Source organism: Pararoseomonas sp. SCSIO 73927 (assembly GCF_037040815.1).
GTDB lineage: Bacteria > Pseudomonadota > Alphaproteobacteria > Acetobacterales > Acetobacteraceae > Roseomonas.
Genome location: NZ_CP146232.1, coordinates 3817315 through 4038614, shown reverse-complemented (window position 1 = coordinate 4038614; position 221300 = coordinate 3817315). Strand labels below are relative to the sequence as shown.

Here is a 221300-nt window from a genome sequence, read left to right as displayed (position 1 = left end):
CCTGCCCGATCCCCTCGGTGATGGAATTGCCCTCGGCCGAGACGGTGCCGGTCTTCACCCAGGAATACAGGCCGGAGCCGTGCGGGTCCGCCAGCACGATCCGCACACCGGGATTACGCGCCTTCAGCGCGCGCGCCGTCCCGTGCAGCGTGCCGCCGGTACCGCAGGCGCAGGTGAAGGCGTCCACCTTCCCGCCCGTCTGCTCCCAGATCTCCGCGCCCGTCGTCGCCTCGTGCGCCGTCGCGTTCGCGGAGTTGCCGAACTGGTTGGCCCAGACCGCGCCCATCTCCTCCGCTAGCCGGCGGGAGTAGTTCACGTAGTGGTCGGGATCGGCCAACGGCTTCGGATCCACCAATCGCAGGTCCGCGCCGATCATGCGCAGGAAGTCCAGCTTCTCCCGGCTTTGCGTGCGCGGCACGACGATCACGGACTTCCAGCCTCGCGCGTTCGCGGCCAGCGCCAGCCCGATGCCGGTGTTCCCCGCCGTCCCCTCCACCACCGTTCCCGGCTGGAAAGGGGTGAGGAGGCCGCGGTCGACGGCCTCCCCCAGAATGCCGATGGCGGCGCGGTCCTTCACGCTGCCGCCGGGGTTCATGAACTCCGCCTTGCCCAGGATCTCGCACCCCGTCCTCTCGGAGGCGCGGCGGAGCCGGATAAGGGGCGTGTTTCCGACCGCGTCCCAGAAGTCAGTGGCGAGAATGGGCATGGTGGGTTCAGGTCCACTCCAGATGGTCAACCCAGCGCAGGTAGGGCTTCTCGGCCGTCCAGCCCTGGGGAAAGTGCTTCTTCGCATCCTCGTCCGAGAGGCTGGCGGCGACGATGACCTTGTCGCCCTTCTTCCAGTTCACGGGGGTGGCGACCTTGTGCTTGTCCGTCAGCTGCAGGCTGTCGATCACGCGCAGGATCTCGTCAAAGTTCCGCCCGGCGCTCGGCGGGTAGATCAGCATCAGGCGGATCTTCTTGCTCGGGTCGATCAGGAAGACGGTCCGGACCGTCACGGCCGCGTCGGCCTCGGGATGGATCATGCCGTAAAGGGTGGCGACGTTCCGGTCGTGGTCGGAGATCATCGGGAAGTTCACCGCAGTGCCCTGCGTCTCCTCGATGTCCGCGTTCCAGCCCTCGTGCCGGTCCAGCGTATCGACGGAGAGGCCGATCACCTTCACGCCGCGGCGGTCGAACTCGGGCTTCAGCTTGGCGGTGTAGCCCAGCTCCGTCGTGCAGACGGGCGTGTAGTCCTTCGGGTGGCTGAACAGCACGCCCCAGGAACTGCCGAGCCACTCGTGGAAGCGGATGCGGCCCTGGGTGGTGTCGGCCTCGAAGTCCGGGGCGGTCTGTCCGAGTTGAAGCGTCATACAGGCTTCCTCCGTAGAATTCTCAATTCCACAACGCTATCACGGCGTGAAAGAACCGGCCAAGGCGCCCCGCCCCGCTCCGTCTCACCCCGGATGTCGGGACCGCGAACCGGCCTTCCAAGGAGCCTGTCTCAACCGTAACGCGAGAGCCCGAGGTCGGAGACATCGATCTCCGGCGGCCGTCCGGAGACGATGTCGGCCAGCACCCGCCCCGATCCGCAGGCCATGGTCCAGCCCAGCGTGCCGTGGCCGGTGTTGGTGTAGAGGTTGGGCAGCCTCGTCCCCCCGATGATCGGCGTGCCGTCCGGCGTCATCGGCCGCAGCCCCGTCCAGAAGCGCGCCGCCGCGAGGTCCCCGCCCTCGGGGAAAAGGTCGCGCACGGAGTGCTCCAGCGTCTCCCGCCGCGGCCTGCGCAGACTGGTGGAGAAGCCGGCGATCTCCGCCGTGCCGCCGACCCGGATCCGGTCGCCCAGCCGGGTGATGGCGATCTTATAGGTCTCGTCCATCACGGTGGAGACGGGGGCGGCCTCCTCCTCCGTGACCGGCAGGGTCAGGGAGTAGCCCTTGATGGGATAGACGGGCAGGCGCAGCCCCAGCGGCCGCAGCACCGCCGGGGTGTGGCTGCCCAGCGCGGCGACGTAGGCATCGGCGGTGAAGTCGCCGTGGTCCGTCTCCACCGCCGCCACGCGCCCGCCCTCGCAGTGAATGGAGGCGACGCCGACGCCGAGGCGGAAGTCCACGCCCTTGCCGCGCGCGAGCTCCGCCAGGCGCTGGGTGAAGAGGAAGGCGTCCCCCGTCTCGTCCTGCGGCAGGCGCAGTCCGCCGACGAACTTGCCCTGCACCCGCGCGAGCGCCGGCTCCGCCGCGATGCAGCCCGCCGGGTCCAGCAGTTCCCAGGGCACGCCGTACCCGTCCAGCACGGCGGTGTCGCCGCCCACGTGGTCCAGCTGCTTCTGCGTGCGGAAAAGCTGCACCGTGCCGCGCGCGCGGTGGTCGAACTCGATGCCTGTCTCGGCGCGCAACTCGGCCAGCGCGACGCGGCTGTACTCGGCCACGCGCACCATCCGGCCCTTGTTGCGGCGATAGGCGCGCTCCGTGCAGTTCGCGGCCATCCGGGCGAGCCAGGAGAGCATGTCCCAGTCCGGGCGCGGCCAGAGGACGAAGGGGCGGTGGTGCATCAGCAGCCACTTCACCGCCTTCATCGGCACCCCCGGCCCCGCCCAGGGCGAGGAGTAGCCGTAGGAGAGCTGCCCCGCATTCGCGAAGCTCGTCTCCTTCCCCGCGCCGTCCTGGCGGTCGATGACCGTCACCTCGTGCCCGGCCTTCGCCAAGTACCAGGCGGTGGTGACGCCGATGACGCCGCTTCCGAGAACGAGGACCCTCACGCGCGACTCCCGTCCGATGCCTGACCCGACGATGCGGCCTCCCGAGCCCCGGGCAAAGGGGGCGGATCAGCCCTTGGGCGCGGCGGGGGCGGGCTTGCCGCTCGTCCCGCCGGAGGGCGCGCCTCCAGCTGCTCCGGAAGGCGCGCGCCCGGTTCCGCCGCCCTCCTCGCCGGGGCGCGCGACCGTGACCTGCCGGCCGTCGCCGCTGAAGCTCATCACCGTCACCAGGCCGTTCCCGTCCGTCGCGCGGCAGGTGGCGCGGTGCCAGGTCAGGCCATCCGCCGTCATGCTGATCTGGCAGGTGCCCCGCACCGTCTTCGCCGCGGTGCGCCCATCGATGGAGGTGTGCATCCGGCTCAGCTCCAGCGTGTACTCCTCCCGCACGGGCTGGGTGTCGCCGTTGCCCTGGAAGCCGATGGTGCTGGTGGGCGTGGACTGGACGGAGATCAGCACCGCCCCGTTGCGGTGGTGCACGTAGACGAGCCCGCTGCTGCAGGGTTGCGACTGGCCGCCGGACGAGAGCTCGCACCGACCCGGCGCGCCGATGACGAGCCGTGGCAGCTCCGCCGCCTGGCCCGGCCGCGTGCCGGGCGCCACACCCGGGACCGGGGCCGCACGGGATGTATCGGGCGGCGCGGTCTGCGCCAGCGCGGCCACGGGCAGAGCAAGGCCGGCGATCAGGGCGGTCAGGGTCGGGCGCATCCTGGTCTCTCCTCCGATTACGGACAGAGCAAACAAGGGCGTGGCGCGGGCCGGATGGAACCGGCCCACGGCTCACGCCCCCGTGCGATCGATAACAAGGGCTTGTGGAGCGAGGATACCGGTCCCGCCGCGCCCCGCGCCCGGTCATGATCGGGAAAAGGGACGAGGAAACGAGAATGGCGAGGATCACGGGCAGCCTCGGCGGGAACACGCTGAACGGCACGCGTGGGGATGACCTGATCGAGGGCCATGGCCCCCTCGCCGCGCCGGCCGCTGCCCCCGTCTTCACCACGATCGCCACGGGGTTAGGCCCGGCGGTCTTTGCCACCGCGGCGCCGGGCGATGCCGGGCAGCTCTACGTCCTGGACCGGACCGGCGTGATCCGCGTGGTGGACACCGCGACCGGGGCGGTGCGGGCCACGCCCTTCCTCGACATGAGCGCGGAGGTCTCCACGGCCGGGGAACAGGGCCTGCTCGGCATGGCCTTCCATCCGGACTTCGGAACCAACGGCCGGTTCTACGTCTTCTTCTCCCGTCGGGACGGCGAGAGCCAGGTGCGGGAGTACACGATCGATCCCGCGGACCCGGACACGGTGCCCACCGGCACGGCGCGCGAGGTCCTGACGATCCCCCAGCCCGGCAACTTCAACAACCACAAGGGCGGCTGGATGGGCTTCGGCCCGGACGGGATGCTGCATATCGCCACGGGCGACGGCGGCGGCGCCAACGACCCGACCGGCGGAGGGCAGGACCGGAGCGACCTGCGCGGGTCCATTCTCCGCATCGACGTGAACGGGGACGACTTTCCCGGCGACCCGGCGCGCAACTACGCCATTCCCGCGGACAATCCTTTCGCGGGCGGCGGTGGCGCGCCCGAGGTCTGGGCCTACGGCCTTCGCAACCCCTACCGTGCCAGCTTCGACATCGGCACCGGGGAGCTGTGGATCGGCGATGTCGGTCAGGACGCCTTCGAGGAGGTCAACATCGGGGCGCCCGGGGCCAATTTCGGCTGGAACACCTATGAGGGCGGCGCGGGCCCGGCCGAGGGGTTCACCTTCCCCGTCCACTCCTACGACCATTCGGCCGATGACCGCTCCATCATCGGCGGTTATGTCAGCCGCGGGCCGGAGACGGGGCTTTACGGCCAATACCTCTTCGGTGACTTCGTCAGCACGCGCTTCTGGACCCTGGCGGACACGGACGGGGACGGCGACCTGGACCGGCGGGAGATCGACGACGGCGGCGCCGTGGCCCGCCAGGCCCTCGTCTCCTTCGCCGAGGACGGGGACGGCTCCCTCTTCGCCGTCGGCATCGACGGCACCCTGACCCGGATCTCCACGGGCGCGCCGGCCGGCACGGTGGACGGGGTGGACCGGGACGCGGCGGACCGGATCGCCTCAGGCGGCGGGAACGACCGGGTCTTCGCCGGGGCAGGCGACGACCGCGCGGCCGGCGGCAACGGCGACGACCTTCTCTCCGGCATGGAGGGGAACGACACCCTCGCCGGCGGCGCGGGAGACGACCTGCTGATCGGCGGCGCCGGCGCGGACCGGCTGGACGGGGGCGAGGGCGCGGACCACCTGCTCGGCGGCGCGGGGGCGGACCGGCTGCTCGGCGGCGCCGGTGACGACGTGCTGGCCGGCGGGGCGGGAACGGACGCGATGACAGGCGGTGCCGGGGCCGACCGCTTCCGCTGGACCACCCCGTCCGACAGCCCGCGCGGCAGCCCGATCGACCGCGTGACCGACTTCAACGGCGCGGAGGGTGACCGTATGGACCTCTCCGCCCTGGCGGATGGGCGCCTCGCCTTCATCGGCGGGGCCGGCTTCGCCGCCTCGGGCCCGCAGGTCCGGGTGCTGGAGCTGGACGAGGCCTGGCGGGTCGAGGTGTCCGTCGATGGCGGGCCGGCGGACCTTGTCCTACTGGTCGCCAGCGCCGCGCCGCTGACCGCGGCGGATTTCATCCTGTAGCGATTCCGCGGCCGGCCTTGGTGCCGCCCGGGCGCCGGATGTAGCGGGAGCTGGGCGCCCCGCGCGGGCGCCGGGCTCCGCCCGTCGTCAGGCCGCGATCTCGGCCGCGCTGTGGTTCACGGCCGAGGCGGGGTGCAGGATGGGCAGCCCGTCCGGGTCGGCGAATTCCAGGTAGCCAGGGTCGAAGGGTGTGATGCTGCCCTGGTCCAGTGCCGCTTCTAGATTGCCGAGGAAGGCCGCCACGTCGTCGGTCCGCAGTTCCTGCAGTACGGCCGGATGGAAGCGCCACCACTCCAGCGCCAACAGCCGCTCCACGATCGCCTCCGGGAAGCGCAGGCGGATAACCCTGGCCGGGACGCCGCCGACGATCGCGAAAGGCGGCACATCCTTGGTCACGACCGACCCGCCGGCGATCACCGCGCCGTGGCCGATGCTGATCCCCTGCCGCAGCAGGACGTCCCCGGCGATCCAGACGTCGTGGCCGATGTTCAGGCTGTTCTTGGCGCCGCGGAAGCGGAAGGCGCGGGCGGTCTCGATCGGCCGGCCGTGGTCCTCATACGCGGCGACGACGGCCGGGTGCCCGGTCGGGCGGTAGGTGAACGGGGATGTCGTCACCCACTCGTGCGGGTGGTCGGCCCCCATGACCGTGACTCCGCCCGCGATGGAGCAGTAGCGCCCGAGATTGGCGAAAGCCTTGAAGGGCGAATGCGAGTAGGAGAAGGCCCCGGCGCTGGCCGGGAGGACGTTGCCGGAGAAGATCTCCGAGTACCCCTCCAGGCGGGCGCCGCGGGCCACGATGAGGCTGGAACCCAGGCGGAAGCGTCGTGGCCCCGCCTTCTCCGTGAAGATGCGGGCCTTATCGAAGAGGCGAAGCAGTTCTTCCGTGACGATCAAGCACGCCTCCTCAAGGGTCACGGCGCGTGCCGCTCTCAGCCACCTTCGCTCATATTGAGGTTAAGTAGTTGTAGCAATTAGGTTTTTATTCCCGCACAGGTTGTGCCGCGTGCCACGGGTACATTCCACCCCGGACTTCCGCGGTCGCACCGGGCCTTCTCCAGCGCGCCGTTCGTTGCGGCGGCAGGTTATCGCGCGTCGCCTTGCCGACCGGTAAACGGCCACGCGAACAAGCGAAGGTCACAGGAGATTTTGTGGGGAACCGGCGGACGGCGAGGACTGGTAGCGGGAACCGGACTTGAACCGGTGACCCCAGCATTATGAGTGCTGTGCTCTAACCAGCTGAGCTACCCCGCCAGAGCGCCGTCCGCCGGGAGCCGCGAATTAGGCCGCCGGCGCTTCCGCGTCAACCGTTGCGGCGCGGCCGGCGCGGATGAAGCCGCCGCCCAGGACGCGGTCGCCGTCGTACAGCACGCAGCCCTGGCCGGGGGCGGAGATCACCGGGACATCGGGCGTGACGATCAGCCCTGCGAGCGCCGGATCCCAGCGCGCCGTCACGGGCTGCGGCACCTCGCGGGCGCGGAACTTCGCCTCCGCACGGAAGGCGGCTTCCGGCGGGTCGATGAGCCAGTTCACCTCGGCGACCGGCACCTCCGCCACGGGGATCGCGCGGGCCGGAGCCACCACCACGCGACGGCGCGCAGGGTCCAGTGCCGCCACCCGCATCCCGGGATCACGGGAGAGGCCGAGGCCCCGCCCCTGCCCCACCGTGTAGCGCGCCACTCCCTCGTGCCGGCCGAGGACGCGGCCCGATTCGTCCACGATCTCGCCCGCCTCCGCCGCCTCCGGGCGGAGCTTCGCCACCAGCTCGTGGTAGCGCCCCTCGGGCACGAAGCAGATGTCCTGGCTGTCCGGCTTCTCCGCCACGGCCAAGCCCAGCCGCGCGGCCTCCCGCCTGACTGAAGCCTTGTCCGGCATGTCGCCGAGCGGAAAGCGGGAGAAGGCCAGCTGCTCCCGCGTGGTCGCGAAGAGAAAGTACGACTGGTCCCGCGCCGGATCGGCCGCCCGGTGCAGCTCGGGGCCGCCCGGCCCCTCCGCCCGGCGGGCGTAGTGGCCGGTCGCCAGCGCCTCGCAGCCCAGTTCACGGGCCAGGGCGACGAGGTCCTGGAACTTTACCGTCTGGTTGCAGCGCACGCAGGGGATGGGCGTCTCGCCGCGGGCGTAGCTGTCGGCGAAATCGGCGATCACGGCGTCGCGGAAGCGGCTCTCCCGGTCCAGCACGTAGTGGGGGATGCCCAGGCGGTCGGCCACGTCGCGCGCGTCGTGAATGTCCTGGCCCGCGCAGCAGGCCCCTTTCCTTTGCACCGCCGCGCCGTGATCGTAGAGCTGGAGCGTGGCGCCGATGACCTCGTGGCCCTGCTCCGCCAGCAGCCCGGCCACGACCGAGCTGTCCACGCCGCCGGACATGGCGACCATCACTCTCATGAGGCGTTCAGCCCCATCTGCCAGAAATCGGCTTCCAGCCGAGACGCCTCCGCGAAGACCCGCGTGAGCGCCGCGATCCGCGCCGCCCCGCCATGCGTCTCGCCGAGCGCGTCCAGCCGGGCTGCCGCGCCCGCGGCAACGGCCTGGTACTCGGCGCCCGCGTACTGGACGATCCAGTTCTCATAAGGGTTCCCATCCCGCACCCGGCCGGGATGCGCCTCGATCCGCCGCGCCACCTCGCCGTAGCCGACGGTGCAGGGCGCCAACGCCACCTCAAGGTCCAGGATGTCGCCGCGGAAGCCCTGGTCCATGACCCACCGGGTGTAGCCCACCGTCTCCGGCGCCTCCGCCTCGGCCAGCACGGCGGCCTCGTCCAGGCCCCATTCCCGGCAGTAGACGAGGTGCAGCTTCGTCTCGTCCAGGATGGCCTGCACCACCCGGCCCTTCTCGCGCATCGCCTCCAGGCTCTCGGCCTTCACCACGGCCAGGGCCTGGGCGCGCGCGAACTGCACGAGGAAAAGGTAGTCCTGCACGAGGTAGTGGCGGAAGGCCGCCAGCGGCAGCGTGCCGTCCGCCAACCCCTGGACGAAGGGGTGCCAGCAATAGGCATCCCACTCCCGCGCCGCCCCGGTGCGCAGGGCGCGGAACAGCCCGCCCTCGCGGCCGTAGGGCGCGTCCATCGCGCTCAGCCCGCGTTGCGGCTGCCGGCGGGCAGCTTCACCACCAGCCCGTCCAGCTTGTCCGTCATGATGAGCTGGCAGCCCAGGCGGGAGGTCTCCTGCAGGTCGAAGGCGAGGTCGAGCATGTCCTCCTCGTCCTCGGTCGGGCTCTCCAGGCGCTCGAACCAGCTCTCGTCCACGATGACGTGGCAGGTGGAGCAGGCGAGGCTGCCCTCACAGGCGCCCTCGATGTCCACCCCATGCTTGTGCGCGATTTCCAGCACCGAGAGACCCATCGGCGCATCCACCTCGCGGCGCGTGCCGTCCCGCTCGACGAAGGTCATCTTCGGCATCGATCTCTCCTCAAGCGCCCGGCCCTACTCGGCGGCCGCGCGGCGCAGCCCATGCCAGGCGCGCGCCAGCTCGGCCGCCGCCCGGTCCACTTCGGCGGGCGAGGTAAAGCGGCCGATGCCGATCCGCAAGGTCGAACGCGCCTCCGCCTCCGGCAGGCCCAGCGCCCTGAGCACGTAGGAGGGCTCGATGCTGGCCGAGGAGCAGGCGCTGCCGGTGGAGACACAGACGCCCGGCGCCGCCCGCATCAACTCCTGCGCGTCCACCCCGCCGGGCAGGGTGACGTTAATGTTGCCGGCCACCCGGCTCTCCATGCTGCCGTTCACCTGCAGTCCCGGGACCTCAGCGCCGAGCGCGGCCAGGAAGCGCTCCCGCTGCTGGCGGAACCGCCCCTCGTCCAGCGCCATCTCCAGTCGGGCAATCCGCGCCGCCTCCCCGAAGCCCACTACCAGCGGCGCGGGCAAGGTGCCGGAGCGCATTCCCCGCTCCTGCCCGCCGCCCGAGAACAGCGGCACAAGCCGGACCCGCGGCCGCCGGCGGACGTAGAGGGCGCCGATCCCCTTGGGCCCGTAAATCTTGTGGGCGGAGAGGGAGAGGAGGTCGATGCCCATCCCCTCCACGTCCAGCGGGATCCGCCCGGCGGCCTGGGCCGCGTCCGTGTGGAACAGCGCGCCCGCCGCCTTCGACATCGCCGCCAGGGCACCGATGTCCTGCACCACTCCGATCTCGTTGTTCACGGCCATGACGCTGACCAGTAGCGTCGGCGTCTCCAGCGCCCGCCGCAGCGCCTCCGGGTCCAGCAGCCCGTCGGGACGCACCGGCAGGAAAACGGGCTCGAAGCCCTCCGCCGAGAGGTCCCGCACGCTCTCCAGCACGCATTTGTGCTCGGTCGCCACGGTGATCACGCGGCGCCGGTCCGTTCCCTGCCCCGCGGCGAAGCGTGCGGCGCCCTTGATCGCCAGGTTGTTCGATTCGGTGGCACCGGAGGTGAGGACCAGTTCCCGCGGCTCCGCCCCGATCAGCGCGGCCACATGGGCGCGCGCCTCCTCCACCGCCGCCTCGGCCTCCCGGCCCATCGCGTGCTCGATGCTGGCGGGGTTGGAGAAGTTCGCCTCCCACCACGGCCGCATGGCCGCCAGCACCCGCGGGTCGCAGGGCGTGGTGGCGTGGTTGTCCAGGTAGGCCTGGCGGTTGGCGGCGTCCCTCATCCCGGAAAGATGGGGGATCGATGGCCGGGAGGGGAGATGCCGCGACGCGCATCCGCCGCGCGTCCAGGTCAGTCCGCCAGGTTATCCACGTCGCCAGCCCCGGCGATCACCCCCCGCCCGCGCCCCGCAGCCGCGCCCGCATGGCGGCGTGGGCCGCGAGGAACCGTTCCGCCGCGTCCTCCGGCGCGTTCCAGGGCAGCGAGACCCGGATCGCCGAGCCCGCCAGCCTCTCCAGCCCCATCGCCGCGAGCACGGGGCTGCGCGCCACCTTGCCGGAGGAGCAGGCCGCCCCGGCGGAGACCCGCACCCCCGCCAGGTCCAGCGCGATCACCTGCGTCTCGGAACTCGCCCCAGGCAGCGCCACGCAGCTCGTGTTCGGCAGGCGCGGCGCGCCGGCGCCCGCCACGGGCAGGCCCAGCCCGGCCTCGATCGCGTCGCGGATGCGGCCGAGCCGGAGGGCCGCCGCGGGGTCGGCCGCCTCGGCGGCGGCACCCAGTCCGGCGATGGCCGGCAACGCCTCCGTGCCGCCCCGCCGCCCCCTCTCCTGCCCGCCGCCTGCCACCAGCGGCGCCAGCTCCAGCCCGGGCCGCAGGATCAGCGCCCCCGCGCCCTTCGGCCCGCCCATCTTGTGGCCGGAGACCGCCATCGTCTCGGCCCCCAGCGCCGCGGCGTCCAGCGGCACGCGCCCGGCGGCCTGGACCGCGTCCAGGTGCAGCAGCGCGCCGTGCCGGCGGCAGATCGCCGCCGCCTCCGCCACGGGGTGGATCACCCCCGTCTCGTTGTTCGCCACCATGAGCAGGACCAGGGCGGGCCCGCCGGCCGCCAGGGCCGCCTCGAGTGCGGCGAGGTCGAGGGTCCCGTCCGCCAGCACCGGCAGCGGCGCCGCGCCCTCCTCCGGGCCCCAGGCCGCGCGCAGCACCGCCGGGTGCTCCGTAGCGCCGGCGAGGACGCGCCGCCCGCGGCGGAGCGACGCGACCGCCAGCGCGCTCGCCTCCGTCCCGCCGGAGGTGAAAACCACGTCCCGGGGCGAGGCCCCGAACCGGGCCGCCACCCGCGCCCGCGCCGCTTCCAGCACCCGCCGCGCTGCCCGCCCGTCCGCGTGGACGGAGGAGGGATTGCCCGGCAGCTCCATGGCGGCGATCGCGGCCTCCCGCGCCTCCGGGCGCAGCGGCTCGGTGGCGTTGGCGTCAAGGTAGAGGCTCACCCGCCCGCTCCGGCGCCGCCCCCGGCCGCACCCCCGCCCCCGCCCCCGCCTCCAGCGGCAGGCGCCGGAGGCACGGGCACGGCCCGGCCGAGGGTGCGGCCATCCACCACGTCCTGCAGCGTGATGGCGGAGAGGAAGAGGCGCACCTGCTCCCCCAGCTCGCGCCAGAGGCCGCGCTGCTCCGGCGGCACGCCCGGCGCCTCCACTGCTTCCGGCGCGCCGGCAATGGTGTCCTCCACCGCGTCCACGACCTCGGCCACCGTGATCTCGCCCGCCGGGCGCGCCAGGCGGTAGCCGCCCCCGGGGCCGCGGGCGGACCGCACCAGCCCCGCGCGCCGCAGCCGCCCGAAGAGCTGCTCGAGATAGGCCAGGGAGAGCATCTGCGACTGCGCCACCTCGGCCAGCGTCACCGGCGCGCCGCTCCCCTCCACGCCGCGGCGGGCCATCTCCGTCAGCGCCATGACGGCGTAGCGGCCGCGGGTGGAGAGCCGCATCTCAGCGCCGCCCGGCCATGCGCCGCCAGCGCCCCGCCCGGGGTGCATCCCGAGGGCCGAGGCTGCCGCCAGGGGCAGCCATGCGCGCTGAAACGTGAGGCCATGCCATGATTTGGTTATGATTCTCGCGGGGCGCTGCCTATATTGGACCGGTCCCGCAGACCGAAAGGCCGCGCGGGTCGCATGGCGTCCCCGGAGCCCGGTTGGAGGTCGCGGCCGTTGCGAAGGACCCCTTCGCACGGGCCGGTGCCTGCCGCCTAGCGCATCCCGGCCCGGTTTCCGTCCGGCGGAACGGGATCCGTCCGAGTCCTTTACGGGCCCGGACGGATCCCGTTCCGCCGGGGCGGGGTGCCTGCGTCGATGAAACAGGCGGGGCGGTTCCTTGGCGGCGGTGCCGACGGGGCCCGGCCCACCCAGAAGAACGCCCTACGGGGCGGAAGGTGATGATGCCCGAGGTGATGTTCGCCGGTCCAGACGGCCGGCTCGAGGGTCGCTACCACCACGCCAAGCAGCCCAATGCTCCGACTGCCCTGGTCCTGCACCCGCACCCGCTGCACGGCGGCACGATGAACAACCGGGTGGTCCACGCGCTCTACGAGCGTTACCGCGCCATGGGCTTCTCCACGCTGCGCTTCAATTTTCGCGGCGTCGGCAAGTCCCAGGGCCGCTACGATGGCGGGATCGGCGAGATCTCCGACGCCACCGCCGCGCTCGACTTCCTCCAGGCCGTGAACCCGCAGGCCTCCATGCTCTGGGTCGCCGGCTACTCCTTCGGCGCCTATGTCGGCATGCAGGTGCTGATGCGCCGGCCGGAGATGGGCGGCTTCGTCTCCATCGCGGCGCCCGCCAGCCACTACGATTTCGGCTTCCTGGCCCCCTGCCCCTGCTCCGGCCTCATCCTGCACGGCGAGGCGGACGAGCTGGTGCCGGAGCCCTCGGTGCGGAAGCTGGTGGACAAGCTGAACACCCAGAAGGGCATCAAGATCGACTACCGGACCATGCCCGGCGCCGGCCACGTCTTCACGCCGGAGCAGACCGAGAAGGTGGCGGACGCCACGCAGGACCACGTGATGACTGTGCTGAACCGCGCGCGCATGGCCATGGCGGCGGATTGATCCACCGCTTTTCCGAAAGCAGGGGGCGGCACCCGCAGGGATGCCGCCCTTTTTCTTACGCGTAGGCCGGCACCCGGCGCCCACCCGTGAGGGGACGCGGCGCCCCGGTGGTCCCGGGGAAGGTCAGCGGCAGGTTCCGGGCGACGCGGGCTGCCAGCACGCCGAAGGCCTGGGCCTCCAGCGCGTCCCCGTCCCAGCCCGCCACCTCCACCGGGCGCACCGGCGCCTCCAGCATGGAGGCGAGCGCCTTCATCAGCGCGGGGTTCCGCCGCCCGCCGCCCGCCACCAGCCACTGAACGGGCGGGTCCGGGAAGTGCCGGGCCGCGGCGCCGACGCAGACGGCGCAGAAGGCGGCCAGCGTCGCCGCGCCGTCGGCCGGAGAGAGCGCGCCGGCGCCCGCCTCGCGCAGCGCGGCGTCGAAATCCAGCCGGTCCAGGGATTTGGGCGGCGGCGCGGCGAGGTAGGGGTGGGCCATCAGCCGCCCCAGCACCGCCCCGTCCGGCGTGCCGGCGAGGGCCAAGTGCCCGTCCCGGTCGTAGTCGGCGCCGAGGGAGCGGCGGGCCCAGTCGTCCAGCGGCCCGTTAGCCGGGCCCGTGTCGAAGGCGACGAGCTCGCCCTCCGGCCCGATCCAGGTCACGTTGCCCACCCCGCCGAGGTTCAGCACGGCCACGGGCTTCGGCAGCGCCTCCGCCAGCACGCGGTGGAACACCGGCACCAGCGGCGCCCCCTGCCCGCCGGCCGCGACATCGGCGGAGCGGAAGTCGTGCACCACCTCCACCCCCGTCAGCCGGGCCAGCAGGGCGGCGTCGCCGATCTGCCAGGTGTGGCCGGGCTGCCCGGGCGCCTTGGACGGGCGGTGAAGGATGGTCTGCCCGTGGAAGCCGACGAGGTCGGCCGGGCGGTTCAGCTTCGCCACGGCCTGGGCGTGGATCTCTGTCAGGCGTCGGGCGGCCTCCAACACGGCGGGATCGGCCAGCCGGCCCTCGTCGTGCAGGGCGGGGGCGGCGTCCAGCAGCGCCCGCAGCTCCCGCCTGAGACTGGAGGGATAGGGGATGGTCACGGAGGGGCCGATGCGCCCGATCCGCTCCCCGTCCGTCTCGACATAGGCAGCGTCCACCCCGTCCAGCGAGGTTCCGCTCATCAGCCCGATGGTTCGCAGCATCCGGCACTTGTGCTACGGCCCGCGCGCTTTGCAAGGGCCTTGAGTGATACGCCGATGAACGAGTTCCTGCACCTCGCCCGCGAGCGGGGCTACATCCACCAGGTGACGGACGAGGCGGCGCTGACCGCCCGGATGCAGCAGGGCGTGCTTCCGGCCTATTGCGGCTTCGACTGCACGGCGGACAGCCTGCATGTCGGCCATCTCCTGCCGATCATGCTGTTGCGCCTGCTGCAACGCTGCGGCCACAAGCCCGTGGCGCTGCTGGGTGGTGGCACGACGAAGATCGGCGACCCCTCCTTCCGGGACACGCAGCGCCCGCTGCTGGATGATGCCCAGATCGAGGTGAACAAGGCCGGCATCCGCCGCAGCTTCGACGCCTTCCTCCGCTTCGGGGACAGCGCCGGCGACGCGATCATGCTGGACAACGCGGCCTGGCTGGACGGGCTGGCCTACATCCCCTTCCTGCGCGAGGTCGGGCGGCACTTCAGCGTGAACCGGATGCTGACGCTGGACAGCGTGCGGACGCGGCTGGAGCGGGAGCAGGCCTTCTCCTTCCTCGAGTTCAACTACATGCTTCTCCAGTCCTACGACTTCCTGGAGCTGCGCCGGCGCCACGGGGTGGGGCTGCAGCTCGGCGGCAGCGACCAGTGGGGCAACATCATCATGGGCGTGGAGCTGAACCGCCGCGCCGACGCCGCCGAGGTCTTCGGCGCGACCACCGTGCTGCTGACCACCGCCTCCGGCGCCAAGATGGGCAAGACCGCCTCCGGCGCGGTCTGGCTGAACCCCGAGCGCCTCTCGCCCTACGACTACTGGCAGTTCTGGCGGAACACGGAGGACGCGGATGTCGGCCGCTTCCTCCGCCTCTTCACGGACATGCCGATCGCCGAATGCGAGCGCCTGGGCGCCCTGCAGGGTGCCGAGATCAACGACGCGAAGAAGGTCCTGGCGACCGAAGCGACGGCCCTGCTGCACGGCCGCGCGGCGGCCGACGCGGCGGCGGAGACCGCCCGCGCCACCTTCGAGGCCGGGCAGGCCGCCGAGACCCTGCCGACCATCACCGCCGCCCTGCCCGCCGGCCTGCTGGACCTGGCGGTGGCCGCGGGGCTGGCCGCCAGCAAGGGCGAGGCGCGGCGCCTCGTGGGCCAGTCCGGGCTGCGGCTGAACGACGAGGCGGTGACGGACATCGCCCGCGAGGTGACGGCGGAGGACCTGCGCGACGGGGCGGCGAAGCTCTCCGCCGGGCGCAAGCGCCACGTCCTCGTGCGCCCAGGCTGAGGGGAGCGGGCTGAGCCGCCCTACTCCGTCTCCGCCGGGGGTTCCTCCTGCGGCTGGGCGCGGGGTGTCGGCACGGGTGGCACCCAGGGGCGGTCGCCGCGATGGGCGCGGTCCGAGAGGATCGTGGCCCCTTCCCGCCCCAGCCAGATCGCGTGGGCGCCGTCCCGCCAGACGGAGAAGCGGTCCACCTTCGGCGTGTCGCGGCAGCGGCCGCGGATCGGCTCCAGCGAGACGATTACGGCCGCCCTGCCGCAGCCGGCGTCGGCGTGAACCACCGGGGGCGGCGGGGCCGGGCCGCGGCGCGGGCGGGGCTCGCGCGGCGGCTGGCGGAGGAGGATGGCGGCGGTGCCGTCCGCCCGCGGCCGAAGAAGGCAGGACAGCGCGGTGCAGGTGATGCCGGGCGCCTCGCCCTCCCGCGGCAGTGGGGCGGCATCGTCCTCGCCCCAGCTTCGCAGCCAGGATTCCCGGGTGAGGCGGTTGGCGCCGGAACCTCGCTCCACGGCGACCCCGGCGGGCGTCGTCAGGGCCAGCATCCGGCCATCCGCGGCCACCAGCAGGTCGGGCGGCGTGACGGCGGGGCCGGAGAGCAGCCCCGCCACCATCACCGGCACCCCGGCCCACCGCCAGGGCAGGCGCCAGAGCAGCAACCAGCACAGGCCGAGGGTGAAAAGCCCCAACCCCCAGGCCGGAATGGGCGGTGCCGTCAGCGCGGCGCCGGGCCAGGAGGAGACGACCTGCCCGGTGAGGATGGTCCCCTCCACACCCCACCCCATCGCGGCCAGCGCCGGGCCTTCCAGGCCAAAGGGCATGAGAAGTAGCGCCAGAAGCCCGGCCGGCATGACGAGGAAGGAGGTGAGCGGCACCGCCACCGCGTTCGCCGCCACGCCGTAGAGCTGGAGGCGCCCGAAATGGTGCAGCCCGAAAGGTGTGGTGGCCGCCCCGGCGACGATGGAGGTGGCGACCAGCCCGAGCACCGCCACGGCCAGCTTCCCATGCCAACCCCGGCCCTTCAGCGCCTGCATCGGGCCGCGCATGGCCACCGCCGCGCCGATCAGGGCGAGAACGGCGGCAAAGGACATCTGGAAGGAGGGCCCGGTGACCGCCGCCGGGTTCAGCAGGATCACCGCGCCGGCAGCCAGGGCCAGCGCGCGCAAGGACAGGGCGCGCCGTCCCGTCAGGATGGCGAGCGTCGCCAGGGCCGCCATGGCGAAGGCGCGCAGCATCGGCACGCCGGAGCCGGTGAGCAGGGTATAAGCGGCCCCCAGCGCCAGCCCGGCCAGCGCCGCGCCGCCCTTCGAATCGATCCGCAGCGCCAGCCAGGGGATCGCGGCGATCGCGAGCCGCGACACGGCGAAGCCGATCCCGATCACGATCGCCACGTGCAGCCCGGAGACGGAGAGGAGGTGCGCCAGCCCGGAATCGCGCAGCGCGGCGAGGGTCGGCGCAGGGATGCCGGACTGGGATCCGGTGAGGAGCGCCGCCGCGACGGTGCCCGTGGCACCTGGCAGGGCGGCGGTGATCCGGGCCTCAATGGCCGCGCGCAGCCCGGCGAAGAGGGGCGGGTCCTGCCGCTGCAGGATGTCCGCCACGTTCAGCGCGAAGCCGGAGCCACCGAGGCCGGAGAACCAGGCGTTGCGCTGCAGGTCGAAGGCGCCGGGATAGGCGGGCGGCGCCGGCGGGCGCACCAGGGCGCGCAAGGACACCGTGTCGCCGGGCTGGACGGGCGTGGGATCATTGGCGCGCAGGCGGATGCGGAGATGGCGGTCCAGCGCCGGGCCGTCGTTGACGCGCGGGGCGTCCAACGTGACGCGCCGGCCCTCCGGCAGCAGGTCCAGCGCGATGACGCGGCCGGTGACGATGGCGGCGGTGCGCGGCAGGTCCGGCATGGGCGGCGCCAACCGGGCGTGAAGGAGGGCGGCCGCGAAGCCGAGCGTCGCGGCGCCGAGCAGGGCCAGGGCAGCGGCGAGAAGAGGCCGGCCTCCCCGCAGCAGGAGCGAGGCGGCGAGGAGTGGCAGGGGAAGGGCGAGCCAGGCGAGGCCCGGTTCAGACAGGAGCCCGAAATAGGCGAATACGCCGGCACCCATGGCGATCGGCAGCCAGAGAGGCCATCGGCCCCATTCGGCCGCCACCCATCCCCAGGCTCGCTCGGCGAGGGGGATGGCGGGGGCGGCGATCGGGGCCGGGCCTGCATGAGCGGACATGTGGAAACATGCTAGACCGGCTGATCGCGAATGCGTGAGGGGGTGATCAGGCCGGAGGCGGAGTGTTAAGGGGGCGGGATGACCGTCCGCACGCGCTTCGCTCCCTCCCCTACCGGCTACCTGCATATCGGCGGGGCCCGGACCGCGCTGTTCAACTACCTCTTCGCCCGCCACCACGGCGGCCAGTACCTGCTGCGGATCGAGGACACGGACCGCGCCCGCTCCACCCCGGAAGCCGTGCAGCAGATCAAGGACAGCCTGGACTGGCTGGGGCTGAACCCGGACGAGGAGCCGGTGATGCAGACCTCGCGTGAGGCGCGGCACGCGGAGGTCGCGCGGCAACTCCTGGCCGAGGGCAAAGCCTACCAGGCCTACGACACGGCCGAGGAGCTGGTGGCCATGCGCGAGCGCGCGCAGGCGGAGGGCCGCCCGCCGCGCTACGACGGCAACTGGCGCGACCGCAATCCCTCTGAGGCGCCCGCAGGCGCGAGGCCGGTGATCCGCATCAAGGCCCCGCGGGAGGGTGAGACGGTGGTCAACGACCTCGTCCAGGGCGAAGTCCGGGTCCAGAACTCCGAGCTGGATGACATGATCATCCTCCGCTCCGACGGCACGCCGACCTACCTTCACGCCGTGGTGGTGGACGACCACGACATGGCCATCACCCACGTGATCCGCGGCGACGACCACCTGACGAACACCTTTCGCCAGATCATGGTCTACGACGCGATGGGGTGGGAGCGGCCGCACTTCGCCCATATCCCGCTGATCCACGGCGCGGACGGCGCCAAGCTCTCCAAGCGCCACGGCGCGGTGGGCGCGCTGGAGTTCCGCGACCAGGGCTTCCTGCCGGACGCCGTGTGCAACTACCTGCTGCGCCTGGGCTGGGGCCATGGCGACGAGGAGTTCGTGCCGCGGGACCGCGCGATCGAGCTCTTCGACCTGAAGGATGTCGGCCGCGCCGCCTCCCGCATGGACTACGCCAAGCTGTCGCACCTGAACGGCCAGTACATTCGTGCCGCCGCGGCGGACGCGCTGCTGGCGCCGGTGCTCGGGCGCCTGGGCGAGGTGACGGGGGAGCAGCGCGCCCGGGTGGCCGCGCTCGTCCCCGATCTGCAGCCCCGCGCGCGCACCCTGGTGGAGATGGCCGACGGCGCCCGCTTCGCCCTGGCCGAGCGCCCGCTGAAGTACGAGCCGAAGGCCGCCGAGGCGCTGGACCATCCGGAGGTTCGCGACCGCCTCTCCCGGCTCTCCAAGGCCCTGTCCGGCACGGGCTGGGAGCGGGCCGGGCTGGACGGGGCCCTGCGCGCCTTCGCGGAGGCCGAGGGCGTGAAGCTCGGGCAGGTCGCCCAGCCGCTGCGCGCGGCGCTGACGGGCAGCCTGCAATCCCCGCCGATTGACGCCGTGCTGGCCGCCCTGGGGAAGGAGGAAAGCCTTGCCCGGATCGGTGACGCGGCCGAAGGCGTCTCGCTCGTCGGGGCCTGAGCCCCGGTTCCCAACCGCCGCATTCGGCGAATCCTGGCACTCGCATTGCAGGTAGATCCGACATGACCCACCTCTCCCGCCGCCTCCTCCTCAGCGCCCCGGCCCTGCTGGCTGCGCCCCACCTCGCCCGCGCACAGTCACGGCCGGCGCGCTTCGCCATGACCTGGATCCCGAACGTCCAGTACGCCGGGCTCTGGATCGCGCTCGACCGCGGGTGGTTGAAGGGGGATGAGTTCGGCTGGGTACAGGGCGGCCCGAACGCCCCGGCCTCCGCCGTGACGGTGGCGGGCGGCGGCGCGGAGATGGGCGAGATCCAGCTCCTGCCCTTCCTCGACGCCGTGTCGCGCGGGAACGACTTCGTACTGCTGGCGGCGGTGTTCCAGCGCTCGCCGCTCGGCATCCTCTCCCTACCGGGCAAGCCGATCCGGACCGCGGCGGACCTGCCGGGCAAGAAGCTGCTTGTGCAGGGGCCGAACGAGCGCACGGCGGTGGACGCGGTGGTGAAGCTGAACAACCTGCCCTCCGCGCCGGAATTCGTGCCCGCCGGCTTCTCGCCGGAGCCGCTGCTGGCGCGCGCCGGCGACGGCTACACGGCCTTCGAGACGAACCAGGTCATCACCCTCGAGAAGATGGGGATGACGCGCGACAAGGATTTCCACTTCCTCTCCTTCGACGCGCTGAAGTACCGCTCATACGCCAGCATGGTCTTTACCACGCGCCGGTACCTGGAGGCGGAGCGGGCGACGGTGGTGAAGTTCCTCTCCGGCGTCGCGCGCGGCTGGGCGGAGAACAAGGACCCGGCGGTCGGCGCGCGGCTGGCGGTGCGGACCTACGGGCGGGACCTCGGCCTCGACCTGGACCAGCAGACCCGGCAGAACACGGTGCAGAACTCCTTCCTGCAGTCGCCGGAGAACCCGTCCCAGCCGCTCCTCTCGCTGGACCGCGCCGTGCTCGAGGGACCGATGATGGAGGCGGTGCGCGCCACCGGCCGCACCAACGTTCCGCCGGTGGAGCGCTTCTGCGACTTCACGGTGATGGAGGAGGTCCATCGCGGCCTCCGCCAGGGCTGAGGGCGTGGAGAACACGCCGCCCCGCCCCATGGAACCTCGGACGGTGGACCTGCTGATCGAGGGCTGCGACGTCGTGGCCTTCGACGGCGCGGACACCACACTGCGCGACGCCGCCATCGCGATCGAGGGCGGCGCCATCGCCTGGATTGGCCCGGCCGCCGAGGTCCGCACCCGCTTCGCCCCGCGCGAGCGGCTGGACGGGCGCGACCGGATCGCCATGCCCGGGCTGGTGGACGCGCACATGCACACGGGCCAGCAGCTGCTGCGCGGCAAGATCTTCGAGCTGTCGCGCCGCACGGGCATCCGCAACCCGGTGTGGAAGAACTACTACATCCCCTTCGAGGGCATGCTGGACGAGGAGGAGGTGCGGCTCTCCGCCCTGCTCTGCTACGCGGACCTGCTGAGCAACGGCACAACCTGCTTCGCGGAGGCGGGCGGGCCGCGACCGGACATCATGGGCGAGGCGGCGCTGGAGGCGGGCATCCGCGGCGTGATCGCCCTCTCCACCGTAGACATGGGCAACGGCATCCCGCCCAGCATGATGCTCTCCACGGACGAGGCGCTTCGCCGCAACGTGGAGCTGGTGGAGCGCTGGAAGCAGAAGGGCCAGGGGCTGGTGACGGCCGCGCTGTCCCTGCGCCAGATCATGGTCTGCACCACCGACCTCATCCGCATGATGGCGGAGGAGGCGCGGCGGACGGGCGCCATGCTGCACACCCATCTCTGCGAGGGGTCCTACGAGATCGACTTCGCGCTCGAGCGCTTCGGCAAGCGCCCGGCGGAGTACCTGGACAGCCTCGGCTGCATCGGGCCCTTCCTGCACGCGGCGCACGCTATCATGCTCTCGCAGCACGAGATGGACCTGCTGGTGGGGAACGACGTCTCTGTCGCCCACTGCGCCTTCAACAACTACGCCATCGGCCATCCCCGCGTGCTGGAAATGCTGCACAAGGGCGTGCGGCTCGGCCTCGGCACCGACGGCGCGGCGGCGCTGGGCACGATGGATATGTTCCAGGTGGCGCGCTGCGGCCGCATCGCGCAGCAGTGCATCACCGGCACCTCCTGGCATGAGCGCTTCGCGGTGAGCGGGGAGATGATGCTGCGCACCACCTGCGCCGGCGGCGGCCGCGCGCTGGGGCTGGACACCGGCACGCTGGAGGTCGGCCGCCGCGCCGATATCATCCTGCTGCGGGCGGACGACCCGGACCACCAGCCGGTCTACGACCCGATGTTCACCGCGGCCAACACCGCCGTGGGCCGCGATGTGCGGACCGCCATCGTGGACGGACGCGTGGTGATGAAGGAGCGCGAGTTCACCGCGCTGGACACGGAGCGCATGGCCGCGCTGCTGCGGGAGCGTCACCCCGGCCTGATGCACCGCTTCGAGACCGAGGTCGCATGAGCGAACCGACCGGCGCTGCCATCGCGCTGCACGACGTCACCCGCCGCTTTCCGCTAAAGGGGGTGCCGGAGGGCGTGCTGGCGCTGGACCGCGTGACCCTGGACGTGCGCCCAGGCGAGTTCGTGGCGCTGCTCGGCCCCTCCGGCTGCGGCAAGTCCACCCTGCTGCGGATGACGGCGGGGCTGGACACGCCGAGCACGGGCACGGTGCGCGTGGGCGGCAGCGCGCCCGCCGCCGTGGCCGGGCGCCAAGGCTTCGGCGTGGCCTTCCAGGACCATGCCCTGCTGCCCTGGCTGACGGTGCGGGACAACATCGCCCTGCCCTTCCGTGTGGCGGGTAAGCCCGTGGATCAGGGGCGCATCGCCGCCCTGATTGCCCTTGTGAAGCTGACCGGCTTCGAGGGGGCCTACCCCCGCAACCTCTCCGGCGGCATGCGGCAGCGCGTGAACATCGCCCGCGCGCTGGTGCTGGAGCCGGAAGTGCTGCTGCTGGACGAGCCCTTCGGCGCGCTGGACGCCGTGACGCGCCGCCACATGAACCTGGAGCTCCAGCGCATCTGGACGGAGACCCGCACCACCACGCTGCTGGTGACCCATGCGGTGGAGGAGGCGCTGTTCCTGGCCGACCGCATCATCGTGATGACCGGGCGGCCCGGCCGCGTGGCGCAGGACCTGCCCGTGCCCTTCGCCCGCCCCCGCCCGGTAGAGGTGATGCGGGAGGACGAATTCCATCGGATGCAGGATTCCCTCGTCCTCGCCCTAGAGCCCGAGGCCCACGATTGATGCGGCTGGCGCGCGACCCGCGGGTGCTGGGCGTGCTCGGCACCCTTCTCCTCTGCCTGGCGTGGGAAGCCGTCGGCGCCTCCGGCCTCGGCGGCTTCACCTGGCCACCGCTCTCGCGCGTGGTCGCCATGCTGGCCGATCCGGACCGGTGGGAGCTCTTCGGCCGCGCCGCAGGCTCCACCCTCGCCTCCGCCGTCTCGGGCTATATCGCCGGCGCGCTGGCCGGGGTGGCGCTGGCGATGCTCACCCACTTCCTGCCGCCCCTCGCCCCCGGGGCGGACCGGCTGGCGGCGGGCATGCACGCCATTCCCACGGTGGCCCTGGCCCCCGTCTTTCTCATCCTACTGCCGGCGGATGCCACCGCGCCGACCCTGGCGGGGATCGGCGTCGCCTTCCTCGTCTACGTCGCCGCCTCCTCCGGGCTGCGGGCATCGAGCGCGGCGCATCGCGACCTGTTCCAGGTGCTGGGTTCCCGCCCCGGCGCGCGGCTGTGGCGGCTGGACCTGCCCGCGGGCCTGCCCTCCATCGCCACCGGGCTGCGGCTGGCCGTGCCGGCGGCCCTGATCGGCGCGGTGATCGGGGAGTGGTTCGGCGCGCCGCGGGGCCTGGGCGTGCTGATCGTCAACGGGATGCAGAACTTCCAGATCGTCCTGCTCTGGAGCGCCGTCCTCCTCGTCGCGCTCATCTCGCTCACCGCCTACCTCATCGCCGGCGCCATCGAGCGCGCCGTGCATGCGAGGTTCCGCTGATGGACCGCCTGCTGCGCCCCCTGATCCGGGACTGGTGGGGCATCCTCCTCCTGCTGCTCGCCTGGCAGGCCTGGGTGGTGCTCTCCGGGCTGAATGCCATCGTCATGCCGCGCCCACTGGACGTGGTGACGGACGTCGCGACGAACCTTCCGGTCTATTTGCCGGCGCTCGGCATCAGCCTCGCCGCGGCCGCGGTGGGGCTGATCGGCGGCTTCGCCCTCGGCCTCTCCCTTGGAGTCCTCACCTGGGCCTCCACGGTGGCCGCGGGGATGCTCACGCCCGTCACGGTGCTCTTCTCCTCCGTGCCGGTCGTCACCCTCATCCCCATCCTCGCGCGTCTGTTCGGCTACGGGCCGGGGACGGTGGTGGCCATCACCGTCATCATCTCCTTCTTTCCCGCCTTCGTCTTCTCCTCGGCGGGGCTGCGGGCGCTGCCGGCAGGCAGCGGCGACCTGTTCCGGGTGCTCGGCGCCTCGCGCTGGAAAACCCTGGCCCTCCTCGCCCTGCCCGCCGCCGTGCCGAACCTCGCCGTCGCGCTGCGGATCGGGGCGGCGCACGCGCTGCTGGCGGCAATGGTGGCGGAGTATCTGATGGGCAGTTCCGGCCTCGGCGCCATGTTCGCCGCCGCCAAGTCGGAGCTGAACACGGAGCGCGCGCTGGGGGCCAGCCTCATCGTCGCGGCCATCTCCCTCACCCTCTACCTCCTCTCGCTGCGCGTGGAGAGCTGGGCGCGGGCGCGCTACGGCTGAGGCGGGCGGCTCAGCCCTTCGGCAGGATCCGGCACGCGGCCGCCGCGGCGCGGGAGAGGGTGATCAGCCGCCGCGCGGCCACGGCGCCCGTCGCCGCCTCGCCCACCACATGCCCGACCAGCGGGTTGGAGACGATGGCGCGCACCGCCGTGTCCGTGGCCACCTCGGTGGCCGCCACTGTCGCCGCGTCGAAGGCCGTGCGGCGGAGGAGGGAGGCGGTGGCGGCGATCCCCGGCCGCATCCCGTGCAGCGCGGCCACCTGCCGAACCAACCGCAGCCCGCGCCAACCGATCACCAGCGCGTCCAGCGCGGGGGCGGGGCTGATGGCGGTGGCGGCGAAGCCCTGCACCGCGGCCACCCGGCCGAGGGTGCGGGATTCCTCTTCCAGCGCCGCCAGCGGACCTGTCTCCAGCAGGGCTCGCAGAGCGGGCAGGTCCGGCGCCTCCCGCAGCGCCGGGATGAAGGGGGCGGCCAGGGGGATCGGGGCGGCCCATTCCAGGCTGCGCGCCCGCGCCGCATCCAGGTCACCGCGCGCGAAGGCGGCCCGGGCGGAATCCACCGTGCGCAGGCGGAACAGGGCGCCGAACTCCCGCACTATCGCCCAGAGAATGGCGCCGAAGCCGGCCAGCGCGACCGCCAGGGTCAGCCAGCCCAGCGGCGCCGATCGCGCGAACTGCGCCGCGACGTAGTTAGCGGCGGCGAGGGCCGCGAAGCCGAGGATGAGGGTGGCGACGCCGAAGGCGAGCAGCGAGAGGGTGGACATCCCGGCCGCGGGAAGGGCGGCGGGCGCCGTGCCCTCCTCCCAGTCATGGTCCAGCCGCGTGGCGGCGCCCGCCTCCTCCTCCAGGACGATGCGGGGCGGGCGGGGGGCGGTCGCGATCATGGCGGGGCATATGGCCCGGAGGCGATCCGTTTACAGCGCGTCGCCCAGCAGCGACTGCAGCAGGGCGTCGAGCCCGAGATGCGGCACGCCGCCACGCCCTCCCGCCTCCAGTCCGGGCGGGCGGAAGACCGGCATCTCGAAATAGGCGGCGTTCCAGAAGCTCTCCGGCGGGCGGCGGGCGGGCACCAGACCGGGGTCCACCGTTGCCCAGCGGCCGCTCTCCAGCAGGATGCCGCGCACCGCGGGGGATGGGCGGCCCTCATGGGTCGCGGTCGCCTCCCCGGTGCAGCGGATCGAGGCCACGGGATGCACGGTGACGGCCGCGCCCGCGATCTCCGCCCGCCGCCGCGGCGCGTCCACGAGGTCCGAGAGAAGGGAGGCGAGGCTGTCGCGGCTCACCTCCGGCACGTGGTCCGCCTTGGTCGCCGCAAAGGCCACGCGGGCGATACCGCTCCCCGTCAGCAGGTCCAGCCAGCCGCGCCCATAGCGCAACGTGGCGGAGATGGCGGCAAGGGCCTCGGCCGTGTCCTCGAAGGCTTCCCGCCCCGCATGGAGGGCGCCGAGCACGTCCACCAGCACGACCTGCCTGTCGAAGCGGCGGAAGACCGGGTCGAGGAAGCGGTCGCGCTGGTCGCGCAGGTACGCCTCGTGCCGCCGCGCCATCAGCTCGCCCAGCGGGGAGCTTCGCGCCGCCTCCGGGACCGGAAAGAACCAGAGGACCGGCGCGTCCCCGCCAGGGCCGGGGTTCAGGAAGCGGCCGGGCTGGAGGAAGCGCAGGCCCAGCTCGTCCCGGGCCGTGAGGAGGAAGCGGCGATAGAGGGCGTGGCCCCGTCTCGCGAGGGAGTCCTCGGCTGGTGCCGTGGCGGGCAGGGCGCGCACGAAGGCCAGGAACTCGGCAGCGGGCGCGGCGCGAAGGCCCTTGCCGAGCCGGGCCAGGGTCTCGTCGGACCACTCGGCGAAGCCCTGGCCGAACATCGGCAGGTCCAGCAGCCACTCGCCCGGATAATCCAGCAGGTCCAGCGTGACTTCACGGTCCGGCAGCACCTGACCGTAGAAGCCGCCGCGCCGCAGGGTGAGCGCGAGGGAGAGGGTGGAAAGGTCCTCCGTCCGCGCCGGCCAGCGCGGCGGGTCGGCCGCCAGGGCGGCCAGATGCGCCTCGGCCTCGAAGCGGGGCGTCGCCTCCACGCCCGGCGGGATGGCGCGGGCGGCGCGCAGGGCACCCCCGGTGGCGGCCAGCCCGGGCAAGGTGCGCCTCCCCTGCCCCGCCGCAACGAGATTGGCGACGAGGGAGGTGAGAAACACCGTCTTTCCCGCGCGGGAGAGGCCGGTGACGGCCAGCCGGACCCTCTCGCGCCCGGCCAGCGCCAGCGCCGCGTCCCCGCTGCGGGAGACAACGTCGGTGAGGAGGCGGAGCGGGTCGGGCGCCACGCGCGCGGGCTCAGGCGCGCTGGATCAGCTCGATCTTGTAGCCGTCCGGGTCCTCGACGAAGGCGATGATCGTCGTGCCGTGCTTCAGCGGCCCGGCCTCGCGCACCACCTTCCCGCCCTGCGCCTTGATGCGCTCGCAGGCGGCGTAGACGTCCGGCACGCCGATCGCGAGGTGGCCGAAGGCGGTGCCGATCTCGTAGCTGTCCACGCCGTAGTTGTAGGTCAGCTCGATCTCGCCGAAGCCTTCCTTGTTCCCCTCGCCGTAGCCGAGGAAGGCCAGGGTGTACTTGCCGGCGGGCACGTCGTTCCGCCGCAGCTCCCGCATGCCGAACATGCCCGTGTAGAAGGCGATGCTCCGCTCCAGGTCGCCGACCCGGATCATGGTGTGGAGGAACTTGCCCTGAATCGCGTCGCTCATGCGGTGGCTCCTGCGTTTGCCGGCCCCACATGGTCATCGGGCCGGATGGCGAGAAGGAACAATCCGGCCGAATCCGCCTTCGCAACCATCACGTCACGGTCCACCAGCAGCGCCCCGTTCGCCTCGAAGGCGATGCCGGCCAGCCCTGCGGCGATGGCGCCTTCCACCGTGCGCGGGCCCAGGGCGGGCATGTCTACCTCCCGGTCCTGGCCGGGCTTCACCAGCTTCACCAGCACGCCGCCCGGGCCGTCCCGCCGCAGTTCTCCCGCGCGGGCCAGCATAGCGTCCGTGCCCTCGATTGCCTCGACGGCGAGGACGAGGCCCTGCTGCACCACCGCCCCCTGCCCCACATCCTTCGCGCCCACCGCGCGCACCACCTCGACCCCGCGCCGGATATCCGCCAGCGCGGCCGCATCCGGCGCGGCGCGGGTGAGAAGGCCGGGGGGCGACTGCGCCTCCTGCAGAAAGCGCGTGGGGCCCATCGGCTCGAACCCCTCCTCCCGCATTACTTGGCGGAGGGCGGACAGGAGGGAATCGTCGCCCCCAAACGCCTTCATTCCGATGCGCGCGAGGAACGCCGCCCCCTTCGCGTCGGGCCGCAAGGAGAGGATGGAGGGGCGCTTCACGTTGCCCACGAGGATGAGTTGCCGCGCCCCGCTGGCCTTCAGCCAGTCGAGAGCCGCGCCCGCTGCGCCGAGGCGAAACGTCATCGCCTTCTCGCCGACCCATTCCGCGGGATTCGCGAAGCCTTCCAGCAGCACGACCACGAAGGGGCGCCCCGTGGCGCGGCAGGCCGCGGCGACGCGGAGCGGCATCTCGCCGCCCCCCGCGACGATGGCAACGGGCTCCCCCGCCCTGGACTCCCCTCCCACGGAGCTCAGGCCGCCTCGGCCTCAGCCGATTCGTCCACCTGCCGCCCGGCGCGCATCAGGCCACGGCGGCTGGACGCCTCGATGAAGGCCAGCACCTCCGCCACCTGGGGCTGCTCACCCTGGTCCTGGATCACCAGCGACATGCGGGCGTCAAAGGTGCCGCGGCCCAGGAAGAGGCTGCGATAAGCCAGGCGCAGCGCGTTGATCGCCTCCCGCCCGAAGCCGCGGCGCTTGAGGCCGATGAGGTTCAGCCCGATCAGGCGGGCGCGGTTGCCCATGCAGGAGCCGAAGGGGATCACGTCCCGCTCCACCCCGCTCATGCCGCCGATCACGGCCTGCCGGCCGATACGGACGGATTGGTGGATTGCAGTGCCGCCGCCGACAAAGACGTTGTCGCCGATGTTCACGTGGCCGCCGAGCATCACGTTGTTCGCCAGGATGACCTTGTCGGCCAGCTGGCAGTCGTGGCCGACATGGGCCACGCACATGATGAGGCACTCCGCGCCGAGGCGCGTCACGCCCTCGCCGCCGATGCTGCCGCGGTGCACGGTGGCGTGCTCGCGGATGATGGTGCGCGGGCCGATCTCCACGCGGGTCGGCTCACCCCGGTACTTCAGGTCCTGCGGCGGCAAGCCCACTGAGGCGAAGGGCAGGATCTGCACGCCCTCGCCGAGGACCGTGTGGCCGTCCAGCACCGCGTGCGCGCCCACCTGCACGCCCTCGCCCAGCACCACATGGGCGCCGACGGTGGCGTAGGGGCCGATGGCGACGCTCTCCGCGATGGTCGCGCCGGGGGCGACGATCGCGGTGGGATGGATGTCCGGCAAGGTCAGCTGTCCAGGATCATGGCGGCGTAGGTGGCCTCGGCAACGACGGCGCCGTCCACCTTGGCCTCCGCGGAGAACTTCCAGACGTTCCCGCGCTGGCGCTCCTTCGTCACGTGCACGCGCATCTGGTCGCCGGGCACCACGGGCTTCCTGAACTTCGCGCCCTCCACGGACATGAAGTAGACGAGCTTGCCGCGCGCATCCGGCCCGAGGGTCTCCACCACCAGCACGCCCGCGGTCTGGGCCATGCTCTCGATGATCATGACGCCGGGAAAGACCGGGTGGCGGGGGAAGTGGCCCTGGAAGACGTGCTCGTTGATCGTGACGTTCTTGATCCCCGTGCAGCTCTGGCCGCGGATCAGGTCCACCACCCGGTCCACCAGCAGGAAGGGGAAGCGATGCGGGATCGCCTCCATGATCCGCCCGATATCGAGGGTGGTGAGGGTTTCGCCCCCCGTGCTCCCGGAGGCGCTCTCAGGTGCCTTGTCTTCGCTGTCCGCCATGGTCAATCGCTCGTCTTCTTCTCCGCCGTGGCCGCCGCCTTCGACTGGCCCAGCTTTCGCAGGACGTTGAAGCCGCGCATCGCGTCCCGCACCGGCAGGGCCGGGCTGCCCACAACGTCCATACCGGCGGGAACATCCGCCATCACGCCCGCCTGCGCCCCGATCCGCGCCTTCGCGCCGATCGTCAGGTGCCCGACCATCCCCGCCTGGGCCGCCACCACGACGAAATCCTCCAGCGTGGTGGAGCCGGAGATGCCGGCCTGCGCCACGATAACGCAGCCGCGCCCCGTTTTGACGTTGTGCCCGAGCATGACGAGGTTATCCAGCCGCGTTCCCGGGCCGATCACCGTATCGTTGCCGGAACCGCGGTCGATGCAGGCATTCGCCCCGACCTCCACCCCATCCCCGAGGATTACCCGGCCGAGCTGGGGCACGGTGACGTGCTCCCCCCGAGCGGAGGTGGCGAATCCGAAGCCCTCGCTCCCAATGCGGCAGCCCGGGTTCAGCACCACGCGATCCCCGGCGAGGCAGTGCGTCACTGTGACATGGGAATGGATGCGGCAATCCGCCCCAAGGACAACGTTCCGGCCGATATGAGCGTGCGGCCCCACGATGCAGCGCGGCCCGAGCACGGCCCCGTCCTCGATCACCGCGTAGGGGCCGATCTCGCAGCCCTCGCCGATCTGCGCCCCTTCCCCGATCACTGCGGTAGGGTGCCGCACGCCGCTGGCGACGGGCGGCGGGTGCAGGAGGGTGGCGAGCCGGGCGAATGCCAGCACCGGCATGGGCGATACGAGGGCGAGGCAGCCCTCCGGCACCGCGTGGACGTTCTCGGCCGCCAGCACCACCGCGCCGGCCCGGCTCTCCCTCAGGCTGTCCAGCCAGCGGCGCGCGTCGAGGAAGGAGATGTCCTCCGGCCCCGCACTCCCGAGGGTGGACACGCCCGAGAAGAGGCGTCCCCCCGCCCCTTCCGGCACCGCCACCCCGGCCGCCTCCGCCAGCCGCGAGAGCGGCAGCGGGCCGGCGGAAGGGTGGAAGCGCTGATCCGCCGCCACGCCCTTAGCGGCGCTGCTGCGGCTGCTGCTGGGCGGGGCGCGCGGGCTGCTGGGCGCCCTGGGCCGCAGGCGCTGCGGCCGGGGCCTGGCCCTCCGGCGGCAGGGTCACGTTGCGCAGCACGCGGTTCACCTGCTGGCTGATCTCGTCCGTCAGATCGAAGGGCGCGTCGTTGAAGATCACCAGCGGGCGGGGCAGCACGAGGTTCACGTTGCGGCTGGCCGCCACCTGGCGGATGACCACGGCCAGGGCCTGCTCGATCTCCTGCAGCGCGCCCTGGGCCACCTGCTCGATCGCGCGGGACCGGTCGCGGAAGACGCGCTGGCTGTCGGTGATCCGCTCCTGCAGCTCCCGCTCCTTCGTGCGGAGCTGCTCGGGGTTCATCGTGGCGCGCTGGTTGGCAAGGGCCTGCTGCTCCTCGCGCCAGCGGGTCTGCTCGCGCTGCAGGTCATCGTTCAGCTTCTGGCGCCGCTTTTCGATCTCCTCGCGCACCGCGTTGAAGGCGGTGGAGTTCCGCTGGATCTCCGGCACGTCCACGATGCCCACCACGGCGGCCGGCGGCGGCTGGCCGGGGGGCAGCGGGGCGGGGTTCGGCTGCGGGCGCTGCTGGGCTTGCTGCGGACGCTGCGGCGGACGCTGCGGCTGCTGTTGCTGCTGCTGGGCCGGGCGGGACTGCCCTCCGCCGCCGCCACCCTGGGGCGGGATGAAGAAGCCCGGGTCGTTCTGCGCCAGGGCACTGCCGGCAGGGATCAGGAGGGCCGCAAGAGCGGCGAGCGCGGGGCGCGCGGACATCATGGGAACTCCAGTCCTCTCGTTCTCAGAACCGCGTGCCGAAGCCGAAGCGGAAGAACTGCGTCTGGTCATAGGATTCCTTGACCACCGCCTGGGCGAAATCGAGGTTGATCAGGCCGAAGGGGCTCCGCCAGGAGACGCCGACGCCCGCGCCGACGCGCGGCGTGGAGGTGTCGGCGATGTTGCTCCCGCTGCTGCTGCCGCTCAGGCCACCAACGTCGACGAAGGCGCGGCCGGTGATCCCAATCTCGTCCGGGATCGGCAGGGGGAAGCGGAACTCGGTGGTCTGGGTATAGAGGAAGCGGCCGCCGAGGCTGTCGCGCGTCCGCAGATCGCGCGGGCCGGCGCCGGCCACCTCGAAGCCGCGCAGGTTCTCGCCGCCGAGGAAGAAGCGGTCGACGATGCGCTCGTCCTTCCCGCCGAAGGGCTCCAGGTAGCCGACGGAGCCCTGGATCGCGAGCACGTAGTTCGGGTCGCCGAGCCAGCGCTCGAAGGGGATGTAGTAGGAGCCGTCGAGGCGGCCGCGCACGTAGCTCACGTCGCCACCAAGGCCGGCCACGTCGGTGCCGACCCGCAGCAGGTAGCCGCTGTGCGGGTCGATGCGGCTGTCGCGGCGGTCATAGGTGAGGGTCTGCCCGATCTGGGACAGCAGCGTCGAGCCTGCCTGCTCCCGGATGTAGATCGAGGAGTTGGGATCGATGTTGTAGATGTTGCGGTTGGACAGGGTGTAGGCCCAGGACTGCCGCAGATACTCGTTGAACTCGTAGCCCGCGCGCAGCGAGAAGCCGTAGCGGCGCTCCTCGTAGCCCGAATAGGTCGTCAGGTTACGGTTGATATAAAACACATCCGCGCCCACGGCGAGGTTGCGGTCCTGGAAGGACGGGTCGGTGACCGATAGGTCGAGCTGGCTGCGGCGCTGCGCGATCACGCCGTTGATGCGGCTGTCGATGCCGGTGCCGAGCAGGTTGCGCTCGCGAAGCCCGAGATCGGCCAGCGCGCCGGCATCGGTGGAGTAGCCGCCGCCGAGCGAGACCTCGCCCGTCGCCCGCTCCGAGACGCCGGCGCTGAGCACCACGCGGTCCGGCGCCGAGCCGGGGTTGGTCGTAATGGTGGCGTCGTTGAAGTAGCCGAGGTCGCGGATGCGCTGGCGTGAGCGGCGGACGAGCGCGGCGTTGAAGGCGTCGCCTTCGGCGAGCCGGAACTCGCGACGGATCACCCGGTCCTGCGTGCGGACGTTGCCGGTGATGTCGATGCGCTCGACGTAGAGGCGGTTGCCCTCCTTCACCTCGAAGGTGATGTCCACCGTACCGGCCTCGGTGTTGCGGACGATGCGTGGCGTCACCTCCACGAAGGGCGCGCCGAGGGCGTTGGCGCGGTCCGAGAGGGTTTCGGAGATGCGCTCCACAGCGTCGCCGTCGTACCAGTCGCCGGAGGAGACATCGACCGTCGGGCGCAGCTGGTCCGCTGTGACGTTGCGGAGCGAGGAGGTCGTCTCGACCTTGCCCAGCCGGTACCGCCGCCCCTCGCTGATCGTGTAGGTCACGAAGAAGCCGGAGCGGTCCGGCGACAGCTCGGCGGAGGCGCCGGTGACGTTCACGTCGGCATAGCCCTGGCGCAGGTAGAAGCGGCGCAGCAGCTCGCGGTCGAAGTTCAGCCGCTCGGGATCGTAGGTGTCGCTGGAGGAGAAGGGCCGGTACCAGGCACCCTCGCGCGAGGCCACGATCTCCTTCAGCCGGCTGTCGGAGACGCTGCGGTTGCCGACGAAGTTGATGCGGCTGATCAGCGCCACATCGGCCTCGACGATCTCGTAGACGATGTCCACGCGGTTCTGGTCGAGCTGGATGATCTTCGGCTCGACGGTCGCGGAGAGGCGGCCGCGACGGGCATAGGCCTCGAGAATCCGCGCGCGGTCGGCCTGCGCCGCCTGCGTGGTGAAGACCGCGCGGGACCGGAGCTGGGTCGCGTCGCGCAGGTTGTCGTCCGAGAGCTTGCTGTTCCCCTCGAAGGCGACCCGGTTGACGATCGGATTCTCCTCGACCGTGACGAGGATCCGGTCGCCCTGCCGGGCCACGCGCACGTCCCGGAACAGGCCGGTGGCGTAGAGGGTGCGGAGCGAGCGGTCGAGCCGGTCGCCCTCGAAGGCATCGCCTGGCTGCAGCAGCATGTAGGAGCGGATGGTGTCCGCCTCGATGCGCTGGTTGCCCTGGATGTCGATGGCCTGGACCGTGCCGGAGGCCGGCCGGGCGGCAGGTCGCTGGGGCGCCTGTCCGCCGCGGCGGGTCTGCGCGTCGGCCTCGGCAACGGAGAGAACCGGCACGAGGCAGGTGGCGGCCAGGAGGAAGGCCCGGGAGAAAGGCGAGGCGTGCAAGGCGTGATCCTGTGCCGGCGGTTCCGGTTCGCGGGGCCGCAACCTAGCGGAGGGGGCTACGTGTTGCCACCCCCGTGAAGGTTTCAGTCACATCTCCCGGATAATGTGGCGTTTAGGCATTCGATGGGTGATTCGCTGAGGTCCCGGGCCCCAAAGGCCCCCCGCCTGGCGGCCGTGCCCTCAGCCGAAAAGCCCGTTGACCCAGCGGAACAGGCCGAAGCTGGAGAGGTCGTTCCAGGTCGCGAAGATGAAGAGCGTGGCCAGCACGGCCAGCCCTGCCCGGAACCCGTACTCCACCGCCCGCGGCGGCAGCGGCCGGCCGCGAATGGCTTCCAGCGCATAGAAGACGAGGTGGCCGCCATCCAGCACAGGAATCGGGAAGAGGTTGATGAGGGCGAGGTTGACCGAGAGCACGGCCATGAAGTTGATCAGGGTAGGCAGGCCGAGCGATGCCACCTGCCCGGAAAGCTGGGCAATCCGCAGCGGCCCGCCGATCTCCTCCGTGCCGCGCTGGCCGGAGATCATCTGCCAGATCCCGCCCAGGGTGCCCACGGTGATCTCACCCGTGTAGGCGATCCCGCTCCAGATCGCGGAGAACGGGTCCGTCCTCTCGTAGGTCGGCACGCCGCCGCCGATCCCGAGCATGCCGACCGGCGCCGCGCCCTCCGCCGTGCCGGGGCGCGGGATGGGGGTCGCGGTCAGGCTGCGCTCCTGCCCCTCTCGCAGCACGCGCACGGTCACGGGCTGGTTGGCGCGCGGCTGGATATAGGCCTGCACCTGCTCGAAGCGGGTCACAGCGCTCTCGTCCAGCGCCAGGATCCGGTCGCCCGGCAGGATCCCCGCCGTCTGGGCCGCCCCGCCCTCCACCACGGAGGCGACAGTGGTGTTCCCCACCGGCCGCCCCACCGCGATGAACAGGGCGGAGAAGAGCACCGCGGCCAGGACGAAATTGGCGATCGGCCCGGCCGCGACGACGATGGCGCGGTCACCCACGGGCTTGTCGTGGTAGCGCGGGCCGCGCGGGTCGTTCGCGGGGGCGACATCGGCCGAATCGGTCACGTCGCCCGCGCCATCCTGCCCGTAGAGCTTGACGTAGCCGCCGAGCGGCAGCCAGCCGATCTGCCACTCCGTGCCGCGCCGGTCCGTCCAGGCCGCGATGGAGCGGCCGAAGCCGATGGAGAACTTCTCCACGAAAATGCCCCGCCAGCGGGCGGCGCCGTAATGGCCCAGCTCGTGGAAGAAGACGAGCACGCCGAGCACCACCACGAAGGCGAGCACGGTGCGGAAGGGTTCGGGGAGGAATTCCACGGTGGGTCCTGGATCGGGCCTAAAGGTTAGGGCGGGGGGGGTTGGGGCGGTGAAGCTGGGCCGGTTCAGGCGGCGAGGCCGAGCCGGCCGGCGATCCGGGCGGCCTCGGCCCGCGCCTCAGCGTCGAGGGCGAGAACGGCGTCGAGCGTGGGCAGGGCGGGCGCCCCCAGCCGCTCCATCGTCGCCTCGACCACCCGGGCGATGTCCAGGAAGCCCAGGCGCCGGGAGAGGAAGCGCTCCACCGCCACCTCGTTCGCCGCATTGAGGATGGTGGGGACCCCCGCCCCCGCCAGCAAGGCCTCCCGCGCCAGGCGCAGCGCGGGGAAGCGCACCTCGTCCGGGGCGGAGAACTCCAGCCGGCCGAGGGCGGCGAGGTCGAGCTTCGGCACGTCGGCCTTCATGCGGTGCGGCCAGGCCAGGGCGTGGGCGATGGGCGTCCGCATGTCCGGGGAGCCGAGATGGGCCAGCAGCGAACCGTCCGCGTACTGCACCATCCCGTGCACAGTGGATTGCGGGTGGACCAGCACCTCGATCTGCGCGGGCGCCACGGGGAAAAGGCGGGCGGCCTCGATCACCTCCAGCCCCTTGTTGAACATGGTGGCGCTGTCGATGCTGATCTTGGCGCCCATGGACCAGACGGGGTGCTTCAGGGCGCGCTCGGGCGTCGCCGCCCGCATCTCCGCCTCGGTGGCCGTACGGAAGGGGCCGCCGGAGGCGGTGATAATGATCTTCTCGATCATGGCGGGATCGCGGGCGTCGAGCGCCTGGAAGACGGCGTTGTGCTCGGAGTCCACGGGCAGCAGCGTCGCCCCGGCCTCCCTCACCGCCGCCAGCACGATCTCACCGGCGCAGACCAGCGCCTCCTTGTTGGCAAGCGCCAGGGTGCCGCCGCGGCGGATGGAGGCCAGCGTCGGTCCGAGCCCTGCGGCGCCGACGATCGCGGCCATGGTCCAGTCGACAGGGCGAGAGGCGGCCTCCAGCACCGCCGCCTCGCCCGCCGCGGCCTCGACCCCGCTGCCGGCCAGGGCCTCGCGCAGCGCGGGCAGCCCGGCCGGGTCGGCCAGCACGGCCACGCGGGCCCGGTGCTTGCGGGCGCAGACCGCGAGCCCCGCGGCGTCGCGGCCGGCCACCAGGGCCTCCACCGCGAACTCGCCCTCCGCCGCCTCGTCCAGCAGCGCCAGGGTGCTGCGCCCGACCGATCCGGTGGCGCCGAGGATGGTGACTGTTTTGGTCATGCTACCGCCAGAGGGCGCCACCATAGCCCAGGATCAGGGCGAGGAGCATCGCGGCCGGCGCTGCGGCGAGCAGCCCGTCCAGCCGGTCCAGCAGGCCCCCGTGTCCGGGGATGAGGCTGGAGGTGTCCTTCACCTTGAAGTGGCGCTTGATGGCGGATTCGAGGAGATCGCCGGCCTGGGTGGCGATGGCGAGAACGGCGGCCACGGCGGCCGCGCGCCAGGAACTGCCGGGGGCGAGGAAGGGCGCCGCGGCGGCACCGATCCCCATGGCGAGGAGCAGCCCGCCCGCCGCCCCCGACCAGGTCTTGCCCGGGGAGACCTGCGGCCAGAGCTTCGGCCCGCCGAAGGCACGGCCGGCGGCGTAGCCGCCGATATCGCTGGCCCAGACGGTGAGCAGGAGGAAGAGGAGGTTGGCCCTCCCCGCCTCGTTCTCGTGCCGCAGCTCGATGAGGCAGAGGAAGGCGACGCCGATGTAGAGCACGCCCAGTGCGAGCCGCAGCGCCGGCTGGGCCGGCCGGTCCCGCCCGCGCAGCCGCTCCGCCCAGGCCCAGGTGAGGAGGAAGCCGCCGCCGAGCACGACGCAGGCGGCAAGCGGCAATTCCGCCACCGAGAGGGCGCCGGCGACGAAAACGGCCGCTGGCACGCCCGCCCCCGGCAGCTTCGCCGTGCGCAGGCCGCAGAGATGCACCCATTCCCAGGTAAGGATCGCCGCCGCGACGGAGAGCAGCAGCGTGTAGGCATTAGCGCCGAGCCAGACGCAGAGCAGCGCCGCCGGCCCCAGCACCAGGGCGGAAAGGACCCGCTTGCGGAGGTCGCGCCAGTCCTTTCCAGGCTTCGCTTGCGGTGAGGGGCCGGGCCTCGGCGCCGGGTCAGCCATTCCGCGCGCCGAAGCGCCGGTCGCGGCGGTGGAACTCGGCGATCGCCTCGCGCATGTGGCCGGAATCATAGTCAGGCCAGAGCACGGGCTGGAAGACGAACTCCGCGTAGGCGCACTGCCAGAGCAGGAAGTTGGAGATGCGCTGCTCGCCGGAGGTGCGGATGATCAGGTCCGGATCGGGCATCCCCGCCGTGTCCAGCTCCTTCGCCAGGGCGGCCTCGTCGATAGCGTCCGGGGCGATCTCGCCTGCGGCGGCGCGGCTCGCGAGGCGGCGGGCCGCCGCGGTGATCTCCGCCCGCCCGCCATAGGAGAGGGCGACGTTGAGGTTGAGCTTGGTATTCCCCGCCGTCTCGGCCTCGGCCCGCTCGATCTCGGCCATCATCCCCGGCCCGAAGGCGGCGCGGTCACCGATGATGCGCAGCCGGACCCCGTTCTCGACGAGCTGGCGCACCTCGTGGCGGAGGTAGTGGCGCATCAGCCCCGTCAGGTCCCGCACCTCGTCGGCCGGGCGGCGCCAGTTCTCGCTGCTGAAGGCGAAGAGGGTGAGCCAGGAGACGCCCTGCTGGCCCGCCGCCTCCACCGCGCGGCGCGTCGCCTCCGCCCCGGCCTTGTGGCCGAGGGCGCGCGGCACGCCCCGGGCCGCGGCCCAGCGCCCGTTGCCGTCCATGATGATCCCGACATGGACGGGCGCGGGCGGGGCGGTGCCCCCGGCGGTGATGACGGGCTGTGTCGCGGCGCTCATGGAGGTGGACGGCTCAGACGGCCTTGATGTCCTTTTCCTTCTCGGACAGCGCCGCGTCCACCTTCTTGACGTACTCGTCCGTCAGCTTCTGCACGTCGTCGGACCAGCGCTTGGCGTCGTCCTTGGAGATCTCGGACTTGGTTTCCCAGCCCTTGATCGTCTCCATCCCGTCGCGGCGCACGCCGCGGACGGAGACCTTCGAAGCCTCGGAGTAGCGGGCGGCCTGCTTGGCGAGGTCGTTGCGGCGCTCCTGCGTCAGCGGCGGCAGGGGCACGCGGATCACCTGTCCCTCGGCCTGGGGGTTCAGCCCGAGATTGGCGTCGCGGATGGCCACCTCCACCTGCTTGGTGATGGAGCGGTCGAAGACCTGCACGGAGAGCAGCCCGGGGCCGGCGACGGAGATGCCGGCCACTTGGTTCAGCGGCTGGTTCGTGCCGTAGGCCTCCACCCGGATCGGCTCCAGCAGGGCCGGGCTGGCGCGCCCGGTGCGCAGGCCGGAGAACTCCTTCTTCAGGGTCTCCATCGCACCGTCCATGCGGCGCACCAGGTCCTTGCGCAGGTCGGGGAAGTTCGGCGGGGCGGCCATGGCGTGTCCCTCAGCTCTCGTGAACCGTCGTGAACTTGCCCTCGCCCTTCATGACGGCGGTGAAGGCACCGGGTTCGTGGATGTTGAAGACGATGATCGGCAGCTTGTTCTCGCGGGCGAGCGAAATTGCGGCAGCATCCATCACCGCCAGGTCGCGCGAGAGCATGTCCAGGTAGGTCAGCACCTCGTAGCGCTCCGCCTCCGGGTTCTTGCGGGGGTCGGCGGTGTAGACGCCGTCCACCTGCGTGCCCTTCAGCAGGGCGTCGCAGCCCATCTCGGCGGCCCGCAGGGCCGCCGCGGTGTCGGTGGTGAAGAAGGGGTTGCCCGTGCCGGCGGCGAAGATCACCGCCCGCCCCTTCTCCATGTGCCGCACGGCGCGACGACGGATGAAGGGCTCGCAGAGGCTGGCCATGGGAATGGCGGACTGCACGCGGGTCGGCACGCCCGCCTTCTCCAGCGCGTTCTGCATCGCCAGGGCGTTGATGACGGTGGCGAGCATGCCCATGCCGTCGGCCTGGGCGCGATCCATCCCGGCAGCGGCGCCCGAGACGCCGCGGAAGATGTTGCCCCCGCCGATCACGAGCCCGACCTCGATCCCCAGCCGGGTGACGGCCGCGATGTCCTCGGCGATCGCGTTCACGGTCGTGCTGTCCAGCCCGTACTGGCCGGAGCCCATCAGGGCCTCCCCGGAAACCTTCAGCAGGACGCGCTTATAGCGAGGGGAGGTCATTCTTCTCTGCGGTCCCGGGCGGCTGGCGAAATTAGAAGGCGCCGCCGGCCGCGGCAAGCACCGGACCGGCAGGCGATCGCCGGGCGAGAGAGCGCCCGGCGAAGGAAGCCCCGGCGGGCCGGGGCAACCGGCCGGGCACGGGGCCCGGCCGGCCGGTCAGCCCGCCGTGCCCGCGGCGGCGGCCACCTCGGCGGCGAAGTCCGAGGCCTCCTTCTCGATACCCTCGCCGAGCTGGAAGCGCGCGAAGCCCTTCAGCTCCGCGCCGGCCTTCTGGACCACGGCCTTCACGCGGCTCTCGCCGTCATGCACCCAGACCTGCTCCAGCAGCACCACCTCCTCGTAGTACTTGCGGATCCGGCCCTCGACCATCTTCTCGATGACCGCGGGGGGCTTGCCGGAGGCCTGGGCCTGCTCGGTCAGCACCGCGCGCTCGCGGTCCAGGGCGGAGCTGTCCACCACGGAGATGTCGAGTGCCTCCGGACGGGCGGCGGCGACGTGCATGCCGATCTGGCGGCCGAGCATCAGCACCGCATCGCCGCCGTCCGGGGCCTCGAGGGCGGCGAGCACGCCGATCTTGCCCAGGCCCGGCTTCACGGCGGAGTGGACATAGGTGGCGACGGCGCCGGAGGAGACCGACAGCACCTTGGCGCGCCGGATCGACATGTTCTCGCCGATGGTCGCGATCAGGCGGGTGACCTCGTCGGCCACCGTGTGGCCGGCGCCGGGGTACGGGGCGGCCTTGATGGCCTCCACGTCCTCGCCGACCTCGAGGGCGACCTTGGCCACCGTCTCGACCAGGCCCTGGAACTGCTCGTTGCGGGCCACGAAGTCGGTCTCGGCGTTCACCTCGACCATGGCGGCCTTCGTGCCGGCGGCGACGACGCCGATCAGCCCCTCGGCGGCCACGCGGCCGGACTTCTTGGCGGCGGCGGACAGGCCCTTCTTGCGCAGCCAGTCGATCGCGGCCTCCGCGTCGCCGTTGCTCTCCACCAGGGCCTTCTTGACATCCATCATGCCCGCGCCGGTCTTCTCGCGCAGGTCGCGGACCATGGCTGCCGTGATCTCGGCCATCTCTCGTCTTCCCGTCCTTGGGGCGGCGTGACCCAGGGCTGGCCCCGGGCGATTCGTGCCGCCGCTGTATGCGACACGCCGGGGCAGCAAGGCCACCCCGGCGCGTTCATGTCATTGCGAGCCCGGGCGGGAAGCCCCGCCCCGGCCCGCGGGCGATCAGCCGGCGTTGTTGCCGTCGTCGCGGTTGGCCTGGACCATCGTCTCCATCTCGCCCGCGCCCATGCCCGAGGTGGGGCTGGACTGCACGGCGCCCTCGAGAGCCGGGGCATCGGCCAGCTCGGCACCGCCGAGGGCCTCGGGGATGGCGCCGGCGCCCGGCAGGCCGTCCTCGTCCGGAAGCACCTCGGAGGGGAGGTCGGCCTGGGCGCCGACATCCATGCCGGAGGCGGAGAGCTCGGCGGAGATGCCGTCGAACACGGCCGCGGCCATCATGTCGCAGTACAGGTTGATGGCGCGGATGGCGTCGTCATTGCCCGGGATCGGGAAGGCCACGCCGGAGGGATCCGCGTTGGAGTCGCAGACGGCAATGACGGGGATGCCGAGCTTGTTGGCCTCCTCGATCGCCAGCTTCTCCTTAATCGTGTCGATCACGAAGATCACGTCCGGCAGGCCGCCCATCTCGCGGATGCCGCCCAGCGCCCGGTCCAGCTTCTCGCGCTCGCGGGTCAGCATCAGGATCTCCTTCTTGGTGAGACCCGTGGTGTTGCCGGCCAGCTGCTCGTCCATCTGCTTCAGGCGCTTGATGGAGCCGGTGATGGTCTTCCAGTTGGTGAGCATGCCGCCCAGCCAGCGGTGGTTCACGTAGTACTGGCCGCAGCGGGTCGCCGCCTCGGCCACGTAGTCCGCCGCCGCCTTCTTCGTGCCGACGAAGAGCACGCGGCCGCCGCCGGCCACCACGTCGCGCACGGTGCGGAGCGCGCGGTCCATCAGCGGCACGGTCTGCTGCAGGTCCAGGATGTGCACCTGGTTGCGCACGCCGAAGATGTAGGGGGCCATCTTCGGGTTCCACCGGCGGGTGTGGTGGCCGAAGTGGACGCCGGCCTCGAGCAGGCCGCGCAGGGTAACCTCAGGCATCGCCATCGGGCGTGTCCTTCCTTCCGATATGATCCGGTTGGGCCTCCGCGGTGCTGTGCCCTCGGGATTTTCCTTCGGAAAACCCGGGGGACCGGACCCTGCCGCTTATCTCGGAAGGGCGCGCCGCGTGCGGATTTGCCGGGCGTGGGAGGTCCCTCGCCCGGCGGGGCCGCATATCGCACGCGGCGCGCGGCCGGGCAAGTGGTTCAGGAGGCCAGGGCGGCCTCCAGCCGGGCCAGCGCGGCCTTCTCGGGCGCGGAAATCCCGCCCAGCAGGCCGAGCAGGCCGCCCTTGGCCTCGGCGAGTTGCACCGCGCGCTCCATCACGCGGTGCCGCAGCGCGCCCCGCGCCTCCGTGCCCAGGGCGTGGACGGTGTCGGTCCAGGCAGAAACCAGTTCCGCGGGAGGCGGCGACGAGAGCCAGCGGGAGAGAAGGGCCTGCCCGTCGCTGCCGGCATCCAGCCCCACGGCATGGGCGGCGTCCAGGACCGCCCGGCGCTCCCGGTCCCCCATCATCCCGTCCGCCCAGGCGACGACCACCAGCGGCACGATGGACAGGGCCGCGACGGTGCCGCTGCCGATGCCGAGCGAGACGAGCCGGTCCAGCAGCGCCGGGTCCCGCAGGCCGGAGACCTCGGCCAGCTGGTCGCGCTCCGGCCTCCCGGGATCGGCCGCGCGGAGGCGGCGGATCAGCTCGTCGCTCTGCTGGGCGAAGAACGCCTCCTCCAGCGCGCGGCGACGGTCGTCCAGGAAGTCCCTGCTCATGCGATCCTCCTCGTGGCGGGCACCCCTCCGGGGCACCCAGAACAAAGGAGAGGTTGGGCGCGGGCGGGGCCGGTTCCAATGGGTGGGCCGCAAGGGGGGCCGGTGGCAGTCTGCGCCGCGACACGCGCCGACAGGACCAAGCCCCCATGACCGACTCCGCCGAGGCCCCTCTCTCCGCCCCGGATCTCCGTTACGGCATCCCCGGCCTGCCGCCGGGGCCGAGCAGCCCGATGATCGAGGCGATGCTTGCCCACCGCTCCTACCGGAACTTCCTCGACCGGCCGTTGGAGCCGGGGGCGCTGGAGACGATCGTGGCCGCCGCCTCCTCCGCCCCCTCCTCCTCCAACATGCAGACTTGGAGCGTGGTGGCGGTGGAGGATCCCGCCTGGAAGGACCGGCTGGCAACGCTGGCGGGGAACCAGGGCTTCATCCGGCAGGCGCCGCTCTTCCTGTGCTGGATCGCCGATCTCTCGCGGCTGGACCGGATGGGGCAGGCGCACCAGCAACAGCTGGCCGGGCTGGACTACCTGGAGAGCTTCATGGTCGCGCTGGTGGACGCCGCGCTCGCCTCCCAGAACGCGCTGCTCGCGGCGCAGTCGATCGGGCTCGGCGGGGTCTATGTCGGGGCGCTGCGGAACCGGCCGCCGGAGGTGGCGGCGGAGCTGGCCCTGCCGCCCAGGGCCTTCGCCGCCTTCGGCCTGGCGGTCGGTTGGCCCGACACGGAGGCGCGGGCGGAAGTGAAGCCCCGCCTGCCGCAATCCCTGGTCCTGCACCGCGAGACCTACGGCACCGCGGGCGAGGAGGCGGCCGTGGCGGCCTACGACCGGGTGCTGGCCGGGTTCTCCGAGGCGAACGGCATGGGCCGGGCAGACTGGACGGGGCGGATGCTGAAGCGCGTGGCCGGCCCGGAGTCCCTCAGCGGCCGCCACACCATGGCGGAGACGCTGCGGGCGATGGGCTTTCCGCTTAAGTAGCCCTCCTCAGGCCGCGATCTCCACCGCCTCGATGCCGGGCAGCACCTTCAGCGCCTGGGCGAGCCGGGGGGAGACGTTCCAGCGCCCGGGGAGGGCCAGCTCCACTTCCTGCCCCGGACCGGTGCGGGGGATGAGCACCACCTCCCCCCTGCCCCGCCCTTCCCGCTCCAGGATGCCGTGCAGGGTGTCCAGCACCTCCATCGAGGCGAACTCGATCCGGAGGGAGGCGGGGATGGACTGCGCGGCCGCCTCCAGCGGCTCGCAGTCCATCGCCGTGAGCCGAACCGCCTCCCCGTCCACCTTCACCTCGGCGCTGAAGAGCACGGCGTTGCCCTCTGTCAGCATGTCCCGGCACTTGCCGAGAACCTCGGAGAAGCAGGTCACCTCCGTGCTGCCGGAGAAGTCGGAGATCCGGATCCAGGCCATGCGGCTGCCGGTCTTCGTCGTGCGCTCCTTCGTGCCGATCACCGTGCCGGCGAGCTTCAGCCGCGCGGCGCCGGCCTGGGCGCGCTCCGTCATGCGGGCGATGGGGCAGACCTTCAGCTTCGCCAGGGCGTCCTTGTAGGCGTCCAGCGGGTGGCCGGAGAGGTGGAAACCGATCGCCTCCGCCTCGCGCTCCAGCCGTTCCAGCTGCGGCCAGTCCGGCATGTCGCGCAGGCGCAGCGGCGGCATGTCGGCGGAGGCGCCGGGCGCGCCGAAGAGGCCGATCTGGGCGCTGGACCGGTCCTCGGCCGCGGCCTGGGCCCGGCGGATGATGGCTTCCGCCCCCTCCGTCACCTTCGCCCGGTTCGGGTCCAGGCATTCGAAGGCGCCGGCGCGGGCCAGGTTCTCCACCTGCATCTTGTTCAGCAGCTTCGGGTCCACGCGATCCGCGAAGTCCGTGAGGGACTTGAACGGCCCGCCCTCCTTCCGCGCGCGCACGAGGTCCTGCATGGCGCCCTGCCCGACGCGCTTCACGGCAGCGAGGGCGAAGCGGATGGACTTCTTGCCGTCCTCCTGCACCTCCACCGCGAACTCGGCATCACTGCGGTTCACGTCCGGCGGCAGCACCTTGATGGCGAGGCGCGAGGCCTCCTGCAGGTGGGAGGCAAGCTTGTCCGTGTTCGTCATGTCGAGCGACATGATGGCGGCCAGGAACTCGGTCGGGTGGTTCGCCTTCAGCCAGGCGGTCTGGTAGGACACCAGCGCGTAGGCGGCGGCGTGCGACTTGTTGAAGCCGTACTCCGCGAAGCGCTCCATCAGGTCGAAGATCTCGCCCGCCTTGTCCTGGGGAATGCCGTTCTTCACGGCGCCCTCGGTGAAGATCTTGCGCTGCGCCTCCATCTCGGAGCGGATCTTCTTGCCCATGGCACGGCGCAGCAGGTCGGCGCCGCCGAGCGAGTAGCCCGCCAGCTCCTGGCTGATCTGCATCACCTGCTCCTGGTAGACCAGGATGCCGTAGGTCTCCTCCACCAGGCTCCGCATGGCCGGGTGCACCGGCTCCCAGGCCTGGCCGTGCTTGCGGGCGCAGTAGGCGGGGATGTTCGCCATCGGGCCCGGGCGATACAGCGACACCGCCGCGATCAGGTCCTCGAACCGGTCCGGCCGCATCATGCGGAGGACGTCCCGCATGCCCTGGCTCTCGAACTGGAACACGCCGGCCGCGTCGCCCTTCGCGAGCATCTCGTAGGATCGGGCGTCGTCCAGCGGGATGGTGGTGATGTCGATCTCCACCCCCTGCCCCTTCAGAATGTCCAGCGCGCGCTGGATCACCGTAAGGGTCTTGAGGCCGAGGAAGTCGAACTTCACCAGCGACGCGCTCTCCACGTACTTCATGGAGTACTGGGTCACCAGCATCTCGGAGCGCGGGTCGCGGTAGAGCGGCACGATCTCGATCAGCGGCCTGCGCCCGATCACCACGCCGGCGGCGTGGGTGGAGGCGTTGCGGTACAGCCCTTCCAGCTGCAGCGCCGTCTCCATCAGGCGGTCCACGTTCTCGTCCGTCTCGCGCATCTCCCGCAGACGCGGCTCGCCGTCCAGCGCCTCCTGCAGGGTGGGCGGCTTGGCGGCGTTGAAGGGGATGAGCTCCGCGATCTTGTTCACCTGGCCGAAGGGCATGCCCATCACGCGGCCGACGTCGCGCACCACCGCCTTCGCCTGCAGGCGGCCGAAGGTGATGATCTGGCCCACCTGCTCCGGCCCGTACTCCTGCCGGACGTACTCGATCACCTCCTCGCGCCGGTCCTGGCAGAAGTCGATGTCGAAATCCGGCATCGAGACGCGCTCGGGGTTCAGGAAGCGCTCGAACAGCAGGCCGAAGCGCATGGGGTCGAGGTCGGTGATGGTCAGCGCCCAGGCGGCCACCGACCCGGCGCCCGATCCGCGGCCGGGGCCCACGGGGATGTCGTGCGCCTTCGCCCACTGGATGAAGTCCGCCACGATCAGGAAGTAGCCGGAGAAGCCCATCCTCTCGATGATGCCGAGCTCGAAATCCAGCCGCTCGCGGTAGGCGGGCCGGGCCTCCTCGGGCGTCCCCTGGGCGTCCAGGCGCTTGTCCAGCCCCTTGCGGGCCATGTCCTGCACGATGTCGGCCTCGGTCAGCCCTTCCTGCACCTTGCGGCTGATGGGGAGCTCCGGCTTCTTCGTCTCCGCCATCACGGCGCATTTGCGGGCGATGGCCAGGGTGTTGTCGCAGGCCTCCGGCAGGTCCTTGAACAGTTCCCGCATGGCGGCGGGCGGCTTGAACCAGTGCTCGGGCGTCAGGCGGCGGCGATCCGGCTCGGCCAGCGTGCGGCTCTCGGCGATGCAGAGCAGGGCGTCGTGCGCCTCGTGCCCGGCGGCGTCCTTAAAGTACACGTCATTGGCCGCGACGATCGGCAGGGCGGCGGCATCGGCGATGGCCAGCAGCCCCGGCTCCACCGCCCGGTCCCGCTCAGTGCCGTGGCGGGTCAGCTCGACCGCCAGGTTGTCGCCATAGGCCTCGCGCAGCGCCGCCAGCAGCGCTTCGGCCTGGGCGCGGCGGCCCTCGGCCAGGAGCCGGCCGAGCGGGCCCAGAGTGCCGCCCGTCAGCAGGAAGATGCCGGACGCGTTGGCCTGCAACTGGTCCAGGGAGATGGCGGGCTTGCCCGAGGGGTCCTCCCCCAGCCAGCCGAGGGAGGAGAGGCGCTGAAGGTTCTCCAGCCCCGGCCTGTCCATCGCCAGCGCCACCACCGGGTCGGGCGGCAGGCGCGCGGCCTCCGGCCGCTCCGGCTCCTTCTGCCGGGCCAGCCAGAGCTGGCAGCCGACGATGGGCTGCACCCCCTCCTTCACGGCGTACTGGCTGAACTCCAGGGCGCCGAACATCACGGCCGTGTCCGTCAGCGCCAGGGCGGGCATCCCCGCCTTCCTCGCCAGGCCAGGCAATTTGTCGGCCTTGATGGCGCCCTCCGCCAGGGAGTAGGCGGAGTGGACGTGGAGATGGACGAAGCTGCCGGACATGGGGGAGATATAGGCGCTCTCCCGCCCCGCCGCAGCAGATTCCGGGACCGCGAAGGAGGTTGCGGACATGCCGGAAACCGTGAGCCCCCCGCGCGTGGAGGAGGTGGTGAAGCCCGCGCGGCCGCCCCTGCACAAGGTGATTCTGCTGAACGACGACTACACGCCCCGCAACTTCGTGGTGCGCGTGCTGAAAGCGGAGTTCCGCATGGATGAGGGCGGGGCGTCGCGGGTGATGCTGACGGCCCACCAGAGGGGGTCCTGCGTGGTGGCCGTCTTCACGCGGGAGATCGCGGAGGAGAAGGCCGCCCGCGCCACCGACATGGCCGGGCGGGAGGGCTACCCGCTGCGCTTCACGACCGAGCCGGAGAACTAGCCCGGGACCACCATCCCCTCCCGCAGCGTCACGGTGCGGTCCATCCGCGCCGCCAGATCCGGGTTGTGGGTGGCGATGAGGGCGGCGAGCCCCCTGCCCCGCGCCGCCGCCAGCAGCTCCGCGAAGACGCGGTCCGCCGTGCCGGCATCCAGGTTGCCCGTGGGCTCATCGGCCAACAGGACCTTCGGCGCATTGGCGAGGGCCCGCGCGATGGCTACCCGCTGCTGCTCCCCGCCGGAGAGGCGGCTGGGGCGGTGGTCCCGCCGATCTTCCAGGCCGAAGGAGCCGAGCAGCTCCCGCGCCCGCGCCTCCGCCTCGCGCCGAGGCTTCCCGGCCGCGAGCTGGGGCAGCACCACATTCTCCTCGGCCGTGAACTCCGGCAGGAGGTGGTGGAACTGGTAGACGAAGCCGATCGTCTCCCGCCGCAGGGCGGTGCGGGCGTCGTCGCCGAGGCCGCCGGAGTCCCGCCCCTCGACCAGCACGGCGCCGGCATCCGGCTTCTCCAACAGTCCGGCGACGTGTAGCAACGTGGACTTGCCGGTGCCGGACGGGGCGACGAGGGCGACGATCTCGCCCGCGCGCAGCTCCAGCGCCGCGCCGCGCAGCACGGGCAGCTCCCCGGCCTCCGTGCGGTAGCGGCGCTCCACGCCCTGAAGGGCCAGCACGGGAGAGGAGAGCAGGGAGTTAGCCATTGCGCAGGCCCTCCACCGGGTCCAGCCGCGCCGCGCGCCAGGCCGGGTAGATCGTGGCGAGCAGCGAGAGACCGAGGCCCATCCCGACCACCTGGGCCACCTCCATCGGCTCCACCACCGCGGGCAGCCGGGTGAGGAAGTAGACCTCCGCGTTGAACAGCTCCGTGCCGGTGAGCGACTGAAGTACCTGCCGGATGCTCTCGATGTTCAGGCAGAAGGTGAGGCCGATGGCGAAGCCGATCAGCGTGCCCGCCACGCCGATGGAGGCGCCAGCGAGAAGGAAGATGCGCAGGATGGCGCCGCTGGTGGCGCCCACCGTGCGCAACACCGCGATGTCCCGCCCTTTGTCCTTCACCAGCATGATGAGGGACGAGATGATGTTGAAAGCGGCCACGATGATAATCAGGGTGAGGATGAGGAACATCACGTTCCGCTCCACCTGCACCGCCGCGAAGAAGGAGGAGTTGCTGGCCTGCCAATCCAGCACGCGCACGGGGCGCCCGGAGAGCGCCGCGTAGATGGCCCGCGTCGCGTCGCCCACCCGGTCCGGGTTCTGGACGAACACTTCGACCTGCGTCGCCGTGTCGCGGTGCTGGAAGTAGACCTGGGCGGCGTCCAGCGGCAGGAAGACGTAGCTGGAATCGTACTCCTGCATGCCCGCCTCGAACATCGCCACCACTTCATAGGCCTTGAGACGCGGTACGGTGCCGACGACGGTGGCGCGGCCCTGGGGCGAGACGAGGGTGATCCGGTCCCCGATCCGCAGCCCCAGGCGTCGCGCGAGGCGGTTGCCGACCACGATCGTGTCCTGCTCCCCGAAGCGCTGCAGGCTGCCGGCGCGGATGTTGTCCGCGATCAGCGGCCGGGCGCGCAGGTCCTCCGGACGGATGCCGCGCGCGAGGCCGCCGGTGGCGCCGCCGCCCTCGCTGGTGAAGAGCACCTGCCCCTCCACGATCGGCGTGGCGGAGACGATGCCCGGCAGACCCCGCACGCGGACGGCAATGTCGTCGAAGTCGCGCAACCCCTCGTTCGTCTGGGAGTAGACGCCGAGATGCCCGTTCAGCCCGAGGATGCGGCCCAACAGCTCGTGCCGGAAGCCGTTCATCACGGAGGTGACGATGATGAGGGTCGCCACGCCCAGCGCGATCCCCACCAGGGAGAAGATCGCGATGACGGAGACGAAGCGCTCGCCCTTGCGGGCGCGCAGGTAGCGGAAGGCGACGGCGCGCTCGAAGGGCGAGAACATCAGGAGAGGGTGGCCTTGATCTTCGCCAGCGCCTCGTCCAGCGGCAGCTCCAGCCGCTCGCCGGTGGCGCGGCGCTTCAGCTCCACAATGCCCTTCGCGGCGCCGCGCGGGCCGATGATGGCCTGCCAGGGATAGCCGATCAGGTCGGCATCGGCGAACTTCGCGCCGGCGCGCTCGGGCCGGTCGTCGTACACCGCCTCGCCCGGAAGCGCGGCGTAGACCTGCTCGCACAGCGCGTCCGCCGCCGCGTCGCCGGGCTTGAGGTTGAGGATCGCGCAGGCGAAGGGCGCCACCGCGTCCGGCCAGATGATGCCCTCCTCGTCGTGGCTCGCCTCGATGATGGCGCCGAGCAGGCGGGACACGCCGATGCCGTAGGAGCCCATTTCCGGGTTCACGGGGGTGCCGTCCGGCCCCGCCACGGTCAGCCCCATGGACTTGGAGTACTTCGTCCCGAAGTAGAAGATGTGGCCCACCTCGATCCCGCGTGCGGTGATCTGGCTCTCGGCGGGGATGGCGTCCCAGGCCGCCTCGTCGTGCTTCTCGTCCGTCGCGGCGTAGCGGCTGGTCCAGAAATCCACCACCGGCGAGGGGTCACCCGTGCCGGTCCCGTCCTGCTCCAGCACGTCGAACTCCAGCAGATCCTTGTGCAGATACACGACGCTCTCGCCCGTCTCCGCCAGGATGATGAACTCGTGGGAGAGGTTGCCGCCGATCGGGCCGGTATCCGCCTGCATCGGAATGGCTTTCAGCCCCATCCGCGCGAAGGTGCGGAGATAGGCGCGGAACATCTGCCGGTAGGACTGGCGCGCCGCCTCCGCGTCCAGGTCGAAGGAGTAGCCGTCCTTCATCAGGAACTCGCGGCCGCGCATCACGCCGAAGCGCGGGCGGATCTCGTCCCGGAACTTCCACTGGATGTGGTAGAGGTTGCGGGGCAGGTCCCGGTAGGACTTCGCGTAGGTCTTGAAGAGGTCGGTGACCATCTCCTCGTTCGTCGGGCCGTAGAGCATCTCCCGGTCGTGCCGGTCGATGATGCGCAGCATCTCCTTGCCGTAGCCGTCGTAGCGCCCGCTCTCCTTCCAGAGCTCGGCGGCCTGGATGGTCGGCATCAGGATCTCCTGCGCCCCGGCCAGGTCCTGCTCCTGCCGCACGATATCGGAGACCTTGCGCAGCACGCGCAGGCCCAGCGGCAGCCAGGCGTAGATGCCGGCGCTGGTCTGGCGGACCATGCCCGCGCGCAGCATCAGCCGGTGGGAGACGATCTGCGCCTCGGCGGGGGTTTCCTTCAGCGTGGGCAGGAAGGCGCGGGAGAGGCGCAAGGCGGAGGGCTCCGGAAGGGAAGAGGGGGGCAACCTAGAGCATGGGGCGGGCCGCGCAATCCGCCCGGCGGGCGCGCAAAAAAGAAGGGCCGCCCCGAAGGGACGGCCCGAGTTTAGGGAGGAAACGCCAGTCACACGGCGGAAGAGGAAGAGCCCTCTTCCATGTCCCGATCATGCTGCAGTGCGGCCCCGGGACGAAGAAAAATCCAACATCGAACGCCAAGAAAATAGGCTTCCACGACACAGAACGACGTATTCCTCGGCATAGCTGCCGCCTAGCGCTGCATAACGACTAATCATTGGGCATCGCCAGCCATCCCTCGCGGAAGGACAGCCAGTCGGCCGTCACCAGCCACTCGATGATGAGCCAGACGAGGACGGAAACCAGCGTAGTCAGCAGGACCACCCGGACGACGCGGACCTGGCGCGGGGCCCCGCGCCACCCTCCCGCCTCGGCGGCCTCCGGATCGGGGCTGATGCCCAGCGGCAGCACGGCGAAGAGCACCGTCCACCACACGAGGAAGAAGACGACGATTCCCGCGGCCCAGCCCATCCTGCCCCAACCTTGCCCTCACTTGCCCGGGATCGGCCGTAATCCCGGCGCGATCCCCTGCGTTTCTACGCCATGTCGATCCGAAGGGAGACGAAGATGCGACGCCTCATCCTTCTCGCCGGGCTTGCCCTCGCAGCCATCCCGGCGATCCCGCAGACCGCTGAGGCCCATGGCGGCCGCTGGGAGCGCGAGCGGGCCTACCGCCACCACGAGTGGCGCCGCGAGCAGGCCTGGCGCCGGCACGAGCGCCGCGAGTGGCGGCGGGAGCAGGCCTGGCGGCGCCATCAGGAGGAACGCCACGCCTACCGCCGCGGCTACCGACACGGCTACGGCTACGGCCCGCCGGTGGCCTACGCGCAGCCCGGGGTGACCATCGCCATCCCGTTCCGCTGAGCACCCGGCCTGCTCCGGGACTAGACCCGGAGCAGGTGGAGCTCCACCAGGGGGCGCTTGCGGACGCGGCGCCCGATAGCCTTGCGGAGGGCGGTCCGCGCCGCCTCCCGCAGGGCCGAGTCCTCACGCCGCAGCGGCGCGGGCAGGTCGTTCACCAGCCGCACGAGGTCGGCCGCGATCTGCGCCGTAGCGTCCTCGCCCTGCTCGAACAGGCCAGGGGCTGAGACCTGAGGTGTGCCCCGCACCCGGCCGCTGTCGTCCACCGCGAGCGAGCCGACGACCACGCCGTTGAACAGCATCCGCCTCCGCGCACCGAGAACGCCGCCGTCGAGCGGCAGCAGGCGCGTGCCGTCCACGGCTAACTTGCCGCTCTGCACGGTCTCGCAGACCTCGACGGGCCCGCCCCCGAGCCGGAGCATGTCGCCGTCCTCGATCAGGTGCGGCTCGGCGCCGAACTCGCGGGCGAGAGCCGCGTGCTCCTGCAGGTGGCGCCACTCCCCGTGCACGGGCACGGCGTGGCGGGGTTTCACCAGGTCGTAAAGCCGCCGGAGCTCGTCCTTGGCCGGATGGCCGGAGACGTGCACGGGGTGCTCCGAGTCCGGCGTGATCACGCGGCATCCGGCGCGGTAGAGCGCGGCCTCCACGTTCATGATCGCCTTCTCGTTCCCGGGGATCATGCGGGAGGAGAAGATCACCGTGTCCCCCTCACCCAGGGAGATCTGCGGATGGGTGTCCGTCGCGATCTTCGCCAGCGCGGACCGAGGCTCGCCTTGACTGCCCGTGCAGATGATCAGCAGCTCGTCATCGGGAAGGTAGCCGGCCTCCTCCTCGTCGAGAAAGGGCGGCAGGTCCTTAAAGTAGCCCGTCTCCCGCGCCGCCGCGTCGGCATTGCGGAGGGAGCGGCCGAAGAGCGCCACGCGCCGGCCGGCGGCCATGGCGGCGCGCGTGATCGAATCCACGCGCGCGATGTTCGTCGCGAAGCAGGAGACGGCCACCCGGCCCTTCAGCGTCGCGATCAGCGCCGTCAGCGCCTCGAGCACGCTGGCCTCGCTGCCGGAATGCCCGTCCACCAGGGCGTTGGTGCTGTCGCAGACCATCGCCAGCACCCCCTCCTCGCCGAGACGGGCGAAGGCAGCCTCGTCCGTGGGCGGGCCGATCAGGGGATCAGGGTCCAGCTTCCAATCGCCCGTGTGCAGAACGGTGCCGTGCCGCGTGCGGATGGCGAGGGCCTGAGACTCGGGCACGGAGTGCGCCACTCGCAAGAACTGCAGATCGAAGTTCCCGATCTTCACGCGGGAGGAGAGCGGCACGGTGTGGATAGTCACCTCGTGCAGCAGCCCCGCCTCACCGAGCTTGCGCCGCAGCACCGCGCTGGCGAAGGGGCTGGCATAGAGGGGGCAGCGCAGCTGGGTCCAGAGATGCGCCACGGCGCCGAGGTGGTCCTCATGCGCGTGGGTGATCACCAGCCCCACGAGGCGGTCCCGCCGCTCGGAAAGCCAGGCAGGATCGGGGACGAGGATCTCGGCCTCGGGCGCCTCGGCGCCGCCGAAGCCGATTCCGCAATCCACCGCGAGGAGCTGTCCGTCCAGGCGGTAGACGTTGAGGTTCATGCCGATCTCCCCCGTCCCCCCGAGCGGGAGGAAGGCGAGGTCGTCGGTCGTATCGAAGGTCATTCGTTCTCGTTCTTGACTAAGTCAGGGTCTATCGTTGCAGGACAGATGGGGGGTGCGCCGCGGGTCGCCAACAGGGGGCGTCCCGGCCCGGCGGCTTGATCGGATGCAAAGCTTCGAATGCCGGGCGGGGCGCCGGGGAACAAGAGGCAGAACGGGGGCGGGCGATCACCTTCCGGTCACTCCGCTCCGGCGCCGTTGCGGTCAGGCCTCGACCTGCCCTGCCGTGACGGTCTCAAGTCCCCGGGCCGTTCGGAGCCGTAGGGCGCCCGTATCGTCCAGCCCCTCGAACAACCCCTTCAACGGAGCACCGGCAGCCGTGACGGTGAGGGCCGCGCCGGGTAGGTGGCCTCGCGCGAGCCAGGCGGCCCGGACGGGGGCAAACCCCTGCGCTTCCCGGAGAGCCCGCCAGCGGTCCAGCGCGGCCAGGACCGCGGCAGCGGCCTCCTCCGGCCCGGGCGCCGGCGCCGGTAGTGATGCCGTACGGCGGCCCGGCACGGCCGGGGCATGGGCGAGGTTCACGCCGAAGCCTAAGGCAAGCCAGTCCAGCCCACCGGCCGTACTCAGGCTCGCCTCCGCGAGAATGCCGGCGCATTTCGCGCCTTTCAGCAGGAGATCGTTCGGCCACTTCAGCGCCAAGCCCGGGCCGGCCCAGGGCGTCAGCGCATCGTGCAAGGCTACGGCCGCCAGCAGGGACCATTGCGGCACCTCACGCGCCGGCGACGCCGGGCGGAGGAGGACCGAGAGGTAGAGATTGCCGGCCGGAGACTCCCAGGCCCGCCCATGCGTGCCGCGCCCGGCCGTCTGACGATGCGCAAGGACGGCCAGGCGCTCCGCCTCGCCGTCCTCGGCACGTTCTCGGATCAGGTCGGCGGTGCTGGGAAGCTGGTCGTGGACCAGCAGCCGCCAGCCCACCGGGAATGAGCTCATCCCGTCAGCGCGGCCACCGCAGCCGCCGCCGCCGCGACGATCGGGGCCGGGAAGAGGAAGAAGAGCACATTGAACAGCCCTGCCCCCGCCAGCACCATGGACACGGCAGCCGGACGGGGGTCCAGCGCCCCTGCGGAGCTGTCGAAGTACATCACCTTGATGATGCGTAGGTAGTAATAGGCACCTACGACACTGGTCAGCACGCCCACCACGGCCAGCACCCAGAAGCCCTCCTGCACCGCTGCCAGGAAGACGTAGAGCTTCGAGAAGAAGCCTGCGAGCGGCGGAATGCCGGCCATAGAGAACATGAAGATCGTCATGGCAGCCGCCATGCCGGGATCGGTGCGGCCGAGCCCGGCGAGGTCGTCCACCTGCTCCAGCGACCGGCCCTGGCGGCGCATGGAGACGAGCACAGCGAAGACGCCCGCGTTCATGGCGATGTAGATCGCCATATACAGCATCACGCCGCGCAGTCCGACATCGGTGGCCACCGCCAGGCCCATCAGCGCGTAGCCGATATGGCCGATGGACGAGTAGGCCATCAGGCGCTTGATGTTGTTCTGCCGGATGGCGGCGAAGGAGCCGAGCAGCATGGAGCCGAGCGAGGCGAGCCAGATCACGCCCTGCCACTGCTCCGCGAGGTCCACAAAGGGATCGGCCAGCACCCGCACGAGCAGCGCCACTGCCGCCACCTTCGGCGCCGAGGCGAAGAAGGCGGTGACCGGGGTCGGCGCGCCCTCGTAGACGTCGGGCGTCCACATGTGGAAGGGCACGGCCGAAATCTTGAAGGCCAGGGCGGCGACCACGAAGGTGACGCCCACGACGAGCCCGAGCGAGGTTCCCTCCGTCGTGGAGACCGCGCTGGCGATCGCCGCGAAGTTCGTGGAGCCGGAGAAGCCGTAGGTCAGGCTCGCGCCATAAAGGTAGAGGCCGGAGGCCAGGGCGCCGAGAACGAAGTACTTCAGCCCGGCCTCGGCGGAGCGCGCGTTGTCGCGGTCGAAGGCCGCGATGACATAGAGCGACAGCGAGAGCAGCTCGAGCCCGAGGTAGAGGGTGATGAGGTCGGCGGCCGAGACCATCGCCAGCATGCCCACCGTGCTGAACAGCACGAGGACCGGGAACTCGAACCGGGCGATGCCCTGCCTCTCGTTCCAGTCCAGCGCCAGCATCAGGCCGGAGGCGGCGCCGAGCAGGATCAGCACCTTCGCGAAGCGCGCGAAGCTGTCCGAGACGAACTGGTTGTTGAAAGCCATGCCGTCGGGCGCGGCCATCACCAGCACCGCCGTAACAAGGAGCGCGCCGAGCGTGCCCATGGTGACAGGGAAGGTCGTGTCCCGCTTGGGAATGACGCCGACGAGCAGGAGCACGAGGCCCGAGACCGCCAGGAGGATCTCGGGAAGGGCGAGGGTCCAGTTCATCGTCTCAGAGCCCCGCCACGCGCGGTACCGCCAGGGCAGCCTCGTGTCGCTCGATCAGCGCGGCGACGGAGGCCTCCCAGACATGGGTGAAGGAGGAAGGATAGATCCCCATCCAGAGGGTGAGGACGATCAGCGGCGCGAAGATCGCCAGTTCGCGCGGAGAGAGGTCCAGCATGCCGCGCACCTCGTCCCGCGTGATGCGGGAGAAGACGACGCGCCGGTAGAGCCAGAGCATGTAGGCCGCGCCGAGGATCATGCCCATGCCGGTGCCGAGCGCGACCCAGCCGTTGGACCTCCAGGCGCCGGTGATGACCAGGAACTCGCCCGGGAAATTGGCGGTGCCGGGCAGCGCGACGCTCGCCATGGTGAAGAGCATGAAGACCAGCGCGTAGGCCGGCATCACCTTCGCCACCCCGCCGTAGCGGGCGATCTCGCGCGTGTGCAGCCGGTCGTAAACCACGCCGACGCAGAGGAAAAGCGCGCCGGAGACCACGCCATGGGCCAGCATGGTGAAGATCGCGCCGGAGATTCCCTGCTGGTTGAAGGTGAACAGCCCCACCGTGACCACGCCCATATGGGCGACGGAGGAGTAGGCGATCAGCTTCTTCATGTCCTGCTGCGCGAAGGCGATCATGGAAGTGTAGATCACCGCCACGACCGAGAGCGCGAACATCATCGGCGCGAAGAACTGCGACGCCTCGGGGAAGAGCGGGATGGAGAAGCGAAGGAAGCCGTAGCCTCCCATCTTCAGCAGCACGCCCGCCAGGATGACGGAGCCGGCGGTCGGTGCCTCCACGTGGGCGTCCGGCAGCCAGGTGTGAACCGGCCACATCGGCACCTTCACGGCGAAGGAGGCGAAGAAGGCCAGGAACATCCAGTACTGCCAGGAGGACGGGACCGCCTTCTGCATCAGCGCCGCAATGTCCGTGCTGCCGGCGTTGTACCAGAGCGCGAGGATGGCCAGCAGCATCAGCACGGAGCCGAGCAGCGTGTAGAGGAAGAACTTGAAGGCCGCATAGACCCGCCGCTGCCCGCCCCAGATCCCGATGATCAGGAACATCGGGATCAGCACGCCCTCGAAGAAGACGTAGAAGATGATGAGGTCAAGCGCGCAGAACATGCCCACCATCATCGTTTCCAGGACGAGGAAGGCGATCATGTACTCCCTCACGCGCGTCTGCACCGCCTCCCACGAGGCGAGGATGCAGATCGGCGTCAGCAGGGTCGAGAGCAGTACGAACAGCACGGAAATGCCGTCCACGCCCATGTGGTAGTTCACGCCGAAATCGGGCAGCCAGTTCAGCCTCTCGACGAACTGCGGCTCCGCGCTGGAGGCGTTGAACTGGAACCACAGAATGAGCGAGAGGACGAAGACGATCAGGCTGGTCCAGAGCGCCGTCCAGCGGGCGTTGGAGGCGACGGTCGCCTCGTCGCCACGGACGCAGAGGATCGCCACCACCCCCGCCAGCGGCAGGAAGGTGAGAAGGGAGAGCAGCGGGAAGCCGGCGGCGTTCATCGGGTGAAGCCCAGGAAAATGACCGAGACGAAGACCACGAGGCCCGCGATCATGGTGAAGGCGTAGTTCGCCACGCGCCCGGTCTGGAACCGCGCGGCGCCGCGCGCCGCGTCGACCGTGAGCGCGGCCACGCCGTTCGGCACGCCGTCGATGATGGCGGCGTCGCCGGTCTTCCAGAACACCTGCGCGAGGCGGCGGAAGGGCCGGACGAAGAGCAGGTCATACAGCTCGTCGAAGTACCACTTGTGCAGCAGGAACTTGTGGACGCCCGGGAAGGCCGCGGCGATGCGGGCCGGGATGGAGGGGAAGAACATGTAGAACAGGTAGGCCAGCAGGATGCCGGCGATGCCGATCACCGTCGGCGCCAGCGGCACCCAAGACGGCACCTCGTGCGCGTGGTGCAGCACGTGGTTGTGCTCCGCCGTGAAGATCGCCCCGTTCCAGAAGGCCTGCTGGTCGTGGCCAACGAAGTGCTCGTAGAAGACCGCGCCGGTGAAGATGGCGCCCACGGCCAGCACCAGCAGCGGGATCAGCATCACCGCCGGGCTCTCGTGCACGTGCTCCATCACGTGGTGGTCCGCCCGCGGCTTGCCGTGGAAGGTGAGGATGAGGAGCCGCCAGGAGTAGAAGGCCGTCAGGAAGGCGGCGAGCAGGCCCATGGCGAAGGCGTACATCCCCGCTCCCGTATGGGCGGCGAAAGCGCTCTCCAGGATCATGTCCTTGGAGTAGTAGCCGGCGAAGAAGGGCACGCCGGCCAGGGCCAGGCTGCCGATCCACATTACCGCGTAGGTGACGGGGATCTTCTTCCAGATCCCTCCCATCTTCCGGATGTCCTGCTCGTCCGACATCGCGTGGATCACGGACCCGGCGGAGAGGAACAGCAGCGCCTTGAAGAAGGCGTGGGTGAAGAGATGGAACACTGCCGCCTGATAGGCGCCGACGCCAAGGGCGAAGAACATGTACCCGAGCTGCGAGCAGGTGGAGTAGGCGATCACCCGCTTGATGTCGTTCTGCACGCAGCCGATCGTCGCGGCAAAGATGGCGGTGGAGGCACCGACGATCGTTACCAGGGTCAGCGTGTTCGGCGCGTACTCGAAGACCGGCGACATGCGCGCCAGCAGGAAGACGCCGGCGGTCACCATCGTTGCCGCGTGAATGAGGGCGGACACCGGGGTCGGGCCCTCCATCGCGTCCGGCAGCCAGGTGTGCAGGCCGAGCTGGGCCGACTTGCCGCAGGCGCCGAGGAACAGGAGCAGCGCGATCACCTCCAGCACCGGCAGGCCGGCGAAGGTCACGCCCCTCATCTCCGCCACGCGCGGGAAGATGTCGTTGAAGTTCAGCGCGCCGAAGGTCCAGAAGGTCAGCGCCATGCCGAGCATGAAGAAGAGGTCGCCGACGCGGTTCACGATGAAGGCCTTCATCGCGGCCCGGTTCGCGCTCTCGCGCTCGTACCAGTAGCCGATCAGCAGGTAGCTCGCGAGACCGACACCCTCCCAGCCGAAGAAGAGCTGGACCAGGTTGTCCGCCGTCACCAGCATCAGCATGGCAAAGGTGAAGAGGCCGAGATAGGCGAAGAAGCGCGGCGGCGTCTCATCATGAGACATGTAGCCGACGCTGTACATGTGGATGAAGGTGGAGATGAAGGTCACCATCCCCACCATCATGGCGCTCAGCGTGTCGTAGCGGAGGGCCCAGTCAACAGTGAGCCCGCCGACATCCATCCAGTTGAGGATGGTGATGGTCTGCGGCTGATGGTTCAGCCCGACCTCGACAAAGGCCGAGACGCCGCAGATGGCGGCCAGCACCATGCAGCCGACCGAAACCCACATGGAGAGCCGGTCGCCCAGCCAGCGGCCGAAGAAGCCCGCGAGGGTCGCGCCCAGGAGCGGGAAGAAGACGGCACCGACGAACATGGCGCCCTAACCCTTCAGGGTGGACACGTCTTCCACCTCGATGCTGCCGCGGTTGCGGAAGTAGATGACGACGATGGCCAGCCCGATCGCGGCCTCGGCGGCCGCGACGGTCAGGATGAACATGGCGAAGATCTGCCCGGTGAGGTCGCCCAGGGTGGAGGAGAAGGCCACCAGGTTGATGTTGACCGAGAGAAGGATCAGCTCCACCGACATCAGGATAACGATGATGTTCTTCCGGTTCAGGAAGATGCCGAACACCCCGAGCACGAAAAGGATCGCGCCCACGGTCAGGTAGTGGGACAGCCCGATGGTGAGCATCAGTGGTGCCCTCCCCCATGTCCGTGCCCATGGCCGTGCGCAACCGCCTTGGGCTTCGGCTCCTCAGGCGGCAGCGGGCGGAGAATGCCCATCTGGCCGATGGTGGCGCCGACCGGGACGGAGGCCATCTCGATCTGCGTGCGGCGGTGGATCTGAGCCTGGATGTCCTGGCGCCGGCTGCGCGCGCGGTCGCGGTGCGTCAGCACGATGGCGCCGATCATGGCGACCAGCAGGATCAGGCCTGCACCCTGAAACAGGAACACGTAGTCCGTGTAGAGCACCTGGCCGATTGCCTGGGTGTTGCTCACTGCCGAGGGTGTCGGGTTCGGCCGCAGCCCGCCGGCCTCACCACTGGACTGCCAGGTGGCAAGGACGAAGACGAGCTCCAGGAACAGGATGCCGCCGATCACCGCGCCGATCGGGGCGTATCGCTGGAAGCCCTCGCGCAGCCGGGCGAAGTCGATGTCCAGCATCATCACGACGAAGAGGAACAGCACCGCGACGGCGCCGACGTAGACGATGACGAGGATCATCGCCAGGAACTCGGCACCGGCGATGAGGAAGAGCGCGGCGGCGTTGAAGAAGCCCAGGATCAGGAACAGCACGCTGTGCACGGGGTTCCGGCTGGTGACGACCATCACGGCGCAGGCGATCAGCACCGCCGAGAAGGCATAGAAGGCGAGGCCCGCGATTGCGGAATCAGTGATCATCGGAAGGGCGCATCCGCCTGGAGGCGCGCGGCCAGGATCGGCTCCCACCGGTCGCCGTTATCGAGGAGCTTGTCCTTCTGGTAGATCAGCTCGGCCCGGGTCTCCGTGGCGAACTCCAGGTTCGGCCCTTCGACGATGGCATCCACCGGGCAGGCCTCCTCGCAGAGGCCGCAGTAGATGCACTTTGTCATGTCGATGTCGTAGCGCGTGGTCCGCCGGGACCCGTCCTCGCGCGGCTCGGCCTCGATCGTGATGGCCAGGGCCGGGCAGACCGCCTCACAGAGCTTGCACGCGATGCAGCGCTCCTCCCCGTTAGGGTAGCGGCGCAGCGCGTGCTCGCCCCGGAAGCGCGGGCTCAGCGGAGCGCGCTCGTAGGGATAGTTGATCGTCGCCTTCTTGGAGAAGAAGGCCTTCAGCGTCAGCCCCAGCCCGGAGATGATCTCCCCGAGGAGGAAGCTGCGCGCCACTCGGTCGAGCGTCGCCATCAGGGACGGACCTTTCCGATTGCGGTGTTGGGTCGGGTCATGCCGGCAGCCACCCGAAGACCTTCAGCGTGAAAGCCGTGAGGACCAGCCAGACGAGGCTGAAGGGCAGGAACACCTTCCAGCCCAGCCGCATGAGCTGGTCATAGCGGTAGCGCGGCAAGGTGGCCCGGACCCAGACGAAGACGAACATGCAGAAGCAGATCTTGAGGATGAACCAGATCGGCCCCGGCACCAGGTTGAACGGTGCCATGTCCAGCGGCGGCAGCCACCCACCCAGAAACAGGGTGGAGGTGAGCGCGGACATGAGGAACATGTTCGCGTACTCGCCGAGGAAGAAGAGGGCGAAGGTCATCGCGGAGTATTCCACGAAGAACCCCGCCACCAGCTCCGACTCACCCTCGGGCAGGTCGAAGGGCGCCCTGTTCGTCTCCGCCAGGGTGGAAATGAAGAAGATGACGAACATCGGGAAGAGCGGGATGAAGAACCACAGGTTCTTCTGCGCCAACACTACGTCCGTCAGGTTCAGCGATCCAACGCAGAGCAGCACGGTGACGATCACGAAGCCCATCGAGACTTCGTAGGACACCATCTGCGCCGCGGAACGCAGCGCGCCGAGGAAGGCGTACTTCGAGTTCGACGCCCAGCCCGCGATGATGATGCCGTACACGCCGAGCGAGGAGATCGCGAAGAGATACAGCACGCCCACGTTGATGTCGGCGATCGCCCAGCCCTCGTTCACCGGGATCACCGCCCAGGCGATCATCGCGAGCACGAAGGTGAGCATCGGCGCCATGATGAAGAGCACCTTGCTCGCGCCCGCCGGCACGATGGTCTCCTTCATCAGCATCTTGCCGGCATCGGCGAAGGGCTGCAGCAGGCCGAAAGGCCCGACGACGTTCGGCCCCTTCCGCAGCTGCATCGCGGCCATGATCTTGCGCTCGGCGAGCGTCATGAACGCCACCGCGATCAGCAGCGGCACCAGCAGCGCCAGTGCCTGCGCGACGGTCAGCGCCAGGATGCCGACCGGGGTGTTCAGGAAGTCCGCCATCACTCGGCCGCCATCGCAGGGGTGGGTGCGTGGGTGCGTGCGCACTCGGCCATCACCTCGCTGGCGCGACTGATCGCGTCGGCTTGCCAGTAGTTCGTGATGGGAGAGTGGAAGAAGGCGCCGCCAAGCGCGCCGGCATCCCCCGCCGGGGCGGCGGAGACCGGCGCCGGGGCCGGCGTCTCGTCCAGGCGCTGGAAGACGGGGTTCGCCTCCTGCATCCGCGCGCGCAGCGCCAGCAGGTCGTCATAGGGCAGCGCCGCGCCGAGCACCTCGCTGGCGGCGCGCAGAATACGCCAGTCCTCCCGCGCATCGCCCGGCGGGAAGACGGCCCGGCGGCCGCGCTGCACGCGACCCTCCGTGTTCACGTAGGTGCCGTCCTTCTCCAGGTAGGTGGAGCCCGGCAGGATCACGTCGGCCCGGGCCGCGGCGCGGTCGCCGTGGTGGCCCTGGTAGACCACGAAGGTGCCCGGGGCGATCAGGGCGGGGTCGAACCCGTCCGCACCCAGCAGCCACAGCGCGTCCACGCCGCCGCCGAGCATCGCTCCCAGGTCCTTGCCGCCCTGCCCCGGCAGGAAGCCGAGATCGAGCGCCGCAACCTGGCCGCCCTGCAGGTGAAGCAGGTTGAAGCCGTTCCACTCCGCCGTGACGGCGTTGATCGACTGCGCCAGCCCCCAGGCTGCGGCCAGCACCGCCGTACCGTCCGGCCGCGCCAGGGCACCGCGCCCCAGCAGGATCAGCGGACGCTTGGCGTTGCGCAGCACGTCGCCGAAGGCGCCGTCCAGCACGCCGCTCAGCGCATCCGGGCCGTTTCCGAGGTGCTGGGATGGATAGGTCAGATCCACGTCCGGCCCGATCACCCCGACCGGCACGCGCACCATGGCCCGCTTGCGGATGCGCGCGTTCAGCACCGGCGCTTCGACGCGCGGGTTGCTGCCGATGATCAGCACCGCATCCGCCTGGTCGATCCCGGCGATGCTGGTGTTGAACAGGTAGAAGGCGCGGTCGGAGCCATCCAGCGCCGCGCCGTCCTCTCGGCAGTCCAGGTTCCGCGACCCCAGCCCGGTCATCAGGTCCTTGAGGGCCAGGATGCTCTCCGCATCCGCCAGCCCACCGGCCACGGCGCCGATCCGCTCGCCCGGGATGCCCTTCATTCGCTCGGCAATCACCGCGAAGGCCTCAGGCCAGGTCGCAGCGCGCAGCTTGCCGCTCTCGCGGATCCACGGCCGGTCCAGGCGGCGCTTCTTCAGCGCGTCGAAGGAGAAGCGGCCGCGATCGGCCATCCACTCCTCGTTCACGTCCTCATGCACGCGCGGGATGATGCGGAGGATATCCGGACCGCGGCTGTCCACGCGGATGTTCGTGCCCGTCGCGTCCAGCACGTCCACGCTGTCCGTCTTCGCCAGCTCCCAGGGGCGGGAGACATAGGCGTAGGGCCGGCTGGTCAGCGCGCCCACCGGGCAGATGTCGATCAGGTTGCCCGACAGCTCGGTGGACAGCGCCTTCTCGACGTAGGTGGTGATCTCCATTCCCTCGCCGCGGCCGACCGCGCCGAGCTCCGGCACGCCCGCCACCTCGGTCGCGAAGCGGACGCAGCGCGTGCACTGGATGCAGCGCGTCATGATCGTCTTCACCAGCGGGCCGAGATACTTGTCCTTCACCGCCCGCTTATTCTCGTGGAACCGCGTGGTGTCGGACCCGTAGGCCATCGCCTGGTCCTGCAGGTCGCACTCGCCGCCCTGGTCGCAGATCGGGCAGTCCAGCGGGTGGTTGATCAGCAGGAACTCCATCACGCCCCGGCGCGCGTTCCGCACCACCGGGCTGTCCGTGATGATCTTCATGCCGTCCGCCGCCGGGAAGTGGCAGGAAGCGACAGGCTTCGGCGCCTTCTCCACCTCGACGAGGCACATGCGGCAATTGCCGGCGATGGACAGGCGCTCGTGGTAGCAGAAGCGGGGAATCTCCTTCCCCGCCAGTTCCGCTGCCTGCAGGGCGGTGACGCCGAGCGGCACCTCCAGCTCGATGTCGTCCACCGTGACCTTGATGAGCTTCACGTCGCTCATGGCTTCACTCCGCCGCCATCGGGTACACCCGCGCGGCATGATCGCGCTTATAGGCGGCGATCCTCTCTTCCATCATCGGCCGGTAGTGCCGGATCAGTCCCTGCACCGGCCAGACGCCACCATCGGCCAGGGCACAGATCGTGTGCCCCTCGATGCGTCGCGTCACGTTCTCCAGCACGTCGATCTCGTCGAGCTCGGCGCGTCCTTCGACCATGCGATCCATCATGCGGCTGACCCAGCCCATGCCCTCGCGGCAGGGCGTGCACTGGCCGCAGCTCTCATGCTTGTAGAATTTGGACAGGCGGGCGATGGCGCGGATCAGGTCCGTGGACTTGTCCATCACGATCACCCCCGCCGTGCCAAGGCCCGACTTGTGCTCGCGCAGCGCGTCGAAGTCCATCAGCACGTCGTCGCAGATGTGCTTCGGCAGCAGCGGCGTGGAGGACCCGCCGGGGATCACACAGAGCAGGTTGTCCCAGCCCCCGCGCACGCCGCCGGCATGGCGCTCGATGAGCTCCCGCAGCGGGATGCTCATCTCCTCCTCAACGTTGCAGGGCTTGTTCACGTGGCCCTGGATGCAGAAGATCTTCGTGCCCGAGTTCTTCGGCCGGCCGAAGCCCGCGAACCAGCTCGCGCCGCGCCGCAGGATCTCCGGCACCACCGCGATCGTCTCGACGTTGTTCACCGTCGTCGGGCGGCCGTAGAGGCCCACGGCGGCGGGGAACGGCGGCTTCAGCCGCGGCATGCCCTTCTTACCCTCGAGGGACTCGATGAGCGCCGTCTCCTCGCCGCAGATATAGGCACCGGCGCCGCGATGGACGTAGAGGTCGAAGTCGTACCCCGACCCCGCCGCGTTCTTCCCCAGCAGCCCGGCCGCGTAGCACTCGTCGATCGCCGCCTGGAGGATGTTCTGCTCGTTGAAGTACTCGCCGCGGCAGTAGATGTAGCCGGCCGAGGCATTCATCGCGACAGCCGCGTAGAGGCAGCCCTCGATCAGCGTGCTCGGGTCATGCCGAATGATGTCGCGGTCCTTGCAGGTGCCCGGCTCCGACTCGTCGCAGTTCACGACAAGGTAGGAGGGCAGCCCGTCCGCGTTCGCCTTCGGCATGAAGGACCACTTGAGGCCGGTCGGGAAGCCGGCGCCGCCGCGGCCACGAAGGCCGGACTGCTTCACTTCCTCGATGATCCAGTCCCGCCCCTTGGCGATCAGCTCCGCCGTACGGTCCCAGTTGCCGCGCTTCCGCGCCGCCTCCAGGCCCCAGTGCTGGGTCCCGTAGAGGTTGGTGAAGATGCGGTCCTTGTCCTGAAGCGCCATGCTTCAATCCCCTCCGGGAACGTCGAGCAGCGTGAGGCGGCCACCCTCCGGCGCGCTCGTCTCGCGGCCGATGGTGCTGCCGGGCTGCGGACGCTCTCCGCGCTTGAGCGATTCGATGAGCTGGACGGTGCGGTCGTAGTCCAGGTCCTCGTAGTAGTCGTCGTCCACCTGCAGGATCGGCGCGTTCACGCAGGCCCCGAGGCACTCCACCTCGGAGAGGGTGAACAGCCCGTCCGCGCTGGTGTCGCCGTAGCCCTTGAGGCCGCCCGCCGTCTTGCAGGCGCGCAGCACGTCGTCCGAGCCGCGCAGCATGCAAGGCGTCGTCCCGCAGACCTGGAGGTGAAACCGCCCGATCGGCTTGGTGTTGAACATGAAGTAGAAGGTCGCGACCTCGTAGACGCGGATCGGTGCCATTCCCAGACGCTCGCCTACGCGGTCCATAGCGATCCGCGGCACCCAGGCAGAACCGGTCTGCCGCCCCATCTGCTTCTGCGCGACGTAGAGCACGGGGATCACGCCGGAGGCCTTCTTCGCCTCCGGGTAGCGCGCCAGAATTTTGGCGATCTGCGCCTCGCTCTCCGCGTCAAACTCGAAGCTCGTCGGCTCCTCCCGAGGGTTGTCGGGATTGGAGTCCAGGTGGTCCTTCGCGCCGTCCGTCACCGGTCGATCTCCCCGAAGACGATGTCCAGGCTGCCGATCACGGAAACCGCGTCCGCCAGCATGTGGCCCTTGGTCAGCACCTCCATCGCCTGGAGATGCGCGAAGCCCGGCGCGCGGATCTTGCAGCGATAGGGCCGGTTGGTTCCGTCGGACACGAGATATACCCCGAACTCGCCCTTGGGCGCCTCTACCACCGTGTAGGTCTCGCCGGGGGGCACGTGGTACCCCTCGGTATAGAGCTTGAAGTGGTGGATCAGCGACTCCATCGAGCGCTTCATCTCGCCGCGCTTCGGCGGCGCGATCTTGTTGTCGTCCACCTTGATCGGCCCGGCCGGCATCTGGTCCAGGCACTGGTGGATGATCTTCAGGCTCTCCCGCATCTCGGCCATGCGGACGAGGTAGCGGTCGTAGCAATCGCCGTGGCGCCCGACGGGCACCTCGAATTCCATCCGGTCATAGACGTCGTAGGGCTGCTGCCGGCGCAGGTCCCACGCCACGCCGGATGCGCGCAAGCACGGGCCGGAGAAGCCCCATTCCATCGCCTGCTCGGCCGACATCACGCCGATGTCGACGGTGCGCTGCTTGAAAATGCGGTTGTCCGTCAGCAGCCCGTGCAGCTCGTCGATGAACTTCGGGAACTGGTTGGCCCAGGCACGGATCCGCTCCGCCAGGCCGGGCGGCAGGTCACGGGAGACGCCGCCCGCGCGGAAGTAGTTCGCGTGATAGTGGCTGCCCGACACCGCCTCGTAGAACTCCAGCAGGTGCTCGCGCTGCTCGAAGCCCCAGAGGGAAGGCGTGATGGCGCCGCAGTCCAGCGCGTAGGTCGTGATGTTCAGCAGGTGATTCGCGAGACGCGTAATCTCGCTGAACATCACGCGGATGTACTGCGCCCGCTCCGGCACCGTGATGCCCAGCAGCCGCTCGGTGCCGAGCGCGAAGGCATGCTCCATGCACATCGGGCTGACGTAGTCGAGCCGGTCGAAGTACGGGTTGGCCTGCAGGTAGGACTTGTACTCGATCAGCTTCTCGGTGCCGCGGTGCAGCAGGCCGATATGCGGATCGGCGCGCTCCACCACCTCACCCTTCATCTCGAGAATGAGGCGCAGCACGCCGTGCGCGGCCGGGTGCTGCGGGCCGAAGTTGAGGGTGTGGCTGTCCAGCTCCACCCGGCGCGTCTGCGCGTCGGCGGTGCTGGTGTCCACGGGGATGGCATCGCCTGTCGTCAGGCTCATGGCTGCTTCTCCGCGTCCGGGAGAGCCTTCTGCTCTTCCAAGAGCGATGCCGGCGGCGGCGCGATGCGGTTCAGGTGCACCTTCTCGTCGCCCGGCAGGGTGGTCATGGCCTCCCACGGGGAGAGGAAGTCGAAGTTGCGGAAGTCCTGCGCCAGGTTCACCGGCTCGTAGATCACCTCGCGCCGCTCCTCGTCGTACCGGACCTCGACATGGCCGGTGAGCGGGAAGTCCTTGCGCAGCGGATGCCCCTGGAAGCCGTAATCCGTCAGGATCCGGCGCAGGTCCTCATTGCCCTCGAAGGCGATGCCGTACATGTCCCAGGCCTCGCGCTCCCACCAGCCGGCCACGGGCCAGATGGCGGTCACGCTCGCCACCGGCGTCTCGGCGTCGGTGGTCGTCACCACGCGGATGCGGTGGTTATGCGTGAGGGAGAGCAAGTTCCACACCACCTCGAAGCGCTCCTTGCGCTCCGGGAAGTCCACGCCGCAGACGTCCATCATCTGCTCGAAGGCGAAGCGCGGGTCGGCCCGCAGGATGGCCATCACCGTGCGCACCTGATCGCGCCGGATTCGGATCACCAGCTCGAGGCCCCGGGCCACATAGGCCTCGGTGACGGCGCCAGGCGGCAGGCTGGCGGCGACCTGCGCGCCGAGGTGCGAAAGGTCAGCCACGAAGGATCGTCCCCGTCCGCCGAATCTTCTTCTGGAGCTGCAGGATGCCGTAGACCAACGCCTCGGCCGTCGGCGGGCAGCCCGGCACGTAGATGTCCACCGGCACGATTCGGTCGCAGCCCCGCACCACGCTGTAGGAGTAGTGATAGTAGCCGCCGCCATTGGCGCAGCTGCCCATGGAGATGACCCAGCGCGGCTCGCTCATCTGGTCGTAGACCTTGCGCAGCGCGGGGGCCATCTTGTTGGTCAGCGTGCCCGCCACGATCATCACGTCCGACTGGCGCGGCGATCCGCGCGGGATCACCCCGAAGCGGTCCAGGTCGTAGCGCGCCATATAGGCGTGGATCATCGGCACGGCGCAGCAGGCCAAGCCAAAGGTCATCGGCCAGAGGCTGCCCGTGCGGGCCCAGTTCACCACCTTGTCGAGGTTGGCGACAACGAAGCCCTTCTCCTCGATCTCCCCCGTCACGCCCTTCAGGACCGCGTCCTGATCAGGCCCGGGCGGGAGCGCCTGCTTGTTCCAGGCCACCTTCTCGTTCGCCGACACGTCGGCCACGTGGGGGTGGCCGAAGATCTCGCTGCCGGTGCCGCTCATCGCATCACCCTCCGCGCGTCGCCGCGCGTCATCTCGTTGCGGGCCATCCGGCCCGTCTCGCCGCGAATGCCGCGGCTCATTCCCAGTCCAGCGCGCCCTTGCGCCACTCGTACACGAAGCCGATCGTCAGCAGCCCCAGGAACCCCATCATCGAGAGGAAGCCGAGCCAGCCGATCCCGCCGAGCGACACGGCCCAGGGGAACAGAAAGGCGACCTCCAGGTCGAAGATGATGAAGAGGATCGCGACGAGGTAGAACCGCACGTCGAAGCGGTGCCGCGTGTCCTCGAAGGGCTCGAATCCGCACTCGTAGGTCGAGTTCTTCTCGGCGTCCGGTTTCTGCCGCGCGGCCAGCACGGACCCGCCCACCATGGCAACGCTGATCGCCGCGGCGATGCCCAGGAAGACGAGGATCGGAAAGTAGTTGGCCAGCAGCGGCTGGGTCATCATGCCCCTCGGAGCTATGGGCATCCGGGACCGGAGGCGACCGCCGGATGCGCCCATTGGCGCCGAGGCCATGCCGCAGCGCAACGCGCTACATATAGATCGGAGCGGTGGTTCGCCATAGGGCCCCTGCCCCAGCTTCGCACAATGAATGCAGCGTAATCAATGCTTGCGAGCCGTTCGCAAGCGGGTCGCACCCGCGGGGGCGGTACGCCGGGACCGCAGCCCGGGACACCCCTGAAACGCAAAACGCCGCCCCGAAGGGCGGCGCTCTGTTTCGCGTCGTGGCGCGAGTGACGGGGCTCGAACCCGCGACCTCCGGCGTGACAGGCCGGCGCTCTAACCGACTGAGCTACACCCGCTCGCGACGTGGACGGGCGTTTACGGGCTGCAGCACCCCCTGTCAATGCGCCGCCTTCACCGAAGCATCACCGAACCACCACGACCCACAACACGCGCGTCTCGGCCTGCCGCAGCGCGAGCGCCCGAAGGAAGTCCCGCTCCGCCCGTTCGGCGCGATCCATCTCAGCCAAGTCGCGCGCGGCCGCACGATCGCCGCGCGACGCCGCCATCGAGAGCCAGTTCCGCGCTTCCCGCGGGTCCTGGCCCATCTCCTCCAGCCCCGTCATGTAGAGGCGGCCCACGGCGCGCTGCGCGCGAACGTCGCCGCTCTCCGCGGCTCGCCGCATCCATTGCAGCGCGGCGTAGGGCTGGCGCCGGAATCCCTCCCCGCCCCGGAACAGCAGGGTGGCCAGCCGGTACTGCGCGTTCGGCGATCCCCCTTCGGCCGCCGCGACGAGGCCCCGAGCGGATTCGGGCGCCTCCATCGAGGGGCCGCTCCGGTCCCCGTCCAACTCGGCCGTCACGGCCCCGATTGGCTGGACGTGGCAGGGCATGCCGGGATGGCAAACCACCACGTCCGGCTGGGCCATCATGGGCTGGGTCTGGGCGCAGGCACCCAGGCCCAGCATGGCCGCCAGCGCGGCCCCGCGGATCGCCTTCACGGCCTCAGCGCACGCGCAGTCGGCCGCCGGTGCCGAGCCCGCCCCGCACCTCCTGGGCCCGGTAGTTCTGCAGCGCCACGACCATCTTGTTGTACGAGTCGACGAAGGCCGCGACCGTCGCCTGGCCGGCCGGCGTGCGCTGGTAGCCGCCCAGCGCCCCCGCCGCGCCGCCGCCGAAGCCGGCCAGCACCGCACCGAAGTTGGAGGCGGTGGAGGAGCCCTCCGAGGCCGCGATCTGCACGCCGGCCCGGATATCGAAGACGGAAAGCGTGACCTGGGTCCCGGAGGTGGACATGGCAGCCCCCGCCAGGCCGGCCGCCAGCCCACCCCAGCCACCGATTCCCGCGCCGAGCCCGCTCATGTCCTGGTTCGAGAAGAGAATGGCCGGCTCCATGTAGTAGTCTGCCGCCACGCGCTGCCCGCGCTGCATGTTGGACCCGGCCCGGAACTCGCCGCTGTTCCGCATGTCGCCGACCATGCCGCGCATCCGGCCCTCGAGCCGGTCATTCCCCATCGCGGTGATGACGAAGCAGTTGGACTGCTGGATGATCAGCCGCACCATCGGCTCGATGGTCGTGATCTGCGTGGCGCGGGTGAAGGGCCCGAACCAGCTCGCCGCGCGGCCGTCATCGACTGCGATTGTGCCGAGGGTCTCCGGGCAGCGCACCAGGCTGGTCGCGCCGACGCTGGTGCCGCCAGCGGCGGCGCCGGTCACCGGCCCGCTGGCCGTCCCCTGCTGGAGGCAACCGGCGAGCGCGAAGGCGGAGGCGGCGGCCAGCAGGCCATGGCGAAACTTCATGAAACGGCTTCCCTCGGAGCAGACGGCCGGAATCAGGCCGGCCATGGGGATTATTCATCCCCCTCGGGTTACCGCAACCTTGCGTAACGTTCCGGCCCGCTGCGGGCGCGGTCTGATTTCATCCTGTGGAACGCGTCAGGGAATGGGCGCTGAGGGATTCGAACCCCCGGCATCCTCGGTGTAAACGAGGCGCTCTACCGCTGAGCTAAGCGCCCCCACCCCCGCGGCCGGGCCGGCGGACCTATGCCGGGCCGCCCCCGCCTCCGTCAACAACACCCCTGCGCGCGGCCCGAACGAGAAGGGGCGCCGGCCCGCGCCGACGCCCCTTCCCCGTCAATCGCCGCCCGTCAGTGCGGCAGCCCGGCCCCAGCCGGGTCGCCGGCCGCCGGCTTGGTCGGCGTCACCTCCTCGGGCTCGCTCCAGTCGATCGCCTCCGGCCGGCGCACCAGGGCCCCGGCAATCACCTCGTCCACATGGGAGACGGGGATGACCTTCAGCGCCTTCGTCACGCTCTCCGGAATGTCGGCCAGGTCCTTCTCGTTCTCCTTCGGGATGAAGACCGTGCCCACCCCGGCCCGCAGGGCCGCGAGGAGCTTCTCCTTCAACCCGCCGATCGGAAGCACCCGCCCGCGCAGCGTGATCTCGCCGGTCATGGCCACGTCCTTGCGGACGGGAATGCCCGTGAGAATGGAGACGATGCTCGTCGCCATTGCAATGCCAGCGGAAGGCCCATCCTTCGGGGTCGCCCCCTCCGGCACGTGGACGTGGATGTCCCGGCGCTCGAACAGCGTCGGCTTGATGCCGAAGGCGGTGGACCGGCTGCGGACATAGGACACCGCGGCCGAGACACTCTCCTGCATCACATCGCCGAGCTTGCCCGTGTGCTTGATGGCGCCCTTGCCGGGCAGCAGCACGGACTCGATCGTCAGGATCTCACCGCCCACCTCGGTCCAGGCAAGGCCGGTCACGGCGCCCACCATGTCCTCGGCCTCGGCCTCACCGTAACGGAACTTCCGCACGCCGGCGTACTTGCCAAGGTTCTCGGCGGTGATCTCCACCTTCGTCGCCTTGCCGGAGACGATCTCGCGCACGGCCTTGCGGGCCAGCCCACCGATCTCGCGCTCCAGGTTCCGGACGCCGGCCTCCCGCGTGTAGTAGCGAACCAGGTCGCGGATGGCCTCGTCGGAGACGGTCCACTCGTCCGGCTTCAGACCATTCGCCTCAGTGACCTTCGCGACGAGATGCCGCCGGGAGATGCCGATCTTCTCATCCTCGGTGTAGCCGGGGATGCGAATGATCTCCATGCGGTCCAGCAGCGGCTGGGGCATCTTCAGCGAGTTGGCCGTGGTGATGAACATCACGTCCGACAGGTCGTAGTCGACCTCTAGGTAGTGGTCGGCGAAGGTCCCGTTCTGCTCGGGGTCCAGCACCTCCAGCAGGGCCGAGGACGGGTCCCCGCGCCAGTCGGCGCCGAGCTTGTCGATCTCGTCCAGCAGGAAGAGCGGGTTGGACGTCTTCGCCTTCTTCATGCCCTGGATGACCTTACCGGGCATGGAGCCGATATAGGTCCGCCGGTGGCCGCGCACCTCCGCCTCGTCCCGCACGCCGCCGAGCGACATGCGGACGAAGTTGCGGTTCACCGCCTTAGCGATCGACTTGCCGAGCGAGGTCTTGCCGACGCCGGGCGGGCCGACGAGGCAGAGGATGGGGCCGCGGATCTTCTTGGACCGGCTCTGGACGGCCAGGTACTCGATGATCCGCTCCTTCACCTTGTCCAGGCCATAGTGGTCGGCGTCCAGGACGCGCTGGGCCTCCTCCAGGTCGATCCGCACCTTGGTGCGCTTCTTCCAGGGGATGGTCAGCATCCAGTCCAGGTAGTTCCGCACCACCGTGGCCTCGGCGGACATGGGCGACATGCCGCGCAGCTTCTTCAGCTCGCCGGTCGCCTTCTCGCGCGCCTCGGGGGAGAGGGCGGTCTTCTTGATCCGGGCCTCGAGCTCGGCAATCTCGTCCTTGCCCTCCTCGCCCTCGCCCAGCTCCTTCTGAATGGCCTTCATTTGCTCATTCAGGTAGTACTCGCGCTGGGTCTTCTCCATCTGCCGCTTCACGCGGTTCCGGATGCGCTTCTCCACCTGGAGGACGCCGATCTCGCTCTCCATGTGAGCGAAGACGCGCTCCAGGCGGGCGGTCACGCCGACCGTCTCCAGCAGCTCCTGCTTCTCGGCGATCTTGAGGTTCAGGTGAGCGGCCACGGTATCGGCCAGCTTGCCCGGCTCCTCGATCTGGTTGATCGAGACCAGCACCTCAGGCGCGATCTTCTTGTTGAGCTTGATATAGCCCTCGAACTGCCCGACGACCGAGCGGCTCAGCGCCTCGACCTCGGCGGCCTCGGGAGCGGCCTCCTCGACCGTCTCGGCGAAAGCCTCGAAGTGGCTGCCCGTCTCCTTCCAGCCCACCACCTTCGCGCGGCGGCCACCCTCCACCAGCACCTTCACGGTGCCGTCCGGCAGCTTCAGCAGCTGGAGCACGGTGGAAACGGTGCCGACCTCGAACAGGTCCTCGGCGCCGGGGTCGTCCTGCGCGGCGTTGCGCTGGGCGAGCAGCAGGATCTGCTTGTCCTCGCGCATCACGCTCTCCAGCGCGCGCACGGACTTCTCGCGACCCACGAAAAGGGGGACGATCATGTGGGGGAAGACGACAATGTCGCGGAGGGGAAGGACGGGAAGCGCCTCGCCCCGGACCAGCTCCGCTCCACCCTGATTCTCAGTATCCGCCATGGGGACCTCGCTCAGACAGTCGGCGCGGAAACGCCCCGATCGGGCACGTTCCCGTCGCCACGGGAAGAAGCCCTATGTGGTGCCGGGGCGCCTCTCCCACAACGGCGGAGGGGCGCCCCGGACGGATGGGGCCATGCAATAAAAATGCCTCAGCCCCGTCCCGTTCTGGGAAGCCCGGGGCTGAGCCACCGGTTCAGGCGCTAGTCTGCTCCGCCGGCCGTTCACCGTAGATGAACAGCGGCTGCGCCCGGTTCTCGGCCACCTCCTTGTTCACCACCACCTCCTCGACCTCGTCCAGACCAGGCAGGTCGAACATGGTCGAGAGCAGGATGCCCTCCATGATGGAGCGCAGGCCGCGGGCGCCGGTCTTGCGCTGGATGGCACGGTTGGCCACCGACTTCAGCGCGTCCTCCGTGAAGGTGAGCTTCGTCCCCTCCATCTCGAAGAGGCGCTGATACTGCTTCAGCAGCGCGTTCTTCGGCTTAGTGAGGATCTCGATCAGCGCCTTCTCGTCCAGGTCCTCGAGCGTCGCGATGACGGGCAGGCGGCCGATGAACTCGGGGATCAGCCCGAACTTCAGCAGGTCCTCCGGCTCCACCTCGCGCAGGATGGCGCCCTGCCGGCGCTCGTCCGGCCCCTTCACCTCGGCGCCGAACCCGATGCCGGAGCCCTTGCCCTTGGCCGCGATGATCTTCTCCAGCCCCGCGAAGGCGCCGCCCACGATGAAGAGGATGTTGGAGGTGTCCACCTGCAGGAACTCCTGCTGGGGGTGCTTCCGGCCGCCCTGGGGCGGGACGGAGGCGACCGTGCCCTCCATGATCTTCAGCAGCGCCTGCTGGACGCCCTCGCCCGACACGTCGCGCGTGATCGAGGGGTTGTCCGACTTGCGGCTGATCTTATCCACCTCGTCGATGTAGACGATGCCGCGCTGCGCCCGGTCCACATTGTAGTCCGCGGCCTGCAGCAGCTTGAGGATGATGTTCTCCACGTCCTCGCCGACATACCCCGCCTCCGTCAGCGTGGTCGCGTCCGCCATCGTGAACGGCACGTCGAGGATGCGGGCCAGGGTCTGCGCCAGCAGCGTCTTGCCCGAGCCCGTGGGGCCGACGAGCATGATGTTGCTCTTCGCGATCTCCACCTCGCCGTTCTTCGCGCCGTGAGCCAGCCGCTTGTAGTGGTTGTGCACGGCCACGGAGAGCACCTTCTTCGCGTGCTCCTGCCCGATGACGTAATCATCGAGGACCTTGCAGATCTCCTTCGGCGTCGGCACCCCGTCGCGGGTCTTCACGAGGTGCGTCTTGTGCTCCTCGCGGATGATGTCCATGCACAGCTCGACGCACTCGTCGCAGATGAACACCGTCGGGCCGGCGATGAGCTTGCGGACCTCGTGCTGCGACTTGCCGCAGAACGAGCAGTAAAGGGTATTCTTGGAATCGCCGGACTTGCTCATGCGCGCTCCTCGCCCCTGGCCGGGCAACACGGCCCATCCGGGGCGTCAAGGGGGCAAGATAGCCCCCCTCCCCCCGTGGGGGAAGGATGGGCCGGAATTTGTGACAAAAGGGCGACCGGACCCGGGAACAGGGCCTTCCCCGCAGCGGGTCCGGAAGGGCCCGCGCCCATCAGGGGCGCGGCCCCTCCACCGCCGGCGCCGCCACGGCGGCCCCCGCCGGCAGCTTCGCCACCACCTGGTCGATCAGCCCGAAGGCCTGCGCCTCCTCGGCGGACATGTAGGTGTCGCGCTCGAGCTTGCGCTCGATCTCCTCCACCGGCTGGCCGGTGTGGTGGACGTAGATCTGGTTCAGGCGCTTGCGCAGGTCCAGGATCTCGCGGGCCTGGATCTCGATGTCCGTCGCCTGTCCCTGGGCGCCGCCGGAGGGCTGGTGGACCATGATCCGGCTGTTCGGCAGGGCGAAGCGCTTGCCCTTCTCCCCGGCCGTCAGCAGCAGGGAGCCCATGGAGGCCGCCATGCCCAGGCAGACGGTGGAGACGGGGGAGCGGATGTACTGCATCGTGTCGTACATCGCGAGGCCGGCCGAGACCACGCCGCCCGGGCTGTTGATGTAGAAGGCGATGTCCTTGTTGGGGTTCTCGCTCTCCAGGAACAGCAGCTGGGCGCAGATCAGGGACGAGACCTGGTCGAAGACCTGGCCCGTCAGGAAGATGATCCGCTCCTTCAGCAGGCGGGAGTAGATGTCGAAGGCGCGCTCGCCGCGGGCCGTCTGCTCGACGACCATGGGGACCAGCGAGTTGTTGTAGAGTTCAACCGGGTCGCGGTCGACGAATACGGAACGGGTCATAGCTTGTCCTTCCCCACCGGCGGAGAGGCGCGTCCCCGATGGCACCGCCCGGACGGGCGCCCGGCCCTGCCGCAGCACCCCTCCGGCTCCCTCAGCCGGCAATACCCAACCAAGATGGGCCAAGCCGCCCCCCTCGGAAAGGGGGGCGGCCCGGGATTTAGCGCCAGGAAATGGCTGCGGGCCTCAGGCGGCCTGCAGCTCCTCCGCGGTCACGGTCCGGTCCGTCACCTTGGCCAGCTCCAGCATGAAGTCCACGACCTTCTCCTCGAAGATCGGGGCGCGCAGGTTCTCCAGCGCCTGCGGGTTCTTCTGGAAGAACTCGAAGACCTGCTTCTCCTGCCCGGGGTAGCGGGACGCCTCGCGGCGCATCGCCTGGAACAGCTCGTCCTGGCCGACCTGGATGTTGTTCGTCCGCCCGATCTCGGAGAGCAGGAGGCCCAGCCGGATGCGCCGCTCGGCGATCTTCCGGTACTCGGCCCGCAGCGTCTCCTCGTCCTTGCCGGCATCCTCGGCGTCGAGGCGGCCCGCCTTGCGGTCCTCCTCCACGCGGCCCCAGATCTGGCCGAACTCGGCCTCCACCATGCCCTCGGGCACGGCGAAGCTGGCGCGGTCGGCCAGCTGGTCCAGCAGGGCGCGCTTCACGCGCAGGCGCGCCAGCCCGTCATACTCGCCCTGGATGGAGTTCCGCAGCTCCTCGCGCAGCTTCTCCGCGCTCTCCAGGCCGAGAGACTTCGCGAACTCGTCGTCCGCGGGGGCCGGGGCGCGGGTCTTCAGCGCCTTGGCGGTGATCTCGAACTCCGCCGGCTTGCCCGCCAGCTCGGCCGAGCCGTAGCTCTCGGGGAAGCTCACCCGCACCTTGCGGGTCTCGCCGGGGCGGATGCCCTCCAGCCCCTCGGTGAAGCCGGGGATGAAGCCCTCGCCGCCCACCTCGATCGGCATGTCGCTCGCAGTGCCGCCCGGGAAGGGCTCGCCGACGGACTCCCCGTCCCCCGGCCCCTCAAAGCGGGCCGAGCGGACCCGCAGGGTGAAGTCGGCGGCCACCGGCGCGCCGAAGTCCAGCCTCAGCCCGACGCGGCCGGTGCCATCGGCCTCGGCCGTCCACTCCGCCGCGATCGGCCCGGCGCCGGGCAGCGCCACGGTCTTGCGCTCGGCGGCCGCAGAGGGGCCCCTCTGCTGCGCGGTCAGGAAGGCCTGCGCCACGGCACCCTCGGGCAGCGACCCCTCGACGACCTGCCACTCGGCCGAGAGACGGTAGTCCTGCCCACCGGTCACGGGCAGCATCGTCCGCGAGAGGTCGATGCGGATCGCGTTCAACCCCTCACTCACCTTGACGCGGGCGTCGAGGTAGCGCGCGCCGCCCTCCTCGCCCTCGCCGGCCAGCGTGGCGGCGCCGGGCGGATTGGACTCGACCAGGACCGTGCCCTCCGGAAGAAGGTTCGCCCCGCTGTTCGAGACCAGCCGGCCCACGAAGTCGGACACCACCACGTCGCCCTTCTGCGCCGGGCGCTCCTCGGCCACGTCCTCCAGCTTGGCGTTCCGCGCGGCCAGGCCGTCGGCGGCCTTCTGGACCTCCTCGTCGGAGACCTCCGCGCGCGGGCGCTCCACCTCGATCCCCGAGAAGTCCGGCATCGGGATCTCCGGCAGGACCTCCATCTCGATGTTGAAGGCCAGGTCGGCGCCGTCGGCGAAATCGCCGACCAGCTCCACCTTCGGCTGCAGCGCCGGGCGCAGGCCGCGCTCGGTCAGCAGGTCCCGCGTGGCGGTCTGCACCTGCTCCTCCAGCACCTCGCCCGTCACGGCCGTGCCGTAGCGCTTCTTCACCACGGACATCGGCACCTTGCCCGGCCGGAAGCCCGGGATCCGCAGGTCGCGGCCCAGCGCGGCGAGCCGCTTGTCGCGCGTCGCCTCGATCTCCGCCGCCGGCACCACCACCGAGAAGGACCGCTTCAGCCCCTCGGCCGAGAGCTCCGTCACCTGCATTCGCTCAGTTCCACATCAAGATCGTTCAGGTCGGCGCCGGGCCGGTTGGTGCGGGCGGAGGGACTTGAACCCCCACGGCTTGCGCCACTGGAACCTAAATCCAGCGTGTCTGCCATTCCACCACGCCCGCGTCGCGCAGCGCCGAATTGCGCGCCCTTACCCCATGGGCGCCCGGTTTCCAAGCGGCGCGCTCATCCCCTTCCCCGCTCCGCCGCCGCCCTGGCCGCGCGCAGGGCGGCCGGCAGGCCGGCCACCACGTCCTCCGCCACCACCCCCGGCCCCTCCGGCGCCGCCTCGCCCTGCAGCCAGGCCGCGGCGCACGCCGCCTCGAAGGGCGCCATCCCCGCGGAGAGCAGCCCGCCCAGGATCCCCGCCAGCACGTCGCCCGTCCCGGCGGTGGCCAGGCTCGGCGGGGCGTTGTGATTAATCGCGGCCCGCCCGTTCGGCGCCGCGATCACCGTGTCCGGCCCCTTCAGCACCACCACGGCCCCCAGCCGCGCGGCCGCGCCCCGCGCCGCCGCCAGCCGGTCCTCCCCCACAGGCCCAAAGAGCCGGGCGAACTCCCCTTCGTGCGGCGTCAGCGCCGCCACGCCCCGCAGCCCGTCCGGCGCCCCCGCGAAGGCGCCGAGCGCCCCAGCATCCGCCACCACCGCCCGCCCGGCCGCGAGCGCGCCGCGGAGAAGGGAGCGCGTCACCTCGTCCGGCGCCAGTCCGGGCCCGATGACCCAGGTGCCGCGCTTCCCGTCCTCCAGCAGGGGCTCCGCCGGCGGCCCGGCCACGATCACCCCAGGCTCCCCGGTCCGGAAGGCCGATGCCGCCTCCGGCGCGGTCGCGGCCAGGGTCACCAGCCCCGCCCCGGCCCGGCGCGCGGCCGATGCGGCCAGCCGCGCCGCCCCGGGCATCGCGCCGCCCGCCACCACCAGGTGCCCGCGCCGGTACTTGTGGCCGGCCACGTCCTCAACCGGCAGGCTCCAGAGACCGGGGGCGTTCCGGAAGCACTGCCCCGCCTCCCCCGCCAGCCCCGCCCTCAGCGCTGCGTCCGGCATCCCGATATCGGCCAGGCGCAGCTCCCCGCAGAGTAGGCGTCCGGGCATCAACAGGTGCCCCGGCTTCAGCCGGGCGAAGGTCACGGTCAGGGCCGCTCCCGCCACCTCCCCCAGCGGCTGCCCCGTGCCGCCGTCCAGCCCGCTCGGCACGTCCACGGCCAGGATCCGCCCGCCCGCCGCGCGGAGCACCGCCACCGCCTCCCCGGGGAGAGGGCGGGAGGGCGCGGCGCCGAGCAGCGCGTCGATCACCAGCCCCGCCCGCGCCGCCTCCTCCGGGCGGAGGGGCACCACCGGCCCCCGCCAGCGGAGCGCCGCCTCCGCCGCCGGCCCGTCCGGCCGGGGCGCGGCCAGGGCCGCGACCGCCACGGGCCACCCCGCCTCCGCCAGCAGCCGCGCCGCCACGTAGCCGTCCCCGCCATTGTTGCCCGGCCCTGCCAGAACCAGGGTGCGGCAGGGCCGCCACCCTGCCATCGCGGCCCGCGCGACGGCCCGCCCCGCCGCCAGCATCAGCGCCGGCACCGGCACGACGGAGGCCGCGTCCGCCCGCGCCATGGCGGCGGGGGTGAGAAGCTCGAGCGGCCATTCGGCGCGGCGCGGGGCGGGAAGCCTCATGCCGGCCCAACGCGCGGCGCGCCCCGGCGCCGGAGGCGCCGACCCGTGGTCACGCATCCCGCCACTCCAGCCCGTCCAGCACCTCGCTGAAGCTTCCGGCCAGCCGGTGGTAGACGGCGGCCGTCGGGGGCCGCCCCGCGTCCCGCGCCTCCAGCCAGGCCTCGCCGGGGACCAGGACCTCCCCGCGCCCCGGGGCTTCCAGGCACAGGAAGTACTTCGCGTTCCCCTCCTGGCTCGCGAAGGGCAGCAGCGCGGCCGGATGGCCCCAGTCCCGCATCACCGGGACGATCTCCCGCAGGTCGCCATACTCCCCCGGCGCGCGGGACAGGCCGTGGAACAGGGCCACGTCCCAGAAGCCGCCGGGCGCGATCCATCCCTGGTCTTCGGGCAGCGGAGGGGAGGCCTCGGCCGGGAATCCGAGCACCGCCTCGCCCGGCCGCGCCCCCGCCGGAGGGAGGGGAGGCCCACCATTCAAGGTCAGGAGGAAGGCCCGGTAGTCATCTGGCAGGCGGAAGCCGAGTTCCGCCTCGAAGGCCTCCAGCTCCGCCGTGCTCGGCAGAACGGGGTGGGGCCGGATCGCAACGCGCATCGAACCTCTCCGCGGGGACAGCCGGCAAGCAACGCGCGACCCGGCGCGATGGCGCAAGGGCATGGGCTGGGCAACTGTAGGGGCATGGTTGGGTGCAGCCCGACGCGCGACCGCGGGCGCGCCCCGTGCCATGCTCCCCGCCGCTGCCGGGAATCGCCCCGGAGGCGGTCGGAGGGCGTGACATGGCCTTCGTGGTGGCAGTGGCGCAGCGCAAGGGCGGGGCCGGCAAGTCCACCGTCGCGGCCAACCTGGCTGTGGCCCTGGCGGAGGGCGGCGCCCGCGTGGCCCTGGCCGACACGGACCCGCAGGCCACCCTCGCCCGCTGGCACGGGCTACGGCCGAAGGGCGCGGCACCCCTTGCCTTCGAGAGCGGCGCCGGCTGGCGCGTGCCCCAGGCCGTGGCCCGGCTGGGGAAGGAGGCGGACTTCCTCATCCTCGACACCCCGCCCCACGCGGACACGGACAGCCGCCTGGCCATGCGCGCCGCGAACCTCGTCCTCATCCCCCTGCAGCCCTCCATGCCCGATGTCTGGGCCATGGAGGCCACGCTGGAGGTGGCCGCGGCGGAGGGCCGGGCCGTCGCGCTGATGCTCAACCGCGTCCCCGCCCAGGGCCGGGCGGCGCAGGAGGTGGCTGCCGCGCTGGCCGAGCGGAAGCTGCCCCTCCTCCCCGCCCCTTTCGGCAACCGCACCGCCTTCGCCGCCGCCTTCGCGGAGGGGCTGGGCGTGGTGGAATCCGCGCCCCGCGGCCAGGCGGCGGCCGAGGCGCGGGCGCTGGCGGAGGCGATCCGGCGGGAGGCCGCATAGGGGAGCTGCCCCTCCGGGGTCCCCTTTGAGAGCCGGGCGGAGTGGCGCCGAGTGGCTGCCGCCCCGCCGCTCACCCCTTTCCGGCCAGCTCCATGCGCCAGATCGCCAGCCCCGCCCCGACCAGCAGCGCGAAGCCGGCCAGGTCCCACCCGTCCGGCACCTCGCTCCAGAGAAGCAGGCCGAGCGCCGTCGTCCAGAGGATCGCGGAGTACTCGAAGGGCGCAAGGAGAGTCGTCTCCGCCGCGCGATAGGCCGCCGTCATGAGGAGCTGGGCCACGACCGAGAGCAGGCCCACCACCAGCAGCATCCCCCACTGCCAAGCCGTCGGCGCGACCCAGTCCGGGATTGCCATCAGGCCGGAGACGATCGCGGCGCCGATCGCGAACCAGAGCACGATGGTGATCCCCGCCTCCCCCGCCTCCCCCATCATCCGGATGGAGACCATGGCGTAGGCCCAGCCCAGCGCCCCTGCCAGGACCGCCGCCACCGCGCCGGGGTGCAGCCCGCCCCCGCCGCCGGGCTGCACCATGAGCAGCACCCCGAGGAAGCCGACGAGGATCACCGCCACCCGCCCCGCCCCCACCCTTTCCCGCAGCAGCAGCACGGAAAGCAGGATCAGGAACAGGGGCATGGTGAAGTTCAGCGCCGTCACGGTGGCCAGCGGAAGGTGCACGTAGCCGTAGAAGGAGCCGAACATCCCGGTCAGCCCGCCCACCAAGCGTTCCAGGTGCCGGCGCGGGTGGCGGGTGCGGAAGGCCCGCCGCAGCCCGCCCGGCGCGGTCCAGTGGGCCAGCGCCAGCAGGAAGGGCAGGGTCAGCGCGTTCCGAAAGAACACCGTCTCCGCCAGCGGGACGCCGCCCTGCAGCGCCTTGATCGCCGCCGCCGCGAGCGCGAAGAACCCGGCCGAGCCCGTGACGTAGAGGATCGCCCGCAGCCGCACGGCGCGCACCGAAGGGGCGGGGTTCGTCGGGCGCTCGTCCAGGGCGGACCTCCAAGGGCCGTCACGCGGCCTCAGCCCCTCTCTTCCCGCCCGTGGCCGCGGCCGGCAAGCCCTCCGCCAGGGGTGATTTCGCCCACCGCCGATCCGCTGTAGCCTCCGCCCCGCATGACCGAGACCGACGGCTCGACCGTTCCCGAACGGCCCCCTGAACGGCCCAAAACGGCCCCGCCCCTGCCGCCCCACCCGCTCTATCAGCCCGAATCGGACGAGGTGGTCTGGAACGGCCGCTTCCCCCTGCAGCGCGTGCGCTTCCGCTACCGCCGCCGCGACGGAACCCTCTCCGGCCCCCTCACCTGGGAACTGGCGCGGCGCGGCGAGGCCACGATGATCCTGCCCTGGGACCCCGCCACCGACCGCATCGCCCTGATCGAGCAGTTCCGCCTCCCCGCCCTGGCCGCCGGGGAGGAGCCGCGCATGATGGAGCTGCCCGCCGGCCTCGTGGAGCCGGGCGAGAGCGTGCCCGACACCGCCCGGCGCGAGCTGGAGGAGGAGGCCGGCCTCCGCCCCACCCGCATGAAGCCGATGGGCACCTTCATGCTCCACCAGGGCTACGCGGATGAGCGGGTGCACTTCCACCTCGCCGCCGTCTCGCTGGAAGCGGGCCCCGCCGCCACGCGCGGCCTGGCGAGCGAGGAGGAGGAGACGGCGGTGCTGGTAGTGCCCGCCGCCGAGGCCTTCACCATGGTCGCGGAGAACCGCATCCGCAACGCCCCCACCGCCCTGGCCCTCCTCTGGCTCCAGGTGAACCACGCGCGGCTGCGCGACGAATGGACCCGCTGATGCCCACAGAAGCCCTGTTCCGGCACGATGCCTACGCGGCGGAGAACCCGGCCACCGTGCTGGAGAGCTCCGAGGCCGGGGTGATCCTCGATGCCAGCGTCTTCTACCCCCGCGCCGGCGGCCAGCCCGGCGACACCGGCACCCTGGTATGGGAGGGCGGCGAGATGGGGGTGGCTGACACGGTGAAGGGCCCGGACGGCTCCGCCCTGCACGTGCCGGCCCCCGGCGCCCCGGTCCCGCCCGCCGGCACCAAGGTAACCGCGCGCCTCGACTGGAACCGCCGCCACCGCCACATGCGGATGCACACCACGCTCCACCTCCTCTGCGCGGCCATGCCCGGCATCTACGCCACCGGCAACCAGATCGGCGCCGACAAGTCCCGCCTGGACTTCGACCTGCCCGAGCCCCCGACGAAGGAGTGGGTGACGGAGCGGCTGAACGCGCTGATCGCCGGCGACCACGAGATCGGGGAGCGCTGGATCACGGAGGCCGAGCTGGACGCGAATCCCGGCCTCGTCCGCACCCTCTCCGTCCAGCCCCCGCGCGGCGCGGGCCAGGTCCGGCTGGTGCGGATCGGCGCGGAGGACGCGCCGGTGGACCTCCAGCCCTGCGGCGGCACCCATGTCCGCCGCACCGGCGAGATCGGCCGGGTGGAGGTGACGAAGATGGAAAGCAAGGGCAAGCAGAACCGGCGCATCCACATCGTGCTGGCGGAGGACGAGAAGTGACGACCGAAGCGAAGAACACCCTGGTTTCCACGGACTGGCTGGCCGGGGAGCTCGGCAAGCCGGACCTCGTCGTCCTGGACTGCTCCCTGGTCCTGCCCGGCGAACCCGGCGACAAGAAGGCCGCCTTCGCGGAGGCGCACATCCCCGGCGCGCGGCTGTTCGACATCGACCTCTTCGCCGATCCCGACAGCACCCTGCCGCACATGGTGCCCACCCCCGCGCGCTTCGCGAAGCTGGCGGGCGACCTCGGCATCTCGAACGACAGCCGCGTGGTGTTCTACGACGGGGCGCACGGGCTGCGTTCCGCCGCCCGCGGCTGGTGGCTGATGCGCCTCATGGGCCATGAGAACGCCTTCGTCCTCGATGGCGGCCTGCCGAAGTGGAAGCGGGAAGGCCGCCCGGTGGAGTCCGGCGAGGCCGCCCCTGCCCCCGGCGCCACCTTCGTCCCGGATTTCCGCGCCGATCGCCTGCGCGGCATCGGCGACATCAAGCGGATCGTCCGCCAGGGCGGCGGCGAAGCCCTCATCATCGACGCCCGCGCCGCTGCGCGCTTCCAGGGCACCGCGCCGGAGCCGCGCCCCGGCCTCGTCGCCGGCCACATCCCCGGCGCCGCGAACATCCCCTTCACCGAACTGCTCGCGGAGGACGGCACGATGCTGCCGCCCGAACAGCTCCTCGCCCGCTTCGAGAAGGCAGGGGTGGAGCGGGAGCAGCCCGTGATCCTCTCCTGCGGATCCGGCGTCACCGCCGCCGTCCTCGCCCTCGGCCTCGTCCAGGCCGGCCTGCCCGAGGGATCCGTCTATGACGGCTCCTGGACCGAGTGGGGGCTACGGCCGGAGACGCCGAAGGTGACGCCCGGCGCTGGAAAGGCTTCCGCCTGATGGCCGTTAATAAGGATACCGGCCTCGGCTTCTCCACCCGCATGTCCCATCACGGGCGCGCGGGGGCCAGGGAGCACGGCTTCGTCAACCCGCCCGTCCACCGCGGCTCCACCGTGCTCTTCCCGGATTGCGGGTCCCGCAAGTCCGCGGCGGCGCAGCGCTACGAGCAGGTGCTGACCTACGGCACCGCCGGCGGCCCCACGCACCACATGCTGGAGGACATGGTAGCGGAGATCGAGGGCGGCACCCGCGCCCTCATCGTCGGCACCGGCCTCGCGGCCTGCATGGTCCCGCTCTTCGCGTTCCTGAAGGCCGGCGATCACTGCCTCGTCCCCGACAGCGTCTACGGCCCGGTCCGCAACTTGGCGGATGGGTTGATGCGCGGCTTCGGGATCGAGACCACGTACTACGACCCGATGGTGGACGAGGCCGGCATGGCCGCGCTCATCCGTCCCAACACGAAGGTGGTCTATACCGAGAGCCCGGGTAGCCACACGTTCGAGCTGCAGGACATCCCAGCCATCGCGCGCGCCGCTCACGCGGCAGGCGCGAAGGTGCTGATGGACAACACCTGGGGCTTCCACACCTTTCAGCCCTTCGAGCACGGCGTGGACGTCTCCATCCAGGCCCTCACCAAGTACGCCGGCGGCCACTCGGACGTGCTGCTGGGGAGCGTGACGGTGAACAGCCCCGAGGACTGGCACGCCGTGAAGGGCGCGGCGACCCAGCTCGGCCAGTTCGCCAGCCCCGATGATTGCTGGCTCTGTCTCCGCGGCATCCGCACCCTTCCGGTGCGCCTCAAGCAGCAGGCGGAGAACGGGCTGGCGGTGGCGCGCTGGCTGGAGGAGCGGCCGGAGGTGCTGCGCCTGCTGCACCCCGCCCTGCCCTCCCACCCGCAGCACGCGCTGTTCCAGCGAGACTTCTCCGGCACCTGCTCGCTCTTCGGCGTGGTCCTTCAGCCCCGCTACTCGGACGGGGATGCGGAGGCGGTGGTGGACGCGCTGAAGCTCTTCGGGATCGGCGCCTCCTGGGGCGGCTACGAGAGCCTCGCCCTGCCCACCGCGCCCTCCATCAGCCGAACGGTGACGAACCCCCGGGACTTCGGCGGCCCCATCATCCGCCTGCATATCGGGCTGGAGGACACCGAAGATCTGATCGCGGACCTTGCCGGCGCGATGGACCGGCTGCCGCGCTGAGGCGTGGGGCCAGCGGGGGCGCCGGCGCGTGGGCGCCGGCGCCGTCCGTCAGGCGGCGGCCTGCTCCGGTCGCGCTGACGCCCTCTCCCCGCGCTCGGCCCCGCGCCCCAGGGCGTAGCCGGTGGCGGCCCAGCCCGCCGCGATCGCGACGCCCACCACCATCGCCGCGACCGGGCTGCTCGACACCGCGTCCACCGCCGTCTTGATCCAGGAGCTGACCGCGTCCCCGCCGCGGTAGACCACGGTGTCGATGGCGTTCTTCGCCTTGTACTTCGTCTCGGCGTCGACGGTGGTGAACAGCATCTCCCGCCCCGGCCGCACCAGCGCGTACTCGCCGACGCGGCGCAGCACCATCACCGCCACCAGCACGCCGAAGGTCGGTGCCAGCGCCAGTGCGCCGAATCCGACGGCCATGCCGAGCGGCACCGCCGTGAGCAGCACGCCGACGCCGAGCCGGCGCGTCAGCCGCCCGGTGACGAAGACCTGGATCAGGATCGTCAGCGTCTGCACCACCGCGTCGATGGTGCCGAAGACCTGGGTCTGCTGGACCCGGCTGGGGAAGGTGGCGCGAACCAGCCGCGCCTGCTCGAAGTAGAGGAAGGTGGAAACCGAGGCGAGCAGGATCACGAACAGCGCGATGCCCAGCAGGTAGGGCGAGCGCAGCACCAGCGTCAGCCCGGCGATGACGCTGCCGCGCATGGCCCGGTCCGCGCTCTCTCCGGTCGGCGTCGCCGTCCAGCCCTGCCGGTCACGCCAGCGGAACAGCCAGGCGGCGCAGAGCAGAGTGCCCAGCAGCATCGCCGCCGAGAGGAACAGCAGCCCCGCCAACCCCAGCGGCGCTACCAGCGCCGTGCTGAGCAGCGGCCCGGCGAGGCCGCCGAGGCTGGCCCCGGCGGCGATCTGCCCGAACAGTCGCTTCGCCTGTTCCGGCTGGAACACGTCCGCCATCAGGCTCCACGCCAGCGAGATGACGAAGAGGTTGAAGACGGAGAGCCACACGTAGAAGACCCGGCCGGCCCAGACATCCTCCGGGTCAAACAGCAGCACGAAGCCGAAGCCGATCAGGGTCACCGCCGACGCGCCGTAGCACACGGCCAGCAGCCGCCTGCGGGGAACGCGGTTGCTGAGCCAGCCGTAGACCGGCAGCACCACCAGCGTCGCCAGGAAGGTGGCGAGGAACAGCCATTGCAGGTTGTTCACGCCGCCGGCGATGCCGAAGGTCTCCCGCACCGGGCGGAGCATGAAGTAGCTGGCAAACACAAGAAAGAAGAGCAGGAAGCCCATCAGGACCGGGAGAAGCTCGCCCGGCCCGGCGACGAGCAGCCGTCCGATCCAACCGCGATCCTCCGGGCGCAAGGGCGCGGCCGCCTCAGAGGCCATCGCCCCCCTGGGGGCGTCAGAGGCCATCGCCCCCCGAGGGGCGTCAGAGACCATCGACGTACTGCTCCATCCGCCGGCGCATCGCCGCATCCGGCATCCGGCCCTGCGCCGCCTTCAGGTTGTCGTCCACGTAGCGGGCCTGGGCCATGCCGGGGATCGCGCAGGTCACGCCCTCGTGGCTGACGAGGTACTTCAGCATGAACTGCGCCCAGCTCGTCACGTCGATCTCCGCCGCCCATTCCGGCAGGGGCTTGCCCTGGGTGGCGCGGAACACGCTGCCGCGGCCGAAGGGCAGGTTGATGAACACGGCCATGCCGCGCTCCCGGGCCAGCGGGATGATCCGCTCCGCGGCGTTGCGGTTGTCCAGCGCGTAGTCGATCTGGATGGAGTCGAGCTGCTCCCGGCGCATCATCGCCTCGAAGGCCTCGTACTGCCGATCGAAGCTCGTGGTCGCGCCGACGTAGCGGATGCGCCCGCCCTGCTTCAGCTCCCGCAAGTAGGCCAGCTCGTTCGTGATGTCGCGCAGGTTGTGCACGGCGATGAGATCGATCCGGTCCGTCCGCAGGTTCCGGAAGGAGGCGTCGATCTGCGCCCGCCCCTGCTCGATGTTGTCCACCCCCACCTTGGTGCAGACGAAGAGGGAGGGCCGAATCTTCAGGTCATCCATCAGCCCGCCCATGATCGCCTCGGCCTGGCCGTAGGAGGGAGCGGTGTCCACCACCGTGCCGCCCAGTTCCTGGAAGCGGCGGAAGGTGTCGCGCAGCGGCGCCACGTCCTCGCCCGGCTTCACCTCCTCGTAGCGCCGGGCGGAGCCGAGCCCGACCACCGGGATCATCTCGCCGGAGGAAGGAATGGGCTTGCGGATCAGGGTGCCCGCGGCTGGCTGCTGTGCCCCTGCCGCCCTGGGCAGGGCCGTGGCGGCGAGGCCGGCGCCCGAAAGGGCAAGGATGGTGCGGCGGGTGGCATGCATGGCGTCGTCTCCCCGGAAGGACCCCCGCCGCCGCGGGATGCGGCGCGGAACGGCGTCGTGGCCTCTGAATGGGGATTGTTGCGCGAAACGGAAGACGCAGGAATGCCCCTGGCACGCCGGACGCGGCGATCCTGGAACGTAGCCGGAGGGGCAGCGCCGCCGAGCGCTGCGGTCAACCGGACCAGCGACCGTGCCGCGCACGGGTTGTTGATGACCGGAACGGAACGAAGCTTACGGGGCCGCGCGGCGGGCCGAGACTCAAGCGGCCGCGCAGGCCTCGCAGGTGCCCTCCACCTCCACCGTCGCCCGCGCGGGCTGGAAGCCCGCCGCCCGGGCGGCCGCCGCCACCGCGGCCGCCACGCTGTCGTCGGACAGCTCCTCCGTCCGACCGCAGTTCCGGCAAATGAGGAACTGGTGCGGGTGCTCCTCGCCGTGCGCGTGCGCCGATTCGGTGCAGGGAATGAAGGCGTTCAGCCGCTCAATCCGGTGGATCAGCCCCTGGGCCATCAGGAAGTCCAGCGCCCGGTACACGGTGGGGGGCGCCGCGCCGGGCCGCTCCGCCCGCAGCCGGTCCAGCAGCGCGTAGGCGCCGACGGGCTGCGGGGCCTCCAGCACCATCTCCAGCACCCGCCGCCGCAGCGGGGTCAGCTGGGCGCCGCGGCGCAGGCAGGCCGCCTCCGCCTCGCGCAGGGCGCCGGCAGGGTCCGAAGGGGCGTGGTGGTGGTCGTGCTCGCCGTGGGGCATCCGGTCCTCGGGCGCGCGGGCCTTCCGCGGGCGCCGGCCCTATATAGGGGGCATGACCACGCCGCCCAACCGCGCGCCCGAGCGCCCCGCCGCACTTCCCGCCTGGAACCCGCCCTCCCCGGAGGCCCGGTCCCGCTTCCTTGCCGCCCTGAAGCCCGATTCGAACGGCCTCGTCGCCGCGATCGCCCAGGTCCATGGCACGGGCGAGGTGCTGATGCTCGCCTGGATGAACGGCGAGGCGGTGGAGGAGACCCTGCGGACGGGCCGCGTCACCTACTACAGCCGTTCCCGCAAGGGGCTGTGGCGGAAGGGCGAGACCTCCGGCCAGGTGCAGCACCTGATCGACCTGCGGCTGGACTGCGACGGCGACGCGCTGCTCGCCACGGTCCACCAGGACGGCGTGGCCTGCCACACCGGCCGCCGCTCCTGCTTCTCCTGGGGATTGCAGGGTGAGGAGGTCCGCCCGCTGGAACCTGTCCGCGCCGATCCCGAGGCCCTCTACGGCCGCCCCGGTTGACGCCTTCCGGCGGCGGGGGCTTCCTTCCCCCGTCCGACGGGAAGGAAGGCCGCATGCCGCTCACCATGCCGGAGGAACTGATCCTCCTGATGCTCGACGACCGCAGCGGCCGCCTGCACGAGACCGCCGGCCCCGCCTCGGGCTACGCGGTGGCGGGCGCGATCCTGGCGGAGCTGGCCCTGCGGAACCGGATCGACACGGACCCGCAGCGCCTCTTCGTGGCGGACCCGGCCCCGACCGGTGATTCGATCCTCGATCCCGTCCTCTCCCGCATCGCCGCCGATACCGGCCCGGGCGCGGGGGAAGGCGACGTGCCGCATGACAGCCGCTACTGGATCGAGACGCTGGGGCGGGAGGCCGAGACCTACCGGGAGGCGATCTTCGCCCGCCTGGTCGCCCACGGCATCCTGCGGGAGGAGCAGGGCCGCTTCCTCTGGATCTTCCCGGAGCGCCGCTACCCCGTGATCTCCGACAAGGAGGAGCGGGAGGTGAAGGCGCGCCTGACGGGCGTGATCTTCAACGACGACATCCCCGAGCCGCGCGACGCCCTCCTCATCGGTCTCTGCCGTGCCGCCGGGCTGCTGCCCCTGATCCTGTCCGGGGAAGCGCTGGAGGGGGCGGAGCCCCGGATCCGGCAGGTGGCGAACATGGAGGAGCTCAGCCGCTCGCTCGGCAACGCCGTGCGCGACATCTTCGTCGAGATGGCCCGCTACACGCCCATCATGTAGGCGGGGCATAAAGGGGCTCGCGCCGGCGGTCGGGCCCGCCTATGCAGCGGGCCATGCCGGAGAGCACCTCCCCCCTCCTCTACGTCGTTGCCGGAGAGGCCTCCGGCGACGTGCTCGGCGCCCGCCTGATCGCGGCGCTGCGTCGGGTGCGGCCGGACCTCGCCTTCGCCGGAATCGGCGGCGCCCGCATTGAGGAGCAGGGGGTGGAGAGCCTGTTCCCGATGCGGGAGCTGGCGCTGATGGGGCTGCTGGAGGTGTTGCCGAACCTCCGCAGCCTTGCCCGCCGCATGGACCAGACCGTGGCGGACATCACGGCCCGCCGCCCCGCCGCGCTGGTGACGATCGACAGCCCCGGCTTCGCCCTGCGGCTGGCCAAACGCGTGAAGCCGCTGGGCATCCCCGTCATCCACTACGTCGCCCCCCAGGTCTGGGCCTGGCGCCAGGGCCGGGTAAAAGAGATGGCGCACCGACTGGACCGCATCCTCGCCCTGCTGCCCTTCGAGCCGCCCTTCTTCGAGAGGGCCGGCATCCCCGTGACCTTCGTCGGCCACCCCGTGCTGGAGAGCGGCGCGGACGGGGGCAATGCCGCCCGATTCCGCGCCGCCCATGGGCTGCGGCCGGAGGAGCGGGTGGTGCTGGTGATGCCCGGCAGCCGCCGGACGGAGATCCGGCGCCTCCTTCCCATCTTCGGCGAGGCGCTGCGCCAGCTCTCCGCCCGCGTGCCCGGCCTTCGCCCGGTGGTGCCGCTCGCCGGCCCGGTGGAGGAGGCGGTGCGCGAGGCGGCAAGGGGCTGGACGCCCGGCCCCATCCTGGTGCGGGACGTGGCGGAGAAGCACGACGCCTATGCCGCCGCCCGCGTCGGTCTCATCAAGTCCGGCACGTCATCCCTGGAGGTGGCCCTGGCCGGGGTGCCCATGGTGGTGGGGTACAAGGTGAATCCCGTCACCGCCGCCATCGTGCGGCGGCTGGTCAAGGTGAAGTACGCCAGCATCGTGAACCTGCTGGCCGAGGCTCCCGTCATCCCCGAATTCATCCAGCAGGATTGCCGCCCGGAGGCGCTGGCCGCGAGGATGGAGGCCCTGCTCGCGGATGGTTCCGAGGCAACCGCCCAGCGCGAGGGCTTCGGGCAGGTGATGCACCTGCTCGCCCCCCCGGGCGGCGGCAGCCCCAGCGAGGCGGCCGCCCGCGCCGTGCTGGACGCCGCGGCGCTGGCATGAAGAAGGGGCCGCGGCTCCAGCCACGGCCCCCTCCCCCTTTTCAGCGGCGGATCAGACGCCGGGCATACGGCCCTTGCCCGTGGTCGCCGCCGTGCCGCTCACGGTCGTGCCGGCGTTCCGGTCGTCCTCAACCTCCACCTCGGTGTGGCGCACCGTGTCGGAGATATTCTGCTGACGCTCCTCCACCTGCTTGCGGATGACCAGTTCCTCCTTCACCCGCGCTTCCTTGGAGACCACGGCCTCCTCGGCGTGCTCGGTCGCCTCGATGGTGCGCTCGCGGAAGGCGTCGTCCGCGGCGGAGAGGGGCAGGTCCACCGGGCGGCGCTCCACCTGCACGCGCTCGTCGCGCAGCGTGACGGACTCGCTCACCGGGGTCTCGACGACGTAGGAGCGCACGCGCACCCGGCCGCGATCCGTCTCGCGCTTGGCCACGCGGAGCTGCTCCTCCACGACGGGGATGCGCTCCTCCCGCGTCTCGCCCGCGCCCATGGCGCCGGCCGCAGCGGCGCCCGTGGCGGACGTGCCCAGGCCGGACGTGCCCACGCCCGCAGTGCCAGCCGTCGAGGCGCCCGCCACCGGCAGCGGGGTGCCGCCCACGGCCGGGGTGGAGGTGCCGCCCATCGTCGCCGCGCCGATGGCGGCGGAGGTGTTCATCGGCATGCCCGTGCCCTCGGAGTCATCGGCGCGGTAGCCGCTCCAGCCGCCCGCGCGCCACTCCGCCTCGCGGGCGTCCAGGTCCACGGCGCCGTGCTGCTCGAAGATGTCGAGGGCATGGTCCACGAGGCCCTCATCCACCTCGGCCGTCACGACGAAGCCACCGCGGCGAATGCCCTCGGAGTAGGCGTAGCGGTCCTCGTCGGGGATGAAGAGGTCGCGCAGCGAGGCCCAGAAGCCGCGATCCTCGGCAGCGCCGGTCCCGGTGGCGGTCGTGCCGGCACCGTGCACGGAGATCCTGGAGGGGTTCACGCGGTCATGCTGGCGCAGGTGCTCGGCCACGGCATCGGCCTCGGCGCGCGAATCGAACAGGCCGGTGATGGTGCGGGTCATGCGTGCTCTCCTTAGGGGGGTGGGGAGGAAGGGGTACGCTAGCCTTCGGGGGCCTCGGCCGCGGGCTGGACGCGCTCCACCGCGGCGTGTTGCACGCGCCGCGTGGCCGGCTGCTCCACGCTGCGCTCAGTGTCGGTCAGCCGGAGATGGATCTCCTCCCGCAGGACCAGCCGCTTCTCGACGACGAGGACCTCCTCGACGACGGGAATGATGAGGACGTCTCCGTCCTGGCGAACCTTCGGGACTTCGGTGACGGTCTGTCCCACCGGCCGTCGCTCCACCTCGGCCGTGCGCGTGCGCAGCGTCTCCCGCAGCACCTCCTCCACCGTCTCGGTGGAGAGGGTGACGCGGACACGCCCGGTTTCCACGGCACGCTTCTCGACGCGGAGCGCTTCCTCGACGAGGGGAAGCACGGTCTCGGCGGCAGCCTCGTCCGTCATGTCACCCTCGTCGTGGACCCGGCCTAAAAACGGCCGAGTCGCGGAGGGGTTGCCGCGGGAGTGGCGGCCGTTATCTGGCGTGGCGCTTCGGGCGGGCCTTGCGCCGGAGCTCCATCAGATCCGCCTCCTCCCGCGCCGCGTTGCGCAGCAGCGCCTCCTGCCCCCACCGGTACTGCGGCGGGCAGAAGGTCCGCACGCCGTAGCGGGCCGCCGCCTCCATGGTGAAGGAGGGATCCACGAGGTGGGGCCGCGCCAGAGCCACCAGGTCGGCGCGCCCGGCGGCCAGGATGGTGTTCACCTGGTCCGCGCTGGTGATGCTGCCCACCGCCACGGTGGCGACCTTCGCCTCGTTCCGGATCATGTCGGAGTAGGGCACCTGGAACATGCGCCCGTACTGGGGCGCGCTGCGCGCCACCGTCTGGCCGGTGGAGACGTCCAGCAGGTCGCAGCCCTCCTCCGCGAAGGCCCGGGCAATAGCCACTGTATCCTCGTCCGTCGTGCCGCCCTCCGCCCAGTCGGTGGCGGAGACGCGCACACTCATCGGCCGGTCCGACGGCCACGCGGCCCGGATGGCGCGGTAAACCTCGAGCGGGTAGCGCAGCCGGTTCTCCAGGACGCCGCCGTACTCGTCCGTTCGGTGGTTCGTCAGGGGCGAGAGGAAGCTCGCCATCAGGTAGCCATGCGCGCAGTGGAACTCCAGCATGTCGAAGCCCGCGCGCGCCCCGCGCCGCGCGGCCGCAACGAAATCGTCCCGCACGCCGTCCATCTCCGCCCGGGTGATCTCGCGCGGCACCTGGCTGTTCGGGAAGTACGCGATCGCGCTGGCGGAGACGATTGGCCAGCCCCCCTCCTCAAGCGGCTGGTCCATCCCTTCCCACATCAGCTTGGAGGCACCCTTCTGCCCGGCATGGCCGAGCTGCAGCGCGATCTTCCCCGCCCCGTGCGCGTGGCAGAAATCGACGATCCGCTTCCAGGCCGCCTCCTGCGCGTCGTTCCAGATGCCCGCGCAGCCCGGCGTGATCCGTGCCTCCGGGGAAACGCAGGTCATCTCCGTGAAGATCAGCCCCGCCCCGCCCGTGGCGCGGGCGCCGTAGTGCATGAGGTGCCAGTCGTCGGGCATGCCGTCCTTGGCGGAATACTGGCACATCGCGGAGACGGTCACGCGGTTCGGCACGGTCATGTTGCGCAGCCTGAAGGGCTGGAACATCGGCGGCGCACCCGCGGCGGGTGAGAGCCCTTCGGCGCGCACCTCCTCCTCGAACAGCTCGCGCGACTCCTCCACGAACTCCGGCGCGCGCAGCGCCAGGTTGTCCCAGGTAATCGCCTTGGCCCGCGTCATCACGCCGAAGGCGAAGCGTGTCGCGGGCATGTGCCAGAACCGGTCCACGTGCTCGAACCACACCAGCGAGACGTCGGCCGCGTGCTGGATCTTCTCCACGTCCTCGCGCCGGCCGGTCTCGAAGCGGCGCAGGGCCTCCTCGACCGTTCCGCCCTGCGTGAATGCGCCGTGCAGCGCGATGGCATCCTCCATCGCCAGCTTCGTGCCGGAGCCGATGGAGAAGTGCGCCGTCGCCTTGGCATCGCCCAGCAGCACCACGTTCCCCTTGGACCAGCGCTTGCAGCGCATCATCGGGAATTGCCGCCACATGGAGCGGTTGGTGATCAGCCGGTGGCCCTGGAGTTCCTCAGCGAAGACCTCCTCCAGGAAGGCCGCGCTCTCCGCCTCGCTCTTGCCCTCCAGCCCGGCCCGCTCGAAGGTCTCCGGGTCCGTCTCCAGTACCCAGGTGCTCGCCCCCGCCTCGTACTGGTAGCAATGGGCGATGAAGATGCCCTCGCGCCGCTCCTTGAAGAAGAAGGTGAAGGCGTCGAAGGGCCGCGTGCTGCCCATCCAGGTGAAGCGGTTCGGCCGCAGGTCCACCGAGGGCTCGAAATGCGCGGGATCGCTGTTCCGCACGGCGCTGTTGATGCCGTCCGCGGCCACGATCAGGTCCGCGTCCGGGAAGTCGGCCGGCGTCACGTCCCGCTGGAAGGCAAGCTCTACCCCCAACTCGCGTGCGCGCTGTTGCAGCAGCAGCAGGAGGGTCCGGCGGGAGCAGCCGCAGAACCCGTTGCCGCCGATGCGGTGGGTCTCGCCCTTGGCGTTGATCTCGATGTCGTCCCAGTAGGCGAAGGCGTCCCGGATCGCCTCGTAGGAGGGGCGGTCCGCCCTCTCGAAGGTGTCCAGGGTCTGGTCGCTGAACACCACGCCGAAGCCGAAGGTATCGTCGGACCGGTTGCGCTCCACCACCGTGATCCGGGCTTCCGGCCGGTCGCGCTTCATCAGGATGGCGAAGTAGAGGCCGGCCGGCCCGCCGCCGATGACCGCGATCCGCATGGAGAGCCTCCTGGGTACCCGAACCCGAATAATTTAGGCTTCAACTATTGGCGCTTTCAACACGCTTGCGGGCCGCCGGGAAAACATTTTAGGCTTCAAGCATCATGGACGGCATCACCGGTCGGCACGCGATGGTCACGGGGGGCGGCACGGGCATCGGCCTTGCCGTCGCGGCCGCGCTGACCGCCGCCGGCGCCTGCGTAACCGTCCTCGGCCGGCGGGAAGGGCCGTTGCGGGCCGCCCTGGCCGCCGGCAAGGCCGCGGGCTTCGAGGTGGCGGACGTGACAGCGGAGGGCGCCATGGCCGCCGCCATCGCCCGCGCGGGTTCCCCGGCCATCCTCGTCAACGCGGCCGGCGCCGCCGAGAGCGCCCCCTTCCTGAAGACCGACGCCCCCCTCTGGGAACGGATGCTGCGGGTGAACCTGCTCGGCGCGGTTTCCGCCACCCGCGCCGCCCTGCCCGGCATGCTGGGCGGGGGCTGGGGGCGGGTGGTGAACATCGCCTCTACCGCGGCCATGCGCGGCTACCCCTACGTCTCGGCCTACGTCGCCTCCAAGCACGCCGTCCTCGGCCTCACGCGCGCCCTGGCGCTGGAAGTGGCCGCCAAGGGCGTGACCGTGAATGCCGTCTGCCCCGGCTTCACGGAAACCGACATCGTGGCCGAGAGCGTCGCCCGCATCGTGTCCAAGACCGGCCGCAGCGAGGCCGAGGCCCGCGCGGAACTGGCGAGGCACAACCCCCAGGGCCGCCTGGTGCAGCCGGAGGAGGTGGCCGCCGCCGTCCTTTTCCTTTGTAGCGACGCAGCCAGCGCCGTGAACGGCCGCGCCCTGGCCGTCGATGGGGGCGAAGTCCCGTGAGCCCCCACATAGACGCCGAGACCGCACTCGCCGATGCCCCTGCCGGCCACAAGGACAATCTCCGCCTCTGGCTCCGCATGCTCTCCTGCGCCCGCCTGATCGAGGCCGAGATCCGCCGCCGCCTGCGCGCCAACTTCGACACCACCCTCCCCCGCTTCGACTTCCTCGCCCAGCTGGAGCGCGCCGAGGACGGCCTGACCCCCGGCGAGATCAGCCGCCGCATGATGGTCACGGGCGGCAACGTCACCGGCCTCGCCGCGCGGCTGGAGGAGGAAGGGCTGATCGAACGCCGCGTCGTGGAGCAGGACCGCCGCGCCGTCACGCTGCGCCTGACCCCGCAAGGCCGCCGCGAGTTCGCCCGGCAGACGGAGGCGCACGAGGACTGGGTGGCGGAACTCCTCGGCGGCCTTTCCGCCACGGATCGCGCCGCGCTGCTGCGCCTGCTGGACCGTACCCGCCGCGGCGTGCGCGCCGCCATCTCGGAGGCAGGCGCATGAGCCTGAAGGACTTCAACGCGCAGCACGTACGGCTGACGGTGGAGGGCAAGGTCGCCTCCATCCTGCTGGATCGGCCGGAGCGGAAGAACCCGCTGACCTTTGAATCCTACGCCGAGCTCGTCCGCCTGTTCCGGGAAGCGGTGCAGGACGACAGCGTGGGGGCTTTCGTCGTCTCCGGCGCCGGCGGCAATTTCTGCTCCGGCGGCGACGTGCACGAGATCATCGGCCCGCTGCTGGACCGCGACACCAAGGGCCTAATGAGGTTCACGGCCATGACGGGCGACCTCGTGAAGGCCATGCGCGCCTGCCCGCAGCCCATCCTCTCCGCCGTGGACGGCATCGCGGCCGGGGCCGGCGCCATCATCGCCATGGCCTCCGACATCCGCATCGCGACCCCGCGCGCGAAGGTCGCCTTCCTCTTCAACCGCGTTGGCCTCGCCGGCTGCGACATGGGCGCTTGCGCCATCCTGCCCCGCATCATCGGCCAGGGCCGCGCCTCTGAGCTCCTCTACACCGGTCGCTCGATGAGCGCGCAGGAAGGACTGGACTGGGGATTCTTCTCCCGCGCCGTCGAGCCGGACGCACTAACGGAGACCGCTGCCGACCTCGCCCGCCAGATCACGGAAGGCCCCGGCTTCGCCAACGCCATGACAAAACGGATGCTCGCCATGGAGTGGTCCATGTCAGTGGAGCAGGCGATCGAGGCCGAGGCCGTCGCCCAGGCCCTCTGCATGACGACAAAGGATTTCCGCCGCGCCTACGAGGCATTCGCCGCCAAGCGCCGCCCGGTGTTCGAGGGCGACTGATGGCTGACCGCGACTTCCTGAACTGGCCCTTCCTCGAACCTCGCCACAGGGAATGGGCGGCAGAGGTGGAGGAATGGGCTGCCGCCAACGCCGAGCGCCTGTCCGAAGGCGGTACGGACGAGGCCTGCCGCAACCTCGCCCGCGCCATGGGCGAGGCCGGGCTGCTCCGCATGGCCGTGCCGGAGAACGGCAGGCTGGATGTCCGCGCCCTCTGCATCGCTCGGGAGACGCTGGCCCGCTTCTCCGGCCTGGCGGACTTCGCCTTCGCCATGCAGGGGCTGGGCACCGGCTCCCTTACCCTCTTCGGCAGCGATGAGCTGAAGGCCCGCTATCTCCCCGCCGCTCGCGCCGGCACCGCCCTGGCCGCCTTCGCCCTCAGCGAGCCCGAGGCCGGTTCCGACGTCTCGGCCCTCGCCACCATCGCGCGCCGGGACGGCGACGACTGGGTCATCGACGGCACCAAGACCTGGATCAGCAACGGCGGCATCGCCGCCACCTACGTCGTCTTTGCCCGCAGCGGCGAGGCGGCCGGCGCCAAGGGCCTCACCGCGTTCCTGGTCCCCGCCGACACGCCCGGTCTTCACATCGCCGAGCGCATCGAGGTCTCCGCCCCCCACCCCCTCGCCACGCTGCGCTTCGAGGGCATGCGCGTGCCGGACAGCCATCGCCTCGGCGCGCCCGGCGACGGCTTCAAGGTCGCCATGGCCACGCTGGACGTGTTCCGCGCGACCGTCGGCGCCGCCGCCCTCGGCTTTGCCCGCCACGCCCTGGACCTCACCGTGGCGCGCGCGGGCAGCCGCCATCTTTTCGGCGGCCCGCTCTTCGAGCAGGGGATGACCCAGGCGGCCATCGCCGAGAGCGCCGTGGACGTGGAGACCTCCGCCCTCCTCGTCTACCGCGCCGCCTGGCTCAAGGATTCCGGCACGCCCCGCGTCTCGCGAGAGGCGTCCATGGCCAAGCTCCACGCCACGGAGGCCGCGCAGCGCGTGGCCGATCGCTGCGTGCAAATACACGGGGGGCACGGCGTCGTCCGCGACCACCCCGCAGAAAAGCTTTATCGGGAGGTTCGCGCGCTGCGCGTCTACGAGGGCGCCAGCGAAGTTCAACGGATCATTATCGCGCGCTCCGAGCGCGACATCGCCCGCGCCGAGCGCGCACGGTCCGAGGAAACGTCCCCATGCAAACCGAGATCGTAGTGGCCGAGTTCTCCGGCGCCACACCGGACTTCGCCCCGAGCGGGCACACCGACACCTTTCCGCGGGACAACCTACCCCCGCGCCACCTCTGGCCCGAGCTCTCCTTCGAGTTGGACGACTACAAGTACCCGCACCGCCTGAACTGCGCGGCGGAGTTCCTGGATCGCAACGTGGAGGAGGGCCGCGGCGATAGCATTGCCCTCATCTCCCCGGAGGAGACGCTCACCTACGCGGATCTGCTGGACCGGGTGAACCGCATCTGCAACGTGCTGGTGCGGGACCTCGGCATGGTGCCGGGCAACCGCGTCATGCTCCGCAGCGCAAACAACAACTGGATGGTCGCAACCTACCTCGCCGTGCTGAAGGCGGGCGGCGTGGTCGTCGCCACCATGCCCCTCCTCCGCGCGAAGGAGTTGGGCCAGATGCTGGAGAAGGCGCGGATCACCCACGCCCTCTGCGACGTCAAGCTGCGGGAGGAAATGGAGAAGGCCGCGACCGAGGCGAGCCATCTCCGGCACCTCGTCTACTGGGGGAGCGGCGACCTCGAGGCCCGCTGCGAAGCCGCCTCGCCGGACTTCACCGCCTGCGACACGGCGGCGGACGATGTCTGCCTCATCAGCTTCACCTCCGGCACCACGGGCAGGCCGAAGGGGACGATGCACTTCCACCGGGACATGCTGATCATCTGCGACGGCTACGCGCGCCACGTCCTCCGCGCCGAGCCGTCCGACCGGTTCATCGGCTCCGCCCCCCTCGCCTTCACCTTCGGCCTCGGCGGCCTTGCCCTCTTCCCCTTCCGTATCGGCGCCACCGGCATCGTGCTGGAGAAGGCGGGGCCGGACGAGTTGCTGCAGGCGATCGAGAAGTACCGCGCCACGGTCTGCTTCACCGCCCCCACCGCCTACCGCGTGATGGCGCAGAAGGCCGACGCCTTCGATCTCTCCTCCCTCCGCAAGTGCGTCTCCGCCGGGGAGACCCTGCCCAAGGCCATCTTCGACGCCTGGGAGAAGGCAACCGGCCTCCGCCTCATGGACGGCATTGGCGGAACGGAGATGCTGCACATCTACCTCGCCGCGCCGGAGGAGACGCTGCGCCCCGGCTATACCGGCCTTCCCGTCCCCGGCTACCAGGCGAAGGTAGTCGATGACGACGGGAACGAGGTTCCCCGCAGCACGGCCGGCTGGCTGGCGGTGCGCGGTCCTATCGGCTGCCGCTACCTCGACGACCCCCGGCAGACCGACTACGTCCGCCACGGCTGGAACATCCCTGGCGACGTCTACGTGCAGGAGGAGGACGGCTTCTTCCGCTACCAGGGCCGCGGCGACGACATGATCATCGCCGCCGGCTACAACATCGCGGGCCCGGAGGTGGAGGGCGCCCTCCTCACCCACCCCGCCGTGCGGGAATGCGGCGTGGTGGCCGCGCCGGACGGCAAGGGCGGCCAGATCGTGAAGGCCTACGTCTCCCTGAAACCCGAGCACCTGCCGAGCGACGCGCTCGCGAAGGCCTTGCAGGACCACGTGAAGGCCGAGATCGCGCCCTTCAAGTCCCCGCGCGCCATCGAGTTCCTGGAGGCCATGCCGCGCACCGAGTCCGGCAAGCTCCAGCGCTTCGCCCTGCGGAAGATGGCGGCCGGATGAGCCGCCCCGAGCCGGTCCTGGCCTCCTCGCTGCCCCGGTCCGCCTTCCGCGCGCCCTTCCGCGTGCGCTTCGGCGATTGCGACCCGGCCGGGATCCTCTTCTTCCCGAACTGGTTCATCATGGCGAGCGCGGCGGTGGAGGACCTGTTCCGCCTGCGCCTCGGGATCGATTTCCACGCCCTGCACGCGGAGCGCGGCATCGGCACCGGCTTCGTCCATGCCGGCGGAGAGTTCATGCGCCCGGCCATGATGGGGGACGAAGTGCTGCTGACGCCGCTGCTCCGCCGCCTCGGCAACGCCTCCTACGCGCTCGACATGCACGTCCACCGCGGGGAGGAGGAGCTGGCCCGGCTGGACCTCGTCACCGCCACCAACCACCTCGCCACCCGCACCAGCACCCCCGTCCCGCCCGAGCTGCGCGCCGCCCTGCTGCGCTACCAGCTGGAGTGCGGCCCCATGGCAGGCCAGGAGATCCCGGCATGAGCGCCCCGCTCCAGAACCTCCAGCCCCCCGGCTGGCCCGCCCCGAAGGGCTATTCGAACGGCATGGCCGGCCGCGGCCGGGTGGTGCTCGTCGGCGGCCAGGTCGGCTGGGACGAGGCGGGGCGCTTCGCCCAGGGCTTCGTGGCCCAGACGGAGAGGGCCCTGCGGAACATCCTCGCCGTGCTGCAGGAGGCCGGCGCCGGCCCGGAGCATATCGGCCGCCTCACCTGGTACGTGGTGGACATGGAGGAGTACCGGGGCTGCCTGCCCGATCTCGGCCGTGCCTACCGCGCCGTGATGGGCCGGAACTTCCCGGCCATGGCGCTGGTGCAGGTGGTGGCGCTGGCCGAGCCCGAGGCGCGGCTGGAGATCGAGGCCACGGCGATCATCCCGGACTGAAACGCTTCAGAACAAGGATGGCGGTGCGGCGCGGCAGGCGCCGGGCTAACATCGCCTCCATGTCTCGGCCCCATGGAGAGTCGCCGGTGTCCCGAGGTCCCCTCTTCGACTCACCGGACCGCTACGGCCTCGTCAGCCGGGCGCTGCACTGGGGCATGGCGGCCCTCTTCGCCTGGCAGTTCGCGGGGATGGGGATCAAACTGGCCCTGGGCCGTCATCCCCTCTCCTCCTTTTTCGTCGGCACGCATTACGGGGTCGGCACGCTGCTCTTCGTGCTCGTCCTCCTGCGCGGCGCCTGGGGGCTGTTCAGCGCGCGGCACCGCCCGCCACACGGCCCGGGCCTTCTGGGATGGGCCGCACGGCTCGGCCATCTCGCGATCTACGCCCTGATGATCGCCGTCCCCAGCCTTGCCCTTCTGCGGCAGTACGGGTCCGGCCGAGCCTTCGCCCCTTTCGGCCTTCCTCTCTGGGACGCGCGGGAGGCGAAGATCCCGGCGCTGGTGGAAGCAGGGAACGCCGCCCATGGCGAGCTGGGCTGGTTCCTGCTCGCCGTGGTGGCCGGGCACGTGGGGATGGTCCTTATCCACCGCTTCGCACGGGGCCACGACGTGCTGCCGCGCATGGCCGGCCGCCTGGGGGCGCCGGCACCCACCCTCAGCGCGACGGGCGCCGCGGCGGCCCGGCGCTGAGCCCATCGGCCCGGGTACCCTCCGGCTGCGGCGCACCGCCCACCGGCCTCGGCCCGGGCAGTTCCCGCTCCGCGGCGCAGGAACAGACGAGGCCCCCGTCCCCCAGCCGGTTCGGCACGGTCGGCTCCCCGCAATGCGGGCACTCGCGGATCGGTTCCATGGTCACCTCTGGGTTCACCTCTGGGCTCGCTTCCGGCTCTCAGCCCCATCTGGTGCCGCGCCGCGCACCGAAAACCCCGCCCCCGCCTTGAACGGTCCCGCCCCCGGTGCGAATGTCCGCCCGCCGCCGGGGGGGCCACCCCCGGCCCATGGTTCTAAGACCGGCGGGCCCGGCCCGCCCCTGACCGCACGAGGATCGGAATGGCCAAGATCAAGGTGAAGACCCCAGTCGTCGAGATGGACGGGGATGAGATGACCCGGATCATCTGGGGCTTCATCAAGGAGAAGCTGATCCTCCCCTACCTCGACGTCGACCTGAAGTACTACGACCTCGGCATCGAGTACCGCGATCAGACCGACGACCAGGTCACGGTCGATGCCGCGAACGCCACGAAGCAGTACGGCGTGGGCATCAAGTGCGCGACCATCACGCCGGACGAGGCCCGCGTGAAGGAGTTCGGCCTGAAGAAGATGTGGAAGTCCCCGAACGGGACCATCCGCAACATCCTGGACGGCACCATCTTCCGCGAGCCGATCATCTGCCAGAACGTGCCCCGCCTGGTGCCGCACTGGTCCAAGCCCATCGTCGTCGGCCGCCACGCCTATGGCGACATCTACCGCTCGGTCGAGATGAAGGTCCCCGGCGCCGGCAAGGTCAAGATGACCTACGTGCCGGAGGGCGGTGAGCCGCAGGAGATCGGCGAGTTCCCGATGCCCGCCACCGGCGGCGTCGCGATGATGATCCACAACCTCAACAAGTCGATCGAGGGCTTCGCCCGCGCCTCGCTGAACTACGGCCTGCAGCGCAACTTCTCGGTCTACTTCAGCCACAAGAACACGATCCTCAAGGCCTATGACGGGACCTTCAAGGACATCTTCCGCAAGATCTACGACGAGGAGTTCAAGGCCGAGTACGAGAAGCGCGGCCTGACCTACGAGGACCGCCTGATCGACGACATGGTCGCCTCCGCCCTGAAGTGGGAAGGCGGCTACGTCTGGGCCTGCAAGAACTACGACGGCGACGTGGAGTCCGACATCGTGGCCCAGGGCTTCGGCTCGCTCGGCCTGATGACCTCCGTCCTCCTCTCCCCGGACGGCAACACGGTGGAGTCCGAGGCCGCGCACGGCACGGTGACGCGCCACTACCGCGAGCACCAGAAGGGCCGGGAGACCTCCACCAACCCGATCGCCTCCATCTTCGCCTGGACCCGCGGCCTGGCCTATCGCGGCAAGTTCGACGACACGCCCGATGTGGTGGAGTTCGCCAACGCCCTGGAGAAGGTCTGCATCGAGACCGTCGAGAGCGGCCACATGACGAAGGACCTCGCCATCCTCATCGGCAAGGATCAGCCCTGGCTCAACACCCAGGCCTTCCTCGACAAGCTGGACGAGAACCTGAAGAAGGCCCGCGGCTGAACCCCGCGCGCACGCGTTGACCTGGCAGGGGGCGGGCGCCGAGAGGCCCCGCCCCTTCCCTTTTCCAGGCAGGCCATACAATGCCCGGCTTCCTCACCCCGCTCGACTTCCTGGCGCTCGCCGTCTTCGCGCTCTGCTGGACCGGCTACGCCACGGTCGTCGACCGCGTGCCCTCCATCCACCGCCGCAGCGTCATCCACGCGATGAACGAGCACCGGCGCCGCTGGCTGGTGGCCGCGGTGCCGCGGGACAACCGAATCGCCGATGTCGGCATCGTCGGCAACCTCATGTCCTCCACCTCCTTCCTCGCCAACACCTGCATCTTCATCATCGGCGGCGCCATGGCGCTGCTCGCCTCGCCGGAGGTCGGCCAGCGCGTCCTCGGCTCCGTCCCCTTCGCGCAGACCCCGACCGAGGGCGGGTGGGAGGCGCGGGTCCTGCTCCTCCTCGTCATCTTCGTGCGCGCCTTCTTCGAGCTGACCTGGGCGCTGCGCCAGTTCAACTACGGCTCCATCCTCATCGGCGGCTTCGGCCGCACCCCCGCCGCCATCCCCGCCGCCGAGATCGCGGCGGAGGTGGTGAATCGCGCCGCCCGCCACTTCAACACGGGGCTGCGCGCCTACTACTTCGGCCTCGCGGTCCTTGCCTGGATGGTCCACCCCTTCGCCTTCATGCTTGCCTCCCTCTGGGTGGTGCACGAACTGCACCGGCGGGAGTTCCGCTCCGCCGTCCAGGCCGCCCTCACCGCCGGAGGCTGAGCCCTTCCCCATCAGGGGAGCCGTCGAAGCCCAGCTCTCGCAGTGCCGCGATGGACCGCTCCGCCGAGACGTGGTGCACGAAGATGCCGCCCTTCGCCTCCCACCCCTCCCGCGCGGAGGCACGGTCATCCACCAGGACATGCCCGGGCCCGGACCAGCGCGGCTTCTCGCGGCTCATGCAGGTGATCACCGGCACACGCGCGCCGAGCATCCGCGCCACCCACTGCTTTTTCTGCACAGGCGCCCAGGAACCCAGGGGCAGCCCAGTCAGGATCGTCGGGCGGTGCGGCTCGCAGAAGCGCCACAACGCCTCCGCGTCGTGCATGAACTCCAATGTTTCGAAGAAGGCGGGCGCCTTCGACAGCGCCGCCCACATTCTCTTCAGTGGCAGCTCCTCCGGCCGCCTGCCGGTCACGACCTCCACACCCCGGTCGAAGTCCGCCAGCACGCCGTCCAGGTCGAGGAAAAGCGTATGCGCCTTCACGCCGCCGCGTGCTGCTCCCGCAGCTTTAGGAACTTCAGCATCGGCCACTCCTCCTCCGCCCGGTTCCGCCGCCAGTCGGAGGTGAAGAACGCCACCAGCGCGCCGTCGTGATCCTCCGCCGTGTCGTGCGGCGCGGACTGGCGGAACCGCTCCATCGCCGCCTTATCGTCCGATACGACCCAGCGCATCATCCCCCAGGGCGTCGCCTCGTAGCGGCTGGGCACGGCGTATTCCGCCTTCAGCCGCTCCGCCAGCACGTCCAGCTGCAGTGCGCCCACCACGCCCACCACCGGCGGCGTGCCGTCCAGCGGGCGGAACAACTGCACCACCCCCTCCTCGGCCAGCTGCTCCAGCGCCGTGCGGAGCTTCTTGCCGACCATCGCGTCCTCGATCATCACGCGGCGCAGCAACTCCGGCGCGAAGCTCGGCACGCCCCGGAAGTTCAGCGCCTCGCCCTCGGTCAGCGTGTCGCCGATCCGCAGGATGCCGTGGTTGGCAATCCCCACCACGTCGCCCGGCCAAGCCTCCTGCGCCACCTGCCGGTCCTGCGCGAAGAAGAACAGCGGCGCGTTGACCGGCACCTGCTTGCCCGTGCGGGTCTGGCGCAGCCGCATCCCCTTCTCCAGCCTGCCGGAGCAGATCCGCAGGAAGGCCACGCGGTCCCGGTGGTTCGGGTCCATGTTCGCCTGGATCTTGAAGACGAAGCCCGTCAGCGCCGCCTCATCCGGCTGCACGCGCCGCGTATCGGCCGGCCGCGCGCCCGGCTGCGGCGCGAAGCGCGCCAGCCCCTCCAGCAGGTGCCCGATCCCGAAATCCCGCAGCGCCGAGCCGAAATACACCGGCGTCATCGTCCCCTGCCGGAACGCCTCGATGTCGAAGCTCGGGAAGGCGGAGGCCAGCTCCGCCCCCTCGCGCAGCGCCTCCACCTCGGACGCCGGCACCATCTCGTCGATCTTCGGATCATCCAGGCCGGAGAGCTTCACCGCTCCCGATCCTTCCGCCAGCAGATGCAGCGCCGGCTCCAGCATGTCGTAGGTGCCGAGGAACCCGCGCCCTGCCCCCACCGGCCAGGCCGCCGGCGTCACGTCCAGGGCCAGCGTCTTCTCGATCTCGTCCAGCAGCTCGAAGACGTCCCGGCTCTCCCGGTCCATCTTGTTGATGAAGGTGATGATGGGGATGTCGCGCAGCCGGCACACCTCGAACAGCTTGCGCGTCTGCGCCTCGATCCCCTTGGCCGCGTCGATCACCATCACCGCCGCGTCCACCGCCGTCAGCGTGCGGTAGGTGTCCTCCGAGAAGTCCTCGTGGCCCGGCGTGTCCAGCAGGTTGAACACCACCCCGTCCCGCTCGAAGGTCATGACGGAGGTGGCAACCGAGATGCCGCGGTCCTGCTCGATCTTCATCCAGTCGGACCGGGTGCGCCGCCGGTCGCCTTTGGCGCGCACCTGCCCGGCCAGCTGGATGGCGCCGCCGCGCAGCAGCAGCTTCTCCGTCAGCGTGGTCTTGCCAGCATCCGGGTGCGCGATGATGGCGAAGGCGCGCCGGCGGGCGGCTTCCTGGGCAACCTGGCTCTGGGCCTCAGGCGGGCGGTTGTGGCCAATCCCGGCGGCATCGGGGGCGATCTGATCCATGCGCCGTATCTGGCCGCGTTGGCCACCCGGCGCAACAACCGATACGGCGCCTCAGCCGTGCCGGCGCCGCAGCGCGTCCAGCGCCACCGTCAGCACCGCCCCGAGGAGGATCACCGCCGCCACCGGGCGCGGCGTGCCGTCCGCGAAGTGCCCGACCGCCACGCTCCCCAGCGCCGCCACCGCGAACTGCAAGGTTCCCAGCAGGGCAGAGGCCGTGCCCGCCCGCTGCCCGTGCCGCGCCAGCCCGCCGACGGCGGAATTCGGCATGATCAGGCTGCCGGCCGCCAGCATGCCGAAGACAGGGAAGAAGAACCCCCAGAGCCCGCCCCGACCCGTCCAGGCCAGCAACGTCAGCGCGAGGGTCGAGGCCAGGAAGCCCAGCGCCCCCGCCGTCAGCACCCGGCCCGCCCCGAAGCGCCCGACCAGCCAGGGATTCAGCTGCGCCCCGCCGATGAACCCCGCCGCGCCGAGCCCGAACAGGATCGCGAAGCGCCCGGGCTCCATCCGGAAATACTCGATGTAAACGGCCGGCGCGCCGCTGATGTAGGCGAACATGGAAAACATCACCGCCGCCCCCATCAGCGCGTGGGTCAGGAAGACCGGCTCCACCAGCACCCGCCCGTAGTTCCGCATCAGCGCGCCGAAGCCGAGTTGCAGCCGGCGCTCCGGCGGCAGCGTGTCCGGCAGCAGCCACCAGACCAGCAGGCCGGAGACTGCCCCGTAGCCCGCCATCACCCAGAAGATCGCCCGCCAATCCGCCACTTCCAGCAGCAATCCGCCGAGGGAGGGCGCGAGGATCGGCGCCGCCCCCATGACGAGGATGAGGCGGGACATGATCCGCGCCGCCTCCAGCCCCGTCACCTTGTCCCGCACCACCGCGCGCGGGATCACGGAACTGGCGGAGGCTCCGAAGGCCTCCAGGAAGCGGAAGGCCGCTAGCCACCCCATGCTCGGCGCCAGCGCACAGCCCACGGTCGCCAGGGTGTAGACCGCCGTCCCGACGATCAGCGGGCCGCGCCGGCCGAACCGATCGGACAGGGTGCCCTGCGTCACCTGCCCCACCGCAAGCCCGACGAACCAGGTGGCCAGCGTCACCTGCGCCCCGCCCCCGCCGGTGCCGAACTCCGCCTCAATCTGCGGGAAGCCCGGCAGGTACATGTCGGTCGAGATCGGGTTGATGGCCGTGAGAAAGCCGAGCAGCAAGGGAAGCCAGGGCGGCATTGGGTCCTGCGTCGCTGTGACTCGCCCTTGCTGCGCCGCAGCAGGCGGAATGGGAAGCGCTAATCCCGCGGATCACCTGTCAGAAGGAACTTGCGAACGATTATCATTCCAGGCAGCCTGCGGGAAGCAACGGCGGGAGATACCCCATGGCCACTCGCGGACTGCCCAGCTGGCCCCTCGCGGACGCCGCGCCCGAAGACCTGCCGCCCGCGGAGGCCGTGCTGCTGGACGCCGTGCGCGGCTGGGTGGAGGCCACCCGGACGGGCGGCTCCCCCCTCGCCGCCCTGCGCCTGCCACTGGCGACCGAGGGGCTGGCGGAAGCCGCACCGGCGCTGGACGCGCTTCTGCGCGCCCTTGCCTGCCCGGGCGCCCTGGGGTGCCGCCTCTGCCCGCGCCTCACCCCGGCGGAAGGCTCGCTCCTCATGGCCATCGGCCTCGCGCAGCGCGCCACCCGGCGGGAGGCGCTGGCCGTCCTCCTCCGCCTCGCGCCGCCGGCATCGGCCTACGCCGCCCTGGGCCCGGCCCTCGCCCTGGGGCTGATCCTCCGGCGCGGCGGCCTGCTGCTCGCCAACCCTCTCCGCGCCACCTCATGAAAAAGGCCGGGGAGTTCCCTCCCCGGCCCCTCCGATCCGCGCCGTTCCCGCCCTACCAGCGGCGGGACTGCCCGCAATCCAGGTGCACGAAGCCGTCCCGCCGGTAGAGCCCGACGCCGCCCAGTCCCAGCGAGGCCGCGAGCCGCGCCATGCCGTAGGAATCCCGCCCGGGCAGCCGCATGTCCCCAGCCATGCCGGACATGTGGAGGGAGACGGTCGAGACCCGCCCGGGAAGGCGCGAGTTCGTCTCCGGCGTGCGGTAGCCACTGATCACCTGGAAGGCCTCGTTGGCCTCCATGCGCGCCGCCACGGCGTTCATCACGTCGAAGAGGCGCGGATCCATCGGCGTCACCTCCTCGCGGTTGATGTCGCGGAAGACCCAGTCCAGCCTTCGCAGCGCCTCGGTCACGTAGCGCCCGTCCTGGAAGTACACGCCGGTGAAGCCGTCCCCGGTATAGGCGCGCTGCACGCTGATGCGTCGCGTCCCGCGCACCGCCTGCGCCTCCGCCCCGCCCGGCAGGGCGGCGCAGGCCAGCAGCCCGGCCCCGGCCGCGATCAGGTTGCGCCGCCCCAGCCGCCGGTCCTCGCAGCAGGGGCATTCCGGCGCGTGCGGCCGGCGGCCGTTCCAGCCCGCACTCATTCCCCGCGCGCTCACCGCGCCGCACCCGCGGCCGCGACCCGCAGCCCGCCCCGCTCCATCTCCCGCGCGTAGGCGGCGTCCAGCCCGTAGATGTCGGGCCGGACCTTCGCGCGCCCGCCCTCGACGGTCACGGTCGTATAATGCAGCCGGACTGGCAGCGGGCGCCGCAGCCCCACGGACTGGGTCTGCCCGCTGGCATAGGCGCGCTGCGCCCGCGCCATGTCCCACCCCGTCCCGTCCAGCACGAGGAGGAGAAGATCGTCCGGCAGGGCCAGCCGGATGCAGCCCGAGGAGAAGGCCCGGTCCGGACGGCCGAAGAGCCGGCGGTCGGGCGTGTCGTGCAGGTAGATGTCGTCGGAGTTCGGCATGATGAATTTGATCCGGCCGAGGGCGTTCTCGTCCCCGGCGTCCTGACGAATGAGGTAGGGGAAGCGGTCCGCCCGCACGGCGGACCAGTCCACGGTGGCGGGGTCGACCTCCACGCGCTCTCCGCCCACCACGCTGTAGAGGCGGAAGCCCTTGGCGGTCATTCCCGCCGGGTCGCGGCGGAAGCGGGGCAGAAGGTCCTCGCGCGCGTTGCGCTCGGGCACGCCCCATGTGGGATTGAACTGCACCGTCGTCAGCCTCGCGCGCATGGGCGGCGTGGCCCGCGCCGGCTTGCCGACGATCACGTTCATCCGCATCAGCACCCGCTCGCCCTCCTGCACCAGCAGGACGTAGTCGGGGATGTTCACCTCGATCCGCCGCTCCTCGCCGGGCCTCAGCGCGTTGCGCCGCATGTCGAGCGCCACGCGGAGCTGCGCCGCGCGGGCCGAGGCCGGGCGGTTCAGCAGGCCGAGGCTGATCGGGCCGACGCGCCCGTCCACCTCCAGCCCGCTCGCCGCCTGCCACCGCCGGACGGCCGCCTCCAGCGGGGGATCATAGGCAGCGCCGCCATCCGGCGCGGCGGCCAGCACCGGGTCCTCGGCCCTCAGCCGGGCCCGCAGCGCGGGGATGCGCGCGGCGTCGGTGGTGCCGGGATCCAGCGTGCCCTCGCCCACGGGAATCGTCGCCCAGCCGCCGGAGGCGGCCAGCCCGGCCGCCTTCGCCAGCTCCGCCCGCAGCGCGGCCGCGCCCTCCGGCAGGTTCGCCGCGCGCTCGATCAGCGCCGCCGGCTCGGGCAGCCCTACCAGCTCGGCCTGCCAGCGCGCGAAATCCGTCGCCGGGTCGCGCAGGATGTCGGCCCGTCCGGCGGGCTGCCGCAGGCGGCCGAGCACGAGATCCCCCAGCGCCGCGTTCGCGGCCTGGTAGACGGCCGCGTGAAAGGCGGCCGGCTCCGAGGCTCCCTGCGCGTCCGGCGGCACGGCGTAGCCGGCCGGGTCCAGCCCGTCCTGCCCCAGCCTGCGCAGCCGGGCGGCGAGGCGGAACACCGAGTCCCAGCTCTGCGGCCCCGGTCCCGCCGCCCCTCCTCCCTGCGCCCGCGCCACGGCCGGAAGCAGGCCGGCCGAGAGGCCGGAGAGCACATCGCGTCTTCGCATGCGCGGACGCATACCGCCCGTCACCCCGGGCTGCAAAGCCGAATCGGGTAACGCGGCCTGTTACTCAGCCCGAGATCAGCCAGCCGATCAGCATCAGCACCACCGCGCCGATCAGGACCGCCCTGATCAGCGACCACCACTCGCTCCGGCCCGCCTCCGCCTCCTCGGCGTGAGCAATTGGCCGGGGCGAGGGGTGCCGGGCCTCGGCCATCCCGGCCGGGGCGGCGGAGTCCGGACTCGCGGCCGCCTGGTCGCGCAGGCCGGCGCTGGAACGGATGGGATCGCTCGGCATGGAGCCCTCCTGGCATTATCTGAGAACCGGCTGGGTGCCGTTCCACGATCATCATGTTCCGGAAGGGGCCGGGCGACGGCTCCGTTCCGTTCGATGACTGGAACGTGGCAGGCCTGCCCGGTTTTCAGGACCGTCCCGGCCTTCCGCCCGGCTTGATCCCGGCGGCCGGGGAAGCGACCCTGCGGGCATGTCGCAGACCCCTTCCGCCGACGACGCCGCCGACCCGGCCTGGGCCGGCGCCGCCCGCTTCCTCGAGGGCCGGATTCCACCGGGCGGACGGGTGATCGCGCCCGATAGCTTCGCCCACCTGGCCGGCGCCCTCTCCGCCCCGGACCCGGAGGCGCTGCCGGACTGGGCGGTGATCCGCACCACGGCCGCAGCAGACCTCCCCTCGGGCCTTCTTCGCCGCCTTCTTGCGGAGACCACCCCGGTCTTCGCCAATGACGGCTACGTGATCTTCGCCCGCCGCCCGACCTTCGGGCTGGCGGATATGCGGAACGCCCCCGCCGTACGCGCCCTGGCCGACGGCGCCGCCATCTACACCGCCCCGGGCGCCTCGGCCCAGTTCCCCAACCCCGGCTTGGTGGAGGCGAGCAACCCCCGGGGTCCGGCCGCGCCGGAGGCCGCGATGCTGCCCCTGACGCCGCCCCAGAGCCCGGACACGCCGCGCGCCAGCCTGCCGCCCGAGGCCCTCGCGTTGCAGGTGCCCGCACCCGCCCGGCCGGACCGTCCGGCGTTTCCCTTCCCCCGCCCCGGCACGGCCGCGCCCGAGGCGCCTCGCCTCTTCGTCCCGCCAGCCGCCGCCCTGCCCGAGCCGCCCCGCCTCTTCGTCCCACCCGCCGCCCCGACGCCCGAGCCACCTCGCCTCTTCGTCCCGCCGCCCGAACCGGCCGGCACGCCGCCTGAGGCGCCCCGCCCCGCAGCCGCCCCGGCTGGCGCGCTGCCCGTCCCGCCCGCCCTCTTCGCGGCACCGCCCCTGCCGTCACCCGCCTCGGCTCCCGCGCCCGTTCCGGGAAGCGCCGCTGCCGCCGTCCTGCAGGCCGCGCCGATTCGGACAGCGCCCCCGCTACCGGAACCGCAATCCCTGCCCATTGCGCCCCCTCGGCCGTCATCCGCCGAGGCGCCGGCACAGCGGGGCCAGGCCGGCACCCTGCCCGCCCGCATCGCCGCGCTGCTAGGGGCCGGGGCCGGCCGCCGCGTCGCCGCCCTCGGCGGGGAAGCCCCGGTCCTCGCGGACGCCGCCCTGGCCCCCTCCGCCCTCATCTCGGGCGGGGAAGATCAACCGGCTGCCTGCTTCGACCTCGCGCTGCTGAACCCGGACGAAGCCTCTCTAGCCGGGACGGCCGCGGAGGCGGCGCGCCTTCTCCGCCACGGCGGCGTGCTCCTCCTCGTCGCCGAGAACGCCGAATCGCTCGGTCGGCGGCTCGCCGCCGCCCTCGGGCGCCCCGGCCAAGGGGGCCTGTCGGCATCGGCGATCCGCGGCGCCCTTCACGCGGCCGGCCTCGTCATCCAGCGGCTGGAAGGTCACGCCCTCGACCCCTGGCGCGCGACCTCGGACGCGCCGCCGCCCGGCCTGGCGGCCGGCGACCCCGCCGCCGCCATCCTCGAGGAAGCGGCCGGAACCATGGACCCGCGCCACGCCGCCTGGCTCCTCTTCCTTGCCCGCAAGCCGTGAGCCCCGCCCGCCCGGAACCCAGGGCCGCATGACCTGGTCCATCGTCATCCACGAGCCGGAGAACGGCGCCTTCGCGGTGGCCGTGACGACCTGCAGCTTCGCCGTCGGCGCCTCCTGCCCCCACCTCCGGGCCGGGGTGGGGGCGGTCTCCACCCAGTCCTTCACCAACCGCTATCTCGGCCCCGCCGTGCTGGACGGGATGGCGCGCGGTCTCCCGCCCGCCGCCGCGATCGAGGGCGCGCTGGCCGGGGACGAGGGCCGCCACCTCCGCCAGGTCCACGCCGTGGACCGGTTCGGCCGCAGCGCCGCCTTCACCGGCGCGAACTGCGTGGACTGGGCCGGGGACCGCACGGGCCGGAACCAGTCCGTGGCCGGAAATATGCTCGCCGGCCCCGCCGTGCTGCACGACACTCTCGCGGCCCTCGCCATCAACGGTGGGACGCCGCTGCCGGAACGGCTCGCCCTGGCGCTGGAGGCCGGCGAGGCCGCCGGGGGCGACCGCCGCGGCCGGCAATCCGCCGCCATGCGCCTCGTCACCACCGAGGATTTCCCGGACCTCGACATCCGGGTGGACGACCACCCGGAGCCGCTGAAGGAGCTCTCCCGACTCCTCGCCATCTGGCGCCGGGACCGCGCGCCCTACCTGGACCGCCAGCCCCGGAAGGGGAATCCCTCCGGAGTCGTCGACATGGATGCCACCGAGGCCGCCTGGAGGGCCGCCGGCATGGACCTGCGCTTCCGCCGGTAGCGCTCAGGCCGACTTCAGGGAGGCCCGTCAGGCAGCACGGGCATCCTGCCGGCCGACCAGGGCCTGGAAATCCGCCGCCGCCATCGGCCGGCCGAAGAGGAAGCCCTGCGCCTCCTCGCAGCCCTCCGCCCGCAGCATGGAGAGCTGTCCCTCATCCTCCACCCCCTCGGCATTCGTCGTCACGTCCAGGGCGCTGCCCAGCGCGATCACGGCCCGAAGCAGCGCCACCGCCTTGGCGTCCATCGCGATGTGCCGGATGAAGGACCGGTCCACCTTGATCTTGTCGAAGCGGAAGCGCTGCAGCGTGGCGAGCGAGGAGTAGCCGGTCCCGAAATCATCCATCGCCAGCCGCACGCCGAGGGAGCGCAGGCGCGAGAGGATGCCCAGCGTCTCCGCGCTGTTGGCCAGCATCGCGGCCTCCGTGATCTCCAGCTCCAGCTGCGCGGGCGGCAGGCCGGACCGGGCCAGGGCGCCCTCCACCGTCGCCACGAAGCTCGCCTGCCGCACCTGGATCGCCGAAACGTTCACTGCCAGGTTCAGCCCGCCCCAGCCCCGCGCCACCTGGCAGGCCTGCTCCAGCACCCAGGCGCCGATCGGCACGATCAGCCCCGTCTCCTCCGCCATGGGGATGAAGACGTCCGGCGAGATCATGCCGCGCTGCGGGTGATGCCAGCGCAGCAGCGCCTCCGCCCCCTTGATGCGCCGCGTTGCCGTGGAGACCTGCGGCTGGAACAGGATTGTCAGCTCCTGCCGCGCCATCGCGTTCCGCAGGTCGGCGACGAGCAGGCGCCGCGTCCGCAGCCGCTCGTCCATCTCCGGCTCGAAAACCCGCAAGCAGGACCCGCCCTCCGCCTTCGCCTGGTACAGTGCCAGGTCTGCGTCCTGCAGAAGGGCCTCGGGCCGCCCGTCGAAGGAGCCGGGCGCCAGTACCGCCGCGCCGATGGAGAGCCCGACCGCCCGGAACTCCGCCCCCAGCAGCACCGGCTCCTCCATCGCCGCCAGGAGCCGGGCGGCGAAGGCGCTCAGCGCCTCCGGCCGGCCGAGGTCGGGGGCGACGAGCACGAACTCGTCCCCGCCCACCCGCGCCAGCGTGTCCGTCGCGCGCAGGCAGTCCCGCAGCCGGCCCGCGACCACCCGCAACACCTCGTCCCCCGCGGCGTGGCCGAGCGCGTCGTTCACCTCCTTGAAGTGGTCGAGATCCATGGCGAGCACCGTCAGGTGCGTGCCGTCCCGCCGGGCTGCTGCGAAGGCCAGCTCCAGCCGATCCCCCAGCAGGGCGCGGTTCGGCAGCCCCGTCAGTCCGTCGAAGTTCGCAAGCCAGCGCAGCCGCTCGGAGAGCCGGCTCCGCTCGGCCGAAGCATCCCGGAACTGAATGCAGGCGTCCGTCAGCTCGGCGACCTCCCGCGGCGCGCCGCGCGGCGGCGGCGGTATGGGGACGGTCAGGTCGCCGCGGCCCAGGCGGCGCAGCGCCTCCGTCAGCCCGGTCAGCATCCCGCCGAGCCGCCGCGCCGCTGCGGCGGCATACGCCGTCCCGACCAGGAAGATCGCGGCGAAGGATGGGGCCACGAGGCCCAGAGCGCTCCCGGTGGCGTCGCCGGTGGGCGCGGCCGTCTCGGCGGGGAGAAGGAGCACCGCCACGGTGACGACGAGGCAGAGGAACGAGGGCGCGGCCGAGAGGAGGATCAGCCGCGACCGCAGGCCCTGCTGCGGGAAGAACCGCCTTGCCATCCACCCCGATTCCCGTTCCGGTCAGGGCGGGAGGATGGCGCGGGCGTCCTTTATCCCGGGTTAAGCCGCGCCGCTCAGGAGGCCCGGCGCGCCGGCTCCGCCGGACCGGGCAGCTCCACGGCGATGGCGAGGGTGGAAAGATCCCCGCCCCGCTCGAGCGAGATGTTCACCCGCCCCGGGTCGATGGAGACGTGCTTCGCCACCAGCTCGACGATCTCCTTCTGGAGCTTCGGCAGGAAGTCGTCGCCCTTGCGGCCGATCCGCTCGTGCGCCAGCACGATCTGCAGCCGCTCCTTCGCCGCGGCCGCCGTCTGCGGCATCTCCGCCTGCTTGCCGCGGAACAGCTTCAGCCAGCTCATGCCGCCCTCCCGCCGAACAGCCGGGAGAGGAAGCCCTTCTTCTCCGCGTCCGTGAAGCGCATCGGCCGGTCCTCGCCTAGGAAGCGCGCCACCGCGTCCTTGTAGGCCTGCCCGGCGGAGGATTCGGCGTCCATGATCACGGGATTGCCGGTGTTGGAGGCCTTGAGCACGCTCTCGCTCTCCGGCACCACGCCGAGCAGGGGGATGCGCAGGATCTCCTGGATGTCCTCCAGCTTCAGCATCTCGCCCTTCTCCACCCGCGCCGGATCGTAGCGCGTGACGAGGAGGTGCTCCTTCACCGGCTCCTTCTTGTCCTCGGCCCGCTTCGAGCGGGACTGGAGCACGCCGAGGATGCGGTCGCTGTCGCGGACGGAGGAGACTTCAGGGTTCGTCACCACGATCGCCTGATCCGCGAAATACAGGGCCAGCAGCGCGCCCTTCTCGATCCCGGCCGGGCTGTCGCAGAGGATGTAGTCGAACTCCTTCGACAGCTCCTCGATGATGGTGGCCACGCCCTCCTTCGTCAGCGCGTCCTTGTCCCGTGTCTGGCTGGCAGGAAGGATGGAGAGGGATTCCACCCGCTTGTCCCGGATCAGCGCCTGGCTGAGCTTCGCCTCGCCGGTGATGACGTTGACGATGTCGAACACCACCCGGCGCTCCACCCCCATGATGAGGTCGAGGTTCCGCAGGCCCACGTCGAAGTCGATCACCACGGTCTTCTTGCCGGCCTGCGCCAGCCCGGTCGCAAAGGCGGCCGAGGAGGTGGTCTTGCCCACGCCCCCCTTGCCCGAAGTCACCACGATCACCTGCGCCATGCGCTCTTCTCCAACCCCCTGCCCCGCCGTCCGCCCCCTCGCGGGCCGGCGAAACGTTGCTTCCTTCGCATGGCCGGCCCTGCCCCTGGAAGGGGAATCCCGGCCCTCAACCTAGCCCAGCCGGTCGAACCGCATGCTCTCGCCGATGAGGCAGACCTGCACGGCCTTTCCCAGCGGGGCATCCCCCAGCCCGTCCCGCACTGCATAATAGCCGGCGATGGAGACCAGCTCCGGCTCGAAGTTCAGGGCGAAGATCCGGGCGGAAAGGTTCTCCGCCCCGCCCGCGATGGCCCGGCCCTTCAGGGCGCCGTAGACGTGGACGTTGCCATCCGCGATCACCTCGGCACCCGGGTTCACCGTGCCGCGCACGATCAGGTCGCAGCCCTGGGCCCAGATCCGCTGCCCGGCCCGCACGGCCTGGTCCACCACCATGGTCGGCTGCCAGTCCGAGGGCGGGGGCGGCATCTCCGCCGCCGGTTCGGGGGCGGGGGCCGCGGCCGGCGCGGCCACGGGCAGCTCCGCCCCGGCGGCGCGCAGGGGCGGCAGCCCGGCAGCTTGGGCCGCGGCCTTCACGTCCGTCGCGCCGCCCGTCGTGCCGATCGGGGCGATGTGGACGTTGCGAAGCTGGGCGATCAGGTGGCCGAAATCCGGCACCGCCGCGGGGTCCAGGTCGTCCAGCCCCAGCACGATGGGCGCGTTCCGTAGAAAGCCCGGGGCGCGGCGGAACTGGTCCGCCAGAGCGGGCACGATCACCTCCACCCGAGGGTCGAGCAGCCGCAGCACCAGCAGGTTGAAATTGCCCCCGCGAAGCCGGAACGGCTCCAGTCGGGCTTCGGACGCGGGGGAGGACATGCGGGTGGAGAAGGTCCTGGGAAGCGGTTCGCCGCTCACATTACAGGGAAGTGTCCGGGAGGCGAAGCCTTGCGCGCGATCCGGCCTGCGGGAACCCTGGGGCGCGACCCCCTGGACACAGGAACCCGGCATGAGCGCCGCGCCACGCGAGAGAAACCGCCCGAAACGCGCCGATTTTCGGCACTTCCTGGAAATCCCGACCCGCTGGGGCGACAACGACGCCTACGCCCACGTGAACAACGTGACCTACTACTCCTTCTTCGACACGGTGGTGTCCCGCTTCCTCCTGGCCTCCGGGGCCATCGACCTGAAGACCTCCCCCCTGATCGGCGTAGTCGTGGAGACGGGCTGCCGCTACCTCGCCCCGATCTCCTTTCCCGACCTCGTCACCGCCGGGCTGCGCGTGGCCCGGATCGGCAACACCTCGGTCCGCTACGAGATCGGCATTTTCCGCAACGAGGAGGACGAGGCGAGCGCCGAGGGCCACTTCGTCCATGTCTACGTGGACCGCGCCACCCAGACCCGGCCCACGCCGCTGCCGCCGGCGCTGCGGGATGCGGTGGCGCCGCTGCTCGTGGGCTGAGGCGTCAGCCGCCGAAGGTGCGGAGCGGCTCGGGGAAGGCGGATGGCAGGCCGGCCAGGGCCTGCACGGGCATGTGGAAGCTGCAGCTCTTGCAGAAGTCGGGGATGCCGAACTCGTCCCAGTTCCACAGCCGCCGCACCCGCTCGCTCCCCAGGAGGTCGCGCAGCGAGATGTCCCTGACATTCCCGAGGTTCAGCTCGGAGGTGCCGTCGAAATTGGCGCAGCCGCAGAAGGAGACCGTCCCGTCCGAGAGGATTTGCAGGCTGATCAGCGGCAGCGCGCACTGCGCGGTGTTCTGCCGCACCGGCAGCCATTCCGCGTCCATCGGCAGGGGCTTGCCGGTGTCGAAGACCCCCCAGTTTGCGTAGGTGCTGGTCGTGTGGACGGTCACCGCGGCCGGATCCACCCCGGCGTCGCGCGCCACCGCCGCGCCCCACTCCTCCACCTCCGCCGCCGGCCGCCGCCTCAGCTGCCGCGCCCCGAGCGTCACCCGCTCCGGGCCCATGATGGCGAGGATGCGGACCAGCCCCGCCCGGAAGCGGTCGTAGCCGTCCTTGCGGGCCATCAGCCGGAACTCCTCGGCGTCCAGACCGTAGATGGAGATCGCCAGCCGGTCGAAATGCGACAGGATCTCTGCCAGCTCCGCGTCGGTGTAGAGGTGCGCCATGCTGGCGTTGCTGATGGCGGACACGGCCGTGACCGCGGGCGCGGCGCGCAGCATCTTCAGCCGCTCCAGCAGCAGCTTGTCCAGCAGGATCTCCCCCACCATCGGGGTCAGCCCCACCGGCCCGCCGCCGATTTCCGTGTACCCGTCCACGACGCGGGCGAAGAGGTCCATCGGCATGGCCTGCTTGCGCCGCGTTTGCGCGGAGTAGGGGCAGATCACGCAATCGTTGTTGCAGATGTTCACCGTCTCGATGGTGAGGCTCAGCGGCCGGTAGCGCCCGCGATGGGTGAAGTAGGAGAGGTTCTCCTCCCGCCAGACCGCCCCGATATGGGCCAGCGGGTGGTCGCTCTTCGGCCGTTGCCGGACCCGGTACTCCTCGGACCCGGTGATCATCGCCCGCAGCTCCTCCACCGTACCGCCGGAGGCGAGGTGGGCGGCGCAGTTCACGGCCGCCCCCTCGTCGGGCTCGCGCCCGAGAAGCGACCGGTAAAGGTGCTCGACGACCTGGGTCTCGATGGAGGGCATAGGGGTCCGTCAGTCGCAGGCGGCCAGAAGGGGCGGGCAGAAGGGGCGGGCGGAGGGCCGGACCCTCTAGCCCGGATGCCCGGCGGGGGTCACGCGGAAAGGCGGATCAGCCTTTCGGTACCCCGGCCTCCGGGTTGAAGCGCACCCCGGCCCGCGCCAGCCCGCCGCCGATACCCACCGGCGTGCCGTCGGCCCGCCAGCAGGCCGCGCCCGTCAGCGTCCCGTCCCCGTCGAAAGCGATCGCCCCCATGCCGCCGCCGATCGTCCGCACCCGCTCCACCCGGTGGCCGCGCGCGGCCAGCGCCGCCTCCGTCTCCGCCGGGATGCCCGGCTCGAGCTCCAGCGTGTGGCCCTGAGTCCAGACCCGCGGCGCCTCCACCGCCTCCTGGGGCGTCATGCCGTGGTCCAGCAGGTTGATGATCGCCTGCATGGCCGAGCCAAAGATCCGGAGCCCGCCGGGCAGCCCGAGCGCCGCGACCGGCCGCCCCTCGCGCAGCACCATCATCGGCGCCATGGAGGTGAAGACCCGCTTCCCCGGCTCGACCGAGAGTGCTTTTCCGGGATGCGGATCGAAGTTGTACATGTAGTTGTTCGCGATCATCCCCGTGCCCGGCACGGTGAAGCGCGCGCCGAACAGCCCGTTGATCGTCTGGGTGGTGGAGACGATGCCGCCCGCGCCGTCCGCCACGGTTACGTGCGTGGTGTTCGCCGATTCCAGCAGCCCCGCGCCGGGCTGCCACTCCCCTGCCCGCCCCATCCTGATCTCGGCGCGGCGCGCGGCGGCGTAGGCCTTGTCCGTCAGCCGCGCCACGGGCACGTTTACAAAGGCCGGGTCGGCGGTGGCTACGGCCCGGTCCGCGAAGGCCATCTTCAGCACCTCCGCCAGCAGGTGCACCCCGTCCGGCGTGCCGAAGCCGATCCCCCGCAGATCGAACCCCTCCAGCACGTTCAGCATCTGCGCGATGTGGACGCCGGAGGAGGAGGGCGGCGGCGGCCCGAGGATCTCGTGGCCGCGGTAGGTGGCCCGCACCGGCTCCCGCTCGATCGGCGCCACCCCGCGCAGGTCCGCGGCCGAGATCAGCCCGCCCGTCGCCTCCATGTGCCCCACCAGCGCGTCGCCGAGCTGCCCGTCGTAGAGCGCGTCCGGCCCCGCCTTGGCCACCAGCCGCAGGCTGTCCGCGTGGTCGGCCCGCACGATCCTCTGCCCCGCCCGGACCGGAGAGCCGCCCGGCAGGAACACGCTCGTCAGCCCGGGATCGGTCGCCAGCTCCGCCGCGTTGTCGGCCACGCAGTCCGCCAGGTAGGGCGTGACCCGCCAGCCCCGCGCGGCGATCCGGATCGCCGGGTCGATCACGTCAACCAGCGGCAGGGTGCCGTAGCGCTCCAGCGTGTGGCACCAGGCCCGCAGCGCCCCGGGCACCGCCATCGCCAGCGGCCCGAAATGGTTCGCCCGCCCCTCCGTCTCCTGGTAGTCCGGGAGGGTGTCGGAGACCGGCCGGTACATGTCCGGCCGGGCGGCCGCGGGGGCGGTGGAGAGCCCGTCCACCACCACGTGCCGCCCATCCGGCAGCCGCAGGTGCGCCACCCCGCCTCCGAGCATCCCCACCATCATCGGCTCCACCACCGTCAGGGCGAAGAGCGCGGCGACGGCGGCGTCCACGGCATTGCCGCCGGCGAGCAGCATCTCCGCCCCGGCGCCCGAGGCCAGGGGATGGTTGGTCACCACCACGCCCTTGCGGGCTGTGACGGGGTGCTTCTCGGTCACGGCTTCCCTCTCCTTACACCCCGCTGCGGGGCGTCACTCCTCACGTCGGCGGCGCAGCATGAGGTCCAGCAAGAGAAGCAGGACCGTCATCCCCACCAGGAGCACGGCCACCGCGGCCATCGCCGGGTCCAGGTTCTCGTTGATCCCGTCCCAGATCTTGCGCGGCAGGGTGAACACCCGGCGTGAGGCGATGAAGAGAACCACAACAAGCTCATCCCAGGAATGGATGAAGGCGAAGATTGCGCCGGAGACGATCCCTGGCGCGATCCGGGGCAGGATCACCCAGCGCAGGGTTTGCGGGAGGGACGCGCCCATCCCGCGCGCCGCACTCTCCAGCCGTGTGTCGAAGGCCGCGAGCGCGGTGGATACGGTGATGACGACATAGGGCATCCCCGTCACGCCATGGGCGATCACCACGCCGAGGAAGCTGTCCAGCAGCCCCAGGGTCGCGAAGTAGCGGTAGAGCCCGATGGCGTAGGCGATGCTGGGGATGATGATCGGCAGCAGCATCAGCGCCCGCACCAGATCCGTGCTGCGCCGGGACAGCCGCCAGCACCCGATCGCGCAGAGCGTGCCCAGCACCACGGCCAGCGCCGTGGAGATGGTGGCGATCCAGGCCGATTGCAGGATGGCGTTCGTCCAGGCCGGGGTGGTCAGCAGCCGAAGGTAATGCTGCCCGGAGATCTCCTGCTGGGGCAGCGAGAGGAAGCGCTGGTCCGTCAGCGAGACCGGCAGGATGATCGTGATGGGCAGGATGAGGTAGATCACCGTCGCCCAGGCGACGGCGCCGTTCAGCAGGCCCGGCCGGTAACCGCCCATCCTAACCCCCCGCCCCGAAGAGCCGCCGCAGGTTCACCAGCCGGGAGAAGACGGCCAGCGTCGCCAGGATCGCCACCACCAGCACCGTCGCCATCATCGCGCCCAGCCCCCAGCGGATCAGGTCCAGGATCTGCAGCTTGATCCACTCCGCCACCATCAGCGTCTTGCCGCCGCCGAGCAGGGCGGGGGTGATGTAGAAGCCGAGGCTGAAGATGAAGACCAGCACCCCCGCCGCGATCACGCCGGGCAGGGAAAGCGGCAGGAACACCCGCAGGAAGGCCGCCCCGCGGGAGGCGCCGAGCCCCCGCGCCGCCGCCAGCACGCGCGGATCGATCTCCCGCATCGCGGAGAGCATCGGCAGCACCGCGTAGGGCACCATGTAGTGCACCATCCCCACGACGATGCCGAACTCGTTCCACACCAGGGCGAGCGGTTCCTGGATCACTCCCGCCGCCAGCAGCCCCTCATTCACCAGCCCCTGCCGGCGCAGCAGTGTCACCCAGGCGAAGGCCCGCACCAGCACGGAGATCCAGAGCGGCACCAGCACCGCCAGCAGCCACCAGCGCTGCGCGCGCGGTCCGGCCATCGCCACGCGGTAGGCCAGCACGTAGCCCAGCAGAAGCGCGATCGTGGTCGTCACCACCCCGATCCGCAGGGTGGTGACGATCACGCGCTGCACGCTCTCGCTCGTGAACAGCCGCTCGTAATTGCCGAGGCCGGGCCGCGGCTCCGTCACGCTGATCGCCAGCACCTGAAGGATCGGCGCCAGGTAGAAGGCGGTCAGCAGCAGGAAGGCGGGGAGGATCAGCGCCCACCAGCCCAGCGCAGCGCGGCCCCTGGGGCTCAAGCCGCGTCTTCCGTCACGGCCACGGCGGCGTCGCGCGAGAAGCCCAGCCGCACGGGCAGGCCCTCCGCCGGCGCCACGGCCGCGCGCCAGGCCGGCAGGTGCACCCGGATCGGCCCGAGATCCGGCGTCTCCACCACCAGCCCGTACCCCGTGCCGAGATAGGACCAGGAGGCGATCCGCCCCTCCACCACGTTGTCCTCCGCGCCGCCCTCTGGCAGCAGCGCTATCTTCTCCGGCCGCAGGGACAGCACGGCGCGCCCGCTGGCCAAGCCGCGCGCCAGCACGCGCGCGCCGCCGCGCCGCAGGGCGATGCCGCCCGCATCCGCCTCCGCCTCGCCCTCGATGAAGTTGGACTTGCCCAGGAAGTCCGCCACGAAGCGCGTCGCCGGCCGCTCGTACAGCGCCTCCGGCGTGCCGACCTGCACGAGGTTGCCGTGGTTCAGGATCGCGATCCGGTCGGAGAGGCTCAGCGCCTCCTCCTGGTCGTGCGTCACGTTGATGAAAGTGCGCCCCACCCGCCGGTGCAGCGCCTTCAGCTCCTCCTGCAGCTCCGCGCGCAGCTTCTTGTCGAGAGCGGAGAGCGGCTCGTCCAGCAGCAGCAGCGCCGGGTCGAAAACCAGCGCACGCGCCAGCGCCACGCGCTGCTGCTGCCCGCCGGAGAGCTGCGAGGGCTTTCTCTCCGCGAATCTCACGAGCTGCACGAGGTCCAGCGCCGCCCGCACCTTCGCGTCCCGCTCCGCCCGGCCGAGCCCGCGCACCCGCAGCGGGAAGGCCACGTTCTCCGCCACAGTCATGTGCGGGAACAGCGCGTAGCCCTGGAACACCATGCCGAACTCACGCCGCTCCGGCGGCAGGGCGGTGATGTCGCGCCCATCCAGCAGGATGCGCCCCGCGCTCGGCTCCACGAAGCCCGCGACCATCATCAGGATCGTGGTCTTCCCCGATCCCGATGGCCCGAGCAGCGTCAGGAACTCTCCGCTCGCCACCTCCAGCGAGGCGTCGTGAACCGCCACGAAATCGCCGTAGCGCTTCCCGACTCCCTGGAGCGAGAGCGCGTGCCCAGCGGCGGCGCTCACGCCATGTAGTCCGGCTGCTCGCGGTCCATCTTCCGCCGCAGCGCCTGCCAGACGAGCCAGCCCTTCACCGGGCTGTTCCCACCCTGCTCCCGCGCGCGCAGCACCACATCCTCCGGGGGGATGTCCAGTTCAGCGCCGGAGGACTGGGCCGCGACCTGGATGCGGCAGGACTGCTCCAGGTAGTACATCCAGTAGAAGGCCTCGGCCACGGTCCGCCCCACGGTCAGCAGCCCGTGGTGGCGCAGCACCATGGCCGGCTTGTCGCCCATGTCCCGCACCAGCCGCTCGCGCTCGCCGAGGTTGTCGTCCGCCGCCACGCCCTCGTAGTCGTGGAAGGCCACGCGGTCGTGGAACTCCGTGCTGATCTGGTTGAGCGGGAGCAGCCCGCCCTTCTGCGCGGCCACCGCCATGCCCGCCAGCGTGTGCGTGTGCATCACGCAGTGCGCGCCCGGCGCGCCCATGTGCAGAGCGGAGTGGATGACGAAGCCCGCCGGGTTCACCGGCCAGCTCGTCTCCTGCGCCGGCGCTCCTTCCGCATCCACCAGCACGAGGGAGGAGGCCGTGATCTCCTCGAAGAGCAGGCCGTAGGGATTGACGAGGAAGCGGTGCCCCTCGCCGGGAACGCGCACCGAGAGATGCGTGTAGACGAGGTCCGTCATCCCGAAATGCGCGATCAGGCGGTAGGCGCAGGCCAGGTCGCGGCGCAGCTCCGCCTCGGTCGGGACGTGATTCGGATCGGGCCGCACCGGCGGCGGGGGAAGCGGCATTCTCAGTACCCCCGCACGGGATCGAAGAGGTTCGGCACCGGCCGCCCCGCCTCGAACGCCGCGATCACGTCGGCCACGAACTGCGCCCGTTCCCGCACGCGCGACACGCTTGCCACGTGCGGCGTGACCGTCACCTTCGGATGCGCCCAGAGCGGGCTGTCGGCCGCCAGCGGCTCCGGCTCGAACACGTCCAGCACCGCGCCGGAGAGATGGCCGGAATCCAGCGCCGCGATCAGGTCCGGCACCACCAGATGCGGCCCGCGCCCGGCATTCACCACCGCCGCGCCCTCCGGCAGCTTCCCCAGCAGGTCCGCATCGATGATCCCCGTCGTCTCCGGCGTGGAGGGTAGCAGGCAGACCAGCACGTTGCTGCGGCGGAGGAAGGCGTCGAACTCCTCCGGCCCCGCGAAGCTCTCGGCGCCCGCCACCTGCTTGCGGCCGCGCGACCAGCCGACGACGGAGTAGCCCAGCGCCCGCAGCATCGGCACGACCTGCGCGCCGAGCGTGCCCATGCCCATGATGCCGACCGTCAGGTCCTCCGCCGTGGACTCCGTGTTCACGTAGTGCCAGCGCGCCTCCGCCTGCTGCACGGCGTAGGTGCGGCCGAGGCGCAGCAGGTGCAGGCAGGCCCAGGCCACGTACTCGCCCATGCGCTGCCCGATCTCCGCGCCCCCCATCCGCACCAGCGGCAGGTGCCGCGGCCAGTTCGGGTCGCGCGTGATGTGGTCCACCCCCGCCCCGATGGAGACGACCATCTCCAGGTTCGGCAGGCTCGCCAGCCAGCCCAGCGGCGGTTCCCAGGTCACGGCGTAGCGCACCTTCTCCGGCGCGAACTCCTCGGTTCCTGGCCGGACCTCGAGACCGGGCACGAAATGGGCCAGGTTGTCGCACCACTGCTTCATGTAGCGCGTGCCCGGAGCCTTCACGACAAGCATGGATCAACCCGTGATGATGTCGATCACCTCTTGGTTCAGCTCGGTGTAGTTGTCACCCCACCAGTTGCCGTCCAGCGTCACCTGCTGCGCGGCGTTCGCCGGGTCGGTCGGGTTGAAGCGCTTGAACTCCTGCGGCACCAGCGCCGCCGCGCGCGGGTTGGTCGGGCCGTTGCCCAGCAGCTTCAGCAGCTCCACCTGCGGCTCCGGGTTCGCCAGCATGCTCGCCAGAAGCCGCTGCGCGTCCGCCCCGCCCGGGTTGCCGCGCGGGATCACGAAGATCCCGGCCTGCAGCAGCCCCTGGTTCCAGGTGAACTTGATCCGGCCCTTCGATTCGTCCTCCAGCACCTTCGCACGCGTGTGCCATATGATGCCCATCGTCGCCTCGCCCGTGCGCAGGAACTGCTCGCTCTCCGAGCCGTTGTTCCAGAACACGGCGTTGCGCCGGATATCCCGGATCTTCGCCAGGCAGGCGCGCGCATCCAGCGGATAGAGCCTCGCCGGATCCTTCCCCAGCGCTATCTGCGCGGCATCCAGCACCGCGAGCGCGTCGCGCCGCAGCAGCCGCGTGCCCGGGAACCTGCGGGTGTCGAAGAAGTCCGCCCAGTTCTGCGGCCCGCCATTGGGGAACTTCGCGCTGTCATAGGCCAGCACGGAGGAGAAGGAGTAGGGCGCCGCCCCGTACTCCAGCGCGAAGGCCTCCGAGATCACGTCGCTCTTTTTCACGACGTTGTAGTCGATCCTGGAGACCAGGTTGTCCTTCCCCAGCACGCGGGAGGCGGAGGCGGAGCTGTCGCACAGGTCCCAGGTGACGGCCCGGCTGTCCACCATGCTCTTGATCCGCCCGGCCGAGGGGCCGGTGCTGTTCATCGCGACTTTAAAGCCGGGATTCGCCGCCTCGAAGGGCGCGCCGTAGTTGCGGGAGAAGCCCTCGTTGGCGAGCCCGCCCCAGTTGCAGATCACCAACTCCTTTGCCGCCTGCGCCCGCGCCGCTCCGCCGGTCGCGGGCAGCAGGCCGAGGGCGCCGAGTGCCTTCAGCGCCCCGCGCCGCGGCAGCACCCCGCGTTCGGCCGCGCGCCGCGCCAGCTCGGCGCAGTCCTCGTGGAAGCTCTGAGACATGCCTCTCTCCCCCTCTGCCCCGGGCTTGCCGGAACGACGATGCGGCGCGACCCTCATCGTCGCCTGGGAAGCTTCTCAGCAAGTTTGATACCAGCCGGGGCGCCGACGCAATGAGCCATCCTCTCCTCGCCGACGGCTCCCGGACCACCCCCTGGTGGTGGGAGGCCGCCGAGCCCGCGCCGCGCCCGGCCGATCTGCCGGATCGCGCGCAGGTCGCGGTGGTCGGGGGCGGCTACGCCGGCCTCTCCGCCGCCCTCACCCTCGCCCGCCTCGGCCACCGCCCCGTAGTGCTGGACGCGGAGCGGATCGGCTGGGGCGCCTCCTCCCGCAACGGCGGCATGGTCTCGGGCGGCCTCAAGCTGGCCTCTGGCGAGCTGGAGCGCGCGCACGGGACCGATCGCGCCGCCGCCATCGCGCGCGATGCCGCCGCCTCCTTCCCTTTCATCGAGGAGCTGATCGCGCGGGAGGCGATCGACTGCGATTACACACGCTGCGGCCGCTTCGCCGCCGCCTGGACCCCCGCCCACCACCGCGCCCAGGCCGCCAAGGTGGCCTTCATCGAGCGCGCGACCGGCCTTCCCGCCTCCATGCTGCCGCGGGAACGCCAGCACGAGGCGCTGGGCAGCGACCACTACCATGGCGGCATGCTCGCCGCGGCCACGGGCAGCCTGCACCCCGGCAAGTACGCGCGCGGCCTCGCCGGGGCCGCCGCGAAGGCCGGCGCCGCGCTCGTCGATTCCACCCGCGTGCAGGGCATCGCGCAGGAGGGCGGCGGCTTCGTGCTGAAGACCTCGCGCGGCGCGCTGCGCACCGATGCCGTCCTCGTCACCACCAACGGCTACAGCCGCGATGCCTCGGGCGGAAGCGCCATGCCCTGGCTGGCCCGCCGCTTGATCCCCGTCGGCTCCTACACCATCGCCACGGGGGAACTGCCCGCCGAGACGATCGACCGCCTCTTCCCCGGCCGCCGGATGATCAGCGACACCAAGCGCGTGCTGAACTACTTCCGCCCTTCGCCGGACGGAAAGCGCGTGCTCTGGGGCGGCCGCGCCTCCTTCGGCCCGACCACACCGGAGAAGGCGGCCCCCGTGCTGCACGGCTTCATGACCGCCGTCTTCCCGGAACTGGCCAAGACCCGCATCACACACGCCTGGACGGGCAACGTCGCCTTCACCTTCGACTTCCTGCCGCACATCGGCACGCAGGAGGGCATCCACTACGCCGCGGGCTGCCAGGGCTCCGGCGTCGCCATGGCGAGCTGGCTCGGGCACCGGGCAGCGCTGCGGATCGCCGGGGCGGAAAACCAGCCCTTCGCCCTGGCCGACCTGCCCTTCCCCACCGCCCCCGGCTACTCCGGCCGCCCCTGGTTCCTGCCACTCGTCGGGGGCTGGTACCGGCTACGCGACAGGGTGGACCGGATGGCCGCGTGAACGCCGCACCGCGGCCCGTCAGCTTCGCCCGGCCAGCCTGAATCCCGTCAGGCCGCGCCCGGCCGTGCCGCCATGACGGAGACGCGCATCCCGCGCGGGGTTCCCCGGAACCGAAGCCTCGCCTCCCGCCGCTCCCTCCCGGTCCCGTCGCGCGCGGCGCCGCGCGGCACCTCCGCGCTGGTATCCCGGACGATCGCCGCCTCGGTGGGCGCCGTCCGCCACGCCAACTCCTCCGGAACGCCCCTCCGCTCGTACCAGTCCTCGATGACCATCCCCGTCACCCCTTCAGGAGCGGCAGGAGATTCTGGGCCGCTCTCCCGCATCAAAGGGCGGTTCCCGCGCGCTCACACTTCGGCACGTGGGGAAACGGCGCGTCGCGCGGCCCGTTCCCCCTCGGTCCCAACCGGGCGACCAGGAGAACCCGACCCGAATGCTCACCATCGGCGACCGCTTTCCCAGCTTCCGGCTCTCGGCGGTGGAGGGCGGCCCGCGCGGCCTGGACCCGAGGACCGCCTTCACCACGCTGAGCGACGCCGATGATGCCGGGCGCTGGAAGCTCGTCTTCTTCTGGCCGAAGGACTTCAGCCTTCTCTGCCCGACGGAGATCCTCGGCTTCGCCCGGCTCGCCGGGGAGTTCGAGGCGCGCAACACCGTCCTCTACGGCGTCTCGCTGGACAGCGAGCTCGTGCACATGCACTGGCGGGTGCATCACCAGGAGCTCCGCAACCTTCCCTTCGCCATGCTCTCCGACGTCCGGCGCAACCTGTCGCGGGAGTGCGGCATCCTCGACCCGGTGGAGGGCGTGCCGCTCCGCGCCACCTTCCTCGTGGACCCGGAGGGAGTCATCCGGCACGTCTCCGTCCACGACCTCGCCGTGGGCCGGAACCCGCAGGAGACGCTGCGCGTGCTGGACGCCCTCCTCACCGGCGAGCTCTGCGGCTGCAACTGGCAGAAAGGCGAGGAGACGCTCAAGATCCGTTGACCGCGGCCTTAACCCGGGATTCAGCGGGGCCGTCCAACCTGCCGGTATGGAACCCCTTCGCGCGCCCCCACCGCCCGGCCCTGTTCGCCGGACGGCGGCGGACCCACGGGACATCTTCGTCACCTTCGCCTTTGCCGCGGCCGACCTGCTGGTGGAGACCGACCCGCAGGGCATCGTCACCTTCGCGGCCGGCGCCTTCCGCCACCATCTCGGCGAGACGCCGGATGCCTTCGTCGGCCGCCCGCTGGAAAGCCTCTTCGCGGCGGAGGAGCGGAGCGCGCTCGGCCTGGCCATGCAGATCCTCGCCACGCGCGGAAGGCTGCCGCCCACCGCCACCCGGCTGAACGGCCCGCGGCGGCCGAACTTCTGCCTCGCCGGCCTCGCCCCCGCCGGTCCCGGAGGCCGTTTCTGCCTCACCCTCGGCCCCCTTCCCGCGCCGCCCCAGGCCGCCAGCATGGCCTCGCGCACGGTCTTCACCCGGGCCGCGGCCGGCGCGGCCGGGCACGGCACCCTGGCGCTGATCGACCTGCCGCAGGATGTGCGGAAGGCCATCGGCGCCCGGCCGGAGGTGGAGGGCGCACTGGACGCCGCCCTGCTGGCGGAGCCCGGCGGCAGCCTTGCCGGCCGCCTGGCGCGGGGCCGCTACGGGCTGGTGATGGGGGCCGAGCCCGGGAACCTCGCCGCCCTCGTCGCCCGGATCGAGGCGGTGCTCGGCTCGCACGGGCTGCCCGGGGACGTCTCGGCCCGCAGCCTCTCCCTGGACACGGCGGGGCTGACCCCGGCCCAGGCCACGCGCGCCCTGCGCCACGCCCTTTCCCGCTTCGCCGGGCACGGGGTGGAGGGCGTGCCGGAAGGCGGGCTGACGGAGTCCCTTCGCCAGATCGCCTCGCGCGCGGGCGAGGTCCGGCGCGCGATCGCGGAACGTCGCTTCAGCCTTCTCTACCAACCCATCGTGGACCTGCAGCGGCGCGGAACCCACCATCACGAGGCGCTGCTGCGCCCGCGGGAGGGCGGGGTGGAGGAGTTCGTCCGCTGCGCCGAGACGGTGGGGCTGACGGAGGAACTGGACCTCGCCGTGGCCGACACGGTGCTGGACGCGCTGCGCTTCTCTCCACGGGCCAGCATCGCCCTGAACGTCTCTGGCCTCTCCATGCAGTCCCCACGCTTCCGGCAGGCGCTGGAGGCCCGGCTGGACGCCCGCACGGCCCTCGTCCCGCGCCTGATGGTCGAGCTGACCGAATCCGTGGAGGTGGAGGACGAGGCGGAGGCCCGTGCCACCATCGACATGCTGCGGGACCGCGGCATCGCCCTCTGCATCGACGATTTCGGCGCCGGCGCCGCCGCGTTCCGCTACCTCCGCAACTTCGCGGTGGACTGGGTGAAGGTGGACGGCGCCTACGTCCAGGCGGCTCTGCGGAGCGAGAAGGACCGTTCCTTCGTCGCCAGCATGGTCGATCTCAGCCTCGCCGTCGGCGCACGCGTGATCGCGGAACAGGTGGAGACGGAGGAGCACGCCGCCGTCATGGCCTCCCTCGGCGTGGAGATGGCGCAGGGCTACCTCTTCGCGCGCCCCGGCCCCCTCCCGAAAGCGTAGAACGGATCCCTGCAGGGCGGCATTGCCGGGAAGCGTGAAGCGGCCTCCGGAGAACCCTACCCGCCATACCCCGCCTGCCGCGGCAGCCACAGCGCGATGCCGGGATACGCGATCAGCAGCGCCGTGCCGGCCGCCAGCATGAGCATGTAGGGGATGATGGAGCGGTTCACCTCGCTCAGCGGCGCCCCCGTGATCGCCTTGATGACCACGAGGTTCATCGCGACGGGAGGCGAGATCAGCGCCATCTCGAGGGAGAGCGTCAGCAGCACCCCGTACCACACCTTGTCGATGCCCAGCCCCGCCATCGCCGGCAGGATGGCCGGCATCGTCAGCAGGATGATGGAGAAGCTCTCCAGCACCAGCCCTAGCAGGAACAGCAGCACCATCATCGCCACCAGGAAGCCGGTGCGGGAAAGGCCCATCTCCGTCACCAGCGCCGCCAGCTCCTGCGGGATGTGCAGCTTCGTCAGCATGTAGCCGTACACGGCCGCGCCCGCGATGATCAGCAGCAGCATCGCGCTCGTCCGCGTGGCGTCCTGCACACCGTCCCACAGGTCCCGCCAGGTGATGGTGCGGTAGATCGCGCCCGCGATGAGGATGGCGTAGATGGTCCCCGCCCCCGCCGCCTCCGTCGCGGTGAAGACCCCCATGTAGATGCCACCCAGCACGAAGATCGGCAGCGTCATGGACCACCCGGCGCGCCGGAAGGAGGTCGCGACGCGCTCCGGCGGCGGCTCGTCCGCCGGCGCCACGGCGCGCTTCTCGGTGATCCAGACGTAGCCTGCGAACATCACCGCCATCATCAGCCCCGGCAACAGGCCCGCCAGGAAGAGCGCCCCCACGCTCGTCTCCGTGACGAAGGCGTAGAGCACCATGGGCGCGGAAGGCGGGATGAGGATGCCGAGCGTGCCGCCCCCCGCCACCACCCCGAAGGCCCCACGGCGGGACATGCCGTAGCGCAGCATCTGCGGGATGGCGATCTTGCCGATGGTCAGCGCCGTCGCGACCGAGGAGCCGCAGATCGCCGCAAAGATCGTGCAGGCCACCACCGTCGCGATGCCCACCCCGCCCCGCACGTTCCGCAGCATCGCGAAAGCGGCGCCGTAGAGGTCGTCCACCACCCGCCCGCGCACCATGACATGCGCCATCATCATGAAAAGCGGGATGGCCACTAGCAGGTAGCCGTTGAGGTTGCCGAGGACGATCTCGCCCAGCGCGGGCACGCCCCCCTCCACATAGAGCAGCACGCCCAGCGGCAGCAGGAACAGCGCCGCGAACATCGGCAGACCGAGGTAGAGCAGGCCGATCAGAGCGGCCATCAGGATCAGGAAGGACATCGAAAGACCTCGGTCAGGTCGGCGAATTCACGCGTCCGGGCCCCCGGCCCTCCCGCGATCCGCCGTGCTACTCGCCCCGCGCCAGCGTGTCGCGCGGCAGTTCCTCGTCGCCTGTGGGCAGGTAGTCGGGCGTCCCGCCCGCCAGCAGCACCAGGCACTGCGCCACCGAGACCAGCAGCAGCACCGCCGCCCCGATCGGCAGCAGTACCTGCACCCACCACTCCGGAACGCCGGGGATGTCCGTCATCATCCCGACCATCAGGGAGAACTCCACCGTCTCCCACCCCGCCCAGAGCAGGATGCCAGCCACGAGCGCGACAGAGGCCGCCCCGACCACGTTCGCCGCCCGCGCCAGCCTCGGCCCCAACCGCGAAACCGCCACATCCACCCCGATATGCTCGAAGCGCCGCTGCGCCTCCGGTGCCGCCAGCAGCACCAGCGCCACCACCAGCCACCCCGCCACCTTGTCCACCCAGGGCTGCGGCGCGTGGAACAGGTAGCGCGCCGCGACGGAGAACCCGATCAGCACGAGGCAGACGATGGTGGAGATCGAGGCCAGCCCGCAGGCAAGGCGGGAGAGGAGGCCGACGGCGCGTTGCATCGCTCAGACCGCCCGCAGCAGGTCCAGCAGCCGCGGCCCGCTCTCCGGCGCGGATTTCAGGAAGGCGTCCATGACGGGCTTCTGCATCACCGCCTGCCAGGCCGCCACCTGCTCCGGCGTCTGCTCGTGAACGGTCATCCCCTTCTCGCGCAGCTCGCCCACGGCGGCGTCGGCGGTCCGCACCGTCACCTCCACCGCCTCGGTCTCCGCCTTCGCCAGCGCCGCCTCGATCACCCCGCGCCCCTCCGCCGGCAGCCGGTCCCACCAGCGCGGGTTCACGTAGACCTGGGTGGAGACGGCGAAGAAGGGCGAGACGGTGCCGAACTTCTGCACCTCGTAGAACCGGCGGGACACGGCGGCCGAGACGTCCGTCAGCCCTGCATCCAGCACGCCGGACTGCAGGGCGCCCACCACCTCCGGCGCCGGCGTCGCGGCGGGCGCCGCACCGGCCGCGGTCAGCGCGGTGTCGATCAGGCTGTTGATCCCGCGGATCTTCATGCCGCGGAAATCCTCCAGCGCCACCAGCGGCCTGCGCTGCGAGGTGAAGATCGCCCGGTTCGTGGTGAACAGCCACGCCACCGAGCGCACCGCCCGCCGCGCCGTCACCCCGTCCAGGAACTTCCGCGCCTCGGATGCGGGGAAGCGCCGGTTCCTCTCCAGGTCGGCGAAGAAGAACGGGATGGTCTGGGCCGACATCTCGGGGATGGTGTTGCCCCAGGTGAAGTTCGTCGCCACCGCCGCCTCGAAGGCGCCGCGCGCTACGCCCGGGAAGTTCTCGGCCACCTTCGCCAGCTGCTCGGCGGGGAAGACCTGCACGTCCACCGCGCCGTTGCTGCGCGTCTTCACCTCCTCCGCGAAACGCGCCAGCACGCCCGCGATATGGTGGGATGGCGGGTACTGGTGCGAGAGCCGCATCACCGTCGCGGCCTGGGCACGCGCGGAGCGGACGGCCGGCAGCGGCAGGGCGGCGGCGAGCGGAAGAGCAAGAAAGTTGCGTCGGGAAGCCATCGGGCGTCCTCCGGATTTCGTTAGGGCCGGTTTGGCCCTGCGCCTTCCGTCGGTCAAGCGCGGCTCAGCGCTCCTGCCCCCCTGGCAGCAGCCCGCGGAGCGCCCCGGGCGCGAGAAGGGAGAGCGGGTCCAGCTGGAGGTCCGGATCGTCCAGCTTGCCCGAGACCCGGAAGTTCGCGGCGAAGAGCCCGCCATTGCGCTCCGCCGTGAACAGCCGCCCGATGCCGGGTATGCGGCCCAGGGCCGAGTTCACGGCGTAGGAGGGCACGATGGTCCCCCGCAGGTCCAGCCGCTCCGCCTCCAGCATCACCCGCCCGCCCACGGTGAAGCCGAGCGAGGCGGAGACGGCCCGGGCCTCCGTCAGCGTCAGGACCTGCGGTGTGTAGGTGAAAGGGGCGCTCGCGACCGTGAAGCGCAGCCCCGGCCCCTGCACCGCCTCCGGGATGCCGTAGATGGAGAGCGCCTGCAGGAACTTCCCGATCGAGGCCGCCTCCCGCACCCCGAACTCGCGCAGCTCCGCAACCCCCGTCAGCGGCGAGTCCGGCTCGTTCCCCGCCCAGGTGCCGGAGGCGTGGAAGTCGCCCCCGTCCACCGCGTCGAAGACCCCGAGGTCGCGCAGCAGCGTTCCCAGTCCTTCCGCCCGCGCCTCCATCGCCCGCCCGGCGCCGCGCGGCACCACCGCCGCCTCCACCCCGCCGCCGCGGACCCCGCGGGCGCTGAGCGCCGCCTCCCGGATCACGCCCCGCGCGTCGCGGAACAGCAGGGCCCGCACCGGCGCCAGCTCCCGCCCGCCGCCCAGCCGCATCCGGTCGATCGCCGCATCCACGCGGAGCGGGGTGGAGCCGCTCTCCCGTCCGGAGCGCCCCGTATCCTCGGCACCGCCCAGGTCGCGCAGCAGCCCCTCCGCGTCCAGCATCGTCCCGCGCACCCGGATGTCCCAGGGCTCGCCCGAGGCGCCCGGCGAGACCACGCGTCCGGCCAGGCGGCTCGGCCCGATCCGCGCCTCCAGCAGTTCCGCGCCGGCGAGCGCGCCGCCCGGCCGGAAGCTCACCCCGCCGCGCACGGAGAGGTCGGGCCCCTCCACCCGCAGCCCCTCCACCGCCACCAGCTCCTCGCCGCGAAGCCGAACCACCGCCTCCGCCCGCGCGGGCGCCCCGGCGGGCTTGGCGTAGTCGAAAGGCCGCAGCGCGATCCGCGCCTCCCGCAGGTCGGCCGCCACCGTCGCCCGCACCGCCTTGGACCGCTGCCGCTCCCCCTGCACGGAGAAGCCGAAGGCGCCGCCGAGGTAAGGCGCCACATCCACCCCGAACCGCGCCAGATCCGCGGCCATAGCGCGCCCCTCCACCTGCACACGCTCCGTCACCTGGGCCGGCGGCCCCGAGCGGAAGTCCAGCTCCGCCCTCAGCCGCGCCGGGACCGGTCCCACGCGCGCGCTACCCGCTACCGTCATCCCCTCCACCGTCAGCCCGACATCGAGCTGCGCCCGCTCGACGGAGATCCCCTCCGCCACGTTCGCCACGCGGCCATTGGTGATCCGGGTCCGCGTCTCCAGCTTCAGCTCGTCGATCGGCAGGTCGTTCAGCAGCGGCAGGGCGGTGATGGTCAGCCGCGTCTCCTGCGCCCCGCCCAGCTGCTCCGGCCGGACCGGCACCTTCTCCGTCAGGTTCAGCCGGGGGTGGCGCACCAGCGCGATCGCGTCCGCGAAGGGGCCGGTGATCCGTCCCTCGATGTCGGCCTTTTCCACGTTCGGTAGGGGCACGCCGAGGTCGTAGATGCGGATCCGCGCCTCCGGCACTGCCAGCGCCGTACCGCTCTGCCGCGCGGCGCGCGCCTGGATGACGATCTCCTTCATCGAGAAGGTGACGGTCCCGTCCACCCCCTCCAGCGGCGGCACCGGGCGCAGCCAGTGCACCGTCAGCCCCTCCGCCCGCAGCGTGCCGCCCGCATCCGTCACCTGCGGGTCGGAGAAGTCGGCCGCCGCCTCCCCTTCCGCGAACCAGCGCCCGTCCCGCGCCAGCCCGGTCGTCAGGTTCTCCGTGATCCAGCGCCGCCCACCCTCGGCGACGCCGGGAGGCCAGTGGGTCCGCAGGTCCGGCACCGCGATCGCGTCGATGCCGAGCTCCACCCGGCCGCGCCATCGCTCCCCTTGCCGGTCCGCTCCGCCGGAGAGGCTGACGCGCGGCGAGGGCCGCCCCGGCGCGCCAGGCGGCAGGGTCAGGGCGAAGCGCTCCACCGCGATGCGCCGCCCGTCCCCCGCCAGCACCAGCTCCGCCTCCCGGAACTCCGTGCGCCTCTCCCCCGCCGCGATCCGCCCGGGCGAGGAGCGCACCTCCGCCCGCCCGGAGAAGTCCCCGTTCCCGAAATCGTAGCGGGCCTGGAACCGCGCCCCCAGCTCCGCCTCCAGCGCCGCCAGCGGCGCGAGCGAGGGCAGCGCGGTCGCCAGCGCGGGCGGGCTAACGGACTCGATCTCCAGCGAGGCCTCCGCGACCAGCGGCTCCCCCCCGGCGCGTCCGGCGATCCGCACCGGGATTTCCTGCCCGGCCAGGCGCAGCCCGCCGGAGCCCGCGATCCCTACCGCCCTCTCCTCGCCGCGCGTGAGGAGGAGCGACACCCCGTGGATGGCCCAGGCCAGGCGCAGCGGATCGTCCCGCACCTGGACCACCCCGTTCTCCACCCGGAACTCGCGCAGGGCGGAAAAGGGCGAGGCCGGGTCGTCGCCGCGCAGCATCTTCGCCAGCGCGTCCGTGCCCGCCCGGACCCCCTGCTCCGGCGCGGCCCCCCCCGGCTCCGCGGTGTCGAGCGGCCCGGAGGACACGCCGAGATCGAGCGAGAGGGCCCCGCCCATGTCCCGCCGCAGCAGAGCCACCGGTTCCCGCATCACCACGCGCACGGGCGCCACCATGCCGCGCAGCAGCGGCGGCAGCGCCACGCTCGCCTCCAGCGAACCGAGCGAGGCGCGCGTGCTCCCCGCCCCGTCCACTGCCCGCAGCCCATCCAGCCGCAGCTCCAGCGGATGCGGCGCGCCGCCCTCCCAGCCCTTCCAGGCCACGAAGGCCTGCCCCCAGCCGAACTCCAGCCCCGGCGCCAGCCCCGCCAACCTCTCCGCCACCACCCGGTTCACCCCGGGAATGGAGGGCACCGCCAGCGGCCCCTGCGCCAGCCGCCAGCCGAGCGCCGCGACCCCCGCCCCGGCCACGAGGACGAGCAGCATCGCCAGCCGCAGCAGGAAGGAAATTCCCCCCAGCACGGACCGGCCGATGAAGAGCCCCACTTGACCGAAGGGCCGCCTCACGCCTTGCCTTCCCACGCATGCCCGAAGCCGAGCCCGTCCGCCGCCGCCCGCCAGCCCCATACGACCCCGGGGCCGCGGAGCGCCTGACCACCGATTTCGCCGAGCGCGGCACGGCGGAGGCCGCCTACGCCGCCTCCCCCGCCGGCGCCGGCCTGCTCGCCGCGCTGGGGGGGAACTCGCCCTTCCTGGCCGACCTCGCCCTGCGGGAGGCCACCACCCTGCTGCGCCTGGCGGAGCGCGGGGCCGATGCGGCCTTCGCCGCCGCGCTGGACCCGCTGGGCCGCGCCGATCCCGCGGCCAGCTTCACCCAACTCGGCGCCGCGCTGCGCCAGGCCAAGCGCCAGGCCGCCCTCATCGTCGCCGCCGCGGACCTCTCCGGCGAGTGGGGGCTGGACCAGGTCACGGGCGCCCTCTCCACCCTCGCCGAGACCTGCATCGACCTCGCCTGTGCCCACCTGCTGCGCGAATCGGCGGGGCGCGGCGAGATCGGCCTGCCCAACGCGGCCAAGCGCGACCCGAAGGCCCTCGCGCGCGGCTCGGGCCTCGTCGTGCTCGGCATGGGCAAGCTCGGCGGGCGCGAGCTCAACTATTCCTCGGACGTGGATCTGATGGTCCTCTTCGATCCTGCGGCGGCGGTGCACCCGGACCGCGCCCAGGCGGCCTATGTCCGCCTGGCGCGCGATCTCGTGCGCCTTCTGGAGGAACGCACGGCGGAGGGATACGTCTTCCGCACCGATCTCCGCCTGCGCCCGGACCCGGCCGCGACGCCGCTGGCCGTCTCCATCCCCGCCGCCATCGCCTACTACGAGAGCTTCGGCCAGAACTGGGAGCGGGCGGCGATGCTGAAGGCCCGCCCCGTCGCCGGGGATCGCGCCCTGGGCGATTCCTTCCTGGCGGAGATCCGCCCTTTCGTCTGGCGGCGCCACCTGGACTTCGCGATGATCGCGGACATCCACTCCATCAAGCGCCAGATCCACACGGTCCACGGCAACAAGCGCGGGGCGGGCGCCGAGATTGCGGTGGCCGGGCACGACGTGAAGCTCGGCCGCGGCGGCATCCGGGAGATCGAGTTCACCGCCCAGGTCGCCCAGCTCGTCTGGGGCGGGCGCGATCCGAGCCTGCGCGACCCGACCACCCTCGGCGCCCTCGCGGCCCTGGCCGCGGCCGGCCGCATGGACCGGCGCGCCGCGGCCGAGCTGGCCGACGCCTATGTTTTCCTGCGCGACGTCGAGCATCGCGTGCAGATGGTGGCGGACCGCCAGACGCACAGGCTGCCGGAGGACCCGGACGGCCTGGCCCGCATCGCCTCCTTCATGGGGTACCCGGACACGGAGGCCTTCGCCGCCGCCCTCACCGCTCACCTGCGCCGGGTTGCCAGCCAGTACTCCCGCCAGTTCGAGGTCGCCCCGGCCCTCTCCCTTCCGGGTGGGGAGACCTCCCCCGGCGGCAACCTGGTCTTCACCGGGCCGGAGAACGACCCGGACACGCTCGAGACGCTCACAGGCATGGGATACGCCAACCCCGGCGCTGCCTCCTCCACGGTGCGCGCCTGGCACCACGGCCACCGCCGCGCCACCCGCAGCGAGCGGGCGCGGGAGCTGCTGACGGCGCTGATGCCCGCCCTGCTGGCCGCCCTCGCCCGGCAGAGGGAGCCGGACGCCGCCCTCTCCCGCTTCGATGCCCTGCTGGAGCGCCTGCCGGCGGGCGTGCAGATCCTCTCCCTCTTCCAGCGGAACCCCGCCCTGCTGGACCGCGTGGCCGGGATTCTCGGCGCCGGGCCGGCGCTGGCGGACCACTTGGCCCGCGACCCCGCCGCGCTGGAGGGCCTGCTCACCAACGTCCGGGGCGGTTCCGCCGCCGCCCTGCCCGCGCTCGTCGGCACCGCCCGCCACTACGAGGAGGCGCTGGAATCCGCCCGCCGCATCATCACGGAGGGCAAGTTCGAGGTGGACGTGGCGGCGCTGGAGGGCGCGCTGGATGCGGACGCCGCCGGTATCGCCCGCAGCGAGCTGGCGGACGCCGCCATCACCACGCTTCTTCCCGTGGTCGCGCGGGACTTCGCCGCCCGCTACGGCAAGGTGCCCGGCGGCGCGGTGGCCGTGGTGGCCATGGGCAAGCTCGGTGGCCGGGAGATGCTGCCGGGCTCGGACCTCGACCTCGTCCTCATCTACGACCACGCGGAGGGCGCGACGGAGAGCGACGGCGCGAAGCCCCTGCCCGTCCCGACCTACTTCGCCCGCCTGGCCACCGCCTTCGTGGCCGCCCTCACCGCCCCGGGCGCGGAGGGCAAGCCCTACGAGGTGGACATGCGGCTCCGTCCCTCCGGCAACAAAGGCCCGGTTGCCGCCAGCATCGGCGCCTTCGAGCGGTATCATGGCCCGAAGGTCGGCGATGGCGGCCAGGCCTGGACCTGGGAACGCATGGCCCTCACCCGTGCCCGCCCCGTCGCCGGCCCGCCCGCGCTCCGCAAGCGCATCGCCGAGTGTTGCCGCGAGGCCCTCTCCATCCACGCCGGCCCGGGGGCGATCGCGGACGCGCTGGCGATGCGCCGGCGCATGCTGCGCGACCTGCCGCCCGAGGGCCCCTGGGACGTGAAGGCGATCCCGGGCGGGCTGGTGGAGGTGGAGTTCATTGCCCAGGCCCTGCAATGCGCTCACGCCGCGGAGCACCCGAAACTCGTCGCCCCCGCCACGCGCGACGCCCTGGCCAACCTCGCCCGCGCCGGAATCCTGCCGCGGGAGGAGGCCGAGGCCCTGATCCGGGCCGACCATTTCTGGCGCAGCCTCCTCTCCCTCCTCCGCCTCACCGTCGGCCGCCCGCGCGGCGAGGAGCTGCCCGCGGCCGCCGTTCCCGTCCTCATCCACGGCCTTGCCCCGGCCTGCGGCGGGGGAGAGGGCGGCGCGCCCGTTGACCTGGCCTGCCTGTGCGAGAGGATGCGCCGGACCGCCTCCGAGGTGCGCGAATCCTTCGAGCGCCATCTGGGGCCGCTGTCGCTGAAGGGGGCCGCATGATCGAGGTCGGGGACAAGGCGCCGGAGTTCGACCTGCCGGCGAACGGGGGCGGCCGGATCAGCGCCGGCGCCCTGCGCGGCAAGCGCTACGCGCTGTACTTCTACCCGAAGGCCGATACCTCCGGCTGCACCGTCCAGGCCCAGGGGGTTCAGGAGAGCCTGGAAGCCCTGATGAAGGCCGGCATCACCGTGATCGGCGTCTCGCCCGACCCGGTGAAGAAGCTGGACGCCTTCGCAAAGAAGTTCGGGCTGACCTTCCCGCTGGCCTCCGACGCGGAACAGTCCCTCGCCGGCGCCTACGGCACCTGGGTCGAGAAATCCATGTACGGCCGCAAGTACATGGGGATGGAGCGCAGCACCTTCCTCGTCGGCGAGGACGGCACGGTGAAGGCGATCTGGCGCAAGGTGAAGCCCGCCGAGCACGCCGCCCTGCTGCTCGGCGCTGCCTGAAGGCACGCCTGCCCCGCGCGCGGCGCGTTGGACCGGGCAACCGCCTCCCGCTAGCCTCGATCGAAACGGATCGGGGAAGCCCCCGTCCAGCGGATCGGGAGAGCGAAGCACCATGCCAGGCCGGTCACTCGCCCTCCTGCTGACCCTCGCCGTCGGCTGCGCCGCCCTCGCCATGGGGCTGCGCCAGTCCTTCGGGCTTTACCTCGCGCCGATGACGGCCTCCCTCGGCTGGTCCACCAGCGGCTTCGCCTTCGCCATCGCCGTGCAGGTTCTGCTGAACGGCTTCAGCCAGCCGATCGTCGGCCAGTTGGCCGACCGCTTCGGCGGGCGCGTCGTCGTCATGGGCGGCGCCCTGCTCTACGCGTCGGGAATTGCGGGCATGGCCCTTTCCCCCGGCCTCGGCACCTTCACCTTCTTCGCGGGGCTGGTGATGGGCGTCGCCGTGTCCGCGGCAGGGATGCCAGTCATCGTCGCCTCCCTCACCCGCCAGCTTCCGGATTCCATGCGCGGCCGGGCGGCGGCGCTGGGCACGGCCGGCTCCTCCCTCGGCCAGTTCCTCGTCGTGCCCCTCTCCGGCGCCGCCCTTACGGGCTTCGGCTGGCAGGCGGCCCTGTTCGGCATGGCCGGCGCCGCCCTGCTGATGATCCCGCTCGCCCTGCCGCTGGCCGGGCGCCCCGCACCGTCTAAGTCCGCCTCCACCGATGACGAGCCCGCCCGCGTTGCCCTCTCCCGCGCCCTCCGCTCCCGCATGTTCTGGTGCCTCTTCTTCGGATTCTTCGTCTGCGGGCTGCACGTCTCGTTCCTGGCGGTCCACCTGCCGGGCTTCGTGGCCCTCTGCCACCTGCCCACCAGCGTCGGCGCCTGGGCGATCTCCCTCATCGGGCTGTTCAACATCGCCGGCTCCCTCGGGGCGGGGGAGCTGACGCAGAGGTGGCGCCGGCGGGAGCTGCTGGTGGCCATCTACGGCCTGCGCGCCCTGGTGATGGCCGTGTTCTTCTTCGCCGCGGAGAAGACGACCGGCTCCATCCTCGTCTTCTCCGCCCTGATGGGGATCCTCTGGCTCTCCACCGTGCCGCCCACGGTGGCCCTCTGCGCCCGCCTCTTCGGCACGCGCTGGCTCGCCACGATCTTCGGCCTCGTCTTTCTCGGGCACCAGGTCGGCGGCTTCCTCGGCGCCTGGCTCCCCGGCCTCATCTTCGATCGCACCGGCAGCTACGACGTGATGTGGACCATCTCCATCGCCGCCGGGATCTTCGCCGCCCTCATTCACCTGCCGCTGCGCGAGCCCGCGCCGGCCATCCGGCCGGCAGCCGCCTAGCGCAGACCATGCAGGAGGCCGAGGCACGATCCATCTTTGTGGAGTTCCTGGCCGGGAAGCGCAGGACCCACGGATATGCCCTGGCCGAGGTCCCGGGCACGGCACGGCGCCTCCCCGGGGCATGGAGCTTCCACTACCAGGCCACGGAGTTCATTGAGACGGGCGACATGCAGGCGATGTTGGTCGGGAACGGCCCTGTCGTCCTCATGGATGATGGAAGCATCCTCGAGGGCGGCTCGCTGGACTTCTCCGCCGAGGACGTCATCCGGAACCGGCGGCCACCGCGCTGACCCACCCTCAGCCCCCGCTACGCGCGGCGGCCGGACCGGCCTTTCGTCGGGTAAGCGGGCCTTCGGCCTGAAACGAAGCGCGTCCCGGGGTGGACAGGCGGCCCGTCCTCCCCTTTTCTGCGGCGGTTCCAGACCTTGAGGGGCGCGTCATGCAGCGTTGGGCGAAGTGGATTCTCGTGGCGGCCCTCGCCGCGCCCCTGGCGGCGGCCGATGCGCAGCAGCCCCAGGGGGGAGCTCAGGGCGCTGCCCCGGCCAACGCCCCCGCGCAGGCGGCACCCCACGCCTGGCTCTTCGGCACCTGGACCGGCGGCATCTTCCCCGCTACGGAGACGGAGGGCGCGGCCTGCAATGCCCAGCCCACCGTCGTTTTCACGCGGGACGTCGTCATGCGCGTGTCGGTGCTCGACGTGCCCTACCGTCAGCGCCTGATCGAGACCGTGTCCGGCGGCCCGGACGCGGTGGATTTCCGCCTGGCCCCTGCCGGCGCGGCCATCCCCCCGCTCGGCAACCGCCTGCCGCCCGACAGCGCCTTCGGCTGCGCCAACCCCAACGCACTGCGGGTGGAGCGGCGCGGGCCGAACGAGATCTTCTTCCCGAACTGCGCCGAGTTCCCCAGCCCCCTCAAGCGCTGCACCACCGGCAACTAGGCGAGGGCCGATGCCGGACGAAGCGCCCCCCCTCCGGCTGACCGCCCACACCCTCAACGACGCCCCGCCGCGCCTGCGCCCCGCGCCGACGCGGCGGGACTGGATGGACGCCACCCCCGAAGGCTTCGCCAACCGCTGCCTCCCCCTCACCATCGCCAACGCCCATGGCTGGGAGGTGGTGACCGAGGGCGGCTTCGAGGCCGTCTGGAACGGCGGCCCCGACCCCGCCGACATCGCCATCCGCATCGAGCGGCCTGGCCGCCCCACCCCCGTCAGCCATTTCGGCTCGGGCGTGCTGACCTTCCACATCGACCTTCTCTTCCGAACGGACCCTGGCATCAGCCTCTGGGTCTCCGGCCCGACCAACCTGCCGAAGGACGGCATCGCTCCCCTCACCGGCCTCGTCGAGACGGACTGGTCCCCCGCCACCTTCACCATGAACTGGCGCTTCACCCGCGCGCGCCACCCCGTGCGCTTCGCCCCGGGCGAGCCGGTCTGCCTGCTCTTCCCCATCCCGCGCGACCTGATCGCCCGCGTGCGCCCTGTCACGCGCCCCATCGGCGACGATCCGGAGCTGGAGGCCGCCTACCGCGACTGGAGCGGGTCTCGCGCCGCCTTCAACGCCGGGCTGAAACAGCCCGGCAGCGCCGCGCGGGCGGAGGGCTGGCAGCGCGGTTACCACCGCGGGCGCATCGGGGACACGGCCTCCGAGGACCACCTCACCCGGATCCGGCCGCGCGACTTCGACGCGGGCTGATCCCGTGCTTCCGGTCTGTGGTCAGGGAGAGGAAGAAGGAATTCTTCCTCTCCCCGGACCCCTCACCATCATCTTCTTCTAGGCTTTTGTCTCACCCTGCTGACGGTGCGCCTCGGGTCAATGACCCGAGGCGACTTCAAGGGCAGGAGGAGGCCCGTCAGGCGGAGACACCGTCTCAGGACGGCACCGCGGCAGCCAGACGGGGATCCAAGGGCCTCAGGCCCTTGGCGGGGGTTCCAGGGGGCGGCGCCCCCTGGTTCCGAACCCACAAGACCAGGCGCACCATCAAAGGCTGCCGCGGTGCTCCTTCGAGAGCGCGACGTAGTGCGGCGCCGTCTTGTCCCACTGCGCCCGCTCCTCCTCCGTCATCACCCGGGCGAGGCGGGCGGGGGAGCCGAGCCACAGCTCGTTCGGCCCGATCACCTTGCCCGGCGCGAGGAGTCCCCCGGCGCCGAGCATCCCGCCGGCCCGGATCACCGCCTTGTCCAGCACGGTGGCACCCATGCCGACAAAGGCGCGGTCCTCCAGCGTGCAGGCGTGGATGATGCAGGCGTGGCCGATGGTGACGTCCGCGCCGATCACGGCGGGCATGGTGCCGGCGTTGACGTGGATGATGGTGCCGTCCTGCACGTTGCTGCGGGCGCCTACGCGGATGAAGTTCGTGTCCCCGCGCAGGACGCAGCCATACCAGACGCTGGCCTCCTCCTCGAGGGAGACATCCCCGATCACGGAGGCGGAGGGGGCCACCCACGCAGTGGGGTGGATGGCCGGCATGCTCCCCTTGAACGGGTAGAGTGGGCCGCTCACGCGGCCTTCCCGATGCTCTGCGCCGCCGTGAGACCGAGCATCAGCTCCAGGTTCTGCACCGCCGCGCCGGAGGCGCCCTTGCCGAGATTGTCCAGGCGGGCGACGAGCACGGCCTGGCCGCGGGCGGCGTTGCCGTAGACGCGCAGCTCGACGAGGTTGGTGTCGTTCAGCGCCTCGGGCTCGATCTTCGCCTCGCCGGTAGTCGGGACCACGCGGACGTACTCCGCGCCCTCGTAGTAGCGCGCCAGCGCCGCCTCCAGCGCCTCGGGCGCCGGGCTGCCCGTCATCAGGTCGAGGTGCAGCGGCACGGAGACGAGCATGCCCTGCCGGAAGTCGCCCACGCTGGGGACGAAGATCGGGCGGCGGGTCAGGCCGGTGTAGTGCTGCAGCTCCGGCAGGTGCTTGTGCTCCAGGCCGAGCCCGTAGAGCTCGAAGGAGGGTGCGCCGCCGCCCTCGAATTCCGCGATCATCGCCTTGCCGCCGCCGGAGTAACCGGAGACGGCGTTGACGGTGACGGGATAGTCCTTCGGCAGCAGCCCGGCATCCACCAGGGGCCGCAGCAGCAGGATGCCGCCGGTGGGGTAGCAGCCCGGGTTCGCCACGCGCGCCGCCGCGGCGATCCTCGCGGGCTGGTCCGGGGCAAGCTCCGGCACGCCGTAGGCCCAGTCAGGGTCCACGCGGTGCGCGGTGGAGGCGTCGACCAGCCGGGGTGCCTGCGGGCCGAGCCCGGCCGCCAGCGCCGCGGCTTCCTTCGCCGCCGCGTCGGGCAGGCAGAGGATCACGACGTCCACCTCGGCGAAGAGAGCGCGCTTGGCCGCCGGGTCCTTGCGCTGCTCCGGCGGGAGGGAGCGCAGCCCGACGTCTCGGCGCCCCTGCAGGCGCTCCACGATCTGCAGCCCGGTGGTGCCGGACTCGCCGTCGATGAAGACGCTGGGGATGCTGCCCTTGGCCATGCGGCCCTCCTTGAAGGGGGGAGTGAATATGGGGGTTGGGGTTGGCGGAAACGCAAGAGGGGCGACCCTTGCGGGCCGCCCCTCCTGATGAACAGTCCATGTCGGACCGGCGTAACGCCGGCCCGCCAGCGTCAGCGCTTGCTGAACTGGAAGGAACGTCGGGCCTTCGGCTTGCCGTACTTCTTCCGCTCGACCACGCGCGGGTCGCGCGTGAGGAACCCGGCCTTCTTCAGGATCGGGCGCAGGCCCGGCTCGAAGTTGGTCAGCGCACGGGACAGGCCGTGGCGCACCGCGCCGGCCTGGCCGGAGAGGCCGCCGCCGACGACCGTGCAGAACACGTCGAACTGCTGGTAGCGGTCCGCCACCAGGAAGGGCTGGGCAATCAGCATGCGCAGCACGGGGCGGGCGAAGTACTTCGCCGCCGGCTTGCCGTTGATCTCCACGGTGCCCTTGCCGGGCTTGATCCACACGCGGGCGATCGCGTTCTTGCGGCGGCCGGTGGCGTAGGCGCGGCCCAGGGAGTCCTTCTTCGGCTCACGCGCGACGGCGTTCTCCGGAGAGGCCGGGGTGCCGGCGACGAGGTCCTTGAGGTCGGCCAGCGAGGTGGCGGTGGTCTGCTCGCTCATGATCAGGCGGCCTTCTTCGCGGCGGCAACGTTCTTGCGGTTCAGCGCGCCCACGTCCAGCGCCTTCGGGCTCTGGCCGGCATGCGGGTGCTCGGCGCTCGCATAGACGTGCAGGTTGCGCATCTGCTGGCGGCCGAGGTTGTTGCGCGTGATCATGCGCTCTACGGCCTTCTCGATCACGCGCTCGGGGAAGCGCCCCTCAAGGGTCTCGCGCGTGGTGCGGCCCTTGATGCCGCCGGGGTAGCCCGTGTGCCAGTAGAACACGGACTGCTCGGCCTTGTTGCCGGTCAGCCGCACGCGGTGGGCGTTGATGATGACCACGTGGTCGCCGCAGTCGACATGCGGCGTGAAGGTGGTCTTGTGCTTCCCGCGCAGGCGGTTGGCGACGATGGCGGCGAGGCGCCCGAGGACGAGGCCCTCGGCGTCGATCAGGATCCAGTCCTTCTGGACCTCGGCCGGCTTGATCGAGCGGGTCTGGGTTTGCAGCATGATCCGTCGTGTTCAGTGTGCAGTGCGGCGCCGGATATGAACGGGGTGGCCGCCCGGGTCAAGGAAAAGATGGTGGTAGCGCCATACCACAGCGGGTCCGACCCCTGACACGAGGGGCTCGGAGCCCCTATCTCGGCCGCGATGCGCCGCTGGCTGCCCCTTCTCCTCCTGCCCATTCTGGCGCTGCTGATCGTGCTGATCCCGCGCGCCGTCGTGCTGCCGCCCTCGCTCGATCCCACCGCGCCGCTGGACCTGCGGGAGCCGCCGGGGCTGCTGACCCGCTACAAACTCTCCCGCATGGCGCGGGAGCCGGGGCTCTGCACAGAATCTTTCGTTATGTCCGGCATCCCCGTGCAGTCCCTGCCGCCCCAGCCGATGCGGGACGGCTGCGGCATCGCCGATCCCGTGCGGATGCCCGGCCCGCTGCGCTTCTCCCCATCCGCCCCCGTGGTGAACTGCCCTCTCGCTGCCGCCTGGGCGATCTTTGAGCGGCACGGGCTGCAGCCTGCCGCGCAGGAGGCCTTCGGGCAGAGGGTGACCGCGGTGCGGCACCTCGGCGCCTACAACTGCCGCAACGTCTATCACCAGGCGAATGCCCGCCGCAGTCAGCACGCCACGGCGAACGCCCTGGACGTGGCGGGCTTCACCCTCGCGGATGGCCGGACCGTCGGCCTGCCGGGGGACTGGGACGACCCCGCCCCGAACGGCCCCTTCCTGCGGGCGGTGCGGGATGCCGCCTGCCGGGTCTTCGGCGCGGTGCTCGGCCCGGACTACAACGCCGCCCATCGCGACCATTTCCACCTGGATCGGGGAGGCTGGGGCACGTGCCGCTAGATGACGAGGTGGTCGCCGTGATCGGTGCCTCCGGCCGGTCCGGGTCGGCGCTGTGCCGGGCCCTGGGGGAAAGGGGCATCCCGTATCGCCCGGTCGTGCGGGACGCCGCGAAGTGGGCGGCCACGGGCCTGCCCGGAGAACCGGCGATCGCGGATCTGGGCGATGCGCCGGCGCTCCGGGCGGCGCTGGCCGGGGCCTCCCGCGTCGCCTCCTGCGCCCATGCCCGCCACGCGCCGGAGATCCTGGCTTCCTGCGCGGCGCCAGTCGTCCTGCTCGGCAGCACGCGCCGGTACTCGAGGTGGCGGGACGAGCACGGCGACGGGGTGCGGGCCGGCGAGGCGGCCCTGCTGGAGAGTGGCCGGCCCGGCGCCATCCTGCACCCCACCATGATCTACGGCGCCCAGGGCGAGGACAACGTGCAGCGCCTGGCCGCGCTGATGCGCCGCTTGCCGGTGGCTCCCCTTCCCTCCGGCGGGCGCTTCCTCGTCCAGCCCATCCACCAGGGCGACGTGACCCGAAGCGTGATCGCGGCCCTGCGGCGGAACTGGGATGGGCCGCGCGCGATCACCATCGCCGGCCCGGCACCCCTGCCCTACGCCGACTTCGTGCGGGCCGTCTGCCGGGCCGCGGGCTTCCGGCCCCCGCCCGTGGTGCCGCTGCCCCTGGCCCCGCTCGTCGCCGCCGCGCCGCTGCTGCGCCTGGTCCCCGGCCTGCCACGCGTCCGGGCGGAGGAGCTGCGCCGCCTGACGGAGGACAAGGCGTTCGACATCGCCCCGATGCTGGCCGAACTCGGCGTGGAGCCGATCGGGCTGAAGGAAGGGCTGGCCCTGACCTTCCCGGCGCGCTAGCCCTTCGGGGCACACGCAGAGGTCCGGAATGCCCGTCATCAACCGCATCGCCGAGTTCCACGACGACATGACGGCGTGGCGCCGCGACTTCCACCAGCACCCCGAACTGAACTTCCAGGAGGTGCGGACGAGCCGGATCGTCGCCGAGAAGCTGCGCGAATTCGGCTGCGACGAGGTGATCACGGGCATGGCCACCACGGGCGTCGTCGGCGTGATCCGCGGCCGCAGCGAGGGCGGCGCGATCGGGCTCCGCGCCGACATGGACGCCCTGCCGATCCTGGAGGAGAGCGGCGCCCCCTGGGCTTCCCAGACCCCCGGCGTCATGCACGCCTGCGGCCATGACGGCCACACCACGATGCTGCTCGGCGCCGCCCGCTACCTGGCGGAGACGCGGAACTTCTCCGGCACCGCCTACATGATCTTCCAGCCCGCCGAGGAGATGGGCGGCGGCGGCGAGGTGATGGTGAAGGAGGGCCTGTTCGAGCGCTTCCCGATGGACCGCGTCTACGGCCTGCACAATTGGCCGAGCCTGCCGGCCGGCGAGTTCTACTGGCGGGTCGGCCCTGTCATGGCGGCAGTGGCCGACATCCGCATCACGATCACCGGCCGCGGCACGCACGGCGCCATGCCGCACACGGGCAACGACCCCGTCGTGATCGCGGCCCAGATCGTCACCGCCTTCCAGTCCATCGTCGCCCGCAACGTGGAGCCGGTGGAGGGCGCGGTGGTGACGATAGGCGAGATCAAGGGCGGCAACGCCTTCAACGTGATCCCGGAGACGGTGACGCTGCGCGGCACGGCCCGTTGGTTCCAGCCGGAGGTGGGGGACATCCTCGAAGCCAAGGTGAAGGCCCTCGCCTCCGGCATCGCCGCCGCCTTCGGCGCGACCGCCGAGGTGATCTTCGAGCGGATGTACCCCGCCACGATCAACGAGCGGGAGAGCACGGGCCTGGCGGCCAACGCCGCGAAGGCCGTCTCTGGCGAGGCGCGGGTGAAGGAGCTGCCGAAGCCCACCATGGGCGGCGAGGACTTCGCGTTCATGCTGAACGCGAAGGACGGCGCCTACCTCATGCTCGGCGGGGGGCGGTCGGGCGCCGACCCGCAGGTCCACCACCCGCGCTACGACTTCAACGACGAGGTGCTGCCCGTCGGCGCCTCCTGGTGGGCGACGCTGGTGGAGCAGCAGCTCCCCCGGAGGGGCTGAGGCGCGGGGCGTGAACTAAGCGGCCGGGTCGCCGGCCTCTTCCCGCAGCCAGGCGCGGAGGGCGAAGAGGGCCGCATCCCCTTCCCTCTCCGCGTCGTGCAGCAGGGTGAAGCGCCGCGTCGTCGGGCGGATCAGGGGGTGCGGCACGGCCACCCGCCCGGCGGCGAGGTCCGGCCCCACCAGGGCGCGGATCGCCAGCGCGATGCCCAGCCCCTCCGCCGCCGCGTCCAGCGCCAGGGCGATGCTCTCGAAGCGCGGCCCCCGCGCGGCGTCCACCCCTTCGATCCCGGCCGCCGCGAGCCAGCGCGGCCAGTCATCCGGGCGCTGGCGGGAATGCAGCAGCGTCGCGCGCGCCCACTCGAAACCCGGCAGCAGGGCCGGGGCGCAGACCGGCATCATCTCGATCGGCACCAGCGGCAGGGCGGTCAGGCCGGGGCGCGGACGGGCATCGGCCACCGCAATCACCGCGTCGAAGGCGCCGGGGACGAGTTCCAGCGGGTCGGCGCTGGTCTCCAGCTCGATGTCCAGTTCCGGATGCCGTTCCCGCAGCCGGTTCCAGCGGGGGATGAGCCAGCGGCTGGCGAAGAGCGTGTAGGCGCCGATCCGCAGCCGCCGGCGCGGCCCGGCCTGCCGCATGGCGGCGAGCCCGGCCGCGATGCGGTCCAGCCCCTCCCGCGCCGCGGCGAAGAGGGCCTCCCCGGCCGGGGTCAGGGCAAGGCCGGTGCTGCTCCGCGCGAAGAGGGAGGTCGCAAGCTCCTCCTCCAGCGCGCGCACGCCGCGGCTCACTGCGCCGGGCGTCACCGAGAGTTCCCCGGCCGCGCGGGTCACGCTGCGGTGGCGCGCCGCGGCCTCGAAGCTGCGAAGGGCGACGAGGGAGGGCAGGCGCCGGTAGGTCATCGGGCGTTGAGCCTAGCTCAATAGCGGCGGCGAAGAAATCGATTGGCGGCGCGCAACGGCAGGATCAGCTTCCCGGCAAACAGAGAGGGAAGCGCCATGCACATCCGCCCCCCCGGCCCGGACCATGCCCCCCTGGCCGGCGCCGCCGCGATCCCGGACAGCCACGGGCTGAACCTGTTCCGCGCCGATCCGGTGCTGGCGCGGATGGCCGCGCTCTACCTGCCGGAGGAGCTGGCCGCGCACCTCTCGCCGCACCTGGACCGGTTGGGCGCCCTGGCGGGCGGCACGCTGGACGCGCTGGCCGCGGCGGCGGACCGCAACCCGCCCGTGCTGCACCAGCGGAACCGCCGGGGAGAGGACGCGCAGAGCGTCGAGTACCACCCGGCCTATCGCGAGATGGAGCGGCTGGCCTTCGGGGAATTCGGCCTCGCCGCCCTTTCCCACCGCGCCGGGGTGCTGGGCTGGGACGCGCCGATGCCGCCCGCCGCGAAGTACCTGCTGACTTACCTTTTCGTGCAGGCAGAGTTCGGCCTGTGCTGCCCCGTCTCCATGACGGACAGCCTGACGCGCACGCTCCGGAAGTTCGGCTCGCCCGAACTCGTCGCGCGCTACCTGCCCGCGCTGACGAGCCAGGACCTGGACGCGCTGAACCAGGGCGCGATGTTCATGACGGAGCAGGGCGCGGGCAGCGACATCGCCGCCACGGTCGTCCGCGCCTCGCCCCGGGATGACGGCACCTGGGCGCTGACGGGCGACAAGTGGTTCTGCTCCAACCCCGACGCGGAGCTGGCCATGGTGCTGGCCCGGCGGGAGGATGCGCCGGGGCTGCGCGGCGTCTCCCTGTTCCTCCTGCCGCGCACGCTGCCGGACGGCACGCCGAACCACCACCGCATCGTGCGCCTGAAGCCGAAGCTCGGCACGCGCTCCATGGCCTCGGGCGAGGTGACGATGAACGGCGCCGTCGCCTGGATGGTGGGGGAGCCGGAGGCCGGGTTCCGGCAGATGGCGGACATGGTGAACAACTCCCGCCTCTCCAACGGCGTGCGCGCGGCGGGGATGATGCGGCGCGCGGTGACGGAGGCGCTGTTCATCGCCCATCGTCGCGTGGCCTTCGGCAGGCGCCTGGTGGAGATGCCGCTGATGCGCCGGCAGCTCCTCAAGATGACGCTCCCGATGGAGCAGGCGCGCACGATAGTGTTCCAGACCGCCGAGGCGCTGCGCCGCGCCGATGCCGGGGAGGAGGGCGCCTACCCGCTGCTGCGGATCCTGACCCCGCTGCTGAAGTTCCGCGCCTGCCGAGACGCCCGCAAGGTGACGGGCGACGCGATGGAGGTGCGCGGCGGCTGCGGCTACATCGAGGAGTGGTCCGACGCCCGGCTGCTGCGGGACTCCCACCTCGGCAGCATCTGGGAGGGCACGAGCAACATCGTGGCCCTGGACGTGCTGCGCGCCGCGACGCGGGAGGGATCCCTGCCCGTGCTGCGCGGCCATGTGCTGGGCCTGCTGGGAAATGCCGGTGCGCTGCCTGAGGCCGCGCCGGCGCTGGACCGGGCCATCGCCCTGGCGGAAGCGGCGCAGGCCGATCCCGCGCTCGCGCGCCAGGCGGCCTCGGCGCTGTACCACGTGACCTCGGCCGCCGCGATGGCCTGGGAGGCCGGGCGGCTGGGCATGCCGGAGCGCCTCTCGCTCGCGCGCATGGTGCTGCGCCACCGCGTGCTGCCGCGCGATCCGCTGGCGACGGACGGGGACGAGGACGACGCACGGGACCTGCTGAACGATCCCGGCGCGCAGAAGGAGGAGAACGCCTGATGGACCGCCGCACGCTCCTGGCCGCCGCCGCGCTCGGCGCGCTGGCCCGCCCCGCCCTGGTTCGCCCTGCCCTGGCCCAGCCCGGCGCGAGGCCTGTGACACTGGTGGTGCCCTTCTCGCCCGGCGGGCCGACCGACCTGATCGCGCGACGCCTGGCCGTGAGCCTCGGCGAGGGGCTCGGCCAGACCGTGGTCGTGGAGAACCGCGCCGGCGCGGGCGGCAACATCGGCGCGGAGTTCGTCGCGCGCTCCGCGCCCGACGGCCACACCATCCTCTTCGGCACCTCCGGCCCACTGGCCATCAACAAGATGCTTTACCCCGGCCAGCCTTACGACCCCGTGAAGGACTTCACCCCCGTCGCGCCGCTGGGGCGCATCCCGAACGTGCTGGCGGTGAACGCGGGCGTGCCGGCGGGGAACGTGCAGGAGCTGATCGCGCTCGCGAAGCGGCAGCGGCTCTCCTTCGGCTCCTCCGGCAATGGCGCCTCCTCCCACCTCGCGGGCGCGCTGTTCAACACCATGGCCGGGACGAACATCGAGCACATCCCCTATCGCGGCACGGGGCCGGCGCTGAACGACCTCGTGGCCGGGCACGTCGCCATGGTCTTCACGGATGTCCTGACCGCCCTGCCCCATTTGCAGGGCGGGCGCGTGCGGGCGCTCGGCATCACCACCGCGGAGCGCTCCGCCGTGCTGCCGGACCTGCCGACCGTCGCGGAGCAGGGGCTGCCGGGCTACGACGCCTCCGTCTTCTTCGGCCTGGTCCTGGCCGCCAACACGCCCGACGCGGCGCGGGAGCGGCTGCGCGCCACCTTCGCCGCGGTGATCGGGCAGGCGGAGATGCGGAAATTCCTGGAAAGCCAGGGGATGCAGGTCGCGCCGGAGCTGACGCCCGCCGCCCTCACCGCGCTGATGGCGACCGAAACGGACCGCTGGGCCCGCGTGATCCGGGAGGCGGCGGTGCGGGCGGACTGAGCCCTGGCTCCCCACCCCAGCCTGGAGGCCAGCCCGACCCGCTCCGGCCCGACACCGGCCGGGGCGAGGGCGGCGGCGACGTTCACCTTCGCCGGGAAGCCCGGCACGACCGCCTGCCCGATGGCGGCCGTCCCTCCCGAGGCCGCCCGTCACACCACCGGCGAGAGCCCGCCATCCACGTTGATGGCGGTGCCCGTGACGTAGTCGCCCGGCGCGGTGACGAGCGCCAGCGCCATCGCCGCGAATTCCTCCGCCCTGCCCATCCTGCCCATGGGGATCGGCTTGCCGGCCTCCTCCATCCACTCCTCGTAGCTCTGCCCCCCGGGATTGGCGGCGTGGCGGCGCACCCACTGGTCGCTGTCGATCTTGCCGACGAGAAGCGCGTTGACGTTGATGCCCAGCGGTGCCCCCTCCCCCGCCAGGACCTTCGTCAGCGACATCCCGGCGGCGCGGGAGACGGCGGTGGGCGCGCCCGTGGGCAGGGGCGCCTTCGCCCCGACGTTCAGCACGTTGACGATCCGGCCCCAGCGCCGCTCCGCCATGCCCGTCCAGACAAGACGCGTGAGGCGGACCGCGGCGAAGAGCTTCAGGTCCAGGTCGGCCTGCCACTCCGCGTCCGTCACCTCCATGAAGGGCCCGCGCTTGGAAGTGCCGGCGTTGTTCACGAGCACGTCGATGCCGCCCAGCGCCGCCTCGGCCTCCGCATGGGCCCGCGCGCAGCCCTCCGCGGTCGCGATGTCGGCCGCCACGGGCACGGCACCGGGGAGCGACGCGGCCGCCTCCTCCAGCGCGCGGGGATCGCGAGCGACGAGCGCGACGCGGGCGCCCGCCCCGGTGAAGGCGCGGGCCATGGCCAGCCCGAGCCCGCGCGAGCCGCCGGTGATCAGGGCGCGGCGGCCCTCGAGCGTGAGTTGCAAGACAGGTCTCCGCTTCCTTCTCGCCCGGCAGTTCGCGGGCCGCGGCCCGCCCTGTCAACCGCGCGGCGGATCGCCGGCGGGGGTGCTGATCCCGACCCATTCGTGGATTGGCCCCTCGCGCCCGCCCGGCCCCGGGGCGCCGCGCACGGGGTAGGAACAGACCTGGTAACGGCACCAGGCCCCGTCCCCCGCCCGCCGGATGCGCAGCACGACATCGAGCAGCCCGTGCTCCTGCGCCTCCTCCCAGGCCCGCATGGCGACGCCCCGGTCCTCCGGATGGACCGCCGAGAGCCAGCCATGGCCGTGGCTCTGCGCCTGGTGCTGCCCGGTAAAGTCGAGCCACTGCGGCGAGGCCCAGGTCCAGAGACCCCGGCTGCAGGACAGCCAGACAAGCTGCGGGATAGCCTCCGCCAGCGTGCGGAACCGCGCGCGGAGCAGGTGGGGATCGGGATCGCTCTCCCCGGACACGGCGGGCGGCGCTTGGCCGGGGCTCCCAAACCGGGAGGAGAGGTCTTCGGCGCGATCCATCATGGCGCCGTAACGCCGCCCGGGCGCGATCGTCCGGCCCGCCCCGGCAGCCCGCAACGATCGCCTCTCAGCCCGGTTCCGGCACCCCGAGCGTGCGCCGCGCCCAGGCCCGGACGGGGGAGTGCAGATCCCCGGGCGCGAACTTGGCGCAAAAGATCTCCGGCCCTTCCCGCTCCAGCAGCGGGATGTGCTCGGCCCGCAGCATCGCCCGGTCCGCCAACTCGTAGCGGCGTGAGGAGGAGGCGGTCATCACCGCGTGGCGGACGCGCCGGATGCTGCGTTTCCCGACCACGGCCTCCACCACCGTCGGCAGGGCGAACTCCTCGTACGGGTAGTCGCCGCGCCAGTGGTTCTCGTCGAAGGGCCAGACCGCCATCATCTGGAAGAAGATCTCGGTCATCAGCGCGCGGGTGGCGAACATCCCCTCGTAGCGGGAGGTGAGGATGCGGCCGTCCCCGATCCGCTCGACGAAGGCACGGAGCCGCAAGTCGTTCGCCACCGGCTCCGCCCAGGCGCTCGTGCTCTTCGCCAGCTTCGCCACCCGCGGCTCGGCCAGGCCCAGATCGTGGGCGCGGATGTGCTCGCCCAGCCCGGGGCGGTAGGGGATATCGGATTCCGTGTGGAGGTAGACATGGGTGTACCCCAACCCCTCCCGCATCGCGTGCAGAAGGTTCAGCACGTGGCAGCCCAGGAAAGTCGGGCGGTGGGTCTCGAGGTGGACCGGGTTCACCGTGGCGTTCGGCGGCAGGACGAGCCCGTCCAGGATCCCGTGGCGCACGGATTCGCGGTTCAGGTGGATGATGTGGTGGCAGGCGGCCTCGCCGCCCATCGCCGCGTTGTAGAGCAGCAACTGGTCCCGGATCAGCTCCGGCTTCCGGTGGAAGATGCTGCTGACGAGGATCACGGGAGGCCACCGGCGCGGGGGAAGAATGGGCGACCTACGGGATTCGAACCCGTGACATCCACGACCACAACGTGGCGCTCTACCGACTGAGCTAAGGCCGCCATAGAAGCCCCGGAAGGCGGGCGGGATTTAGGGCGACGGGCGCCCGGCGTCAACCGCCGATCCCCTCACCCGGCCTCGCGCACGCCCTCCACCCGGGCGGCCTTCCAGGCGGCCAGCCGGGCCAGCGCCTCGTCCAGCACCGCATCCGCCTTGCAGAAGGCGAAGCGGGCGTAGTGGTTCGGGGCGTCCGGGCCAGCGTAGAAGGCGGAAACGGGGATGGCGGTGACCTTTGCCGTCTCCGTGATGTGCCGGCAGAAGGCTACGTCGTCCCCGGCGAAGCCCAGCGGGCGGAAGTCGGCGGTTACGAAGTAGCTGCCCCGCGCCTCCAGAACCCCGAAGCCGAGCGCCGTGAGCCCGGCCGCCAGCCGGTCCCGCTTCGCCTGCAAGGTGGCCGAAATGCCGGTGAAGTAGGAATCCTCCATTCCCAGCCCCACGGCGACGCCGCGCTGCAGGTTGGGCGGGGTGGTGAAGGTGAGGAGCTGGTGCGCCTTGGCGATGCTGGGCGCGAGCGACCGGTCGGCGGTGATGTAGCCCACCTTCCACCCCGTGAGACTGAAGGTCTTGCCTGCGCTGCCGATCCGCATGCACCGCTCCCGCATGCCCGGCAGGGTCATCAGGGGGATGTGCGACCAGCCGTCGAAGGTCAGGTGCTCGTACACCTCGTCGCAGATGGCGTAGGCGCCGTGGCGCGCCACCAGCTCGGCCACGAAGGCCAGCTCGGCGGCGGTGAACACCTTCCCGGCGGGGTTCATGGGGGAGTTGAGGAGGATGGCCTTGGTCTTCGGCCCGAAGGCGGCCGCCAGCTCCGCGCGCGGCAGCTCCCACTTCGGCGGGGTCAGGCGCACCAGCTTCGGCACGGCGCCGAGCATCCGCACCACCGGCAGGTAGGTGTCATAGAGGGGCTCGATCAGCACGCACTCATCGCCCGGGTCCAGCACGGCCATGAGGCAGGCCGTGATGGCCTCCGTCGCGCCGGAGGTGACGACCACCTCCGACAACGGGTCGATCTCCAGCCCGTAGAAGCGCCGATTGGCCGCGGCCACGGCCTCCCGCAGCTCCGGCACGCCGGTCAGCGGCGGGTACTGGTTGCGGCCGTCGAACAGGGCATCCGCCGCGGTGCGGACCACCGCCTCCGGCCCCTCGTAGTCCGGGAAGCCCTGGCCGAGGTTGATCGCCCCGTGCTGCACCGCCAGCGCCGACATCACCGTGAACACCGTGGTCCCGGTGGAGGAGAGAAGGGCGTTCTGGGGCTTGAGCGGGGCGTTCATGGGCATCGGCGCTTCCGGAAAGGCGAACATCGGCCCGCCCGGGGTGACGGGCGCGCCGGGGCAGGCACCATGATGGGGTCGCACCGGCCGCGGCGCAATCTCGCGGATCCGAAATGCCTGCGCTTTAGGCAGAATGCTTCAAGCCGGGGCGGGAGAGCCGCCGGGCGGCGAAAAATGGGATGCCGCCAAGCTTGCCCCTGCGGCACGGGCCGTGCAACGTCCGCCCGCCAGCGGCCCGCCACTCCGGGCCGTGGCCAAGACGCGGGAGGAGCGGGGGCGCCCCGCGCCCCCGGGACACGGAGCCGATGAAGAAGATCGAAGCGATTATCAAGCCCTTCAAGCTGGACGAGGTGAAGGACGCGCTGCACGAGATCGGGCTTCAGGGCCTGACCGTGGTCGAGGCGAAGGGCTTCGGGCGCCAGAAGGGCCATACCGAGCTGTACCGCGGCGCCGAGTACGTGGTGGACTTCCTGCCGAAGGTGAAGATCGAGGTGATCTGCTCGGACGACCTGGCCGAGCGCGCCGTGGAGGCGATCACCGCCGCCGCGCGCACCGGCCGGATCGGCGACGGCAAGATCTTCATCACCGACGTGCAGGACGTGGTGCGGATCCGCACCGGCGAGCGCGGCGAGGACGCCGTCTAGCGGTTTCCCGCGGCCGGCCCCTGCCCCGAGGCGAGACCCGGAGCGGGGCCGGTAGCGGGCCAGGGCGGGGCAGGCTATGCCCCCCGACTATCAGCGCATCTCAAGGGGAACAGGACCCGGCAATGGCGAACGACAAGGACAGCGTCTCCAAGGTGATGGAGATGATCAAGGAGAACAGCGTCGAGTACGTGGACTTCCGGTTCACGGACCCGAAGGGCAAGTGGCAGCACACCGCCCAGCACGTCTCCACCATCGAGGAGGACACCTTCGCCGAGGGCATCATGTTCGACGGCTCCTCGATCGCCGGCTGGAAGGCGATCAACGAGTCCGACATGATCCTGATGCCGGACACGCTGAACGCCTGCATGGATCCGTTCAGCGCCAAGCCGCAGCTGATCGTCTTCTGCGACATCATCGAGCCCTCCACCGGCCAGCTCTACGCGCGTGACCCGCGCGGCACGGCGAAGAAGGCCGAGGCCTACCTGAAGTCCTCCGGCATCGGCGACACCGCCTTCTTCGGCCCGGAAGCCGAGTTCTTCGTGTTCGACGACGTGAAGTTCGGCACGGGCGGCAACTACGGCCACTTCCGGCTCGAGTCCGGCGAGGGCCCCGGCGCCTCCATGAAGGACTTCCCCGAGGGGAACATGGGCCACCGCCCGCTGGTCAAGGGCGGCTACTTCCCCGTCCCGCCCGTGGACTCCGAGCAGGACCTGCGCGCCGAGATGCTCTCCACGATGATGGAGATGGGCGTCCTCGGCGAGAAGCATCACCATGAGGTGGCGCAGAGCCAGCACGAGCTCGGCACGAAGTTCGGCCCGCTACTGACGCAGGCCGACCACATGCAGATCTACAAGTACGTCATCCACAACGTGGCGCATTCCTACGGGAAGACCGCGACGTTCATGCCGAAGCCGATCTACGGCGACAACGGCTCGGGCATGCACGTGCACCAGTCCATCTGGAAGGACGGCAAGCCGCTGTTTGCCGGCAACGGCTACGCGGACCTGTCGGACTACGCGCTGTGGTACATCGGCGGCATCATCAAGCACGCCAAGGCGCTGAACGCCTTCACCAACCCCAGCACCAACTCCTACAAGCGCCTGATCCCCGGCTTCGAGGCCCCCGTGCTGCTGGCCTACTCGGCCCGCAACCGCTCCGCCTCCTGCCGCATCCCCTACGCGACGAGCCCGAAGGCGAAGCGCGTGGAGGTCCGCTTCCCCGACCCGACGGCCAACCCGTACCTGTCCTTCGCGGCGATGCTGATGGCCGGCCTCGATGGCATCAAGAACAAGATCCATCCGGGCGAGGCGATGGACAAGGACCTGTACGACCTGCCGCCGGAGGAGCTGAAGGGCATCCCGACCGTCTGCGGCTCGCTGCGCGAGGCCCTGGGCGAGCTCGAGGCCGACCACGAGTTCCTCCTGGCCGGCGACGTGTTCACCAAGGACCAGATCGACAGCTACATCGAGCTGAAGTGGCAGGACGTGTTCAAGTTCGAGCACACCCCGCACCCCGTCGAGTTCGAGATGTACTACTCCGTCTGAATTGGGTGGCGGCGGCCCTGTGCCGCCGCCACCCGAGAGGGGCCGGGCCGCCGCGAGGCGCCCGGCCCTTCTCATGTCAGGAATGCCTCATCAGGAGGTCCGATGCGGGGCCGGGGAAAGGGGGCCGTATCCCCAGCGGCACCCGGCCCTCTTCCCGTTCAGCGCAGCGCCGCCATCCGGAACACGTAGTCGCAGCGCCCGTTATTCGCCCCGTCCAGCGCCAGCTCGGGCCCGCCGGGCGGCCCGCCCACCGTGCGGCGCAGCACGCTCTCCCGCGTGGCGGCGAAGCCGGGCGCGTTCACCACCACCCGGAACCGGTCCTCGCCCGCCGGCTCCAGCACCGTGCCGAGGAGCGGGGCGCAGACCGCCTCCCCGCCCCGCGTCAGCTCCGCCCGCAGCGCGTGCGGCACGGGCGCGACACCTGGCAGGGAGACGAACAGGACAGTGGGCGGCAGCGAGGGCGCGCGCAGGGGGATCGCCCCCATCGGCGCCGGCGGCGGGTTGGACGAGCAGGCGGCGAGCGCCGCCGCGGCCAGGCCCAGCGCCAGCCGTCCCGGCATCCGTCCCGCCGGCCGCAAGCGCATCATCCATCCGCGCATCATCACCTTCCCTTTGTCCGCATCGGCAACGCAGGGGCGGCGCGCCGGGCTGCGGCACAATGCGGACCAGACGATCGCCCGATCAAGGGGCCGGCGCACCTCCGGCCGGCCCGGACGCCGCCTCCAGCCGATAGCCCAGTCCGCGCACGGTCTGGATCACCACCCCCGCCCCCGCACTTCCCAGCCGCGCGCGCAGGCGGTGGACATAAACCTCCACCGCGTTCGGCTGCACCGCGCCGTCCGGTCCCGCCAGCCGCCCCTCCAGCGTCTCCTTCGAGACGGGGCGCGGCGCCGCGCGCAGCAGCACCTCCAAAAGGGTGCGCTCCCTTGGCGGTGGGTCGAAGGGCTGGCCGCCAACCGTAAGGGCGCGGGAGAGCGGGTCGAGCGCGATGGCGCCGAGCACCGTCGGCGCCACGCCGCGCCCGCCGCGGCGGCGGGCCGCGTTCAGCCGCGCCACCAGCTCCCCCAGTGCCACGGGCTTCACCATGTAGTCGTCGGCGCCGAGGTCCAGCCCCTCCACCACCTCCGCCACCTCGCCGCGGGCGGTCATCATCAGCACGGGCGGCGCGCCGGGGCGGTGGCGCAGCCGGCGCAGCAGGTCCAACCCGTCGCCGTCCGGCAGGCCGCGGTCCAGCACCACCACATCGTAGTCGCCGGTCGCCAGCGCCGCCTCCGCCTCCTCGATGGAGCCGCCCGTCTCCGCCTGCCAGCCCGCGCGGCGAAGCCCCTCGGCCAGCAGCGCCGCGAGCCGGGCATTGTCCTCCACCAGCAGAACGCGCATCCATCATCCTCTCCGGGTCCGGCGCGAGATTGCGTCGGGCGGGCCGGCCCTGCCAAGCGCCGGTGCCCGGAAATGCCGCCCCCATAGCGCGGGCGGATCGCAGGATGATGAGGCCGCCGATGCCGCACCCCCGCCGCACCTCTCTTCCCGCCCCTCCCCTCGCGTGGGGCGCCTGACCTTGCGCAACCCGTCCGCCCCGGCCCGCCGAACCCCGGCGGAGGGCGCCGAGGCCCGGCCCGGCTCCCCGGGGCCGCACAGCTTCGTCGCCCGGCTGGCGGCCGCCTACGCCGTGATCGGCCTCGGCGCGCTCGTGGTCGGCGGCGTGATCCTGCACCAGACGCTCAGCCGCGTGGTCTGGCTGGAGCACCAGCGCGGCATCCTCGCCGCCGGGGCGGAGGTGACGAGCCGGATGGAGCGCGAAGGGCTGGCCGGCCTCTCCCGCCCGCTGGGCGGGGAGAGCGGCCGGCGCTTCGACGCCTCGACCGGCTCCATGCTCTACGCCATCACCGACGCCAGGGGAGACCGCCTGGCCGTCTCGCCCGGCGTTGGCAGCCAGCTGCCGCGCGTGGAAGAGAACGGGCTGATCCCCTCCACCTTCCAGCAGGGGCAGGACGGCACGCGGCTCTGGGGCGTCACGCACTGGGTCACCGCGCCGGACGGGAAGCGCCTGGCCGTGCAGATCGCCCAGGACATGGAGCGGTCCTACATCGTGCTGGACGACGTGCCGGCGGCGGCGCTCGGCCCCGTGGTGCTGGTGCTGATCGCCGGCGGCGTGCTGCTCTTCATCGCCAATGTCGGCCTGCTGATCCTGCTCTCATCCCCCCTCCGCCGCGCGGCGAGGGAGGCGGAGCGGATCGGCCATGGTGGCCCGCCCCGGCTGGACGAGGAGGGCATCCCGCGCGAGCTGCTGCCCCTGATCGGCGCCGTGAACGGCGCGCTGGACCGGCTGGACGACAGCCTGGAATGGCAGCGTGGCTTCTCCGCCGAGGTGGCGCACGAGCTGAGGACGCCGCTCGCCATCATCCAGGCCGAGCTGGACCTGCTGGACGCGGGCGCCGTGACGGACCGGCTGCGCCGCGACGTGCAGGAATTGGCCGAACTCGTCTCCGACCTGCTGGAGGCCGCCGAGGCGGCGCGGGACATGCCCGTGGCCGAGGGCGCCTTCGACCTCGCCGAGCTCGTGGCCCACGTGGCCGGCCGCTTCGCCCCCATCGCGGCCAGGGAAGGCCACCCGCTGTCCTCCCCGCCCGCCAACGCCCCGGTCTGGGTCCGCGGAGAGCGGGAGGCGATCGGCCGCGCCCTGCGAAACCTTGTGGAGAACGCCATCGCCCATTCCCCGCCGGGCGGCACCGTCACCCTTCGCCTGGCCGCCGCCCGGGAAGGCATGGCCGTGGTCGAGGTGGCGGACCAGGGCAAGGGCGTGCCGGAAGCCGAGCGGAAGAGCGTGTTCCGCCGCCACTGGCGCGCGGGGGACGTGCGCCGCCGCGGGCTGGGGCTAGGGCTCTCCATCGTGGAGCGGATCGTGAGCGCCCATGGCGGCACGGCCGAGGTGGGCGAGGCCACCGGAGGCGGGGCGCTCTTCTCGCTGAACCTGCCGCTGGCCCCGGCGCCGGCACCGGCCACGGCGGGGGACTGATCCTTCGGTTCCGGTCCGTGGCCAGGGAGAGGAAGAAGGAATTCTTCCTCTCCCCGGACCCCTCACCATCATCTTCTTCTAGGCTTTGGCCTTTGCCCGGCTGACGGTGCGCCTCGGCTCTTGGAGCCGAGGCGACTGCGGGGGCAGGAAGGGTGCCGGTCGTGGAGGGCTGACCCATCCGGTCAGTCCCGCGGCAGCCCGATGCAGGTCCAGGAGGCTCAGCCTCCTGGTGGGGGTTCCAGGGGGCAAGGCCCCCTGGGTCCGCCCCCTCAGTCCTGCGCTGCCCGATCGATGAACAGCGCGCCGCCGGTCACGATGCGGGCGCCGGGGTTGAGCCCCTCCGTGACCTGCACCATGCCGTCGGACTGCAGGCCCGTGCGCACGCTCCGCATCACGAAGCGGTCGTCGCCCAGCGCCTCCCAGAGGGAGGTGTTGGCGCCGCGGTAGATCAGGGCGCCGGCCGGCACCGCCACTGCGTCGCTGGCCTCGCCCACGGCGATGCGGAAGGAAGCGAACATCTCCGGCTTCAGCAGGTGCTCCGGGTCGTCCACGGCGGCGCGCACGGTCAGGCGGCGGGTGGCCGGGTCCAGGGAGTTGGCGACATTCGCGATCCGGGCGTTGAAGGTGCGGCCGGGCAGCGCGTCCACCGTGACCTGCACGGTCTGGCCCGGGCGCACCATCGGCGCGTCCATCTCCCGCACTCCCGCCACCAGCCACATCTGGGACAGGTCGGCGATGGTGTAGATCGGGTCGGAATTGCCGGCGTTCAGCCACTGGTTCGGGCCGATGCGGCGGAACACCACGGTGCCGGCCAGCGGCGCGGTCACGGCCACCACGGCGTTCACGCGGCGGGTCCGCTCGATCTCGGCGACCTGCTCCGGGGTGCGGCCGAGCACGCGCAGCTTGTCGCGCGCGGCGGAGAGGGTGGTCTCGGCGGTGCGCTGGTCGGAGATGGCGTTGGCGAGGTCGGCGCCCGCCTGCTCCACGTCGCGCCGGGCGGCGGCCTTGGCGGCAAAGAGGTCGCGCTGCCGCGCGTCGTTCCGGCGGGCCAGGTCCACCTGCGTGCGGGACTTGCCGGCAGCATCCAGGGCGGAGAGAAGGTCGTTCGCGGCCTGCGTCAGGTCCGTCGTCTCGATCTCGAAGAGGGTGTCGCCGGCCGCGACCTGCTGGCCGGGCTGCGCGACGGCGCGGACCACGCGGCCGGTATACGGCGAGAAGACGGGGGTGGACCGCTCCTCGTTGAAGGCGATGCGGCCCTCGGCCACGCGTTCCGGGCGGAAGGCGCGGGCGGCCACCGGCTCCACGCGCAGCAGCTTCGCCTCGGTCGGGGTGATCCGGAAGGAACCGTCGGCCTGGCGGCCGAGGTTGGAGGCGGCCTGGGCCGGGGAGATCACGGCCGGGGCCTGGTGCCCGCCGAACTCCTTCCAGGCATAGCCGCCCGCCGCGATCACGGCGATGCCGGCCAGCAGCAGGGGCAGGCGGCGGCGCGCCGGGGCGGGCGCCTCCGCCGGGGCGGCCGCGTGGGCGGCGGCACTCTGGGAGGCCACCTCGGCGATCTGCGGCGGGGTCATCATGTTCATGGCCGTCACCTGTTTCCTGCACCCTGTGAACGCGTGCCGCCGCTGGCGGACGCGGCACCCACGGTCCTGGCTTCCGGGGTTCCGGCGCCGGCGCGCGGTGCCGATGGCCCCGGTACGCCGCTCCGTGGATGGTCTTATGGGCCGGTCAACTTACACGCCGCTTACACGCCGATTTTCCGCTTCCGATTCCTTTCGTGCCGCGCCAATTGGGCGGCCCGGCAGGGAGTAACAGGGCCTGACGCCCCACCCCGCCGGAAGACGCGTCCAAAGACTTACACGCCCGCGGGAGCCGCCCCCTTGCGCCACCTCGTCACCCAGGCCCTCGAGCGCCGGCCGCTCGTGCTGCTGTTCTTCGCCGTGTTCATGGTCGTGGGCGTTCTCGGCTTCCGCAGCCTGAACATCGAGGCCTACCCGGACCCGGTGCCGCCCACGGTCGTGATCATCACCCAGAACCCCGGCCAGAACGCCGAGGAGATGGAGCGGACGATCACCATCCCGATCGAGGTGGCGATGTCCGGCCTGCCGAACCTGACCACCGTGCGCTCCACCAGCCTGTTCGGGCTGTCGGACGTGCGCGTGCAGTTCAACTTCAGCTACTCCTACGAGCAGGCGGTGCAGCAGGTGCTGAACCGCCTCGGCCAGCTCGGCGAACTGCCCAACGGGGCCCAGCCCGGCATCTCCCCCGCCTCCCCCATTGGGGAGATCATGCGCTACCGGCTGGTCGGCCCGCCAGGCTTCCCGCTGGAGGACCTGAAGACCCTGCAGGAATGGGTGCTGGACCGCCGCTTTAAGCGCGTGCCGGGCGTGATCGACGTCACCTCGTTCGGCGGGCGCTCCAAGACCTACTCCGTGCAGGTGGACCTCTCCCGCCTCAACGCCTACGGCCTCTCCCTGCCGAACGTGGTGGACGCGATCCGCCAGGGCTCCGTGAACGTGGGCGCCGGCACGCTGAACGTCGGGCCGCAATCCGTGGTGGTGCAGGGCATCGGCCTGATCCACTCGCTGGACGACATCCGCAACGTCGTGCTGGGCAGCCAGGGCGGGAGCCCGATCCTCGTCTCCGACGTGGCGACGGTGGGCGTGGGCAACCTGCCGCGCCTGGGCGTGGCGGGCCACGAGAACGACGACGACGTGATGCTCGGCACCGTGCTGATGCGCCGCGGCGAGCAGACCCTGCCCACCATCCACGGCGTGCAGGCCGAGGTGAAGCGCATCAACGAGGGCGGCGTGCTGCCCCCCGGCGTGAAGATCGTGCCGCTGTACGACCGCGAGGACTTGGTGAGCACCACCACGGTGAAGGTGGTTCACAACATCCTGGAGGGTGTGCTGCTGATCCTCGTGATCCAGTGGCTCTTCCTCGGCGACCTGCGCGGCGCGATCGTGATCGCCGCCACCATCCCCTTCGCCTTCTTCTTCGCCGTGCTGATGATGCTGGCGCAGGGCGAGAGCGCGAACCTCCTCTCCCTCGGAGCGCTGGACTTCGGCCTGCTGGTGGATGCCACCGTGATCATGGTGGAGAACATCTTCCGCCACCTGCACCTGGCCCGGCACCACCTGAAGCCCGGCGAGGCCCCGCGGCCCGTGCCGATGACGGTGCTGAAGGCCGCGAGGGAGGTGGACAACGCCATCCTCTTCTCGATCCTCATCATCATCGCCGCCTTCATCCCCCTGTTCGCTATGGGCGGGATCGAGGGCCGGATCTTCGGCCCGATGGCCAAGACCTACGCCTACGCCATCGGCGGCGCGCTGCTGGCCACCTTCACCATCACCCCCGCCCTCGCCGCCACCCTGTTCAAGACGGACACGGAGGAGAAGGACACCTTCGCCGTGAAGGGCGTGCGCTGGGCCTATACCCGGATGTTCAACGGCGGCATGCGCCGGCGCGGCATGGTGATGCTGCTCTCCGGCGCCATGCTGGTCGGCAGCATGGGCGTGATGTCCCGCCTCGGCGCCGAGTTCCTGCCGACCCTGGAGGAGGGCTCGATCTGGCTGCGCGCCACCATGCCCTCCACCATCAGCCTCGAGGAGGGGAACCCCGTGGCGAACCGTGTCCGCCGCGTGCTGATGGAGTTCCCGGAGGTGATCACCGTCACCTCACAGCAGGGCCGCCCGGATGACGGGACGGACAGCGCCGGCTTCTTCAACGCCGAGTTCTTCGTCCCCCTCCTGCCGCAGGAGAAGTGGACGACCGCCCCGAACCGCGACGGGCTGGTGGCCGCCATCAATCACCGGCTGGAGCAGGAGTTCGCGGGGGTGGAATTCTCCTTCTCTCAGGCGATCTCGGACAACGTGCAGGAGGCCGCCTCCGGCGTGAAGGGCGCGAACGCGGTGAAGGTGATCGGCCCGGACCCGGCCGTCGCCTCCCGCATCGCGGACATGATCCGGCGGGAGATGTCGCAGGTGCAGGGTATCGCCGACCTCGGCGTGCTGCTGAGCGTCGGCCAGCAGACCCTCTCGGTCACCGTGGACCGCGCCCGGGCCGCGCGGCTGGGGCTGACCGTGAGCGACGTGAACACCGCCATCTCCGCCGCGGTCGGCGGGCAGGAGGCCGGGCGCTTCTACGAGCCGGGCGGGGACCGCAACTTCCCCATCGTCGTCCGCCTCTCCCAGAGGTACCGGGACGGGCCGGAGGCGATCGGCCGCGTGCCCGTGGGCAACAACGCCGTGCTGCGCGACGTGGCGAAGATCGAGATGATCTCCGGCGCCTCCTACATCTACCGGGAGAACTCCTTCCGCTACGTGCCCGTGCGCTTCGCGGTCCGCGGGCGCGACCCGGCCAGCGCGGTGCTGGAGAGCCAGGACCGGGTGGAGCGCAACGTGCAGCTGCCGCCGGGCTACCGGCTGGAATGGGTGGGCGAGTTCCGCAACCTGCAGGCCGCCGTGGCGCGGCTGATGGTGGTGGTGCCCATCGCCCTCGCCGTGATTGCGGTGCTGCTCTACGTCGCCTTCGGGCGCCTGCGGGAGACGCTGATCGTCTTCGCCATGCTGCCCCTCTCCATCTCCGGCGGCGCGCTGGCGCTGGCCGGGGCGGGGCTGAACTTCTCCGTGCCCGCCGCCATCGGCTTCCTCGCGCTCCTCGGCATCACGGTGATGGAGGCGATCATCTTCCTCTCCTACTTCAACCAGCTGCGGGAGCAGGAGGGCCTAGCCTGGACCCCGGCCCTGACGCGCGCGGGCTTCGACCGGCTGCGGCCGGTCATGATGACCTGCTTCGCCTCCTTCTGCGGGCTGCTGCCCATGGCCCTTGCCCACGGCATCGGCGCGGACGTGACGAAGCCGCTGGCGATCGTCGTGGTGGGCGGGATCGGGCTGGTGCCGATCTTCATCCTCGTGGTCCTGCCGGTGACGGTGGACCTGCTCGGCCGCAAGCGCGCCGAGCGGGAGGAGAGGGCGGAGCTCGACGCGCTGGCGAGGCCCAGCCCCGCCGAGTGAGCCGGCCCACAACCTGATGAACCGCGCCGGCCCCCCGCGGGCCCGGCCATCCCCGCCCGTCCATCCTCGCAAGACCCGCGAAGGACCTGCCACCATGATCCGCCTTTCCTCCGCGCTCCTCGCCGCCGCCGTGGCAGCCCCCTTGGCCGCCTCCCCCGTGCTGGCGCAGGCCGTCCTGGCGCAGGGCGTGCCGGCCCCGGCGCCGACGCGCCCGGTCCCCGCCCTGCCCGGCGCGACCGCGCCCGTGGCCGGCTCCCCCGCGCCCGTGCCGACGGCGCCGGCGCCTGTGGTGCCCGCCGTTCCCGGCGTCGCGGTGCCCGGCATCCCAGCTCCCGGCGCCGCAGCCCCCGCCGGGCCGGCCGTGGCGGTGCCCGCCCCACGGCCCGTTCCGGCCCCCCGTCCCGCCCGCGCGCCCTCCACGGTGGATGTCCCGATCCGCGCCCCGGCCCTGACCCTGGGGGAGGCGGAGGCGATGCTGCTGGACCGCAACCTCGCCGTGGTGGCGGCCCGGCGCGGGGTGGACATCACCCGCGCGCAGCGGCTGGTGGCGGACACCAACCCGGCCGGCTCCGTGGGCTACAGCCAGACCACGGCGCAGGTGAACGAGCGCAGCCGGTTCAGCGGCTTCAACGGCGGCCGCTACGTCTCTCCCCTCAACAACGCCTCGGTGAACCTCTCCTTCACCATCGAGCGGGGTGGGAAGCGGGAGCTGCGGCGGCGCCTGGCGGACCAGAACATCAGCGTGGCCGAGGCGCAGGTGCTGGACGCGCTGCGCGGGCAGCTCCTCGCGCTGCGCCAGGCCTTCGTCACGGCGCTGCAGGCGCGCGCCAACCTCCAGGTGGCGCTGGCGAACCGGGGCAGCCTCAACGGCACGGAAGGCCTGCTCTCCCGCCAGGTGCGCGACGGCGCCATCCCGGAATCGGACCTGCTGCGCTTCCAGGCCAGCCGCCTGCCCTTCGAGCAGGACCTGGCCAATGCCGCCCAGGCCTATGCCGTGGCCGCCGCCCAGGTGGCCGCGCTGCTGGGCCAGGATGCCAGCCGCACGTCCGAGGCGGCCGCGCGCAATGCCGGGCGCGACCCGGTGGCCGCCATCCTCGCCGGCATGCCCTTCGACTTGCGCGGCGACTTCACCAACACCCCGCCGCTCGACATGAGCCGGGAGACCCTGGCCGAGGCCCTGCCGAACCGCCCGGACGTGCTGGTGGCCACGCGCAACGTGAATGCGGCCGACGCGAACACGCGCCTGGCCGAGGCCGCGCGCTCCCGCGACCTCTCCGTGTCCGGCAGCGTCACGCGGACGGAGCTGAGCCAGGACCTGCCGGAAACCAGCCGACGCCTGCGCGCGAACGACACGCTCGGCATCGGCGTCTCCATCCCGATCTTCACCAGCCGGATCACGGAGGGGAACATCGCGGTGGCCAACGCCCAGCGCGGGCAGGCCCAGGCGCAGGCGCAGGCCGCGCTGGCCTCGGCGCAGGCCGACCTTGCCGCCGCCTGGGCCACCTACGTCCAGGCCCGCGCCCTGCTGGACCTGACCACCGGCGCCGCGCTCCGCCGGGCCGAGGAGGCCTACCGCTCCACCGAGGCCGCCTACCTGGCCGGCGGCCGCACCCTGCTGGACACGCTGGACGCGCTGCGGACGCTGAACCAGACCCGCGTGGCCGCCAACGCCGCCCGCGCCGCCTACCTCAACGCCCTGGCCGGGCTGGAGCAGGCGGCGGGGGTGGAGGGGATCGCGCCCCGGCTCTGACGCCGCGGCATGGCGGTTCCGCCGGGCGCAACCTACATGCCCGCCATGCCCGACAGCGCCCGCCTTCAGGACTTCATCCACGGCCACGACAGGATCTTCGTGCTCACCGGCGCCGGGTGCAGCACGAATTCCGGCATCCCCGACTACCGGGACGCCGAAGGCCAGTGGAAGCGCGCCCAGCCCATGACCTTCCAGGCCTTCACCGGCAGCCACGCGGCGCGGCAGCGCTACTGGGCGCGAAGCCTTGTCGGCTGGCGCAGCTTCGGCCGGGTGCGGCCCAACACGGCGCACCAAGCCCTCGCCAGACTGGAGGGGAGCGGCAAGAGCGGCTTCCTGCTGACCCAGAACGTGGACCGCCTGCACCAGGCCGCCGGCAGCCGCGCGGTGGTGGATCTGCACGGCCGCCTGGACCGGGTGCGCTGCCTCGGCTGCGAGCGCGTGATGCCGCGCGAGGACTTCCAGGCGGAAATGACCCGCCGCAACCCGGGCTGGGCCGCGCTGGACGCCGCCCGGGCACCGGACGGCGACGCGGACCTGGAAGGGCAGGACTTCGCGGCCTTCGACGTTCCGCCCTGCCCGGCCTGCGGCGGCGTGCTGAAGCCCGACGTCGTCTTCTTCGGCGAGGGCGTTCCGCGCGACAGGGTGGACGCCGCGAACGAGGCGCTGGATCGGGCCGACGCGGTGCTGGTCGTCGGTTCCTCGCTAATGGTCTGGTCCGGCTTCCGCTTCGTCCAGGCGGCGGCGCGCGCCGGGAAGCCCGTGGCGGCCGTCAACATCGGCCGGACCCGCGCCGACGACCTGCTCGCCTTCAAGGTCGAGCAGCCCTGCGGCGAGGCCCTCTCCTTCCTCCTTTAACCCTCGGCCGCCAGCATTGCCGCGTCGATCTGCGACAGCAGCTGGGGGAAGTCCACGGGCTTGGGGTGATAGTCGTCGCAGCCCGCCGCCAGCATCTTGTCCCGATCCCCCGCCATGGCGTGGGCGGTCAGCGCGATAATGGGGATGCGCGCCGTCTCCGGGTCCGCCCGCAGGGTGCGGGCGGCCGTCCAGCCGTCCATGACGGGAAGGTTCATGTCCATCAGGATCACGTCCGGCTTCTCCGCGCGCGCCACGTCCACGCCCTGCTGCCCGTCATGGGCCAGCACCACGTCGAAGCCGCGACGGCGCAGGCGGCGGGAGAGGAAGTCCCAGAGCTCCTCGTGATCCTCCACCAGCAGGATCTTGGTCATGGCGATGCGATCTCCGTCTGCGCCTTCAACGGCGGGGCTGGCGGGGGGTTACGGGATGCCGCGATGCGGCGGAGCTCGGACAGCAGGGCCTCAGGCGGCTCGTCATCGGCAGGGAAGACGCGCCGGACCTGCCCGCGCAGCGCCTCCAGCTCCGCCGGTGCCACCCCGCCACCGGCGAGCGCGATGACCTGCATCTCCTGCCAGGCCGGGTTGCCGCGGATCTTCTGGACAAGGTGCAGCCCGTCCCCGTCCGGCCCGGGGATGGCGACGAGGACGAGGCCGAAGGGGATCGCCGCCGGCGCGGAGAGCCGGGCCATCGCCGCCTCCGCCGTCTCGGCCTCCTCCACGCTCCACCCTTCGCTCTCCAGAAGGCGGCGCAGCTCCACGCGCGGCTCCGCCTCCGCCTCCACCACCAGGGCGGCGCCGGGGGCGCGGTAGCGGTCCAGCACGCCCCGCAGCCGGTGCCACTGCACTGGCTTGATGAGATAGTCGGCCGCCCCCAGCGAGACGGCCAGCGCCTTCTCCTGCACGATGGAGACCATCACCACCGGGATCTCCGCCAGCTCCGGGTCCGCCTTCAGCGCGGTGAGCACGGACCAGCCGTCCATGCGCGGCATCATCACATCCAGTAGGATGGCGGTGGGGCGGAGCTGGCGGGCCATCCGCAGCCCCTCCTCCCCGTCATGGGCGCAGCGCACGGCGAATCCGTCCCGCACCACGAAGCGGGAGAGCAGCTCGCGGGAGGCCGGGTCGTCATCCACCACCAGCACCAGCCCGGCACCCCCCGCATCCTCCGGCACGCCCGGCATGGCCTGCTCGGCGCTGGGTTCCGGCCCGGTCTCCCGCATGTCCATCGGCACGCGGATGGTGAAGGTGGTCCCCTTCCCTTCCTCGCTCTCCACCTTGATGTCGCCGCCCAGCAGCGTGCAGAAGGCGCGGGTGATGGCCAGCCCCAGCCCCGTGCCGCCGAAGCGGCGGGTGGTGGAGCTGTCGGCCTGGGTGAAGCGGCGGAACAGCTTCGCCAGCTGCTCCGGGCTCATCCCGATGCCCGTATCGGCAACGCGGAAGGCGATCTCCCGCCGCCCCATCGCGTCGCGCCCCGCCTCGGCGGAGAGGGTCACGCGCCCGTTCTCCGTGAACTTGCTGGCGTTGGAGAGAAGGTTGATGAGGCACTGGCGCAGCTTCACCTGGTCGCTGCGCATGGTGCCCGGCTCTCCCTGCAGCTCCTCGGGCACCCGCACCTCCAGCGCGTTGCCCTTGCGCTCCAGCAGCGCCTGCACCGTCGCCACCGTTTCGGAGACGAGGGTGCCGACCTCGAAGGCCTCGACATGCGTCTCCATCCGCCCTGCCTCGATCTTGGAGAGGTCGAGCACGTCGTTGATGAGGGAGAGGAGGTGGCGCGCATTGGCGCCGATTTTCTGCAGGTCCTTCGTCAGCACCTCGCCGCCCTCGATGTCGGCCGCCTCCTCCTCCAGCATCTCGGAGTAGCCGATCACGGCGGAGAGCGGCGTGCGCAGCTCGTGGCTCATGTTGGCGATGAAGGTGCTCTTCGCGCGGTTGGCGTCCTCGGCGGCCTCGCGGGCCAGGGTCGCCTCCTCCTGCGCCTCGCGCAGCTCCGTGATGTCGGTGTTGGTGCCGAACCAGCCGAGGATGCCGCCCTCCGGGTTGGCCGCGTCCGGCTCGTCGCGGATCGGCACGGCGCGGGAGAGGAACCAGCGGTAGTTCCCGTCCACGCCGCGCAGCGGGAAGGAATCCTCCCAGGGCTGCCCCGCCTCGATCGCCCGCCGGAAGCGGGCCACCACGCGATCCACGTGCTCGGGGTGGTGGACCTTGGTCCAGCCATCCCCCTTCATCGCCTCGTAGTCCTGGCCGGTGTAGTCGTACCAGCGGCGGTTGTACCACTCGATCTGCCCATCCCCGTCCGTCTGCCAGGCGAGCTGCGGGAGCGAGTTCGCGAGGTTGCGGAACCGCGCCTCGCTGCGCTGCACGCGCTCCTCCGCCCGCTTGCGGCGGGTGACGTCGTTGAGGACGATCCCCGCCCCCTGCCCTTCCGCCGCCATGCCGGCGGCGGGGAAAAGGGTGACGAGGAGGTGGTGCGTCTCGCCCGGCCGCGGCCCGGTCTCCACCTCCACCGCGGACTGGGCGCGCCCGCCCTCCAGCACCGCGCGCAGCCGCGGCTCCAGCCTCGCCGCCACCTCGGGCGGCAGGGGCTCGCCGCTCGCGGCACCCGGCCCGATGGCGCGGCGGGCGATCTCGCCGAAAGCGCGGTTCGCGTTGCACACCCGCATGTCGCGCCCGATGAAGCCCAGCCCGACCGGGGCACCGGCCATCACGGCATCCAGCAAGGCATTGGCCCGCCGCTCCGCACGGCGCCGGTTCACCGCGTAGCCCGCCAGCAGCCCGCAGGCGAGCAGCGCCGCCCCCAGCGCGGCGCCACCGAGCCAGAGCGCCCGGCGCCCCGATGCCCGGTTCAGCGCGTCCACATGCGCCCGCACGGTCCCCTGCTGGGCCGCCACCTCGGCCCGAATGGTGTTCATCAGCTCGCGGCCCTGCCCGGTCTCCACCATGGCCCGGGCACGGTCCGCGTCGCCCTCCCGCCGCGCGGCGATGGAGCGCTCCGCCTGCCCGATCCGCCGGGAGATGAGGTCGCGCAGCCGCGCCTCCGGCGGCAGGCCGGCGGGGCCGCGCAGGGCCTCCACCGCCCGCATCCGCTCCTCCACCGCCGCCAGCCCGTCGCGATAGGGCTCCAGGTACTCCTCCCGCCCGACGAGGAGATAGCCGCGCTGCCCCGTCTCAACGTCCTTCAGGGCGGAGAGGGCGCCCTCCAGCGTCACGACGAGCTCGTTGCCGGCCGCTATCGAATCTGCATCCCGGTCGTCCAGCGCGTAGCTCACGGCGCCCAGCGCCACGGCCACCACGGCCAGGGCGGCGGCGAACAGGGGCACGCGCGGCAGGCGGCGCGATGTCGGCGTGGCGGGGATTGAGGAGGGGCCGGGCATCGGCCCGGGGGCGGCCTCGGTCGCCTGGGTATCGGGCACTCTGTTTCCTCGGCTCGGCTCGGCGCCTCCTCCGGAGCTCGGCTTAACACCTGACAGCCCGGCGGCACTCCCGGGCGCAACGCCGGCGGGGCTGACGGGTTGAGGGGGGGCGTGGTCCCGCCGCGCGAGACACCTCAGCCGGACCCGACGCGCCGCATGGCCCCTACCGAGAGACGCCTCCCCCCCGCCGCCGCGCCGGGCAACCCCGTGGCGGGCGCGGCGATGCTCGTCTCCGCCGCCGTCGTGGTGGCGGCGCTGTATTTCGGGCGGGACGTGCTGGTGCCCCTGGTGCTGGCGGTGCTGCTGGCCTTCGTGCTGGCGCCCATCGCCCGGGTGCTGCAACGCCTGGGGCTGCCCAAGGGCGTCGCCGTGCTGGCGGCCGTGCTGGCCGCCTTCGTCCTGATCGGGGCCATCATGGGCGCCATCGGCGCGCAGGGCGCGGACCTCGTGGCGGAGATCCCCCGTTACGCCGCCACGCTGCGGGACAAGCTCGGCGCCCTGCAGGGGCTGGGCGACCTGCTCCGCCGGGCGGAAGGGCTGCTGGGCAGCCTCGGCATCGGCGGGCCGCTGGAGCCCCCGGCCAACCCGCCCGGCACGGTGGTGGTGGCGCAGGCCCCGCGATCCGAGGCCGCGCTGCTGAACGTGGTGGGGGCGGTGCTCGGCCCGATCCTGCACCCGCTCGCCACGGCGGGGCTGGTCATCCTCTTCAGCATCCTCGTCCTCCTCTACCGGGAGGACCTGCGGGACCGCGCCATCCGCCTCGCCGGCGCGCGGGACCTGCACCGGACGATGACGGCGATGAACGACGCCGCCGCCCGCCTCTCCCGCCTTTTCCTCGCGCAGGTGGCGCTGAACGCGGCCTATGCCGTCATCGTCTCCGCCCTCCTCTGGGCCATCGGCCTGCCCAGCCCGCTGCTCTGGGGCATCCTCGCCGGGCTGATGCGCTTCGTGCCCTTCATCGGCACCCCTATCGCCGTTGCGCCGCCCCTGATCCTCGCCTTGGCGGTGGATTCCGGCTGGTCCATGGCGGCCCTGGTGCTGGGCATGTTCATCCTCGGCGGCGCGGTGATGGGGCAGGTGCTGGAACCCCTGCTCTTCGGCCGCCGCACCGGCCTCTCCCCCCTTTCCGTCGTGCTCTCGGCCAGCTTCTGGGCGTTCCTCTGGGGCCCGATCGGCCTGCTGATCGCAACGCCGCTCACGGTCGGGCTGGTAGTGCTCGGCCGCCATGTCCCGCGCTTCGAGTTTTTTGACGTGCTGCTGGGCGACCGCCCGCCCCTGCAGCCGGAGGAGAGCTTCTACCAGCGCGCGCTGGACGGCGATGCGGACGGGCTGGTGGACCAGGCGCGGGAGGCGCTGAACGAGCCCGGCGCGACGCTGGCCGCCTACGGCGACGGGATCGCGCTGCGGGGCCTGGTCCTGGCCCAGACCGACTGGTCGCGCGAGGCGCTGGAGCCGGAACGGCTGGACGTGATCCGCGCCCAGGTCGGCACCTTGCTGGACGACCTCTCCGACTACGGCCTGGCAGCCGATTCCCCCCTGCCCGCCACGTGGCGGGCGGAGGGCGCGGTGGTCTGCATCGCCGGGCGTGGTCCGCTGGACGAGACCACGGCGCGGCTGGCCGGGCTGGTCCTGCACCGCACCGGGCTCGGCGCACGGGCAGAGCCGAGCGCCGTGCTGGAAACGGCGAACCTGAACCGGCTCGACCCGGCGCTCGTCCGCCTGGTGCTCCTCTCCGTGCTGGAGGAGGGGAACAGCGTCGCTGGCATCCGCTTCTTCCTGCGCCGCATCGCGCGCCAGCTGCCGGAGGCGAAGGTGATCGTCGGCCTGTGGAACGCCGCCCCGGACAGCCCCATGCTCGCCGCCCTGCGCGAGGAGGGATCGGCGGAGGTCATCGTCACTTCCCTCGGCGAGGCGGCGGCGCTGGGGGAGGCGCTCGCCCAAAGGGGTTGACGCTTCGGGGTATCCCCGGCCCGCGCGCCTCGTCTAGCCTCGCATCCGCAGCAGGGCGAAGGGCGCGGATCATGGCCGGTGGCATCTCCATCTCGCGGCGGCTGGTCCTCGCGGGACTGCCCGTCGCGCTCACGGCCCAGGCACCCGCCCCCACCGCAAGCGGGTCGCTGACCATCGGCGTCGGCACGCCGGCCACCTCGGTGGACCCGCACTTCCACAACAACGGCCCGAACAACTCGCTCACCATGCACATCTTCGACCGGTTGGTGGACCGGGACGCACGGGCCCGGCCGGTGCCGGGCCTTGCCGAGAGCTGGCGCGTGGTCTCCGACACGGAGTGGGAGTTCCGGCTGCGCCAGGGGGTGAAGTGGCATGACGGCCGCGACTTCACGGCCGACGACGTGGTCTTCACCTTCGCCCGGGTGCCGGAGGTGGCGAACAGCCCCGGCGGCTTCGGCGGCTTCCTGCGGCAGGTGGCGCGGGTGGAGGTGGCGGACCCGCGCACCTTGCGGATCCACACGAAGCAGCCGCACCCCCTGCTGCCGACCGACCTGACGCAGATCAGCATCATCGCCCGCCACGTGAACGGCACCGCGACGGAGGACTACAACAGCGGGAAGGCGGCCATCGGCACCGGCCCCTACCGCCTCGTCTCCTACGCCTCCGGCGACCGCGCCGTTCTGGCACGCAACGACGGGTGGTGGGGCGGCGCGCAGCCCTGGGCGGGGGTGAACTACCGCTTCCTGGCGAACGACGCTTCCCGCACCGCCGCCCTTCTCTCCGGCGACGTGGATCTGATCGACCAGATCCCGACGAGCGACCTGGCGAAGCTGAGGCGCGACCCGCGCGTCGTCATCTCGGAGATCGCGAGCCTGCGGACAATGTTCATGGCGCCCGTTCACTCGCCGGAGGGCGGCAGCGCGCAGGTGATGGACAACAGCGGCGCCCCGCTTCAGCGCAACCCCTTCCTCGACCTCCGCGTGCGCCGCGCCCTGTCGCTCGCGATCAACCGCGAGGCGCTGGTGGAGCGGGTGATGGAGGGCGCGGCCGAGCCGACCGGCCAGTGGCTGCCGCGCGGCGCCTTCGGCTTCAACCCGGAGGTCAGGCCGGAGGGCTTCGACCCGGATGCGGCGAAGCGTCTGCTGGCGGAGGCGGGCTTCCCGCAGGGCTTCCGGCTGGTGATCGCCACGCCGAACGACCGCTGGCCGAACGACTCACGGCTGGCCCAGGCCGTGGCGCAGATGTGGACCCGCGTGGGCGTGCGAACCACGGTGGACTCCATGCCCTACGCCGCCTTCGTGCCGCGCCGCACGCGCCACGAGTTCCCGATGCAGATGGCGGCCTGGGGCAGTTCGACCGGCGAGGCGACGAACTACCTCGTCAACATCACCGGCACGCCGAACCGGCAGAGGCTGACCGGCTCGAACAACATGTGGCGATACTCGGACACGGCACTGGACGAGATGGTGGCCCGCGCCTCCGCCACCATGGACGACGCCGGGCGCGAGGCGCTGCTGCGGGAGGCGGTGGCCCGCTACGCGGAAACCGTGCCCTACATCCAGCTCCTGCAGCTCACCAACACCTGGGCCTTCCGGCGCGGCCTGCGCCACGACCCGCGCATGGACGAGCGGACGATCGCCATGGGGGTGCGGGCGGAGGCTTGAGCCGCGGTCACACCACCACGGGCTTCACCTTCTCCAACATCCAGCGCGCAAAGCCGGTCACGCGGGCATCCATGTGCGGGTGGCCGATGACCTGCACGCCCATGGGCAGGCCGCGCACCGCCGTCATCGGCACCGTCACGCAGGGCACGCCGAGCGCCGAGGTCGCGGCGTTGTAGACGATGTCACCCGTCGGCCGCGGCGCCAGCGGCTGGCCGGGCTTGTCGCCCTCCCAGACCGGCGCGGGGCCGGGCGAGGCGGGAGCGATCAGGGCGTCACCCAGGGGGAGCAGGTCGGCCAGGGCGCGCCGCATGGCCTCCCGCTGGAGGAGGCGGGCGCGGTAGTCGTCCAGCGTCATCGCCATCGCCCGCGCGTGGCGCTCCTGGAAGCGCTGGCTCACGCCGTCCGGGTTGGACTCGATGAGGTTCTGCTGGCTCCAGCGCGTCTCGAACCCGCAGAGGTCGTTCGTCATCGCCTTGGCGTCGGAGATGGCGCGCTCGAAAGCCTCGATGGCCGGCGCGTCGGCGCGGGTCAGGATCTCGACCTCCGCGGAGCGGAGGCCTTCCAGCACCCCCTGGAAGGCCTGGCGGGATTCCTCATCGAGGACGGCCCAGCCCTCGGCCTCCATCACGATCAGCCGGGTGGGCTTGCTCGCCACGGGCGGCGTGTTCGGCCCGAAGAGGGAGGGTGAGCCGGGATCGCCGCCGGCCCGCGTCGTGATGGCCTTCGCGACCAGCCACATGTCCTGGATGGAGCCGGCATGGACCCCCGCCGTGCTCTGGGAAAGCCCCTGGCGCTCTCCGCGGTTGATGGCGCCCTGGGTCGGCTTCAGGGCCACGTTCCCGCAGTAGGAGGCCGGGCGGATGATGGAGCCGCCGACCTGCGTGCCAATGGCCGCCGGCACCATCCGCGCCCCCACGGCGGCGGCGGAACCGGAGGAGGAGCCGCCGGGCGTGTGTCGGGCATCGAAGGGGTTGGTCGTCGGGCCGGGATGCCCCTGCCCCATCTCCGTCGTGACGGTCTTGCCGAGGATCACCGCGCCGGCGTCGCGAAGCGCGCGGATCATGGCGCTGTCGCGCTTCGGGAAGCTTCCCCGATAGGCGTCGCAGCCCATCTGGGTCGGCATGTCCCGGGTCTCGATCAGGTCCTTGATGCCGATCGGCATGCCGTCGATGGGGGAGAGCGGCGTGCCGGCCTTCCACCGGGCCTCGCTGGCATCCGCTGCCTCGCGCGCACCGGCCTCATTCACCACAACAAAGGCCTTCACCGCGGGGTCGCGCTCCGCGATCACCTCCAGGCAGCGCTCCAGATAGGCGCGCGGCGTGTCCCTGCCCTTGGCGAAGGCCACGGCGGCATCGTGGAAGGTGAGCTGCCGATGCGAGTCGGGCCGATAGCCGGCCCCGGTCATGCCGTCCACGCGCTGTCTCCTCAAGCGGAGCAGCATCTGGAACCCTCGGCGCGTTCCTGTCCAGCAGGCAGGCGCCGCCCCCGGAACGGTCCGGGGGCGGCGCCGGGTCGCGTGATTCAGCCTTTCAGGCTGTCCGGCACCTTGCCGCCGTTCTCCGCCAGCTTCTGCATGACCTGCTTGTGCAGCCAGATGTTCATGCTGGCGGAATCATCGGTGCTGCCGGAATAGCCCAGGTCCCGCGCCAGCTCCTTGCGGCTCTCCAGGCCGCTGTCGAGGCCCAGCAGCTTCATCAGGTCGACGATGGAGGTCTGCCAGTTCAGCTTCTGCGAGTTCTTGGACGCCATGTCCGTCAGCACGGCCTCGACGTCCACCGACTGGGCAGGCGCGGTGCCGGAGGGGGCGGCAGAGGAGGTGGCCGGGGCCGCGCCGGGCATCGGCGCCCCCATGCTGCCCGGGGCGGGGCCGCCGGGCGCCGCGCCGGTCGGGTCTGAGGCGCTGGCGCCCGGCAGGGTGCCGATGCCGCCCGGGGCCCCCTGGGCCGCGGCAGGGTGGCCGAAGATCTTGCCCATGATGTCGCGGAACATGCTCATGCGGGAGCTCCTATGGCGGTGTGAACGCCCGCACAACGGCCCGGAAGGGCCGGGGTTGTCCCCTCACCCCTCGCCGGAGCCCTCCATGTCCCGCCCGGCCCGGTCCCGGAAGTTGGCGCGGTGCAGCGGATAGGCGGTGGTGTACTTCAGCTGCTCCATCGCGAAGCGGGAGGTGACGTTGCGCATCGGCACGGCCTCGATCAGCCTTTTGTAGAGGGCGTCGAACTCCGCCATGCCCGTCACGGCCACGCGGAGCATGTAGTCCACCTCCCCCGCCATGCGGTGGGCCTCCATCACCTCCGGCATGGCGGCGATGGTGCGGGTGAAGCTCTCCAGCCAGCCCGGCGTGTGATCCCCCGCCTCGATGGCGACGTAGACGATCAGCCCGACGCCGATCTTCTCGGGGTCCACCAGCGCCACGCGCCGGGTGATGACGCCGTTCCCCTCCAGCTTCTGGACGCGCTTCCAGCAGGGGGTGGGCGAGAGGCCGACCTTGTCGGCGAGCTGGGCCACGGAGAGCGTCGCGTCGCCCTGCAACAGGGCGACGATCTTGCGGTCGATCTCGTCCATCATCGCGCGCGCCGGGCGGGGCTCCCGCCCCGCCCGCCCGGATCAGACAGGCTTCTTGCCCGGCATCGCGGCCGAGCTGACGTTCACCCATTCCGGCGTCTCGACGGCGTCCATCTCCGGCAGGTTGACCACCACCTCCTCGACGCCGCTGCGGACGAGCGCGCAGTGCAGCACCTCGGTCGAGGAGGCGTTGATCTCCTGGTGGGGCACGTAGGGCGGCACCTGGAAGAAGTCGCCCGCCTTCGCCTCCGTGATGAACTCCAGCCGGTCGCCCCAGCGCATGTGGGCGGTGCCGGAGATGATGTAGATGATGCTCTCGAGGGGGCCGTGGTGGTGCGGGCCGGTCTGGGAGTTCGGCTCGATCCGGTTCGTGCCGGCCCAGAGATGGGTGGAGCCGGTGCGGCTGCCGGAGATGGCGACCTCACGGTTCATCCCCAGCGTCTCCGGCGTGTCGCAGCTGCGATCCGCGGCGGAGACGTGGCGGATGCCCTTGTTGCGCCAGTCATAGCCGGCAGGAGGCTGCTTGGTAATGCTACCATCGGGCATGTTGATGCTCCTTACTCACTCAGGCCGCGAAGATGGCCGCATTGAAGCCCGGATCAAAGGCCGGCGCCACACGGTGCGCGCGGGGGATCACCTTCACATTGGCGAAGAAGTCGCTGACCCGCTGCTGCGCCGCAACAACGCCGTCGTCGATCGGCACGGTCCGGGTGGAGGCGACCGTGACGACCTCGCGGCCCACCGGAAGCGGGAAGCCCGTGGCGGCGCTCCAGACCTCCGCCTGCTTCTCTGGGTTTGCCAGTCCCCATTCCCGGGCGCGGTGCAGGCGGCGGAGGAAGTCCGCCAGGACCTCACGCTTGCCCCGGATCGCCGCGTCGGAGGCCATCTGGTAGCTCTGCCCGCTCATCAGCCCGCTGCCGCCGTTCACGATCTCCCGCGCCCCATCCTGGACCTTGGCGAGGGCGATGTAGGGGCCCCAGGTCGCCCACCCCTCCACCGATCCGTTCGCCATGGCCGCCTTGGCCGCGTCCGGCGCGATGAAGGCGAAGCGCACGGAATCCAGCGGCAGCTTCTCCCGCTCCAACGCGGCGAGGGTCAGAAAATGGCCGGTCTGCCCGCGCAGGGTCGCGATGGTCCGGCCGCGCAGGTCCGCCACGCTGCGGATGGCCGAATTGCCGGGCACGACGAGAGCCGTGACCTCCCCGCCGGAGCGGACGGCGGAAACGGCCTTGCCCTCGATCCCCGCCGCGACGGCGGAGGTGAAGGGCGCGTCGCCGATGCCGCCCGTGTCGATGGCCCCGGCGTTCAGCGCCTCCAGCAGCATCGGGGCGCCGGCGAACTGGGACCATTCCACGCGGTAGGGCGTGCCGTTGAGGACGCCGGCAGCCTCCATCAGCGGCTGGATGCCGCCGCGCTGGTCGCCGACGCGCAGGGTCGCGGCCTGGGCGCCGGCGGGGCCGATGATCGCGGGCGCCGCGAGGAGCCCGCCGAGAAGGACGCGTCGCTGCATCGGCCTAATCCAGCAGATCGGGTTCGAGGGCGGTGATGGAGGCGTAGAGCGGCTGGAAGGAGAGCAGCCCGCCCTTCTGCGATCCCACCTGCGAGTGGGTGAGCTTCGCCACCTCGTGCGGGATGACCCGCGGCTTGCCGGCCGCCTCCGCCAGGAGCTGCGCGTGGGCGGCGTTGTCCATCGACAGGTAGTACCAGGCGGTGGACTCCACCGAGTGGCCGACGGTGAGGATCCCGTGGTTCAGCAGGAACACCGCCTTCCCCTCCCCGAGCGCCGCGCCGATCCGCTCGCCCTCCGAGGTGTCCAGCACCACGCCCGTGAAGTCGTCGAACAGGGCGTGGTCCTCGTAGAAGGCGCAGCTGTCCTGGCTGATCGGGTCCAGCAGCCGGTTCAGCGAGGCCCAGGCCTTGCCGTAGGTGGAGTGGGTGTGCGCCGCCGCCACCACGTCCGGCCGCGCCCTGTGCAGGGCGGCGTGGATCGCGAAGGCCGCGCGGTTCACCGGCTGGCTGCCATGCACCACCTCACCCTCGTGGTTCACGCGGATCAGGTCGGAGACACGGATCTGCGAAAAGTGCCGGCCGAGCGGGTTCACCCAGAACTCGTCCGGGAACTCCGGGTCTCGCGCGGTGACGTGGCCCGCCAGCCCCTGGTCGAAACCCGCGCGGGCGAAAAGCCGGAAGGTGGCGGCCAGCCGCTGCTTGCGGTGCAGCCGCTCCTCCTCGACCGTCCGCGCCGGCTCGCCGTTGCGGAGGAGGTCGCCGAAGTCCTGGATGTTGGCGTCCGTACCGGACGCGATCCGGGTGATCTCGTTCATGCGCGGCGGGCTCCGGCCTGAATGGCCGTGTTGAAGGAGGGGTCGAGCAGGTCCTTCGCCTCGATCCGGCGCCGAACGAGACCGGCACGGGCGTAAAGGTCGATGTTCTTCTGCTCGTCGGTGACGACGCTGTCGTCGATGGGAACGACGCGGGTTGCGGCGCGCCTGAACCAGTGCTCCGCCACCGGGGCCGGCACGTTCATCAGCTCCGACCAGGTCTTCGCATAGCCCGAGACGTTGGCGTTCGCCCATTCCCGCGCGGCGGCGAGGCGCCGGACGAACTCGGCCAGATCATCGCGCCGGGACGCGATGGCGTCCGTGCGCGCGGCCTGGAAGCCTAGGCCGGGGGTGATGCCCTGCCCGTGCGCGACGCGGCGGGCGCCGTTCAGCACCTCCTCCTGGCTCACATAGGGCTCCCAGGTGGACCAGGCCTCGACGGAGCCGCGGCTCCACGCCGCCTTGGCATCCGCCGGCAGCAGGAAGACGAGTTGCACCGCGTCCAGCGGCAGACCGGCGTTCTCGAGCGCCGCCAGCACGATCTGGTGGCCGATGGAGCCGCGGCCCGTGGCGATGCGCTTGCCCTTCAGGTCCTGGATGGACTGGAACGGACTGTCCTTCGCCACGAGGATGGCGAGGCCCTCGCGGTTCTCCCGCGTGGCCGCGATCGCCTTGATCGGCGCGCCGGCCGCCGCGCCGAAGGTGAACGGCGCGTCGCCCACCAGCCCCGTGTCGATCGCGCCGGCATTCAGCGCCTCCACCAGCGGTGCGGCGGCCGGGAATTCGCTCCAGGCAAGCTTGTCGCCGAAGCCCTGGAGCCCGCCGGAAGCTTCCATCACGGCGCGCGCATTGCCGCGCTGGTCGCCCACGCGCAGCGGCGCCTGGGCACGGAGAATGCGGGGGGCGGCCAGCACGGCCGCCGCCCCGAGAAGGAGACGGCGGGCGATCATTCTGCGGCGACCTTGTGGGAGAGGCGCCGGGCGATCAGCCGCTTCGTGGCGGGCAGCAGGGAGCGCCCGTACTCCACCGCATCCTCCAGCGGGTCGAAGCCGCGGATGAGGAAGGTGGTCACGCCGAGGTCGTAGTACTCCAGGAAGGCCTCCGCCACCTGCTCCGGCGTCCCCACCAGCGCGGTTGTGTTGCCGCGCGCCCCCGTCTCCCGCGCGATGGCGGTGTAGAGGCGCCCCTCCGGCCGGTCGCCCAGGGCGGCAGCGGCGAGCAGGCGCTGCGATCCGGCATTGGCCGGCGCCCCGTTGGCCGGCCCCAAGGCAGCCTTGCCGCGCACCTCGCGGATGCGCTCCAGGATCTCTTCCGCCTTCTTCCACGCCGCCTCCTCCGTCCCGGCCAGGATGGGGCGGAACGAGAGGGAGAAGCGCACCCCATCGGCGCGCCCGTGCTTCGCGGCTTCGGCGCGCACCCGGGCGATGATCTCGCGCACCTGGGCGTGGGTCTCCCCCCACAAGGCGTAGACATCGGCGTGCTTGCCGGCCACGCGCAGCGCCGCCTCGGACGCACCGCCGAAGTAGAGGGGGATGCGCGGCTGCTGCACGCTCCGCACCTCCGGCGAGGCGCCCTTGATGCGGTAGTAGGTGCCCTCGTGGTCCACGGGCGCCTTCGCGCCCCAGATGGACTTCAGGATCGTCAGATACTCGTCCGTCCGGTCGTAACGCTCGTCCTTGCCCAGCCAGTCGCCGTCGCGCGCCTGGTCCACGTCGTCGCCGCCGGAGATGGTGTGCAGCGCGGCGCGCCCGCCGGAGAGCTGGTCCAGCGTGTTGAAGGCGCGCGCGGCCGTGGAAGGGTTCTGGAACCCCGGACGGTGGGCGACGAGGAAGCCGACCTTCCTAGTATGCGCCGCGGCGTGGGCCGCGATCTGCAGCCCGTCCGCCCCGTTGGAGTACCAGCCGATCAGGATGCGGTCGAAGCCGCCCTCGTCATGCGCCTGGGCCGAGGCGACATGGTAGTCCACGTCGATCGAGGGCCCGCTCGGCGGATGGATCTCCGACTGCTGGCGGGGCTGCACCATGCCGATGAACTCGACGCCATCAGCGGGAAGGGTGTTGAGGGTCATGGCGTTCCCTTTCGTTCAGATCGGAAGCAGCGCGGCGCGGCCGGCCGCGACCAGGGCGACATCGGGCTGGGGCGTGTGGATGCGGGCGCAGAGCACGTCGCGCAGGTGCCGCTCCAGCGGGTTGCTGCGGGCCAGGGCATGGTTGCCGCAGAGGGCGACCGCCTCCTGCACCGCGGCGATGGCGTTGTCGGCGGCGACCGTCTTAAGCAGGCCCAGCTCGGCGGCGGTCGTCTCCTCCCGCGTCGCGCCGGAGACCAGGCGCTCGCCCGTCAGGATCAGCGCCTCGATTCGCCCCACCGCCTCTTGCACGCGCGGCAGGGTGGCGAGCGGCTGGCCGAGGTTGGCGGGCACCCGGTTGCGCAGGAAGCCGACCAGCCAGTCCCGCGCGGCGCGCGCCACGCCCGTGTAGAGGGCGGCGATGAGCAGCGTGTTCCAGGCGGCGGCGTCCGCGTCGCGCTCGTTCCATCCGGCGGGCGCGCGCAGGTCCAGCGCGTGGTCCTCCGGGATCGCCACCTCGTTCATCAGCACGTCGTGGCTGCCGGAGGCGCGCAGCCCCGCCTGGTCCCAGGTCTCCACGATCCGCACGCCCGGCGCCTTCATCGGCAGGAGAAAGAGGCCGGTGCGCGGCGCCTCCTCGTCCGTGCGGGCGAAGACGAGGCCCCAGTCCAGCGCCGGGCTGCCGGTAGAGTAGATCTTGCGGCCGCTGAGCGACCACCCCGCCGCCGTCCGGCGCGCCACCGTGGCGGGCAGCCCGCCGCGGGCGGGGGTGCCCAGCTCCGGCTCCACGCGCAGCGCGTTCATCAGCTCGCCGCGCTTCACAGCCCCCTCCGCCAGCCGCAGGCGCACGGCGCGGGGGATGGCGGCGTTGCGGGCCACGCCGCGCTGCTGGATGAACTGCATGGCCAGCACCAGCGCCGTGGCCGGGCAGCCCTCCGCGATGCCGCCGACGATGCGGCAGGCCTCCGCGAGGTCGATCCCGAAGCCGCCCAGCTCCGCCGGGATGGTGAGGCCGAGCAGATCGGCCCCGCGCAGCGCCGCGATGTTCTCGTGCGGGAAGCTGCCCTCGCGGTCGTGCCCCGCGGCCGTGGCGGCGAAGCGGCGGGCGAGGTCGCGCACCGGGTCCGGGCGCGTGGAGAGGATGGCGCCGTCCATCACGCCGCGCGCCCCGGCCGCCAGAAGCCACGGTCCCAGATCGGCGCCACATCCACCTTGCGGGGGATCACCCCGATACGCGCGAACTCGTCCGCGACCGCCTGCTGGGAAGCGATGGCGGCGTCATCCACCGGCGCGAGGCTGCGCGGCTGAGACACGTTGTCCAGCAGCGCGCGGATGGTCGCCTCCGGCACGTTCAGCGCGGCGGCCTGCGCGGCGGCGTACTCCGCCGGGTGCTCCTGGATATAGGGCAGCGCGCGGCTGATGCGGTCCAGCAGGTCGCGCACCGCCTCCGCCCGCGCCGGCTCGTCGCCGATGTTCGCGCGGGTGAAGTAGGGATAGTTGCCGGAGAGGATTCCCTGCGCCGTCCGCAGCACCCGCGCGCCGGACTGCCGCGCGATCGGCACGGAGTAGCCGTAGATCGCCCAGGCATCGAGCGAGCCGTTGCGGAAGGCGGCCGCACCGTCGGCAGGCGTCAGATTCACCAACTGCACGTCGGCCAGCGACATCCCGACCTCGTTCAGCATCCGGGACAGGTAGTAGTGCGTGGTTGTCGCGCGGACAAAGCCGACGCGCTTGCCCTTCAGGTCGCGGATGGACTGCACTGGGCTGTCCCTCGGCACCAGCACCGTCTGCTCGTTCACGTCACCGCGGATCACCGCGACGAGCTTCACCCGCGCGCCGGAGACGACGCCGAAGGTGGGCGGGATCTCGCTGCCATAGGCCAGGTCCAGCGCCCCGGCATTGGCGGCCTCCAGCATGAGGTTGCCGGAACCGAACTCCGACCATTCCACCCGGTAGGGCGTGTCGGCCAGGCCGGCGAGGCGGAGCAGCAGCCCGTCCCCTGCCTTGTACTGCGCGGCCCGCACGACCACGGGGGACTGCGCCCGCGCGATGGCGGGCGCCGCCAGCGCGGCGAGGAGCGCGGTGCGCCGCGAGAGCATCACGCCGCCTCCCGGATCACCTCGGCCTCCACGCCGAGCTCGGAGAGCAGACGGCGGCGCAGCGCGACGAAGCGCGCATCGCCGTGGCTGCGCGGTCGCGGCATCTCCACCGCGATGTCGGCGGCGATGCGCCCGGCATCCAGCACCAGCACCCGGTCCGCCAGCAGCACCGCCTCGTCCACGTCGTGCGTGACGATCAGCGTCGTTGGCGTGTGCACCCGCCAGAGGTCCAGCACCAGCGCGTGCATGCGGATACGCGTCAGCGCGTCCAGCGCCGCGAAGGGCTCGTCCAGCAGCAGCAGGCGCGGTTCCCGCACCAGCGCGCGCGCCAGCGCCGTGCGCTGCGCCTCGCCGCCGGAGAGTGTGGCGGGCCAGGCCTCCGCGTGCCGCGTCAGCCCCACCTCGGCCAGGGCGCGCTCGGCGCGGTCCCTGGCACCGCTGCCGGGAAGGCCGATGGTCACGTTCTGCCAGACCCGCTTCCACGGCAGCAGCCGCGGCTCCTGGAACGCGACGGCGACGGAGGCCGGCACCTTGATCTCCGCATCATCAGGCGCGGGATCCAGCCGCGCCAGGGTCCGCAGCAGCGTGGACTTGCCGGAGCCGGAGCGCCCGAGCAGCGCGGTGAAGGAACCCGGCTCCAGCTCCAGGTCCAGCGCCTTGAGGACGGTGTTGCTGCCGAAGCTGCGGGTCAGTCCGCGAACGGAGACGGCGCGGTTGTCGGTCATCGGATCAGCCCTTCACCAGGGAGGGGCGCCAGGCCAGGGCGCGGCGCTCGAAGCCGCGCACCAGGGCATCGGCGGAGAGGCCGAGCAGCGCGTAGACGAGCAGCCCGACGACGATCACGTCCGTGCGCAGGAAGTCCCGCGCGTCGTTGATGAGGAAGCCGATGCCGGCGGTCGCGTTGATCTGCTCCGCGATCACCAGCGAGAGCCAGGCGCTGCCCAAGGCGTAGCGCAGCCCGACGAGGCCGGAGGGCAGCGCCGCCGGCAGCACCACGTGGCGCACCAGCCCGCGCCGGTCCAGCCCGAAGACCCGGCCGGCCTCCATCAGCTTCGGGTCCACGCCGCGAATGCCGGCGAAGAGGGTGAGATACACCGGGAAGGCGCTGCCGAGCGCGACGAGCGCGATCTTCGGCGTCTCCCCGATGCCGAACCACAGGATGAAGAGCGGCACGAGCGCGAGGAAGGGCAGCGTCCGCAGCATCTGCATCGGCGCGTCGACCACCTCCTCGCCCAGTCGGGACAGGCCGGCGACGAGGGCTAGCGCGGCGCCCGTGGTGACGCCGATGGCAAGGCCGGAGGCGACCCGGCCGAGCGAGACGAGCAGGTGACGCGGCAGCTCGCCGGAGAGGACCAGCTCCCAGGCGCTGGCGAGGATGGTGCTGGGCGCCGCCAGGGTGCGCGGCGCGATCAGCCCGGCCATGGAGGCCGCCTGCCAGAGCAGGACGAGCACGAGCGGCGAAATGAAGCGGCGGTACTGCGAGAGGTTGAGGCGCGGCAGGCGGGCTTGGAGGGGCTCGGACGGCGCGAGGGCGCCGCGCGCGCCGAGGGCGTGCTCGGACATGCTATGGGAACTCCGGGCTTTACGGGGTGCCGCCTGGGCGCGGCGGCCGGCTCAGTTGCGGCGTTCAGCCGCGACAGAGGGCCGGGCGACAGCAGAACGGTGCAGCGTGAGGGGGCGTGTCGTTCATGCTATTAGGCTAAGAACGCGCTGCGCCGCGGCAAAGAGCGCGGATTCCCAAAGATGTCGCGCAGCGCAGAAGTCCCGTGCTGCGCGAAGCCGGGGGAAAGGGAATAGTTTTCCCCTCCCCGTTTCGTTATTCGGCGTCGGCCTGGTTCTCGGGCGCAGCGGCGGTGAAGGCGGGATGCGCGGCGCAGGCCCGAGCAGCCTCTCCGATGCGCGCCAGCGCCGAGACCTCCGCGCCGAAGCGCCTCGCATTTCCGAGCTGGGGGATGAGGCAGATATCGGCCAGCGTCGGGGTGGCGCCGAAGCAGAACGGCCCCTTCCCGCCCTGCAGCAGCGCCTCGCAGGCCTCCAGCCCCTCCTGGATCGTGTCGCGCGCCCAGCCCGTCACCACCTCCTCCGGCTGGCCCATGGCCCGCAGCCGCGCCAGCACCTTCAGGTTCTGCACGGGGTGGATGTCGCAGGCGATGGCCTGGGCGAAGGCGCGGATGCGCGCGCGGGACAGCGCATCGCCGGGCAGCAGGGGCGGCTCGGGATGCGTCTCGTCCAGCCACTCCACGATCGCCATGGACTGGGTGAGGACCACCCCGTCATCCGTCTCCAGCGAGGGCAGCAGCCCCTGCGGGTTCAGGCACAGGTAGTCGGGCGCGCGCTGCTCGCCCTTGCGGAGATGACGGAACGCGTGCTCCGCCGCCAGCCCCTTCAGGTTCAGCGCGATCCGCACCCGCCAGGCGGCGGAGGAGCGGAAGTAGCCGTGCAGTAGCAGCATCCCGCTCAGTCCAGCGTAATGCCGAGGTCGCGGATCAACGGCAGCCACACGCCGCGCTCGCGCTCCAGCAGCGCCTCGAACTCCGCGGGGCCGCCGGTCAGCGGCTCCAGCCCGATCTGCTGCATGCGGGCGCGCACGGCCCCGTCCTTCACGGAGGCGTCCAGCTCCCGCGTCAGCTGCGCCACCACCGCGTCCGGCGTCGCCTTCGGCACCACCACGCCCTGCCACGCAAAGGCCTCGAAGTTGCGAAGGTTCAGCGCGGCCTGGACGGTGGGGACGGCCGGCATGTCCTCCAGCGGCTGCGGCGAGAACACCGCCAGCGCCTTCACCCGGCCGGAGCGCAGGTACTCGGCGCCCGAGGGATAATCCAGCACCATCAGCGGCACGTTGCCGGCGATCAGGTCGTTCAGAGCCGGCGCCGCGCCACGATAGGGCACGTGGTTGAACCGCACGCCAGCTTCCCGCGCCAGCCGCTCCATCGCCAGGTGGTGCGGGGAACCGATGCCGGCCGTAGCGCAATCCACCGGCGAGGCCTTCGTCTTCTGGATCAGCTCCTGCACGTTCGCCGCAACCGGCCTCTCGCCCGTGACCAGGAAGAGCGGAAAGCGCGCCATCAGCCCCACCGGCCGGAAGTCCCGCGCGGGGTCGTAGGGCAGGCGCTTGAACAGGGCGGTGTTGAAGATCAGCGTGCCATTGTCCGCCGTCATCACCGTGTAGCCGTCGGCCGGGGCCTTGGCGGTAAACTCCGCGCCGACATTCGTGGCCCCGCCCGGGCGGTTCTCGATCACCACGGGCTGGCCAAGGCGCTGCGAGAGGGTGGCGCCGACGAGGCGGGCCAGCACGTCGGTGCCGCCGCCCGCCGCATAGGCCACCACCCAGCGCAGCGGGCGCTCCGGATAGGCGGCCAGGGCCGGCAGGGGCAGCGTCGCGGCAAGGCCGGCGCCCATCAGGGCGCGGCGGCCGAGCATCATGTCCTTCATGGTTTTCCTTCCCCGGGGCCGGGCTTTCCGCCCGGCCCATCCCGTTTCGATCAGTTGGCCGGCAGAACAGAGGCGCGGCAATCCCCAAATCCGATGGAGGCGAAGCCTTCCCGCGCGGCGCGGGCCCGCAGGATGATCTCGTCCGCATCCTCCACGAACTTCCGCGTCTCGCCGGAGGGGAGCTGCACCGGCTCCCTCCCGCCCTTCGTGGTCTCCAGAAGGCTGCCGAAGCCCTCCGCATCCGGGGCGGAAAGGGTGCCGGAGCCCAGCATGTCGCCGGGGTTCAGGTCGCACCCGTTGGAGCTGTGGTGCGCCACCATCTGCGCCACCGTCCAGTACATGTGCTTCGCGTTGGAGAGGGACAGGCGGTGCGGCGCCAGCCCCTTCTCCCGCATCGCCGGGGTGAGGATCAGCACCTCCAGCGCCAGGTCGATGGCGCCGCCCGCCTGGTCCGCTTCGTCCTGCAAGTAGGGCAGCGGGGCGGGGTCGCCCTCCGGCCGCGCGGGCTGCGCGATGCGGTACGGCTCCAGCGCCTCCGGCGTGATCACCCAGGGGGAGACGGTCGATCCGAAGTTCTTCGCCAGGAAGGGGCCGAGCGGCTGGTACTCCCAGGCCTGGATGTCGCGCGCGGACCAGTCGTTCAGCAACCCGTACCCGGCGACGTGCGACGCCGCCTTCGCCACCGGGATGGAGTCCCCGAGCGTGCTGCCCGGCCCGATCCAGACCGCCATCTCCAGCTCGTAGTCCAGCCGCTCGCAGGGGGCGAAGCGCGGCCCGTCGGCATCCGGCGCCTTGAGCTGCCCCTTCGGCCGCCGCACCGGCGTGCCGGAAACGCGCACGGAGGAGGCGCGGCCGTGATAGGCGATGGGCACGTGCTTGTAGTTCGGCAGCAAGGGATTATCCGGCCGGAACACCTTGCCAACGTTGGTTGCGTGGTGGATGCCCACGTAGAAATCGGTGTAGTCGCCGATCTTCGCCGGCAGCAGCAGCGTGCAGGCCTCCATCGGGTGCAGGTGCTGCTCCAGCGCCGCCCGGTGCTCGCTACCCTCGGCCAGGATCTCGGAGAGGCGCGCGCGCAACGCCCTGCGCGGCCCCTCCCCCAGCGCGAAGAGCGCGTTCAGCGAAGGGCTCGCCGCCGCCTCCCGCACATCCTCCGCCACCGGCGCCATGGTGAGGTCCAGCACCATGTCCCCGATCGCCACGCCCACCCGGGCGCTCCCCATGTCGAGCGGGATGAAGACGCCCAGCGGCAGGTTCTGGATCGGGAAATCCGGATGGCCGTTGGCGGTTTGCACCCAGCTCTTCAGGGCGGGGTCGTGCGTGGCGTCGGTCATTCTCTACCGCTGGTTCGGGTTGAAGTGCTTGGCGAGGGTATGGCCGTAATTCGTGTAGGCGCGCTGGAACTGCGGGGCCTCCGCCGCGAAGCGCGTCGCCTTCTGGGGCAGCCGCGTCTCGAACATGAAGGCCAGGGTGCCCTCCAGCTTGTGCGGCTTCAACTCCGCCGCGCTCGCCTTCTCGAAGGCGTCCATGTCCGGCCCGTGCGGCAGCATGCAGTTGTGCAGGCTGAATCCGCCGGGCGCGAAGCCGCCGCCGGTCTTGGCGTCGTACACGCCCTCGATCAGCCCCATGAACTCGCTCATGACGTTCATGTGGTACCAGGGCGGCCGGAAGGTGTTCTCCGCCACCAGCCAGCGGTCGGGGAAGATCACGAAGTCGATGTTCGCGGTGCCCGGCGTCTCGCTCGGCGAGGTGAGCACGGTGAAGATCGAGGGATCCGCGTGGTCGAACAGGATCGGCCCGACCGGCGAGAAGCGGCGCAGGTCGTACTTGTAGGGCGCGTAGTTGCCGTGCCACGCCACCACGTCCAGCGGCGACTGCCCGATCCTCGTGCGCCAGAGCGTGCCGCCCGACTTGACATAGAGCTGCGACGGCACCTCCCGGTCCTCATAGGCAGCGACGGGGGTGAGGAAGTCGCGCTGATTCGCCAGGCAGTTCGCGCCGATAGGCCCGCGCTCCGGCAGGGTGAAGGCGCCGCCATAGTTCTCGCACAGGTAGCCGCGCGCCGCCCCGTCCGGGACCTCCACGCGGATCTTCACGCCGCGCGGGATCACCGCGATCTCGGTCGGATGCACGTCGATCACGCCGAACTCCGTCGCGATCCGCAACCCGCCCTGCTGCGGGACGAACATCATCTCCGCGTCGGCGTTGTAGAAGTACTCGTCCCGCATGGACCGGGTGATGAGGTAGATGTGCGCGCCCATGCCGGACTGGCTGCCGGCATCGCCCGCCGTGGTGACCGTGCGGATTCCCTCCAGGAAGGAGACCTCGCCCTCCGGCAACGGCAGCGGGTCCCAGCGCATCGGCGCGAGCGGCAGTTCCACCTCCGCACAGGGCGCCGTGCGCCACAGCCCGGCATCCACCCTCTCGAAGGCGCCCCAGTGCGCCACCGTCGGCCGGATGCGGTAAAGCCAGGACCGCTCGTTCGTCGCCCGCGGCGCGGTGAAGGGCGAGCCCGAGAGCTGCTCGGCGTAGAGGCCGTAGGCGCAGCGCTGCGGCGAGTTGCGGCCGATCGGCAGGGCGCCCGGCAGGGCCTCGGTCTCAAAGCCGTTGCCGAAGCCCGGCATGTAGCCGGTCTCGTTGGTGGCGCCGGGGGCGCCCGGAGTGCCGGGCGCCAGCGGCTGCGGACGAAATGGGGCGTTCATCGGGAACTCCTCCTCTAACGATCCAGTTCGGCGGACTTCATCTCCGTGCCGTGCTCCAGCGCCTTCCACATCTCAACGTCGCGCTCGGCGGTCCATATGCGGGGATGGTCCAGGCCCTTGGCCTCGTCATAGGCGCGGGAGACGTCGAAAGGCATGCAGTGCTCGAAGATCACCCAGTGCCCGTACTTCGGCCGCATGGCCGACATCGCCTCATCGTACACCTGCTTCAGCGAGTGCCCGGCCGCCACGCCCTTCCTGGCGATGCCGAACAGGTCGGAGGTGAAGTCCGCCGTCCCCTGCAGCCCCTCTTCGATCTGATCCGGCGTGGTCAGCGAGGCCCCGCGCCCCGGGACCAGCGCCACGGGATTCAGCGCCCGGATAGCGTCCAGCGTGCCCGCCCAGTCCGCGAAATGCGCATCCCCGCAGTACGGGGTTGCCCCGTACTCCACGCAGTCGCCGGAGAAGAGCACGCGCTCCTTCGGCAGCCACACCACCGTGTCCCCGGCCGTGTGGGAACGCCCGATATGGATGATCTGCACCTCCCGCTTGCCCATCCAAAGCGTCATCTTCTTCTGGAAGGTCACGTGCGGCCAGGTCAGGCCGGGAATGCTCTCCTTGCCCCGGAACAGGCGGGGGAAGCGGCCAATCTCGCTGTCCATGTCCTGCTGCCCGCGCTCCACGATCATGTCGCGCGTGACGTCGGAGGCGATGATCTCCGCCCCCTCGTAGCCGGAGGCGCCGAGGACCCGCACGGCGTGGTAGTGCGAGAGCACCACGTGCCTCACCGGCTTGTCCGTCACCGTCCGGATGCGCGCGATCACGTCGGCCGCCATGCGCGGCGTCGCCTGCGCGTCCACCACCAGCACGCTGTCGTCGCCGATCACCACGCCGGAATTCGGGTCGCCCTCCGCGGTGTAGCCGTAGAGGCCGGGGGCGAGCTCGTCGAAGGAGATGGTCTTCTCGGCGAGGTCGTTCGTGCTGGCAAAACCGGACATGCGGATTTCCTTCTTGGCGGGGGCGTCAGGCGCGGGCTGCGAGGACCGTGTCGTGCCCCGCCGGCACGATGCCCTGCCGCGCCCGCTCCATCGCCTGGCGCAGGACGGCGGCATCGCCGATGTGGTTAGAGAGGAGCAGGATCAGCCGCGCATCCACCGCGCGGCCCTGCTCCGGCGTCAGGTCGGCGTGCAGGGCAATCAGCGCCTCGTAGAAATCATCCGGCGAGGCGATGTTGGGCTCGGTGTTCAGCATGCGGCGGCCTCCATCACTCGGGCGGTGGCACGGTCCAGGGCCGCCCGCAGCCTCACGGGATCGAACCGGCGCCAGCGCGCGCAGACATGCTGGTCCGGGCGGATGAGATAGGCGGTTCCGGGGCGCGCGTCGTAGCGGCGGGCAGCAAGGCCTTCGGCGTCCTCCTCCGGCGTCACGTTCACCACGCGCACCCCCTCTGCTACCGGCGCGGCATCGCCGAAATGCAGCAGGGTGAAGCCGCCGCCCAGCCGTTCCAGCAGCCACGCCCCATCTGCCAGCGGCGCGTCCAGCGCGGGCGCGCCGGGCACCATGGCGCCCTCGAACGCGTCCTCGTCGGGGGTGTTCAGCGGCGAACCGCGATAGGTGCTGGGAAGGGAGAGGCGGCCGCTGTTCACCAGCCGCCGCGCGAAGGCACAGTCCTTCGCCAGATCCAGCACCGCGTCGCGGAAGGCGCGGCTGGCCTCGTTCTTGGGCGTGATGAAGTCGGTGGAGCGGGTCGAGTTCAGGATGTTCTCGTCCGCCGCCGCCACCCGCTCAGCGTCGTAGCTGTCCAGCAGGGAATCGGGCGCCTCGCCGCGCAGCACCAGCGCCAGCTTCCAGGCCAGGTTCTCCGCGTCCTGCACGCCGCTATTCGCCCCGCGCGCCCCGAAGGGCGAGACGCCGTGCGCCGAATCCCCGGCGAACAGCACGCGCCCGTGCCGGAACCGCTCCATCCGCAGGCAGGAGAAAGTGTAGATACTCACCCACTCCAGCTCGAATTCCGCATCATGGCCCAGCAGGGCGCGCACGCGGGGGATCACCCGCTCCGGCGCCCGCTCCGCCACCGGATCCGCGTCCCAGCCCAGCTGGAAGTCGATCCGCCACACGCCGTCCGGCTGGCTGTGCAGCAGCACGGACTGGTTGGGATGGAAGGGCGGGTCGAACCAGAACCATCGCTCCGCCGGGAAATCCGCCTTCATCCGCACGTCGGCGATGAGGAAGCGGTCGCGGAAGCTGCGCCCCTTGCTCTCCAGCCCCATCGCGCGGCGGATCGGCGACCGCGCCCCGTCCGCCGCCACGAGGTAATCCGCGGAGAGCCGGTACTCGCCCTCCGGCGTCTCCACCGTCAGCGTCACGGCATCGGCCGATTGCGAGACGGCGGCGACCTTGTTCTCCCAGCGGATCTCGATGTTCGGCAGCGCCCGGGCGCGCTCCAGCAGGAAGCCTTCCACGTAGTATTGCTGGAGGTTGATGAAAGCGGGCCGGCGATGCCCGCCCTCCGGCAACAGGTCGAAGGAGTAGACGGGATCGTCGCGGTGGAACACGCGACCCAGGTTCCAGGTCACACCCTTCCCAACCATGGCGTCGCCGCAGCCCAGCCGGTCGAAGACCTCCAGCGTGCGCTTGGCGAAGCAGATGGCGCGGGATCCGCTGGAAAGGCTGCGGTCGTCGTCCAGCAGCAGCACGCGCTGCCCCGCCTGCGCCAGGTCGATCGCCGCCGCCAGCCCCACGGGACCTGCGCCCACCACCACCACGGGATGGCGGGGAACGGAGGCCGCGGACTGGTCAGCGGAGCGCCGGTACTCGAAGCGGAGCGCCTGGTAGTCGACGTGCAAGACCGACTCCTCCGGGTGCCGGCCACCTTGCCCATCGACGGGCGGGACCGGGATGTTATGATCATCTCGTATCATCTCATCTGAGACGTTTCAAGAGGCACGTCATCGCCCCCCGGCATCCCTCCTCCCTCCGCCTCGCGGAGTTCCTGCCCTACCGCATCTCGGTGGCGGCGGAGAGCGTCAGCCGCGCCTTCGCCGCGCGCTACGAGGCGGAGTTCGGCCTCTCCATCCCGGAATGGCGCGTCATGGCGGTGCTCGGGGAAGGCGCACCCCTCTCCACCCAGGCGGTGATCGCCGCGACGGAGATGGACCGGGTGAAGGTCAGCCGCGCCGTGATCCGCCTGGCCGACAAGGGGCTGGTCGCCCGCGCCCCGCACCCCGAGGACCAGCGCGCCCAGGTTCTGCGCCTCGCGCCGGATGGCGAGGCTCTCTACCAACGAATCGTGCCCCGGGCGCACGCCCTGCAGGCAGAACTGGCCGAGGCGCTGACGCCGGAGGAGATCCGGCTGCTCGGCGGCATGCTGGAACGGCTGCGCCGCCGCGCCTCCCGCCTGCTGGGGGAGGATGGCGAGTCGCCCTGAACGGCGCCCCTCCCACCCTGCGGGTGGGGGCGGACCGGGCGGCAGGGCGGGAACACGGCGCCGCGAATCGCCGCGACCTGAAGCCGAAGCGAATTCCAGGCGTTCTCATTTGCAATCGCTCCGACGAGAGGCCCCATGCCCGCACGGCAAGCCAAGGCCACCGGCCGATCCGACCCCGACGACCCCTTCGACCTCTGGCTGCGACGCAGCCTGCACGAGAACTGGGATGGCGCGCTGCAGGAGCGCGTGCCGGACGACCTCCTGCGCCTGTTCAGCGACGACCGGGTGGAGTGGGAGGCGATGAAGACGCGCTGGCTCGCCGCCGTGCCCCGGCAGGATCCCTAGCCCGGCTCAGTGCCGCCCGGGGGTGCGCGGCGCGCGCCGGGACGTCGCGATTCGGTCCAACATGCGCGTGGCGTAGTGGCTGGCATCGTGCAGCCGGGGCGCGCCGGAGGGCAGCTCCGCCATGCCGCCCGCCGCCGCCTCCGAGCTTTTCGCCACGAAGACGAGCATGGAGACGACCTCCTCGAAATCGATCTGCGGCAGGCGGGCGGCAATGGCCGCCACCGTCATCTCCAGGACGAGCAGGCGCACCTCGGCGTCCTCCGCCGTGTCGAAACTGGGAAGCTCGGCTTGGCTCGACACCTACAACCCCCGCGCGATCACCAACACAGCTTAAGGTAGTGCTCCGCGCCTGCGCAAGCGGAACGAGGGCGCGTCGCTCCCGCCCGTTTTTTGGCCCGGAAGCCCGGCCCAGCCTAAACTGCGCCGGGAACCGGGGACAGGCGGGAATGACGGCTCGCAGGCTGCTGCTGGAGGATGTGCTGCTGCCCACGGGCTGGGCCCGCGACGTGGTCCTCGAGATCGAGTCCGGCTGGATCCGCGCGGTCCTGCCCGGCGGCGCGGCGGAGGGCTGCGAGCGGATCCCCGGCATCGCCCTTCCCGGCCTGCCGAACCTGCACAGCCACACCTTCCAGCGCGCCATGGCCGGGTTGGCCGAGATCCGCGGCCCGGGGGAGGACAGCTTCTGGACGTGGCGGGGGGTCATGTACGGCTTCCTCGGGCGCCTCACGCCGGAGGAGGTGCAGGCCGTCGCCGCCCAGGCGATGGTGGAGATGCTGGAGGGCGGCTTCACCGCGCTGGCGGAATTCCACTACCTCCACCACGACCCCGCCGGCCGCCCCTACGCAAATCCTGCCGAGATGGGCGCCCGCGTCGCCGCGGCTGCGGCGGAGACGGGGATCGGCCTCACCCTGCTGCCCGTCCTCTACAGCCAGGGCGGCTTCGGCGCGCAGCCCGCAACGCCCGGCCAAGCCCGCTTCCTCCACGACGTGGACGGCTACGCCCGCTTGCTGGACGCGTCCGCCCGCGCGGTCGCTCCGGTGGAGGACGCTGCGCTCGGCATGGCCCCCCACTCCCTCCGCGCCGTGTCGCCGGAAGGCCTGCGCGCGATGCTGGAGATCCGGCGCGACGGCCCCGTCCACATCCACGCGGCCGAGCAGCTGCGCGAAGTGGAGGAGTGCCTCGCCTGGTCCGGCCAGCGCCCCGTCGCCTGGCTGCTCTCCAACGCCCCGGTGGACCGCCGCTGGTGCCTCGTCCACGCCACCCACATGGACCCGGCGGAGGTGGAGGGGCTGGCGCGCACCGGCGCCGTGGCCGGCCTCTGCCCGATCACCGAGGCCAATCTCGGCGACGGCGTCTTCGAGGCACCCGCCTTCCTCACCGCCGGGGGCCGCCTCGGCGTCGGCTCCGATTCGAACGTAGAGATCACCGCCCCGGGCGAGCTGCGGATGCTGGAGTACTCCCAGCGCCTCGCGCGGCGCGGCCGCAACCTCCTCGCGGCCGCCCCTGGCGCCTCCACCGGGCGCAGCCTCTACGAAGCGGCACTGGCCGGCGGCAGCGCGGCCTGCGGCCGCCGCATCGGCCGGATCGAGCCCGGCCACCGCGCCGACCTGGCAGTGCTGGACAGGTCCCACCCATCCCTCTCCCTCGCGGAAGGGGATGGCTGGCTCGACGCTCTGGTTTTCAGCGCCGGCGCTGCCGCCCTGGACAGCGTGGTGGTGGGTGGGCGCACCCTGGTTTCCGGCGGCCGCCACCACCGGCGGGAGGCGATCGCCCGGCGCTACCGCGCGGCCATGGCCGGGCTGGCCGGAAGAGCGGCCGGCTGACACGTCGTCGCGCCACCCGGCCGGCAGGGGGACGCCTCAGAGCGCCGCGTTCGTCGTCCGCAGCCGGTGCGCCAGCTCGGCCATCACCCACCAGGAAAAGTGCGGTACCTCCTCCACGGCGAAGCGGAACTTCCGCAGGTCGATCGCCGCGACCTCGCAGGCCGAGCGCGCCTCGGCCGTCACCGTGCGCGCCTCCTCGTCCAGCAGCGAGACGATGCCCAGCGCCTGCCCGGGCCCGATCGTCTCGATCACCGTCTCCCGCCGCCGCACCTCCACCTCGCCCTCGAGCAGGACGTACATGCAGCTCGGCCGGTCGCCTTCCCGGAAGATCGCATCGCCGGGCCTGAAATGCAGCACGGTCCCGAGCGATCGGGAGATCTGGCGAACGTCCAACGGCTTCTGCTGCAGTTCGAGCATCGGTGCCTCCCGTAACCCTGGCCAGTATCTTTACAGATCCGTGACAAAAGCGCGCACACATCCAGGTGATCCGCCGCGGTCCTTCCACCCTGCCGCCCGTGACGGTTTGCTGAATTCAAGCCGCCGCCGCCTGATCGCCCGAGACACCTCGGTCATGCTTCCGGCCGCGCCAGGAGCCCCGCCCGCCGGCCGCCACACGAGAACGGAGCGCGATGCCCGATACCAGCCTGCCCCCCTGCCACGGCCTGCTCTGGGCCCGCCGCCTGGACCGCCCGGAGATCCTGGACGAGGCCGCCGTGACGGCAATCCTCTCGCGGGGCGTCCCGCCCATGGAGCTGTGGCTGCATTTCGATCTCCGGGACCTCCGCGCGCACCGCTTCCTCCAGGCCCTGCCCGGCCTGCCCCCACAAGCCCGCGCCGCCCTGGACGAGCGCGCGGAGATGGCCCACCTCGACACGGAGGGCCGCGCCCTCTGGGGCACCCTGCCGGATTTCCACTACGAGGCGCTCGAGACGCCGGACCCGCTGCAGATGGGCATCCTGCACGTCGCCCTGGCGCCGGGCCTCCTCGTCACCGCCCGCCGGCACCCCCTCCGCGCGCCCCAGCTCGCCGGGGAGGAGCACGTCTCGGCCGAGACGGCCGCGCAGCAGTGGGACATCATGCTGCGCGCCATCCTGGACGGCATCGCCCGCGCCGCCGCCGCCCTCTCGCAGCGCCTGGACGGGATCGAGGACCGCCTCCTCCAGGACCGCCCCGTCGGCCGTACCGAGCTGGCGCGCGCTCGCCGCGACGTGCTGCTGCTCCACCGCCGCGTGGAGCCGGCGGCCGGGATCTACGAGGAGATCGCCGAGGCCGCCCCCGCCTGGCTCGCCCCCGCCGGGCACGACGCGGAGCGCGCGGCCGCCCGCTTCGCCTCCGCCCTCCGCACCATCGCCTCCCTGCGGGAGAGGGGACGGATCGCGCAGGACGACCTGGCCGCCCGCACGGCGGAGGGGACGAACCAGCGCCTCATGGTCCTCTCCGTCCTCACCGCCATCCTGCTGCCGCCCACCCTCGTCACCGGCTTCTTCGGGATGAACACCACGGACCTGCCCGGCACCTCCGATCCCGGCGGCTCCTGGTGGGCAATCGCGGCGATGCTCGGCGCCGCCCTCCTCGCCGTGCTCGTCCTGACCGGGCTGGGCTTCATCCGCCTCAGGCGGGGCGGCGCGCGGCGCTGACGCGCACCGGCGTGCGATCCAGTAAGCGTCACGCCTCCTTCACCGAAACGCAAAACCCGTGTCAGCACTTCGCCGTAACCCCCGCCCCGGGGTTGGCGGGGACTGCGCGTGGACGGCATCACGATCGAGGGCCTGGGCAAGGGCTTCGGCGGCACGCGCGTGCTGCGCGGGGTCTCGCTCGCCGTCGCCGCCGGGGAGTTCGTGGCCCTCCTCGGTCCCTCCGGCTGCGGCAAGTCCACCCTGCTCCGCTGCATCGCCGGCATTGAGCGACCGGATTCCGGCAGCATCCGCATCGGCGGGCGCGAGGTGACGGGGCTGCGCCCATCGGGGCGCGACGTGGCGATGGTCTTCCAGTCCTACGCCCTCTACCCGCACCTGACGGTGGAGGAGAACATCGCCGTCCCGCTCGCCATGCGTCGCCTGAGCGCGGCGCAGCGCCTGCCCTTCCTCGGCGCCCTGCTGCCCGGCACCCGCGCGGCGCAGGACACCATCACCCGCGACGTGCGCGGGGCCGCGGAGGCGTTGGGCCTCGGCGCGCTGCTCTCCCGCCGCCCCGGCCAGCTCTCCGGCGGCCAGCGCCAGCGCGTGGCGCTCGCCCGCGCCATCGTGCGCCGCCCCGCCGCTTTCCTGATGGACGAACCCCTCTCCAACCTCGACGCCAGCCTGCGCGTGCAGACGCGGCGGGAGATCGTGGCGATCCACAGATCCGCCGGCGTCGCCACCGTCTACGTCACCCACGACCAGTCGGAGGCCCTGACGATGGCGGACCGCGTGGCGGTGATGCAGGCCGGCGAGATCCTGCAGGTCGCCCCGCCCGCCGAAATCTACGCCGACCCGCAGGACCTGCGCGTCGCCACCTTCATCGGCTCCCCCCGCATCAACACGCTGCAGGCGGAAGCGGACGCCGACGGCGTGCTGCGCGTCGCCGGCCAGGCGGTCGGGATGCGCGTGGCCGGCAACGGCCCCATGACCCTCGCCCTGCGCCCGGAGGACCTGCAGCCCGCCGGCGCGGGCCTGCCCGCAGTGATGGAGGGCATGGAGTTCCTCGGCGAGAGCCTTCTCGTCCACCTCCGCCACGCCGTCCTCGGCACCCCCCTGGTCCTGCGCCTCGCCCCGGAGGACCGGGACACCCTGCCGCCGGAAGGCGAGGTCGCGCTGCGCTTCCCCCTCGGCCGCGCCCTGGTCTTCAACGGCGCGGGCAGGCGCGTGGCCGTTCACGCGCTCCTCTCGGCCCCCACCCTTGTCTGACACCGCCCTTGCCCTCCCCGCCTCGCGCCGCTCCACCGGAGAGGCGCTGGCCGGCTGGATGCTGACGGCCCCCGCCGCCGTCGCGTTCTGTCTGATGCTGCTGGCGCCGACGCTCGCCACGGTCGCGCTCGCCTTCACCGACTACGAGTTGGGCGCGCCGGCCCTGAACTGGATCGGGCTGGAGAACTTCGCGGAACTCCTGCAGGACCGCGGCTTCGCCATCGCGCTCCGCAACACGATCATCTACGTCGCCATCGTCGCGCCCGCCTCCGTCCTCGGCGGCCTCGCCCTCGCCCTGCTGATCGAGGCCGGCACGCGCGGCCGCGCCCTGTTCCGCGCCGTCTTCTTCCTGCCCGTCGTCTCTCTCCCCGTCGCCATGGCCGCCGCCTGGCAGTACCTGCTGCACCCCACCATCGGCCCGCTGAACGCCGCCCTGCGCGCGGTCGGCATCGCCGGCCCGAACTGGCTCTCCTCCTCGGACACGGTGCTGATCTCCCTCGCCGCCATCGGCGTCTGGGAGAACATCGGCTTCAACCTCGTCCTCTTCCTCGCCGGTCTCACCGCTATCCCGCGGGAGCTCTACGCCGCCGCCGAGGTGGATGGCGCCTCCCGCGCCTGGGACCGCTTCCGCCTCGTCACCTGGCCGCTTCTCGGCCCCACCACCCTCTTCGTCGTCACCATCACCATGACCCGCGCCGTGCGCGTCTTCGACAGCGTGGCGGTGCTGACTCAGGGCGGTCCGAACAAGGCCTCGGAAGTGCTGCTCTACGCGATGTACGAGGAGGGCTTCACCTACTTCCGCCTTGGCTACTCCGCAGCCATCACCCTTGTCTTCCTCGCCATCGTCCTCGCCCTGGTGTGGCTCCAGACCCGCGTGATGGAGCGGCGCATTCACTATGTCTGACCGCTCACTGCTCCGCGACCTGCCACGCCTGGCCCTGCTAACGATCCTCGGCCTGATCTTGCTGATGCCCTACATCTGGATGATCGCCGCCAGCCTGAAGCCGCTGGACGAGATCTTCCGCGCCTCCCTATCGCTCCTGCCGGAGCGCTTCTACGCCGTGGAGAACTACGGCAAGGTCTTCGCCAAGGTCCCGGTCTGGCGTTACCTCTGGAACGGCGTCGTCGTCTGCGGCGGCATCCTCTTCTTCCAGCTGCTCTTCGCCGTGCCGGCCGGCTACGCGCTCGCCAAGCTGCGCTTCCCCGGCAGCGGCCTCGCCTTCGGCGCCGTGATGCTCGGCCTCCTCGTGCCCTACCACGTGCCCGCGCTGCCGCTCTACGTCGGCTTCAGCCAACTCGGCCTGCTGAACAGCTACACGGCCCTGATCGCCCCCGCGACAATCTCCGTCTTCGCCATCTTCCTCTTCCGCCAGTTCTTCAAGTCGCTGCCGGACGACCTGATCCACGCCGCCCGCATGGACGGGCTGGGCGAGGCGGAGATCGTCTGGCGCATCGTCCTGCCCAACGCCTGGCCCGCCGCCACGGCCTTCGCCATCTTCTCCGTCGTCGCCCACTGGAACGACCTGTTCTGGCCGCTGATCGTCGTGAGCGGCACGGGCTACGCCACCCCCGCCCTCGGCGTCCTCTACTTCCGCTCGGACGAAGCCGGCGACGATTTCGGCTCCCTCATGGCGGCCGCGGTGCTGATGACCGCACCCCTCGTCCTCGCCTTCCTGCTGGCCCAGCGCCGCTTCATCGAAGGCATCGCAACCACCGGCCTCAAGGGATGAGGCCGGACATGGAGACATCTATGACCATCGCGACCACCCGCCGCGCGGCGCTCGCCACGCCCGCCGCCATGCTCTTCATGCCGCGCGTCCTGCGCGCGCAGGCGGGGACGGAGATCACCGTCCACTACGCCCAGCCCTTCATCTACAAGGAGGCCTACGACGCCATCCTCGCCGCCTTCGCGCGGCGCGAACCGAACATCAAGGTGACCTACGTCACCACCCCCAACTACGAGGAGGGCGCGCAGCTCATCCTGCGCCAGTCCGCCACCAACCAGCTGCCGGACCTCTCCTACCAGGGTTTCAACCGCCTCCGCGTCTTCGCCGAGCGCGGCATCGCCCAAGACCTGACGCCGCTGCTGCGCGCCGAGGCCGCCGACCCCGCCACCATCGGCTACACGCCGAACCTCCTGGCACTCGGCCATTTCGGCGGCTTCCAGTCCGGCCTCGCCTTCGCCGCCTCCAACCCCGTCTCCTACTACAACGCCGACCTCGTCCGCCGCGCCGGCGGCGACCCCGACAACTTCCCGACCAGCTGGGACGACGTGCTCCAGCTCGCCGGCCGGATCGATCGCCTGGGCGACGGCACGGAGGGCATGTGGTTCACCTGGAACGGCGATGACTGGATGTTCTCCGCCCTCCTATTCGGGCATGGCGGCCGGATGCTGACGGAGGATGAGCGCGACGTCGGCTTCGCCGGCCCCGAGGGCCTGGGCGCGCTCCGCCTGATCGACCGCATGGTGAAGGAGGGCGGCATGCCCAACCTCTCCGCCACCGCGGCGCGGCAGGCCTTCACCGCCGGCAAGCTCGGCATGATCTTCCAGACCACGGCGCTAGTCCGTGGCATGAAGGAAGGCGCGGGCAACAACTTCGTCCTCCGCACCACCGGCATGCCCGTGATCGACCCGGCCAAGGGCCGCCTGCCCACCGGCGGCGCCGCGGGCATGCTCACCGCCAAGGACCCCGCGAAGCGCGACGCCGCCTGGAAGTTCCTGCGCTTCTCCACGGGCGCCGAAGGTCAGGCGCTGATGGTCCGCAACACCGGCTATCTGCCCTGCAACCAGATCGCGATCGACAACCCGCAGTACCTCGGCGCCTTCTACCGCGAGAACCCGCTCTTCCTGGCCGCCGTGAAGCAGATCCCGATCTCCATTCCCTGGTACGCCTTCCCCGGCACCAACTCCGTGCGCGTGACCCAGACGATGGTGGACAACATCGCCCGCATCGTCGAAGGCCGCGCCACGCCGGAGGAGGTGCAGCGCGACATGGCCGCTGAGGTGCGCCGCCTGCTGCCGCGCCGCTCCTGAACCCGATCCGGGGCCGGCCACCCGCCGGCCCCGTCCCCCCTCACAAGGACGGCCCCCATGACCTTCCGCCTCGCCCAGATCAGCGACACCCACCTGTCCGACCGCGTGCCCGGCTTTCGCGCGAACTACGACCTGCTGGCCGGGCACCTGCGGGACATGCGGCCGGACCTCGTGATCAACACCGGCGACATCTCGCTGGACGGCGCCGACCGTGCCGAGGACCTCGCCCTCGCCCGCGAGGCCCACAACGAGCTGGGCCTGGACTGGCTCGCCGTGCCGGGCAACCACGACATCGGCGACGACCCCCTCCCCGGCTGCCGCCAGCCCGCGAGCGCGGAGCGCCTGGCCCGCTGGCGCGCCCAGCTCGGCCCCGACACCTTCGTGCGCGACATCCCGGGCTGGCGCCTGATCGGCCTTGACACCCAGATCACCTCCACGAACCTGCCGGAGGCCGAGGAGCAGATGGAGATGCTGGTGGAGGCCCTGCACGGCACCGCCGGCCGCGCCGTCGCCGTCTTCATGCACAAGCCCTTCTGCCAGGAGCGGATGGACGAGACGGACAGCACCTACTGGTGCATCCAGCCCCGCCCGCGCCACCGGCTGGTAGACCTGCTGCTGCCGCAGCGCCCCGCCTTCATCGCCAGCGGCCACGTCCACCAGTGGCGCGACCGCGGCGTCAGCGAGGGCCTGCGCCAGATCTGGGCCCCCTCCGCCGCCTTCATCGTAGGCGACGCCTACCAGGAGACGGTGGGCGAGAAGTCGGTCGGCTTCGTGGAGCACCTCCTCCATCCCGACGGCAGCTTCGAGACCCGCATGATCCCCCTGCCCGGCCTCGTCCGCCACGACATCGGCGAGATGCCGGAGATCTACGGCCCGCAGAAGCGCCTCGCCGCCTGAGGCGACGAGGCGCGGCCGCTCAGTCCGCGTAAACGCCCGCGGCCTGGATGATGGGCCGCCACCGCGCCACCTCCGCCGCGAGGTGGCGCCGGTGCGCCGCCGGCGTCGCCTGCTCCTGGGACGCCACCTCCGTCACCAGCTCCGCGAAGCGCGCCCGCAGCCGCTCCTCCCGCAGCGCCGCGCGGATCGCGACGGAGAGCCGCTCCACCACCGGCTCCGGCGTGCCGGCCGGCGCGTAGAGCCCGTGCCAGGTGCTCATCGCGATGGAGGGCTCCCCCGCCTCGGCCGTGGTCGGCAGGTTCAGCCCCTCCACGCGCCGGTCGAGCGTGACGGCGTAGCTCCGGATCCGGTTGTCCCGGATGAAGGGTGTGGTGTTCGTCGCCTGGTCGCAGAACACGTCGATGCGGCCCGCCATCATCTCCGTCAGAACGGGCGCCGACCCGCGGAAGGCCACGGTGGTGAGGTTCGTTTTCGCGGCGTACTGCATTAGCACGCCGCAGAGGTGGTTCGCGCCGCCCACCCCGGCATGGGCAAGGTTCAGCTTGTCCCCCTGCCGCTTGATCTCCGCCATCAGCCCTGCAAGGTCGTTCGCCGGGAAGTCCGGGCGCGCCACGATCGTCATGGCGGCGTCGGAGACGAGCCCGAGCGGCGCGAAGGACGTCTCCACGTTGTACGGCAGGTTCCGGTACAGCGTGGCGGAGGTCGCGTGGCCGATGTGATGCGCCAGGATCGTGTACCCATCCGGCCGGGCGTTCGCGACGCGCCCCGCGGCGATGGTGCCGCCCGCCCCCGTCACGTTCTCCACCACCACGGGCTGGCCGAGCTCCTTCGACATGCCCTCGGCGACGAGGCGGTTGATCACGTCCGTCGGCCCGCCCGCCGCGAAGGGGACGATGACCGTGATGGCGCGGTTCGGGAAGGCCTGCGCCAGGGCCGGGCCCGGCGCGGCAAGCCCGCCCGCCCCCATGAGGGCCAGGGCGGCGGCCAGCACGGGCCGCCGGGAAGTCTTGGACATGCTTTCCTCCGTTTCCTTGTCGCAAGCATCCTGCGCCAGCCCGGGCGCGCCTGTCAGCCCCGGCGCGCCCGGGCGCGCCCGTCAATTCCAGCGCGCCCAGCGGCGGATCACGTGGCGGCGGGGCTGTTGGCGCCCTCGATCGCGGCGATCACCGCCCGCGTCACCGTTTCCGTGTCCGCCGTGCCACCCAGATCCGCCGTCAGCACGCCGTCGGCGCAGACGCGCTCCACCGCCGCCATCAGCGCCTTCGCCGCGTCGGGCTCCCCCAGCTGCTCCAGCATCATCGCCCCGGTCCAGAAGGTGGCGACGGGGTTGGCCACGCCCTTCCCCATGATGTCGAAGGCCGAGCCGTGGATTGGCTCGAACATGGAGGGCGCCCGGCGCGACGGGTCGAGGTTCGCCGTCGGCGCCACCCCCAGCGAGCCCGCGACGGCGCCGGCCAGGTCGGAAAGGATGTCCGCGTGCAGGTTCGTCGCCACCACCGTGTCAATGCTGGCGGGCTTGCGGACCATCCGGGCCGCCATGGCGTCCACCAGCTCCTTCTCCCAGGTCACGTCCGGGTAGTCGCGCGCCACCAGCGCCGCGATGTCGTCCCACATCACCATGCCGTGGCGCTGCGCGTTGGACTTCGTCACCACCGTCAGCAGCTTCCGCGGGCGGGCGCGCGCGATGTCGAAGGCCACGCGCATGATCCGCTCCACGCCCGCGCGGGTGAAGATGGCCGTCTCCGTCGCCACCTCCTCCGGGTGCCCGCGATGGGCCCGCCCGCCATGGCCGGCATACTCGCCCTCGGAGTTCTCCCGCACGATCACCCAGTCAATGTCACCCGGCTCCACCGCGCGCAGCGGGCTCGTCAGCCCCGGCAGCACGCGCGTGGGGCGGATGTTGGCGTACTGGTCGAAGCCCTGGCAGATTTTCAGCCGCAGCCCCCAGAGCGTGATGCTGTCCGGCAGGTCAGGGTCGCCCACCGCGCCGAAGTAGATGGCGTCGAAGCCCTTGAGGGTCTCGAGCCCGTCCTCCGGCATCATCTCGCCCCTCTCGCGGTAGTAGTCGCTGCCCCAGGGCAGCGTCTCCACCTCCAGCGCAAAGCCGCCGTCGCGCCTGGCCAGCGCCTCCAGCACCCGCAACCCGGCGGGAATGACCTCCTTGCCGATCCCATCCGCGGGGATGGCGGCGATCCGGTGCACGCGCTTGCTCACATCGAAACCCTTCGCTGTTGGAATATGCGGCGCCGGCTGGCATCCAGCGCCCGATGAATCAGGACCCGTTGAAGAACGAAGGGGCCACCCGCCCCAGCCTCGCCGAATCCGCCTACCGCGCCCTGCGGACCCGGCTGCTCGACATGTCCCTCGCCCCCGGGGACGAGGCGACGGAGGGCGAGCTCGCCACCGGCCTCGGCATGAGCCGCACGCCGGTGCACGAGGCCGTGCTGCGCCTGCAATCCGAGGGCTTCCTCGCCGTGCGCCCCCGCCGCGGCCTGCGCGTGCTGCCCATCGACCCGGCCGGCATGGCCGAGACCTACGAGGTGCTGATCGCGCTGGAGGGCGCCGCCGCCGCGCGCCTCGCCGCCAATCCCAATCGCGGCGCCTCCGCCGCCATGGCCCACGCCACGGAGTCCATGCGCGCCGCCCTCTCCGCCGGCGACCGCCGGGCCTGGGCCGCGGCCGACGATGCCTTCCACCGCGCCCTCCTGCAGGGCTGCGGCAATGCCCGCCTCGCCCGCCTGGCGCAGGAGGCGGCGGACCTCGCCCAGCGCGCCCGCCTCGCCACCGCCGCCTTGCGCCCCGAGCCCGCGACCTCCGCCGACGAGCACGCCCGCATCCTCGCCGCGCTGAAGGCCGCCGATCCCGAGGCCGCGCGCGCCGCGGTTTCCGCGCACCGGCAGCGCGCCAGCGCGGAGATCCTGCGCACGCTCACCCTGCCCCTGATGCGCCTTGGCGGCTCCTGACGGCACGGCCCGTCCTCCCGCGCCTCTTCTTCCATACCACCATCCATACCACAAGCCCCTTGCCGCTCCTGCGCCCGCCGCCATGATGCGCGCCGCCGGGGAGGACCGACTTTGACCGACTGGAACGACAGCACCGCCCGTGCGGCCCTCCGCCGCCTCTTCGACGCCGCGGTGCGCAGCGCCGATCCCCGTGCCATTCTGAAGGACTTCCTGCCGGAGAGGCCGAGGGGCCGTGTGGTGGTGGTCGGTGCCGGCAAGTCCGCCGCCGTCATGGCCGCCGCGCTGGAGGATGCCTGGCCCGAAGTCCCGATGGGCGGCCTCGTCGTGACCCGCTACGGTCACGCCTACCCCACCCGACACATCGAGGTGCTGGAAGCCTCCCACCCCGTGCCCGACGCCGCCGGCGAGGCCGCGGCCCGCCGCATCCTCGAAACAGTCCAGGGCCTGACGGAGGACGACCTCGTCCTCGCCCTCATCTCCGGCGGCGGCTCCGCCCTCATGCCCCTCGCCGCCCCCGGCCTGACGCTCGCGGACAAGCAGGCGGTGAACCGCGCCCTCCTGGCCTGCGGCGCCACGATCAACGAGATGAATGTCGTCCGCCGCCACCTCTCCGCGATCAAGGGCGGCCGACTGGCGGCAGCCGCCCATCCGGCCCGCCTCGTCACCCTCGCCATCTCCGACGTGCCGGGCGACGACCCCGCCGCCATCGCCTCCGGCCCCACCGTGCCGGATCCCAGCACCTTCGAGGACGCGCGTCGGATCGTGGCCCGCTACGGCATCGAGCTGCCCGCCCCCGTCCGCGCGCACCTGGAAGCGGCGGCGGAGGAAACCCCGAAGCCCGGCGACCCGCGCCTCACCCACGCCGAATATCGCCTGATCGCCACCCCCCTCATGGCCCTCCAGGCCGCCGCCGGTGAGGCGGAGGCGATGGGCCTCATCCCCCTCATCCTCGGCGACGCGCTGGAGGGCGAGGCGCGCGAGGTCGGCACCCTCCTCGCCGGCATCGCCCGCTCCGTGGCCGCCCACGGCCACCCCGTCCCCCGCCCGGCCGTCCTGCTCTCTGGCGGCGAGACCACCGTTACCCTCGGCGGCGCCAAGGGCGCGGGCGGGCGGAACAGCGAGTGCCTTCTCGGCCTCGCCGCCTCCCTCGCCGGCCATCCCGGCATCTGGGCCCTGATGGGCGACACGGACGGCATCGACGGCGCCATGGACAGCGCCGGCGCCCTCATCACGCCCGACACCCTGGCCCGTAGCCGCACCTCCGGGACGGACCCGATCGCCGCGCTACATGCTCACCGCAGCCAGGACGTGTTCCAGGCGTTGGGCGACCTGATCACGACCGGACCGACCCTGACCAACGTCAACGACTTCCGGGCCATCATCATAGCTTAATAAATATAAGTCCTAAGCCCCTAGCATATGTAACTTACGGCGCCTAACTTGGCGCCATGCGCGACAAGCTTCTCGAAGACCTTCTCGCCCGTCGTGGGGCCGTGACCCGGATCGCCACCGGGCTCGGCATCTCGACGGCCGCCGTCTCCCAGTGGCGCCGCGTGCCGCCGGAGCGGGTGGAGGAGGTGGCGCGGATCATGGAGGTCCCGCCCGAGACCCTTCGCCGCCCCCTCTTCGAAAAGTCTGGCTTCGAGCAGACAGGAGGCCCCCGCTTGGCCAGCCGCATCCCGATCCGCCGCCGCCGCCGCACGAAGATGATCGCCACCCTCGGCCCGGCCAGCGCCGACCCGCAGGTCATCGAGCGCCTGTTCCGCGCCGGCGCGGACGTCTTCCGCCTCAACTTCTCCCACGGTTCCCACGAGGACCACGCGGCCCGCATCGCGACCATCCGCGAGATCGAGCGCCGCACCGGCCGCCCCATCGGCATCCTGGCGGACGTGCAGGGCCCGAAGCTCCGCGTCGGCAAGTTTGGCGGCGGCCGCGTCCAGCTCCAGCAGGGCCAGCCCTTCCGCCTGGATCTCTCCCCCGTCCCCGGCGACGTGCGCCGCGTGCAGCTTCCCCACCCCGAGATCATCTCGGCCGCCCGCATCGGCACCTCCCTGCTGCTGGATGACGGCAAGCTCCGCCTCGGCGTCGTCCGGCAGCGGGACGACCACCTGGAGACGGAAGTGCTCGTCGGCGGCGCCCTGTCCGACCGCAAGGGCGTGAACGTGCCGGACGTCGTGCTGCCCATCCCCGCCCTGACCGTGAAGGACCGCGCCGACCTCGACTTCGTGCTTGAGCAGGGCGTGGAGTTCATCGGCCTCTCCTTCGTCCAGCGCCCGGAGGACGTGGCGGAGGCGAAGGCCATCGCGAACGGCCGCGCCTGGATCATGGTGAAGATGGAGAAGCCCCAGGCGGTGGAGCGGATGGACGACATCCTCGACCTCGCCGACGCCGTGATGGTCGCCCGCGGCGACCTCGGCGTGGAGTGCCCGCCGGAGGAGGTGCCGCTGATCCAGAAGCGCATCGTCCGCGCCGCCCGCACCCGCGGCCTGCCCGTCGTGGTCGCCACCCAGATGCTGGAGAGCATGATCTCCGCCCCCACCCCGACCCGCGCGGAGGCCTCCGACGTGGCCACCGCCGTGTTCGACGGCGCCGACGCCGTGATGCTCTCCGCCGAGACTGCCGCCGGCAGCTACCCCTACGAGGCGGTGAACATCATGGACCGCATCGTCGCCCGCACGGAGCAGGACCCGGGCTGGCGCGCCATCACCGACAACAACCGCCCGGAGCCGCGCCACACCTCCTCGGACGCCATCGCAGCCGCCGCCCGCCAGGTGGCCAGCACGATTGAGGCGGAGGCGATCGGCGCCTTCACCTCCACCGGCTCCACCGTGCTGCGCGTAGCGCGCGAGCGCCCGGCGGCCCCCATCATCGGCATGACCGCGAACGAGAGTACGGCGCGCCGCCTCGCCCTCGTCTGGGGCGTCCACCCCGTGCTGAGCAAGGAGCCGGCGAGCATGACGGACATGGTCGCCAAGGGGCTGCGCGCCGCCGCCGCCGAGGGCTTCGCGACCACCGGCGACGAGGTGGTGGTGGTGGCCGGCGTCCCCTTCGGCACCCCGGGCACCACCAACGCGCTCCGCGTGGCGATCGTCGAGTAACCGCCCCTCATCCTCGGACCCCATTCACAGACCGGCCGGCCCGCCCGAGAATGGCGGCCCGGCACCCGGAAGACCAATTGGGACCACCCGCTGGGACCACCCGCCGGAGATGAGGACGACGATGAAGCGCACCACCATGGCCGCCCTCGCGGCCGCCGGCCTGACAGTCGCCGCCGCGCCCGCGCAGGCGCAGCGCAACGGCCTCTACGAGGTGAGCGGGGTCAGCGCCGAGGGCACCACCTACAGCGGCACCATGCTCATGCAGCAGGTCGGGCTCGCCTCCTGGCGGATCGCCTGGCAGGTGGGCGAGGCCCGGTTCGAGGGCTACGGCATGTCCGCCGGCCCGAGCTTCGCCATCGGCTTCACCGTGGGCCAGCGGCCGGGCGTGGCCATATACCAGCGCGCCGACGACGGCAGCCTCAACGGCCAGTGGACCATCGTCGGCAGCAACGGCATCGGCACGGAAACGCTGACACCGCGCGACCGCCCTGCCGGACAGCCCGCCGCGCCGCGCGCGCCCGCGGCCCAGGGCCCGGCTGTACCTGCCCCGGCTACCCCCACCCCGGCTGCACCCACCCCCGCTGATCCGGCGCCCCCGGCCGCTCCCGCCACGCCGCGCTAGCCCCGCGGAGCCGGCGCGCGCCGTGCCGGCCGCGCTCCTCCCCCTCGCCGTCGCGGCGCTCGGATGGGCGGTTCTGCTCGCGGCGGGGACACGGGCCGGACTTGCCGCCTATCCGCTGGCGCCGCTGCTCTACCTCCTGCCCTGGATCGGTCTCGGGACCGCGCCGGCGCGGAGGGCCGTCATCGCCGCGCTCCTCGTCACGGCGCTCTTCCTCTTCGTCATGCCGGGCGTCATGCCGGTGGGGTTCATCATCGGAACGGCCCTCATCTGGGCGGCGTCAGCCGGGCTGGACTGGCTCTGGACCGCGCCGCCCTCGGATCCCGCCTTCTGGGGATTTGCCGTCGCCGGGCTCTGGTTCGGGCCCGCGGTCGCGCTCGCCGGCGGCCTCCTCGCCCATCTCACCCATGTCGTGCGCGGCTGGGCTGAGCGGGCCCCGTCCCGTGCCCCCCGCGGAACCGCCGCCGGCGGTGCCCTGGCCGCCCTCGCCGCGACCTACGCCATCACCTTCCACCTGGGCGGCGGGCTGGGGGCGCCCCTGCCCTTCCTCGTCCTGCTCCTCGGGTTCGCCCCGCACGCTCTTCTGACCCGGCGCGCCGGAACGCCCGGCGCACTCCGCCTGCTGCTCGTCGCCGCGCTCGTCGTCGCGCTGCCACTTCTGCTGCTCGCCTGGGAACCGTCGCCGCCCCCGATCGAGTTCGGGCGCGGGCTGTCCACCTGACCGGCGCGGCCGGTCCTGACCGGTGGTGCCCGGCCGCACCTTCAGCCCGCCAGGAACACCCGCCCGAGCCCCACCAGCAACGCCCCCGCAGCCCCCAGCACCGTGATCCAGAGCAGCAGCCGCACCGCCCGCAGCCGCGTGGCGCCCCGCCTCTCCTCCTCGGTCCAGAGCTCCTTTGGCGCCTGGGTGTCCCACGGCGCCTCGTCAATGTCGCCGAAGCGGTCCAGCGCGGCCTCGCGCCGCTCCCCGGCACCCCTCTTCCGGAAAGGGTTGTCCTGGATGGGATGCCGCTGCACGCGCCCTGACCTCCTGCTCAACTCCTGCAGACCGCATTCTCCGTATCCGCGAAGGGCGCACAATGCCCCCCGGCCAAGGGGTGTGGCCCATCCCCGGAGACGGAGAGCGGACAACCGGAAGCCCCGGTGATGTCGCCGCCGGGGACCGGGATGCCCCTCAGGCGGCCCCGCCCCTCTCCCGCGCCAGCAGCGCCGCCTTGCGCGCCAGGCCCCAGCGGTAGCCGCGCAGCGTCCCGTCCCGCCCGACCACGCGGTGGCAGGGCACGGCCAGCGCCACGCCGTTCCCGGCGCAGGCCCGCGCCACCGCCCGCGCCCCGCGCGGCAGGCCGAGCGATCCCGCGAGCGCCGCGTAATCCGTCGTCTCCCCAACGGGAATGGTCCGCAGCGCCTCCCAGACGCGCCGCTGAAAGGCAGTGCCGCGCAGGTCCAGCGGCAGGTCCAGCGCGCCGTGCGGCTCCTCCACCCAGCCCAGCACCCGCGCCACCGCCGCCCGCCCCCCCTCGTCCGCCGGCTCGATCCGGGCCTGCGGGAACCGCGCCGCGAGCGAGGCCCGCAACGCCGCCTCGTCCTCGCCCAGCTCGATGGCGCAGACCCCGCGCGCGGTCATCCCCACCATCACCAGCCCCAGAGGCCCGGTACCGAAGGCCACCCGGATCACCTCTCCCGCGCCGCCGCGCCGCGCCGCGCCCGGGGTCATGCCGAGCATCCGCGCCCCGTCCTCATATACCCGGCTCTCGCTGCCGATCCCCGCCTCCGCCACCGCGTCCGCCACGCGCCCGCCGCAGGCCAGCGCCTCGCCCAGGCGCCGGGCCCGCAGCGCCGCCGCGAAGGCGTGCGGCGTAACCCCCGCCACGTCCCGGAACAGGCGCAGGAAATGGTGGCGCGCGTAGCCGGCCCTCCCCGCGAGGGCCACGAGGGACGGCACCGCCTCCCCGGCCTCCACCGCCGCCTCGATCGCCGCGCAGGCCCCGCGCACGGCCGCCGCGTGGATCGCCGCCCGCTCCCCCGCGGGGTCGCAGCGCAGGCAGGGCCGGAACCCCTCCCCTCCCGCTTCAGCGACGCTGGAGAAGAACCGCGCGTGCCGCCGCAGCGGCGTCCGGGCCGGACAGCCGAACCGGCAGACCACCCCCTGGGTGGTCACGCCGTAGAAGCGGCCGGGCAAGGGCTCCCGCCGCAGCAGCGCTTGCCACAGCGCCTCGTCCCCGAGCGGATCGCGGGAGGGACCGGGGCGGATGCCGGGGATGGAATCGGGTGTGTCGCGCATGCCGCATTCTCCCCCACCAGCCCCTGCCCGAGCCATCCGGCCGTTGCGGCGGTATACCCTCTTGAATAGCCCCCTGGGTGCCCGCCGCTCCGGACCGCAACGGCCCTTAAGTCGCGTCGCCCTGCGCCCGCCGCGCCAGTTCCCGCCGCCGCCCCGCCCCGCCCGGCAGGCGCGGGTTGATCCGCAGCGCCGCGTCGAGGCTCCGCAGCGCCCCGGCCAGGTCGCCCGCCTCCTCCTGTATGTCCGAGAGGGCGAGCAGCGCCCCGAAGTGCCGCGGCTCCAGCCGCAGCGCCTCCCGCAGGTCGGACGCCGCCGCCCCGCGCTCCCCGGCGGCGGCCTGGGCCCTCGCGCGCAGGATCCAGGATTCCGGGAAGTCCGGCTGCAGCGTGATGGCCGCGTCCAGGTCCTCCACCGCCTCCCCGGGCTGGTTCGCCTCCATCGCCCGCAGCCCCTTCCGCAGAAGAAGCCCCACCGCAGGCGATCCGCCCTCGGCCCAGAGCGCCTGGATGCGCGCCTGCAGGGGCGCCGCCGTCTCCTCGCTCGGCGCCTGCGGCAGGGCGTCCAGCAGCCGGTTCAGCTCCGCCCGCCGGGCCTCCGCCGCGCCGGGCTTCGGCAGGGGCACCGCCAGCGGCGGCACCGCCGGCCCCATCCCCGCCCCGCCGCCCGGCACGGGCAGCACCTGCGCCGAAGCCCCCGCCGAGAGCAGCAGCCCCGCCATCACAGCCCAGCGCCTCATCCGCCCTCTCCCGAGGTGATTACGCCGCCCAGATGGGGTCGGCCGCCCGACCGCGCCAAGCCCGGCGCGGCCAGACGGTGGCGTCCCCATTGCGGCAACCCCTATGCGGCAACTCCAGCGTCGCGCCCGGCCTCAGGCGGCCGAGGGCGCCCCCGACGTCGCCGGCTCCGGCCGCCGCAGCCCTGCCACCGCCGCCGGCGCCGGCCCCCCGGCCATCCAGTCCAGCAGCTCCACCGTGTGCGCCACCGGCATCCCGCCCCCGAGCTGCGTCAGGCACCCGATATTGCCCGACGCGACGAGATCCGCCCCCGTCGCCTCCAGATGCCCCAGCTTGCGCTCCCGCAGCCGCCCCGCGATCTCCGGCTGCAGGATGTTGTAGGTGCCCGCGCTGCCGCAGCAGAGATGCGCCTCCGACGGCACCCGCACGTCGAACCCCGCCCGCTCCAGCAACGCCTTCGGCACGCCCGTGATCCGCTGCCCGTGCTGGAGCGAGCAGGCGGCGTGATAGGCCACCGCGATCCCCGGCCTCTCCCGCACCGGCGCGTAACGGAAAGCCTCCAGCACCTCGGACACGTCCTTCGCCAGCTCCGCCACCAGCGCCGCCCTGTCCCGCAGCCCCGGCTCGGCCTCCCGGAACATGTGGCCGTAATCCTTCACCGCGGTGCCGCAGCCCGAGGCGTTCACCACGATCGCGTCCAGCCCCTCCCCGCGCGCCTCGGCCGCCCAGGCCTCGATGTTGCGCCGCGCCTGGGTGTGGGAGGAGCCCTGCTTCCCCATGTGATGGGTCAGCGCGCCGCAGCAGCCCTGCCCCGCCGTCACCACCACCTCGATCCCCATCCGCGTCAGCAGCCGGATCGTCGCCTCGTTGATGGAGGGCGCGAGCACCGTCTGCGCGCAGCCCGTCAGCAGCGCCACCCGCCCGCGCCGCGGCCCCTGCGCGCGGTGCACGGTGGGCTTCGCGGAATCCCCGGGCTCCGGCACCGCCTCCGGCGCCAGGTCCAGCATCGCCCGCAGCCGCTTCGCGGTCATGGAAGCCCCCCCGAACAGCCCCCGTAGCGGCCGCGCCAGCCGCGCCCCCGCCAGCGCCGCCCGGAACAGCCGCGGGCGCGGCAGCACCAGCGACAGCACGGCGCGGATCGCCCGCTCCATCGGCGGGCGGCGATAGGTCTTCTCGATATGGCTGCGCGCGTGATCCACCAGGTGCATGTAGTTCACGCCGCTTGGGCAGGTCGTCATGCAGGAGAGGCAGGAGAGGCAGCGGTCCACGTGCCGCACCTCCTCCTCCCGCGCCGCGCGGCCGGATTCCAGCATGTCCTTGATGAGGTAGATGCGCCCGCGCGGGCTATCCAACTCGTCCCCCAGCAGCACGAAGGTGGGGCAGGTCGCCGTGCAGAACCCGCAATGCACGCAGGTTCGCAGGATCTGATTGGACTCGCGGATGTCCGGATCCGCCAGCTGCGCCGCCGTGAACTCCGTCCTCATGCGCTTCCCCGCCCGACAAAAGGTTACAGGCGCAACCGGCGCCTCGCGCGTTCCGTTCTTCCCCACACTAGAACAGGGCGGCGCCCGCCCCCAAATGCGCCGGCCCCGCAGCGGCCAGCTCCAGGAAACCAGGAACAGCACATAGGCATGATAACGCTATCCGTTCAGCACGCCCGCCCTCTGCGCCCGGACGAGGCGCGCCTCGGGCCCGACGAGGCCCGGCGCCAGGCCGCGCTGCTGGAGGTGCCCTCCCGGGCCGGGCAGCGCTACCCCGGCGATGGCGGCCGCATCCTGCCGGCGGGCGGCGGGGTGGGCCTGCGCCACGCCGGCCGGCAGGCCCCCTGGCGGTCGGAGGACCGCTGAGCGCTCCCCGTTCCCGCTACCCCGCGCCCCGCTACCCCGCAAACGGGTCGCTGACGGTGATGGTGTCGTCCCGCTCCGGGCTGGTGGAGAGCAGCGTCACCGGCGCCTCCACCAGCTCCTCGATCCGGCGCACGTACTTGATCGCCTGCGCCGGCAGCTCCCCCCAGCTCCGCGCGCCGCGCGTGGAGCCGGACCAGCCCTCGATCGTCTCGTAGACCGGCTTCGCCGCCGCCTGCGCCGCCATCGCGGCCGGCAGGCGGCGCACGCGCTCGCCGTCGATCTCGTAGCCCGTGCAGATCTTCAGCTCCGGCAGCCCGTCCAGCACGTCGAGCTTCGTCAGCACCAGCCCCTGCACGCCACCCACCTTCACGGCCTGGCGCACGAGGCAGGCGTCGAACCAGCCGCAGCGACGCGGGCGGCCGGTCACGGTGCCGAACTCGTGCCCGCGCTCGCCCAGCAGCTTGCCCGTGTCGTCGAACAGCTCCGTCGGGAACGGCCCGGACCCGACGCGGGTGGTGTAGGCCTTCGCGATCCCCAGCACGTTGCCGATCGCGTGCGGCCCGACCCCCGACCCCGCCGCCGCGTTGCCCGCCACGGTGTTGGAGGATGTGACGTAGGGGAAGGTCCCGTGGTCCACGTCCAGCATCACGGCCTGCGCGCCCTCGAACAGCACGCGCTTGCCCTCGGCGCGGGCCGTGTCCAGCCGCTCCCACACCGCCTCCATGAAGGGCAGCAGCTTCGGCGCCCAGCCCTGGATCTTCTCCATCAACTCGGCCTTCTCGAACTCCGGGGCCCCGAGCCCGCGCAGCAGCGAGTTGTGGTGCAGCAGCAGCTCGTCCAGCTTTTTCGAGAGCGTGTCGGGCTCCGCCAGGTCGCAGAGGCGGATGGAGCGCCGCCCCACCTTGTCCTCATAGGCCGGCCCGATGCCGCGCCCGGTCGTGCCGATCTTGTCGCCCCCGCGCGCCGCCTCGCGCGCCTTGTCCAGCGCGGGGTGCAGCGGCAGGATCAGCGGCGTGTTCTCCGCGATCCGCAGGTTCTCCGGCGTCACGCTCAGCCCCTGCGCCGTCACCTTCGCGATCTCGGAAAGCAGCGCGTCCGGATCCAGCACCACGCCGTTGCCGATGATCCCGAGCTTCCCGCGCACCACGCCGGAGGGCAGCAGGCTCAGCTTGTAGGTCTGGTTCCCCACCACCAGCGTGTGGCCCGCGTTATGGCCGCCCTGGAAGCGCACCACGATGTCGGCGCGGCTGGCGAGCCAGTCCACCACCTTGCCCTTGCCCTCGTCACCCCACTGGGCGCCGATGATGGCGACATTGGCCATGCCGTTATTCCTTCTCCAGCGCCGCGGGCGCATCGCCGCGCAGCTCGTGCGTGCACCCCAGCGCACGCGCATCGTCGGCGGCCGAGAGCGCGGCCACCGTCACCCAACCCTTGCCCCGCAGCGCCGCGGCCACCGCGGGATCATGCCCTTCCGGTAGGAAGACCCGGTCCGCCGCCGGCGCCACCGGCGCCGCCCGCAGCGCCGCGTCCGGGTAGAGGCTCAGCCCCGTCGCCGGCTCCTCGCCGCTCGTGTAGCGCCCGCCGCGCCCCAGCTCCCCCGTGCGCCCCGGACCGTAGAGGGTGAAGGCCACCCCCGTGTGGTAGCGGAAGCCCCGGAACTCCACCGGGTCAAGCGTGATCCGCAGCCCCGGCACGCGCCGCCGCAGCGCCGCCACCACGTCGGCCGCGTTGTCCGCGATCCGCCGTGGCCCCTCCGGCAGCGGCGCCGCCCGCAGCGCGGCCAAGGCTCCGTCTGCCGGCCCTGCGGCCGCCAAAAGCCCCGTCAGGAAGATTGCCGGAGGCCCCGCCGCCTCGGCCAGGGTGGCCACCTCCGCCGCGTCCTTGCGGTCCAGCGCGCGCGCCAGCCGCTGCCGCGCCGCGCCCTCCAGCCCCGCCGCGTCCAGCAGCGCGGGCGACATGGCCGGCAGCGTGATGTCCAGCGCCACGTCCGTGATGCCCACCGCCGCCAACGCCTCAACCCCCAGCGCCGCGGCCTCCGCATCCGCCTCCGCGCTGTCCACCCCGATCAGCTCCACGCCGAGCTGCGGCAGCTGCCGCGCCGGCGCGATCTGCGTGCCGCGCACCCGCAGCACCTGGCCGGCATAGGAAAGGCGCAGCGGCCGCGGCGCCCCGCCCAGCCGCGTGGCCGCGATCCGCGCCACCTGCGGCGTGGTGTCCGCCCGCAGCCCCATCATGCGCTGGGAGACCGGGTCCATCAGCCGGAAGGTCTGGTCCGCCAGCGCGGCGCCGGACCCCGTCAGCAGCCCCTCCTCGAACTCCAGCAGCGGCGGCTTCACCCGCTCGTACCCGTGGGAGGCGAAGACGGCCATCATCGCCTCGACCAGCGCGGCCTCCCGCGCCGCCTCGGGGGGCAACAGGTCGGAAAGCCCGGCCGGCAGCAGCGCCGGGTTGGCGGAGAAAGGCTCGTCGTCAGTCATTATGGGGGTGGGGCATGACGGAGGGCGGGGACGCTCGCGGCTTTTTCGCGCGGTGAATGGCAGCGCCGGCCCCGCGCCGCAACCCCGCGGCCCATGCGCCCGCCCGGGCAGGCGAGGAGGCGCCGCCGGCAACCGCCCCGCGCGCGCCCACGTTGCCGCCGCATGAAGCGCGCCCTGTTTGCCCTCCCCCTCCTCGCGGCCTGGTTCCTTGCCGCCTGCAGCGACGACCGCGCGCTGAACGACGTTATCCCCGTCGCCGACCCGCTGCGCGAGCCCGCCCGGGCCGCCCCCTTCGAGTACGGCCGCCCCGGTTGGATCGGCACCGACCCTGCCCGCGCCGCCGGCTCCGCCGGGGAGATCGAGGCCTTCGCGGACGCGGCGGAGAACGACCCGCTCTGGACCCACCCCCGCAACCCCGTCCTCCTGCCACAGCTTCAGATCGCCCGCCGCGAGTTCCGAGAGGCGCTCGGCGTCTCCCCGCGCGTCCCCTCCGCCGTCGCCGCCCGCGCCTTCGCCGGCGCCGCCGCCGCGCTACGCCAGAACAACGAGCCCGCCGCCGTCGCCGCCCTCGCCCCGGTGGGCGGCGCCGCCACCTTCGCCCGCCTCTCCACCCTTCCCCGCCTGCCGAGGGTGGAGGAGGCCGCCCAGGCCGTAGCGAACGAGGTGAACGGGCGCGGCCGCAACCGTTAGTTCACCAATCGCCCGGCATCCTCCCCTTCCCGCCAGGAAGGCCGGAGGACGCCGTGACGCAAACCCTCGCCGAAGCGCAACCGGACACCCAGGTGGCCCAGGCCCTGGCCCTGCACCGGGCCGGAGACCTCGCGGGGGCCGAACCGCTCTACCGCGCCGTCCTCGCCGCCCATCCCCGGCACTTCGGCGCCCTGCACCTGCTGGGCCTCCTGCGCGCGATGGCGGGGGACCCGGCCAGCGCCGTGCCCCTTCTGGAAGCGGCAGTCGCGGCGGACCCGCGGCACGGCTTCGTCCACAACAACCTCGGCAACGCCCTGGTGGAACTGGACCGTGCCGATGAGGCCCTGAAAGCCTTCGACCGCGCCCTCGCCCTCGTCCCCGGCATGGCCGAGGCCCGGGTCGGCCGGGGCAACGCCCTTCAATCCCTGAACCGCCACGCCGAAGCACTCGCCGAGCTGGATCGGGCCGCCGCCGAAGGCGCCGACATGCCGGAACTGCACAACAACCGCGGCAACGCCCTGCGCGCCCTGGGGCGCGCCGCCGAGGCCCTGGCCGCCTACGACGCTGCCCTCCTTCGCAACCCCGCCTACCCCGCGGCCCACGGCAACCGCGCCACCGCCCTGGTGGACCTGGACCGCGACGTGGAGGCGCTGGCGAGCACCATCATCGCCCTCGCCCTCCGCCCCGGAGACCCGGGCTACCTCAACACCCAGGGCGTCGCGCTGCGCGCCCTGAAGCGGCCGGAGGAGGCGCTGGAGAGCTTCGACCGCGCCCTGGCGGCGGATCCCCGCCTCGTCAACGCCCATTCCGGCCGCGCCGCCGCCCTCTCCGACCTCAACCGGCATGAGGAGGCGCTGGCCGCCGCTGACACCGCCCTCGCCCTCTCCGGCGGCGGCGCCGCGCACCGCAACCGCGCCGCCGCCCTCGCCCTCCTCGGCCGTCACGCAGAGGCGGAGGCGGCGGACGGCGCCGCCCTCCGCGCCGATCCCGCCTGCGCCGAGGCCTGGAACGGCCGGGGCAACGCCCTGACGGAGCTCGGCCGCTTCGAGGAAGCGCTGGAGTGCTTCGACCAGGCCGAGTCCCTGTTCCCCGGCAGCCGCAGCATTCCCTACAACCGCGGCAATGCGATGCGCGGCCTCAACCGCCACCGCGACGCCATTGCCTGCTTCTTGGCGGCCCAGGCCATCGATCCGGGCTTCGCCGACGCCCGCTGGAACGAGGCGCTGAGCCGCCTGGCCCTCGGTGAACTCGAAGCGGGCTTTGCCGGCTACGAGTGGCGCTGGAGCCGCAAGGGCAATCGCCCCCATCGCCACGCCGGCTCCCCCCTGTGGCGCGGCGAGGCAATGGAGGGCCAGACCCTCCTGATCCACGCCGAGCAGGGCCTGGGCGACACGATCCAGATGGCACGCTACCTCCCGCTCGCCGCCGCGCGCGGGGCGCGGGTGGCGCTGCAGGCGCAGGGCTCCCTCCTCCCCCTCCTGCGCGGCCTTCCGGGCGTGGCGGAGCTCCTCGGCCCTGACGACCCCGCCCCGCCCCACGCGGCCCAGTGCCCGATGCTCAGCCTGCCCCTCGCCCTCGGCGCCGCCATCCCCCCGCCCGTCCCTTTCCCCGTCGATCCCGTCCGGGTCGCGGCCTGGGACGCCTCCCTCCCGCGCGGGGCGCTGCGACTGTGCATCGCCTGCTCCGGCAACCCGCAGCATCTCGGCGACCGGCACCGCTCCGTCCCGCTCCACCTCTTCGCGCCGCTGCTGGGCCCGGGCGTGCAGGGCTTCGTCGTCCAGACGGAACTGCGCGGGGCGGACGAGCCCTTCCTCGCCGCCACGGCAAACCTCACTGACCTGCGCCCCCGCCTGACGGGCTTCACGGCAACCGCCGCCGCGCTGAGCGCGATGGATGCGGTGGTCTGCGTCGATACCAGCGTGGCGCACCTCGCCGGCACGCTCGGCCTGCCCGTGCACCTGCTCCTCCCGAACCTCGCGGACTGGCGCTGGCTGCTGGAGCGGGAGGACACGCCTTGGTACCCGACGATGCGGCTGCACCGCCGCGGCCGGGACGAGCCTTGGGAGGCCGTGATCGCCCGCGTCGCCGCGGCCCTGAGGCCCCTCGCGGCACTCGCGGCCTGACCGAGTGCCCCTCTAGTCGGCCGCCTGCGAGAGCGGCCGCGCCACCTCCTCCAGCGATCGCCCCTCGGCCGCGAAGCCGAGCTTCCATTCCGTGCCCGCCGCCGCCAGCATCAGCGCGGCGCCCAGCCCGTAGCCCCAGGCGATGTCCACCCGGTCCCCGCCCTCGATGAGCCAGCCGAACAGCGCCGGCCCCACCACGCCGCCCACCAGCGTGCCGATGGCGTAGAACAGCGCGATCCCCATGGCCCGCATCTCCAGCGGGAAGCTTTCCCCCACCGTCAGATAGGCGGCGGAGGCGGCGGCCGAGGCGAAGAAGAAGATCACCGTCCAGGCCAGGGTCTGCTCCCAGGCGGAGAGCCAGCCCTGCGCGAAGGCGAAACCGGTGGCCGCCATCAGCACACCCGCCAGCGCATAGGTGCCGGTGATCATCACCCGCCGCCCCACCGTGTCGAAGAAATGCCCCAGCAGCAGCGGCCCCATCAAGTTTCCCAACGCGAAGGGCAGCATGTACCAGCCGATGCTTGCGCTCTCGATTCCGTAGAAGTTCGTCAGCACCAGCGCGTAGGTGAAGAAGATCGCGTTGTAGCAGAAGGCCTGGCAGGCCATCAGCACCAGCCCCAGCACGGCGCGCTGGGGATAGGTGCGGAACATCGTCCGCGCCACCTCGCCCAGCGTGGTGTGGCTGCGCGGGTCGATCGTGATGGGCCGCCCCACCACGGGCGGCAGCGGCCCCTTCTCCCGCTCCACCCGCTCCTCGATATCGCGGACGATCGCGTCCGCCTCCGCGCGGCGGCCATGCGTCATCAGCCAGCGCGGGCTCTCCGGGATGTAGCGCCGCAGCAGCAGGACGGAGAGCGAGAGCGCGCCGCCCACCCCGAAGGCCAACCGCCAGCCCAGCTCCGGGTTGATCACCTGCGGGTCCAGCAGCAGCAGGGATGCCGCCGCGCCCATCGCCGCCCCGCCCCAAAAAGTGCCGTTCACCGCGAGATCCGTGGTGCCCCGCCGCCGCGCCGGAATCAGCTCCTGGATCGCCGAGTTCACCGCCGCGTACTCGCCCCCGATCCCCGCCCCCGTCAGGAAACGGAAGAGCGCGAAGGACCAGAAATCCCAGGAGAAGCCCGTGGCGATCGTCGCCAGCAGGTACACCAGCACCGTCAGCGTGAAGAGCTTCTTCCGCCCCACCCGGTCCGTCAGCCACCCGAAGAACAGCGCCCCGCCCACCGCGCCGAGGAGATAGGCGGAGGCGGTCAACCCCACCTCCGTCTCCGTCAGCCGCAGGCTCGGGCTGTCCTTGATGGCGCCGGCGAGCGAGCCGACGAGCGTCACCTCCAGCCCGTCCAGCACCCAGGTCACGCCGAGCGCGACCACCACCAGCCAGTGGAACCGGGACCAGGGCAGCCGGTCCAGCCGGTGCGGGAGGTCGGTGGTGAAGCGCTCGGCGGACAATGGTCCCTCCCCGGATATCCCGGGCTCGGAACCGCCGACCGGGCGGAAGGTTACAATCGGCCGCGAAGGCGGCTCAGACCGCCGGACCGGCCTCCTCATGCGCCAGCTCCACCGCCAGCTCCGCGAAGGCCCAGTCCAGCCAGGGCAGCAGCGCCTTGATGTCCGCCGTCTCCACCGTCGCCCCGCCCCAGATCCGCAGCCCCGGCGGCGCGTCGCGGTAGGAGGCGACGTCGAGCGCCACCCCCTCCTCCTCGAGAATGGCCGCCAGCCGGCGCGCCGCCCGCGCCTGCCCCGCCGCGTCCATCGTCGCGAACCAGGGCACCGTGATCCTCAGGCAGATCGAGGTGCAGGAGCGCGTGGCCGGGTCCTCCGCCAGGAAGCCCGCCCAGCCGCTGGTCGAGACCCAGTCCGCCACCGCCGCCAGGTTTGCCTCGCTCCGCGCCACCAGCGCGTCCAGCCCGCCGATCGACTCCGCCCAGCGCAGCCCATCGATCGCGTCCTCCACGCAGAGCATGGATGGCGTGTTGATCGTCTCGCCGCGGAAAATCCCCTCGATGAGCTTCCCGCCCTTGGTCAGCCGGAACACCTTCGGCAGCGGCCGCCCGGAATCCCAGGCCTCCAGCCGCGCCACCGCGCGCGGCGAGAGCGCGAGCATCCCGTGCCCGGCCTCGCCCCCCAGCACCTTCTGCCAGGACCAGGTGACGACATCGAGCTTGTCCCAGGGCAGCCGCATCGCGAAGGCGGCCGAGGTCGCGTCGCAGATCGCCAGCCCCTCTCGATCATCTGCGATGAATTCGGCATTCACCAGCCGCACGCCCGAGGTCGTCCCGTTCCACACGAACACCGCGTCTCGGTCGGGCGCCACCGGCTCCAGCGAGGGCAGCCGCCCGTAATCCGCCTCCCGGATGCGCGCATCCGCCAGCTTCAGCTGCGACACCACGTCGGAGGCCCACTCCTTCGAGAAGCTCTCCCACACCAGCACGTCCGCGCCCCGCGCGCCGAGCACGGACCACAGCACCATCTCCACCGCGCCCGTGTCGGACCCGGGCACCACCCCCAGCCGCCAGTCCGCCGGCATCCCCAGCACGGCCTTGGAGCGCTCGATCACCTCCGCGATCCGCGCGTGCGGCACGGAAGCGCGGTGGCTGCGCCCGAGCAGCGCCCCTTCCAGCGCCGCCAGCGACCAGCCCGGCCGCTTCGCGCAGGGCCCGGAGGAGAAGCACGGGTTCCCCGGACGCACCGCGGGCCTCGCCCGTTCCAGATCCGCCGTCGCCGCCATGGCCCACCCCTCCGTCCGCCGCCCGCGCCGCCTCGCGGCAGGGCACCCGACATGCGCTAGCCCCCGCCCGCCGCCCCGGTCAAGCGAGGCCCGGCCGGCCATGCCGCGGCGCACGCAACCCGGTGCAACCTCACCCCCCTGCTCCCGTTGCGCCGGGCATGCGACATGACTCCGCCACCCTCATCATCCTTCTGGCGGTCGTCGCCGTCCTCTTCTGGTTCGTGCCGGATGTGGTGCTCATCGTCTTCGCCGGCTGCCTCCTCGCCGTCGCGCTCCGCGCGGCGGGGGAGCCGGTGGCGCGGCACCTCGGCATCGCCCCGCACTGGGGGGTGATGATCGTGGCCCTGGTTTCGCTGCTCGTTATCGGGCTGGGCACCTGGCTCGGCTTCAACAGCCTGGCGGCGCAGGCGCGGGAATTCACGCAGGCCGTGCCGCGCGTCCTGCAGCAGGGCGCCCAGCTTCTCGAAGGCCTGCCGGGATCGGAATGGCTGAAGCAGCAGGTCTCGCCGGAGAAGATGGAGCCCGCAGCCCAGGCCGCCGCCAGCGTGGCGGTGCGTGGCGTCAGCGGCACGCTCGGCGCGCTCGGCAACCTGTTGCTGATCGTCCTGCTCGGCCTCTACGTCGCCTCGGACCCCACGGTGTACCGCCGGGGCGCGCTCGCCCTCCTCGCCCCCGGCATGCGCCCGCGGGCGGAGGCGACGCTGAACGCCATGGCGCAGTCCCTGCGCGGGTGGCTGCTCGGCCAGATGTTCG

At 71.9% G+C, this 221300-nt stretch carries 208 protein-coding genes, 5 tRNA genes and 2 pseudogenes (2 of these 215 only partly in view); 74 read left to right on the top strand and 141 right to left on the bottom strand.

All coding sequences use genetic code 11. The features are described 5' to 3' along the window. The 4 genes from VQH23_RS19055 to VQH23_RS19040 all read right to left on the bottom strand — a co-directional run. On the bottom strand, positions 1-706 hold the 5' portion of the coding sequence (locus VQH23_RS19055) for a cysteine synthase A (protein WP_338662301.1). Its footprint begins 290 nt before the window's first position; only the first 706 of its 996 coding nucleotides appear in the window; the start codon lies at positions 704-706; its stop codon lies off the left edge, out of view. Positions 707-713: 7 nt separating this feature from the next. Beyond that, the gene (locus tag VQH23_RS19050) at positions 714-1352 is read right to left on the bottom strand and encodes a peroxiredoxin (protein WP_338662300.1); all 639 of its coding nucleotides are present in this window, start codon (positions 1350-1352) and stop codon (positions 714-716) included. A gap of 131 nt (positions 1353-1483) precedes the next feature. Beyond that, positions 1484-2737: a D-amino acid dehydrogenase gene (locus VQH23_RS19045; protein ID WP_338662299.1), complete on the bottom strand. Its 1254-nt coding sequence runs from the start codon at positions 2735-2737 to the stop codon at positions 1484-1486. A 66-nt stretch (positions 2738-2803) separates the two neighbouring features. After that, on the bottom strand, positions 2804-3439 hold the full coding sequence (locus VQH23_RS19040; RefSeq protein ID WP_338662298.1) for a hypothetical protein: 636 nt from the start codon (positions 3437-3439) through the stop codon (positions 2804-2806). 176 nt (positions 3440-3615) lie between these two features. Between VQH23_RS19040 and VQH23_RS19035 the strand changes: the two genes are divergently transcribed. Then, positions 3616-5409: a PQQ-dependent sugar dehydrogenase gene (locus VQH23_RS19035; protein ID WP_338662297.1), complete on the top strand. Its 1794-nt coding sequence runs from the start codon at positions 3616-3618 to the stop codon at positions 5407-5409. 87 nt (positions 5410-5496) lie between these two features. Here VQH23_RS19035 and VQH23_RS19030 read toward each other — a convergent pair whose 3' ends face one another. The 8 genes from VQH23_RS19030 to VQH23_RS18995 form a co-directional block, all read right to left on the bottom strand. Continuing rightward, positions 5497-6303, bottom strand: coding sequence for a CatB-related O-acetyltransferase (locus VQH23_RS19030; RefSeq protein ID WP_338662296.1), 807 nt, complete (start codon positions 6301-6303; stop codon positions 5497-5499). A gap of 280 nt (positions 6304-6583) precedes the next feature. Then, positions 6584-6660 (bottom strand) — tRNA-Met (locus tag VQH23_RS19025). A gap of 27 nt (positions 6661-6687) precedes the next feature. Beyond that, positions 6688-7788 carry a tRNA 2-thiouridine(34) synthase MnmA gene (gene mnmA / locus VQH23_RS19020; RefSeq protein ID WP_338662295.1) on the bottom strand — a complete coding sequence of 367 codons (1101 nt, stop codon included), beginning with the start codon at positions 7786-7788 and terminating at the stop codon, positions 6688-6690. After that, positions 7785-8468 carry a thiaminase II gene (gene tenA / locus VQH23_RS19015; RefSeq protein ID WP_338662294.1) on the bottom strand — a complete coding sequence of 228 codons (684 nt, stop codon included), beginning with the start codon at positions 8466-8468 and terminating at the stop codon, positions 7785-7787. Before tenA ends, mnmA begins: the two co-directional genes overlap by 4 nt. Before the next feature lie 5 nt (positions 8469-8473). Beyond that, positions 8474-8800, bottom strand: coding sequence for a ferredoxin family 2Fe-2S iron-sulfur cluster binding protein (locus tag VQH23_RS19010; RefSeq protein ID WP_338662293.1), 327 nt, complete (start codon positions 8798-8800; stop codon positions 8474-8476). A gap of 24 nt (positions 8801-8824) precedes the next feature. After that, a complete protein-coding gene (locus tag VQH23_RS19005) occupies positions 8825-10006 on the bottom strand; it encodes an aminotransferase class V-fold PLP-dependent enzyme (protein ID WP_338662292.1) in 1182 nt (393 codons plus the stop codon). A gap of 106 nt (positions 10007-10112) precedes the next feature. Continuing rightward, entirely contained in the window at positions 10113-11210 is a 1098-nt protein-coding gene (locus VQH23_RS19000) for an aminotransferase class V-fold PLP-dependent enzyme (RefSeq protein WP_338662291.1), read from the bottom strand. Beyond that, the gene (locus VQH23_RS18995; protein ID WP_338662290.1) at positions 11207-11704 is read right to left on the bottom strand and encodes an Rrf2 family transcriptional regulator; all 498 of its coding nucleotides are present in this window, start codon (positions 11702-11704) and stop codon (positions 11207-11209) included. The genes VQH23_RS19000 and VQH23_RS18995 overlap by 4 nt, the downstream gene beginning before the upstream one ends. Before the next feature lie 446 nt (positions 11705-12150). On the opposite strand from VQH23_RS18995, the gene VQH23_RS18990 reads away from it, so the two are divergent. Further along, positions 12151-12819 carry an alpha/beta hydrolase gene (locus VQH23_RS18990; protein ID WP_338662289.1) on the top strand — a complete coding sequence of 223 codons (669 nt, stop codon included), beginning with the start codon at positions 12151-12153 and terminating at the stop codon, positions 12817-12819. A gap of 55 nt (positions 12820-12874) precedes the next feature. Here VQH23_RS18990 and VQH23_RS18985 read toward each other — a convergent pair whose 3' ends face one another. Further along, complete coding sequence (locus tag VQH23_RS18985) at positions 12875-13978, bottom strand: anhydro-N-acetylmuramic acid kinase (protein WP_338666130.1); 1104 nt, start codon at positions 13976-13978, stop codon at positions 12875-12877. A gap of 57 nt (positions 13979-14035) precedes the next feature. Here VQH23_RS18985 and tyrS point away from each other — a divergent pair, with 57 nt between their 5' ends. After that, positions 14036-15259 carry a tyrosine--tRNA ligase gene (tyrS, locus tag VQH23_RS18980; protein WP_338666129.1) on the top strand — a complete coding sequence of 408 codons (1224 nt, stop codon included), beginning with the start codon at positions 14036-14038 and terminating at the stop codon, positions 15257-15259. Positions 15260-15279: 20 nt separating this feature from the next. Here the strand turns inward: tyrS and VQH23_RS18975 are convergent, their stop codons facing one another. Then, complete coding sequence (locus VQH23_RS18975) at positions 15280-17460, bottom strand: ComEC/Rec2 family competence protein (protein WP_338662288.1); 2181 nt, start codon at positions 17458-17460, stop codon at positions 15280-15282. A gap of 78 nt (positions 17461-17538) precedes the next feature. Here VQH23_RS18975 and gltX point away from each other — a divergent pair, with 78 nt between their 5' ends. From gltX to VQH23_RS18945, 6 genes are all read left to right on the top strand, one after another. Continuing rightward, on the top strand, positions 17539-18945 hold the full coding sequence (gltX, locus tag VQH23_RS18970; protein ID WP_338662287.1) for a glutamate--tRNA ligase: 1407 nt from the start codon (positions 17539-17541) through the stop codon (positions 18943-18945). A 62-nt stretch (positions 18946-19007) separates the two neighbouring features. Next, positions 19008-20015, top strand: a complete 1008-nt coding sequence (locus VQH23_RS18965) for an ABC transporter substrate-binding protein (RefSeq protein ID WP_338662286.1) — start codon at positions 19008-19010, stop codon at positions 20013-20015. Positions 20016-20043: 28 nt separating this feature from the next. Beyond that, on the top strand, positions 20044-21417 hold the full coding sequence (locus VQH23_RS18960; protein ID WP_338662285.1) for an amidohydrolase family protein: 1374 nt from the start codon (positions 20044-20046) through the stop codon (positions 21415-21417). Continuing rightward, a complete protein-coding gene (locus VQH23_RS18955) occupies positions 21414-22199 on the top strand; it encodes an ABC transporter ATP-binding protein (protein ID WP_338662284.1) in 786 nt (261 codons plus the stop codon). The genes VQH23_RS18960 and VQH23_RS18955 overlap by 4 nt, the downstream gene beginning before the upstream one ends. Further along, positions 22199-22948: an ABC transporter permease subunit gene (locus VQH23_RS18950; protein WP_338662283.1), complete on the top strand. Its 750-nt coding sequence runs from the start codon at positions 22199-22201 to the stop codon at positions 22946-22948. Before VQH23_RS18955 ends, VQH23_RS18950 begins: the two co-directional genes overlap by 1 nt. Further along, complete coding sequence (locus tag VQH23_RS18945; protein ID WP_338662282.1) at positions 22948-23697, top strand: ABC transporter permease subunit; 750 nt, start codon at positions 22948-22950, stop codon at positions 23695-23697. The genes VQH23_RS18950 and VQH23_RS18945 overlap by 1 nt, the downstream gene beginning before the upstream one ends. Positions 23698-23707: 10 nt before the next feature. On the opposite strand, the gene VQH23_RS18940 is transcribed toward VQH23_RS18945, so the two are convergent. The 18 genes from VQH23_RS18940 to VQH23_RS18855 all read right to left on the bottom strand — a co-directional run bounded on the left by VQH23_RS18940 (position 23708) and on the right by VQH23_RS18855 (position 41228). Then, positions 23708-24580 (bottom strand): DUF697 domain-containing protein, encoded by an 873-nt coding sequence (locus VQH23_RS18940; RefSeq protein WP_338662281.1) that lies wholly within the window; start codon positions 24578-24580, stop codon positions 23708-23710. Between the two features lie 30 nt (positions 24581-24610). Beyond that, entirely contained in the window at positions 24611-26008 is a 1398-nt protein-coding gene (locus VQH23_RS18935; RefSeq protein WP_338662280.1) for a YcjX family protein, read from the bottom strand. A gap of 10 nt (positions 26009-26018) precedes the next feature. After that, positions 26019-26426 carry a lactoylglutathione lyase gene (gene gloA, locus VQH23_RS18930; protein ID WP_338662279.1) on the bottom strand — a complete coding sequence of 136 codons (408 nt, stop codon included), beginning with the start codon at positions 26424-26426 and terminating at the stop codon, positions 26019-26021. After that, positions 26423-27307, bottom strand: coding sequence for an LpxI family protein (locus VQH23_RS18925; RefSeq protein ID WP_408904346.1), 885 nt, complete (start codon positions 27305-27307; stop codon positions 26423-26425). Before VQH23_RS18925 ends, gloA begins: the two co-directional genes overlap by 4 nt. Then, positions 27304-28125 (bottom strand): acyl-ACP--UDP-N-acetylglucosamine O-acyltransferase, encoded by an 822-nt coding sequence (gene lpxA / locus VQH23_RS18920; protein ID WP_338662277.1) that lies wholly within the window; start codon positions 28123-28125, stop codon positions 27304-27306. Before lpxA ends, VQH23_RS18925 begins: the two co-directional genes overlap by 4 nt. A gap of 2 nt (positions 28126-28127) precedes the next feature. Next, the gene (fabZ, locus tag VQH23_RS18915) at positions 28128-28628 is read right to left on the bottom strand and encodes a 3-hydroxyacyl-ACP dehydratase FabZ (protein ID WP_338662276.1); all 501 of its coding nucleotides are present in this window, start codon (positions 28626-28628) and stop codon (positions 28128-28130) included. Between the two features lie 2 nt (positions 28629-28630). Continuing rightward, entirely contained in the window at positions 28631-29683 is a 1053-nt protein-coding gene (gene lpxD, locus VQH23_RS18910) for a UDP-3-O-(3-hydroxymyristoyl)glucosamine N-acyltransferase (RefSeq protein WP_338662275.1), read from the bottom strand. Between the two features lie 4 nt (positions 29684-29687). Next, positions 29688-30473, bottom strand: a complete 786-nt coding sequence (locus VQH23_RS18905) for an OmpH family outer membrane protein (protein ID WP_338662274.1) — start codon at positions 30471-30473, stop codon at positions 29688-29690. A gap of 25 nt (positions 30474-30498) precedes the next feature. Then, a complete protein-coding gene (gene bamA / locus VQH23_RS18900; RefSeq protein ID WP_338662273.1) occupies positions 30499-32841 on the bottom strand; it encodes an outer membrane protein assembly factor BamA in 2343 nt (780 codons plus the stop codon). Positions 32842-33021: 180 nt separating this feature from the next. Beyond that, positions 33022-34149, bottom strand: a complete 1128-nt coding sequence (gene rseP, locus VQH23_RS18895; RefSeq protein WP_338662272.1) for an RIP metalloprotease RseP — start codon at positions 34147-34149, stop codon at positions 33022-33024. A gap of 65 nt (positions 34150-34214) precedes the next feature. Then, on the bottom strand, positions 34215-35384 hold the full coding sequence (gene dxr, locus VQH23_RS18890) for a 1-deoxy-D-xylulose-5-phosphate reductoisomerase (protein ID WP_338662271.1): 1170 nt from the start codon (positions 35382-35384) through the stop codon (positions 34215-34217). A 1-nt stretch (position 35385) separates the two neighbouring features. Beyond that, on the bottom strand, positions 35386-36261 hold the full coding sequence (locus VQH23_RS18885) for a phosphatidate cytidylyltransferase (RefSeq protein WP_338662270.1): 876 nt from the start codon (positions 36259-36261) through the stop codon (positions 35386-35388). Then, a complete protein-coding gene (uppS, locus tag VQH23_RS18880; RefSeq protein ID WP_338662269.1) occupies positions 36254-37003 on the bottom strand; it encodes a polyprenyl diphosphate synthase in 750 nt (249 codons plus the stop codon). The genes VQH23_RS18885 and uppS overlap by 8 nt, the downstream gene beginning before the upstream one ends. 13 nt (positions 37004-37016) lie before the next feature. Then, positions 37017-37589, bottom strand: coding sequence for a ribosome recycling factor (frr, locus tag VQH23_RS18875; RefSeq protein ID WP_338662268.1), 573 nt, complete (start codon positions 37587-37589; stop codon positions 37017-37019). Positions 37590-37599: 10 nt separating this feature from the next. Continuing rightward, positions 37600-38319 (bottom strand): UMP kinase, encoded by a 720-nt coding sequence (gene pyrH, locus VQH23_RS18870; protein WP_338662267.1) that lies wholly within the window; start codon positions 38317-38319, stop codon positions 37600-37602. Between the two features lie 156 nt (positions 38320-38475). Beyond that, positions 38476-39390: a translation elongation factor Ts gene (gene tsf, locus VQH23_RS18865; protein WP_338662266.1), complete on the bottom strand. Its 915-nt coding sequence runs from the start codon at positions 39388-39390 to the stop codon at positions 38476-38478. A gap of 156 nt (positions 39391-39546) precedes the next feature. Continuing rightward, positions 39547-40470 carry a 30S ribosomal protein S2 gene (rpsB, locus tag VQH23_RS18860; protein WP_338662265.1) on the bottom strand — a complete coding sequence of 308 codons (924 nt, stop codon included), beginning with the start codon at positions 40468-40470 and terminating at the stop codon, positions 39547-39549. 200 nt (positions 40471-40670) lie between these two features. Then, complete coding sequence (locus VQH23_RS18855) at positions 40671-41228, bottom strand: hypothetical protein (protein ID WP_338662264.1); 558 nt, start codon at positions 41226-41228, stop codon at positions 40671-40673. Between the two features lie 146 nt (positions 41229-41374). On the opposite strand from VQH23_RS18855, the gene VQH23_RS18850 reads away from it, so the two are divergent. Then, positions 41375-42202 (top strand): NADPH-dependent oxidoreductase, encoded by an 828-nt coding sequence (locus VQH23_RS18850; protein ID WP_338662263.1) that lies wholly within the window; start codon positions 41375-41377, stop codon positions 42200-42202. Positions 42203-42208: 6 nt separating this feature from the next. Here VQH23_RS18850 and dnaE read toward each other — a convergent pair whose 3' ends face one another. Further along, positions 42209-45658, bottom strand: coding sequence for a DNA polymerase III subunit alpha (gene dnaE / locus VQH23_RS18845; protein WP_338666128.1), 3450 nt, complete (start codon positions 45656-45658; stop codon positions 42209-42211). A 67-nt stretch (positions 45659-45725) separates the two neighbouring features. Between dnaE and clpS the strand changes: the two genes are divergently transcribed. Next, the gene (gene clpS / locus VQH23_RS18840; protein ID WP_338662262.1) at positions 45726-46031 is read left to right on the top strand and encodes an ATP-dependent Clp protease adapter ClpS; all 306 of its coding nucleotides are present in this window, start codon (positions 45726-45728) and stop codon (positions 46029-46031) included. On the opposite strand, the gene VQH23_RS18835 is transcribed toward clpS, so the two are convergent. The 4 genes from VQH23_RS18835 to VQH23_RS18820 all read right to left on the bottom strand — a co-directional run bounded on the left by VQH23_RS18835 (position 46028) and on the right by VQH23_RS18820 (position 49838). Continuing rightward, entirely contained in the window at positions 46028-46723 is a 696-nt protein-coding gene (locus VQH23_RS18835; protein WP_338662261.1) for an ABC transporter ATP-binding protein, read from the bottom strand. The two genes, clpS and VQH23_RS18835, sit on opposite strands and share 4 nt — an antisense overlap. Next, complete coding sequence (locus tag VQH23_RS18830; RefSeq protein WP_338662260.1) at positions 46716-47969, bottom strand: lipoprotein-releasing ABC transporter permease subunit; 1254 nt, start codon at positions 47967-47969, stop codon at positions 46716-46718. The genes VQH23_RS18835 and VQH23_RS18830 overlap by 8 nt, the downstream gene beginning before the upstream one ends. Continuing rightward, complete coding sequence (gene proS / locus VQH23_RS18825) at positions 47969-49285, bottom strand: proline--tRNA ligase (protein ID WP_338662259.1); 1317 nt, start codon at positions 49283-49285, stop codon at positions 47969-47971. Before proS ends, VQH23_RS18830 begins: the two co-directional genes overlap by 1 nt. Before the next feature lie 292 nt (positions 49286-49577). Further along, a complete protein-coding gene (locus VQH23_RS18820) occupies positions 49578-49838 on the bottom strand; it encodes a DUF1467 family protein (RefSeq protein ID WP_338662258.1) in 261 nt (86 codons plus the stop codon). Between the two features lie 96 nt (positions 49839-49934). Between VQH23_RS18820 and VQH23_RS18815 the strand changes: the two genes are divergently transcribed. Further along, positions 49935-50231 carry a hypothetical protein gene (locus VQH23_RS18815; protein WP_338662257.1) on the top strand — a complete coding sequence of 99 codons (297 nt, stop codon included), beginning with the start codon at positions 49935-49937 and terminating at the stop codon, positions 50229-50231. Between the two features lie 20 nt (positions 50232-50251). On the opposite strand, the gene VQH23_RS18810 is transcribed toward VQH23_RS18815, so the two are convergent. The 28 genes and pseudogenes from VQH23_RS18810 to VQH23_RS18675 form a co-directional block, all read right to left on the bottom strand. Continuing rightward, positions 50252-51904: a ribonuclease J gene (locus VQH23_RS18810; RefSeq protein WP_338662256.1), complete on the bottom strand. Its 1653-nt coding sequence runs from the start codon at positions 51902-51904 to the stop codon at positions 50252-50254. Between the two features lie 201 nt (positions 51905-52105). Beyond that, positions 52106-52831 carry a biotin--[acetyl-CoA-carboxylase] ligase gene (locus VQH23_RS18805; protein ID WP_338662255.1) on the bottom strand — a complete coding sequence of 242 codons (726 nt, stop codon included), beginning with the start codon at positions 52829-52831 and terminating at the stop codon, positions 52106-52108. Continuing rightward, on the bottom strand, positions 52828-54249 hold the full coding sequence (gene nuoN / locus VQH23_RS18800; RefSeq protein ID WP_338662254.1) for an NADH-quinone oxidoreductase subunit NuoN: 1422 nt from the start codon (positions 54247-54249) through the stop codon (positions 52828-52830). The genes VQH23_RS18805 and nuoN overlap by 4 nt, the downstream gene beginning before the upstream one ends. Positions 54250-54253: 4 nt before the next feature. Further along, positions 54254-55765: an NADH-quinone oxidoreductase subunit M gene (locus tag VQH23_RS18795; protein WP_338662253.1), complete on the bottom strand. Its 1512-nt coding sequence runs from the start codon at positions 55763-55765 to the stop codon at positions 54254-54256. Next, entirely contained in the window at positions 55762-57678 is a 1917-nt protein-coding gene (nuoL, locus tag VQH23_RS18790; protein WP_338662252.1) for an NADH-quinone oxidoreductase subunit L, read from the bottom strand. The genes VQH23_RS18795 and nuoL overlap by 4 nt, the downstream gene beginning before the upstream one ends. A gap of 6 nt (positions 57679-57684) precedes the next feature. Beyond that, entirely contained in the window at positions 57685-57996 is a 312-nt protein-coding gene (gene nuoK / locus VQH23_RS18785) for an NADH-quinone oxidoreductase subunit NuoK (RefSeq protein ID WP_338662251.1), read from the bottom strand. Beyond that, positions 57996-58706 carry an NADH-quinone oxidoreductase subunit J gene (locus VQH23_RS18780; protein ID WP_338662250.1) on the bottom strand — a complete coding sequence of 237 codons (711 nt, stop codon included), beginning with the start codon at positions 58704-58706 and terminating at the stop codon, positions 57996-57998. The genes nuoK and VQH23_RS18780 overlap by 1 nt, the downstream gene beginning before the upstream one ends. Beyond that, a complete protein-coding gene (gene nuoI / locus VQH23_RS18775) occupies positions 58703-59191 on the bottom strand; it encodes an NADH-quinone oxidoreductase subunit NuoI (RefSeq protein ID WP_338662249.1) in 489 nt (162 codons plus the stop codon). The genes VQH23_RS18780 and nuoI overlap by 4 nt, the downstream gene beginning before the upstream one ends. A 37-nt stretch (positions 59192-59228) precedes the next feature. Then, positions 59229-60239 carry an NADH-quinone oxidoreductase subunit NuoH gene (nuoH, locus tag VQH23_RS18770; protein WP_338662248.1) on the bottom strand — a complete coding sequence of 337 codons (1011 nt, stop codon included), beginning with the start codon at positions 60237-60239 and terminating at the stop codon, positions 59229-59231. After that, positions 60239-62299, bottom strand: coding sequence for an NADH-quinone oxidoreductase subunit NuoG (nuoG, locus tag VQH23_RS18765; RefSeq protein ID WP_338662247.1), 2061 nt, complete (start codon positions 62297-62299; stop codon positions 60239-60241). The genes nuoH and nuoG overlap by 1 nt, the downstream gene beginning before the upstream one ends. Positions 62300-62303: 4 nt before the next feature. Further along, positions 62304-63614 carry an NADH-quinone oxidoreductase subunit NuoF gene (gene nuoF / locus VQH23_RS18760; RefSeq protein ID WP_338662246.1) on the bottom strand — a complete coding sequence of 437 codons (1311 nt, stop codon included), beginning with the start codon at positions 63612-63614 and terminating at the stop codon, positions 62304-62306. 3 nt (positions 63615-63617) lie between these two features. Then, positions 63618-64274 (bottom strand): NAD(P)H-dependent oxidoreductase subunit E, encoded by a 657-nt coding sequence (locus tag VQH23_RS18755; RefSeq protein WP_338662245.1) that lies wholly within the window; start codon positions 64272-64274, stop codon positions 63618-63620. Continuing rightward, positions 64271-65506: an NADH-quinone oxidoreductase subunit D gene (locus tag VQH23_RS18750; protein ID WP_338662244.1), complete on the bottom strand. Its 1236-nt coding sequence runs from the start codon at positions 65504-65506 to the stop codon at positions 64271-64273. The genes VQH23_RS18755 and VQH23_RS18750 overlap by 4 nt, the downstream gene beginning before the upstream one ends. Further along, on the bottom strand, positions 65503-66177 hold the full coding sequence (locus VQH23_RS18745) for an NADH-quinone oxidoreductase subunit C (RefSeq protein ID WP_338662243.1): 675 nt from the start codon (positions 66175-66177) through the stop codon (positions 65503-65505). Before VQH23_RS18745 ends, VQH23_RS18750 begins: the two co-directional genes overlap by 4 nt. Further along, positions 66170-66772 carry an NADH-quinone oxidoreductase subunit B family protein gene (locus VQH23_RS18740; protein WP_338662242.1) on the bottom strand — a complete coding sequence of 201 codons (603 nt, stop codon included), beginning with the start codon at positions 66770-66772 and terminating at the stop codon, positions 66170-66172. Before VQH23_RS18740 ends, VQH23_RS18745 begins: the two co-directional genes overlap by 8 nt. 76 nt (positions 66773-66848) lie before the next feature. Then, positions 66849-67217 (bottom strand): NADH-quinone oxidoreductase subunit A, encoded by a 369-nt coding sequence (locus tag VQH23_RS18735; RefSeq protein ID WP_338666127.1) that lies wholly within the window; start codon positions 67215-67217, stop codon positions 66849-66851. Between the two features lie 282 nt (positions 67218-67499). Beyond that, positions 67500-67576, bottom strand: a tRNA-Asp gene (locus VQH23_RS18730). Between the two features lie 66 nt (positions 67577-67642). After that, on the bottom strand, positions 67643-68218 hold the full coding sequence (locus VQH23_RS18725; RefSeq protein WP_338662241.1) for a hypothetical protein: 576 nt from the start codon (positions 68216-68218) through the stop codon (positions 67643-67645). A 4-nt stretch (positions 68219-68222) separates the two neighbouring features. Beyond that, on the bottom strand, positions 68223-69017 hold the full coding sequence (locus VQH23_RS18720) for a hypothetical protein (RefSeq protein ID WP_338662240.1): 795 nt from the start codon (positions 69015-69017) through the stop codon (positions 68223-68225). A 143-nt stretch (positions 69018-69160) separates the two neighbouring features. Then, positions 69161-69232: transfer RNA gene (locus VQH23_RS18715), tRNA-Val, on the bottom strand. Between the two features lie 132 nt (positions 69233-69364). Further along, positions 69365-71794 (bottom strand): endopeptidase La, encoded by a 2430-nt coding sequence (lon, locus tag VQH23_RS18710; protein ID WP_338662239.1) that lies wholly within the window; start codon positions 71792-71794, stop codon positions 69365-69367. 193 nt (positions 71795-71987) lie between these two features. Further along, positions 71988-73244: an ATP-dependent Clp protease ATP-binding subunit ClpX gene (clpX, locus tag VQH23_RS18705; protein WP_338662238.1), complete on the bottom strand. Its 1257-nt coding sequence runs from the start codon at positions 73242-73244 to the stop codon at positions 71988-71990. 169 nt (positions 73245-73413) lie between these two features. Beyond that, entirely contained in the window at positions 73414-74091 is a 678-nt protein-coding gene (gene clpP / locus VQH23_RS18700) for an ATP-dependent Clp endopeptidase proteolytic subunit ClpP (protein ID WP_338662237.1), read from the bottom strand. Between the two features lie 183 nt (positions 74092-74274). Continuing rightward, a pseudogene (gene tig, locus VQH23_RS18695) lies at positions 74275-75075 on the bottom strand (trigger factor); the annotation flags it as partial. A gap of 579 nt (positions 75076-75654) precedes the next feature. Further along, positions 75655-76071, bottom strand: a pseudogene (locus tag VQH23_RS18690) (trigger factor family protein); the annotation flags it as partial. A 46-nt stretch (positions 76072-76117) separates the two neighbouring features. Further along, positions 76118-76201 (bottom strand) — tRNA-Leu (locus tag VQH23_RS18685). A gap of 61 nt (positions 76202-76262) precedes the next feature. Then, positions 76263-77729, bottom strand: a complete 1467-nt coding sequence (locus tag VQH23_RS18680; protein WP_338662236.1) for an NAD(P)H-hydrate dehydratase — start codon at positions 77727-77729, stop codon at positions 76263-76265. 49 nt (positions 77730-77778) lie between these two features. Continuing rightward, a complete protein-coding gene (locus tag VQH23_RS18675) occupies positions 77779-78318 on the bottom strand; it encodes an SMI1/KNR4 family protein (protein WP_338662235.1) in 540 nt (179 codons plus the stop codon). Between the two features lie 182 nt (positions 78319-78500). Between VQH23_RS18675 and parA the strand changes: the two genes are divergently transcribed. Beyond that, a complete protein-coding gene (parA, locus tag VQH23_RS18670) occupies positions 78501-79124 on the top strand; it encodes a ParA family partition ATPase (RefSeq protein ID WP_338662234.1) in 624 nt (207 codons plus the stop codon). A gap of 70 nt (positions 79125-79194) precedes the next feature. Here the strand turns inward: parA and VQH23_RS18665 are convergent, their stop codons facing one another. After that, complete coding sequence (locus VQH23_RS18665; protein ID WP_338662233.1) at positions 79195-80073, bottom strand: DMT family transporter; 879 nt, start codon at positions 80071-80073, stop codon at positions 79195-79197. Positions 80074-80229: 156 nt separating this feature from the next. On the opposite strand from VQH23_RS18665, the gene VQH23_RS18660 reads away from it, so the two are divergent. From VQH23_RS18660 to metC, 4 genes are read left to right on the top strand one after another with little or no spacing between them, the layout of a single operon-like run. Beyond that, a complete protein-coding gene (locus VQH23_RS18660; protein WP_338662232.1) occupies positions 80230-80904 on the top strand; it encodes an NUDIX domain-containing protein in 675 nt (224 codons plus the stop codon). Next, a complete protein-coding gene (locus VQH23_RS18655; RefSeq protein WP_338662231.1) occupies positions 80904-81632 on the top strand; it encodes an alanyl-tRNA editing protein in 729 nt (242 codons plus the stop codon). Before VQH23_RS18660 ends, VQH23_RS18655 begins: the two co-directional genes overlap by 1 nt. Beyond that, on the top strand, positions 81629-82513 hold the full coding sequence (locus VQH23_RS18650; RefSeq protein WP_338662230.1) for a sulfurtransferase: 885 nt from the start codon (positions 81629-81631) through the stop codon (positions 82511-82513). Before VQH23_RS18655 ends, VQH23_RS18650 begins: the two co-directional genes overlap by 4 nt. Further along, positions 82513-83709: a cystathionine beta-lyase gene (metC, locus tag VQH23_RS18645; protein WP_338662229.1), complete on the top strand. Its 1197-nt coding sequence runs from the start codon at positions 82513-82515 to the stop codon at positions 83707-83709. Before VQH23_RS18650 ends, metC begins: the two co-directional genes overlap by 1 nt. 48 nt (positions 83710-83757) lie before the next feature. Here the strand turns inward: metC and VQH23_RS18640 are convergent, their stop codons facing one another. The 3 genes from VQH23_RS18640 to VQH23_RS18630 all read right to left on the bottom strand — a co-directional run bounded on the left by VQH23_RS18640 (position 83758) and on the right by VQH23_RS18630 (position 86803). Then, a complete protein-coding gene (locus VQH23_RS18640) occupies positions 83758-85089 on the bottom strand; it encodes an MFS transporter (RefSeq protein WP_338662228.1) in 1332 nt (443 codons plus the stop codon). A gap of 43 nt (positions 85090-85132) precedes the next feature. Beyond that, positions 85133-86059, bottom strand: coding sequence for an aldo/keto reductase (locus VQH23_RS18635; protein ID WP_338662227.1), 927 nt, complete (start codon positions 86057-86059; stop codon positions 85133-85135). Positions 86060-86317: 258 nt separating this feature from the next. Continuing rightward, positions 86318-86803 carry a Fur family transcriptional regulator gene (locus VQH23_RS18630; protein ID WP_338662226.1) on the bottom strand — a complete coding sequence of 162 codons (486 nt, stop codon included), beginning with the start codon at positions 86801-86803 and terminating at the stop codon, positions 86318-86320. A gap of 52 nt (positions 86804-86855) precedes the next feature. On the opposite strand from VQH23_RS18630, the gene hisI reads away from it, so the two are divergent. Genes hisI through lpxB form a run of 3 tightly spaced genes read left to right on the top strand, consistent with a single transcriptional unit; the run spans position 86856 to position 89265 of the window. Further along, complete coding sequence (hisI, locus tag VQH23_RS18625) at positions 86856-87320, top strand: phosphoribosyl-AMP cyclohydrolase (protein ID WP_338662225.1); 465 nt, start codon at positions 86856-86858, stop codon at positions 87318-87320. A gap of 53 nt (positions 87321-87373) precedes the next feature. Next, positions 87374-88048 (top strand): GPP34 family phosphoprotein, encoded by a 675-nt coding sequence (locus VQH23_RS18620; RefSeq protein ID WP_338662224.1) that lies wholly within the window; start codon positions 87374-87376, stop codon positions 88046-88048. A gap of 53 nt (positions 88049-88101) precedes the next feature. Beyond that, entirely contained in the window at positions 88102-89265 is a 1164-nt protein-coding gene (gene lpxB / locus VQH23_RS18615; protein WP_338662223.1) for a lipid-A-disaccharide synthase, read from the top strand. A 51-nt stretch (positions 89266-89316) separates the two neighbouring features. On the opposite strand, the gene VQH23_RS18610 is transcribed toward lpxB, so the two are convergent. From VQH23_RS18610 to VQH23_RS18600, 3 genes are all read right to left on the bottom strand, one after another. Beyond that, on the bottom strand, positions 89317-90312 hold the full coding sequence (locus tag VQH23_RS18610) for a YsnF/AvaK domain-containing protein (RefSeq protein WP_338662222.1): 996 nt from the start codon (positions 90310-90312) through the stop codon (positions 89317-89319). Between the two features lie 38 nt (positions 90313-90350). Continuing rightward, positions 90351-90752 (bottom strand): DUF2382 domain-containing protein, encoded by a 402-nt coding sequence (locus VQH23_RS18605; RefSeq protein WP_338662221.1) that lies wholly within the window; start codon positions 90750-90752, stop codon positions 90351-90353. 70 nt (positions 90753-90822) lie between these two features. After that, positions 90823-93126, bottom strand: a complete 2304-nt coding sequence (locus VQH23_RS18600; protein ID WP_338662220.1) for a bifunctional salicylyl-CoA 5-hydroxylase/oxidoreductase — start codon at positions 93124-93126, stop codon at positions 90823-90825. Between the two features lie 104 nt (positions 93127-93230). On the opposite strand from VQH23_RS18600, the gene VQH23_RS18595 reads away from it, so the two are divergent. The 10 genes from VQH23_RS18595 to VQH23_RS18550 all read left to right on the top strand — a co-directional run bounded on the left by VQH23_RS18595 (position 93231) and on the right by VQH23_RS18550 (position 102024). Further along, the gene (locus tag VQH23_RS18595) at positions 93231-93983 is read left to right on the top strand and encodes an SDR family oxidoreductase (RefSeq protein ID WP_338662219.1); all 753 of its coding nucleotides are present in this window, start codon (positions 93231-93233) and stop codon (positions 93981-93983) included. After that, positions 93980-94480 carry a MarR family transcriptional regulator gene (locus VQH23_RS18590; RefSeq protein WP_338662218.1) on the top strand — a complete coding sequence of 167 codons (501 nt, stop codon included), beginning with the start codon at positions 93980-93982 and terminating at the stop codon, positions 94478-94480. The genes VQH23_RS18595 and VQH23_RS18590 overlap by 4 nt, the downstream gene beginning before the upstream one ends. Beyond that, positions 94477-95286, top strand: a complete 810-nt coding sequence (locus tag VQH23_RS18585) for an enoyl-CoA hydratase family protein (protein WP_338662217.1) — start codon at positions 94477-94479, stop codon at positions 95284-95286. The genes VQH23_RS18590 and VQH23_RS18585 overlap by 4 nt, the downstream gene beginning before the upstream one ends. Further along, a complete protein-coding gene (locus VQH23_RS18580; RefSeq protein WP_338662216.1) occupies positions 95286-96482 on the top strand; it encodes an acyl-CoA dehydrogenase family protein in 1197 nt (398 codons plus the stop codon). Before VQH23_RS18585 ends, VQH23_RS18580 begins: the two co-directional genes overlap by 1 nt. Beyond that, entirely contained in the window at positions 96464-98122 is a 1659-nt protein-coding gene (locus tag VQH23_RS18575) for an AMP-binding protein (RefSeq protein ID WP_338662215.1), read from the top strand. Before VQH23_RS18580 ends, VQH23_RS18575 begins: the two co-directional genes overlap by 19 nt. Then, entirely contained in the window at positions 98119-98604 is a 486-nt protein-coding gene (locus VQH23_RS18570; RefSeq protein ID WP_338662214.1) for a thioesterase family protein, read from the top strand. Before VQH23_RS18575 ends, VQH23_RS18570 begins: the two co-directional genes overlap by 4 nt. Next, positions 98601-99002: a RidA family protein gene (locus VQH23_RS18565; protein WP_338662213.1), complete on the top strand. Its 402-nt coding sequence runs from the start codon at positions 98601-98603 to the stop codon at positions 99000-99002. Before VQH23_RS18570 ends, VQH23_RS18565 begins: the two co-directional genes overlap by 4 nt. A gap of 86 nt (positions 99003-99088) precedes the next feature. Beyond that, positions 99089-99691 (top strand): cytochrome b, encoded by a 603-nt coding sequence (locus VQH23_RS18560; RefSeq protein ID WP_338662212.1) that lies wholly within the window; start codon positions 99089-99091, stop codon positions 99689-99691. A 360-nt stretch (positions 99692-100051) separates the two neighbouring features. Beyond that, positions 100052-101266: an NADP-dependent isocitrate dehydrogenase gene (locus tag VQH23_RS18555; protein ID WP_338662211.1), complete on the top strand. Its 1215-nt coding sequence runs from the start codon at positions 100052-100054 to the stop codon at positions 101264-101266. Between the two features lie 80 nt (positions 101267-101346). Further along, the gene (locus tag VQH23_RS18550; RefSeq protein ID WP_338662210.1) at positions 101347-102024 is read left to right on the top strand and encodes a DUF599 domain-containing protein; all 678 of its coding nucleotides are present in this window, start codon (positions 101347-101349) and stop codon (positions 102022-102024) included. Here VQH23_RS18550 and VQH23_RS18545 read toward each other — a convergent pair. Genes VQH23_RS18545 through VQH23_RS18535 form a run of 3 tightly spaced genes read right to left on the bottom strand, consistent with a single transcriptional unit; the run spans position 102008 to position 105360 of the window. Next, positions 102008-102508 carry a hypothetical protein gene (locus tag VQH23_RS18545; RefSeq protein WP_338662209.1) on the bottom strand — a complete coding sequence of 167 codons (501 nt, stop codon included), beginning with the start codon at positions 102506-102508 and terminating at the stop codon, positions 102008-102010. The genes VQH23_RS18550 and VQH23_RS18545 overlap by 17 nt on opposite strands. Then, complete coding sequence (locus VQH23_RS18540) at positions 102505-104139, bottom strand: peptide chain release factor 3 (RefSeq protein WP_338662208.1); 1635 nt, start codon at positions 104137-104139, stop codon at positions 102505-102507. Before VQH23_RS18540 ends, VQH23_RS18545 begins: the two co-directional genes overlap by 4 nt. 51 nt (positions 104140-104190) lie before the next feature. Further along, the gene (locus VQH23_RS18535) at positions 104191-105360 is read right to left on the bottom strand and encodes a multidrug effflux MFS transporter (RefSeq protein ID WP_338662207.1); all 1170 of its coding nucleotides are present in this window, start codon (positions 105358-105360) and stop codon (positions 104191-104193) included. Positions 105361-105506: 146 nt separating this feature from the next. On the opposite strand from VQH23_RS18535, the gene VQH23_RS18530 reads away from it, so the two are divergent. After that, entirely contained in the window at positions 105507-105953 is a 447-nt protein-coding gene (locus VQH23_RS18530; protein WP_338662206.1) for a hypothetical protein, read from the top strand. A gap of 52 nt (positions 105954-106005) precedes the next feature. Here VQH23_RS18530 and VQH23_RS18525 read toward each other — a convergent pair whose 3' ends face one another. From VQH23_RS18525 to VQH23_RS18515, 3 genes are all read right to left on the bottom strand, one after another. Further along, positions 106006-106593, bottom strand: coding sequence for a DUF882 domain-containing protein (locus VQH23_RS18525; RefSeq protein WP_338662205.1), 588 nt, complete (start codon positions 106591-106593; stop codon positions 106006-106008). Positions 106594-106604: 11 nt separating this feature from the next. Continuing rightward, positions 106605-108110, bottom strand: coding sequence for a L,D-transpeptidase family protein (locus VQH23_RS18520; protein ID WP_338662204.1), 1506 nt, complete (start codon positions 108108-108110; stop codon positions 106605-106607). A 64-nt stretch (positions 108111-108174) separates the two neighbouring features. Then, positions 108175-108402, bottom strand: coding sequence for a hypothetical protein (locus tag VQH23_RS18515; RefSeq protein ID WP_338662203.1), 228 nt, complete (start codon positions 108400-108402; stop codon positions 108175-108177). A gap of 187 nt (positions 108403-108589) precedes the next feature. Here VQH23_RS18515 and VQH23_RS18510 point away from each other — a divergent pair, with 187 nt between their 5' ends. Then, positions 108590-110077: a hypothetical protein gene (locus tag VQH23_RS18510; protein WP_338662202.1), complete on the top strand. Its 1488-nt coding sequence runs from the start codon at positions 108590-108592 to the stop codon at positions 110075-110077. Between the two features lie 28 nt (positions 110078-110105). Further along, positions 110106-110825, top strand: a complete 720-nt coding sequence (locus VQH23_RS18505) for a DUF1028 domain-containing protein (RefSeq protein WP_338662201.1) — start codon at positions 110106-110108, stop codon at positions 110823-110825. 27 nt (positions 110826-110852) lie between these two features. Here the strand turns inward: VQH23_RS18505 and VQH23_RS18500 are convergent, their stop codons facing one another. The 4 genes from VQH23_RS18500 to minC all read right to left on the bottom strand — a co-directional run bounded on the left by VQH23_RS18500 (position 110853) and on the right by minC (position 114579). Next, positions 110853-112553, bottom strand: coding sequence for an EAL domain-containing protein (locus VQH23_RS18500; RefSeq protein WP_338662200.1), 1701 nt, complete (start codon positions 112551-112553; stop codon positions 110853-110855). Positions 112554-112627: 74 nt separating this feature from the next. Continuing rightward, positions 112628-112912, bottom strand: a complete 285-nt coding sequence (gene minE, locus VQH23_RS18495; RefSeq protein WP_338662199.1) for a cell division topological specificity factor MinE — start codon at positions 112910-112912, stop codon at positions 112628-112630. After that, positions 112909-113727 (bottom strand): septum site-determining protein MinD, encoded by an 819-nt coding sequence (gene minD, locus VQH23_RS18490; protein ID WP_338662198.1) that lies wholly within the window; start codon positions 113725-113727, stop codon positions 112909-112911. The genes minE and minD overlap by 4 nt, the downstream gene beginning before the upstream one ends. 111 nt (positions 113728-113838) lie before the next feature. Next, positions 113839-114579, bottom strand: a complete 741-nt coding sequence (gene minC, locus VQH23_RS18485; protein ID WP_338662197.1) for a septum site-determining protein MinC — start codon at positions 114577-114579, stop codon at positions 113839-113841. A gap of 130 nt (positions 114580-114709) precedes the next feature. On the opposite strand from minC, the gene VQH23_RS18480 reads away from it, so the two are divergent. Next, positions 114710-115162 (top strand): thioesterase family protein, encoded by a 453-nt coding sequence (locus tag VQH23_RS18480; RefSeq protein ID WP_338662196.1) that lies wholly within the window; start codon positions 114710-114712, stop codon positions 115160-115162. Between the two features lie 4 nt (positions 115163-115166). Here VQH23_RS18480 and VQH23_RS18475 read toward each other — a convergent pair whose 3' ends face one another. The 8 genes from VQH23_RS18475 to VQH23_RS18440 all read right to left on the bottom strand — a co-directional run bounded on the left by VQH23_RS18475 (position 115167) and on the right by VQH23_RS18440 (position 123679). Beyond that, the gene (locus tag VQH23_RS18475) at positions 115167-116354 is read right to left on the bottom strand and encodes a radical SAM/SPASM domain-containing protein (RefSeq protein ID WP_338662195.1); all 1188 of its coding nucleotides are present in this window, start codon (positions 116352-116354) and stop codon (positions 115167-115169) included. A gap of 106 nt (positions 116355-116460) precedes the next feature. After that, the gene (gene ggt / locus VQH23_RS18470; protein ID WP_338662194.1) at positions 116461-118119 is read right to left on the bottom strand and encodes a gamma-glutamyltransferase; all 1659 of its coding nucleotides are present in this window, start codon (positions 118117-118119) and stop codon (positions 116461-116463) included. A gap of 33 nt (positions 118120-118152) precedes the next feature. Then, entirely contained in the window at positions 118153-118938 is a 786-nt protein-coding gene (locus VQH23_RS18465; RefSeq protein WP_338662193.1) for an ABC transporter permease, read from the bottom strand. A 1-nt stretch (position 118939) separates the two neighbouring features. Continuing rightward, complete coding sequence (locus tag VQH23_RS18460; RefSeq protein ID WP_338662192.1) at positions 118940-119785, bottom strand: ABC transporter permease; 846 nt, start codon at positions 119783-119785, stop codon at positions 118940-118942. Continuing rightward, positions 119782-120861, bottom strand: a complete 1080-nt coding sequence (locus VQH23_RS18455; protein ID WP_338662191.1) for an ABC transporter ATP-binding protein — start codon at positions 120859-120861, stop codon at positions 119782-119784. The genes VQH23_RS18460 and VQH23_RS18455 overlap by 4 nt, the downstream gene beginning before the upstream one ends. Then, positions 120858-121628 (bottom strand): class II aldolase/adducin family protein, encoded by a 771-nt coding sequence (locus VQH23_RS18450; protein WP_338662190.1) that lies wholly within the window; start codon positions 121626-121628, stop codon positions 120858-120860. Before VQH23_RS18450 ends, VQH23_RS18455 begins: the two co-directional genes overlap by 4 nt. A 2-nt stretch (positions 121629-121630) precedes the next feature. Beyond that, the gene (locus VQH23_RS18445; protein ID WP_338662189.1) at positions 121631-122563 is read right to left on the bottom strand and encodes a glyoxylate/hydroxypyruvate reductase A; all 933 of its coding nucleotides are present in this window, start codon (positions 122561-122563) and stop codon (positions 121631-121633) included. 3 nt (positions 122564-122566) lie between these two features. Continuing rightward, positions 122567-123679 carry an extracellular solute-binding protein gene (locus tag VQH23_RS18440; RefSeq protein ID WP_338662188.1) on the bottom strand — a complete coding sequence of 371 codons (1113 nt, stop codon included), beginning with the start codon at positions 123677-123679 and terminating at the stop codon, positions 122567-122569. A 110-nt stretch (positions 123680-123789) separates the two neighbouring features. Between VQH23_RS18440 and VQH23_RS18435 the strand changes: the two genes are divergently transcribed. Next, positions 123790-125109 (top strand): FAD-binding oxidoreductase, encoded by a 1320-nt coding sequence (locus VQH23_RS18435; protein WP_338662187.1) that lies wholly within the window; start codon positions 123790-123792, stop codon positions 125107-125109. Between the two features lie 47 nt (positions 125110-125156). On the opposite strand, the gene VQH23_RS18430 is transcribed toward VQH23_RS18435, so the two are convergent. Continuing rightward, on the bottom strand, positions 125157-125390 hold the full coding sequence (locus VQH23_RS18430) for a hypothetical protein (RefSeq protein ID WP_338662186.1): 234 nt from the start codon (positions 125388-125390) through the stop codon (positions 125157-125159). A 149-nt stretch (positions 125391-125539) separates the two neighbouring features. Between VQH23_RS18430 and VQH23_RS18425 the strand changes: the two genes are divergently transcribed. Both VQH23_RS18425 and VQH23_RS18420 read left to right on the top strand, forming a co-directional pair. Then, on the top strand, positions 125540-126091 hold the full coding sequence (locus tag VQH23_RS18425) for a peroxiredoxin (protein ID WP_338662185.1): 552 nt from the start codon (positions 125540-125542) through the stop codon (positions 126089-126091). Between the two features lie 46 nt (positions 126092-126137). Then, positions 126138-127685 (top strand): EAL domain-containing protein, encoded by a 1548-nt coding sequence (locus tag VQH23_RS18420; RefSeq protein ID WP_338662184.1) that lies wholly within the window; start codon positions 126138-126140, stop codon positions 127683-127685. Between the two features lie 56 nt (positions 127686-127741). Here VQH23_RS18420 and VQH23_RS18415 read toward each other — a convergent pair whose 3' ends face one another. The 4 genes from VQH23_RS18415 to VQH23_RS18400 form a co-directional block, all read right to left on the bottom strand. Further along, entirely contained in the window at positions 127742-129022 is a 1281-nt protein-coding gene (locus VQH23_RS18415) for a TRAP transporter large permease (protein WP_338662183.1), read from the bottom strand. A 67-nt stretch (positions 129023-129089) separates the two neighbouring features. Continuing rightward, the gene (locus VQH23_RS18410; RefSeq protein ID WP_338662182.1) at positions 129090-129623 is read right to left on the bottom strand and encodes a TRAP transporter small permease; all 534 of its coding nucleotides are present in this window, start codon (positions 129621-129623) and stop codon (positions 129090-129092) included. 3 nt (positions 129624-129626) lie between these two features. Further along, the gene (gene dctP, locus VQH23_RS18405) at positions 129627-130631 is read right to left on the bottom strand and encodes a TRAP transporter substrate-binding protein DctP (RefSeq protein WP_338662181.1); all 1005 of its coding nucleotides are present in this window, start codon (positions 130629-130631) and stop codon (positions 129627-129629) included. A 64-nt stretch (positions 130632-130695) separates the two neighbouring features. Further along, complete coding sequence (locus tag VQH23_RS18400; protein WP_338662180.1) at positions 130696-133923, bottom strand: AsmA-like C-terminal region-containing protein; 3228 nt, start codon at positions 133921-133923, stop codon at positions 130696-130698. A 17-nt stretch (positions 133924-133940) separates the two neighbouring features. Here VQH23_RS18400 and VQH23_RS18395 point away from each other — a divergent pair, with 17 nt between their 5' ends. The 6 genes from VQH23_RS18395 to VQH23_RS18370 all read left to right on the top strand — a co-directional run bounded on the left by VQH23_RS18395 (position 133941) and on the right by VQH23_RS18370 (position 140395). Continuing rightward, positions 133941-136934 carry a bifunctional [glutamine synthetase] adenylyltransferase/[glutamine synthetase]-adenylyl-L-tyrosine phosphorylase gene (locus VQH23_RS18395; protein ID WP_338662179.1) on the top strand — a complete coding sequence of 998 codons (2994 nt, stop codon included), beginning with the start codon at positions 133941-133943 and terminating at the stop codon, positions 136932-136934. After that, a complete protein-coding gene (gene bcp, locus VQH23_RS18390; RefSeq protein WP_338662178.1) occupies positions 136931-137383 on the top strand; it encodes a thioredoxin-dependent thiol peroxidase in 453 nt (150 codons plus the stop codon). Before VQH23_RS18395 ends, bcp begins: the two co-directional genes overlap by 4 nt. Before the next feature lie 112 nt (positions 137384-137495). Continuing rightward, complete coding sequence (locus VQH23_RS18385) at positions 137496-138701, top strand: MFS transporter (protein ID WP_338662177.1); 1206 nt, start codon at positions 137496-137498, stop codon at positions 138699-138701. A gap of 8 nt (positions 138702-138709) precedes the next feature. Then, a complete protein-coding gene (locus tag VQH23_RS18380; protein ID WP_338662176.1) occupies positions 138710-138991 on the top strand; it encodes a YrhB domain-containing protein in 282 nt (93 codons plus the stop codon). Between the two features lie 149 nt (positions 138992-139140). After that, positions 139141-139638 carry a hypothetical protein gene (locus tag VQH23_RS18375; RefSeq protein WP_338662175.1) on the top strand — a complete coding sequence of 166 codons (498 nt, stop codon included), beginning with the start codon at positions 139141-139143 and terminating at the stop codon, positions 139636-139638. A gap of 10 nt (positions 139639-139648) precedes the next feature. Further along, complete coding sequence (locus tag VQH23_RS18370; protein WP_338662174.1) at positions 139649-140395, top strand: DUF6065 family protein; 747 nt, start codon at positions 139649-139651, stop codon at positions 140393-140395. A 285-nt stretch (positions 140396-140680) separates the two neighbouring features. Here VQH23_RS18370 and VQH23_RS18365 read toward each other — a convergent pair whose 3' ends face one another. From VQH23_RS18365 to rplM, 4 genes are all read right to left on the bottom strand, one after another. After that, positions 140681-141169 carry a gamma carbonic anhydrase family protein gene (locus VQH23_RS18365; protein ID WP_338666126.1) on the bottom strand — a complete coding sequence of 163 codons (489 nt, stop codon included), beginning with the start codon at positions 141167-141169 and terminating at the stop codon, positions 140681-140683. Positions 141170-141198: 29 nt separating this feature from the next. Then, positions 141199-142155: an N-acetyl-gamma-glutamyl-phosphate reductase gene (gene argC, locus VQH23_RS18360; RefSeq protein ID WP_338662173.1), complete on the bottom strand. Its 957-nt coding sequence runs from the start codon at positions 142153-142155 to the stop codon at positions 141199-141201. Positions 142156-142286: 131 nt separating this feature from the next. Continuing rightward, the gene (gene rpsI, locus VQH23_RS18355; protein ID WP_338662172.1) at positions 142287-142781 is read right to left on the bottom strand and encodes a 30S ribosomal protein S9; all 495 of its coding nucleotides are present in this window, start codon (positions 142779-142781) and stop codon (positions 142287-142289) included. Between the two features lie 2 nt (positions 142782-142783). Further along, complete coding sequence (gene rplM, locus VQH23_RS18350; protein WP_338662171.1) at positions 142784-143269, bottom strand: 50S ribosomal protein L13; 486 nt, start codon at positions 143267-143269, stop codon at positions 142784-142786. 141 nt (positions 143270-143410) lie between these two features. Between rplM and VQH23_RS18345 the strand changes: the two genes are divergently transcribed. From VQH23_RS18345 to VQH23_RS18335, 3 genes are read left to right on the top strand one after another with little or no spacing between them, the layout of a single operon-like run. Next, a complete protein-coding gene (locus VQH23_RS18345) occupies positions 143411-144103 on the top strand; it encodes an extensin family protein (RefSeq protein ID WP_338662170.1) in 693 nt (230 codons plus the stop codon). Next, positions 144094-144951: an NmrA family NAD(P)-binding protein gene (locus VQH23_RS18340; protein ID WP_338662169.1), complete on the top strand. Its 858-nt coding sequence runs from the start codon at positions 144094-144096 to the stop codon at positions 144949-144951. Before VQH23_RS18345 ends, VQH23_RS18340 begins: the two co-directional genes overlap by 10 nt. A 28-nt stretch (positions 144952-144979) precedes the next feature. Then, the gene (locus tag VQH23_RS18335; protein WP_338662168.1) at positions 144980-146155 is read left to right on the top strand and encodes a M20 aminoacylase family protein; all 1176 of its coding nucleotides are present in this window, start codon (positions 144980-144982) and stop codon (positions 146153-146155) included. Between the two features lie 15 nt (positions 146156-146170). Here VQH23_RS18335 and VQH23_RS18330 read toward each other — a convergent pair whose 3' ends face one another. Further along, a complete protein-coding gene (locus VQH23_RS18330) occupies positions 146171-147052 on the bottom strand; it encodes a LysR substrate-binding domain-containing protein (RefSeq protein ID WP_338662167.1) in 882 nt (293 codons plus the stop codon). A 96-nt stretch (positions 147053-147148) separates the two neighbouring features. Between VQH23_RS18330 and VQH23_RS18325 the strand changes: the two genes are divergently transcribed. After that, positions 147149-148861: an acyl-CoA dehydrogenase family protein gene (locus tag VQH23_RS18325; RefSeq protein ID WP_338662166.1), complete on the top strand. Its 1713-nt coding sequence runs from the start codon at positions 147149-147151 to the stop codon at positions 148859-148861. Next, positions 148861-149835 carry a tripartite tricarboxylate transporter substrate binding protein gene (locus VQH23_RS18320; RefSeq protein ID WP_338662165.1) on the top strand — a complete coding sequence of 325 codons (975 nt, stop codon included), beginning with the start codon at positions 148861-148863 and terminating at the stop codon, positions 149833-149835. Before VQH23_RS18325 ends, VQH23_RS18320 begins: the two co-directional genes overlap by 1 nt. A gap of 149 nt (positions 149836-149984) precedes the next feature. Here VQH23_RS18320 and VQH23_RS18315 read toward each other — a convergent pair whose 3' ends face one another. The 5 genes from VQH23_RS18315 to VQH23_RS18295 all read right to left on the bottom strand — a co-directional run bounded on the left by VQH23_RS18315 (position 149985) and on the right by VQH23_RS18295 (position 153560). Then, complete coding sequence (locus tag VQH23_RS18315) at positions 149985-150752, bottom strand: SDR family oxidoreductase (protein WP_338662164.1); 768 nt, start codon at positions 150750-150752, stop codon at positions 149985-149987. A gap of 54 nt (positions 150753-150806) precedes the next feature. Beyond that, the gene (locus VQH23_RS18310) at positions 150807-151280 is read right to left on the bottom strand and encodes a PAS domain-containing protein (protein ID WP_338662163.1); all 474 of its coding nucleotides are present in this window, start codon (positions 151278-151280) and stop codon (positions 150807-150809) included. Between the two features lie 67 nt (positions 151281-151347). After that, positions 151348-152184 (bottom strand): hypothetical protein, encoded by an 837-nt coding sequence (locus tag VQH23_RS18305; protein WP_338662162.1) that lies wholly within the window; start codon positions 152182-152184, stop codon positions 151348-151350. A gap of 28 nt (positions 152185-152212) precedes the next feature. After that, positions 152213-152285, bottom strand: a tRNA-His gene (locus tag VQH23_RS18300). 66 nt (positions 152286-152351) lie between these two features. Further along, on the bottom strand, positions 152352-153560 hold the full coding sequence (locus tag VQH23_RS18295; RefSeq protein ID WP_408904227.1) for an aminotransferase: 1209 nt from the start codon (positions 153558-153560) through the stop codon (positions 152352-152354). A 299-nt stretch (positions 153561-153859) separates the two neighbouring features. Between VQH23_RS18295 and VQH23_RS18290 the strand changes: the two genes are divergently transcribed. Together VQH23_RS18290 and glnA are read left to right on the top strand one after the other, a co-directional pair. After that, complete coding sequence (locus VQH23_RS18290; protein WP_209373398.1) at positions 153860-154198, top strand: P-II family nitrogen regulator; 339 nt, start codon at positions 153860-153862, stop codon at positions 154196-154198. Positions 154199-154320: 122 nt separating this feature from the next. Next, positions 154321-155742, top strand: coding sequence for a type I glutamate--ammonia ligase (glnA, locus tag VQH23_RS18285; RefSeq protein ID WP_338662161.1), 1422 nt, complete (start codon positions 154321-154323; stop codon positions 155740-155742). 158 nt (positions 155743-155900) lie between these two features. On the opposite strand, the gene VQH23_RS18280 is transcribed toward glnA, so the two are convergent. Together VQH23_RS18280 and VQH23_RS18275 are read right to left on the bottom strand one after the other, a co-directional pair. After that, positions 155901-156302 carry a hypothetical protein gene (locus tag VQH23_RS18280; protein ID WP_338662160.1) on the bottom strand — a complete coding sequence of 134 codons (402 nt, stop codon included), beginning with the start codon at positions 156300-156302 and terminating at the stop codon, positions 155901-155903. 121 nt (positions 156303-156423) lie between these two features. Next, positions 156424-157122, bottom strand: coding sequence for a response regulator transcription factor (locus VQH23_RS18275; protein ID WP_338662159.1), 699 nt, complete (start codon positions 157120-157122; stop codon positions 156424-156426). Positions 157123-157300: 178 nt separating this feature from the next. On the opposite strand from VQH23_RS18275, the gene VQH23_RS18270 reads away from it, so the two are divergent. Continuing rightward, positions 157301-158758 carry a HAMP domain-containing sensor histidine kinase gene (locus tag VQH23_RS18270; RefSeq protein WP_338662158.1) on the top strand — a complete coding sequence of 486 codons (1458 nt, stop codon included), beginning with the start codon at positions 157301-157303 and terminating at the stop codon, positions 158756-158758. A gap of 269 nt (positions 158759-159027) precedes the next feature. Here the strand turns inward: VQH23_RS18270 and VQH23_RS18265 are convergent, their stop codons facing one another. Next, positions 159028-160338 carry an efflux RND transporter periplasmic adaptor subunit gene (locus VQH23_RS18265; RefSeq protein WP_338662157.1) on the bottom strand — a complete coding sequence of 437 codons (1311 nt, stop codon included), beginning with the start codon at positions 160336-160338 and terminating at the stop codon, positions 159028-159030. A 297-nt stretch (positions 160339-160635) separates the two neighbouring features. Here VQH23_RS18265 and VQH23_RS18260 point away from each other — a divergent pair, with 297 nt between their 5' ends. The 3 genes from VQH23_RS18260 to VQH23_RS18250 all read left to right on the top strand — a co-directional run bounded on the left by VQH23_RS18260 (position 160636) and on the right by VQH23_RS18250 (position 166375). Continuing rightward, positions 160636-163770 (top strand): CusA/CzcA family heavy metal efflux RND transporter, encoded by a 3135-nt coding sequence (locus tag VQH23_RS18260; protein WP_338662156.1) that lies wholly within the window; start codon positions 160636-160638, stop codon positions 163768-163770. A 94-nt stretch (positions 163771-163864) separates the two neighbouring features. Beyond that, complete coding sequence (locus tag VQH23_RS18255; protein ID WP_338662155.1) at positions 163865-165520, top strand: TolC family protein; 1656 nt, start codon at positions 163865-163867, stop codon at positions 165518-165520. Positions 165521-165565: 45 nt separating this feature from the next. Then, positions 165566-166375: an NAD-dependent protein deacetylase gene (locus VQH23_RS18250; protein ID WP_338662154.1), complete on the top strand. Its 810-nt coding sequence runs from the start codon at positions 165566-165568 to the stop codon at positions 166373-166375. On the opposite strand, the gene VQH23_RS18245 is transcribed toward VQH23_RS18250, so the two are convergent. Together VQH23_RS18245 and VQH23_RS18240 are read right to left on the bottom strand one after the other, a co-directional pair. Continuing rightward, positions 166372-166746 carry a response regulator gene (locus tag VQH23_RS18245; RefSeq protein ID WP_209373417.1) on the bottom strand — a complete coding sequence of 125 codons (375 nt, stop codon included), beginning with the start codon at positions 166744-166746 and terminating at the stop codon, positions 166372-166374. The two genes, VQH23_RS18250 and VQH23_RS18245, sit on opposite strands and share 4 nt — an antisense overlap. Beyond that, positions 166743-169784 (bottom strand): response regulator, encoded by a 3042-nt coding sequence (locus tag VQH23_RS18240; protein ID WP_338662153.1) that lies wholly within the window; start codon positions 169782-169784, stop codon positions 166743-166745. The genes VQH23_RS18245 and VQH23_RS18240 overlap by 4 nt, the downstream gene beginning before the upstream one ends. 156 nt (positions 169785-169940) lie before the next feature. Here VQH23_RS18240 and VQH23_RS18235 point away from each other — a divergent pair, with 156 nt between their 5' ends. After that, positions 169941-171734, top strand: coding sequence for an AI-2E family transporter (locus VQH23_RS18235; protein ID WP_338662152.1), 1794 nt, complete (start codon positions 169941-169943; stop codon positions 171732-171734). Between the two features lie 71 nt (positions 171735-171805). Continuing rightward, complete coding sequence (locus VQH23_RS18230) at positions 171806-173398, top strand: ABC transporter substrate-binding protein (RefSeq protein ID WP_338662151.1); 1593 nt, start codon at positions 171806-171808, stop codon at positions 173396-173398. A 7-nt stretch (positions 173399-173405) separates the two neighbouring features. On the opposite strand, the gene VQH23_RS18225 is transcribed toward VQH23_RS18230, so the two are convergent. From VQH23_RS18225 to VQH23_RS18135, 19 genes are all read right to left on the bottom strand, one after another. Beyond that, on the bottom strand, positions 173406-174803 hold the full coding sequence (locus VQH23_RS18225) for an amidase (RefSeq protein ID WP_338666124.1): 1398 nt from the start codon (positions 174801-174803) through the stop codon (positions 173406-173408). A 116-nt stretch (positions 174804-174919) separates the two neighbouring features. Continuing rightward, complete coding sequence (locus VQH23_RS18220) at positions 174920-175393, bottom strand: DUF3597 domain-containing protein (protein ID WP_338662150.1); 474 nt, start codon at positions 175391-175393, stop codon at positions 174920-174922. A 63-nt stretch (positions 175394-175456) separates the two neighbouring features. Beyond that, entirely contained in the window at positions 175457-175966 is a 510-nt protein-coding gene (locus VQH23_RS18215; protein WP_338662149.1) for an Lrp/AsnC family transcriptional regulator, read from the bottom strand. 39 nt (positions 175967-176005) lie between these two features. Continuing rightward, positions 176006-176509: a cupin domain-containing protein gene (locus tag VQH23_RS18210; RefSeq protein WP_338662148.1), complete on the bottom strand. Its 504-nt coding sequence runs from the start codon at positions 176507-176509 to the stop codon at positions 176006-176008. 19 nt (positions 176510-176528) lie between these two features. After that, complete coding sequence (locus VQH23_RS18205; RefSeq protein ID WP_338662147.1) at positions 176529-177473, bottom strand: ABC transporter substrate-binding protein; 945 nt, start codon at positions 177471-177473, stop codon at positions 176529-176531. A 4-nt stretch (positions 177474-177477) separates the two neighbouring features. Continuing rightward, a complete protein-coding gene (locus VQH23_RS18200) occupies positions 177478-178287 on the bottom strand; it encodes a class II aldolase/adducin family protein (protein ID WP_338662146.1) in 810 nt (269 codons plus the stop codon). Further along, positions 178284-179234 carry an ABC transporter substrate-binding protein gene (locus tag VQH23_RS18195; protein WP_338662145.1) on the bottom strand — a complete coding sequence of 317 codons (951 nt, stop codon included), beginning with the start codon at positions 179232-179234 and terminating at the stop codon, positions 178284-178286. Before VQH23_RS18195 ends, VQH23_RS18200 begins: the two co-directional genes overlap by 4 nt. After that, entirely contained in the window at positions 179231-180352 is a 1122-nt protein-coding gene (locus VQH23_RS18190) for an LLM class flavin-dependent oxidoreductase (protein WP_338662144.1), read from the bottom strand. The genes VQH23_RS18195 and VQH23_RS18190 overlap by 4 nt, the downstream gene beginning before the upstream one ends. A gap of 15 nt (positions 180353-180367) precedes the next feature. Further along, positions 180368-181504 carry an acyl-CoA dehydrogenase family protein gene (locus VQH23_RS18185; protein ID WP_338662143.1) on the bottom strand — a complete coding sequence of 379 codons (1137 nt, stop codon included), beginning with the start codon at positions 181502-181504 and terminating at the stop codon, positions 180368-180370. Then, on the bottom strand, positions 181504-182448 hold the full coding sequence (locus VQH23_RS18180; RefSeq protein ID WP_338662142.1) for an aliphatic sulfonate ABC transporter substrate-binding protein: 945 nt from the start codon (positions 182446-182448) through the stop codon (positions 181504-181506). The genes VQH23_RS18185 and VQH23_RS18180 overlap by 1 nt, the downstream gene beginning before the upstream one ends. Then, positions 182448-183173, bottom strand: a complete 726-nt coding sequence (locus VQH23_RS18175; protein WP_338662141.1) for an ABC transporter ATP-binding protein — start codon at positions 183171-183173, stop codon at positions 182448-182450. The genes VQH23_RS18180 and VQH23_RS18175 overlap by 1 nt, the downstream gene beginning before the upstream one ends. A 4-nt stretch (positions 183174-183177) precedes the next feature. After that, positions 183178-184011, bottom strand: coding sequence for an ABC transporter permease subunit (locus VQH23_RS18170; protein ID WP_338662140.1), 834 nt, complete (start codon positions 184009-184011; stop codon positions 183178-183180). Between the two features lie 253 nt (positions 184012-184264). After that, positions 184265-184897, bottom strand: coding sequence for a maleylacetoacetate isomerase (maiA, locus tag VQH23_RS18165; RefSeq protein WP_338666123.1), 633 nt, complete (start codon positions 184895-184897; stop codon positions 184265-184267). Between the two features lie 8 nt (positions 184898-184905). Continuing rightward, positions 184906-185880: a tripartite tricarboxylate transporter substrate binding protein gene (locus VQH23_RS18160; RefSeq protein ID WP_338662139.1), complete on the bottom strand. Its 975-nt coding sequence runs from the start codon at positions 185878-185880 to the stop codon at positions 184906-184908. Between the two features lie 50 nt (positions 185881-185930). Then, complete coding sequence (fahA, locus tag VQH23_RS18155) at positions 185931-187214, bottom strand: fumarylacetoacetase (protein ID WP_338662138.1); 1284 nt, start codon at positions 187212-187214, stop codon at positions 185931-185933. Positions 187215-187217: 3 nt separating this feature from the next. Beyond that, on the bottom strand, positions 187218-188582 hold the full coding sequence (gene hmgA / locus VQH23_RS18150; RefSeq protein ID WP_338662137.1) for a homogentisate 1,2-dioxygenase: 1365 nt from the start codon (positions 188580-188582) through the stop codon (positions 187218-187220). 14 nt (positions 188583-188596) lie between these two features. Continuing rightward, positions 188597-189577: an MBL fold metallo-hydrolase gene (locus VQH23_RS18145; RefSeq protein ID WP_338662136.1), complete on the bottom strand. Its 981-nt coding sequence runs from the start codon at positions 189575-189577 to the stop codon at positions 188597-188599. Positions 189578-189602: 25 nt separating this feature from the next. Then, positions 189603-189830: a DUF2783 domain-containing protein gene (locus VQH23_RS18140; protein WP_338662135.1), complete on the bottom strand. Its 228-nt coding sequence runs from the start codon at positions 189828-189830 to the stop codon at positions 189603-189605. Further along, on the bottom strand, positions 189824-191425 hold the full coding sequence (locus tag VQH23_RS18135; protein WP_338662134.1) for an FAD-dependent oxidoreductase: 1602 nt from the start codon (positions 191423-191425) through the stop codon (positions 189824-189826). Before VQH23_RS18135 ends, VQH23_RS18140 begins: the two co-directional genes overlap by 7 nt. Positions 191426-191589: 164 nt before the next feature. Between VQH23_RS18135 and VQH23_RS18130 the strand changes: the two genes are divergently transcribed. Together VQH23_RS18130 and VQH23_RS18125 are read left to right on the top strand one after the other, a co-directional pair. Further along, the gene (locus tag VQH23_RS18130) at positions 191590-192006 is read left to right on the top strand and encodes a MarR family winged helix-turn-helix transcriptional regulator (RefSeq protein WP_338662133.1); all 417 of its coding nucleotides are present in this window, start codon (positions 191590-191592) and stop codon (positions 192004-192006) included. 135 nt (positions 192007-192141) lie between these two features. Next, on the top strand, positions 192142-192351 hold the full coding sequence (locus VQH23_RS18125; RefSeq protein ID WP_338662132.1) for a hypothetical protein: 210 nt from the start codon (positions 192142-192144) through the stop codon (positions 192349-192351). A 6-nt stretch (positions 192352-192357) separates the two neighbouring features. On the opposite strand, the gene VQH23_RS18120 is transcribed toward VQH23_RS18125, so the two are convergent. Next, complete coding sequence (locus VQH23_RS18120) at positions 192358-192651, bottom strand: hypothetical protein (protein WP_338662131.1); 294 nt, start codon at positions 192649-192651, stop codon at positions 192358-192360. Between the two features lie 146 nt (positions 192652-192797). Here VQH23_RS18120 and VQH23_RS18115 point away from each other — a divergent pair, with 146 nt between their 5' ends. Continuing rightward, on the top strand, positions 192798-194174 hold the full coding sequence (locus VQH23_RS18115) for a formimidoylglutamate deiminase (RefSeq protein ID WP_338662130.1): 1377 nt from the start codon (positions 192798-192800) through the stop codon (positions 194172-194174). Between the two features lie 36 nt (positions 194175-194210). Here VQH23_RS18115 and VQH23_RS18110 read toward each other — a convergent pair whose 3' ends face one another. Further along, a complete protein-coding gene (locus VQH23_RS18110) occupies positions 194211-194591 on the bottom strand; it encodes a cyclic nucleotide-binding domain-containing protein (protein WP_338662129.1) in 381 nt (126 codons plus the stop codon). A 212-nt stretch (positions 194592-194803) separates the two neighbouring features. Here VQH23_RS18110 and VQH23_RS18105 point away from each other — a divergent pair, with 212 nt between their 5' ends. From VQH23_RS18105 to VQH23_RS18080, 6 genes are all read left to right on the top strand, one after another. Beyond that, a complete protein-coding gene (locus VQH23_RS18105; RefSeq protein ID WP_338662128.1) occupies positions 194804-195811 on the top strand; it encodes a CorA family divalent cation transporter in 1008 nt (335 codons plus the stop codon). A 108-nt stretch (positions 195812-195919) separates the two neighbouring features. Next, positions 195920-197059, top strand: a complete 1140-nt coding sequence (locus VQH23_RS18100; protein WP_338662127.1) for an ABC transporter ATP-binding protein — start codon at positions 195920-195922, stop codon at positions 197057-197059. After that, positions 197052-197963: a sugar ABC transporter permease gene (locus tag VQH23_RS18095; RefSeq protein ID WP_338662126.1), complete on the top strand. Its 912-nt coding sequence runs from the start codon at positions 197052-197054 to the stop codon at positions 197961-197963. Before VQH23_RS18100 ends, VQH23_RS18095 begins: the two co-directional genes overlap by 8 nt. Beyond that, positions 197956-198789 carry a carbohydrate ABC transporter permease gene (locus VQH23_RS18090; RefSeq protein WP_338662125.1) on the top strand — a complete coding sequence of 278 codons (834 nt, stop codon included), beginning with the start codon at positions 197956-197958 and terminating at the stop codon, positions 198787-198789. Before VQH23_RS18095 ends, VQH23_RS18090 begins: the two co-directional genes overlap by 8 nt. A gap of 20 nt (positions 198790-198809) precedes the next feature. Next, positions 198810-200093 carry an ABC transporter substrate-binding protein gene (locus VQH23_RS18085; protein WP_338662124.1) on the top strand — a complete coding sequence of 428 codons (1284 nt, stop codon included), beginning with the start codon at positions 198810-198812 and terminating at the stop codon, positions 200091-200093. 57 nt (positions 200094-200150) lie between these two features. Continuing rightward, complete coding sequence (locus tag VQH23_RS18080; RefSeq protein WP_338662123.1) at positions 200151-200990, top strand: metallophosphoesterase; 840 nt, start codon at positions 200151-200153, stop codon at positions 200988-200990. A gap of 19 nt (positions 200991-201009) precedes the next feature. Here VQH23_RS18080 and VQH23_RS18075 read toward each other — a convergent pair whose 3' ends face one another. Together VQH23_RS18075 and VQH23_RS18070 are read right to left on the bottom strand one after the other, a co-directional pair. Next, complete coding sequence (locus tag VQH23_RS18075; protein ID WP_338662122.1) at positions 201010-202005, bottom strand: tripartite tricarboxylate transporter substrate-binding protein; 996 nt, start codon at positions 202003-202005, stop codon at positions 201010-201012. A 107-nt stretch (positions 202006-202112) separates the two neighbouring features. Continuing rightward, positions 202113-203204, bottom strand: a complete 1092-nt coding sequence (locus VQH23_RS18070; protein ID WP_338662121.1) for a tartrate dehydrogenase — start codon at positions 203202-203204, stop codon at positions 202113-202115. Positions 203205-203257: 53 nt separating this feature from the next. On the opposite strand from VQH23_RS18070, the gene VQH23_RS18065 reads away from it, so the two are divergent. The 5 genes from VQH23_RS18065 (at position 203258) to VQH23_RS18045 (ending at position 208391) form a co-directional block, all read left to right on the top strand. After that, the gene (locus VQH23_RS18065) at positions 203258-203953 is read left to right on the top strand and encodes a GntR family transcriptional regulator (protein WP_338662120.1); all 696 of its coding nucleotides are present in this window, start codon (positions 203258-203260) and stop codon (positions 203951-203953) included. A gap of 111 nt (positions 203954-204064) precedes the next feature. Further along, the gene (locus VQH23_RS18060; protein WP_338662119.1) at positions 204065-205345 is read left to right on the top strand and encodes a glycerate kinase; all 1281 of its coding nucleotides are present in this window, start codon (positions 204065-204067) and stop codon (positions 205343-205345) included. A gap of 272 nt (positions 205346-205617) precedes the next feature. Next, on the top strand, positions 205618-207051 hold the full coding sequence (pyk, locus tag VQH23_RS18055; RefSeq protein WP_338666122.1) for a pyruvate kinase: 1434 nt from the start codon (positions 205618-205620) through the stop codon (positions 207049-207051). Positions 207052-207172: 121 nt separating this feature from the next. Next, positions 207173-207673: a hypothetical protein gene (locus VQH23_RS18050; RefSeq protein ID WP_338662118.1), complete on the top strand. Its 501-nt coding sequence runs from the start codon at positions 207173-207175 to the stop codon at positions 207671-207673. Positions 207674-207695: 22 nt separating this feature from the next. Further along, a complete protein-coding gene (locus tag VQH23_RS18045; RefSeq protein WP_338662117.1) occupies positions 207696-208391 on the top strand; it encodes a hypothetical protein in 696 nt (231 codons plus the stop codon). A gap of 41 nt (positions 208392-208432) precedes the next feature. Here the strand turns inward: VQH23_RS18045 and VQH23_RS18040 are convergent, their stop codons facing one another. From VQH23_RS18040 to glcF, 4 genes are all read right to left on the bottom strand, one after another. Further along, positions 208433-208687: a hypothetical protein gene (locus VQH23_RS18040; RefSeq protein WP_338662116.1), complete on the bottom strand. Its 255-nt coding sequence runs from the start codon at positions 208685-208687 to the stop codon at positions 208433-208435. 157 nt (positions 208688-208844) lie between these two features. After that, positions 208845-209951, bottom strand: a complete 1107-nt coding sequence (locus VQH23_RS18035) for a methylated-DNA--[protein]-cysteine S-methyltransferase (protein ID WP_338662115.1) — start codon at positions 209949-209951, stop codon at positions 208845-208847. Between the two features lie 106 nt (positions 209952-210057). Next, a complete protein-coding gene (locus VQH23_RS18030) occupies positions 210058-210687 on the bottom strand; it encodes a tetratricopeptide repeat protein (RefSeq protein ID WP_338662114.1) in 630 nt (209 codons plus the stop codon). A 132-nt stretch (positions 210688-210819) separates the two neighbouring features. Next, positions 210820-212169 carry a glycolate oxidase subunit GlcF gene (gene glcF, locus VQH23_RS18025; protein WP_338662113.1) on the bottom strand — a complete coding sequence of 450 codons (1350 nt, stop codon included), beginning with the start codon at positions 212167-212169 and terminating at the stop codon, positions 210820-210822. Between the two features lie 147 nt (positions 212170-212316). On the opposite strand from glcF, the gene VQH23_RS18020 reads away from it, so the two are divergent. Continuing rightward, positions 212317-212532 carry a hypothetical protein gene (locus VQH23_RS18020; RefSeq protein WP_338662112.1) on the top strand — a complete coding sequence of 72 codons (216 nt, stop codon included), beginning with the start codon at positions 212317-212319 and terminating at the stop codon, positions 212530-212532. A 31-nt stretch (positions 212533-212563) separates the two neighbouring features. Here the strand turns inward: VQH23_RS18020 and VQH23_RS18015 are convergent, their stop codons facing one another. Further along, a complete protein-coding gene (locus tag VQH23_RS18015) occupies positions 212564-213853 on the bottom strand; it encodes an adenylosuccinate synthase (protein WP_338662111.1) in 1290 nt (429 codons plus the stop codon). Positions 213854-213857: 4 nt separating this feature from the next. After that, a complete protein-coding gene (locus tag VQH23_RS18010; protein ID WP_338662110.1) occupies positions 213858-215009 on the bottom strand; it encodes an ATP phosphoribosyltransferase regulatory subunit in 1152 nt (383 codons plus the stop codon). Positions 215010-215171: 162 nt separating this feature from the next. On the opposite strand from VQH23_RS18010, the gene VQH23_RS18005 reads away from it, so the two are divergent. Together VQH23_RS18005 and VQH23_RS18000 are read left to right on the top strand one after the other, a co-directional pair. Further along, on the top strand, positions 215172-215699 hold the full coding sequence (locus VQH23_RS18005; protein WP_338662109.1) for a hypothetical protein: 528 nt from the start codon (positions 215172-215174) through the stop codon (positions 215697-215699). A gap of 53 nt (positions 215700-215752) precedes the next feature. Continuing rightward, entirely contained in the window at positions 215753-217822 is a 2070-nt protein-coding gene (locus VQH23_RS18000) for a tetratricopeptide repeat protein (protein ID WP_338662108.1), read from the top strand. Positions 217823-217834: 12 nt separating this feature from the next. Here the strand turns inward: VQH23_RS18000 and VQH23_RS17995 are convergent, their stop codons facing one another. Next, positions 217835-219367, bottom strand: coding sequence for an MFS transporter (locus tag VQH23_RS17995; RefSeq protein ID WP_408904224.1), 1533 nt, complete (start codon positions 219365-219367; stop codon positions 217835-217837). Continuing rightward, positions 219342-220547: a phosphoserine transaminase gene (locus VQH23_RS17990; protein ID WP_338662106.1), complete on the bottom strand. Its 1206-nt coding sequence runs from the start codon at positions 220545-220547 to the stop codon at positions 219342-219344. Before VQH23_RS17990 ends, VQH23_RS17995 begins: the two co-directional genes overlap by 26 nt. Before the next feature lie 158 nt (positions 220548-220705). Here VQH23_RS17990 and VQH23_RS17985 point away from each other — a divergent pair, with 158 nt between their 5' ends. After that, positions 220706-221300: the 5' portion of an AI-2E family transporter gene (locus tag VQH23_RS17985; protein WP_338662105.1), read on the top strand. The gene runs 440 nt beyond the window's last position; the window shows 595 of its 1035 coding nt (coding positions 1-595); the start codon lies at positions 220706-220708; its stop codon lies off the right edge, out of view.

What these genes read in the sequence shown, in the direction of transcription:
- VQH23_RS18115 (WP_338662130.1), top strand. Translation starts at nt 192,798, where the DNA reads ATGACGGCTCGCAGGCTGCTGCTGGAGGATGTGCTGCTGCCCACGGGC.
- clpS (WP_338662262.1), top strand. Translation starts at nt 45,726, where the DNA reads ATGCCGGAAACCGTGAGCCCCCCGCGCGTGGAGGAGGTGGTGAAGCCC.
- VQH23_RS18420 (WP_338662184.1), top strand. Translation starts at nt 126,138, where the DNA reads ATGGAACCCCTTCGCGCGCCCCCACCGCCCGGCCCTGTTCGCCGGACG.
- VQH23_RS17995 (WP_408904224.1), bottom strand. Translation starts at nt 219,367, where the DNA reads ATGAGGAGGCCGGTCCGGCGGTCTGAGCCGCCTTCGCGGCCGATTGTA.
- minD (WP_338662198.1), bottom strand. Translation starts at nt 113,727, where the DNA reads ATGGCGCAGGTGATCGTGGTGACTTCGGGCAAGGGGGGCGTGGGCAAG.
- VQH23_RS18520 (WP_338662204.1), bottom strand. Translation starts at nt 108,110, where the DNA reads ATGCGAAGACGCGATGTGCTCTCCGGCCTCTCGGCCGGCCTGCTTCCG.
- VQH23_RS18555 (WP_338662211.1), top strand. Translation starts at nt 100,052, where the DNA reads ATGGCCAAGATCAAGGTGAAGACCCCAGTCGTCGAGATGGACGGGGAT.
- VQH23_RS18955 (WP_338662284.1), top strand. Translation starts at nt 21,414, where the DNA reads ATGAGCGAACCGACCGGCGCTGCCATCGCGCTGCACGACGTCACCCGC.
- VQH23_RS18105 (WP_338662128.1), top strand. Translation starts at nt 194,804, where the DNA reads ATGCCCGATACCAGCCTGCCCCCCTGCCACGGCCTGCTCTGGGCCCGC.
- VQH23_RS18510 (WP_338662202.1), top strand. Translation starts at nt 108,590, where the DNA reads ATGTCGCAGACCCCTTCCGCCGACGACGCCGCCGACCCGGCCTGGGCC.
- VQH23_RS18540 (WP_338662208.1), bottom strand. Translation starts at nt 104,139, where the DNA reads ATGGATCAGATCGCCCCCGATGCCGCCGGGATTGGCCACAACCGCCCG.
- VQH23_RS18185 (WP_338662143.1), bottom strand. Translation starts at nt 181,504, where the DNA reads ATGGACGGCGCCATCCTCTCCACGCGCCCGGACCCGGTGCGCGACCTC.
- VQH23_RS18835 (WP_338662261.1), bottom strand. Translation starts at nt 46,723, where the DNA reads ATGGCTAACTCCCTGCTCTCCTCTCCCGTGCTGGCCCTTCAGGGCGTG.
- VQH23_RS18275 (WP_338662159.1), bottom strand. Translation starts at nt 157,122, where the DNA reads ATGCGCGTTCTGCTGGTGGAGGACAATGCCCGGCTCGCGGCGCTGCTG.
- VQH23_RS18610 (WP_338662222.1), bottom strand. Translation starts at nt 90,312, where the DNA reads ATGACCCGCACCATCACCGGCCTGTTCGATTCGCGCGCCGAGGCCGAT.
- VQH23_RS18780 (WP_338662250.1), bottom strand. Translation starts at nt 58,706, where the DNA reads ATGATCACTGATTCCGCAATCGCGGGCCTCGCCTTCTATGCCTTCTCG.
- VQH23_RS19050 (WP_338662300.1), bottom strand. Translation starts at nt 1,352, where the DNA reads ATGACGCTTCAACTCGGACAGACCGCCCCGGACTTCGAGGCCGACACC.
- VQH23_RS18410 (WP_338662182.1), bottom strand. Translation starts at nt 129,623, where the DNA reads ATGCAACGCGCCGTCGGCCTCCTCTCCCGCCTTGCCTGCGGGCTGGCC.
- VQH23_RS18810 (WP_338662256.1), bottom strand. Translation starts at nt 51,904, where the DNA reads ATGACCTTCGATACGACCGACGACCTCGCCTTCCTCCCGCTCGGGGGG.
- VQH23_RS18640 (WP_338662228.1), bottom strand. Translation starts at nt 85,089, where the DNA reads ATGGCCTCTGAGGCGGCCGCGCCCTTGCGCCCGGAGGATCGCGGTTGG.
- VQH23_RS18960 (WP_338662285.1), top strand. Translation starts at nt 20,044, where the DNA reads ATGGAACCTCGGACGGTGGACCTGCTGATCGAGGGCTGCGACGTCGTG.
- VQH23_RS18325 (WP_338662166.1), top strand. Translation starts at nt 147,149, where the DNA reads ATGCACATCCGCCCCCCCGGCCCGGACCATGCCCCCCTGGCCGGCGCC.
- rpsI (WP_338662172.1), bottom strand. Translation starts at nt 142,781, where the DNA reads ATGAGCGAGCAGACCACCGCCACCTCGCTGGCCGACCTCAAGGACCTC.
- fabZ (WP_338662276.1), bottom strand. Translation starts at nt 28,628, where the DNA reads ATGGCGGACAGCGAAGACAAGGCACCTGAGAGCGCCTCCGGGAGCACG.
- VQH23_RS18255 (WP_338662155.1), top strand. Translation starts at nt 163,865, where the DNA reads ATGATCCGCCTTTCCTCCGCGCTCCTCGCCGCCGCCGTGGCAGCCCCC.
- glnA (WP_338662161.1), top strand. Translation starts at nt 154,321, where the DNA reads ATGGCGAACGACAAGGACAGCGTCTCCAAGGTGATGGAGATGATCAAG.
- VQH23_RS18750 (WP_338662244.1), bottom strand. Translation starts at nt 65,506, where the DNA reads ATGAGCCTGACGACAGGCGATGCCATCCCCGTGGACACCAGCACCGCC.
- tyrS (WP_338666129.1), top strand. Translation starts at nt 14,036, where the DNA reads ATGAACGAGTTCCTGCACCTCGCCCGCGAGCGGGGCTACATCCACCAG.
- VQH23_RS18020 (WP_338662112.1), top strand. Translation starts at nt 212,317, where the DNA reads ATGATAACGCTATCCGTTCAGCACGCCCGCCCTCTGCGCCCGGACGAG.
- VQH23_RS18675 (WP_338662235.1), bottom strand. Translation starts at nt 78,318, where the DNA reads ATGCGCGTTGCGATCCGGCCCCACCCCGTTCTGCCGAGCACGGCGGAG.
- VQH23_RS18740 (WP_338662242.1), bottom strand. Translation starts at nt 66,772, where the DNA reads ATGAGCGGCACCGGCAGCGAGATCTTCGGCCACCCCCACGTGGCCGAC.
- VQH23_RS18125 (WP_338662132.1), top strand. Translation starts at nt 192,142, where the DNA reads ATGCCCGCACGGCAAGCCAAGGCCACCGGCCGATCCGACCCCGACGAC.
- VQH23_RS18215 (WP_338662149.1), bottom strand. Translation starts at nt 175,966, where the DNA reads ATGATGGACGAGATCGACCGCAAGATCGTCGCCCTGTTGCAGGGCGAC.
- VQH23_RS18015 (WP_338662111.1), bottom strand. Translation starts at nt 213,853, where the DNA reads ATGGCCAATGTCGCCATCATCGGCGCCCAGTGGGGTGACGAGGGCAAG.
- VQH23_RS18720 (WP_338662240.1), bottom strand. Translation starts at nt 69,017, where the DNA reads ATGAAGTTTCGCCATGGCCTGCTGGCCGCCGCCTCCGCCTTCGCGCTC.
- VQH23_RS18965 (WP_338662286.1), top strand. Translation starts at nt 19,008, where the DNA reads ATGACCCACCTCTCCCGCCGCCTCCTCCTCAGCGCCCCGGCCCTGCTG.
- VQH23_RS18345 (WP_338662170.1), top strand. Translation starts at nt 143,411, where the DNA reads ATGCGCCGCTGGCTGCCCCTTCTCCTCCTGCCCATTCTGGCGCTGCTG.
- VQH23_RS18815 (WP_338662257.1), top strand. Translation starts at nt 49,935, where the DNA reads ATGCGACGCCTCATCCTTCTCGCCGGGCTTGCCCTCGCAGCCATCCCG.
- nuoF (WP_338662246.1), bottom strand. Translation starts at nt 63,614, where the DNA reads ATGGCGCTTCAGGACAAGGACCGCATCTTCACCAACCTCTACGGGACC.
- VQH23_RS18945 (WP_338662282.1), top strand. Translation starts at nt 22,948, where the DNA reads ATGGACCGCCTGCTGCGCCCCCTGATCCGGGACTGGTGGGGCATCCTC.
- VQH23_RS18820 (WP_338662258.1), bottom strand. Translation starts at nt 49,838, where the DNA reads ATGGGCTGGGCCGCGGGAATCGTCGTCTTCTTCCTCGTGTGGTGGACG.
- VQH23_RS18795 (WP_338662253.1), bottom strand. Translation starts at nt 55,765, where the DNA reads ATGAACGCCGCCGGCTTCCCGCTGCTCTCCCTTCTCACCTTCCTGCCG.
- VQH23_RS18605 (WP_338662221.1), bottom strand. Translation starts at nt 90,752, where the DNA reads ATGACGGACGAGGCTGCCGCCGAGACCGTGCTTCCCCTCGTCGAGGAA.
- VQH23_RS18415 (WP_338662183.1), bottom strand. Translation starts at nt 129,022, where the DNA reads ATGTCCTTCCTGATCCTGATGGCCGCTCTGATCGGCCTGCTCTACCTC.
- VQH23_RS18310 (WP_338662163.1), bottom strand. Translation starts at nt 151,280, where the DNA reads ATGGATCGCGCCGAAGACCTCTCCTCCCGGTTTGGGAGCCCCGGCCAA.
- VQH23_RS18190 (WP_338662144.1), bottom strand. Translation starts at nt 180,352, where the DNA reads ATGACCCTCAACACCCTTCCCGCTGATGGCGTCGAGTTCATCGGCATG.
- VQH23_RS18620 (WP_338662224.1), top strand. Translation starts at nt 87,374, where the DNA reads ATGCCGCTCACCATGCCGGAGGAACTGATCCTCCTGATGCTCGACGAC.
- VQH23_RS18680 (WP_338662236.1), bottom strand. Translation starts at nt 77,729, where the DNA reads ATGAGGCTTCCCGCCCCGCGCCGCGCCGAATGGCCGCTCGAGCTTCTC.
- VQH23_RS18075 (WP_338662122.1), bottom strand. Translation starts at nt 202,005, where the DNA reads ATGTCCAAGACTTCCCGGCGGCCCGTGCTGGCCGCCGCCCTGGCCCTC.
- VQH23_RS18440 (WP_338662188.1), bottom strand. Translation starts at nt 123,679, where the DNA reads ATGTCTCAGAGCTTCCACGAGGACTGCGCCGAGCTGGCGCGGCGCGCG.
- VQH23_RS18280 (WP_338662160.1), bottom strand. Translation starts at nt 156,302, where the DNA reads ATGCCGGGACGGCTGGCGCTGGGCCTGGCCGCGGCGGCGCTCGCCGCC.
- VQH23_RS18425 (WP_338662185.1), top strand. Translation starts at nt 125,540, where the DNA reads ATGCTCACCATCGGCGACCGCTTTCCCAGCTTCCGGCTCTCGGCGGTG.
- VQH23_RS18655 (WP_338662231.1), top strand. Translation starts at nt 80,904, where the DNA reads ATGCCCACAGAAGCCCTGTTCCGGCACGATGCCTACGCGGCGGAGAAC.
- VQH23_RS18990 (WP_338662289.1), top strand. Translation starts at nt 12,151, where the DNA reads ATGCCCGAGGTGATGTTCGCCGGTCCAGACGGCCGGCTCGAGGGTCGC.
- VQH23_RS19035 (WP_338662297.1), top strand. Translation starts at nt 3,616, where the DNA reads ATGGCGAGGATCACGGGCAGCCTCGGCGGGAACACGCTGAACGGCACG.
- VQH23_RS18110 (WP_338662129.1), bottom strand. Translation starts at nt 194,591, where the DNA reads ATGCTCGAACTGCAGCAGAAGCCGTTGGACGTTCGCCAGATCTCCCGA.
- VQH23_RS18585 (WP_338662217.1), top strand. Translation starts at nt 94,477, where the DNA reads ATGAGCCTGAAGGACTTCAACGCGCAGCACGTACGGCTGACGGTGGAG.
- VQH23_RS18225 (WP_338666124.1), bottom strand. Translation starts at nt 174,803, where the DNA reads ATGACCGGGGCCGGCTATCGGCCCGACTCGCATCGGCAGCTCACCTTC.
- VQH23_RS18805 (WP_338662255.1), bottom strand. Translation starts at nt 52,831, where the DNA reads ATGAGCTCATTCCCGGTGGGCTGGCGGCTGCTGGTCCACGACCAGCTT.
- VQH23_RS18065 (WP_338662120.1), top strand. Translation starts at nt 203,258, where the DNA reads ATGAATCAGGACCCGTTGAAGAACGAAGGGGCCACCCGCCCCAGCCTC.
- VQH23_RS18330 (WP_338662167.1), bottom strand. Translation starts at nt 147,052, where the DNA reads ATGACCTACCGGCGCCTGCCCTCCCTCGTCGCCCTTCGCAGCTTCGAG.
- VQH23_RS18375 (WP_338662175.1), top strand. Translation starts at nt 139,141, where the DNA reads ATGCAGCGTTGGGCGAAGTGGATTCTCGTGGCGGCCCTCGCCGCGCCC.
- VQH23_RS18505 (WP_338662201.1), top strand. Translation starts at nt 110,106, where the DNA reads ATGACCTGGTCCATCGTCATCCACGAGCCGGAGAACGGCGCCTTCGCG.
- VQH23_RS18200 (WP_338662146.1), bottom strand. Translation starts at nt 178,287, where the DNA reads ATGAACGAGATCACCCGGATCGCGTCCGGTACGGACGCCAACATCCAG.
- rpsB (WP_338662265.1), bottom strand. Translation starts at nt 40,470, where the DNA reads ATGGCGATGCCTGAGGTTACCCTGCGCGGCCTGCTCGAGGCCGGCGTC.
- clpP (WP_338662237.1), bottom strand. Translation starts at nt 74,091, where the DNA reads ATGACCCGTTCCGTATTCGTCGACCGCGACCCGGTTGAACTCTACAAC.
- VQH23_RS18290 (WP_209373398.1), top strand. Translation starts at nt 153,860, where the DNA reads ATGAAGAAGATCGAAGCGATTATCAAGCCCTTCAAGCTGGACGAGGTG.
- VQH23_RS18090 (WP_338662125.1), top strand. Translation starts at nt 197,956, where the DNA reads ATGTCTGACCGCTCACTGCTCCGCGACCTGCCACGCCTGGCCCTGCTA.
- VQH23_RS18160 (WP_338662139.1), bottom strand. Translation starts at nt 185,880, where the DNA reads ATGAAGGACATGATGCTCGGCCGCCGCGCCCTGATGGGCGCCGGCCTT.
- VQH23_RS18320 (WP_338662165.1), top strand. Translation starts at nt 148,861, where the DNA reads ATGGACCGCCGCACGCTCCTGGCCGCCGCCGCGCTCGGCGCGCTGGCC.
- VQH23_RS18435 (WP_338662187.1), top strand. Translation starts at nt 123,790, where the DNA reads ATGAGCCATCCTCTCCTCGCCGACGGCTCCCGGACCACCCCCTGGTGG.
- VQH23_RS18005 (WP_338662109.1), top strand. Translation starts at nt 215,172, where the DNA reads ATGAAGCGCGCCCTGTTTGCCCTCCCCCTCCTCGCGGCCTGGTTCCTT.
- VQH23_RS18445 (WP_338662189.1), bottom strand. Translation starts at nt 122,563, where the DNA reads ATGCTTGTCGTGAAGGCTCCGGGCACGCGCTACATGAAGCAGTGGTGC.
- VQH23_RS18085 (WP_338662124.1), top strand. Translation starts at nt 198,810, where the DNA reads ATGACCATCGCGACCACCCGCCGCGCGGCGCTCGCCACGCCCGCCGCC.
- VQH23_RS18535 (WP_338662207.1), bottom strand. Translation starts at nt 105,360, where the DNA reads ATGCCGCCCTGGCTTCCCTTGCTGCTCGGCTTTCTCACGGCCATCAAC.
- VQH23_RS18370 (WP_338662174.1), top strand. Translation starts at nt 139,649, where the DNA reads ATGCCGGACGAAGCGCCCCCCCTCCGGCTGACCGCCCACACCCTCAAC.
- VQH23_RS18595 (WP_338662219.1), top strand. Translation starts at nt 93,231, where the DNA reads ATGGACGGCATCACCGGTCGGCACGCGATGGTCACGGGGGGCGGCACG.
- hmgA (WP_338662137.1), bottom strand. Translation starts at nt 188,582, where the DNA reads ATGAACGCCCCATTTCGTCCGCAGCCGCTGGCGCCCGGCACTCCGGGC.
- VQH23_RS18500 (WP_338662200.1), bottom strand. Translation starts at nt 112,553, where the DNA reads ATGGCAAGGCGGTTCTTCCCGCAGCAGGGCCTGCGGTCGCGGCTGATC.
- VQH23_RS18480 (WP_338662196.1), top strand. Translation starts at nt 114,710, where the DNA reads ATGAGCGCCGCGCCACGCGAGAGAAACCGCCCGAAACGCGCCGATTTT.
- VQH23_RS18210 (WP_338662148.1), bottom strand. Translation starts at nt 176,509, where the DNA reads ATGCCCGATGGTAGCATTACCAAGCAGCCTCCTGCCGGCTATGACTGG.
- VQH23_RS18580 (WP_338662216.1), top strand. Translation starts at nt 95,286, where the DNA reads ATGGCTGACCGCGACTTCCTGAACTGGCCCTTCCTCGAACCTCGCCAC.
- dnaE (WP_338666128.1), bottom strand. Translation starts at nt 45,658, where the DNA reads ATGTCCGGCAGCTTCGTCCATCTCCACGTCCACTCCGCCTACTCCCTG.
- nuoI (WP_338662249.1), bottom strand. Translation starts at nt 59,191, where the DNA reads ATGGCGACGCTCGACCGAGTGGCGCGCAGCTTCCTCCTCGGGGAGATC.
- VQH23_RS18530 (WP_338662206.1), top strand. Translation starts at nt 105,507, where the DNA reads ATGGCCACTCGCGGACTGCCCAGCTGGCCCCTCGCGGACGCCGCGCCC.
- VQH23_RS18170 (WP_338662140.1), bottom strand. Translation starts at nt 184,011, where the DNA reads ATGTCCGAGCACGCCCTCGGCGCGCGCGGCGCCCTCGCGCCGTCCGAG.
- minE (WP_338662199.1), bottom strand. Translation starts at nt 112,912, where the DNA reads ATGAGCTGGCTGAAGCTGTTCCGCGGCAAGCAGGCGGAGATGCCGCAG.
- rplM (WP_338662171.1), bottom strand. Translation starts at nt 143,269, where the DNA reads ATGCTGCAAACCCAGACCCGCTCGATCAAGCCGGCCGAGGTCCAGAAG.
- VQH23_RS18230 (WP_338662151.1), top strand. Translation starts at nt 171,806, where the DNA reads ATGGCCGGTGGCATCTCCATCTCGCGGCGGCTGGTCCTCGCGGGACTG.
- tsf (WP_338662266.1), bottom strand. Translation starts at nt 39,390, where the DNA reads ATGGCCGAGATCACGGCAGCCATGGTCCGCGACCTGCGCGAGAAGACC.
- VQH23_RS18365 (WP_338666126.1), bottom strand. Translation starts at nt 141,169, where the DNA reads ATGCCGGCCATCCACCCCACTGCGTGGGTGGCCCCCTCCGCCTCCGTG.
- VQH23_RS18515 (WP_338662203.1), bottom strand. Translation starts at nt 108,402, where the DNA reads ATGCCGAGCGATCCCATCCGTTCCAGCGCCGGCCTGCGCGACCAGGCG.
- VQH23_RS18850 (WP_338662263.1), top strand. Translation starts at nt 41,375, where the DNA reads ATGACCGACTCCGCCGAGGCCCCTCTCTCCGCCCCGGATCTCCGTTAC.
- VQH23_RS18905 (WP_338662274.1), bottom strand. Translation starts at nt 30,473, where the DNA reads ATGTCCGCGCGCCCCGCGCTCGCCGCTCTTGCGGCCCTCCTGATCCCT.
- nuoK (WP_338662251.1), bottom strand. Translation starts at nt 57,996, where the DNA reads ATGCTCACCATCGGGCTGTCCCACTACCTGACCGTGGGCGCGATCCTT.
- VQH23_RS18830 (WP_338662260.1), bottom strand. Translation starts at nt 47,969, where the DNA reads ATGTTCTCGCCCTTCGAGCGCGCCGTCGCCTTCCGCTACCTGCGCGCC.
- VQH23_RS18195 (WP_338662145.1), bottom strand. Translation starts at nt 179,234, where the DNA reads ATGATCGCCCGCCGTCTCCTTCTCGGGGCGGCGGCCGTGCTGGCCGCC.
- VQH23_RS18250 (WP_338662154.1), top strand. Translation starts at nt 165,566, where the DNA reads ATGCCCGACAGCGCCCGCCTTCAGGACTTCATCCACGGCCACGACAGG.
- VQH23_RS18995 (WP_338662290.1), bottom strand. Translation starts at nt 11,704, where the DNA reads ATGCGGCTCTCCACCCGCGGCCGCTACGCCGTCATGGCGCTGACGGAG.
- VQH23_RS18245 (WP_209373417.1), bottom strand. Translation starts at nt 166,746, where the DNA reads ATGACCAAGATCCTGCTGGTGGAGGATCACGAGGAGCTCTGGGACTTC.
- VQH23_RS18175 (WP_338662141.1), bottom strand. Translation starts at nt 183,173, where the DNA reads ATGACCGACAACCGCGCCGTCTCCGTTCGCGGACTGACCCGCAGCTTC.
- VQH23_RS18575 (WP_338662215.1), top strand. Translation starts at nt 96,464, where the DNA reads ATGCAAACCGAGATCGTAGTGGCCGAGTTCTCCGGCGCCACACCGGAC.
- VQH23_RS18855 (WP_338662264.1), bottom strand. Translation starts at nt 41,228, where the DNA reads ATGAGCAGGGACTTCCTGGACGACCGTCGCCGCGCGCTGGAGGAGGCG.
- VQH23_RS18385 (WP_338662177.1), top strand. Translation starts at nt 137,496, where the DNA reads ATGCCAGGCCGGTCACTCGCCCTCCTGCTGACCCTCGCCGTCGGCTGC.
- minC (WP_338662197.1), bottom strand. Translation starts at nt 114,579, where the DNA reads ATGTCCTCCCCCGCGTCCGAAGCCCGACTGGAGCCGTTCCGGCTTCGC.
- VQH23_RS18220 (WP_338662150.1), bottom strand. Translation starts at nt 175,393, where the DNA reads ATGAGCATGTTCCGCGACATCATGGGCAAGATCTTCGGCCACCCTGCC.
- VQH23_RS18735 (WP_338666127.1), bottom strand. Translation starts at nt 67,217, where the DNA reads ATGACCCAGCCGCTGCTGGCCAACTACTTTCCGATCCTCGTCTTCCTG.
- VQH23_RS18465 (WP_338662193.1), bottom strand. Translation starts at nt 118,938, where the DNA reads ATGGGCGGTTACCGGCCGGGCCTGCTGAACGGCGCCGTCGCCTGGGCG.
- VQH23_RS18475 (WP_338662195.1), bottom strand. Translation starts at nt 116,354, where the DNA reads ATGCCCTCCATCGAGACCCAGGTCGTCGAGCACCTTTACCGGTCGCTT.
- VQH23_RS18035 (WP_338662115.1), bottom strand. Translation starts at nt 209,951, where the DNA reads ATGCGCGACACACCCGATTCCATCCCCGGCATCCGCCCCGGTCCCTCC.
- dxr (WP_338662271.1), bottom strand. Translation starts at nt 35,384, where the DNA reads ATGACCAAAACAGTCACCATCCTCGGCGCCACCGGATCGGTCGGGCGC.
- glcF (WP_338662113.1), bottom strand. Translation starts at nt 212,169, where the DNA reads ATGAGGACGGAGTTCACGGCGGCGCAGCTGGCGGATCCGGACATCCGC.
- clpX (WP_338662238.1), bottom strand. Translation starts at nt 73,244, where the DNA reads ATGAGCAAGTCCGGCGATTCCAAGAATACCCTTTACTGCTCGTTCTGC.
- VQH23_RS18030 (WP_338662114.1), bottom strand. Translation starts at nt 210,687, where the DNA reads ATGAGGCGCTGGGCTGTGATGGCGGGGCTGCTGCTCTCGGCGGGGGCT.
- VQH23_RS18140 (WP_338662135.1), bottom strand. Translation starts at nt 189,830, where the DNA reads ATGCTGAACACCGAGCCCAACATCGCCTCGCCGGATGATTTCTACGAG.
- VQH23_RS18295 (WP_408904227.1), bottom strand. Translation starts at nt 153,560, where the DNA reads ATGCCCATGAACGCCCCGCTCAAGCCCCAGAACGCCCTTCTCTCCTCC.
- argC (WP_338662173.1), bottom strand. Translation starts at nt 142,155, where the DNA reads ATGGCCAAGGGCAGCATCCCCAGCGTCTTCATCGACGGCGAGTCCGGC.
- VQH23_RS18635 (WP_338662227.1), bottom strand. Translation starts at nt 86,059, where the DNA reads ATGCATGCCACCCGCCGCACCATCCTTGCCCTTTCGGGCGCCGGCCTC.
- parA (WP_338662234.1), top strand. Translation starts at nt 78,501, where the DNA reads ATGGCCTTCGTGGTGGCAGTGGCGCAGCGCAAGGGCGGGGCCGGCAAG.
- bcp (WP_338662178.1), top strand. Translation starts at nt 136,931, where the DNA reads ATGATCGAGGTCGGGGACAAGGCGCCGGAGTTCGACCTGCCGGCGAAC.
- metC (WP_338662229.1), top strand. Translation starts at nt 82,513, where the DNA reads ATGGCCGTTAATAAGGATACCGGCCTCGGCTTCTCCACCCGCATGTCC.
- VQH23_RS18265 (WP_338662157.1), bottom strand. Translation starts at nt 160,338, where the DNA reads ATGAACATGATGACCCCGCCGCAGATCGCCGAGGTGGCCTCCCAGAGT.
- VQH23_RS18010 (WP_338662110.1), bottom strand. Translation starts at nt 215,009, where the DNA reads ATGACTGACGACGAGCCTTTCTCCGCCAACCCGGCGCTGCTGCCGGCC.
- VQH23_RS18885 (WP_338662270.1), bottom strand. Translation starts at nt 36,261, where the DNA reads ATGGCTGACCCGGCGCCGAGGCCCGGCCCCTCACCGCAAGCGAAGCCT.
- VQH23_RS18630 (WP_338662226.1), bottom strand. Translation starts at nt 86,803, where the DNA reads ATGCCCCACGGCGAGCACGACCACCACCACGCCCCTTCGGACCCTGCC.
- VQH23_RS18395 (WP_338662179.1), top strand. Translation starts at nt 133,941, where the DNA reads ATGCCCGAAGCCGAGCCCGTCCGCCGCCGCCCGCCAGCCCCATACGAC.
- VQH23_RS17990 (WP_338662106.1), bottom strand. Translation starts at nt 220,547, where the DNA reads ATGGCGGCGACGGCGGATCTGGAACGGGCGAGGCCCGCGGTGCGTCCG.
- VQH23_RS18975 (WP_338662288.1), bottom strand. Translation starts at nt 17,460, where the DNA reads ATGTCCGCTCATGCAGGCCCGGCCCCGATCGCCGCCCCCGCCATCCCC.
- dctP (WP_338662181.1), bottom strand. Translation starts at nt 130,631, where the DNA reads ATGGCTTCCCGACGCAACTTTCTTGCTCTTCCGCTCGCCGCCGCCCTG.
- gltX (WP_338662287.1), top strand. Translation starts at nt 17,539, where the DNA reads ATGACCGTCCGCACGCGCTTCGCTCCCTCCCCTACCGGCTACCTGCAT.
- VQH23_RS18950 (WP_338662283.1), top strand. Translation starts at nt 22,199, where the DNA reads ATGCGGCTGGCGCGCGACCCGCGGGTGCTGGGCGTGCTCGGCACCCTT.
- VQH23_RS19040 (WP_338662298.1), bottom strand. Translation starts at nt 3,439, where the DNA reads ATGCGCCCGACCCTGACCGCCCTGATCGCCGGCCTTGCTCTGCCCGTG.
- VQH23_RS18550 (WP_338662210.1), top strand. Translation starts at nt 101,347, where the DNA reads ATGCCCGGCTTCCTCACCCCGCTCGACTTCCTGGCGCTCGCCGTCTTC.
- VQH23_RS18525 (WP_338662205.1), bottom strand. Translation starts at nt 106,593, where the DNA reads ATGAGTGCGGGCTGGAACGGCCGCCGGCCGCACGCGCCGGAATGCCCC.
- pyrH (WP_338662267.1), bottom strand. Translation starts at nt 38,319, where the DNA reads ATGACCTCCCCTCGCTATAAGCGCGTCCTGCTGAAGGTTTCCGGGGAG.
- VQH23_RS18050 (WP_338662118.1), top strand. Translation starts at nt 207,173, where the DNA reads ATGAAGCGCACCACCATGGCCGCCCTCGCGGCCGCCGGCCTGACAGTC.
- VQH23_RS18235 (WP_338662152.1), top strand. Translation starts at nt 169,941, where the DNA reads ATGGCCCCTACCGAGAGACGCCTCCCCCCCGCCGCCGCGCCGGGCAAC.
- VQH23_RS18565 (WP_338662213.1), top strand. Translation starts at nt 98,601, where the DNA reads ATGAGCGCCCCGCTCCAGAACCTCCAGCCCCCCGGCTGGCCCGCCCCG.
- nuoG (WP_338662247.1), bottom strand. Translation starts at nt 62,299, where the DNA reads ATGAGCGACGTGAAGCTCATCAAGGTCACGGTGGACGACATCGAGCTG.
- nuoH (WP_338662248.1), bottom strand. Translation starts at nt 60,239, where the DNA reads ATGGCGGACTTCCTGAACACCCCGGTCGGCATCCTGGCGCTGACCGTC.
- VQH23_RS19005 (WP_338662292.1), bottom strand. Translation starts at nt 10,006, where the DNA reads ATGAGGGACGCCGCCAACCGCCAGGCCTACCTGGACAACCACGCCACC.
- nuoN (WP_338662254.1), bottom strand. Translation starts at nt 54,249, where the DNA reads ATGAACTGGACCCTCGCCCTTCCCGAGATCCTCCTGGCGGTCTCGGGC.
- frr (WP_338662268.1), bottom strand. Translation starts at nt 37,589, where the DNA reads ATGGCCGCCCCGCCGAACTTCCCCGACCTGCGCAAGGACCTGGTGCGC.
- VQH23_RS18335 (WP_338662168.1), top strand. Translation starts at nt 144,980, where the DNA reads ATGCCCGTCATCAACCGCATCGCCGAGTTCCACGACGACATGACGGCG.
- lon (WP_338662239.1), bottom strand. Translation starts at nt 71,794, where the DNA reads ATGGCGGATACTGAGAATCAGGGTGGAGCGGAGCTGGTCCGGGGCGAG.
- VQH23_RS18080 (WP_338662123.1), top strand. Translation starts at nt 200,151, where the DNA reads ATGACCTTCCGCCTCGCCCAGATCAGCGACACCCACCTGTCCGACCGC.
- VQH23_RS18570 (WP_338662214.1), top strand. Translation starts at nt 98,119, where the DNA reads ATGAGCCGCCCCGAGCCGGTCCTGGCCTCCTCGCTGCCCCGGTCCGCC.
- VQH23_RS18145 (WP_338662136.1), bottom strand. Translation starts at nt 189,577, where the DNA reads ATGTCCGGTTTTGCCAGCACGAACGACCTCGCCGAGAAGACCATCTCC.
- VQH23_RS18600 (WP_338662220.1), bottom strand. Translation starts at nt 93,126, where the DNA reads ATGCGGATCGCGGTCATCGGCGGCGGGCCGGCCGGCCTCTACTTCGCC.
- mnmA (WP_338662295.1), bottom strand. Translation starts at nt 7,788, where the DNA reads ATGAGAGTGATGGTCGCCATGTCCGGCGGCGTGGACAGCTCGGTCGTG.
- fahA (WP_338662138.1), bottom strand. Translation starts at nt 187,214, where the DNA reads ATGACCGACGCCACGCACGACCCCGCCCTGAAGAGCTGGGTGCAAACC.
- tenA (WP_338662294.1), bottom strand. Translation starts at nt 8,468, where the DNA reads ATGGACGCGCCCTACGGCCGCGAGGGCGGGCTGTTCCGCGCCCTGCGC.
- VQH23_RS18180 (WP_338662142.1), bottom strand. Translation starts at nt 182,448, where the DNA reads ATGCTCTCGCGGCGCACCGCGCTCCTCGCCGCGCTGGCGGCGCCCGCC.
- VQH23_RS18660 (WP_338662232.1), top strand. Translation starts at nt 80,230, where the DNA reads ATGACCGAGACCGACGGCTCGACCGTTCCCGAACGGCCCCCTGAACGG.
- uppS (WP_338662269.1), bottom strand. Translation starts at nt 37,003, where the DNA reads ATGAGCGCCGCGACACAGCCCGTCATCACCGCCGGGGGCACCGCCCCG.
- hisI (WP_338662225.1), top strand. Translation starts at nt 86,856, where the DNA reads ATGACCACGCCGCCCAACCGCGCGCCCGAGCGCCCCGCCGCACTTCCC.
- VQH23_RS18450 (WP_338662190.1), bottom strand. Translation starts at nt 121,628, where the DNA reads ATGCCGCTTCCCCCGCCGCCGGTGCGGCCCGATCCGAATCACGTCCCG.
- lpxB (WP_338662223.1), top strand. Translation starts at nt 88,102, where the DNA reads ATGCCGGAGAGCACCTCCCCCCTCCTCTACGTCGTTGCCGGAGAGGCC.
- VQH23_RS18380 (WP_338662176.1), top strand. Translation starts at nt 138,710, where the DNA reads ATGCAGGAGGCCGAGGCACGATCCATCTTTGTGGAGTTCCTGGCCGGG.
- VQH23_RS18940 (WP_338662281.1), bottom strand. Translation starts at nt 24,580, where the DNA reads ATGATCGCGACCGCCCCCCGCCCGCCCCGCATCGTCCTGGAGGAGGAG.
- VQH23_RS19010 (WP_338662293.1), bottom strand. Translation starts at nt 8,800, where the DNA reads ATGCCGAAGATGACCTTCGTCGAGCGGGACGGCACGCGCCGCGAGGTG.
- nuoL (WP_338662252.1), bottom strand. Translation starts at nt 57,678, where the DNA reads ATGTTCGTCGGTGCCGTCTTCTTCCCGCTCCTGGGCGCGACCCTCGCG.
- gloA (WP_338662279.1), bottom strand. Translation starts at nt 26,426, where the DNA reads ATGAGCGACGCGATTCAGGGCAAGTTCCTCCACACCATGATCCGGGTC.
- VQH23_RS18205 (WP_338662147.1), bottom strand. Translation starts at nt 177,473, where the DNA reads ATGCAGCGACGCGTCCTTCTCGGCGGGCTCCTCGCGGCGCCCGCGATC.